Raw genomic sequence first — 188,279 nt, forward strand, 5'->3', positions numbered from 1 at the left:
GAGATGGTAATGCCTGGAGACAACGTAACAATAACAGTAGAGTTAATAGCGCCGATAGCCATGGAAAAAGAACTGAGGTTTGCAATAAGAGAAGGCGGACGTACAGTGGGCGCTGGAGTCGTAACTGAGGTGATTGCATAAGTGGACCAGAAGATCAGAATAAAACTCAAGGCATACGATCACAGAATGCTTGACCGTTCTGTGAAAGAGATAGTGGATACTGCACAGAGAACAGGCGCTAAGATAATTGGTCCTGTGCCTCTGCCTACACGTATCAGTAAGATAACTGTTTTGAGGTCGCCTCATATTGACAAAAAGTCAAGGGAACAGTTTGAGATAAGGACTCATAAAAGGATGCTTGACATTTACGATCCAACCCCGCAGACAGTTGATGCTTTGATGAAGCTAGAGCTTGCAGCTGGGGTTGATGTGGAGATAAAACTGTGATTGGGATTTTAGGAAAAAAACTTGGTATGACCCAGATATTCACTGAAGACGGGAAAATGGTTCCTGTAACAGTGGTCGAGGCTGGTCCATGCTGTGTAATACAGATAAAGACTTTAGAGAAAGACGGTTATGAGGCTGCAAAAATCGGCTTTCAGGAAGTAAGAAAAGAAAAAAGAGTCAACAAGCCAACAGCAGGAGTATTCAAAAAGGCTGGTCTTAAGCCATATAAAATGCTAAAAGAGTTTCCTATGGGAAGCTTGAAAGTAGGAGAGCTTGTAACAGTAGAAAAATTCAAAAAAGGCGACAGTATTTCTGTTACAGGAATCTCAAAAGGCAAGGGTTTTCAGGGCGTTATGAAAAGACATAATTTTAGCGGCGGTCCAGCATCTCATGGCTCAACATCCTATCGCGAGGTAGGTTCTATTGGCGCAAGCTCATATCCTTCAAGGGTATGGAAGAATCAAGGAATGCCTGGGCATATGGGATCGGATAAAACAACAACAAGCAATCTTATAGTAGCGGCAGTAATGCCTGATAAAAACATATTAATGATTAGAGGCGCTGTGCCAGGTTCAAAAGGCACATATGTAGAGATTAGGAGAGAAGGATAATATGCCTGAACTTGAAATAAAAGATAAAAATAATAAAGTAACAGGAAAGATCAATCTTCCAGAAGAAATATTTGGGGTTGGCTTAAAAAGTGATCTTCTTCATAAGTCTGTGGTCAACTTTCTTGCTAATCAGAGACAGGGAACGCATGCTACAAAGACAAAGGGACTTGTAAGCGGCGGCGGTAAAAAACCCTGGAAGCAGAAACATACTGGCAGGGCAAGATCAGGAAGTAATCGTTCTCCTTTATGGAGAAAGGGCGGTACTATTTTCGGACCGCAGCCAAGAGATTATTCATACAGCATGCCTAAGCAGGCAAAAAGACTTGCTCTAAAGACAGCTCTCTCGGCAAAGTTGGCTGAGGGCGAGATAGTTTTTATTGAAGATATATCAATGAAAAAACCAAAGACAAAAGATGTAGTTTCTTTAATAAGCAAACTTGGGTTAGAAGGTAAAAGCCTTTTAATAATAATCCCTGAGGATAACAATGTGATTAAACTTTCTGTAGACAATATCCCCGGAGTTGATGTTGTCAGAGCATCAGACCTTAATGCTTACAGTGTTGTCAAGTATAGGAAACTCCTTATTACAAAGGGAGCAGTTGAAAAGATTAAGGAGGCCCAAACAGCATGAGGAGCGCATATACGATCATAAAGAAACCTCTTTTTACTGAGAAAGGCAGCAATCTCAAGGAATCGCAGAACAAGATTCTTGTAGAGGTTGTAAAAGATGCAAATAAAGTTGAGATAAAAGCTGCAATCGAAGAGATATTCAAGGTAAAGGTCGATAAGATTTCAACGATAAATGTCTCGGGCAAGTGGAAAAGAATGGGAAAATCGATTGGAAAGAGACCTAATAGGAAAAAAGCTGTAATCACCCTTAAAAAAGGTGAAAAACTTGATTTTGTAGAGGGCGCATAATGGGAATTAAGAAATATAAACCAACATCACCAGGCAGAAGATTTCAGACAGTATCTGATTATAGCGATATAACTGCAAGCAGTCCATACGCACCGCTTGTTAAGTCACTCATGAAAACCGGCGGAAGAAACAACTCAGGCTGTGTTACTGCATGGCAGCGCGGCGGCGGTAACAAGAGAGCTTATAGGATTATTGATTTTAAGAGAGACAAGGCAGGAGTCCCTGCTGTGGTTGAAACAATAGAATACGATCCAAACAGATCCTCAAGGATTGCATTGGTGAAATATAAAGACGGCGAGAGAAGATATATAATTGCACCTACTATGATTCAGGTCGGAGATGTAATTGTATCAGGCGCAGGAGCAGAGATAAAAGTTGGCAATGCACTGCCACTTAAAGAAATCCCTCTTGGAACATTTATCCATAATGTGGAGCTTAAAGAGGGGCAGGGTGCAAAAGTTGCAAGAAGCGCCGGGGCATCTGTCCAGCTTGTTGCAAAGGATGAAAAATTTGTTCAGGTAAAGTTATCATCAGGAGCTGTAAGACTTGTTCCTGCAGGCTGTATGGCAACAATAGGACAGGTTGGAAATCTTGATCATGAAAATATTTCTTATGGCAAGGCTGGAAGGATAAGATGGTTCGGCAAGAGACCTCATGTAAGAGGTGTTGCGATGAATCCAGTTGATCATCCTCTAGGTGGCGGCGAGGGAAAAAGTTCAGGAGGTCGTCCTCCTTGCTCGCCATGGGGTCAGCCTGAAGGCATTAAGACAAGACATAATAAGAGAACAGATAAGTTTATTGTAAAGAGGAGGAAGTAAATTGCCACGCTCACTAAAAAAAGGACCTTTCTTTGAAGCGAAGTTGATGAAAAAGGTAAAGCAGATGAGTGATTCAGGTGAGAAGAAGATCATAAAGACCTGGTCAAGACGTTCTACGATAATACCTGAATTTATAGGATATACATTTGCAGTTCATAATGGGAAAAAATTTATACCTGTGTATGTGACAGACAACATGGTAGGTCACAAACTTGGTGAGTTTTCACCAACAAGAACATTTAAAGGACACTCAAAATCTGATAAGGCTGCGGCGCCAGCAAAGGCATAAAGAGGAAGGATATAAATGGAAGCGAAGTCGGTTTTGAAATTTGTAAGGATAACTCCAAGAAAGGCCAGAAGGGTAGTTGACCTTATCAGGGACAAGAAGGCAGGAGACGCACTTATTGCGTTAAGGTTCATGCCTTACAGGGGTGCAGATATTGTTGAAAAAGTCCTTAAGTCGGCAATGGCCAATGCAATCAACAAAAAAGCTGTTAACCCTGATGCTATGAGTGTAAAAGTTTATGTTGATCAGGGACCATCGCTTAAGAGGGTTGAGCCAAGGTCGATGGGCAGGGCAAATATCATTAAGAAAAAGATGAGTCATATAACAATAATACTTACTGAGGAGGCATAATCTTGGGTCAGAAAGCGCACCCTATAGGAAACAGAATAGGAATTACCAGGACATGGGATTCCAGGTGGTACCTCAAAAAGGGCTATGCAGATCAGCTTGTAGAGGACATTACCATAAGAAAAATCATAAAACAGAAATTATTCCATGCAGGCGTTGCCCGTTTGGAGATTGAAAGAGCGGGACAAAAGATCAGGCTAATTATCCACACTGCTAGACCTGGAATAATAATAGGTAAAAAAGGCGCTGAGGTAGAAAAACTCAGAAAAGAGATTGAGGTCATGTCAGGAAAACAGGTAAGCATTGATATAAAGGAGATAAGAAAGCCTGAGGTTGATTCTCAACTTGTTTCCGAGAATATTGCTCTTCAGCTCGAAAAGAGAATTGCATTTAGAAGGGCTATGAAAAAAGCAGTCATGTCAGCGCGAAGATTTGGAGCTCAGGGCATCAAGGTGCAATGTTCAGGCAGACTTGGCGGTTCAGAAATAGCAAGAACGGAATGGTACAGAGAAGGCAGAGTGCCTCTCCATACCTTCAGGGCAGATATAGATTATGGGTTTTCTGAGGCTTTAACAACATATGGGAAAATTGGCATCAAAGTCTGGATTTATAATGGCGAAGTGCTTCCCGAAGCACACAAGGAAGAAAAGATAAATGAGTCAGCTAAAAGTTAAGGACAAGACTAATTCAGGTGCAGGAGAATTTTAAAAAATGTTATTGCCTAAAAAAGTAAAGTATAGAAAGATGATGAAGGGGAACATGAACGGCAAGGCATATAGAGGTGCTGAGGTATCATTTGGCGAATTCGGCCTAAAAGCACTTGAGCCTGGCTGGGTCACAAGCAGACAGATAGAGGCTGCAAGAGTTGCAATCACAAGGAATGCAAAAAGGGGTTGCAAGCTCTGGATCAGAATATTCCCTGATAAGCCTATTACAAAGAAGCCGGCTGAAACAAGAATGGGTAAAGGAAAAGGAGCTCCTGAATACTGGGTGGCTGTTGTAAAACCGGGAAGGGTTCTGTATGAGGTAGCTGGTGTTACAGAAGAAGTTGCAAAGGCGTCTCTGAGACTTGCAGCATACAAACTCCCGATAGCCACAAAATTTGTAAGAAGAGAGGAGACATCAACATGAGATCTTCTGAATTAAAAAACTTGACAATAGATGAATTAAGGATAAAAGAGCATGATATGAGAAAGGAACTTTTCAACCTAAAATTCAGGGTAGCTACAGGCGAGGTTGAGAATCCAAAACGAATTAATACTCTTCGCAAGGATATTGCAAGGGTTTTAACGATAATAACTGAGAAGTCAAAGGTAAATCCTTCTTAATTTTGGGATGAGGTAATAATGGCGAATAAAATGTATACAGGCAAGGTAGTAAGCGACAGAATGGACAAGACAGTTGTGGTTGCTGTTACAAGATTGGTACAGCATGCTACATACAAAAAGATTATCAAAAAAATCACAAAGTTCAAGGCGCACGATGAAGAGAATAAGTGCAAGACAGGCGATACAGTTTCAATTGTTGAGACAAGGCCTATGAGCAAACAAAAAAGATGGAAAGTAGTAAGTGTCTCAGAAAAGGCTTAACTTCATGATTCGGAGAGAGGGATAGAGGATGATTCAGGAAAGAAGCATAGTAGAAGTGGCGGACAATTCAGGAGCTAAAAAGGCCCAGTGCATTAAGGTCGTTGGCGGCTTTCATAGAAGATATGCGGGTCTTGGCGATATTGTGATGGTTAGCATTAAGGAAGCTATCCCTGAATCAAATGTTAAGAAAGGTTCAAAGGCAAGGGCAGTTGTTGTAAGAACAAAAAAAGAGTATAGAAGACCTGATGGTTCATATATCAGATTTGATCAGAATGCAGTGGTGCTCATAAACCCTCAGGGTGAGCCAGTGGGAACAAGAATATTCGGGCCTGTTGCAAGAGAATTGAGATGGAAAGAATTTATGAAGATAATTTCATTAGCACCGGAGGTTCTGTAAAGCAATGGGACTTGGAATAAAAAAGAATGATACTGTGATAGTTCTCACAGGAAAAGAAAAAGGGAAAAAAGGACGCGTGCTTTCAGTCCTGCATTCAAAGGGCAAGATTATTGTAGAAAAAATAAATTTAATAAAAAAACATATGAAGCCTAACAAGAAATATTCACAGGGCGGAATCATAGAAAAGGAAGCGCCATTGCAAATTTCAAATGTAATGCTGGTATGTCCGAGATGCAATAAACCCACAAGGATTGGGAATGATATTATTGAAAATGGTAAAAAAGCAAGGGTGTGTAAAAAATGCAAGGAAACAATAGATCAGTGAAAACTACAAAGACGACAAAAACAACAAAAACTATGACTAAAAAAACAGAGAAAACAACAAAGGCTGCTAAAATTGTTAAGCCAGTCAAGGCTGAAAAACCAGTTAAGGCTAAGGCAAAAGAAAAGCCTAAGAAGATTGCTGTTGAAAAGAAACCTGTGCAAAAAAAGGAACAGGTTGTAAAGGCAGAAAAGACAATAGATAAGATTGAGCCTAAAAAAGAAGAAAAGATCGAAAAAACTATTGTTGTTGAACAAGTACCAGATAAAAAATTAGAATCTCAGAAGGAACACCATCAGGTTGATAAGCTGGTTGTTATAGAGAAAACTCCTGCACCTATGCACAAGGAAGAAAAAGCTGTTAAAGAACCTGAGGTAAAAGAGCCTCTAAGAGAATTGGTAAAGGAAATAAAAAAAGAATCAGTAAAAGAAGTAAAAAAAGATGCAAAAGAATCAGGACAGCCAAGACTCAAGACAAAATATATTAAAGAAATTATCCCTGCAATGATGAAAGAATTTACCTATAGTAATATAATGCAAGTTCCAAAAATCGAGAAGGTTGTTCTAAATGTAGGGCTTGGCGAAGCCATTCAAAACATAAAGATTCTGGAAAATGCGCAAAAAGAACTTGGAACCATTACAGGCCAGAAGGCAGTAATTACAAAAGCAAAGAAGGCTATTGCAGGATTTAAATTAAGAAAGGGAATGCCGATTGGATGCAAGGTGACACTCAGAGGTGCTGTAATGTATGAATTCCTTGATAGATTTATCAGTCTTGCTCTTCCTAGGGTTAGGGATTTCAAGGGAGTTCCACCAAAGTCATTTGACGGAAAAGGCAATTATTCAATAGGTGTAAAGGAACAGTTCATGTTCCCAGAAATAGAGTATGACAAGGTTGATACGGTTCATGGTATGGACATAACAATATGCACAACAGCAAAAACTGATAAAGAGAGCAAAGCCCTGTTAACCTATATGGGTATGCCATTCAGGAAATAAGAGAGGATTATATGGCAAAAAAATGCATGATAGAAAAAGTAAAAAGGACCCCAAAATTCAAGGTCAGGGCATATAACAGGTGTCGTGTATGCGGAAGACCAAGAGCTTATTTAAGAGACTTTGGTCTTTGCAGAATTTGTTTCAGATCGCTTGCCTTGAAGGGACAACTTCCAGGCGTTACAAAATCAAGCTGGTAATGTTAATGATTTATAGAAGAGGTGAAGAATAATATGATGACTGATCCAATTGCAGATATGCTGACACGTATAAGAAATGCAGTAACAATACGTGCAGAAAAAGTTGATATTCCTGCTTCAAAGATAAAACTTGAGATAGTTAAGATTCTCAAGGAAGAAGGTTTCATAAAAGCATATAAGATATTAAAAGATGAAAAACAGGGTGTGCTCAGAATTACACTTAAATATTTGGACGGAGGCAGTGTGATTTCAGGAATGAAGAGAGCAAGCAAACCCGGCCGCAGAATGTATGTTGCAAGCGATAACATTCCAAAAGTAATGGGCGGAGTAGGGATGGCAATACTGACGACATCAAAGGGTGTTTTAAGTGAGAATGTTTGCCGTCGTGATAGTATTGGCGGAGAAGTTATCTGCTACGTCTGGTAAGAAAAGGATAAAGGAGAGTAGATGTCACGGATAGGGAAGAAACCCATAGAGATACCAAAGGGAGTGGATGTAAAGCTCGAAGGTTTAAATGTAACAGTCAAAGGGGCAAAGGGCGAGATAAGCGCAACGTGTCCTTCTGAGATCAAAATCTCAGTTGTTGATGGCAGGGTGGTTTTAGAGAGAATTAATGAAGAGAAGAATGTAAGATCGCTTCATGGTCTTACAAGAAGTCTTCTTTCAAATATGATAGATGGTGTTTCATCAGGATACCAGAGAGTTTTAGATATAGCAGGTACTGGATACAGAGCACAAGTTCAGGGAGAAAAGATAATTCTTGCTTTAGGTTTTTCAACCCCTGTTGAATTTCAGCTCCCAAAAGGGATAAAGGCAGCTGTAGATCAGAAACAGACCCAGCTTACCCTCACTGGCTTTGATAAACAGCTTATAGGACAGGTGGCTGCTAATCTCAGAGGAATAAGACCGCCTGATGCTTATAAAGGCAAGGGCGTAAGATATTCTGGTGAGCGTATTAAACTAAAAGTTGGTAAAGCAGGGAAAAAATAGGTATTAGCCGAATTTACTGGAGGATAATAAGTTGACAGTGGATACAAGGGCAGCAAAAGAGAGAAGACATAAGAGGATAAGAAAAAAGGTTGTTGGTTTTACTGAAAGACCGAGACTTTCGGTTTACAGAAGCCTTAACCACATCTATGTACAGGTAATAGATGATACGAGCGGTCAAACACTGGTCTCTGCATCGAGCCTTGATAAGGATATCAAGGAAAAGAAGGCTCACAAAGGCAATGTCAAGACAGCAACGGAAGTAGGAAAGCTGATTGCAAAAAAAGCATTGGGAAAAGGCGTGAAAAAAGTTGTGTTTGACAGAGGCGGATATATCTACCACGGCAGAGTGAAGGCATTAGCGGATGCAGCCAGAGAAGGAGGATTAGAGTTCTAAATGTTGAACAAGAAGATAGATCCAGACGGACTTACTTTAAAAGACAAGGTTGTTTATATCAACCGTGTTGCAAAAGTTGTTAAGGGTGGAAGAAGATTTTCTTTCAGCGCACTTGTTGCTGTTGGAGATGCCAACGGAGTAGTCGGCATTGGAAAGGGAAAGGCATCAGAAGTCCCTGAGGCAATCAGAAAGGCTGTTGAGCAGGCAAAAAAATCCCTTGTGAAAATACCTTTGAATGCCAGAAGCATACCCCATAGAATAATAGGAAAATACGGCGCTATATCTGTAATAATGAACCCTGCTACAAAAGGTACAGGACTTATTGCAGGCGGTGCAGTCAGGGCTGTTCTTGATGTAGCCGGTATTCAGGATATAGTTGCAAAGGCAATAGGAAGTCATAATCCATATAACACGGCAAAGGCAACACTTGATGGACTTGCAAGGCTTAAGGATCCTGAAGCGGTAAAAAAGCTTAGGGGAAAATGCGAGGAAGAGACATCACATGAATCAAATGGCGGAGGAATGAAATAATGAGGATATGTGATATTAAACCCTCAGCAGGAAGCAATAAAAAAACAAAACGCGTAGGCCGTGGAATCGGTTCAGGTCATGGCAAGACATCATGTAAGGGACATAAAGGACAGAAAGCACGTTCAGGCGGAACAAAAGGCGCTGGGTTTGAAGGCGGACAGATGCCTTTGCAGAGAAGACTTCCAAAACGTGGATTTACGAGTTTATCTGGAAAAGAGTATTCAATAGTTAATCTTAGAGATTTAATGAAAATAAAGGGTGTTGATGTAATAACTCCAGAAGTTCTTATAAAAAAAGGAATTATCAAAAATATCAAGGATGGAATAAAAATACTTGGCACTGGCGAGATAACAAAGCCTTTAACTATAAAGGCAAATGTTTTTAGCGCATCAGCGTCAGCAAAGATAACAGCAGCTGGCGGTAAGGCTGAACTGCTCGGCAATGCCAAATCCAAATCCAAAGGCAAGAGCTGAGATATATGGGAGCTCTTGCAAATTTCCAAAATATATTCAAAATCCCTGAGCTAAAAAACAGGGTTCTTTTTACCTTTGCTCTTCTGATTGTCTATAGGGTTGGCTGTCATATCCCAACACCAGGCATTAACGGCGAAGCACTCAATGAGTTTTTGACAAAACAGGCAGGAAGCTTCATGATGTTCTTTGATATGTTTTCCGGCGGTGCATTATCAAGGGTAACAGTCTTTGCATTAGGAATAATGCCTTACATTAGCGCATCGATTATCTTTCAGCTCCTGACAGTAGTAATCCCTGCAATCGGAAAACTTGCAAAAGAAGGCGAGGCTGGAAGAAAGAAGATAACTAAATACACAAGATACGCAACTGTTGTAATAAGCGCTATACAGTCATTCGGTATTGCAATCGGCCTTGAGAGCATGGCAGATGGAGCATTTATACAAAATCCTGGATGGTCATTCAGGCTTCTTACTATGATAACCCTTACATCTGGAACAGCTTTTATAATGTGGTTGGGTGAACAGATAACAGAGAGAGGAATCGGGAATGGTATCTCTCTTATAATATTTGCCGGTATTGTTGCAAGATTTCCTAATGCAGTTGTCAGTACTTTTAGGTTGATGCAGGCAGGTGAATTATCGATCTTTTTGTTGATATTCCTTGTTGCAATGATGGTTGCTGTTGTAGGCGTAATCATATTTGTTGAAAGAGGGCAGAGAAAAATTCCAGTTCAGTATGCAAAAAGGGTTGTGGGAAATAAAGTCTATGGAGGGCAGAGCACTCATCTGCCTTTAAAGATAAACACAGCAGGCGTTATTCCTCCTATATTTGCGTCTTCAATAATCATGTTCCCTGCAACAATTGCAGGATTTATAACAATCCCATGGGTTCAGGCAATTGCAAAACAACTTTCTCCAGGAACAATTTTTTATACGCTTTTATATGTAAGTATGATTTTCTTTTTTGCATTTTTTTACACAGCGATTGTATTTAACCCAATGGACATAGCTGATAATTTGAAAAAATACGGCGGATTTGTTCCTGGCATAAGACCAGGGCAAAAGACATCGGAGTATATATATAAAGTTCTTTCAAGGCTTACGCTGGTAGGCGCTATTTATCTTGCTGTTGTCTGTATCATACCTGAAATACTTATAACCAAATTCAATGTACCATTCTATTTTGGCGGTACGTCGCTTTTAATTGTTGTAGGTGTTGCGCTGGATACAGTTTCCCAGGTAGAGTCGCATCTCATTACGCGCTCATATGAGGGATTTCTTAAAAAGGGAAGGATAAAAGGCAGAAGGGGATAATTTTGCCTTTGAGACCCTTTTTTAAAAAGTATGGGCAGAAGTTTATCATATGATTATCATAAAGACAGCGGAAGAGATAAGGAAAATCGAAAAATCGTGCCGAATTGTAGCTGAAGTCCTTGAAGAACTTAAATCATTTGTAAGAGCAGGCATTACAACAAAAGAAATAGAAGTTTTTGCTGAGAATAAGATATATAAAAAAGGCGGCACTCCAGCATTTAAGGGGTATAGAGGATACCCATCAAGTATTTGTACTTCTGTGAACAATCAGGTTGTTCATGGAATTCCCTCAGAGCTTAGATTGAAAGAGGGGGACATACTAAGTTTGGATCTAGGTGTTTTAATTGACGGTTTTTATGGGGATAGTGCAATAACTCTTCCTGTCGGAAAGATAAGTCCCCTTGCAAATAGGTTGCTTAAGATTACAGAAGACGCTCTTTATATTGGCATTGACATGGCAACTCCCAATAACAGGGTGAGCGATATATCAACAGTAATACAGAAGCATGTTGAGTCAAACGGTTTTTCAGTAGTCAAGACTTTTGTTGGTCATGGCATTGGTATCGCTCTTCACGAGGATCCGCAGATACCTAATTTTGGTATGGCTGGACAAGGACCACGACTTAGAAGCGGGATGACTCTGGCGATTGAACCCATGGTAAACAGCGGAAGAGATGAAGTGAAAATACTCGATGATGGATGGACAGCTGTAACAGCAGACAATAGTCTCTCTGCGCACTTTGAGCATACGATAGCAATAAGTGATGATGGTGAGCCAAAAATCTTGACGAAACTTTAACAATGGTGTTATACTTTCGAGTTCAATGTCCAAAGAAGATAATATAGAAGTTGAAGGGACGATAGTCGAGACACTGCCAAACGCAATGTTCCGGGTGAAACTTGAAAAAGGACAGATAATATTGGCGTATGTTTCTGGTAAGATGAGGATGCATTTTATAAAAATACTGCCTGGGGATAAGGTGACAGTTGAACTTTCTCCTTATGATCTTACAAAGGGCAGAATAACTTATAGATTTAAATAGAAGATATCAGGAGCTATAAATGAAAGTAAGATCATCAGTAAAACCTATATGTGCTAAATGCAAAGTTGTTAAGAGAAAAGGGATAAGAAGAATAATTTGCGAAAATCCCAGACATAAACAAAGGCAGGGATAGGAGAGAAGCATGGCGAGAATTGCCGGAGTGGATTTACCAAAGAACGAACGAATTGAAATAGGACTTACCAGAATATTTGGCATAGGCAGATCTCTGTCTAAACAAATATTGAAAGATACCGGCGTTAATCCTGATATAAGGGTTAAAGACCTGAAAGATGAAGACATCGTAAAGATAAGAGCTTCTATTGAGAAAGAGTGTAAGGTTGAAGGTGATCTTAGACGCGAAAACTCAATGAACATTAAGAGACTTACTGATATTGGATGTTATAGAGGAGTAAGACATAAGCAGGGGCTTCCTGTCAGAGGGCAGAGGACAAAAACAAATGCCCGCACACGCAGAGGGCCAAGAAAAACCATAATGGGCAAGAAGAAAGAGGTATAGCGCATGGCTCAGAGGAAAAAGGGCGGGAAAAAAGAGAAAAAACATGTAAGTGCTGGTTCAGCACACATACAGGCGACTTTCAATAATACGATAGTATCAATAACAGACTCTAGCGGAAATGTTATTGCATGGTCTACAGCAGGTAGCTTAGGATTTAAGGGATCTAGAAAAGGAACTCCTTATGCTGCACAGATTGCAGCTGACACTGCTGCAAAAAAAGCTATGGACATGGGATTGAAGCAGGTCGATGTTTTTGTGAAAGGACCGGGAGCAGGGAGAGAATCAGCGATCAGGGCTTTGCAAGGAGCAGGGCTCGAGATTAATCTTATAAAAGACGTTACACCAGTTCCACATAACGGGTGTAAGCCTCCGAAGAGAAGGAGAGTTTAACAGTGGCAAGATATACAGGATCTTTATGCAGAGTGTGCAGACGTCAGGGGGAGAAACTCTTCCTTAAAGGCGAGAGATGCAGCACAGAAAAATGTGCGGTCGAAAGAAGAAAATACGCGCCTGGGCAGCACGGACAGCGCCGCAGTAAAATTTCTGATTATGGTCTTCAGTTGAAAGAGAAACAAAAAGCAAAGAAAAACTATGGAGTGCTGGAAAAACAGTTCAGAAGATATTTTCATGAGGCGGAAAGGCAGAGGGGAACAACAGGTGAAGTGCTTCTCCAGCTTCTTGAACGCCGTCTTGATAATGTAATTTTCAGAATGGGTTTTGCTGTTAACAGGAGAGAAGCCAGACAGTACATATCTCACGGACATTTTAGTGTTAACGGGAAAAGAACGAATATTCCTTCCTACCTTGTAAAGATAGGAGATTCAGTAGAGGTTAAAGAAGCAAGCAGGGAGATAAAGAGCATATCAGAAAATATATCAAAGCTTGAGCATAAAGGACTTCCTGCCTGGATTCAGATTGACGCCAAGAACTATAAAGGCAAGATATTGCATATTCCTTCCAGAGACGAGATGCAGCTGCCAATAGAAGAACAGTTGATCGTTGAGTTTTATTCAAAATAAAAAAAATACAAGGGCGTAGGAGGCCTTAGACATGGATTTAAAGAAAAAGGGCTTTCAGTTACCTGAAAAGATGCAGTTTGAGGAAGATACATTAACAGAAACTTACGGTAAACTGATTGCAGAACCGCTTGATAGAGGATTTGCTACTACACTAGGGAATTCACTTAGAAGAGTTTTGATCTCATCCCTGGAGGGTTCTGCAGTAACTTCAGTAAAGATACCGGGAGCATTACATGAATTCTCATCGCTAACCGGCATTAAAGAAGATGTAATGGATGTTATTTTGAACATAAAGAAACTCAGGTTAAAGATGCATTCAGACGGCAAAAAACTGGCTACGATTAAGGTAAAAGGCCCCGGTGAAGTAAAGGGAAACGATATACGCGTAGATGCGGATGTAGAAATACTAAATCCTGATCAGCTTCTTGCAACACTGGATAAAGGTGCTGTTTTCGAGGCTGAGATGTATATTAAAAAAGGCAGAGGTTATGTGCCTTCAGAATTGAATAAAGAAGAAGATCTTCCTATAGACATGATAGCGGTTGACTCTGTATTCAGTCCGATAAAAAAAGTTAATTTCTGGGTTGAAAAAGCAAGAGTCGGCAGATCAACAGACTACGATAAACTTGTTATGGAGATATGGACAGATGGAAGTATGACGCCTGAAAAGGCAATATCCCAGGCAGCTTTAGTTATGATCGAACATATGGAGCACTTTATTTTTGAAGAGGATTATGAGGAGTCTGAACTCGATAAAATCAGCAGCGCTGTTGTTATGAGCGAGGGATCAGCTCTCAATCCAAATCTTCTTAAAAGCGTTAATGAGCTTGAACTGTCTGTTCGCTCGTACAATTGCCTGAAGAACGCAGATATAAAGACAATTTTAGAACTTGTCCAGAAAACAGAACCTGAGATGCTCAAGACAAAGAACTTCGGACGTAAATCACTGAATGAGATAAAAGAAATACTTCACACAATGGGGCTTTCTCTTGGAATGAGATTGGATCAGGAAGCTGTCAATAAACTGATAGCTTCAAGGGGCAAAGGAGTGGAACAAGATGCGTCACAGAGTTAATGGAAGGCTATTTGGTAGAACGGCAAATCAGAGGAAGGCGCTCCTAAAAGGAGTGATAACATCTCTTTTTGAGCACCAGAGAATAGAGACAACTATTGTAAAAGCAAAGGCAGTAAAAGGCACAGCAGAGAAGCTTGTAACAATGGCAAAAAAAGGCGATCTTCATTCAAAGCGCGTTGTGCTTTCATACATACCAAACAGAAAAGTTGTATCAAAACTCTTCGATGATATTGCAAAAAGATTTGCTGACAGAAACGGCGGTTATCTAAGGATAGTAAAGACAAGAGACAGGGTTAAAGATGCTGCGCCTATGGCAGTGCTTGAATTTATAGACTATCAGCCTGTGAAAAAAGTAAAACACGAAAAGAAGGAAAAGGTAAAAGCTAAAGAGAAAGAAAAGGAAAAAGAACAGAAAAAGAGCTAACAGTACTAATAAATATATTTTTTAAAGCCTGTTTTTTTAAAAAGACAGGCTTTTTATTTTTAACACCAGCTTTAATTATTTGACAAACCCTTCAGAAAATAATAAATTCTCATCATATAGAGGCAAGAAGAGATAAGCTGTGATTAGTCCAAAAGGAAGGCATAAGAAAGAGGATGATAAAAATAGAACCGTCCCATTTAACATTCATTGACGTATTTATATTTAAATAAGGAGATATGTATGAGAGTCAGAATTCTAATAATAATTATTATATTTGTTTTTATAGAAATATTTTTTGGAGAATCTGTAACTGCATTAGAGAAAAAAGTCTTTATTGAAATGGACTCAATCCCATCAATAGTTATCCCTGGAGATAAGCCGATCACATTAACTAAAGAGTTTCTAACAAAATTATTACCGGAATTAAAAAATCCTCGACTTATGTCACTTGAAGATTTTGCAGATCCTGAAGATAAAGAGGCATTCTTAGAAAGTGGTTGTACATTTGTATTGCGGGGAGATTTTAATAATGATGGTATAGCTGATTTAGCATTTGTTGGTAAATATGACAATCTTTCTAATCCAAAATATAGCAGTTTTTTTGTAATAGTAAGTATTAAGCAGAAAAAAGTAGTCAGAGAGTATTTTACGCCACTTATGACTTCTCAGGTTGCTCTGCTTAACGTATTAAAATATAAAAGAAAAATTGATGCAATCGAGCTTATATATCATTTTGAATCTGAGGAATGCGGGTATTTATTTTGGAGCAACAAAAAGTATGTATATCAGAGCTGCTTAGATTAAAAAAAATGATTAAAAGTGAATATTTGGGGCAAAAGAAGGGACGGTTGTACTAGCTCACTGCTTCTTGCTAAGGCATTTCAACAATCAATTTCTAAATTCCAAATTTTGCTTATGCAGAAGGATATCCAATTTCATTAAGAGCTGTCTCGATCTCTTTTAAAACAGCAGGATCGTCTATGGTCGATGGCATAGTATATTCTTCACCATCAGCTATTTTTCTCATCGTGCCTCTTAATATTTTCCCTGACCGCGTCTTGGGAAGTCTGTTTACTACCGCAACATTTTTAAAACAGGCGATGGGGCCTATCTCCTCTCGCACCATTTTTATAAGATCTGATTTTATCGTTTCAGAGGCTGCGTCAACGCCTAATTTAAGAACAACCAATCCGACAGGCAGTTGCCCTTTTAGAGAGTCGGCGGCTCCGATTACAGCGCACTCAGCAATGTGTGGATGTGTTGATACAACTTCTTCCATCTCGCCTGTTGAGAGTCTGTGACCTGCAACATTTATAACATCATCGACTCTTCCCATTACGAATACATACCCGTCTTTGTCTATGAATCCTCCGTCACTTGTAAAATAATATCCCTTAAACACATTGAGATAGGATTTGATAAATCTGTCGTCAGCGTTCCAGAGCGTAGGGAGTGTTCCGGGAGGAAGTGGAAGTTTTATGGCAATGACACCTTCAGTGCCATTAGGTACTTCTTTACCTTCAGTATCCAGAACTCTCACATCATATCCCGGCACTGGTTTTGTGGATGAACCGGGCTTTACAGGCATCTGCTCTATTCCAATGCAATTTGCTGTAATAGGCCAGCCTGTTTCCGTCTGCCACCAGTGATCAATAACGGGTTTATTAAGCAGGTTCTTTGCCCAATTATAGGTGTCCGGGTCGAGTCTTTCTCCTGCCAAGAAGAGATATCTGAAATTTGAAAGATCATATTTTTTGGTATATGCTCCGTCAGGGTCTTCTTTTTTTATCGCCCTGAAAGCAGTCGGAGCAGTAAATAATGCCTTTACTCCGTGCTCTGATATTACTCTCCAGAAAGCTCCAGGATCAGGAGTGCCTACGGATTTTCCTTCATAAAGAATTGTTGTACAGCCGTGCAGAAGCGGGCCATAGACAATATATGAATGTCCTACCACCCATCCCACATCGGATGCAGCCCAGAATACTTCTCCCGGCTTTACGTCATAAATATTTTCCATGCTCCATGCAAGAGCAACAGCATGCCCGCCATTATCGCGTACAACACCCTTTGGAATGCCTGTTGTGCCTGAAGTATAAAGGATATAAAGAGGATCAGTAGCTTTGACAGACACACAGTCTGCAGGCTTAGCAGATAATAGTATTTCATCCCAGTCAAGATCTCGGTCATTAATGAAATTGACCTTCATCTTATCTTTAATCTCAGGTCTTTGGTATATTACGCATTTTCCAGGCTTATGCTTTGAAAGCTCGATCGCCTTGTCAATCATTGGTTTGTATTCTATCAATCTTGATATTTCTATTGCTCCAGATGCTGATACGATAACCTTTGGTTTTGCGTCGTCTATTCTTATTGCAAGCTCATGAGGAGCAAACCCTCCAAAGACTACGGAATGTACAGCACCGAGCCTTGCGCATGCCAGAATAGAAATAACAGCCTGAGGAATCATAGGCATATAAATAATTACTGTATCGCCTTTTGAAACGCCAAGGCTTGATAGTGCGCCTGCAAACAGAGATACTTCCTTCAGGAGTTCTTTATATGTGAATTTTTGGGTTTGTTTTGTTACAGGACTGTCATAAATAAGAGCTGTCTGATCTGCACGTCCATTTTCGACATGGCGGTCGAGTGCATTGTAGCACGTGTTCATCTCAGCGCCTGGAAACCATTTATATAGAGGCTCAGCAGAATCATCAAGCACCTTGTCCCATTTTTTGTACCAATGTATTTTATCTGCTGCCTCAGCCCAAAAACTTTCAGGATCTGAGATGCTTTTTTTGAATTTTTCGTTATATCTGCTCATACGCCTCCTTTAAAACGAGCTTTTTTAGAGTTTCAATATGCTATAAAATGAGCGAGGCTTTGTCAATAAATATGAAGAATTATTTTTTGAGGTTGATATAAAATATCGAAAATACCGCTGCATCTAAAAAAGGAGAATTATGAAATATCAGATAGGGAAAACAGGACGAGTTGTAATTGCAAGATTCGAAGATCATGAGGATGTTCTTGGGAATATCGTGAACATTTCTAAGAAAGAGAACATAAAGTCAGGAGTTGTTTACATAGTCGGAGGAATGAGAGAAGGAGGGATTGTTGTAGGACCTGATAAGGATGTTGTGCCTCCTGTTCCTGTGTGGAAAAATCTTCGTGAGGTTCACGAAGTCGTAGGCTTTGGCACGATCTTCTGCCAGGATAATGAGCCTAAGGTGCATCTGCACGGAGCATTCGGGAAAAAAGATATGGTTAAGGTCGGGTGTCTGAGAGAAAAATCAGAGACATTTCTTGTGCTCGAGGCGGTAATTATTGAGATCGACGGAGTTAATGCTGTAAGGGAATTCGATCCTGAGTCAGGACTCACGCTCTTGAAACTCTAAAAAACAAAGGTTTTCAAGACAGGAAGCTGTTGAGTTTATATAATTAAATTGATATTATACGAATATCGAAATTGCTTTAATTGGAGGCTGTCGTGAATGTCCTTGTAATACACGGACCGAATCTTAATCTTCTTGGCAAGCGCGAAAAAAATATATATGGCATGCAGACACTTGAGGATATTAATAATAAACTCAATTTGCTTGCATCTGAGCTCGGCTTGAAAATATCGATAGCCCAGTCAAACAGCGAAGCAGAGATAATAGATACAATCCAGAAAAAAGATTTTGACGTGCTTATTATAAATCCTGCAGCATATACACATACAAGCGTGGCAATAAGAGATGCTATTGCAGCAGTAGACAAGCCTGTGATTGAAGTGCATATTTCTAATATCTACAAACGCGAAGACTTTAGGCAAAAATCTTACATTGCAGGAGTTTCAACAGGACAGATAAGCGGTCTTGGCGTTGACAGTTACCTCATGGCCCTTAGGGCATCAAAGAATCTCATCCAGAGATAGCATTTATTTTATGAACTATAAACCAGATACCACATATATGTCTTCTCACTTTGAGAGCAGGATTAAACAGGTTAGAAAAACTCTTAAAAGCGCAGATGGATTTTTAATTTTCGATAAGAGTAATGTAAGATACTTGACAGGCTTTACAGGTTCATCGGGGTCTGTTCTGATTACAAAGAAGAAGAATATATTCCTGACTGATTTCAGATATAAAGAACAGGCAGAGGCTGAATTAAAAAAATTTGATGTTTTTACAGTTAAGAAAAACTGGCCTGAATCTGTATCGAAAATCACAAGAAAACTCTGTCTGAAAAAAATCGGGATCGAATCGTCCGTGTCGTATGCTTTTTTCAAAGATATAGAGAAAAGAATTAAACTAAAGCCTTTCAAAAATATAATCGAGAGAATAAGAGCGATTAAAGATGATGAAGAGATTCGGCTGATCAAAGAGGCAGTGCATCGCGCTGAATCCGGATTTTTGGAAACACTGCCTTATATAAAGCAAGGCAGAACCGAAATTTGTATTGCAGGAATTCTTGAAAAAAACCTTAAAAAAACAGGAAGTAAACATATGCCATTTGATATAATACTGTCTTCAGGGAAAAATGCATCCATGCCTCATATGAGGCCTACAGAGAAAAAGCTGGAAGCAGGAGATATTGTTGTTATTGACTGGGGCGCTGAGGCAGGAGGATATTGTTCTGATATGACAAGGACACTGCTTGTAAAGGGGAAAGATACCGCAAAACAGCAAAAGATTTACAATGTGGTGCTGGAGGCAAATAAAAAGGCTATAGCTAAAGTGAAACATGGAATAAGCTGCAGAACGATTGACAACTTTGCAAGAGATGTTATAAAAAAAGCCGGATATGGAGAATTTTTTGGACACGGCACAGGACATGGAGTAGGAATCCAGTTTCATGAGCTGCCGTGGATATCACGACTGGGCAAAGGTGTGATAAAAGAAAACATGGTTTTTACGATAGAGCCTGGCATCTATCTGCCGGGATCATATGGAGTCAGGATTGAGGATATGGTGCTTGTAAAAAAGAAGGACGCTGAAGTGCTTACAAAACTGCCTAAAGAATTGAAGATGGTTTGATTAATAATATTTTGACGGAGGATGTAATTGATTTCGACGAGTGATTTTAGAAAAGGATTAAAAGTTGAATACAAGGGGGAACCTTGCGAGATAGTGGACTTCCAGCATGTAAAGATGGGACGCGGGGGCGCTATAATCAGAACAAAGATGAGAAATATCAAGACAGGAGCTGTGCTTGAAGAGACTTTCAGGTCAGGCGAAAAACTTCCACCTCCTTCTCTTGAAGAAAAGAACATGCAATATTTGTATGTTCAGGATAATGTGTATTATTTTATGGATGCGGAGACATACGAACAGGTTCCTTTATCAGAGGAAAATCTTGGTGATATAAAAAAATTTCTTAAAGAAAATACCAATGTAAAGATACTCTATCATAAGGGTGAACCTATAAGCGTGGATATTCCTACCTTTGTTGAATTAAAGGTTATGCAGACCGATCCTGTGGGCTTTAAAGGAGATACAGCATCAGGAGGCGGAAAACCCGCAACACTTGAAACAGGCACGGTGGTAAGAGTGCCTTTTCATATAAATGAAGGCGATGTAATTAAAATAGATACTAGAACGTCTGAGTATATTGAGAGAGTAAAATAATTATTGCAGTAAGGACTATTTATCAGGAGGGAATATGGAGCTTGATGATTTAAAGGAAATAATAGAGCTGCTTAAAGATACTGATATTACGGAATTGCAGGTAGAAAAAGACGGAACTAAGGTCAAAGTAAAAAGAGAAAAATTATTATCCTCTATTGAACTGACAAAGCCTCAGATTTCACATCAGGAAAGATCTTTGCTTCCCAAGGAAGAAGATACGCAGAGACTGGTAACAGTAACCTCGCCTATTGTAGGAACATTTTACAGATCTTCATCCCCTGAGGCAGCGCCTTTTGTCGAGGCAGGAGCAAAAGTCAAAAAAGGCCAGGTGCTCTGCATTATAGAAGCAATGAAGCTTATGAATGAGATTGAGTCCGATGCTGACGGCGTTCTGATGAGAATTCTCGTTGAAAACGGACATTCTGTTGAATACGGAGAGCCTCTCTTTCTCATCGAGCCTGAATCCACATATTCACAATAGAAAGCGAGCACATATAAAATGGATTTATTTAAAAAAATTCTTATAGCAAATAGAGGCGAGATTGCAGTAAGGGTAATACGCGCTTGCAAAGAACTAGGCATAAGGACAGTTGCTGTTTATTCTGAAGTGGAAAAAGATTCTCTGCATGTAAAGATTGCTGATGAGGCTGTCTGCATTGGACCTGCAAATCCAACACAAAGCTATCTGAATATCCCAGCGATACTGAGCGCAGCAGAGATAACTGATGCTGAAGCAGTACATCCAGGTTATGGATTTTTGTCAGAGAATTATCATTTTGCAGAGGCATGTGCAACCTCAGGCATAACATTCGTCGGCCCTACTGCTGAAAATATCAGAACCGGCGGAGACAAGGCTAAGGCAAGACAGATAATGAAGAAACGCGGGATCCCTGTTGTGCCTGGAAGCGACGGACCGGTTATCTCAGAAGAAGAAGCAATGGAGGTTGCAAAAAATATCGGGTTCCCTGTGATCATAAAGGCTTCAGCCGGCGGAGGCGGAAGGGGAATGAGGATTGTGAAAGAGGAAGGCGAGCTTGACAATTTATTTTTTATGGCACAGAGAGAAGCTCTTGCTGCATTTGGCAATGGAGAGCTTTATGTTGAAAAATATATACCTGAACTCAGACATGTTGAGGTTCAGATAGCTGCGGATAATAAAGGCAATGTTCTTCACTTTGGCGAAAGAGACTGTTCAATACAAAGAAGGCATCAGAAGCTGGTTGAGGAATCTCCGTCACCGATTTCAACAGAAAAATTCAGAAAGGACATAGGTGAATATGCTGTTAAAGCTGCCAGGGCTCTCAAATACAGAAATATTGGGACAATTGAATTTATAGTTGACACTGAAGGTAATATGTATTTTATCGAGATCAATACAAGGGTTCAGGTCGAACACCCTGTAACAGAGATGGTCTGCGGTATTGATCTGATAAAAGAACAGATAAAGCTTGCAGCAGGGCTGCCTCTTGATTATAAACAGAGCAACATAAAGATGACAGGGCATGCTATAGAATGCAGGATAAACGCAGAAGATCCTGAAAAATTTATTCCTTCTCCCGGGAAAATAACAATGCTTTCATTGCCTGGAGGCCCGGGCGTTAGAGTAGATACAGCCGCTTATTGCGGATGGACAGTTCCGTCCCAGTATGATTCACTGATAGCAAAGCTGGTGGTTCACGCAAGCTGTAGGGAAGAGGCTATAATGAGAATGAGGCGGGCGCTTGACGAATTTATAATAGAGGGCATAAAAACAACAGTGCCTTTTCACAAAAAAGTTTTTTCACATCCTGATTTTACAAGAGGCGAATTCAATACTGGCTTTATTGAGAAGCTGAATGGAACAGGAGTTGTGAAACAGGAACAAAAATGAAAAAAGATATTGACCTGAGAAAAAAACGCACTCTTATCGAAAAGGAAGTAATAATCAAAAATATAATAAAGGCAGAGGCGCTTGATATCAGCTCGGAGGGAATGTATATATATACGCAGGCGGATGTTATAGAAGGCGCTATTTTTGAGATAAGCTTTAAGATAGATAACCACAATATAAAAGCGATGGTCAAGGCACAGCATGTTGAACCACACGTCGGTGTTGGAGTTAAGTTTGTGGATATTTCTGATACGGATTCGAACTTAATAAAAAAGTTTGTCGAGTCTTGATCAAAGGGATTTTAAGGGAAAAATCAGAGATTGCTAAAGTTATCTGGAATTATTTATAATATATAAATTTCATTTGGGAGGAAAAAGTTGAAGGAAGGTATTCATCCAAAGTACAAAGAAGCAACAGTAATCTGTGCCTGCGGCGAGACTTTTACTACTAGATCAACTATGCCGAAGATACATGTTGATATATGCTCAGTATGCCATCCGTTTTTCACAGGGAAGCAAAAGATAATGGATGCAGAGGGCAGAGTAGAAAAGTTTAAGAAAAAATACGCAAAGACAAGCAATAAGTAGATATCCAAAAGATTAAAGTCGTTAGTTGCTTTAAGTGTGACTAACGGCTTTTTTATTTGGAAAGATATTAGTGTGTATCCCCTCTTTAATAAAAAAATACTACAAGAAGGTTTTTAATGAAAAATGTAGGCGGACAGGCAGTAATTGAAGGTGTTATGATGAGGGCGCCTGAAAAATGGGGTGTTGCAGTGAGAGATACCAAAGGCAATATCCATGTAAAAACTGAAGAACTCTCAGAACTTTCAAAGCCTTTTAAGATGCCTCTGGTGAGAGGATTCATAGCGCTTTTTTACGCATTATTTCTTGGGGTAAAAGCAATAGAATTTTCTGCAAACAAGGCATATGATGAAGCCGAGGGAAAACTTACTCCTCTGGCAATGGCCGGCACAATGGGCTTTGCTTTTATCCTTGCAATCCTGCTCTTTCTGCTGCTCCCTTTGTATGCAACAAAACTGGTTGGCATTGCATATTCCTCTGTCTCAGACAGTTCGTTCATGTTTAATATTGTTGACGGGATTATAAGAGTCTTTGTGTTTCTTATATATGTTGTGTCAATAGGATTTTGGAAGGATATGAAAAGAATATTCGAATATCACGGAGCAGAACATAAAGTTATCCATGCATATGAAGCAGGTGAGAGTCTTACGATAGAAAATATCAAAAAATACAGCATTCATCATGCAAGATGCGGTACAAGTTTTCTTCTTATCGTAATGGTGATAAGTATTTTTATCTTTTCCTTTATACCGCAGGAATGGTCATTCCTTTATAAATTCGGTTCAAGGCTTTTGCTTATCCCTCTAGTTGCAGGACTTTCATATGAGATGCTTAAGCTGTCTTCAAAATTAAAAGAGAATTTTTTTATGAAAATAATGATCATGCCCGGCCTTATGCTTCAGAGGCTGACAACGAGCGAGCCTGACGACAAGCAAATAGAAGTTGCTGTCAGGGCTTTAAAAGAAGTGCTTTAAACAGGAGAGAAAGATGCTTGATAAACTCCATGCAATAAAAGAAAGATACGAAAAGCTTAATAATTTTCTGATGGATCCTAAGATCCTTGCAATACCTTATGAATATCAGAAATGTTCCAGGGAACAGTCAGAGCTCCAGCCTATTGTTACAAAGATAGACGAATATATGAAACTCATCTCTGATATAGAAGAAGCAGAAGAGATGATTAAAAGCGAAGACAGTGAGATGGTAGAGCTTGCTAAGACAGAGATAAATGAACTCAGAGACAGAAAGCCGAAGATTGAGGAAGATCTCAAGATAATGCTTATTCCAAAAGATTCCAGGGACGAGAAGAGCGTAATTCTGGAAATAAGAGCAGGAACAGGCGGAGACGAGGCAGCATTGTTTGCTGGTAACCTGTTCAGGATGTATTCAAGATATGCTGAGTCAAAGAAATGGAAAGTTGAGATAATTGATTCGAGTCCAACAGGACTTGGAGGACTCAAGGAGATTGTAGCATCAATAGATGGTAAAGATGTTTACAGCAAGTTAAAGTATGAAAGCGGAGTGCATCGCGTACAAAGAGTCCCACAAACAGAAACATCAGGAAGAATTCACACATCAGCTGCAACAGTTGCAGTTTTGCCTGAAGCCGAAGATGTTGATATAAGGATAGAAGAAAAAGATCTCAGGATTGATACATTCTGCTCATCAGGCGCAGGAGGACAGAGCGTTAATACTACCTATTCAGCAGTCAGGATCACCCATGTGCCTACAGGTCTTGTTGTACAGTGTCAGGATGAGAGGTCTCAGTTGAAAAACAGGGGAAAAGCGATGAAGGTTCTGCGCTCAAGACTGCTTGAACTTGAGATAGAGAAAAAAGATAAAGAGCGCGCTGCTGATAGAAAAACGCAGGTCGGCACTGGAGACAGAAGCGAAAGAATAAGAACATATAATTTCCCGCAAAACAGGGTGACAGACCACAGAATAGGGCTTACGCTTCACAAGCTTGAAAATATTCTTGAGGGAAACCTTGACGAAATAGTCGAAGGACTGATCATCTATTATCAGACAGAAAAGCTGAAAGAACTGTAAAGATTATAAATTTAAAGTTTTTGTTTGTAGTCGTATATTTTGAACATTATACGACTACGGAGTGTGATGAAATTACTGTCCAGTACAGCGACTTGTTAGAGCACCTTTCTTATCCACAAGCTTGTATTTCCGGGCGTTAACTTTGAACTAGGCGTATTCAGTATGCGCGGCATGGACTTTTCTAAAACGTCAGTATGATGTAACGCCATGTAGGAATTGAAATACAGAATTTCAAAGGCCTGATTATACTGCAAAAAAGCCCGTAGAATATATGCTTCATTCCATGCTCGTCCATCTTCTAGCCAATTCTTTGGATACTCAAATGGCCATAGGACATCGTGAAAATGTATCAGCACGCCCTTTTTAAGTTGAGGAAGGATATGAAAAAGAATATGCAGGACATCACTATTGATTTTTGTTACATGACTCGAATCGATGAATAGGATATCATCTGCTTCGAGCGAGCTGAAGATATTCAATTCAACTTCTTGGATTTGTTTTACTTCTACCCTGACTTTCCCTCTGTCTTCTTCTGAAAGTAAAGTGAATAATCGGTCTGGAAACGGTTCAATAAATGTAAAATCAACTTTTTTATGAAGAAACAAGTCATTTATGTCGAGCATTTCAGATGAGGAAAATCCAGATCCAACCTCAATTATGCGCTTTGGACTAAAGTGCCTCAAAAAAAAATACAAGATGATACCATCACCGTAGCTAAAAAATGGATTGTCAAGATAGTAACGATATTCTTCTGATTTAGTGTCGGGGAATGGCATTTCCTTATATAGCGCAGAGACGCTCTCTATGAGTTGAATCTGTGAATCAGCGTTAATCTTTAGTGATTCTATGCTTGTTGCTGATCTGTCAAAAATATATCTTGATTTTGAACAAATTTCTTGAAAGTCAGGTATAGGAGAATAAAAATGACCTGGAGCTGCAAATCTAATAAAACGAAAATTATCTGATTTCAATAGAGAACGAATAGTATCTCTGTTTCTGTAGAGGTTTTTCAGAAATTTAATATTTCTGGATATCTTATTAATTAAGCTCATTGTTCAGTCCCTTATAATACATGTTCTAGCAATTAGTATACGAACTGTCGTATTTCCCTAAAACTGCTAAAACAGTATCACATCCAAAAGACTTTTTAAAGAAAAAATCGCGTTGATTAAGTATTCAGATTTTACGGTTTTTAGATTTTGTGATATTATGGACACGAAATGAATCAGACGGATAATCTATGAATGTGATCGAAAAAATAAAAGAGGTTTCTACTCTCCTTGAATCTAAAGGCATCGAGGATTCTGCAAAAGAGGCTGTGCTGTTAATAACAGAGACGCTTCAGATAGACAAACATACGCTTTATGCGAAAGATATAGAGATTACATATGAGACATCTGGATTTATAGATTCACTTGTTCAAAGACGTATAAGAAGAGAGCCAATACAATACATACTGGGCCATGTTGATTTTTTCGGACTTAAAATAAAAGTAGGTAAAGGTGTTCTTATTCCAAGGCCCGAGACAGAGATTATAGCAGAAGAAGTTATTAAAATTTTACCTTCTGAGGCTGAAGTGAAAATCCTTGACCTTTGCACAGGCTCAGGGTGCCTTGCTTTTGCAATAGCAAAAAATTTTCCTTATTCAAAGGTATTTGGCACAGACATATCAGACAGGGCTCTTGAATATGCAGTAGAAAATGCAAAGATTAATAACATTAAAAATATATCTTTTTTTTCAGGCTCATTGTATGAACCAGCCAGACAATTTACGCCTTTTGATCTGATAGTCTCTAATCCACCTTATATTAAAAAAAATGATATTGATTCTCTCCAGCAGGAAATCAAAGATTGGGAACCTCATACAGCGCTTGATGGTGGAGAAGACGGTATGGAATTCTACAGAAAAATAATTTCAGATGCAGGGAAATATCTTTCGGATAATGGCTGTGTTTTTCTTGAGATCGGCATGGGACAGGCTGACGATATTGCAAAGATTGCAAAGCAGGCAGGTTTCAGCGATATTAATATTATTAAGGATTTTGCCGGAATAGAGCGTGTTTTTCGTATAAAAATAAGGTAGTTTAGGGCTATTGTAAAATCAAGACTTTTCAAAACCCAGTATGGTAAAATTCTACAATTATGGAAGAGATTGGCATAGTAAAAAGCATAGATGGTGTTTTAGCCAAGGTCTCGGTTCCAAAAAAAAGCATCTGCGAGGGCTGTACTGCAGGCACATGCAAACCTGATGCACAGACTATGGAGATAGATGCAGTAAACAAAGTGAATGCATCTATAGGGCAGAAGGTCAGGGTTGTCATAAACAGCTATACGTATCTTGGCGGCTCTATTATTGTTTACGGCCTCCCTGCAATCGCACTCATAGCAGGCGCAATAATAGGCAAGGATGTTGTCAGCCCAAAAATGAGCGATATGAATTCTGATCTGGTTTCAGCTATATTCGGATTCGGGGCTTTTCTGCTTTCTTTCATTGTAATAAAACTCTGGAGTATGAAGGCAGAAAAAAAGACTGAATCAAGACCTGTAATAGAAGAAATACTTAATGATTGAAAGCTAGCTGATCAGCCTCAAACTTTTATTCGTTTGAATTTTAGTTGAATACTAAGAGTTCTATAAAACGAGGGAGGGTGTCTTATGGCTAATTTTGAAGTCGACAAGATTCGCAATGTTGCTGTAATTGCACATGGAGGCGCGGGTAAAACTTCGCTTGTCGAGGCAATGCTTTTTGATTCAGGATCAGTAGATAGACTTGGCACTATCGAGGAAGGCAATACTACAACAGATTGTGAGCCGGAAGAAATTGCGAGAAAGATAACTATCATTTCTGCTCTTGGGTTTTGTAACTGGAATGGTTACAGGGTGAATGTTATTGACACTCCAGGATTCATAAATTTTATTGAAGATGTTAGAGGCTGCCTCAAGGCTGTTGACGGTGCGGTTGTAATAGTCAGCGCTATCTCAGGTGTAAAAGGCGAGACAGAGAAAATCTGGAGATATGCATGTGAATATGAAATACCGAGAATTGTTTTTATAAGCAAGATGGACAAGGAAGCAGCCAATTTTCATGTGGCGCTTGATGAACTCAGCCAGTCATTTGCAACAGAAGGATTAGCCCTCCAGATACCAATAGGAGCAGGTGACAATTTCACAGGAATAATAGACCTCGTTAATATGAAGGCATATAAATTCAATAATGGCAAGGCAGTTGAATCTGAGATGCCTGCTGACATGGCTTCACTGTTACAGGAATACAGAAAAAAGCTAATAGAGAAAATTGCAGAGTCAGATGATGCGCTTTTGGAGAAATATCTTGAAGGCAATGAATTGACACACGAAGAAATCTTGAAGGGAATAAAGGAAGGCGCGTTATCAAAGAAATTTATACCTGTGGTCTGCGGGTCAGCTACAAAAAATATCGGCATTCCTCAGCTGCTTGATACAATAATACTCTGTCTTCCATCACCTGATGACCTTGTGAAGGTTTTTCCAATAAAGGGAAAGAATCCTAAAACCGGCGAGCAAGTTCAGAGAAAGCCTGATCCAAAAGAACCCTTCTCAGCATATGTGTTCAAGACAATAGCAGACCCTTATGCAGGCAAGCTCTCGCTGTTCAGGATTTATTCAGGTATATTAAGAGCTGACTCAACTGTGCATAATGCAAATTCAGATACTGAAGAAAGAATAGGACATGTTTCCTACCTTCTCGGCAAAAAACAGATACCGGCAGCACAGCTTGGTCCCGGAGAGTTAGGCGTTCTCACAAAATTAAAAGAGACAAATACTGGCGATACGCTCTGCGAGAAAGCGCATCCAATAGTATTCGATAAAGTTAAATTTGCCGAACCGATAATCTCATATGCAATAGCTACAAAGGTAAAGGGGGATGAGGAAAAGGTGAGCGTTGGTCTTCACAGGATTCTTGAAGAAGACCCGACAATAAAGTTTCACAGGGACGAAGAGACAAAAGAAATGATACTCTCTGGAATGGGGCAGGTTCATCTTGAAGTTGCCTTAGAGAGATTAAAGAGAAAATTCGGTGCAGAAGTTATGATGAAGACGCCTAAGATCCCTTACAGAGAAACAATAAAGGCTGCAGCAAAGGCTCAGGGAAGATACAAAAAGCAGTCAGGAGGGAGAGGTCAGTATGGAGACTGCCATATAATGATCGAGCCTCTTGCAAGAAGCAAAGGTTTTGAATTTGTTGATAAGGTTGTCGGCGGATCTATCCCGAGGCAATATATCCCTGCTGTTGAGAAAGGCATTGTTGATGCAATGCATGAGGGAATAATTGCAGGTTATCCGATGGTTGATATCAGGGTAACACTTTATGACGGCTCATATCATACAGTTGACTCTTCAGAAATGGCATTCAAGATCGCGGGCTCGATGGCTATTAAAAAAGCTGTTGAGGATGCAAAACCGATTCTGCTTGAGCCGATAATGAAAGTAGAGGTTACAACTCCTGATGAGGCGCTTGGCGCAGTAATAGGAGACCTTAACTCAAAGAGAGGAAAGGTTCAGGGTGTAGAGCCTCAGAGCAAGAACCAGAAGATAAGCGCACTTGTTCCAATGTCAGAGATGCTGACTTATGCTAACCAGCTTCACAGTTTCACATCAGGAAGAGGAATGTATTCGATGGAGTTTTCACATTATGAAGAAGTTCCTTCACATATGGCGCAAAAGATAATAACTGAGAGAGAAGCTCACAAGAAGGAGAAGACAGAAGATAAATGACGGAAAAGAAGGACTACAAAGACACACTGAATCTGCCTAAAACGGGTTTCCCCATGAAGGCTAACCTCACACAGAAGGAGCCCGAGATGCTGAAGTTCTGGGAGGATAACAGCATATATCAGAAGATTCAGGATAAACATGAAGGCAGAGATTCCTACATACTGCATGATGGTCCGCCTTATGCTAACGGGAACATCCATATCGGGCATGCACTCAACAAGATACTCAAGGATATAATTATAAAATTCAAATCAATGCAGGGATTTTATTCGCCTTATGTTCCTGGATGGGACTGCCACGGACTGCCTATCGAACTTCAGGTAGACAAAAATCTTGGAGAAAAAAAAGATAAGGTAGACATCCTTGAAAAAAGAAAACTCTGCAAGGAATACGCAGCAAAGTTTGTTGATATACAAAGAGATGAATTCAAAAGGCTCGGTGTATTCGGAGACTGGCAGACGCCTTATCTTACTATGTCATATGGATATGAAGGGGCGATAGTAAAAGAATTTGTAGAATTCGTAAAAAACGGTTCTGTATATAAAGGCAAGAAGCCTGTTCACTGGTGTCCTTCATGCGTTACCGCACTTGCAGAGGCTGAGGTCGAATACGCTGATAAAGAATCTCCGTCAGTGTTTGTTAAATTCAGGATAGACGAGAATGACCTGAAAAAATATATTCCTATTCTTAAAGGAAAAGATGTTTTTGTAATCATCTGGACAACAACCCCGTGGACTCTGCCTGCAAATCTTGCACTCGCATTCCATCCGGAACTCAAATATGCTGCAGTAAAACATAACAATGAGATTTATATTGTTGCCGAAGGAAGGATGAATGAATTAAAAGAGAGAATTGGTCTTGAAGGAAATATCCTTGCATCAGTCTTAGGGAAGGATCTTGAAAATATGAATGCACATCATCCATTCATTAAGAGAAAATCAAGGACTGTGCTTGCTGATTTCGTATCTCTTGAAGAAGGGACAGGAATTGTTCATATAGCGCCGGGACACGGCGAGGATGACTATGCAGTAGGACTAAAATACAAACTTGATATATTTGCGCCTGTTGATGACAACGGTAAATTCACAAAAGAGGCAGGTGAATTTCAGGGGCAGTTTGTATTCAAGGCAAATGCTGCAATAATCGAGACGCTAAAAAACAATAACGCATTAATAAAAGAAGAAAAGGTAGGACATTCATATCCCCATTGCTGGAGATGCAAAAGGCCTGTGATATTCCGCGCAACAGAGCAGTGGTTTATATCTCTCTCTAATAATCAGCTCAGAGAAAAATCTCTTGCAGAGATTGATAAGGTGAACTGGGTTCCAAAGTGGGGCAGGGATAGAATCTACAATATGGTTCTTAACAGGCCTGACTGGTGTATCTCAAGACAGCGCTCGTGGGGTGTTCCTATCACTATCATAAGATGTAATGAGTGCGGGAGTTTTGTAAAAGACAGTAGTGTTCTTGAAGGAATAATAAAAGATGTTGAAAAGAACGGAGCTGATATATGGTTCATAAAAAAAGCGTCAGAGTTTCTTCCTTCAGGATATAAATGCAAGGGATGCGGGAAAACATCATTTTCAAAAGAGATGGACATATTGGATGTATGGTTTGATTCAGGCGTAAGCCATGCTGCTGTAGTAGAGAATGACAAAAGACTCACATGGCCTGCTGATATGTATCTTGAGGGCAGCGATCAGCACAGAGGATGGTTCCAAAGTTCTCTGCTTGCATCCACAGGCACAAGAGGGAAAGCTCCATATAAAACAGTGCTTACGCACGGCTTTGTTGTGGACGGATCAGGAAAGAAGATGTCCAAATCACTCGGAAATGTAGTAGCGCCTCAGGAAATAATAAAGGCAAACGGAGCTGAGATACTAAGACTATGGGTGTCAGCAGAAGATTACAGTGATGATATAAGAATATCAAAAGAGATAATAGACAGGCTTACAGAGGCTTATAGAAAGATAAGAAACACTGCGAGATTCCTTCTTGGCAATATAAATGATTTTGACGGCAGGAATTACAGCAGTGATCTTCTTGAGTTGGACAGATGGGCGATGTCAAGACTTCAGAATCTCATAGAAAAAATTACTCGAGCTTATGAGAAATTTGATTTTCATGAAGTCTATCAGCTGCTTCACAATTTCTGTATTGTGGATATGAGTAATTTTTATCTGGATATACTCAAGGACAGGCTTTATACATTCAAGACAGATTCAAAGGAAAGAAGGGCTGCCCAATGGGTGCTCCATAAAATTCTTGTAGCAATGACCGGGCTTATGGCTCCGACAGTCTCATTTACCGCTGAAGAGATATGGTCGACTATAAGAAAAGAGCTGAAGACAGGCGAAAAAGAGGAAAGTATTTTCCTTGCGCCTTTCCCTATTGTTGATAAAAAATTCATCAATCCTTCCCTTGAAGAAAAATGGGAGAGAATGATAAAGATAAGAAATGATGTAAATAAAGCGCTCGAGATAAAGAGACAGGGAAAGTTCATAGGTAATTCTCTTGAGGCAAAGGTAATTCTTTATCTCTCAGATAAAGATTATGAATTGCTCGGAGATTATAAGGATTTTTTATCCGCATTGTTTATAGTATCAGCTGCCGAGATAAGAAAAGAGGATGAGTTAGTAAAGACAGAATGTTTATTAGAAGCGCAAGAATCTTCTGAAATCTCAATTATTGTAGAAAAGGCAGAAGGCATGAAATGTGAGAGATGCTGGAGTCGTAGCATTTCTGTAGGCACATTTAAAGATGCGCCTGAGGTATGCAGCAGGTGTTATGGTGTAATAAAATGAAAAAAACAGCTTATCTTTTTATCGCATCTGCTGTAGTTATGATTGACCAGATCACAAAATATTTTGCAGACAATCTGATAAGTCCTTTTGAGTCTGTGAGGATTACGCCTTTTTTTCATCTGGTGAATGTAAGAAATACAGGCGTTGCATTTGGCATGTTCAAAGACTGGGGGAATGCTGTTTTTATAATAGTCTCCATTGCTGCGATAGCAGTTATTGTCTATATGTTTTTTAAAAACAAGGAAGATCCTCTGGGGCTTTCCCTTATTCTCTCAGGAGCAGCAGGCAATCTTATTGACAGGATCTACTACGGCTCTGTCAGGGATTTTCTGGATTTTTTCATAAACAGATTTCACTGGCCTGCATTTAATGTTGCGGATTCTGCTATCACAATAGGCATAGGACTGATTTTCATAAAACTGCTCAGAAGTCCGGTTGTTCAGACAGATAGTTATGAATAAAGAATTAGGACAGGAGATATAATGTTCCCGATTTTAATAAAAATAGGACCAGTCACGATACATACTTATGGTGTACTTATCGCAATAGGTTTTCTGCTGGGACTTTATCTAACTGTCAGACAGGCAAAAAAACTCGGTCTGTCTACAGATAAAATAATTGACCTCAGTTTCTATATTCTTTTGTCAGCGCTTATCGGCGCAAGACTTTTTTTTGTTATCCAGAATGCAGGATATTATTTCAGGAATCCTCTTGATATCCTCAAGATATGGCAGGGTGGCCTTGTATTTTACGGCGGAGTGCTTCTTGCTATACCTGTTGGCATCTGGTATGCAAAGAAAAAAGAACTTGACCTCTGGACAACAGCAGACATCTTTGCTCCGTCGCTTGCAATCGGACATGCAATCGGCAGACTTGGATGCTTCACAGCAGGATGCTGTCATGGAAAAGAGGCAGAAGGTCTTCCGTGGGCAGTGACTTTTTTTGATCCTGAATCGCTTGCAAAGCTCGGAGTTCCACTGCATCCAACTCAGATTTATGAGGCAATAGGAGAGTTTATAAATTTCCTGATACTTATTACTCTTAGAAAGCACCAGACATTCAAGGGTCAGTTATTCATGACATATCTTCTTGTCTATTCGGTCGTGAGATTCATGGTCGAGATTTACAGAGGCGATGATATAAGAGGATTTATATTCGGCATTATCTCTGTTTCTCAAGGTATAAGCATCCTGTTATTTATCGCTTCTATTATAGGGATAGTGGTTTTAAAGAATAGAAAAAGGCTCTAGAGCGGCAGATACGCCTTTGGATTCAAATCCATCCCTGCGAAATCGCCGGCCTTGAAATGGTGAAATCCAGCTCCTGCAATCATTGCAGCATTGTCTGTGCATAGATTAACAGAAGGTATGAACATTTTTATCCCTCTATCATTTCCCATCTCTTTCATACGTTTTCTCAATTCTTTATTTGCTGCAACTCCCCCTGAAAGAGTAACGCTCTGAACTTTCTGATTTAATATTGTCCGTTCTGTTTTTCTTATAAGAACGTCTATGATACAGGCCTGAAAAGATGCAGATATGTCCTCTTTGAATAATTTGCTTTCATTTTTTTTCAGATGGAGAAGCACGGCTGTTTTTAATCCGCTGAAACTGAAATCAAGGGTTTCAGGAAGATACGGTCTTGTGAAATTTATGGATTTTGGATCTCCTTTTTCTGCAAGTCTGTCTATAACAGGTCCACCCGGATAACCTAGTCCAAGAAGTTTTGAGACTTTATCGAATGCCTCGCCGGCAGCATCATCGCGGGTTCTGCCCAGCTCTTTGTATTTTCCGAATCCATCAACGCGATATAGGCTGGTATGTCCGCCTGAGACTATTAAAGATATGAACGGGAATTCAGGCTTTGATTTTTCAAGAAAGCATGAGAATATATGTCCCTCAATATGATTGACTGCTACAAGGGGAATATTTTTAGAAAAAGAGACTGCTTTAGCAAAAGAACATCCCACAAGGAGTGAACCTATGAGTCCTGGACCATTGCATACAGCTATTGCTGATATATCCTCAAGTTTTATGACTGCTGTCTTAAGAGCTTCATCAACAACAGGCCATATCATCTCTATATGTCTGCGTGAAGCAAGCTCAGGCACGATCCCGCCGTATTTGCTGTGGATATCAGTCTGGCTCGATACTATATTTGAGATGATTTTTACGCCGTCCTCAACCACTGCAGCTGAGGTGTCATCACATGATGTGTCTATCCCTAAAATAAGCATGAGATATTATATAAAATTTCATTAACATAATCTTCTTGCATTTTAAATATTATCGTGGTAAAAGTTTTGTAAGTAAACAGTTTAAAGGAGGAGTTATGACTAAATTACCTTCGCAGTATTTGAACATCCAAAAAAGATTCAAAGAATACCTGAAAGCAGTTGACAGTCTGGGCAAGACATTAAAGGCATCGGGTCCGCTTAACAGCAAGACATCCCATCTTGTCCAGCTTGCTGCAGCAGCATCAATAAGATCAGAGGGTTCTGTGCATTCACATGCAAGAAGGGCGCTTGAAGCAGGCGCTAAACCAGAGGAGATATACCATACACTAATTCTGCTTACGAGCACAATCGGGTTCCCTACGGTGTCGGCTGCGATGAGCTGGGTTGATGATGTAATGAGAAAAAAGAAACGCTGATTATTTTTTGAGTCTTCTGAGTCTTTCGCTGACTTTCTTTTTGACAGCTTCGTCTGATGAAAGATTAAGGAATGTGTGATAGTGGCTTACAGCTTCCTGTTCATTGTTCTCTGACTCAAGAAGAAGGGCGTAATTCAGATGAGCCTCGGCATATGATGGTTTTACTGAGAGAGCCTTTTTATACAAGACTTTTGCAGCAGCTGTGTCGCCAAGCATTTCTTGTGTAACAGCAAGATTGTTCATTGCCTCATAATAATCAGGCTTTAGTTGTATGGCTCTTGCATATTCAACAGCAGCCTCTTTGTATTTTCCCTGTTTTTTTAATGCAAGACCAAGATGATTGTAAATTACTGCATTATCAGGCTTAAGAAAGGATGCTCTTCTTAAGCCGCTCTCAGCTCCTGAATAGTTGTCGCTTTTAAGCATCACGAGCGAATCTTCTATAAGTTTTGCAGTATCCTCAGGCTTTGGTGCAAGCAAGATTTCTTTTTTTTCTTCGAGCTGTATTTTTTCAGGCGTTGGCTGGCTGATTGGCTGAAGCTTGGTTGTTTGCACTATCGGAGACTTTATGTCTTTGAAGAAGAAGTTCCAGACAAAGAATACACCGACCAATACAACGAATAACATGACCAATAAAATAATTTTTGTGCTGTCTTTGGAAATATATGAATAGGATTTGTCCTGAAAAAGTTCTTTTTCTGTTTTTGTTTCTTCTGCTTTTTTAAGAGCCTTGAGAATTATACTCATAAATATTTGTCCCCTTTGGCAGAGAAAAATTAAAAATTGAATCCTTGACGCCTGTATTTATCTCTATATTCTCGAGTCTTATTTCCACTTTATTTGAATAGGTGTCGTTGATAACAAAATATTTTATCGGAAAATTTTCAGCCGATGTCTCGATCTCTATCGAAACAATATTGGACATTGGCTTCTTGGGTTTGAGAATGAGCCTGTCATTCTTTTTTGTTATATTGAATTCTTCATTGATATTTCCAAAGCCATTCAACAGCGCAACAGGCGCCTGCCCGTATGTCTGCCTGTCAAAATTACCTTTGTAAGCCTGCTTGTCGGTTTTTTTGTAGATTATTATTCTGTCATTGTTAATGATTACTTCTTGCGGTTTTTCTCCTTTGTATTCCCATCTCATCTTCGAGGGTCTTTTTATCAGGAGACTGCCTTTGTATGTCTCTGTTTTTTTAAGGTCTTTTATGTAGCTTTTCTGAATAAAACTGCCTTTTATATCTTCTATCTTTGAATAGGCATTTTGTATCTTCTGAACATCTTCCTCCACTGTTGATGCAGAAGAAAGATTGCAGATGAATAAAGATATGAAAAGAACTGCTGTAAGTTTAATGTATGGCATCTTCATAATTATTGTTTTATCTCAACTTCTTTCCCAGAAATAGACCTTACTGCAAAATAAAGATAACACATAGCAATTATAAAACATATGACCCACCAGAATGGAATCCTGCGGTTAATGTAACTGTAGACAGCATTTATAATAATAGCCGGTGTCATGGATACAATAGCAAGACTTATCAAAGCCTGATAATTCAGGTCTGTCTTTAATGCTCTGCCGAATATTTTTCCTATGAGCGCATATGCTAGTGCCTGAACAGTGCGGTAAGCATATAAAAAGAACAGGATGAACGGATATAAAATAATAATAATCCATGTCCTGAATATATCAGTCCATTCATATAGATTGCTCTGGTTGATTGTGAAGCTTTCGATATCGGTCAGTTCTATTGTCCTTGTCTCTATCTTGCTTTTTCTGATTAATAGTTTGTTTTTTGTAAGCAGCGCCTGGGCATTGGCGTCTTCAATAGAATTTATCTTTCCTGTAGTATCGATTACAATCAGCGGTCTGTCTGTCTCAGTATCATTTATTGTATAAGGCATACTCACATCTGTTGTAACAATGCCGTCTGTGATCTTAATTTCAGGCACCTGCTTTATTAATTTAGGAACTTCATTGTCAATAAATGTATTTAAGCTGGACTGCAGCTGAAACATCATTGGGATAGATATTAAGACAAGCAGAAGCAGAAGGTAAACAAATGATATGCCTTTCCAGTCAGCTCCTACATCTTTATATAATGATTTTGAGAAAAAAGACATATACAGCGCATTGATAGTTGAATATTTTCTCATTTTCTATCTTCTCCTTCTTAAAAAATCTCTGGGCTTGCCAGCTCCTTTTGGAGAACCCACCAGTCCGTCTTCTTCCATCAACTCCATGATTCGCGCAGCTTTGTTATAACCTATTTTAAATCTTCTTTGTATTGAAGATATGGATATCTCACCAATAGATTCTGCGTGATCCAGAACCTTATAATATAATTCATCCCTGTCAGGCGAAGGCTCTGTGGTTTCAGGTTCCTGTATTCGTATCTGTTCAAAAGATGAAAAATCAGGTTCACCCTGAGCTTTTATGAATTCAGTCACCGAGGCTATCTCATCTTCAGTAATTAGCGCGCCGTGCACACGGATTATTTTAATGCCTGGAAGCATGAAGAGCATGTCTCCTTTTCCAAGAAGCTGTTCAGCGCCCTGTGAATCGAGAATTGTCCTTGAATCTATCTTTGAGGTGACCTGGAATGAGATCCTTGCAGGGAAATTCGCCTTTATAACGCCGGTTATGACATCGACTGAAGGTCTTTGAGTTGCAAGGATGAGATGTATGCCTGATGCGCGTGCCATTTGCGCGAGTCTTGCAATAGCATCCTCAACCTCATTTGCAGATGCAAACATCAGATCTGCAAGCTCGTCGATAAATACGACAATATAAGGGAGTTGTTCTTCGTCTGAAGCTTTTTTATTAAATCCTTCAATATTCTTTGCGCCTTTTTCAGCAAGCAGCCGGTATCTTCTTTCCATCTCATAGACCATTTTCCTGAGGGCCTCTGCCGCTTCTTTTGGATTCGTTATTACAGGGGAGATAAGATGCGGGATATTTTCATATGCTGAAAGTTCAAGGAGCTTTGGATCTATCATGAGCATCTTAACTTCTTTTGGCGATGATTTATAGAGCAGGCTCATTACCATTGAATTTATCGAAACGCTTTTGCCTGAGCCTGTTGCCCCTGCAACAAGAAGGTGAGGCATTTTTGATAGGTCTGCAACAATGGGATTCCCGAATATATCCTTGCCCAGTGCAAGTGTGAGCCTTGAATGACTTTTTCTGAAATTATCAGAAGAGATTATTTCTCTTAATGAAACTGTCTCGCGCTGTCTGTTTGGAACCTCGATGCCTATTGCTGCCTTGCCTGCAACAGGAGAAACGCGTACGCCTGCGGCTTTGAGTGATAGTGCAAGATCGTCTGACAGGGACACAACCCTGTTTATCTTTACTCCCGGCGCTGGTTCGAATTCATACAAGGTTACTACCGGCCCGGGATATACCTGTATTACCTTGCCTTCGACGTCAAAATCAGCAAGTTTCTGCTCGAGCATATATGAACTTGATAAAAGCTCATCTTTTTGGGGCCTTGTTGCTGAGTCGTAAGTTTTGAGCAGATCAAGAGGAGGAAGCTCATAGTCTCCGATTTTTCTGGAACGCAGAGCCTCGGCCTTTTGAATCTGACGGGGCTGAGCAGAAGCAGTTTTTTCAGGTTCAATATATACAAGAGGCTCATCATTCTCGATATATTCCTCTTCATCTTCCACAATAACCTTGCCTTTGTTTTTTTGTTTTTTCTTCATTGCAAGTGAAACAAGCGAGACAGGACTCAGTAATATTATTGAAGAAAGAAATATTGATAATGTAAAGATATATGTCCCGGGTATAGATAGAAGACCTTTAATAAAATCACTAATCAAAAGTCCTGTCATTCCGCCGGGATTTGAATCAGGCTTTACATCAAAAGTGTCTGATAGAAGTGAAGCAAGCATGGTTGATGACAGGATAAAGAGCAAAGCTCCGATAATATAAAGCCTATTTTCTTTTTTACTGATAAGGCTTCTTACGCCGAATATAATAATAAAGACAGGTATGATTAAAGAAGTCAGTCCCAAACTCACAAAAAGCAGATCTGATATATAAGCTCCTACAATCCCGCCGTAGTTTTTTGCGGGCGAGCTTGTCGAAGTGAAAAAGGAAGGATCCCATTTTGTGTGGGTTACAAGAATGAGTGCAAGGTAAAACCCTCCAAGAATAAGGATAACGCCTGTTATCTCGTCTTTTATTTTTCTTATTTTTTCAGCCATAGCGCTCCTAGGATTGTGGCTGCCAGTATGAATCTGTAATATACAAAAACATTCAAGGTGTGTTTCCTGAAAAAATGCATGAGAAACTTGATGACAGCAAAACCAGCTATTGCAGATACTGCCAGTCCGACAATAAATAATTTCAAGTCATAATTATCAGGAGATGCTACGAGTTTTTTGCCTTCAAGTAGTGTTGCTCCAAACACAGCAGGTGTTGAAAGCAGGAATGAGAATCTTGCAGCTTCGTCTCTTTTCATCCCGCTGAAAAGACCTGCGGATATTGTGATGCCTGAGCGTGATACTCCAGGTATCAATGCAATTGCCTGACACAGGCCGATTATCACTGCGTCCTTAAGACTGATCTGTTTAACATCTTTTTCACCCCTGAATTTTTCTGATATAAGCATAATTATCGCAAAAATAATGAGAGTTGCAGCAATAATAGCGGGCAGTCTTAAATTATTTTCTATCTGATGGTGGAATAACAATCCTAGAATTGCTGCAGGGATTGTTCCGATAACCAGAAGCAGTAATAACTTTCTATTGTTTGAAAAGATCTCTACCCAGTCTTTATAAAAGCATGCGAGCAGCGCCAGAAGTGTTCCTGCATGGAGCGCAACGTCGAAGGTTAAGGTGTTTACCTCTCCGCTCCAGTTAAAGAACCATGGAAGAAGTATTAGATGCGCTGTACTGCTTACAGGCAGAAATTCTGTTGCGCCCTGGATTATTCCAAGGATTATTGCCTCTATCATCGTATGATTATACCAGATTAGTTGTTAAGGCTGAGGCTATTTTCTGAATACGCTGTGGCATTTTATGCAGAGCTTCAGCATTTTCTGCATCTGCTGCTGAACTGTAATCATATTCTTTTTTTTTGAGGCATTCACAAGTATTTCAGTCTCGCGGTGAAACTGATTATCAAGTCTTACAAATCTTTTAAACTGATTCTGGTTTTTTGAAAGAGTTATCTGCTGTCCTGATTTTAATCTGGTTTCGACCTCTTCTCTGATTTTATGGACTTCTTCGTATGCCGGTGCAATAATCTCGGGCTTATTAAAAACAATCGCGTCAATAGTTGTCTTGAAGGCTTTGTCAAGCGCAGCCATCTCTCTTATGACCAGAGCATCTGATCCCTGCTGCTGGGCATCTGAAATGGAAATGCCTGAAAAAAATATTACAGTTAAAATAAGGAGTATGACTCCGAGGCGCATAATCTTTTCCTCCTGTTTAATGAAAGTAATTAATTATACCTCAAATATTATAGGAACTATCATAGGACTTTTTTCCATCTTGTTCCTAAGATATTTTTTTAGCACGCTTCTTATTTTTTCTTTGATAAGAGAGGAATCTGACATTATCTCTCTGTCCAGCAGCTTTAAAGTTTCAGATACCAGACTCGAGACATCGCTTATCAGTTCAGGAGATGTATCTTCAAACACAAAACCTTTTGTTATGATATCAGGCCCTGATACGATCTTCCCTGCCAGTTTTTCAACTGCAATAATTACAAGGACTATTCCATCCTGCCCGAGTCTTCGCCTGTCTCTGAGCACCATTGCCTCGACATCTCCAACGCCTTTGCCGTCAATAAAAATTCTTCCTGAGATTGCCTTTCCATTTTTCTTTGCACCCTGCTCTGAAATTTCGAGAATCTCTCCGTTGTCCTGAATGAAAATATTTTCTTTAGGGATGCCGACCTTCTCTGCAAGATTTGAATGATACACAAGATGTCTGTATTCTCCGTGCACCGGCATAAAATATTTAGGTTTCACCATATTAAGCATGAGCTTGAGTTCTTCTTTTGAGGCATGTCCTGAGACATGAACCTCTGAGACCTTTTCGTATATGACATTTGCGCCTCTTCTGAATAAATGATTGATAATTCTTCCTATTGAGCGTTCATTGCCGGGGATCATTTTTGCTGAGAGTATTACTGTATCACCGCTTTTTACTTTTATTTGTTTATGTTCGTCTGTTGCAATCCTTGAAAGAACACTCATCGGTTCTCCCTGGCTTCCAGTTGTTATTATCACAACCTCTTTGTCATCCAGGTTTTTCAGATCTTCCAAACGAAGCCATGTGTCTTTTGGCAGTTTTAAATAACCAAGATCAAGCGCTATCTGAGCATTTGAGACAATGCTCTTGCCGCAGAGGATTATTTTTCTATTGAATTTTATCGCAACATCAATTGCCTGCTGGATTCTGTGTATGTTTGATGCAAATGTCGCAATTATCAATCTGCCTTGCGAAGTTGCGAATATATCTTCAAATGCCCTTCTTACTTCTTTTTCTGAAAAAGTAAATCCGCCTTTTTCAGCATTAGTGCTGTCAGAGAGAAGAAGAAGCGTTCCTTTTTCCCCATATTCGGAAAATCTGTGGAAGTCCATAAGATGTCCGTCAACAGGCGTTGGATCCAATTTGAAATCTCCTGTATGCACTATTTTCCCAAGAGGAGTATCGATCCCAAGTCCTACGCCGTCAACAATACTGTGTGTAACTCGGATAAATTCAACTTTAAAGCTTCCGAGTGTGATTATATCGCGAGCCTTTACAGGAATGAGTTCGGATTTTTCAAGCGAGTGCTCCTTTAGTTTTTCCTTTACAAAGCCGAGAGTAAGAGGCGTACCGTATATGGGAACATCAATTTCTTTTAAAAGAAAGGGAAGTGCGCCTGTATGGTCTTCGTGCCCGTGTGTGATGACTATTCCTCTGATATTTTCTTTTTTTGAGATAAGATACGAAAAGTCAGGTATGACAAAATCAACTCCTAGCATATCTTCTTCAGGGAACATGAGTCCGGCATCGACTATTATGATGTCATTACCGTATTCTAAAACGGTCATGTTGAGGCCGATTTCCTCAACACCGCCTAGAGGGACAACTCGAAGAACTTTCTCCATTAACTGAGATTATATCAGATTGTAGATGGGTATTTATAGTGATGAAAACGTACTTGTTATCCCTTGATAACGCCCAGCGGCCTTAATCTTGCAACTTTTTTTGATATGCCTGCCTCATGTACAACATCAACAACATTTGAGATGTCTTTGTATGCTTCCGACATTTCTTCAGCAAGTGTATCCCTGCCGACAGAGCGGACAATAATTCCCTTATCTTCCATCTCGCGCCAGATTGCGCGGCCTTTTGCTTTTTTAATCGCCTGATGTCTTGAAAGCACTCTTCCTGCGCCATGACATGTTGAACCAAATGTCTCGTTCATTGCTTTTGCAGTTCCAAGCAATATGTATGATGCACGCCCCATGTCTCCGGGAATTAATACAGGCTGACCAATATTTTTGTAAATTGCAGGAAGTTCGGGATGTCCGGGAGGAAATGCCCTTGTTGCTCCTTTTCTGTGAACTATTAATTTTTGTTTTTTTCCGTTTATTGTGTGCTCTTCTATTTTAGCTATGTTGTGAGCGACATCATAAATAAGATTCATCGATAAACTGTCTGGAGACATGCCGAAAAATTTTATGAAGGTTTCTCTTGTCCAGTGCATTATGCATTGTCTGTTTGCCCATGCATAATTTGCAGCAGCCTTCATTGCAGAAAGGTAATCCTCAGCTTCAGTAGAACTATACGGAGCGCAGGCAAGTTCTCTGTCAGAAAGTGTGATCTTATATTTTTTTGAGGCGTTTCCCATTGTCTCAAGAAAATCTGTGCAGACCTGATGTCCGAAACCCCTTGAGCCTGTGTGGATCATGACAGTGACCTGTTCTTTAAATACCCCGAGTGTATTTGCTGCTGTTTCGTCGTATATTTCATCGACATACTGTATTTCGAGAAAGTGATTGCCGGAGCCCAGAGTTCCCTGTTGTGCCTTGCCTCTTTCATACGCCTTATCGCTTATGATCTCAGGGTCAGCGCCTTCCATACATCCGCCTGATTCGATTTTTTCCAGATCATAGGCATCACCATAACCCTGCTCTACTGCCCAGCGCGCTCCTTTTAGCAAAAGTTTTTTTTCTGCATCAAGTGTAAGACGCACTCTGCCCTTAGAACCAACACCGGATGGGATTTCATTATATAAACTAATCACCAAGTCTTTTAATCTTGGCAGGATATCTTTTTTTTGAAGATTGCTTTTTAGAAGTCTGACCCCACAGTTGATATCGTACCCAACACCGCCGGGGGATACGATCCCTTCTTTAATATCAAAAGCCGCTACTCCTCCTATTGGGAATCCATACCCTGAATGGATATCCGGCATTGCAAGAGAGGCATTTACGATACCCGGCAGAGTTGCTACATTTGCAGTCTGTTCTATTGATTGGCTTTCAAGTCCTTTTTCCAATAGTTCGTCTACATAGATAATACCTTTAACTCTCATTCCTTCTTTGTAGTCTTTTGGTATCTCTATTTTTGTTTTATCGATTCTTTTGAGTTTTTCCAAAGGCATAGAATAAATACCTTCTTTATTAAAATTTTAATTTTAATTTTAATTGAATACAGTATAGAGGATTTGATTTATTAGGTGGGTGTCATCCTTATTCTTCACGAGGCCTACCGGAGGATAACTGATGACACCCAGATTTTAAAAGATATTACAATCCTTTAATCGTATTGCCTGCAGCTAGGATAATAAAACCTATTACAACCAACCAAAAGGCGAACCCGGACAGTACAGGTATGGCAACAAAACTGGAAATTACACCGACCACTGCCACTACCAGAGCGATTAAAAATGTAATCTGCTTTGGTGCATTAAGTTTCAAAATTCACCTCCGAAATAAATTATTATCACTAATATCAGATCAATCGCTATCGGCCCCGTTGCCTCACGGCAAGTCATATATAGCGTTTAATCTCAGGGCGTTTATTATTGGAATATTAGCACACTAAGACATGCTGGTAAAGACAAAACAACTAACTTAGAGATTTGCATAATATTGTTGTAATGCCTATTGCTCCAAATTATCAGATATCAAAGATAACCTCTGACTCCCAGATATTATTTTTCTTCTCAACTTTGAGCATGTGATAGGTAGCTGCTTTTATTAATAATTTTTTTTCATGTTTTTGAAGGTCGAATCTTTCTCCTGAAACAACCGCCCTAAGTTCATTATTTTTTATCTCGGATATACTTATGTTTCTGCCTAAAAAATTGTATGCATCAAACTCAAATATTAATTCGTTGAGCCATGAAATCAAAAGGCTTTCGACTGAGGAATTTTCCGTAGCGATCTCCACCGTCTTTCTTTCATCTATTTTTTCAAGATCAGTGATGAGGCTGTACATCCCAAGCGCAGTGTTTACAAATAACTGTTCGAGATTTTCTCCCCAAGCCCTGATACCTATGTCGCCTGATATGTCAATTATCTCGAACTTTCTCATGCCTTTTTATCATGCAATTGTTCATCACTCAGGATATCAGCCAGTCTTGCAAAATCCTCGATGCTCAGCGTGCCTGCTCTTCTCATATGGTCAATTCCTGCTGATGAGAGAATCTCCCTTATATTTTCAGAGAACGATTTTAAAGAGTTAGAGATTATTTTTCTTCTCTGTGTGAAAGAAGCTTTTATGAGACGAAACATGAGTTTTTCATCGTTAACTTTTATTGGAGGTGATTCTCGCATTTTCATCTTAACAACAGCAGAGTCTACTTTAGGAACAGGCCTGAATGCGCCTCGTGGGATTATGAACTTCAATTCAGGCTCAGAATAATATTGGATCATCAATGAAAGAACTCCATAATCTTTAACCCCAGGTTTTGCAACGATTCTTTCCGCCACTTCTTTCTGGATAGTGAGTGTCATGGACTTAAGATTTTTTCTGCTCTCGATGAGGCGGAATATTATTGGAGTTGTGATGTAGTATGGGATGTTTGCAACAACCATGAATTCTGACAGTGTTTCATAAGGGTAGTCAAGCGCATCTCCATTGATCAGCACTATGTTCTTATGTCTGTTTAGCTCTTCTTTTAAGTTTTGGTACAGGTCTCTGTCATATTCTATTGCAATAACATTATCAGCCTTTATTGCAAGCATCTTTGTCAGTCTTCCGTGTCCGGGACCTATCTCTACAACAGTATCTCCCAGTTTGATTCCTGAGACCTCGACGATCCTCTGGAGAATAGAAGGGTCAAAAAGAAAATTCTGTCCAAGATGTTTTTTAGCTTTTAACGGGCATTTAAGTTTTTTAACCTTATCGCTGACTTTGAGAAACTTGAGCGGTTTCATAGATTAATTATATCAGAAGGAATATCTGGAGTCTGGTTCTGAGTTTTATAAAACTTATTAGTTTTAATAAATTGAGAGCAGATATAAAAAATGTCCCTTTATTGTGAGAGCATCCTCTTTCCAGCCTTCAGGCAAAGGCAAAAAGCGACCAGCATCTTTGATTGCTCTCATTGCTGCATCATCAAGGAGTGTATAGCCGGATGTCCTGATAAGCTCAATGCTACCGAGCGTGCCATCTTTTTTTATGGTGAAATTAATATAGAGGTCTCCATAGATGCCTCTGGATAATGCCTCGTAAGGATAAATCCACACACTTTGTATCCTCATTTTTACTGTTTCGAGATATCTAAGGTAAATAAGGTCTTTTGAGTCTGTGGCAAGTCCAATGCTCTGCTCACTAAGAATCCTGCCGGGGCCTTCTGTAAGCGAACGGGATAATTTCCCTCCGCTGCCTGATGGGATCAGATCTTTCGGATTCAATAATGATGTCCCCTGTTCTTTTTTCTGTTCTGTTTTTTTCTGAGCATGTTTTGCGATTGTCTCAGGATCAAAAAGATTGTATTTGCTCAGAGGCGCTGATGGAAAAATTCCTGAAGGTGAAGGAGCAAGGTTTGCTGGCGAAGAAGATTTTTTTTCTTTTTTATTAATCCCTTTTCCCTCTGATGTGCCTTTTGAAACTTTGCGAGGCTGTTTAGGTTTGCTTATGCCAGGCGGGACAGGCAAGACCTTTGTTTTTGGAGGAGTGCTTTTTAGCATTCCGCCTCCTGGTTTTATCTCATCAGGCGAAACAAGATTTGCAAAAAAAGGCTGAAGTTCAGTTCTTTTTCTTTCAGGCAGTTTTAAGAAAAATGACAGAACTACTATTAAATGGAATATCAGTGAGAAAACTATAAAACGCTTTATTGTCAATTAAACCTTCTTCTCTATAATTATACTCAAATGAAATATCCTAAGCAGGACTCCTCAGAATCCAGGAGGGAATGGGCAGTGAATTCTTGCTCTTTTTATATTCAAATTACCTTTCATGTAATATGCGGCTATCTTAAAAAAGAAATTACCAACAGAACCGGATATTGTGCCGTCTCTGTTTTCCCTCCAACTCATGGTTTTCTCATTATTGTTTATGGCTACAATCAGATATATGGACCCCTGCCTCATCTCTTTTATGTCTTCTTCGCTTGGTATCGGGAGTCCTTTTGTAATTCCGAATTGCGTGTGTGAATGAAAATCACCTATTATCTGCAGCCTTTCGAATTTTTCAAGTATAGGCTCGATCTTTTTATGATTTTTGTGCTGGAATACAACTCCCTTATGTTTTCTCCTTGCCGTCTGCAAGCTGAATGCATGTTCAATTACGAATCTATCCTCGGGTTTATAACCAAGCAGAAAACCAAGACTTTCCTTCTTATACACCTCTGCTGAACTCAGCAGGAGATCGATAAATGCATTATCTGATAAATATATTTTCATGCGATTCCTTATTTATTTTTTATGTGATGGGCAGGCTGTCTTACGCTCAGCACAGGGCATGGAGCATCTCTTACTACGCGTTCTGCTGTGCTGCCGAATAATACCCTGTCTATCCCTCTTCTGCCATGCGTTCCCATTACGATAATGTCTATGGTGTTTTCCTTTGCAAATTTAATTATCTCTGAATATGGCGTGCCTTTTAATATTATTTTCTCGACGCTGCTTAAATTTTTAGGAATATCATTACTGTATCTTTCCATTTCTTTTTTTGCGTTTTCAGCAATGTCTTTGTAAAGGTCGTCTATTGATATATGCGTTACATGCCAGCCAACAGCTCTTGCTATGTCATAGATTACATGAACTATATACAGCTTTGCATTGTAATTCCTTGCCATGTCAATGGCATAGGGAAGGGCATGGTCTGACCCTTCTGAAAAATCAGTAGGAAAAAGTATTCTTTTGATTTCCATCTCAGCCTCCTCTTAGGTAACTTGCCGCGTCTTCAGGGGATGTAGTTATAATATGAAAATCTGATCCCCATTCAAATCCGCTTATATGTACAAGTCTTGGTATTACCTCCAGATGCCAGTGATAGTCTTCTCCGAGCGTGTGCCAGTGGTTTTGTCTTGGAACCCTGTTGGGCGCTGTATGAATAATATAATTATAGGGAGGATTTTTCAATACTTTGCGTAATTTTTTTATTGCAGTCATAAGCATAAGACTGAAATCATCAAGTTCATCCTTGTTCATGTCTTCAAAGGCGCATGAATGTCTCTTAGGCATTATCCAGAACTCAAATGGAAAACGCTGTGCATAAGGGCAAAAAGCAGTAAAATTCTTGGTCTCAAAAATTAATCTTTTGCCGTAGTTTATTTCTTCTCTCATTATGTCGCAAAAAATGCAGCGTTCCTTATAAGCAAAGTAGTTTTTTGCGCCGATAAGCTCTTCTTTTACATACTTAGGCAGCACCGGCGTGGAAATAATCTGTGAATGCGAATGGGAGTTTACAGCTCCGGCCTCATGTCCTGAATTTTTATATATCATTATATATCTAAGCCTCATATCTCTCTGGAGATCAGAAATCCTGGCTTTGTAGATCGATGCTATCCGTATCATCTGAGCAAGCCCCATGTCTTCAGGTTTTATATTGTGTTCAGGCGCTTCGATTATTACCTCGTTGGCGCCTATACTGCTCATTTTGTCGTACATACCTATACCTTTTCTTCCCATATCGCCTTCAACCTGAAGTATCGGATTGGATTTTGGCACAACTCTCACCCACCAGTCAGAGCTGTTTGGCTGTGATCCTTCTTTCCTGATTGCAGTTATCTCTGGAGAAGTTTCTTTTTCTCTGCCTGAGCAATATATGCAGGAGGACTCTGCTTCTGCTTGTTCTTTATCTTGATCCGCAATGTATTCTTCGGGAGCTTTTGAATCTGAAAGCACAACAACCCATCTGTTAAGAAGAGGATCTTTTCTCAGTTCGTGCATCATACATTCCTCTCATAAATAAATTTAAGGCCTTTCAAGACGAGATCAGGTTCGATAAAATCAATTTTTGAAAGAAAAGGAAGCATGATCTCATGATTGCCTCCTGTAATAACCACTTTGTAATGATCTTTTCCGTTTTTTTCAGCTTCTTTTATTATTTTTTCTACAGCTCCGGCTGTGCCGTATATGATTCCTGAAAGGATGTTCTCTCCTGTATCTCTGCCAACGGCTGTTTTGGGTTTTGTCAGATTCACATCAGGCAGCTGTGCAGTCTCTGATGCAAGTGAATTTTTCATGAGCTGCAGTCCAGGCATTATCGCACCGCCTTTATATACATTATCTTTTACCACGAAATTTATCGTTGTTGCAGTCCCGAAATCTATAACAACAACCGGCGGCCCAAATAATCCGCAGGCTCCGGCGCAGGCTGCAATTCTGTCAACACCAAGTTTTTCTGGTTCTCTTATGTCGAGAGTCATTCCTGTGTTCATTTTATGATTAAGTATAAGAGGTTCTTTTTTGCATAAGGATTTACAAGCGTTTTTAATGTTTTCAGTATTATCAGGGACAACTGATGAGATAATAGATCCTTCGAAAGAAGAAGGCGTTTTATCTTCTTTCAGAATTTTGTTTATTGCAGTCTCATAGCCGGAAGATGACAATGCCGGACGGGCGCTGATTTTTTTTGATACTATGGTTAGGCCTCTAAAAAAACCTATATTTATCGATGAATTGCCTATGTCTATTGCCATGATATTCATCTAATTAACAAGACCTCATCAATAGGATTTTAGTAGAAAAACAGCATATTTATTCTGCCACTTATAAGTATTTATCGCAATATTTTTCTCTTACGGATGAAGAACATACGGCAGATTCCATATTCAGTTACCAGATTAGTTGTGATACAATGAGATTGTGATAATGCGTTGCAATATAACTGTTGTTACAACAGCAGAAACAATGCTGAGTGACTATATGCGTTCATCTTTTACCTTTTCATACCAAAAGGTTGACTCATGAGAAAAATCAAAAAATCGAATATTATATGGATGAGTCTTGTTTTTGGAGCTTTTTACTGGCTTCTTGATTCGATAATAGACAGCATTTTTTTTCATTCGGATAGAGGATTTTTTTCGATTTTTTTTATTGATGAGCCAAGACATCTTTGGATGAGAATATTTACAGTTGTTGTTCTCTTAGTATTTGGATTTTTTGTCTTGTTTGTTATATACAGACAAAGGCTTAAAGAAAGCAAGCTTACTGAAGAAGAACTGTTCGAAAAAGAAGAACGCTACCGAAGGCTTGTGGAACTCTCTCCTGATACGATTTTTATACAGAACGAAGGAATAGTCACATTCATAAATCTTGCGGGAGTCAGACTCTTGAGAGCATCCAGCCCTGATCAGATCATCGGCAAAAAAGTTGTGGATTTTATCCACCCTGATTATAGAGATATAGTTAAGGAGAGGATACATAAGCTTAGAGATGACAAGGAAATAGTTCCTGTTATAGAAGAAAAATATTTGAGATTTGATGGAACATATGTTGATGTTGAAGTGACTGCAACACCTTTTGCTTATAAAGGCAAGACAGGGGCTCAGGTTATTGTAAGGGATATAACAGAGCGCAAGAAAGCAGAAAATTTATTAAGAGAATCTGAGGAAAAATACAGGTCAATTTTCGAAGAATCAGAAGATGTAATTTACATAAGTACGCCTGAAGGAAAATTTCTGGATATTAATCCGGCAGGTGTCCGGCTGTTTGGATACTCTTCAAAAGAAGAAGTTTTAAATCTTGATATAGACAGAGATATATATTTCAGTCAATCAGATAGACTTAAATTCAAAAAGATGGTTGAAGAAAAAGGTTATGCAAAGGATTTTGAGACTGTCGTGAAAGTAAAAGGCGGGGATGTTGCAATAGCGCTTATAACTGCAAAGGCTCACAAGGATGAAAAAGGCAAAACTCTTTTTTATAGAGGCATAGTAAGAGATATCACTGATAAAAAAAGAATGGAGGCACAGCTTTTTTATGCCCAGAAGATGGAGGCAATCGGACAGCTTGCAGGAGGAGTAGCCCATGATTTCAACAACATAATCACAGCAGTAGTAGGATATGCGACTCTTATAAAGATGAAAATAAAAAAGGATGATGAGTTGAATACATTCGTTGATCCGATACTCAGCTCTTCGGAGAGGGCTAAAAAACTTACACAAAGTCTTCTTGCATTTGGAAGAAAGCAGCCTATAAATCTTAATCCAGTTGATTTGAACAGCATTATAAGGGATATTGAAAAGCTTCTTTTAAAGCTCATAAGAGAAGATATAATCTTTAAGTTTGAGCTTACAGAAAAAGACACTGCTATTTTTTCAGACCATGTTCAGATAGAACAGATACTGATGAATCTTGCTACAAATGCGAGCGACGCAATGCCTGACGGCGGAGAGATAATTTTAGAGACAGATGTTGTATGGCTTGACAAAGAATTTATAAGTGCGCATGCCTGTGGAGCACCAGGCATGTATGTGCTTATGTCATTCACAGACACAGGGACAGGAATGGATGAGGCTACAAAGTCAAAGATTTTCGAGCCTTTTTTCACTACAAAAGATATTGGAAAAGGAACAGGACTAGGGCTTGCCATGGTATATGGAATAGTTAAGCAGCACAATGGTTATATCAATGTATACAGCGAGCCCGGCAAAGGCACGATATTCAGAATATATATTCCGTCTTTAATCAAACATGAAACAGCAGAAAAAGAACAGCTGAAGCAAAAGGGAAGTTTAAGGCAAGGGACTGAGACAATTTTATTAGCAGAGGATGATGAATCAGTAAGAAAAATAATAGAATCAGTTCTTAAGGAATTCGGTTATAAAGTTCTTACGGCAGAAGACGGCGAGGAAGCAATAAAAAAATTCAGCGAAAATAAAGATAAGATAAAACTCCTGCTGCTTGATTTAATAATGCCGGGCATAGACGGGAAAGAGGTTTATGAAAGGGCTAAAAAAATAAAGCCTGGTATAAAAGCTATATTTACAAGCGGGTACACAATGAATGTGATAAAGAGAAAAGGTATACTTGATGAAGGATTCAATTTTATTTCCAAGCCAATTTTACCTCTTGAACTTATCAAGTTGGTGAGTAAGGTTCTGGAAGAATGAATAACTTTTGTTAATGAATGGCAATAATTTGAGATAACTGGAGATTGTAATGGAAAAGAAGAGAGAATCAGTTCTTGTTGTTGATGATGACCAATTCGTAAGAGAATCTTCCAGTATGCTTTTATCTGAACTCGGGTATAACGTATATGTAGTTGAAAACGGTCAGGCTGCAATTGAAAGACTTGAAAAAACAAAGATAGATATTTTATTAACGGATATAAGAATGCCCGGGATCTCAGGAATAAAACTGCTTGAGCATGCCCATGATCTTCACACCGAACTGCCAGTAATACTGATGACTGCATATGCAAACATCGATCTGGTTGTTGATGCCATAAAAGGCAATGCATTTGATTTTATCATTAAGCCCTTTAATCCCGAGGATTTGATCAATGCTATTAACAAGGCAAGCAGGCATAACAGGCTTCTTGACATGGAAAAAAACTACAAAACCATGCTTGAGTCTACTGTTAAGAAACAGACAAAGGAAATTGCTGATGCTCTTGAGATGGTCAGGAATATAAGCAAAGAATTAATACTTAAGCTTACAGCTGCTGCTGAATTCAGGGACACAGACACAGGGACTCATATCGTAAGAATAGGATTGTATTCAGAGACGATTGCAGAAGCATTAGGCATGCCGCATGAATTCATCGAGGGGGTAACCTTTACCAGCCCGATGCATGATATTGGAAAGATAGGAATACATGATGATATTCTTCTGAAGCCTGGACCGCTGACGCCTGAAGAGTTCGAGATCATGAAAACACACACAACAATAGGCTGGAAGATATTATCAGGGTCGTCTCATGAAAGCATACAGATGGCTGCTGCTGTCGCGCTTTCCCATCATGAGCGATGGGATGGCACAGGATATCCAAAGGGTTTAAAGGGTGAAGATATACCAATCGAAGGAAGGATAGTTATGCTGGTGGATCAGTATGATGCCTTGATAAACAAGCGGCCTTATAAGCGCGCTTATACCCATAAGGAAACCGTGGATATCATAATCAAGGGAGACGGAAGAACCATGCCTCATCACTTTGACCCTGATGTACTAAATGCCTTTGCCAAATCAAAACAGCGTTTCGAGGAAATATTCAATTCGAATCAGGATTAAATTAAGAAAGTCAGATCGCCGGCATTAATTCTTTTGATAGTATTTGAAGGCAGTCTTAAAAGCAGCATTCCTTCGTCATCAATATCCTCGGCAATTCCTGTGAATGTTTCATTTCCTGCGCTTACCCTGACTTTTCTTCCCAGAGTTGAAGACAATTTCTTCCATTCCTCCAGCAATGGTTGTCTGCCTTGTTTTATAAGTTTTTCATGCCAGTATTCCATTCCTTTCAATATCTCAGCAATAATTTGTGTTCTTGATAATGGTTTTTCGAGATGTTCTTTTAAAGATGTGGCTGCAGCTTTTACATCAGCAGGAAGGGAGTCTGGTATTATGTTTACGTTGATGCCTATGCCTATAACCGCGGTTACTATTCTATCAGGATCTAATCTCATCTCAGTAAGGATTCCGCCAAATTTCTTATTAAGGAGCATCAAGTCATTAGGCCATTTTATTTTTACCTGAAGCTCTTCTGAATGTTTTGAAGTCAGAGACCTGACTGCCTTTGCACACGCTATTGCAGCCATAATAGTAAGCAGGGTTCCGTCTTTTGGCTGAATCTCAGGCTTAAGAATAACACTCATGTAGATATTACCTTTTGGCGGAGATATCCATGTTCTTCCGAGACGTCCCTTACCTTTTAGCTGCGTGTCTGCTATTAGAACAGCGCCGTGGCCAAGACCTTTTTCTGCAAGTTCCATCGCCTTGTTGTTTGTAGAATCAATGCTTTCGAAATAAACAATCTGGGCGCCAAAAGTTCCTTTTATAATACCGCTTAATTCCTCAACAGAAAAATCAGGTGATTCTGTGAGTTTGTATCCTTTTGCAGTAGAACCTTTAATCTTATATCCTTTTGCCCTCAATGTTCTTATCTTTTTCCATACTGCTGCCCTTGTAATCCCCAGCTTTTTGCTCATCTCCTCACCAGAAATAAAGCCCTCAGTTTTCTGAAGCATTTTTATTATCATATCTAACACTGTAGTCTCTCAATTTTTTATAAATTTATTCTTCTCAATCCATTCGCATTCATTATACAGTATGCATATACTGCATGAAGGTTTCCGAGCCTTGCAGGTCTCTCTTCCGTGGAGTATCAATGCATGGTTGAATTTTGTCCATTTGTTTTTTGGTATTGAAGCCATAAGTTCCTGTTCCACTCTATCAGGATTATTGGAATCGGCAATGCCAAGTCTGTTCGAGACTCTTAAAACATGAGTATCGACTGCAATGGACTGTTTTCCGAAGGCTCCGCCCAATACCACGTTAGCTGTTTTTCTGCCGACTCCCGGCAGTTGTGTGAGTTCTTCTATTTCGGAGGGGACTGCACCTTTGAATTTTTCCAGCAGCATTCTGCAGCATCCAATTATCATCTTTGCCTTGTTCCTGAAGAATCCAGTTGACTTTATCTCTTGTTCAAAGATTTTCAGATCAGCTTTGGCATAATCCTCTGCTGTTTTATATTTTTTAAATAAGGTTTTTGTAACTTCATTAACCCGGACATCAGTGCACTGCGCAGATAATATAGTTGCAACCAGAAGCTCCAGAGGGCTCGAAAATTTAAGAGCTATCTGCGGGTCAGGATATTTTTTAAGCAGAAGAGAAGTTATCTCTCTGCCGTCAGCCATTTGTTATTTGTAAAATCATTTTAAGGATTTTATTCCTCTTTAAGTATTATTACTTCAATTTTACCTTCAAGGGCTGACTTGAATTTTTCTGCGTCTGCTTCTGTTCCAACTATCGAACCATAGTGCATTGGGATTGCAATTTTTGGCTTGATATCAAGGGCTGCTTTTACTGCTTCATCAGCTGTCATCACATATGTGCCTGATACGGGCAGGAGTGCAATGTCAACCTTGAAATTTTTCATCTCAGGAATATAATCTGTGTCGCCTGCCAGATATATCCTCTGGGTTTTTACAGTAAATATGAATCCTACCCATCCTTTATCCTTTGTGTGAAACTGCTTGTTGGTGTTATAGGATGGAACTGTTTCTATATCAATGCCATGCACATTTATCTTATCGCCGGGTTTTACGATCTTTATGTTCCCGTTTAATTTTTTGGCGCAGTCAGAGACTGTTACGATAACCGTATCATGTCCCTGGATTTTTTTTATATCTTCAGGTGAACAGTGGTCGCGGTGTTCGTGAGTAACAAGGATTATGTCCGCCTTCCCAGTGTTTTTAATCTTAAAAGGATCGGTGTAGATTATCTTTTCGCCTGAAATTTTGAATGTATCATGACCCAGCCAGTGGATATCTTTTATCATTGTCTTTGCCTCCTTGCATTCAGAATCCAAAGCGAGTAAAACTAAAAAAGTGAAAAAAAATATAGTGAAAATGGATCTTTTCATTAATCCCTCCTTTGAGCCTAAGATTATTAGAAAAATTATAACATAAAAATTTTTTATCAAAAAACTGTTAATCTCTAGACGGATAAACAATTCCATGGTAAAATTTTAAACATGGTGAAAAAATGAAAAGCAAGGTAAATCACCAGTCAAGAATCAGGGTGCTGTTAGTCGATGATAATGCGAGAAATGCCTCGCTTGTTGAGGGGTATCTGAACACTTTTTATGAAGTAATCGAATTAAAATCCGGCGAAGAATGCCTTCAATTCTTGCAAAAAGAAAAAGTCGATTTAGTCCTGATTAACGCTGGCATGCAGGAAATGAACGGTTATGAAACCTGCAAAAAAATTAAAACCGACAGGGAAACTCTGCATATTCCTGTAATATTAATGTCTTCCTTGCCAACCGGACAAGAAAGGATGAGAAGTCTACAGTCCGGAGCTGATGATTTTATAAGCAAACCTTTTGGCATGGATGAAGTTGTTGCAAGAGTCAGGGCACATTTGAGGATAAAGGAAACATGCAATTATCTTGAAAGTGCGAACAGTAATCTATCTGCATTGGTTTCAAATGTCTCGACTATTTTTAAAAAATTTGACCCTGAAAGCTTTAATGACAAGGAATTTGATAAATCAATTCTCGACATGATATTGAGAAAAGATATAACAGAAAAGAATAAGGCCTCTCATGTTTTTATGGGGATTCAGAATGGTGACAGGATAAAAGGAGAAATATATAGCGCAGGCGCTAAGGCTGTTGAATGCACCATTCCTCTGAATTTTTATCAGCCCAAGCATAAGGCAGAAAAAGATGAGAGTCTTCCGCTGATTTATTCAAATCATACTGATGCAGAATCAGATGCAGAATATCAGGAATCTTTTGCTGTTGAGCTTTCAAATATTATAGGCAGGATAAGCAACTTCGCAGCATATGTATCGAATTTGAAGGAAGTAATTGCATTTAATTACGGACACCCTGCAGCACATTCAAATGCTCAGCTGCTTAAGGGGCTTGAGCTTTATGCCCCGCTTTTCAAAGGAATTTCAAGAAAAATAAAAGAAATGGATGAGGCGCTGGTGCATTCCCTTGATGCACTGGCAGTTGCATCAGAAGTGCTGGTTGGAAAGCCGAACCATATATACAGGATTAATAAATATGCCACTATATTAGCAAAGCAGCTTGTGTTATCAGACAAATTTGTTCGTGATATTGGTATTGCTGCTAAGCTTCATGATGTCGGTAATTTTCATGTATCTCCTGATATTCTTAGGAAAAGTCAGAAACTTACTCATGAAGAGCTTGAAGCCGTAAAACAGCACCCTCTTCATGGCGCTAAACTATTGGGAGATAATCCTAAGCTGAAGATGGCGAAATCAGTTGCGCTTACACACCATGAAAGATGGGATGGAAGCGGTTATCCTTATGGATTGAAAGGGAATAAGATTCCATTAGAAGGAAGGATTGTGAGCATTGCAGACCATTATGATGCTCTAAGAAGTTGTCGCTCTTACAGGCCTGCATACGGTCACGTTGAGACATGCATGATAATAACTGAAGGTGACGGGAAGACAACCCCGCATCACTTTGACCCTCAGATAATGAATGCATTCAAGTATGTCTGCGGTCAGTTCGAAGAAATTCACGAAAAACTAAAGTAAAAGATATCTTTTTGGATTATCAAATGCAGCTGAAATAATCTCGGCATCAGGAATCCCTATGGCTTTAAGTATCTTGATAGCTTCACTTATTGTAAGACTGCTACCTTTCAATATTGTTTTCTTGTCTTGAATAGATTTTTTTACAGCAGATGTTTTTTTAATTGAGTCTGATACTATTATAATCTTATCAAGGCGTTTCTTTGAAAAAATCAATTCCAGTGTCTTTGGATGAAGATGGATTCCGTCTGCTATGACCTCTATGTAAATGTCCTCATCAATCAGGCCAAAGCCGGAAAGTCCTGGCTCTCTATGATGAAACGGCTTCATTGCATTGAAAATATGTGTTATTCCAGTTGCCCCGGCCTGTTTTCCTTCAAATGCCTGTTCATAAGTTGCATCAGAATGACCCATGTTGACTCTGATATTAAGATCATTAAATTTTTCTATAAGTTTTAATGCACCAGGGATTTCAGGGGCAAGTGTTGCTATCTTTATCATGTCCTCGTATCCATCAATCAGTTTTTTCAGCGCAGAAGTTGAAGGCTTGATAAAGTGTTTTTTATCCAATGCTCCAGCCCTTAGTGGATTTAAAAAAGGACCTTCAAGATGAACTCCCAGAATAAGAGAAGAGCTTATCTTAGAATTCTGGATTTCATAGCTTCTGACTTTTAATTTTGAAGCCTGGATATCCATTGCTTTTTTTACGGCTTCCATCTGTTTTCTCATCAAGCTTATTGGTCCAGGATATATGGTTGGAAGTATTGCAGAAGCGCATTTATTTGCATGAAGTTCAGCCATCTTTAAGATATCTTCTGAACAGACTGTCTTGGTATCATATTTCCCAATGCCATGAGTATGCAGGTCTATTAGTCCCTGAAACATAAATCAATCCTCCTTGGTTTGTAACAACTTTATTTTGTTGCTGTGACAATGCGGTAAATAAATAATATTCTACCTTAGAAAAAGTAGAAAGTGAATACCGATTTCTGCTAAAGTTATAAATGATGAATTATGCAAAGATTTCCAGCGCAGTTAATCAAAAAATCAAAGAAATCATCGATATAAAAAACAAGAGAGGGAAATATAAAGGCAATGCCTTTATTCTTGACGGTCCTCATCTTATTGAGATGGCTCTTGCCTCTGGTACAAAGATCAGCAGGGTTTTGATTACAGAAAAGTTTGCATCAAAAAAAGAGGGAAGGGCTGTTTTGACTTTACTGAAAAATAAAGCTGAAATTTTTGAGGTTGAAGAACGCATAATTGCAAAGATAGCTGACACAGAAACTCCGCAGGGCATATTAGCAGTCGCATCATATCCTAGTGTGAGACTTTCAGACATAAAATTTAAATCAGATCCGTTTTTGATAATTATAGATAACATTCAGGAACCAGGGAATCTTGGCGCGATAATCAGGACTGCTGATGCTGCCGGAGCAGATGCAGTGATTATTTTAAAAGGCACATGTGATATATTTATGCAGAAAACACTGCGTGCAACCGCAGGAAGCATATTCAATATTCAGGTTGTCAGCTCAAGCACAGATGAGGTCATTAAATGGCTGAAAGCAAATAATATAACCCTTATATCTACAGCAGCGGATGCACAGCTCTCGATATTCGATGCAGATATTAAAAAAGCCTCTGCATTTGTATTCGGGAATGAGGCCCATGGCATAAGCGCAGAAATACAAAAGAATGCCGACCTTGTTTTGAGTATCCCGATTATGGGAAAAGCGGAAAGCCTGAATGTTGCCGTTTGTGCTGCTATATGTTTATATGAAGCAGTAAGACAGAAAACAAGATAATTATTTTGGAGTTTTCACCTTTGAAATGTTAACTCCTGTTACTGCTCTTTCAAGGGCAGCTTCAGCCTTGTGTGCATCGCAAGTCTCGCATTTTCTGAATCTTTCTTCAGCTTCTTTCATTGCAGCCCTTGCCTTTTCAATATCGCTTTCTTCTGAAAGCTCTGCTCTATCGGCAAGAATAACGATTTTATCAGAACTTACTTCTGCATATCCCCAGTTCACAAAAAAGAATTTATAATCCTTTCCTACTCTGCCTGAGACCATTCCTATTTTTATTGTGGTTATAAATGGTGCATGTCCCGGAAGGACTCCAAATTCTCCTTCAGAGCCGCTTGCAGTTACCTCGTCTACTTTTCCGCTGTAGACGAGGCCCTGAGGTGTAACTATTTCAAGTAAAAGCTTTTCTTCAGCCATTATATCTGCCTCGACCAGCCAAGCTTCTTTGCATTCTCTTCTGCTTCTTCAATGGTGCCTGTCATATAGAATGCCTGTTCCGGCATGTCATCATATTTGCCATCAGCTATTGCCTTGAAGCCTTTTATTGTGTCAGCAACTTTTACGTATTTCCCTTGTCTTCCAGTAAACACTTCTGCAACATGGAAAGGCTGGCTTAAGAATCTTTGTATTTTCCTGGCCCTTGAAACAGTAAGCTTGTCATCTTCTGAAAGTTCTTCCATACCAAGGATTGCAATGATGTCCTGAAGCTCTTTGTATCTCTGAAGAGTCATCTGGACTTTTCTTGCAACCGCATAGTGTTCATCACCGATAACCTTAGGATCAAGAATACGTGATGTTGAATCGAGCGGATCAACAGCAGGATAAATACCAAGCTCTGATATCTGTCTTGAAAGAACAACTGTTCCGTCAAGATGTGTAAATGCCGTTGCAACAGCAGGGTCTGTAAGGTCGTCTGCAGGGACATATATAGCCTGCATTGATGTAATAGCGCCTTTCTTTGTTGTTGTGATTCTTTCCTGTAGAATACCCATGTCAGTTCCGAGAGTAGGCTGGTAACCAACAGCTGAAGGCATTCTACCAAGCAGCGCTGAGAGCTCTGAACCGGCAAGTGTATATCTGAATATATTGTCGATAAAGATCAAAACGTCCTGCCCCTCGTCTCTGAAGTACTCTGCACATGTAAGCGCTGAAAGTGCAACTCTAGCCCTTGCTCCAGGCGGTTCATTCATCTGACCGTAAATAAGCGCAACTTTTTCTAGAACGCCGGAATGTTTCATTTCGTTATAAAGATCATTACCTTCTCTTGTTCTTTCACCAACACCTGCAAAAACAGAAACACCGCCGTGTTTCATTGCGATGTTGTGGATCATTTCCATGATAACAACAGTTTTTCCAACACCTGCGCCGCCAAACATTCCCATCTTGCCGCCTCTTACGAATGGTACTAGCAGGTCAAATACTTTAACTCCTGTCTCAAAAACCTGTGTAACAGGTTCCTGTTCAACAAATTCAGGGGCGGATCTGTGTATAGGCCATTTTACATCTGATTTTATAGGTCCTAATTTATCGATGCCATCCCCGATAACATTCATTATTCTTCCAAGCGCAGCCTTGCCAACAGGAACGCTTATCGGATTTCCTGTGTCAGTAGCAGCCATTCCTCTTACAAGTCCGTCAGTTGAGGACATTGCAACAGTTCTTACCTTGTTATCTCCGAGGTGGGATGCGACTTCGAGTGTAACCTTGATATCAGGAAGCCCCTTTGAAGAGTCTCCTTTCTGCTCGACTACAATAGCGTTTAGGATCTCCGGCAGTTTCTCTTCAAACTCTAAATCGACAACTGCACCGATAACCTGTGAAATTTTGCCTACATTGCTCATTGTTAACCCCCAAATTTATACATAAATTATTTTTTAAAATTAATAAGATTTTTCATTTTATCCTTTAAGAGCTTCAACGCCTCCGACAATATCCATAAGTTCTGTTGTGATAGAAGTCTGTCTGGCCTTGTTGTACTGCAGGGTAAGGCTGTCTATCATGTCATTGGCGCTTTTTGTTGCATTTTCCATTGCAGTCATTCTTGCTGCCTCTTCAGAGCCTTGTGACTCAAGCAGCGCGCTGAATATCTGTATCTCGACGTTTTTAGGAAGCAGATCATCGAATAACTCTTCTTTATTTGGCTCATAGATAAAATTGGATACCGGCTGAACCTCTGCTGTTGTTTCTAAAGGAGCCATAGGCAAGAGTCTTGGTGTAACAGTCTCTTGGGCTATGACTGATTTGAATTCATTGTATATAAGTATGACTTCATCCACTGCCTCGCTCACATAATTTTCAATTATGTTTATTGAAATCTCCTGAGCATTGGTAAATGCAACGCTTCCTGCAATATTCCATGATTTTCTTAGCTGGATATTTCTTCTTTTGTAATATTCATAAGCCTTTCTTCCTATTGTGCTTATGGTTACCTCTATCCCCTTTTGTTTAAGCTCTGCTATTTGCTTTACTGCATTCTTTAGAATATTAGAGTTAAAAGCGCCGCAAAGACCTCTGTCACTTGTAAAAACTACAACTTCAACCTTTTTTACTGGTCTTGTTACAAGTAAAGGATGAGTCTCAGCCTCTACGCTGTTTGCAAGGCTTGAAATGACGGCATTCATTCTGGTGGCATAAGGTCTCATTTCAATTAGTCTCTCATGAGCTCTTCTGAACTTTGCAGCAGAAACCATCTTCATAGCACGTGTTATCTGCTTAGTGCTGTGAACAGCCTTTATCCTTCTTTTGATATCTCTTAATGTTGCCATTTATGCCTTGAACCCAACCTTAAAATGATTGATTGCCTCTGTTAGCCTTGCCTTGAGGTTGTCGTCAATTGTTTTTTTCTCTTTCAGATCTTTCTTTATGTCAGCTTTTTGGTCTCTCATGTAAACGAGAAGTTCGGTCTCAAATTCTTTTACAGCTTCAACAGCTATATCATCAAGGAAGCCTTGTGTTCCAGCAAAAAGAACTATTACCTGTTCTTCCATTGACATAGGAGCATATTGTCCCTGTTTCAGGAGCTCGCTGAGTCTCTTGCCTCTTTCTATCTGCGCAAGCGTTGCCTTATCAAGATCGCTTCCGAACTGTGCAAATGCAGCGAGTTCTCTGAACTGAGCAAGCTCAAGTCTTATTGTTCCTGCAACCTGTTTCATAGCTTTTGTCTGCGCAGCTCCGCCAACACGGCTGACTGAAAGACCCACGTTAACAGCAGGTCTTACTCCAGCATAGAAAAGCTCTCCCTCGAGGTATATCTGACCATCTGTGATTGAGATAACGTTTGTTGGAATATAACCCGACACGTCACCTGCCTGTGTCTCGATTATAGGCAGCGCTGTGAGTGAACCTCCGCCAAGCTCTTTCGAGAGTTTGGCAGCTCTTTCCAGAAGTCTTGAGTGTAAGTAGAAAACATCGCCGGGGAATGCTTCACGTCCAGGCGGTCTTCTGAGAAGAAGCGACAGTTGTCTGTAAGCAGTTGCCTGTTTTGAAAGGTCATCATATATTATTAAAGCGTGTTTGCCTTTATCCCTGAAATATTCACCTATGGCACATCCTGTATATGGAGCAATATACTGAAGAGGTGCAGGTTCGCTTGCAGTAGCTGAAACTATGATCGTATGCTCCAGTGCTCCGTGTTCTTCAAGGGTCTTCATAACACGTGCAACGTTTGCGCGTTTCTGGCCTACTGCAACATATATGCATACAACATCTTCGCCTTTTTGATTTATGATTGCATCTATAGCAATTGCTGTCTTTCCTGTCTGACGGTCGCCGATAATAAGCTCTCTCTGTCCTCTTCCGATTGGGATCATTGAGTCGATCGCCTTAAGTCCTGTCTGGAGAGGCTCTCCAACAGGCTGTCTGTCAATAATACCAGGGGCGACAACATCAACCATTTTTCTGTCCTTTGTAACAACAGGACCTTTTCCGTCAATGGGCTGGCCTATTGCATTTACAACCCTGCCTTTCATATTATCGCCTACTGGCACAGACATGATCCTGCCTGTGCGCTTTACAACATCGCCTTCTTTAATTAAAGAGTCATCACCAAAAAGAACCGCACCGACAGTATCTTCTTCAAGGTTAAGCGCCATGCCCATGACGCCGCTAGGGAACTCAAGAAGCTCTGACGCCATACACTTCTCAAGGCCGTAAACCCTTGCGATACCGTCGCCTACAGCGATGACAGTTCCTATTTCACTTACATCTACTTTTTTTTCAAAATCAGAAATCTGTTTTTTTAAAAGTTCACTAATCTCATCAACCTTAATCTGCATCTCCATCACCCCTTTATAAGCTCATCTTTTAAAAGCCTAAGCTGGCCTTTTATGCTTGTATCATACATAGTGCTTCCGACCTTGACGAGAATTCCACCAATAAGCGTGGGGTCAAGTACAAAGTCCATGTCCACGTCTTTGTTTGTAAGTTTCTTAAGCGCCTCAGAGAGCCTGCTCTCATGGGTCCTATCAATTTTCATTGGAGTTATTACAACTGCCTTGGCCTTGTGTTTCTTTTCAAGATATATGTTTGTAGTCATCCTGATAATCTCAGGAAGGCTAGTAATCGTCATGTTATTAGAAAGATATGTCACGAATTTAATTGTATAATCTGAGAATCCTGCTATTTTTCCTAACTGTTTAAGGACTTTTTCCTTTTCTCCTGAAGTAAACTGGGGACCCATGAGAAGTCCTTTTAGCTTTTTACTTTTGTTCATAAGGCTGGTTACTGCTGTCAGTTCATCTATATATGTAATTGCATCTTCGATGCCGACCATATTCAGAAACATCTTGGAATATTTTTTTGCCTGCTTGTTGTGTTTCATTTTTTATCCTCTATTTCCTTGATTGACTCTTCAAGAAAAGCTGAAAGCTCCTTACTGCTTATCTTGTCTTTGAGCTTTTTTCCTGCAAGCTCCATTGCTATGTCGACAGCTTCAGCTTTTATCGCTGCCTTTGCTTCTCTGAGTTCATATTCTATGTTAACTTTTGTCTGCTCGAGTATTTTTTCTCTGAGATGTTTGATTTCCTCTATTATCTTTATTTTTTCTTCTTCGCCGTGCTTTTTTGCTGATGAAATGATCTCTTCTATCTCTTTATCCTTTGTCCTGTATCTTTTTTCGACCTCAGCAAGCGATTTTTCAGCAAGTTCTTTAGCCTCTTTTGCTTCCCTCAAAGTCCTTTCTATGAGTTCTGTTCTGTTTTTTAAGGATCCTTTAATATCTGCTTTTTTAATAAGAAGAACCAGTAAAGCCACGAGTATGCTGAAATTGATTACCTTCCACAGGTATTCTTTCCATAATGGAGTGTGTTCAGTTTCTCCGCCTGAGGCGAAGGCAAGTCCTGCAGTAAGCAGAGTAAAAAAACAGAATGTAATAAAAATGAAATTTCTAATATTTATTTTTGATTTCATGCTTTTATCAATTTCCTTACGATTTCATCTGAGAATTTATCAACATCGACCCTAAGCGCCTGTTTTGCCTTTTCAGCTTCGGCTTTTAGTTCTGCTCTTGCTTTTTGTAAAATTTCTGCTGCCTCGTTTTCAGCCTTGGAAAATAATTTTTTATGTTCGATCAAACCTTCTTCTTTAAGCGACTCAAAAATTTTCATTGCCTTGTGTCTTGCATCAGACAATTCCTTGTTTAGCTTAAGAGATTTTTGTTCTTGTTTTTGCGCCAGATTTTTTGCGTCAGTCATCGAGCTTTTTATCGTTTTCTCTCTTTCCTTAAAGAGATTGAGAATAGGCTTGAACAGCAGTTTATTTAAAATCCATATAAGGAAGAGAAAATTTGCAAGCAGAACAAAAAACCAATAATTAAACTCTAACATTTTTTCCCCTTTGAAGGTTGAGTGTAAAAAATAAAGCAATCGACTTTATCATAGAGAGATTCGCTTTGTCAATATAGATAATGTGCAATATAAGCCTATAAAAAAAGATAATAGGAGATTTGTTCTTGTATAATATTTTCATGTTCGTAAAAATGCTTGATTTTATTAAAAAACAGAAACTTTTCAGACAGATAAGAGACATAGATTCTTCTCAGGGTTCACATGTAAAAATAAACGGCAGGGAATATATAAATTTTTCATCAAATGATTATCTTGGCCTTTCAAGCAATAAAACTCTTATAAATGCTGCTGAACAGGCCTTCAAAAAATATGGTTTTGGGTCAGGCGCATCAAGACTTCTTTCTGGCGGGACCAGTATTTTCGGAGAACTTGAAAAGAAGATCGCTGAATTCAAATCAACTCAGGCAGCGCTTGTTTTTAACTCAGGATATGCAGCAAACATCGGGATTATCCCTGCGATTGCAGATGAAAAAGACATAATATTCAGCGATGAATTTAATCATGCAAGCATTGTTGACGGATGCAGGTTGAGCAGGGCAGATAAATATATATATAAACATAAGGATATCTATGAACTCGAAAATGCTCTTAAAAAATCCGATGCAGTAAAAAAAATTGTTGTTACAGATTCCATATTCAGCATGGACGGTGATATAGCCCCGATATCTGATATGTATAATATATGTAAGAAAAACAATGCCATCCTTTATATTGATGATGCGCATGCAACCGGTGTTCTTGGAAAAGGCAGAGGATCTCTGGCACATTTTAATCTCAAACCGGATTCATGGATTATACAGATGGGCACTTTTTCTAAGGCATTGGGTTCATTCGGAGCTTTTGCAGCCGCGAATAATGAGGTGATCGACTGGCTAATCAACAGAGCAAGAAGCTTTGTTTTTTCAACAGCATTGCCCTCATGCGTTATAGGCGCTTCTATTGCAGCGCTCGAAACAATACAGAAAGAACCCGAGAGAATCAGCATGCTCTGGGCTAACAGAGATATGGCTGCAAAAGAGATTGAATCGCTTGGTTATGATATCTCAGATAGTGAGACGCCGATAATCCCTCTAAAATTTGATAATGTTGATGATGCGCTTCAAAAATCGAAGCTTTTTTTTGATAATGGCATACTCGCTCCTGCTATAAGACCGCCCACAGTCAAAAAGCCTATTATAAGAATAACAATTACTGCGGCCCATAGCAGCGAAGATATTGAGGCTCTAAAAAAAATTCTGTCTTTATGATATCCTTTTTATATGCCTGAACTAAGACTTAACCTTATAACAAGAGAATGGGTGATCATAGCCACTGAGAGGGCAAAAAGGCCTGATGAATTCAGATCTAAAAAAGACAAAAAAATTCTTCCTGAGTTTTCAAAAACCTGTCCGTTTTGTCCTGGCAACGAGAGCAGGACTCCAGAAAAAGTCATGCAGATAGCTTCTGACGGAAGATGGAAGGTAAGGGTAACCCCCAATAAATTTCCTGCGCTCAGCATTGACGGCGAGAAAACAAGAATAAATAATTCTCTTAAACATCTTGTCACAGGAGTAGGCAGACATGAAGTTGTAATCGAATCCCCGCTTCATAATATGACGCCTGCATTAATGCCGATAGAGGATTTATCAGATGTTGTTAGAGCTTATAAAATGCGTTTTATGGATATATATAATGACCCCAGAATTGAACATGTAATAATCTTTAAAAATAATGGATATAACGCAGGAACATCAATTGAACACACGCATTCCCAGATTGTCGGCACTCCTGTTACGCCTCTTCAGGTCAGAGACAGGCTGTATGAAACAGTAAAATATTTTGATAACACAGGCGAATGCCTGATGTGCGCAACAGCGAAAAACGAGCTTGAAGATAACAAAAGAGTAGTGCTTGATACAAAACATTTTATTTCATTCATTCCATACGCTGCGCTTTCTCCGTTTCACACATGGATCTTTCCAAAACAACACAATGCATGTTTTGGTGATATAAATGATGATGAAATAAAAGATCTCGCATATCATTTGAAAACCATGCTTGCAAAGTTTTACTATGGACTGGAGAATCCTGATTACAATTATGTAATCAGATCTGAAAGCCCCAAGGAAAGCGGTTCTGAATATTATCACTGGTATCTTAGTATTGTTCCAAGAGTCAGCCAGGTTGCTGGTTTTGAGCTGGGTTCGGGAATGTATATAAATACAGCCCTTCCTGAAGACAGCGCAGAGTTTTTAAGGAATATAAAGTATTAAACCTTTAAGCCTTCGAACACTTCAAAAGCTGTTTTAACAGCAGATGAGTCTTCAGTAAGTTCTGTGATTGGCTTCCCCTGCAGGTCGTATTCAAAAACCTTTTGGTCTTGCGGAATAATTCCCGCAACATCGAGTCCGAGTGATTCGCCGAGTTTTTTGAGATCCTTACCTTCATTGCTTGTCACTCTATTAATAATAAGAACGTGTTTTTCAACATCAAGGTTTAGTTCTTTGACAAGGTCTGAGATTCTCTTCGCTGTCTTTATCCCCCTTACGCTTGGATCGCTTACTATGAAAAGCAGATTTACTTTGTGCGTTGTCCTTCTGCTTAAGTGTTCCATCCCGGCCTCATTGTCGATCACAACATAAGAATAGGTCTCAGAAAGTTTGTCTGTGTATTTTCTTATTATATTATTCGCTGCACAGTAGCACCCTGGTCCTTCAGGCCTTCCCATGACCATAAGATCAAAACCCTTTGCCTCTATCACTGACTGCTGGACCTGATAATCAAAAAGCTGCTCCATTGACATGCCGCCCGGTCTCTCTCCTCCGCTTCTGACAGTCTGAAGGGATTCTTCACGGAGGCCTCCTATCGTGGCGTGTATATTTACGCCTAATGCTTCATTAAGGCATGCGTTGCTGTCAGCATCAACAGCCAACACAGATTTTTTCTTTTTTTCGACTATATACTTGACTGCAAGCGCAGCAATGCTTGTCTTTCCTGTTCCGCCTTTTCCTGCAACTGCTATTACAAAAGCCATATTCTCCTATGGATTAATTTTTCTATTCTACCACAATGTAAAAAGTGCTCTAATGTTTTTTATCTCGCCGCTGAAAGTTTTAGTTTTCTCAAACTGAAAATCCTTATATGTCTTAACCTCAAGCTGATCATCTCTTGCAGTTATCTTTACGGCTCCGTTTCTGTCTGTTCTTAGAATTTTTACAGCGCTCAGTTTCTCGACCATTTCCTGATGAGGATGACCGAATGAATTATCTCTTCCTGCGCTTATCACAGCAATTTCAGGCGAAACTGCATTAAGAAAAACATCTGAAGCAGATGTCCTGCTGCCGTGGTGCGGAATTTTTATCACGCTGCTTTTTATCCATTTATCGAGATGCGCGATGTCTTCTTCTGCTTCTTCTTCGACATCACCAGTAAAGATAAAAGATTTGTTTTTTCCTGCAATCCTGATCACGAGCGAACTGTTGTTTTCTTCGTTATATTCGTCACCGTTTAATGTGTAAAATTCCTTATAAGGGTGGAGAACAAAAATAAAATATCCCTTGCTTTTGTACACATCACCTCTCTGGAGTGTTTTGTGCGTTATGTCTTCTAAAATTTCTTCAGTATAGGAAAACCTGCCATTATCCCATATCTCTTTAATCGAAAAATTTCCAGCCAGGTAATTAATGCCTCCAATATGATCAGGATGAGGATGTGTAAGAACAAGCACGTCAATTGTTTTCCTCCCTTTGTATTTAAGGAATGAAGCTGTTTCTTTTCCTGTCCTGCCTGAATCCATGACAATTATTTTGTTATCAGGAAGCGTTATCACAGATGAATCGCCCTGACCTACATCAAGATATGTGACACTGACTCCGCTGCTTTTATTGAGAGTTGATATTAATACGAAGACAATTAATATGACTGAAGGGATTATAAGCGCATATTTATTTTTCTTTACAAAATAGAATACGGCCCCGGCATAGAATAAGATTACAAGAAAAACAGGGAATGCAGGAATAGCTATGTTAGTAAAAGGTATGCTCCCTGATTTAAGAACAAGATAAACAGTAAAATCAGCTAACATTCTGTTTAAATCAGTGAAAATGTAATGTTCTGTTATGAGGAATGAGAATCCTGATATTAGGGATATCGGCAGTAGAACAAAACCGATAAAAGGAGTTATGAACAGATTTGTTGCAGGCGAGATTATAGAAAAATAATGAAAGTGATACGCAACCAGCGAAGCAGTGCCAAGTGATGCAGCAAGGGTGATAAAAACAGTATTTTTGATAATTTCTTTTATGGAACTTTTAGTTTTTATATTCTCATACTCATGCTCTATAAAAAATCCTATGAATAAAACGGCAATAAATGAAAGCTGAAAAGAAAGAGTTAAAACAGAATCTGGCTGCCATAGCATTATGACAACTGCCGCAAATAGCAAAGAATTCAACCAGAATCCTTTTCTTCCTATGAGAAGACCTGCAAGAAAAAGACTGATCATGATAAAGGAGCGCAGAGCTGGAGTGCTTGTCCCTGATATGCCGAGATATGCAATCATAAATGGAAGACAAAGAAGCGCTGATAACTGGGAGGGGGCAAGATAAACAGTAATCCTCTGCAAAAACCTATGGGGAAGCAGGTTTATCAAGAATCTGAAGATGCCAAATAAAAAGACAGAAAAAAGTCCAAAATGTGTCCCTGACACGCTTAATATGTGAGTAAGTCCTGTTGAGTTGAATGCCTGCTTGAGTTCTTCACTCATGCCAGTTCTCTGCCCTGTTGTTATTGAGGCAATCAACGCACCTGAATCGGGTTTAAAATTTTCATATATGTATTTGTTGAGCTTGCCCCTTGATTTTTGAAGCGATGACCATATAGATATACTTTTAGTAGTATCAGGATATTCGATGATATTTATCAGTCTTGCATATAGATTTTCATTTTTTATCATTCCCGGGTTCAGTCTTGTATTGTCTCTGTTTGTTTTTATCAGCAGTTTATAATTTTTACCTACTTCGAATTCATCTTCAGAAATTAAATTTATACTTATTGAATTTGTCTCAAATTTCTGGATGAATTCTTCAGAATCAACTGAATATGGGGAGAGATTTCTGACAGGCTCTGATATAAAAACTCCTGATGCGATAAATTCTTTTCCACTTATGCCTTGCATGTCAATCTCAGGCGAGTATCTGAAAAATGCATATATTATTCCGAACATCAGAAAAGGTACTAAGAGATATTTCTTTTTATAAACGAGCAGGACTGCTGCTGATATTGTTATGAGACTTGCTGTATAGGGGAAATAGAGAAAGATATAGAACAGGACAACTCCGGCAATAAATAAAAGGAAAAAGGGCATTGTATTTTTAAAATTAAATGGCCATCAATCATCAACCATTTTCTTTTTGATAACCTTTGATATTTCTGCTGCAAGCTCTTTTATAAGATGTTTGTCCCTGCCTTCTACCATGACTCTTATTTTTGGTTCTGTTCCTGACGGTCTGACAAGAATCCTTCCTTTGTTACAGAGTTTCCCTTCGGCATTTTTTATCGCTGCCTCGATCTCAGGGATTGTTCTTATGTCTTTTCTTTTTTCAACTTCCACATTCATCAATATCTGTGGATAAAGCTTGATCTCCGATACAAGTTTTGATAAAGGTTCGCCTCTGTTTACCATCACGTAAAGAAGCTGTAATGCTGTTATAGGGCCGTCTCCTGTTGTGTTATAGTCAGAAAAAATTATATGGCCTGACTGCTCTCCTCCAAAGTTATATCCGTCTGCACGCATTTTTTCAGCAACAAATCTGTCTCCAACCTTAGTGCGTATAAATTTTATGTTTTTTTTCATTAAATAATGCTCAACGCCCAGATTACTCATCACAGTGGAGACAACAGTATCTCCTTTGAGCTTACTTTCTTCTTTCAATTCAACAGCGCATATGCCCATAATCTGGTCGCCATCAATGATATTTCCTTTTTCATCGCAGAACATTGCCCTGTCTGCATCGCCGTCATGAGCTATACCAACATCTGCTTTGTGTTCTCTTACTGCTTTCTGCAATCCTTCAAGGTGCATTGCGCCGCAGTCCTCATTTATATTTATTCCATCAGGTCTGTCATTTATAACAACAACTTCTGCCCCGAGTTCGCGCAGTACCCACGGTGTTACCTTGTAGGCTGCGCCGTTTGCGCAGTCTACAACAGCTTTGATGCCTTCAAGCGTAACACCCCTTGGTATTGTTGCTTTTATGTATTCAATGTATCTTCCTGTTGCATCATCAAGCCTGAATGCTTTTCCAATATGATCCCCTGATGTTCTTTTTTCTCCAAGCTTATCATCTATAACCATCTCTTCTATTTTTCTTTCGAGTTCATCATCTAGCTTGAATCCGTCAGATGAGAAGAATTTTATCCCGTTATCTGTGTAAGGATTGTGTGACGCTGATATTACAATGCCTGCGTCAAGTCTTAATGCCCTTGTGAGAAATGCAATGCCGGGAGTAGGAATAGGGCCGACCAGAGTTACATTCATTCCCATTGAGCAGATGCCTGATGTTAGCGCGCTCTCTATCATATAGCCCGAGAGTCTTGTATCTTTTCCTATCAATACAGTATTTCTGCTGTGTTCTTTTTTAAGAACCTTTGCAGCAGCCATTCCGATCTTGAGAACATTCTCAGGAGTCATAGGATGTTTATTGACTCTGCCTCTTATTCCGTCTGTACCGAATAATTTCATCTTGTTTTATTTTTTCCTTTCCTTTAAAACAATCTTTATACGGACATCCTGCTTTACTCTTATGTTTCTACCATTGGTTTCAAGCCTGATCTCCTTAGTAAATGTCCTGCTTGAGCCGGTAATATCAACAGGTTCTGTCCTGATGGATGTCATGCCATTTATCTCTGAACTAACACCTTCTATAGTAACTTCTTTAGGCGAGACCTCTATTGATTTCACAATAAATTTTGGATCAGGGGTTCCTGTTACAACAGGTATTACAAGAACTTTTGCAGTTGCAGTCTCTTCGATATCAATTGTTATGGACGAAGGGCTTATGCTTAATACATGCATTGTAGAAGGAAGTTTAACATCGTCTTTGTTTATAAAATAAGCGCTTCTTCCTTTTTTGGCTTTTCCTAAATCTATATAAACGTTTATATCAGCTGGTTTTGCATTTTTTAGAAATATTTCCTGCCCTCTTATAGTCAGGCTCACTGATTTTGTATTTTGCTTTACGCACTCAAGTCCCTGTGGTATGTTCTTCAATTCGATAGGCACATCAATTGCAATCTCTGATTGCCCCTTTGATACAACAAAGAACCATAGGATTATTGCCATGCTGACAGCCAGTATCTTTAGTCCGAGATTTTCTATAAAGATTTTTTTCATTTTGCTTTCTTCTTTGTTGTTGTAAACAAATCTGTAAGCGCAGTTCTCAATGTTGCCATATTAAAATTAGTCTGAAGCTTTCCTTCTGTTGCAACTGATATGTTCCCTGTTTCCTCAGAAACAATAATCACAACAGCATCTGTTTCCTCTGTTACGCCAAGTGCTGCCCTGTGCCTTGTGCCCATTGTTTTTTCAGCTTCTGTTTTCAATGCTATTGGCAGAAAACAGCCTGCAGCGAGAATCCTGTTACCATTGATTACTACCGCACCGTCGTGTATCGGAGAACTGGGATGAAATATGCTCAATAGTATCTCTTTTGTAACTTTTGCATCCAGGGGCGTTCCTATTTCAACAAAATCTCCAAGACTTGTATCGCGTTCTATTGCAATCAAGGCTCCAACTTTTCTATTTGCAAGAGCAACAGCAGCCTTGACTATTTCTTCAAGTGATTTTAATTCTTCAGCAGATGTGAATGAATGTATGAACGAAGCCTTGCCCATCTGTGCAAGCGCCCGTCTTATTTCGGGTTGGAATAAGACTATCAATGCAATTACAATCTGAGCCCAGAAACTCTGAATCAACCAATCTATTGTATACATGCCTACTGCGCTTGACAGCAGAGACGCAAGCAGCAGCACGCCCAGACCAATCAGCATCTGCACTGCTTTTGTACCTTTTATAAATAAAAGCAGACGATAAATCAGGATAGACACTATAAGTATGTCTAAAATATCCTGCCATCTTATCTGTCTTAACATTTCCATTTTGTTATACTCGTTTTTTGAGCCATTTCTTTGGATTGATTATATGATGTCTGCCATTGCCGTCCGAATAAACAACCTTTGCTATCTTTGCGTTGAGTATCATCCTCTTGCACATCATGCAGGGTTCTGATATGCATTCTGAACCGTGGTCTTCAGCTCCTGATACATATATTGTTGCCCCGTTTAATTCATGGACTGATGCACGGATGATTGAATTTGCCTCGGCATGAACACTATGGCATAGCTCATATCTTTCGCCATGCGGTATCTGCAGCTTTTTCCTTGTGCATTTACCTGCTTCCATGCAGTCTTTCATTCCAGCGGGCGCACCGTTGTATCCGGTGCTGACTATAATATTGTCTTTTGTTATTACAGCGCCGTACTTTCTTCTTAGACATGTAGCCCTTGATGAAACAGCTTTAGCAATATTAATAAAATACTCGTCCCAGCTTGGGCGCTTGCATTTAACGGATTTTTCTTTTGCTTTTCTCTTTGTTTTAGGCATAATCTTCAGATGATTTTTATATCAGTCCTTTAAATAAAATTGCAGCTTGATATTCCCGCTCTCAACTATGTCGCCGTCTTTTAACTCATAGCGTCCTTCAACCTTCTGGCCATTGATCTTAATTTTCCTCTCGCTTTCAGAAGGAGCTATAAAATATCCTGTTTTTGTTTTATTAACCAGAGCTGCAATTTTAGGGGCAAAAAACCCTTTTAATCTTATGCCTGCAGTTTCGTCTTTTCCTATTACAGTCAGCCTGTCTTTCAGCTCATATTCGGTTTTATCAGCAGAGCCTTCGATCACAGAAAAACAACCGAGTTTTTCCCCTATCTCTTTTCCTGTTTTTTCGTCTGTCTTGTGTTTTGATATGTCAATTACCATTGTTGCATCAAGCGACGGTTTTTTAGTTATCACTGTTTTGTCCTCATCTTTTGACTCAGGACAACTGAATACAAGCGTGTGCTTGCCTATAGTGATAACATCATTATTCTTAAGAAGAACCTTGTCTATTTTATTGCTATTGACAAATGTTCCGTTAGTGCTGTTTTGGTCCTCAATGAAAATCTCGCCTGATTCTTTTATCAGCTTTGCGTGAAAATTTGAAACAATAGGATTATCGATATAAATGTCGTTATTAGGATTTCTGCCGATAGTGGTAATTTCCTTATCAATAGGCATTTCTTTCATAACTGCTTCTTTAAACTTGACTGTAATCTTAGCCATATTTAACCATCCTATTTATGAAATTTTTTAAAATATCAGAAAACCGGCTGCCGCTTATATAAACAATCACAACAGATATATTATCCTTACCGCCATTTTTATTTGCAATATCAATAAGCCTTCTGCATGCAAGATCAGGATTCGAAGACAATCTGACTGTTGAAAGAATTATATTGTCAGGGACCATTGCAGTCAATCCGTCGGTGCAGAGAAGTATGCTGTCATTGTTCATGAGAGTTATCTCAGCAATGTCCATATCAACAGAAGCAGCCCTTCCCAGAGATCTGGTTATGATATTTTTAAAATTAGATTCGCCTGCGTCTTTTTCAGTTATTAATCCCTTTTTCAGCTGTTCTGATATCAAGGAATGGTCGTCAGTCAACTGTTCGATATTATTCCCGCGTATTAAATATGCCCTGCTGTCTCCAACGTGCGCAATGCTCAATCTATTTTCCTTGATAAGTGCAGCGGCGATAGTTGTTCCCATTCCGCGCCATGGATCGTTTTTCTGTGCTGCTTCATAAATAGATGAATTGGCCAGTCTTATTGCAGATGCAAGTTTGCTTGCTGCCTCAGAATACATATCACTTTTTTCTTCCGTGGACTTTTCGGGGTTGTCTTCTGATTTTGAGATATAGTCCCTTATTATGTCTATTGCCATTCTGCTTGCGATCTCGCCTGCGGAAAAACCTCCGATCCCATCAGCAACAGCAAATAGACCTGATTTTTCTTCAACGCAGAAAAAATCTTCGTTGTTTGCTCTTACAATACCTTTGTCTGTCTGTCCGCTTGCCAGGTATCGCAATTTCAACTCAGATTTTCCATGCATTTACTGATATCAGATGCAATATCTCTTCCTCTTTGATATCTCATATCAACATCTTTTTCGAGCATCATGTTAATGAGAGGAACACAGCAGCCGGGTATATCCTGTGCGAGTTCTCTTACTTGCGGATGCTGAGTATTTGCAATATTGAACATTAGAGTTGCAATACTGTCTCCGGTAAAAGGTTTTGCAGATGAGACAAGCTCAAAGAACACGACTCCAAGAGAGAAAAGGTCAGAGCGTCCGTCGACTTTTTTACCCAAGACCTGCTCAGGAGACATATAACTTGGAGTGCCAAGCACTACACCTGTCTGTGTTTTTGATGATGCTATGACCCTTGCTATGCCAAAATCAGTTATCTTTACATCTCCTGTTTTAAGAAGCATGATGTTTGCGGGTTTTATATCTCTGTGTACAATGCCTTTGCTGTGAGCATAATCAAGCCCTTCTGCTACCGAACCGACGATCTTGAGGATTTCCTTAACAGGCAGTCTGTTATTTTTTGAGGCAAAGCTGGTCAGATCTTTTCCTTCCAAAAGTTCCATTGCAACATATGCAACATCATGATCCTCTCCAGCATCATAAATTGTTACTATGTTTGGATGTGAGAGTGTGCCAGCTGACTCTGCTTCTCTGAAAAATCTCTTTTTAGCCTCTGCCAGCTCGGCAGGATCTATTTCGTCAAATCGTATTGTCTTTATTGCAACAAGTCTGTTTATCTTTGGATCTTTGCCCAGAAACACAGTGCCCATTGCTCCGCGACCCAGTTTTTTTTGTATCTCGTATCTGCCTAGAGTTGGTTTTATTGGAGAGTCTTCAACCAGTATTGTGGCTTCTTTTTTTGAGCTGGTGGTTCCGAATATCATCGTCTCTCCGGCAACCTTCAGTCTTTTGATCCTTTCTTTTATGTCCTTGAAATTACCTGTTTTAAGAATGTGTTCATAAACAGCAGCAGCTTTGTTGAACATTCTTTTGCGTTCAAAATCCAGTCCAAGATTGTATAAAAGTTCCCTGACAGATTCATCTTCGATAGGACATTTTCTGAATTTTTCGAATGCAAGATCCAGCATACCCTGTCCTTGAAATGACAGCCCCAGCATCTTATTTGTTTCTACGCTGTCAGCCTCAACGCGCTCCTTGAGTTCTTCTGTCAGCAGATAGCGCTTAGACATAATGATTGTATACCCCAGCGCGAGGAAAACTGTAGGGATAAACATATTCAGCCATAATCCTTGGGAAGTGAAAAGATAGATTGCAGCGCTGTTCCATGCAATTAACAGCAATAATGAGATTATTGCGCTTACCCCTGCCTTAAGTTTTGGGATGATGAAAGAAAGAAAAATTCCGAAGAATACGATAATCCCGAACTCTGCAAGATCAGCCCATCCCGGACGAGAAATAAAATTATTATTAAGAAGATTTTCTATTACATTTGCCTCTATCTCAACAGTCGGCAGTGTATTGTCGACCGGTGTCACGGCAAGAGTTGCAATCCCTGTAGCAGTGTGGCCGACCAAAACAATCTTATTTTTAAAAGCATCAGGCGGGACTTTATTATTTATTGCATCCACAAAGGAAAAATAAGGGAATGTGTTGAATTTCCCGTTGTAGCTGATGAGCATTCTCTGTTTTTCATCGGTTGGGATGGTGATTTTCCCCAAACTCATGCCATCAAATATTTTTGCATCATGGACATTCAGATCAAGATATTTTATGACTGTCTGTAATGCAAATGAGGGATAAATCCTTCCTTTATAATTTATGAAAAGAGCTTCCCTCCTTATGGTTCCATCTCTGTCAGCAAGAAGGTTAATATGTCCAAGAGCGAGTGCGCCTGATACATATTCCTGTATTGGCGCAGATACTTCAGCTGCATTTATATACAATAAGTTTTGTGTTGTTTCAGAAGAATTTTTTTTAAGATACTCCGGTACATCAGAGTCAGTACCGCCGCTCTGTTCTCCAATCGTAAAGAAGAGTGGGAGGATGACTTTTTTTGAAGATGCGATCGAGGCAGACAGTATCGCATCATTATTAAGGCGTCTCTCTGCGTCAGACAGGGAATTGTAGAAGCGCATTAACTGCTGATTTTTCTGGAATCTGGGAATGCTCTCTATTTCTTCTCTTAATGCCTTTATCTCGATCAGCCCGGAATTCCTGTCAGGCTCAGTGTAAAGAACATTTACTCCGATCACCTTTGCGCCATATTCAGTGAGCATGTCGATCATTCCTGCCATGTAAGCCCTTGGCCATGGCCAGCGTCCTATGCTTGCTATGCTTGTTTCATCTATAGCAACTATCACAACAGGCGCGGATGCTTTTTTCTGGCGAAATATTGACCGTAAATCATATGTTGTATATTCAAGTGTCTGCAATGGATGCCATTCATTAGAAAAGGCAAAGAGTATGAGTATGGTGAGTAAAATTCCGATCAGCCAGTCAGGAAATATATTTTTTATACGGTTCATGCTAGATTTTATCAGTTACAAAAATCAAATTCAATTAGATAAGCTTGTTAATATATATGAGATATTTTTTGATATGCTCCCAAAAAGTTACAGAATTAATGTCGTTGCGACTCGTGCCTAGAGCTAGTACAACCGCATCTTCTTTGCGATTTTCAATAACTAGCGATATAACTATTGCTTCAAATCCTCCAGTAGGATATCTGCGCACTGTTTAGCAATTCCCTTATCATATTGAGCATTAATCTCATTGATTACAGCATTTTTTATGTTTGTAGATGTTTTTATGTCGCCAGACTCATATTTCTTTTTCAACTCTAAAAGCTTTTTGCTGATTGAATTGTAAATTCCTTGATTTTTTATAAAACCAAGAATGTAACAACTTTCCCATTCATTGTTTAGATTTACAGGACTTACTACCTTTCTGATTTTGTTCTCAGACAGATTTGTATAGTTATAAAAAATTTCAATAGTCTGTGTATTATTTGGAGTGATTATTAGATTTTTATTAAATTCATCAACTGTACAAAGTACATTTGTAAGTTCCGTCTGATCTGTACCAAAGGAATAGCAAAAATCTAAAATGGCATTCTTATCTGGAACTATAAAAATTTCATACTTGCCGTCTTTAGCTTTATTTAAACCAAATGAGTATCCAGACGAAATAAATACATTTTCACCACTTACCTTATTTCTACAATATAAAGCATTATTTACAGAATATCCTCCATTAATATCTGAGGGCAAAATAACTTTTCTCTCAAAATATTCAAAATTTGATGTACATTCTTGATCTGGCTCAGGATAATCAAAAGGCTTATCTCTAAGAAGTGATTTTCTGAAAGTCCCCATCCATATTTTTTTAGTTTCATCCCAACCAAGTATTTCTCCGTCTGGAGTTTTAACATAAAATTTAAATGAAGGGTGTGAAAAATCACTACTTCTATAATCATAGACCCTAAAACTAAAACCTCTTAGTGTTTCCATTACATTGTTGTCTATGGCAAAACAGTTACTAACCATAATAAATATCACAAAAGATAAAATTATAATTCTCATTTTATATCCCTCCTATTTAAATCTTCTGTAACCACATATCTCACTAACTGTTGTTACTCTGTTTGCAGGATCAATAACTTGCAATTCGCTACAGTCATCGGAAATACCTTTTAATAAAACAAAGTGACTGCATCTCCCGTCAGAACCTTGGATTTGTAAAATATACTTATAGCCATTTTCAAAATCGTCTCTTAGTTGCGTGATATTCAAAACTGATTGGAGTGGCTCTGGGAAATCATAGCTAAAATCCTTACGTTTATTATATTTAACTTGTGGGCAATATTTTATTAGCACTTTCCCCCAATCAACTTCCCCAGATTTAAAACATTCTTGGCAGCTGTTAACTGTATGCAAATCCACATAACAACCTGCCGAATTCATTAACATAGTAAGAGAAGACATGGCACACCCTTGCCTGCATATTGTTTTCTTGGTGTTGTCATATTTAATTTCTGTAGTATTAAATTTTGAATCACATTGTCTTATTTGCTCTGGCATAATTGGAAGCGTTATTCCGCATCCGCATCCCTCATCCACCTGTCCATTACAATTGTTATCTAAATTGTCTCCACAGATCTCTTCTGTTGGTAAAACCTCGCCAACACATGTTCCCCATTGACCGCCTGAGCATGTCTGTGTTCCTGCCTGGCATAATCCTACTCCTTTTGTCTCTGAAGCTCCTGAATAGCAGGATTGAGTTTGGCCGTCTGTGCAGACTGATTGGCATACCCACTCGTAAACTCGAGCAAGTGAACACGTGCAAGTTGTCAATACACCTTGAGTGCATGTTAATCCAGGCTGAGGTAGAAGAGGTGTTTGACATGGGTTTTTACAAGGTCCGAATACATCACATGTAATATTGTCGCGCACACACAACATATTAAAACCAGCTTGATACAAATATTTTCCGATTATAGTGTTCTCAGCACTCCAATTTGGCCATGTGCAGGTTGAATCCCAACAGTCGCTTCTTTTTAACCAAATTCCTGCGTTCGTAACTCTCACTTCTTTTGCCGCAATCGCTTCATCAGAACATCCTGCCGTCACAGTTATCCCACCGCAGGAAGACGATGTTGTTGTAAGAATACCGTTTAAATTTATAGTTGCTCCTATTCCTGTTACACTCCACCATACTGTTCCGTTACAATCTGTTGTATATTGATTGATACTGTTTGTTGTGATTCCTTCAGAGCCAGTTATGGTGAGTGCATATGAGTTACTTACAAATAGGGGAAAAATTGTTAGGAATGCAAGGCAAATGAACAGAACAGTCTTTTTCATAAGTTTCCCTCGAAAATTATTTCCAAAAGTAAAAATTATGAAATTTAATTGGGATTGTATTGCTTGAAAACATCATTGTCAAGAAAAAACTCCAGCTTTCGTATCTTTTTCAGAATTTCTAAATAAACTTTTATGAGTTATTGAAATGAGAAAAACGACGGTTCTATTTATTTTTATTTTCATCTTTTCCCAATTTTTCCTTTAGTTTAATCAGCGCCTCTCTATTCAATATCACTTTTTCTTGAATTTAGCAAGGGTGATAAAAAACAGCGCTGTCAGCGTAAGAACTATTGCGCCGCCCGGAGAAATATCAAACCTGTATGAGAGATAAAGGCCTGCTATTGTGGAGAACAGGGCTGTGAGGCATGAAATTATTAACATGGGATAGAATCTTCTTGTCAGCAGCTGCGCTACTGCGCCGGGAATAACAAGAAGCGCTGATACAAGGATTATCCCGACGACCTTGATAGACATTACGATCGCAACTGCCATTGAAACAAGAAAAATTGATTTAATAAAGTTTGTCGGTATTCCGCTTACAACTGCAAGCTCTTCGTTAAATGTTATCAGCAGAAGATATTTGATTATCAGCGACAGAATTATCAAGATTACAAAAGATGTGATTATTGTGAACCACATTTCGCTTTCGCTTATTGCTAGTATGCTTCCGAAAAGATATCCGAAGAGATCAACGTTGTAGCTTTTTGAGAGACTGATAAGAACAATTCCAAGAGCCATTGAGCTTGAGAAGAATATGCCTATTGCCGTATCTTCAGCAACCTTGCCTTTTGAGCTGATCCTTTCTATTGAAAAGGCGATTATGACCGAGTATATCATTGCTGTTATCAATGGATTTATTCCTGCAAGAAATCCTATTGCAACTCCGCCGAATGCAGCATGAGAGATTCCTGAACCCACGAAAGATACCCTTCTTAAGACTACAAATACAGATATTATGCCTGTAAGAATTGCCACCATAATTCCTGTGATGATTGACCTCTGTATAAATCCGTATGACAATATCTCTGTCATTTTTTCAGCCTTTCGCACTTGTCGCATGTCTCAGTGTGCATCAGTATCTCGATATTTTTCCCGTAAAGTTTTTCCAGCATTTTTTCATTTATCGCACCCAAAGGCGCTCCGTGATAATAAAGTGTTTTATTCAGACATGCGATCTCATCCACATAAGCTGTCACTGATCCTATGTCATGAGAGACCATAATAATAGTCAGCCCGAATCTTTTCTGAAGTCCTTTAAGCAGGTGATAAAAATCTTCCTGCCCTACAACATCGATCCCTGTGCTTGGTTCATCGAGTATCAGGACTTTCGGGTCATTAATAAGAGCGCGTGCAATAGAAATTCGCTGCTGTTCCCCTCCTGAAAGATCATAAAACTGGCGGTTCTCGTTGCCTGACATACCTATGAGTTTTATGTATTCCATTGCCTTGTTTTTTTCCTTTGATGAAGGCCATCTTAATATCCCGAGTTTTCCATACAATCCCATAAGAACAACGTCCAGTGCGCTTGCAGGGAAATTCATATCAAGATTTATGTGCTGCGGCAAGTAACCGAATATCCCGTCTTTCATGCCTTGTTCCGGGAGTCTGTTAAATATCCTGATTGTGCCGTTCGAAGGTCTTATAAGACCGAGCATCACTCTGAGCAGAGTTGTTTTCCCGCTCCCATTTGGTCCGACAATTCCGAGAAACTTACCTTGTTCGAGCGAGAGATTTATATCTTTCAGAATTTCTCTTCTGCCAAGAACTGTGGACAGGTTATTTATTTCTATTGCATTCATTATTTCATTGCCTCTTCCATTACTGAGAGATTATATCTCAGTAGTCCGATGTATGTGTCTCTGTTTTTGATATTTCGGTCTCCAATCGGGTCGAGAAAGAGTATTTTTGCTCCTGACTCGTCTGCTATTACTTCAGCAGCCTTTGGATTGAACTGAGGCTCTGCAAAGACCACCCTGGTATGCAATTTTTTGAGCTCCCTAATGATCTTTGCTATATGCTTTGGGCTGGGTTCTCTGCCCGGAGCTTCCTCTATAACCCCTGTAACTTTTAACCCGTATCTGTTGGAAAAATAATTCCATGTGGAGTGAAAGCTGACGTATTCTTTTGTCCTGAACCGTCCTGTTCTTTGTGCTATCTCTTCATGGAGCTTATCCAGCCTTTTTTTATATGTCTCGGCATTATGTGAATAAAAGTTTTTATTCTGAGGATCTGCCTTTATCAATGCCTCAAGGATTTTATCCACAAAACCTTTTGCAAAAACAGGATCCAGCCAGAAATGAGGATCAACGCTTCTGCTGGAATTTTTTTCCTTATGCTCATGCGAATCAATGCCATAAATAAGTGGGATATTATCAGAGAGGTCAACAATAGCCAGATTTTTATTTGAAGCTGTTTTTAATGCTTTTTCAGCCCAGAACTCAAGCCCTGCGCCTATTTTTACAAAGACCTTTGCCCTTGCCAGCTCTGCCATATCGAGAGGCGTCAGATCGAATGTGTGGGGTGAGGCTCCCGGAGGAAGCATTACCTTTACATCGATTTTATCTCTTCCGACATTTTTTGCGATATCTCCGACAGGATAGATGCTGGCAATGACCTTAATATTTTCTGCATTGGATTCATAAGCATAGAATAATAATAAAATTGATATAATTATCTGGAATAATCTTTTCATGAATTTCCTGCCTTATAAATATCTAAGATTTCTAATATCATATATGAATTCGAGATTGGTGTAAAATATCATTGATGAATAACTCTGAGAAAATTTCGGCCCTCTATTTCAGGGATTTTCGTCTCTTCTGGTTCGGCCAGCTTATTTCCCTGTCAGGGACATGGATGCAGGCTGTTGCACAGGGCTGGCTTGTTTATACCCTGACAAAATCGCCTTTATATCTGGGCATTGCTGCAACTGCATCATCTCTGCCTATCTTATTTTTCAGTCTGATAGGCGGAATTGTGGCAGACAGATTCAGAAAAAGAAATTTGATAATCCTCACACAGGCGCTGTCGATAATCCCTGCATTGGCGCTGGGAATGCTCACAGATCTTCATATTGTTACAGTGTATGAGGTGATTCTGCTTGCGTTTTTTCTGGGCGTAGTCAATGCGTTTGATATGCCTGCAAGACAGTCATTTCTTGTTGAGATGGTGGGCAAAGGCAATCTGCTTAACGCAATTGCGCTTAATTCTGCTGCATTCAATGGTGCGCGGCTTATTGGACCTGTTATTGCAGGATTTGTAATAGCGAATATGAGCCTTCCGGCATGCTTCTATCTTAATGCCCTGAGTTTTGTTGCAGTGATAATAGGTCTTTCAATGATAAAAACAAAAGGTGAGATCAAGACTCATTCAAGCGGATTTTTCAAAGACATGATGGAGGGAGTGCATTTCATAAGAAAAGAAAAAGATGTTCTTTATCTTATGATGCTTATTGCTTCATTAAGCCTGTTCGGTATTCCATTTACAAGTTTTCTGCCTGTTTTTGCTGAAGATATTTTTGGCGCCGGCGCAAAAGGATTTGGTCTTCTTGTAAGCGCTACAGGGCTTGGCGCATTAACTGCTGGGGTTATGATTGCTGTCAGGGGCGACATCCGGAATAAGATGAGATATATGTCTATTGCAGCGCTATGTTTTTCAGTCTCGCTTCTTTTTGTATCTGTCTCAAAGGTTTTCAGCATCACCTTGATTTTGCTTGTGTGTGCGGGCTGGGGGATTGTGAGTTTTCTTGCAACAGCCAACAGCTTCATACAACTTTCTTCTACGGATAATCTGAGGGGAAGGCTGATGAGCATTTATGCTATCGTGTTTCTGGGGTTTACTCCGATAGGAAGTTTTATGATTGGAGCGCTGTCAGACTCTATCGGCACCACCCTTGCAATAACATTTTCATCAATAGTATGCCTTACTGCTTCAGGGTTGTTCCTTGTCAGATATCTGAAAACAAAAAAAACAGACGGCATATTGCTTATTAACGAGACAGACGAATATTAAGATAAACAAAGCGATCTCAGTCAGCCGCTATTTTCCAAATACAGTCTTTAAAAGGTCTGTGACTCTGGCCATTGGATCTTTTCTTATCTTCTTTTCCTCTTCTCCGATCATGTAGAAAAGACCGTCAAGCGCCTTGTTTGTTACATAATGGTCGAGGTCAAGGGACTCTGCTTTCATTAGAGGGATCGCCTCATATTTTCCTATCATGTTTTTGTATGTGCGTGTTACTCCAACCTCATTCATGCTGTTTGAGATGACGGGCTTGAACGACTTGTATATTTTATCATTGGTTTTTTCTTTGAAAAATTCTGTTGCAGCAGTGTCTCCTCCGTTTAGAATCTTCTTGGCATCGTCAAAGGTCATCTGTTTAATCGCATCCACAAAATAATCAAATGCCTGAGGCGCTGCTTTTTCGGCTGCACGGTTCATGCTTAATACAAAATCATCGACCTGTTTCTGGAGACCGACTTTTCTCAGGACATCAGCTGTTTTTTGAATTTTTTCGGGCATCAGAATCTTTATCATCTCATTCCCGAAATATCCATCGAGTTTTGATACTTTTTTTACTGCATTATCAGAGCCGATTGAGAGCGCTTCTTTCAAGCCTGCAACTATTGTCTGATTATCAGTTCCTTTTTGTGTCTTACTGCCAACAGCTTTTATCAGGTCATCAAAAAAACCCGCATAAGAAATTCCAACAAAAAAAATTAAAGAAAGGATTACAAAAAGGCATATTTTTTTCATGTAAAAATCCTCCTCAGTATATTTTGTAAAACTTCTGTTTTGAATGTCTTGTTTACATAATATCTTTTTTTGTTCGTATCTTCAATATCTGTTTCTTGAAGATATTAATCAGTTTGTATAATATTGATTAGTAATGAAGATACTAGCGATAGATACATCAACAATGCTGGGCGGCGTTGCCATAATGGATGAAGAGCATCTTATTGCAGAAGGCAGATTAAACGTCCTGTCCACGCATTCAGAAAGGCTCATGACAGAGATAGAACATTGTCTTAAACAGGCGGGACTTAATATATCTGATATTGATGTGTTTGGCGTTACGATCGGTCCGGGCTCTTTCACAGGCATAAGAATAGGGCTGAGCACAATCAAGGGCTTTGCATATTCAACAGCAAAGCCAATAGTTTCCATTCCAACTCTTGATGCTTTTGCATGGAATTTTACTCACAGCAAATATCCTGTATGCACAATGCTTGATGCAAGAAGGAAAGAAGTTTATGCAGCATTGTATAAATGGGAAGATAATGATTTCAGAAAAATAATGCCCGAGGAATCATCAAATCCTAAAAATTTTTTAGAGAGAGTTTTATCAGCTATTAAATCCGATAAATATATCTTTGCCGGTGAAGGAACTCTGCTTTATAAAGATAAGATATTAAGTATTTTTAAAGAAAGAGCAGTTTTCCCTTCCCCTGAAAAAATGGCGGCATGTCCTTCAAATGCTGCGTATCTTGGACTCAAGAAGGCATTAAAAGGAGATTTTTCAGAGCCTTTAACACTTACCCCGCTTTATATCAGAAAGTCAGAAGCAGAATTGAAATTTCAAACTAAATGAAGATGAAATTCACTCTTAGGGAGATGACAGAGGCAGACCTGCCTCAGGTTATCGAGATAGAGAATCTCTCTTTCAGCACTCCGTGGTCAGCAGAATCTTTTAAAACAGAAATCTCAAGCAGTAGCTCTATTGCAAAAACCGCTGTTTCGGAAAACTATAATGTAATTGGATATATCTGCGCAAAAAAGATTCTTGACGAGGCCCATATTCTTAATATTGCAGTCCATAAGAATTTCAGAGAAAAAGGAATTGCCAGAAAGCTTATCCAAAGTGTACTTGATGAATTAAGGGAGAATGAGTGCAGAATTCTGTATCTTGAAGTCAGAGCATCGAATAATATTGCACGAAAGTTATATGAGAGTTTTGGGGCAGAGGTAATTGGTTTAAGGAAACAGTATTATACTCATCCGGCAGAAGACGCTGTATTGATGAAGCTTAAGCTTTAGTCTTTTTCGCTTTTTTCTCAGACAATTCTGCAGCTCCTTTGATTGCCATGAGAAACACATTCTTTAACTTCTTGTCTTTTATGGTCCTGAATAGTTTGAGTAATTTAATTTCATCATCATCTAGCGAACCGTAAAGACTTGCGGATTCAGACACAAACATTTTTTCATCATCTGATGATATAAATCTGCTGGCCGGCATGCCCAGTGCATTAGCAATCTGTGAGAGTCTTGATATCCTGATTTCACTTAACCCTTTTTCATATTTCTGAATCTGTTGATATGAAATTCCGATTTTTTCAGCTAATCCCATCTGAGATAGCCCGGCTGTTTTTCTGGCAATTCTAATCATATTTCCAATATGTTTCGTGTCCACATTTCTCTCCATGTGCAATGCATAATTTTGCGTGTCAACAAAGGAAAAGTCTATAAACTCGCAGTTGTAACTCCTTGACAAATACAACCTGAAGTGGTAAATAATAACATGAGGGTAAATGATAAAAAAGTCCTTGTTGTCGACGATGATTCTTATGTCAGAGAGTTTTTAAAGGAATTTTTCGATTTTTATGGATACAATGCAGACTGCGCCTGCAGCGGAGATGAGGCAATTATGCTGGTAAAAAAGAAGCGCTATCATATTGTTATAACAGAATATATTATTCAAGGGATTAGCAGTATTGAACTTATAGAAAGAATAAAAAACCTGAACTCGTCGCTGCCGGTAATAGCTATGAGTTGTTTATGCCCGGAAGGCGAGTTTCTAAAAACAGGAGCGGATTTTTTTATCAACAAGCCTATTAAATTCAGCGTGTTGAAAGATATTCTGGATAAGGTCTCGTCTACTTAGAATTTTTTAATGATCTGATTATCTTCGCAGTGGTTGTGACTGCTGTGCCGATCTCTCCTACAACTATTCCTGCTGCATGATTGGCAATAACTGCTGCCTGCTGGAGTGTTGCCCCTGATGCATGTGCAAGCGCAAATGCTGCAATTACAGTATCACCAGCTCCTGTTACATCATAGACTTGTCTTGCAACTGTCGGTATGTGAGCGACCTTTCCTTTTTCGAATAAACTCATGCCGTCTTCGCCTCTTGTTAAAAGCACGGCCTTGCATGATAGTTTTTTAAGGAGTATTCTGCCTGCCTTAATCAGTGATTCTTCATCTTTTATTTCTATTCCTGCGCCGTTTGATGCTTCCATTATGTTCGGTGTAATCAGCGATACATTTTTGTAAAGATGGAAATGCCCCATTTTTGGGTCTACTGCAACAAATCTGTTCCTGGGTTTTGCGGCCTTCATTACTTCCTGTATTAATTCAGGAGTTACCACCCCTTTCTTGTAATCAGATATTATTACTGCATCATATTCAGGAACCATTCTTCTCAGACAATCAATTATTGCTTTGAGAGTATTACCTGATATTTTGCTCTTTTCTTCCCTGTCAAATCTTACAACCTGCTGGTTATGCGCAACAACCCTTGCCTTTATTGTTGTGGGTCTTTTGTCATCGAATAAATAACAGGCAACTCTTTTTTCCTGAAGAAGCTGTTTCATCATCTCGCCGGCCATGTCTTTTCCAACCAGACCAACAACCGCCACATGTCCGCCAAGGCTTGAGATGTTGTTTGCAACATTGCACGCGCCGCCCAGAAGAAAGTTTTCTGATGTTACATCAACAACAGGAACCGGCGCTTCTGGTGAAATCCTGTTAACATTTCCCCATATGTACTGATCCAGCACAAGATCGCCGATAACAAGGACTTTTCTTTTTCTGAAATTGCTAAAAATCTTTGTGAAATCCATAGTAGTAAGAATAAAACATAAGTCTGCAAAAATCAATTTAATTAGTTTTATTTCGTAGCAGCTTTGTGTTAGATTTTATAAAGCCTCTCAGGAGAGAAACTTGAATAATAAAAAAAATATTGCTTTGATATTGTTAGTTATTGGAATTTTTTTATTTTCATATTCAGCGGAAGCTGGAGAAAAGATAAGCATTGTTGCTGTAGGCGATATAATGATGGGCACTACATTTAAGAAAGTGATGCTTCCTCCTGATGACGGGGCAGGCATATTCAATAATGTCGGGCAGGAGCTAAAAGGGCATGATATTGTATTTGGAAATCTGGAAGGTCCTTTTTTAGACGCAGGAGAGCCGGCGAAATGCCTCCGCAAAACCAAGGATTGTTTTGTCTTTAGAATGCCTACAAGATATGTGTACCATCTGAAAGATACCGGATTTAATGTTATGAACTATTCGAATAATCATACTTTTGATTTCGGCCTCAGAGGAATAGAAAGCACAAAAGATACTCTTATTTCAGCCGGCATAAAACATGTAGGTTGTAATGACATTGCTTATTTTGAAATTAGAGGCAAGAAGATAGCAGTAGTGGGTTTTTCATTCCCATCTTCAGCTCCAGATACTTTATTAATAAATGATATCCCAAACGCTGCGTTGATTGTTGGTGAGCTTAAGCAGTCAAATGATATTGTTATAGTTTCATTCCATGGCGGCGCTGAGGGTGAAAAAGCCCTTCAGACATTGTACAAGGAAGAGATTTTTTTAAATGAGAGAAGGGGGAATGTGATAAAGTTTTCCCGTGCAGTAGTTGACGCAGGAGCTGATCTTGTCATTGGTCACGGACCCCATGTTCTTAGAGCTATGGAAGTTTATAGAGAAAAGCTGATTGTTTACAGCCTTGGAAATTTTTTGACGTATGGATTTAATACTAGTGGGTCAAATGGCGTAAGCGCTATACTCAAGGTCTCACTTGCTGCAGAGAACGGAAATTTTATGGAAGGTGAATTAGTTCCGATAAAATTAATGAATAAAGGCATACCTGAGATTGATGCTGATAAAAAGGCAATTAAACTTATCAAAAAATTAACTATCAAAGACAGACCCGATTCCAGGCTTATCATACTCAATGACGGTTACTTGTCGGTTTTTTGAAGTATTAAAAAATTAAGAAAGCTGTTCAAGAGCGTTCTTAATACAGTCTGCAAGGGGTTCTATTTCCTGTTCATTAATTGTTTTTGCATCGATTATGATAGAGTTATCTTTTATCCTGCATATTACGGGTGGTGTTCCTGAGCGCAGTTGTTCTTCGAACTGATTAACAGATATCTCTTTTGGTTTTATTGAAACAGCATATGTGGGGAAATCAATCCCAGGAAGAGAACCTCCTCCTGCCTGTGAAAAATCCTCCATGACTTCGATCTTCATTTTTTTTAGAAGATATTTAAAATTCGATGCGATTTTTTCAGCGCGCGCTTTTATTATTTCTGGTTTTTGCAAAAGCATTCTCAGCGTTGGGATATTTTCTATAGCCTTTTCCTCATCAAGATATTCATGAAGAATTGATTCCAGCGCCGCAAGTGTTAGTTTGTCTATTCTCACAGCTCTTGTTAATGGATTTTTCTGGATCATCTCAATATATTTTTTCTTGCCTATGATTATTCCTGCCTGCGGTCCTCCGAGGAGCTTATCTCCGCTGAATGTTATTACATCGACTCCTGCCTTCACTATCTCCTGCACTGTTGGTTCATTTAATATGCCATATGGCTTAAGGTCTATCAGACATCCGCTTCCAAGATCAAAAAGCAGGGGTATATTGTGTTTATCGGAGATAGTTTTCAACTCTTCTATTGAAACACTGTCAGTGAATCCCACTATCTTAAAATTAGACTGATGGACTTTCAGTAAAAGCGCTGTATTTTGATTTACGGCATTTATATAATCATCGAGACGGGTCTTATTTGTTGTGCCGACCTCTTTAAGTATAGACATTCCTGATATCATGACATCAGGGAGCCTGAATGAACCGCCTATCTCAACAAGCTCGCTCCTTGAAACAATTACTTCTTTATCTCTTGCCAATGTGTTGAGACACAATAGCACAGCAGCTGCGTTGTTATTAACTATTATTGCATCTTCAGCTCCTGTCACTTCTTTTATTATTTCTACGACATGTGCGTATCTCTTGCCTCTCTTGCCTTCTTTAAGGTCATATTCAAGATTAGAATAATTTTCAGATACCCTTGCAACATTATCCAAAGCATTGTGTGTAAGTACCGATCTGCCAAGATTTGTGTGTATGACTATCCCGGTTGCATTTATGACAGGTCTGAGACTGAACGAGGAGAGTTTGTAAATTCTTTTTTCGATTGCTGTGTAACTTTCCTCTTTTGATAAATCTTTTTTATCATCCAATATTATTTTTCTTCTAATTTCTATTATTTCTCTTATTGCCTTAAGCACATGCCTTCTAGGGAATATCTTGCACCATTTTATTCCCTTAGGACTTTTTATTATCTCGTCAACAGATGGAAGTTCTTTCAAGAGTTTTTGTTTTGGATTCATATCACTATTCTCTTTTGCTCAGGAAAGCAAGCGCTTCGACATGATAGGTATTTGGAAAGAAGTCTATCATGCGGATAGAATCAATATTGTATCTTTCCTTCAATTTTTTCAGGTCTCTTGCGAATGTGGCAGGATTGCATGAAACATAAACTATTTTTTCAGGCAAATTATCTACAATCTTTTTTAAGATATCAGAGGTAAGCCCATGTCTTGGCGGATCGAGAATTATTATGTCAAATTTTTCATTTAATCTATATTTTTCTGCAGAGGTTTTAATAAATCTGCAGTTAATAATGTTATTTAGTTTGGCGTTTCTTTCACCGTCTTCGACTGCATGTGGGTTCTCCTCAACAGCAGTAACTTTTGATGATCTCTTTGCAAGCAAAAGGGAAAAATTGCCTGCCCCTGCATAAAGGTCGAGCACTGATCTGTTTTCAAGAGCGCCAAGTTCGTTTAAAATCAATTCTACAACTTTTTTATTCAGTTCCCAGTGAGACTGAAAAAAACTCCATGGTGTAACCGTGTATTCAAGTCCATTCAGATCAAGCCTGACATGATCCTTGCCAATAGAATCACCGCTCTCAAGCACGATTCCCGACAGCCCAATACCTGCCATCAGATACTCCATGTTTTCAATGGATGATTTTGTTTTTATTAATGCTATTGCTTCATCACCGTACGAGATATGCATTTCACTGATTCCCAATAAAGTCATTTCGTCCGCTTTTTTAAGTAGCTCATTTATTTTTTCTATCATCAGAGGGCATTTTTTTAACGGTACTACTTCTCTTGTGCCTTTTTTGTAAAAACCTGCTTTGCCGTCTGGAGATATCTTAAGCTGTGCCCTGTGCCTGTAGTTATATTCTTTGTCTGTGAGGGAAGGGGCGAGGGGCATTGCGATATTAGCGATTCTCAAAAGTGAATCAAGTAGCACTTCTTCTTTCATGGTTATCTGTTTATCATAAGATATAAATTGCAGATGGCATCCTCCGCAAATGCCGAAGGCAGGGCAGAGAGGTTCTATTCTGTGGTCCGAAGGTTCAAGGACATTACTGACTTTGCAGATCATGTAGTCTTTTTTCTTTTCAACTATAGAGACCTCAACAGTTTCTTCAGGAATGGCTCCACTTATAAAAATGATGCCATTATCGCGGGCAATGGTATATCCACCGTAAACAGGAGTTTCTGCTTTTATTATCACTGACATTATTTAGCTGTAAGTTTTTTAATTGTATTTTTAAGTTCGGCAAGATCTGCTGATTTTACAATGTATGCCTCTGATGCCCACACAGCAAAATCATCTCTGTAATCATAGGCAGTAGACATTATTATAGGGAGTCTCGGTTTTTTTTCTTTCATCTGTCTCAAAAGCTTTATCCCGTCTATATCAGGCATCAGTATATCAAGTGTTACAAGATCAGGGTTTTCTTTTTCAAAAAGCTCCATGGCTTTTTGTCCTGTGCCGGCGATGATTACCTCATAACCTTCTTCTTCAAGTTCTTCCTTGTAAAGTTTTTGAATATGAATGTCATCATCGACTACCATTATTTTCATGTTTCCTCCTTTATTGCTTTTTTGGAAAAGAAACTCTGAATGTTGTTCCTTTTCCTATTATACTATTAACTTCGATTTTCCCTTTATGTTCTTCTACAATCCTGTTGGTAATAGCAAGCCCAAGACCAGTTCCTGATGCCTTTGTAGTGTAAAACGGCACAAATATAAAAGGCAGATCTTTATCTTCAATTCCGGGTCCAGTGTCTTCTACTGCTATTACAACATAATCCCCTTTTGTATATGTCTTAACAGTAATCCTGCCGTTTATGCTTAGTACCTGAATTGCATTGTTGAATATATTGAGAAGCGCTTCCCTGACACGGTCAATATCTACATTTACAGATGGCACATTGGATAACTCTTTCACAAGGACAATATTTTTTTCTTTAATCTCTACATTTATAAGATTGATGATGTCATCTATAAGATTGTTAAGATTAACCTCTTGTTTAAAAATTCTTATGTCCTTAACAAAGCCGAGTATCTCTTTGAGTATGTCTTCGAGTCTTCCCACTTCTTTGGCGATTATCTCTGCATATTCCTTGAGATTGCCGTCGAGCTTTTTTTCGAGTCTTCTTGCAAATCCTCCTACAGATACCAATGGGTTTCTTATTTCATGCGCAACTTTTGCTGCCACTTCGCCTAATGCAGCCATCCTCTGTGTTGAGACAAGTTTTTCTCTAAGGTTATTAAGTTCTGTTACATCCCTGACAACATGAACTGTTCCTATGAATTCTCCTTCAGAATCGAATAACGGCGAATTAGACGTGAGAAATGTCCCGCCAAGATTGTCATCTTTTACTTCTTCAATATACGATTTTTTGTTTTCTACAGATTTATGATGCGGACATTCAACCCATGGCTCTTTCATTTTATGAAATATCTCATAACATTTTTTGCCTAGAATTTCATTTACAGGTTTGCCTATTCTTTCGACAACAGCTTCGTTGATTTTTTTTATTGTGTATTCCTTGTCTGTTATAAATATCATGTCAGAAATTGATCTGAAAATATTTTCAAGCTCGGCCTCGGCACGGGATATTTGTTCGAATAACCTTGCGTTTTCTATCGCGCTTGCTACCTGGTTGGAAAATCCTTTTAGAAAATTCATGTCTTCATCGGATATCAATTGGTTTGTGAAAAAATTATCAGCCCATAGAACTCCAATAACTCGTCCCTTTGATATAAGGGGAACAGTAGCATATGCATGGGTTCCAAGCTGTTGTATCAGCGCTATATCTGAAAGTTTTTCCTGCTTCACGTCAGTGATATTGAATGCGGTTTTCTCAAGTACTGTTTTTGTAAGTATGGTTTTTTCTTTAAGAGAGATTTCAATACCTCTACTCAGTTTGTCAAAATACGAATCTTTTTTAAGAGGGCTCTTTTCAATGTCAGCCATGATTTCATTGAGTGTTCTTTTTTTAACTGAAAGTTCTTCCCATATTTTCCATGCCTCTTCATGGTTTGCAGGGCCAACACCCATCACACCTTTGATCATGTCTTTTTTTTCATCTATTAGAAAAAGCATTGCCCTGTTAAAGCCAAGTCCATCGCTCATTGTTGCTGCAGTGAGAACCATTCTCAAGAGTTTTTCTAGCTGCAGTGTTTCTCTCATTGCGGAGCTGATGAAGGAGAGTCTCGAAAGTTCCTGATTCCTTCTTATTAGTTCTGTTTCAACCCGTTTTTTCTCTGATATATCTCTTGATATTCCGCTTATGCCTATGATTTCTCCAGAGGTGTTTTTTATTGGTGAGAGTGTCAGGCTGACTTCTATAATTGAACCGTCTTTTTTTTGTCTGATTGTTTCAATGTTTCTGAGGATATCTCTGTGTTTTATTCTCTCTATATATTCTTTTTCCGTATTTATTGTATGCGGCAGGGCAAACGGAAGAAATTCTCCGACAGCTTCTATTTCTGAGAAGCCGTAAATTTTTTCCGCACTTGGATTCCATGAGATTATAATTCCGTTCAGGTCAGATGTGATTATGGCATCTGCGGAGTTATTTATGAAGCTTTCAAGATAGTCTTTTGTATGTGCAACTTCTTTGTAAAGACTCAGTATCTCTTCATGATAGAGTATCCTGTCTGTTATATCCTGAATGAAGACAACACTTTCAATAACATTATCATTCTCGTCTTTGATGGGGTAAGATGTGAGTTCTGCAAAATCCCCTTCCTTTGACAAGGTGATAGAATTCGTCTGTCCTGTTTCAAATGTTACTTTTGAAACGCAGTGCGGACATATTCCGCCCTGTTTATGAAAAATATCTACTGCATTTTTCCCGATCACCTCATCTGTTTTAATGCCGGTCCAGTGTTCCATAAATTTATTAGCTGAAGTTATGATGTAGTCTTTGTTTAGAGTTACTATGCCTCCTTGAACACTATCAAAAAGTATATCCTTTTTCTTTTTTGCTTCTAATGCGAGTTCTTCGTTTTTTCGCAGATTATCATAAAGTTTTGCTTTTTCAATAGCCAAAGCAGCCATTGATGAAAATGCAATTGAAGTCTCAATGTTGTCATCTGTAAATGATATCTTGTTCCCTTCTGAATCAGTTTTATCGTACAAACCCAATGTTCCTATAATATTGCCTGTTATGTATAAAGGCATGCATAATGCAGACATGTTATTTAAATCGATCAGGATAGGTTTTTTCTCTTTTATAACCTGTTCTGCAATGGAATTTTCAGCCGGAATGTCAAACTGCTCATTTGTTTTATTATAAAAAGATTTTATATTAAGGTTATTTTCTTCAAACAATCGTATAATGCAAACCCTTGCATTAAGCAGTTTGGATATCTCTGCTGCAATCATTTTTAATAATTCATCGAGATTTACAGTAGAGGCCATGGTTGTTGCAAGGTCATATAATACGGTCAGCTTCAGAAGCTGATTTTTTGCAGCGGCATAGCTCTGCGCTTCAGCATTTACAGATGTTTGAAGCTTTTCAACCATTTCATCGAATCTATTAGAAATAATTCCTATCTCGTCTGTTCTTTTTGAATCTATGCGGTAGCTGAATTCACCTTTCCCTATCTTTTCTGTTGCTTCCATGAGGTCATTAAACGGATTGCTTATGACTCTTCTTATCAGGAGTATCAAAGACAAGGAAGCAATGATGCCAAATGCAAGAAGTGAACTTAGGTAGAATCTAAGATTTTTTTTGATATCAGTGCCTTTTGCTGCAATCTCAGAAACTCTTCTTATGTTTTCTGACTGAACAAATTCTATCTCAAGAAGTATTCGCTCTTTTCTTGCTTCAATCCTAAGAATCTCTTTTGCAGCTTCCTTATTATCTTTAGGAGATTCTGCGTCTAGTATTATTTTTGTTGTTGCCTGAATGTGTGCCAGGTCTTTTTCTATTCGTTTTAAAGCTTCTCTGTTTCCTGCTGTTTCTTTTAGCTCTGTTGATTTTTTGAAAAGAGCAGAAAGTTTTTCCTTTGCTTGTTTTTTACTGTTGTTGTCGCCTGTGACTGACCAATCCTTTATGTTTTTGAAAAAAACATTGACAGATGTTCCCATTTCCTGATAGAGGCGGTGTTCAACCGCTGATCTTTCGAGTATGTCAAGACTCTGGTCAAGGGAATTGAATATATATAGAATGCTTGCACCCAAGGCCAGAATTATAATTAACCATGCAATAAGCAATATTGAAAATTTCAGTCGTAAGCTCATTTTTTTAACCTGATTGCCTCATTATAAATCTCTATATATTTCCTTGCAGAATTTTCCCAGGAGAAATCGGTTCTCATTGCATTTAAAATTAATTTTTGCCATTTATTTTCATTTTTATATGTATCAAGAGCATTTTTTAAAACAGTGTAAAGAGCGTTTGGTGTATATTCAGAAAAAAGAAAACCTGTGCCTTTGTCATTCCCAGTGTTGAACTCTGAAACTGTGTCGGCAAGTCCGCCTGTTTTTCTTACAACAGGAATTGTACCGTATCTCATTGCTATAATCTGGCCAAGTCCGCATGGCTCATATCTCGAAGGCATAAGGAATATGTCAGCTCCTGAATATATTCTGTGCGCAAACTCATCATTGAATCCAATCGTTAGATTTAACATGTCCTTATATTTTTTTGACGCAGCAGTTAATTTTTTATGAAAGATATCATCCCCTTTGCCAAGAATTACAATGTTCGCTTTTTCTGAAATTATACTCTCAATTATTGGGAGAAAGAGATCAATTCCTTTTTGTGCAGAAAGCCTGCTTATGATTGCTATGATAGGAATTTTCGGATCGGGATTAATAGAGCATTCCTTGATAAGCTGAAGTTTGCATTGTTTCTTGCCGCTTAAATCGTTGACACTGTATTTTTTGCTTATGTATTTGTCTTTTTCAGTGTTCCATTCATCATAGTCTATCCCATTAATAATGCCTCTGATATCAGATTTTCTTTTTCTTAATAGTCCATCCAGACCAAATCCATATTCCTTGGTCGATATTTCTCCTGCATATGTATTGCTTACAGTAGTTATCAGATCTGCAGATATAAGTCCAGCTTTCAGAAAATTCATCTTGCCGTAAAATTCTATTCCTTCAGGCGTAAATAGAGCAGGGCTTAGTCCTGTCAGATTCATCAGAAATGCTGAGAACAACCCCTGATAGCCAAGATTGTGTATCGTTATTATAGAGGCAGTTTTACTGAAGAATACGTCATTCCTGTACAGAGTTTTAAGATATAAAGGAACAAGGCCTGTCTGCCATTCATTGCAGTGGATTATATCAGGCTTTAGGTTCAATGCCTTGCATGACTCAAGGATTGCCCTTGAGAAAAATATAAAACGTGATGCGTTATCAGGATAATCATTTTGTGATGTGCCGTATAGTTCATCTCTGTCGAAGAATTCAGGACAGTCAATGAAATATACGGAATCATCAAGAGTGAAAACACAAGCTTTGATAATCCTGTTACCCAATGGCACTGTAATTGAAACTTTTGTGTCTTTGAGTTTGAATTCTTTGCGGATTTTTTTATAGAGAGGAAGTACTAGATATGATTTTTTGCCGAGTTTTCCGAATTTTTTGTGAAGAGCGCTGGTAACATCCGCAAGCCCCCCGGTTTTGGCAAAAGGTACAGCCTCAGATGCAGCTATCAAAATTTTCATTTACCTCTCAGTTGTTATCCAGAGCTGTCTTTGAAATTCCCGATTGCTTCTTGCTTAAATCTTTGCCTCACGCATAAATTTTGCAGCTTCTTCAGGAGGAGTAGGGTTAATATAAAAACCTGAACCCCATTCAAATCCAGCTATTTTTGTGAGTTTGGGTATGATCTCAATGTGCCAATGGTAATAATCATTTGCCTCGCTGGTGAATGGCGATGTATGGATAATGAAATTGTATGGAGGAATGTCAAGAATCCTGTCCATCTGTTTAAGTATCTTTTGGAATATATCGCCAAGAGAGGAAAAATCTCTGCCTTTTGGCCCAAAAAGTGATTCGTGTTTTTTTGGCAATATCCATGTTTCAAATGGAGCCATTGAAGCAAACGGCGAGATTGCAATATAGTCATTGTTTTCATAGATTATGCGTTTTCTTGAATCAAGCTCCTGATTTATAACATCGCAAAATATGCAGCGTTCTTTCAGGTTATAGTATTTTTCTGCTGCATTTATTTCTTCTTTTACAAGCTTGGGCACTATGGGAAGAGCAATAAGCTGGCTGTGCGAGTGCTCAAGTGTAGCGCCTGCGTCTTCGCCTTCATTTTTGAATATGAGAACATATCTGAATCTTATGTCTTTTTTCAGATCATTCAGTCTGAAAAAGTATGCCCATAAAACATCTTGAAATGCTTTCTGAGACATTGTGGATAAAGAAAGATTGTGCTCAGGAGTTTCTATTATGACCTCGTGTGCTCCGATACCGTTCATTTTGTCAAATATGCCTTCGCCTGATTTTGTCAGGTCCCCGTGTATCTGTAACGCAGGAAATTTATTGGGAACTGTTCGAAGTGTCCAGCCCGGAGAATCAGGCTGTTTTTTTTCTGGTCTGAATGCAAGTATTTCATTTGGAGTAGTATGTTCATTCCCTGGGCAGAACGGGCAGAAGCCGCCTTTTTTCTTCTGAGAAGGTGACAAAAAATCAGTCGGTCTTTTCCCTCTTTCAACAGAGATTATGACCCATCTGCCGCTGATAGGGTCTTTTCTGAGCTCAGACATCTAGCCTCCGTAGCGAATAGTTAAAAAAAGATTTCTAATTTTCATATTATATCACAATAGGATATAATCCCTCATGAAACCTATTTTTCATCACAGACTGGTAAACAAGCCATTTGAAGATCCCTGTGTTTTTATAAGATTGATGAGAGAAAAGCGCGCTATTTTTTTTGATCTCGGAAACATTAACAAGTTAAGCCTAGCGGATATGCAGAAGATTACTGATGTTTTTGTTACCCATACTCACATAGATCATTTCATTGGATTCGATACCCTTCTTAGAGCGCTTCTCAGACGTGAAACTCCGCTTAATATATTTGGGCCGTCAAATATTATTGAGTGTGTCGAGGGCAAGCTAAAGGGATATACATGGAATCTTATAAAAGAATATCCGCTCAAGATTAATGTATTCAGCATAAATGAAAAAACAGTCGGACATTCAGGTTTTTATTCTGAAAACTGTTTCGAAAGAGTTGATTATGATAATAATGAATTTAACGGCATTGTTTTCAGGGAACCTGTTTTTGAGATAAGGGCTGAATGCCTGACTCATCAAATACCAAGTCTTGGTTTTTCATTGAAAGAGGATTTTCATATAAATATTGATAAAGCAGCGTTGACAAGGCTTGGGCTTCCTGTTGGTCCGTGGCTTTCAGAATACAAGAAAGCGCTAAGGGAAAATGGTTCTTTTGAGGCGGAATTCAAGATTGCAGGCAAAAAATACAAGATGAAAGACCTTTCAGAAATAGCCAAGATAACAGCAGGACAAAAGATATCATATATTGCTGACTCTTCTTTGGATGAACAGAACATAAAAAAGATAATAGCCTTTGCTAAAGATTCTGATACGCTTTACTGTGAGGCGTATTTTCTTGATGAAGACAGGGACAGGGCTCTGGACAGGCATCATCTGACAGCAAAGACTGCCGGAAGGATTGGAAGAGAGGCAGGAGTGAAGAGACTTGTAGTTATGCACTTTTCTCCAAAATACAGAGAATGTCCTGATGCACTTTTTGAAGAAGCAATGAAAGAATATAATAATAAGGACTAACTGCCGGGATAGCTCAGTGGCAGAGCAGCTGATTCGTAATCAGCAGGCCGTGGGTTCAACCCCCATTCCCGGCTTTTTTTGTGCTTATATTAATTTGTCAATTTTGACAAAAGATCAATATTTTTTTGTTATGGCCGGATTAGTATTTAATATTGGTTTTTTTATTGACATTTGGACTAATATAATTTGCTTAATATATTTCGTTATGCAAAAAAAGCATAAGGGCTTGGCAAATACTAGGTTAAGCCCGTAAGAAGTTAAATATTAGGGGGAGGTTTGTATGAGTCTTTCGAGAAGAGATTTCCTGAAGCTCTCGGGCGGAACAGCAGTTGCAGGCGCTATTGCAACAGGTCTTTCTCCTGAGGATGCCATTGCCAAAGAACGGGAATTAAAGATCAAAGGCACAAAAGAAACAACGACTATTTGTCCTTTCTGTTCTGTTGGCTGCGGTATTCTGGTTAACACAAAAGACGGCAAGGTGGTAAACACCGAAGGCGATCCAGAGCATCCAATCAATGAGGGAACGCTTTGCAGTAAAGGCAGTTCTATTTATCAGCTTGCGAACAACCCAAAAAGGCTTACAAAACCACTTTATCGCGCTCCAGGCGCATCAGAGTGGAAGACGGTTGAGTGGGATTGGGCGCTGGACGAGATCGCCAAGAAGATAAAAACATCTCGTGACAAGTCTTTCAAGAAAACTTCAAAATCAAAGGTCAAAGAAAAAGGGCCTGATGGCAAAGAAGTTGAAGTAGAAAAAGAATTTGTAGTAAACAGGACAGACGCCATTGCGCATATTGGAAGCGCGGCGCTTGATAACGAAGAGTGCTATATTCTTCAGAAATGGCTGCGTTCTCTAGGGCTTGTTTATATAGAACACCAGGCGCGAATATGACACTCCGCAACTGTAGCGGCTCTGGCAGAGTCGTTTGGTCGCGGCGCAATGACAAATCATTTTATTGATTTCAAAAATGCTGATGTGATTCTTGTAATGGGCGCAAACCCTGCAGAAAACCATCCTATATCAATGAAATGGATACTCAAGGCTGTTGAAAAAGGCGCTAAGCTTATTGTTGTTGATCCTCGTTTCACAAGAACAGCTACAAAGGCTCATGTATATGCACCGATGCGTTCTGGAACAGACATAGCATTCCTCGGAGGAATGATCAGATACATTATCGACAACAGTCTCTATTTCAAGGAATATGTCGTCAAATATACAAACGCATCTTATCTTGTAAACCCTGAATACAAAGGACCTGGCGAACTTAACGGTCTCTTCTCAGGTTATGATGAAAAGACAAGAAAGTATGACAAAAAGACATGGTCTTTCCAGATGGATGAAAATGGGGTTCCAAAAAAAGATCCATCACTGACAAATCCAAACTGTGTATTTCAGGTAATGAAAAAACACTATTCACGCTATACCCTTGATAAGGTTTCTTCAATAACAGGAACACCAAAGGAGAAACTTTTAGAGGTATACAAAACTTACGGTTCGACTGGGAAGCCTAATAGAGTAGGAACAGAGCTATATGCAATGGGATGGACGCAACATACTGTCGGCACGCAGAATATCAGGGCAATGACGATAATACAGCTTTTACTAGGGAATGTCGGCATGGCAGGCGGCGGCATTAATGCACTCAGAGGAGAATCAAATGTTCAGGGTTCAACTGATCAGGGACTTCTCTTCCATATACTTCCCGGATATCTGCCTGTACCAACAGCCGCAGTCACGGATCTAAAAACATATATTGAAAAACACACGCCAAAGACAAAAGAGCCAAAGAGCGTTAACTGGTGGAGTAACAGAAACAAATACATCACAAGTTATCTCAAGGCCATTTACGGAAACAAATCAACAAAGGATAATGATTTTGGTTATTCATGGCTCCCAAAGCTTGACGAAGGCATGAATGCATCATGGCTGATTCTCTTTGACAAGATGTTACAGGGCAAATTCGAAGGGTTTTTTGCGTGGGGAATGAATCCTGCCTGTTCAGGAGCAAATTCCAATAAAACAAGAACTGCTCTTTCAAAGTTGAAATGGATGGTAAATGTTAACCTCTTTGACAATGAAACAGGATCTTTTTGGAGAGGTCCGGGTATGAACCCCAAAGACATACAAACAGAGGTCTTCATGCTACCATGCGCATCTTCAATCGAAAAAGAGGGAAGCATCTCAAACTCAGGAAGATGGGCACAGTGGAGATATAAGGCGATTGCACCAATAGGAGAATCGAAGCCTGATGCTGAAATTATCAATGAACTTTACTTTAAAGTTAAAAAACTCTACCAGACGCAGGGCGGAAAATTTCCTGAACCTATATTAAATCTCACATGGAACTATGGAGCAAAAGATGCTGAAGGAAAAATTAAAGAAGTAAACATACACAAGATCGCAATGGAGATTAATGGTTACTATCTTGAAGACATTGTTGATACAAAGGTTACGCCTGCAAAACATATAGGTAAAAAAGGCGAACTCTGTACAAACTTTGTTTCTCTTCAGGCAGACGGAAAAACTTCATGCGGTAACTGGATATACAGCGGAAGCTACACGCATAAAGACGGAAAGATTATCAATATGATGGCGAGAAGAGGTAAAAAGGATATAGGTGGACTTGGGATGTTCCCTGAATGGTCATGGTGCTGGCCTATTAACAGAAGGATAATTTATAACAGGGCTTCGGTTAATCCGGATGGTAATCCATGGGATCCAAAACGCACTGTTATAAAGTGGAACCCAAACAAGCTTGATCCTATAACTAAAAAGACTGCTCCTGGATGGGACGGTGATATCCCTGATGGGCCTGCCCCGCCTTATTCAGCACAAAACGGTAAATTCCCATTTATTATGAGAGTTGATGGAATGGGAGCGTTGTTTGGTCCTGGGCTTGCAGAAGGTCCGTTCCCTGAACACTATGAAGCACTTGAATGTCCTCTCCAGGAAAACATAATGTCAAAACAGAGGATTAACCCAACAATCAAACTCTTTTTTGATAAAGGCAAGGGAGCTGCTGAAGACATATATTATTCATGTGATGTCAGATACCCTTATGTGGCATCAACATATAGAGTGTCAGAGCACTGGCAGTCGGGTGTTATGACAAGACACGAACCATGGCTTCTCGAGATGATGCCTCAGCAGTTTGTTGAGATGAGCGAAGAGCTTGCAAAAGAAAAGGGCATTAAATCAGGAGATAAAACAAAGGTCAAGTCTGGACGCGGCGAAGTTGTGGCAGTTGCAGTAGTAACGCGCAGATTGAAGCCGTTCAAGATAGGCGGGACAACAGTGCATCAGGTAGGACTGCCTTGGTGTTTTGGCTGGCAGTATCCAGAAGATGGCAGCGGAGGAGACAGTGCGAATCTTCTTACGCCGACTATCGGAGATGCAAACACAATGATACCTGAATCAAAGGCCTTTATGGTTGACGTCGAAAAGATTGGAGGTAAACATGGTATCTAATACTATGCCTGTAGACACAAAAGCTGTAAAAAAAGGCGTTTTGATAGATCTTACGAAGTGCATAGGATGCCGCGGCTGTCAGGTTATATGCAAAAACTGGAACAACCGTGCAGTGAAAAAAACAGTCCTTACTGGAAATTTCACTAACCCTTTAGAGATGAACTCAGAGACATATACAACAGTAAAATTCTTTGAAGAAGAAAAAGAAAATAAAATGAGTTGGAATTTTGTTAAAACCCAGTGTATGCACTGCAAAGACCCAGCGTGTGCATCTGCATGCCCTGTTGGTGCGTTTACAAAAGATCCAAGAGGCCCTGTAACCTATAATGCTGAAAAATGCATAGGTTGCAGATACTGCATGATGGCATGTCCATTTGGAGTCCCGAAGTATGAGTGGGAAAAATTGTTTCCTGTAATTCAAAAATGCACATTCTGTGTTGACCGCCTTGATGCAGGGCTTATCCCTTCATGCGCAAAGACCTGCACATCAAAGGCCATATTCTTCGGCGACTATGATGCTATAGTTGCAGAGGCTGAGAAGAGGATAAAAGACAATCCGGAAAAATATGTAAACCATATTTATGGGAAAGAAGAAGCAGGAGGCACCTCATGGATGTATCTTTCAAGCGTACCTTTTGAACAGTTAGGTTTCAAGACAAATATCCCCAAGAGAGCATTGCCAGATCTGACATGGGCATCACTTTCAAAGGTCCCTGCTGCGGTCGGAACTCTGATAACTGTGCTTTCACTTGTTGCCTACTTTAGGAACAGGGGAGACAAGGATAAGGGGGAATAGCCATGAAGGCACTTGATAAAACAATGAAAGATGTTCAGTTTTTTTCTAAGGGAACAAAGATTCTTGTTGTCCTGCTTGGCCTTGCTGCGATAGCAGTTATATACAGATATGTATTTGGGCTCGGTGGAGCGACAAACCTGTCAGATGATGTGCCATGGGGTTTATGGGTTGCATTCGATGTTTTTGCAGGAGTTGCGCTTGCTGCTGGAGGCTTTGCTGTAACAGCGGCTGTCTATATATTCAATATGAAGAAATACAAACCAATAGCAAGACCTGCGATTCTAACAGCCTTCATAGGCTATTCAGTGGTTATGTTAGGTTTACTTATTGATATTGGACAGTCTCAAAGATTCTGGCATCCGCTTTTAATGTGGCAGCACAGGTCGGTAATGTTTGAAGTTGTTATATGTATAACTTTGTACTCAAATGTACTTGCACTTGAGTTTGCTCCTGCAGTTCTTGAAAAACTGAAACTGACAGGGCTTCTTAAGATACTTAAGTTTTTCACATTCCCTCTGGTAATAGCCGGGATAGTTCTCTCATTCCTGCACCAGTCTTCGCTTGGAGCCTTCTTCCTTATAATGCCTGCAAGACTGAGTCAGCTCTGGTATTCTCCGATAATGCCGCAGATGTTCTACATCTCTGCAATTGCAGTCGGTCTTGCAATGGTTTCTTTTGAGTCGATCGTAAGTGCAAAGGCATTCAAGAAAGAATATGAGATGGATATACTTAAGGGACTTGGCAAGGGTACAAGGATAACACTGGGTATCTATCTTCTGGTTAAGATCATAGATATGATTGTGAGAGGTACATTCCCAATGCTCCTTGATGGAAGTCTGGCAAGCAAATTCTATATAGCGGAAATTTTGATCGGCGCAATAATTCCGATTATTCTTTACTCAATAAAGAGCACCCAGGAATCAGTGGGCGGAATTCTTACCTCCTCAAGCTTTGTAATATTCGGTGTTCTCTTCAACCGCTTCAATATAAATTTCTTTGCACAGCTTCGTCCAGGCATATCATACTTTCCTTCAGTAGCTGAGATTGCTATTACCGTAGGATTGGTGGCGCTCGGTATCTTCGCATACAGGATTGCGGCTGTTTATTTTCCTGTAATGCATGATTCTCAGGAACAACATTAATTTTTGAATCTGAAACAGGAGGCTTTAGAAGCCTCCTGTTTTTTTCATGCTATAATCAAATCAGAAGCTACCAAAAATCTGACAGGGGTTTAAAATGAAAGTAAGAATATTGGTCCTCGCTGTTGTCATGATTTTAAGCAGTGTTATTTTCTCCTATGCAGATGAGAAACGTTATTCTCTTCCTATCGAAAATTCTCCCTCTTACGGTCCAGCAGATGCGCCAGTCACAATAATAGAATTTCTTGACTATCAATGACCGCACTGCGTTGCGGTCGGTCCGACCGTACTAAGGCTTTTAAAAGAATTCAAGGGCAAGATGCGTCTTATTATCAAAAACTATCCTTATAAATACAGAGATTACTCGCATATTGCTGCTGAGGCAGCTCTTGCTGCGCAAGATCAGGGCAAATTCTGGGAGATGCATGAATATCTTCTTAAGAAATCACCCGATCTTGACAGGAAAAGTCTTATAAAATACGCAAAAGATTTAAAACTAGATGAAAAGAAATTCACAGATGATCTGGATAAGATGAAACACTTGGCTGTTATTGAGAGAGACAAGAAACTGGCCTTAGACCTTGACCTTTATAATACTCCGACTTTTTTCATTAATGGGAGAAAGGTTGTAGGTAACAGGCCATACGAATATATAAAAAAGATTGTAGTGGAGGAGATAAAAAATGCAAAAACGAAATAAAGGGATATTCAGATTTCTTATAATCTTTTTAGTGCTGATTGGTTTTGCATTGCCTTTCTCTATTTATGCAGGACACCTCGAGCCTTTTAAAACAGTACCTATTCCCGAAAAAAACCCACAGACACCCGATAAAATTGAACTTGGCAAAATGCTTTTTTTTGACAGGAGATTATCCGGCGACAGCACAATGAGCTGTGCAACGTGTCATGTGCCGGAACAGGCGTTCACAGACGGACAGGAACTGTCACTAAACTATCCAACAACAAGAAACTGGAGGAATGCACCAACACTGATTAACATAGCTTTCCAGAAGTATCTGTTCCATGACGGAAGGGCAACGACACTAGAGGATCAGGCGCTGTTTCCGATAATGTCTGCATTTGAGATGAACAAAAATCTTGATTTTCTCGAGGAGCAGATACGTATTGTTCCTGAATATGCCAAGTTGTTCAAAAAAGTATTTGGCGGCGATGTTACAAGAGAAAAAATCTCAATGGCAATAGCAGCATTTGAGCGCACATTAATATCGCTCGATGCTCCGATTGATAAATATCTGAAAGGGAATGAAAAAGCTCTGTCTGCTGATGCAAAGAAAGGACTTGAAATATTCAAAGGCAAGGGTAAATGCGCTGACTGCCACAATGGAGTAAACCTTTCAGACGACAAGTTCTATGCGCTTGGAGTGCCTGAAAAGTCAGAGCACCAGCAAGACCCAAGAATCACTGCAACAAGAAGATTTGTTGCTAAGGTCTATCACTATCCCGACTATAAGACCCTTAATGAAGACCCTGGGAGGTATCTGATAACTAAAGATAAAAAGGACTGGAAGGCATTCAGAACACCAACCCTCCGTGAGATATCGAGAACAGCGCCTTATATGCATAACGGAATTTTTAATACTCTTGACGAAGTTATCGAATTTTTCAATAAAGGCGGAGGCAAAGGCAACAAGGTTTTAAAACCTCTGGGGCTTACTTCCGAAGAAAAGAAAAATTTAAAAACATTTATGATAGAGGCGCTTTCAGGAAAAGAGATTGTAATAAAATTCCCCAAAGTGCCATAGAAGTCTTTTTCTGTTTATCAAGAGGCTGGCTTCAGAATGAGGCAGTCAAAGTGTTGCTGATCCGCAGATTCTGTTATAAATTATTCTGGTTAATCCGCTTGTTATTTTTTTTAAAAAATATTGCTTGCTATTTTCATATGTGCTAGTATTAGCAATATTATCCTAATTAAGGAGGCGTTATGTTTTCAAAAAAGACAAGAGCATTAAAGTTTTTGTTCATTTTCTCGTTGGTTGCAGTTGTTGTTTTTTGTCTCTCGACACAGGGAGCATTCGCGGCAGCTGTAGATATTAACTCAGCATCTCAGAAAGAGCTTGAAGGGCTTAAAGGGATAGGAGCTGCAAAGGCAAAGAAGATAATAGCAAACAGACCTTATTCCTCAGTGGATGAACTTTCAAAGGCAGGACTATCTAAAAAAGACATAGACACGATCAGACCGAATGTTACTGCAGGAACAGCTGCTACAAAGGCCGAGACAAAACCTGCAGCTGATAAAAAAACCGCAAAGACCGAAAAATCAAAAACACAGAAGTTAGCTCCTGGCGAAAAAGTTAATATAAATACAGCTTCAAAAGAAAAGATCGAAGCGCTACCTGAAATAGGCCCTAAGAAAGCACAGGCTATTATTGATGCAAGACCCTTTAAAACTAAAGAAGACATTATGAAAGTCAAAGGCATTAAACAAAAGACATACGATAAAATAAAAGACAGCATTACAGTAGATTAGCTTTAATATGCGCTCTTTGGAGTGCTATATCCTTATTAATAGGAGAATATTATGAAACGCATAGCAGTTTTGTTCTTGGCTTTAATGTTGTTTGCTTCTTTTTCATTTGCAGCAACAAACACCTATCAGGTTACTGGTCCTGTGCTGGAAGTGAAAGATGATTCGATCACAGTTCAGAAAGGCAAAGAAAAGTGGCAGGTCGCCCGCGATAAAGATACAAAGATAACAGGTGAACTCAAGGTTGGATCAAAAGTCACAATTCAGTACACAATGAAAGCTGTATCAGTCGAAGTAAAGGAAGTAAAAAAAGCTAAAGACAAAAAAACTGACACAAAGAAAAAGTAATTTTATTTTATATGTTAGGCGGCTCTATCAACCTTAATGGAATATTGAAGTGAGCCGCCTTAATAATTTAGGAGGAGATGATGGGACTTTTAAATGATATTGCAGGCGGTATACTGGGAAAACTTACAGGTTCAGGGCAGCAAAACAAGATTGTGGAAACACTTAAAGATGTGCTGACAAATCCTGAAACCGGCGGATTAGAGGGGATGATACAATCTTTTAAGACCAAAGGGCTTGGGGAACTTATAGGTTCGTGGATAGGCACAGGCAAAAATATTCCGATATCAGCTGATCAGATAAAAGATGCGTTCGGTTCAGGACAGCTGCAAAAAATCGCAGGAAATCTGGGAATATCAAAAGAGATGGCATCAGAAAAACTGGCTGAATTTCTGCCAAAGATAATTGATAAGCTTACTCCTGATGGAAAAGTGCCAAGCCAGGAAATATTGGCTAAGGCGATGGAGATGTTTAAGGGAAAGGGTTAGGCTGATAGTATTTTAGGTGTGGCTTTAATCTTTACTCAAAATATTTGATTGGAGCCACCTTTTTCAACTTTTACAGAGGAATAAATATATAGTGTTTAGCTTAATTCCCGAAGCAATAAAAAAAATATCAGCAGGATTTTTATCCTGCTTTATTTTTTTCATAAACCGCAAGAAATATAAATCTAAAGACATCCAAAAATGTTTGAGTAAATACGAAAAATATTTCGCAGACTATGGATACAAGTTATCAATAAGAGACAATTTTATTTATAGTATCGAAGGCAATAACTTGAAAATATGCGGTAATTCCGAAAATGTTTTTTGGACAGCTCAGGATGTTATTTGTAAAAATGTTTATGATTTTAATTCTAATGAAGATTTTATTATGATCGACATTGGTTTAAATGTTGGAATGGCCGCATTGTCTATGTCGAGAAAGAAAAATATTATTAAGGTTTACGGTTATGAGCCTTTTTCTCCCACATTCGAGCAGGCTGTAAAAAATTTAAAAGCAAATCCTCATTTATCAGATAAGCTTCAAATATTTAATTTTGGATTAGGAAGTGAAGATGAAATCTTAGATCTAAATTACAATTCAGAATTTTCTGGCTCAATGAGCAGCATAAAGAATAGATTCCCGGATTCCATGCAAGTTGAAAGAATAGAAATCAAGAAGGCCTCCAGCATTATTTCTCAAATAATTGATAATCACAAAGAGAAGATATTCTTAAAAATCGACTGTGAAGGAGCAGAAGAAAATATTTTGGAAGATTTGGACAACGAAAATTTACTGGAGAAAATTAATATAATCTGCATGGAATGGCATTTTAAAGAACCTGAGAACTTGATCGGAATTCTAAAAAACAATGACTTTGTTGTCTTTTCCGAAGAAACAATGAAAGATGAGCTTGGATTTATAAGAGCAGTAAATATAAAGTGAACTAATAAAAAATAGATATGCCGAATTCATTTAATGAATATATTTTACTACTATTGGCTGTTCTTCGAGAAAGGTAATGATTTTATCAGAGGCAGTTTTTTCTTTTATGAAAAATATTCTTCCTCCATGCATCTGACCTTTTTTCTTTATATTCGGGATTCTCAAATATCCAATTTCTTTTGATGCAATGTAGCCTGTTGTGTAATCAGGGTCATCAGAGATACAGACCTCAGCAATAATTTCCCTGCACGAATTAACTTTCGAGGCTAACGTCAACGCTTCTTTTACAGTTGTAGTGTTTATTTTTGACTTAGTCAATAGTTTAGAGAGTTTTTTATCAGCAGATTTTTCAATGCCGAATCTAGAAACTCTGACACCGCGTATTTTATCAGGCTCTGTGCATTTTCCTGATTTCATTTTTACAATTGCAGCACCGCGCATTGTTTTTTTTGCTCTCAGAATCTTCAACCCTGTGTTTATTGCCTTTTTTGATATGCCAAGATCATCAAGATTTTTGATTATTAATTTTTCTGCCTTTTCAGGAGATTTACATCTCAAAGTAGTTACTTCAAGTAATGAGGCTGTCTTTGGTTTTTGTTTGAGTTCTTCTATTGTTACTGTTATTCTGTCAGGTTTTCCACGGGGATGTTTTAAAGCTCGTCTAATGTATGCGCTGCATATTTTCTGAAGGTCTGATTTGCTGTATATTCCTTCAGCACCTGAGATGTGAACATCTTTTTTAGAAGCCCTCATTCTTATGCTCCACATAATTTTGTCCTTGTAAAATTTGAATTCCCTGTCTCCTGTCATAAATTTAGATTTTAAGTCCACAATCTTTAATAAGCCTTAGATCATCAGAATAATTTCTGCCTGTTGTTGTGAGATAATTTCCTGTCATCAAAGAATCGGCTCCTGCTGTAAATACCATTGAATGTATTTTACCCAATACTTGCAGCCTTCCTCCGCATATCCTTATCTGTTTTTGAGGGAGTATAAATCTGTAAAGACTTATAATCTTCAGCGCATCAATCGAGCTCATTATTGCTTGATTCTCAAGCAGCGTACCTTTTATAGGTATTAAAAAATTGACTGGAACAGAATCCACTCCAAGTTCTCTCAGGGCAATGGCCATATCAATTCTGTCTTCCCATGTCTCTCCCATCCCGAATATTCCTCCAGAGCAGACAGAGAGTCCTGCTGATTGCGCTGCCTCAATTGTTCTTAATTTATCGCTGTAAGAATGTGTGCTGCATATCTCAGGAAAAAATCTTTCAGATGTTTCCAGATTGTGATGATAACGTTCGAGCCCGTTATCTTTCAAAAAACACAGTTCATCTTTATCAAGAAGTCCGAGCGATGCGCATGGCAGAATTCCAGTGTCTCTTATGTTTTTTATTGCCGCTGCGATTTCTCTGAGTTCTTTTCTGTTTGCTTTTTTCCCGCTTGTGACAATGCTGAATCTTTTTACTCCGCTGTCTTTAGCTTCCTTTGCCTTTCCCAAGATAGCAGATGCAGTCATCAATGGATAGACAGGTATGTCCGATTTGTTTTTTGATGACTGGGCGCAGTATATACAATCCTCAGAACAAGCACCTGATTTTGCATTCACTATTGCGCAGAGTTCGACATTATCTCCATGATATTTTTTGCGAAGCTTGTCTGCATGAGAAAACAATTTGAATATGTCATGACTTTCGATCCTGGCAATCAAGACTGCTTCGTCTCTGGATATTTGTTTGCCATCAAGAACCTTATTTGCTAAGTTTTCATGCACAGAATATTTTCCAGAAATGAATGCGTATTGTCAACTTAATCGCAACATAAGGTTTACATATAATAGACAAGATTTTATTAGTGTTATAATATGAATCGGATTACTAGATTAAAAGCAGGGAGAGAAAATAATGGATATTTTCAAGAAGATTGATGAAGACCTTATTGCAAGCATGAAGAGCAAAGAAGAGGGGAGCGATCTTAACAGAACCACACTCAGAATGATAAAGTCAGCAATTAAGAACGCAGAAATCGCAAAGCGCGGTAAAGGCGAACTTACAGAGGAAGACATTGTAAGCGTTCTTTCCACTATGGTCAAACAGCGGAAAGAATCAGCTGAACAATATACCAATGCGAGCAGAAAAGATCTTGCGGATAAAGAGAACAAGGAAATAAGCATTATTCAGGCATATCTGCCTAGACAACTTTCAATAGATGAACTCGATGAGATTATAAAGTCCGCGATAAAAAATGCCGGTGTTACAGGAGCGAAGGAAATGGGGAAGCTGATGAAGGAGCTAATGCCAAAGGTCAAGGGCAAGGCTGACGGAAAACTTGTCAGCGAGAGAGTGAAAGAGATTTTGGAGAAGCTATAAACAAGAGATAGATAATTTTATTCTCCCAGATATGCTTTTTTGACTTTTTCATTGTTCAGGAGTTCTTTCCCTTTGCCTTCAAAGATGATTCTCCCGTTTTCAATCACATAACCTCTGTTTGAAAGATTGAGAGCAGCATGTGCATTCTGTTCAACAAGCAAGACAGTTATTCCTTCATCATTAATTTCTTTTATTGCCTTGAATATTCTGGCGACCATTATTGGAGCAAGTCCTAGCGAAGGTTCATCAAGAATGAGAAGTTTTGGGTCTGACATTAATGCTCTCGATATAGCAAGCATCTGCTGCTCTCCTCCGCTTAATGTGCCGCCCATCTGTTTTTTGCGCTCTTTAAGAACAGGGAATAATTCAAATGTATTCTCAAGTTTGTCTTTAAGTTCTAAAGCCTTCAGGTTTTTTGAATATGCGCCAATCTCAAGATTTTCCTTAACAGTGAGTTTGGGGAATATTCTTCTTCCTTCCGGGACATGGCTTATTCCCATCTGAACAATCTCATGCGGCTGTTTTTTGGAGATTAATTCTTTTTTAAAAAATATTTCTCCGCTTGATGATTTAATCACTCCAGAGACAGTCATGAGAGTGGTTGATTTGCCTGCACCGTTGCTTCCTATGAGACATACTATTTCTCCGCTGTCGACCTTAAGCGATATGCCTTTGAGAGCTTCGACAGGACCATAATGTGTCTTTATGTTTTTTAATTCAAGCATTAAACTCCCTGCCAAGATATGCTTCTATCACCATTGGATTTGTTCTTATTTCCAAGGGGGTTCCTTCAGCGATTTTCACGCCATGATCAAGCACAACAATATTATCTGAAATTCCCATTACAACCTTCATGTCATGTTCAATAAGAATAATTGTCTTGCCAAGTTTTTGAAGTTTTTTTATCAGAGTCATCATCTCTGAGGTTTCTTGAGGATTCATTCCTGCTGTGGGTTCGTCGAGAAGTATTAGTCTTGGTTCTGTTGCAAGTGTCCTTGCTATCTCAAGTCTTTTCTGACTGCCATAAGAAAGATTTGATGCAAGTGTGTATGCAACATCTTCAAGTCCGACAAGTTCGAGGTACTCGATAGATTTTTGGTGAACTATTTTATCTTCTTCGATGAATTTTCTATTTCTCAATATAGAATCAATTAGATTGGTTTTTGTTCTGCAGTGATGAGATACCATTACATTTTCAAGAACGCTCATTTCTCTGAAAAGTCTTATGTTCTGGAATGTTCTAGCCATCCCAAGTTTTACTATATTATTAGCCTTAAGTCGTGTTATGTCTTGCTCCAGAAAATATATATTCCCTCTTGTAGGTCTTATTAAACCAGTAAGACAATTAAAGAGCGTTGTCTTTCCTGCGCCGTTAGGCCCGATTATGCTCAGAATGCTGTTTTCCTGAACCCTGAATTTTACCTCTTCAACAGCTTTTATGCCGCCGAAATGTTTTGTCATATCTCTAACTTCAAGTAGAAACAATCTTACCTCCATGATGAGAACTGCTGGGCCTGAAAATTCCCTGAGGCCTGAAAATCATGAGCAATACAAGTCCGCTTCCAAGCGCAAGCATTCTGTACAACTGAACTTCCCTGAGCATTTCAGGCAGGATAACTAGTATCGCTGCTCCTAATATTACGCCTCTAAGGCTTCCTAGCCCGCCTAGTATTACCATTGAAAGAATTAATACAGATTCCATGAACGTGAAACTCTCAGGCGACACAAAACGCATTTTAGCTGAAAATAATACGCCTGCAATTCCTGCCCAGAAAGAACCGAATGCAAATGCATAAAGTTTATATGATGTCGGATTAATACCCAATGATATTGATGCAATTTCATCTTCTCTTATCGCAACCCATGCTCTCCCGATTCGCGATGTATAGACTCTCTTTATTATGAAGACTGATAAGAGTACAAAAATAAAAATAAGATAGTAATAATGGCTGAGCTTATTAATCGTCATACCGAAAATATAAGGTCCTGCAATATCTCCGATTCCGTTCGGACCTTTTGTAACTGAATCCCAGTTGTTGAGAACAAGTCTTACTATTTCGCCGAATCCAAGTGTCACTATCGCAAGATAATCGCCGCGGAGCCGTAAAGCCGGTATGGCAAGTATGAATCCTGATATGGTCGTTATAAAAACAGCTATCGGCAGTGCAGACCAGAATCCAAGCCCGAAGATTGAATTCAACAGCGCATATGAATATGCGCCTATTGCATAGAATGCCACAAATCCTAGATTAAGAAGTCCTGCGAAACCGACAACGACATTCAGACCCTGCGCTAGTATTATATAAATGCCGGTCAGGACGGCCACATCCAGAAAATAGTCTTTTGCAAAAAAAGGAACAGAAAGGATAAAAATAATCAGTAGAATTTTGCCTGAGAAGATGTTTTTTTTACTTTTTATGAACTGAAGCTTTTTGTTGAGCAGAAGTATTTTAGTTTGGATTTTTTCTATAGATGTTTTTGTATGCTGAGAAATAAGTTTGATAAAAAACAATGATGCGAGAACCACGGCAAAAAGTATTGCTGCAGCTTCTATCCCCTTGAAAGGCAAAAACAGAAGTCCTGTCCAGAATGCGATTAATAATATTTTAAAATTAAACTTTTTCTTCATGCGAAGCTCCAAATAGACCGGATGGTTTAATAAGAAGTATTATTATAAGAAGAATAAATGCATAGGCATCTTTGTATTCTGAAGAGATATAGCCTGCGCTGAGACTCTCTACTAGGCCAAGTATAATTCCTCCAAGCATTGCGCCAGGGATACTGCCGATGCCGCCAAGAACTGCCGCAGTAAATGCCTTGATGCCGGCGATGTATCCTATAGAATAATTTACAAGTCCGTAATACATTGCTACCATGAATCCCGCAACGGCAGCGAGTCCTGAGCCTATTATGAATGTGATGGATATAACAGTGTCTAAATTAATCCCCACGAGTGATGCCATTGTCTTGTCCTGTGATACTGCTCTCATTGCCTTGCCAATCCTTGTTTTTTTGATTAACAGATGCAGTAAAAACATCAAGACTGCTGATATGACGATAATTAAAAGCTGCGTGTAGGTAACTTTTGTGTTGAGAATATCAATTCCTGTTTTTTCGAAAAAATGAGGAAATACCTTGTCAGTTGCTCCTTGTGTGAGCATGACATAATTCTGGAGAAAGATCGAAACTCCTATTGCGCTTATTAATGGGCTTAAGCGAGGCGCCTGCCTCAAAGGTCTGTATGCAATTTTTTCTATTGCATAGCCGTATCCAGAGCAGAACACGATTGAGAGAATAAGTGAAAGTACTAATGCAAGAGGAAGATTGTATGCTATTAACCCCAGTGCGGTGAAGAAAGCAAGAAATATAATACCCAGATATGCGCCAAGCATGTATATTTCACCATGGGCAAAATTAATCAGTTCAAGTATCCCGTAAACCATGGTGTACCCCAGTGCAATAAGCGCATATACTCCGCCTAATGTAAGTCCGTTAATTAACTGCTGGGTGAGCACAAAAAATTTTAACAGAAATTGATGTGCAAAATCTTCTTCTATTTTGGAAGAGAATCTTTTAAACTATACGTTCAAGTAAATTCAAAGGCAGGAGGTACGAATGGCAAAGGGTAATTTTTTCTTTACTTCAGAATCAGTAACAGAAGGACATCCTGATAAGATAGCTGATCAGATATCAGATGCTATTCTGGATGCGATAATATCAAGAGATCCTAAATCAAGGGTTGCTTGTGAGACAATAGTTACAACAGGTCTTGCATTTGTAGCGGGAGAAATAACAACAAGCTGTTATGTCGAGATACCTTCAATTGTCCGCGAGACAATAAAGGACATCGGATATACACGCGCAAAATACGGATTTGATTATGAGACCTGCGCTGTAATCACTTCTATCCACGAACAATCTTCAGATATAGCAATGGGCGTTGATATAGGAGGCGCAGGAGACCAGGGGTTGATGTTTGGATATGCCTGCAATGAAACTCCAGAACTTATGCCGATGCCTATTATGCTTGCGCATAAGCTTTCAATGAGACTTTCAGAGGCAAGAAAAAAAGACATCCTGGGCTATCTGAGGCCTGACGGTAAATCTCAGGTAACAATCGAATATAAAAACGGAGTGCCTCACAGGATTGACAGCATCGTAATATCTTCTCAGCACAGCCCTGACATAACTCTGAAAGAGATGAAAGAGGATATTATCGAAAAGGTCATAAAGCCGATTGTGCCTAAAGAAATTCTTGACGAGGAAAATGTTAAATATCACATAAATCCTACTGGCCGCTTTGTTGTGGGCGGTCCGATGGGCGATACAGGCCTGACAGGAAGAAAAATAATAGTCGACAGCTATGGCGGAGTTGGAAGTCATGGAGGAGGCTGTTTCTCTGGAAAGGATCCAACAAAGGTTGACCGCTCAGGCGCATATATGGCCAGATACATTGCAAAAAATATTGTTGCAGCAGGAATTGCCGACAAGGTTCAGGTTCAACTTGCATATGCTATAGGTATCCCGGAACCTGTTTCCATACTTGCTGATACTTTTGGAACAGGAAAGATTGAGCATGATAAGATAGTCAAGATTATCAGAAACAATTTCAATCTTACGCCAAAGGGGATGATAGATACGCTTAATCTCAGAAGACCAATATTCAGAAAGACTGCTGCATACGGTCATTTTGGAAGAAATGACGCTGATTTTACATGGGAGAATACAGACATAGCATCAGTTCTTAAAAAAGAAGCAAAGTTGTAGAAATAAACAGCGCATAGTTTTACTAATGACTGTTCGCTGGATAATATTCACAAATAAAATTCGGAGGCTGAATGATAAAGCATGATGTAAAGGATATGAGCTTGGCAAACAAAGGCAGGCTGAGAATAGAGTGGGCTGCAAAAGAAATGCCTGTTCTTCAGAGCATTGCAGAGCGTTTCAGAAAAGAAAGACCGTTAAAAGGTGTAAGACTTACAGCATGTCTTCATGTTACAACAGAGACAGCAAATCTTGTTGATACGCTCAAACTGGGTGGAGCTCAGGTTCATCTGTGCGCATCAAATCCATTGAGCACGCAGGATGATGTTGCAGCATCGCTTGTCAAAAATTCAGGAATCCCTGTTTTTGCGATAAAAGGCGAGGACCACAAAACTTATTATCAGCATATATTGAGCGCTTTGTCATTGAAGCCGAATATTACGATGGATGATGGCGCTGATATAGTATCGATGCTGCATACAAAAAAGAAAGAACTTCTCAAATATATACTTGGCGGCACTGAAGAGACAACAACAGGGGTTATAAGACTAAGGGCTATGGCAGAGAAAGGTGTTCTTAAATATCCGATAATCGCAGTTAATGATGCCTATACAAAATATCTTTTTGATAATCGTTATGGCACCGGACAGTCAACCATGGATGGGATCATAAGGGCGACAAACAGGCTTATTGCAGGCTCTGTATTTGTTGTCGGTGGTTACGGCTGGTGCAGCAAAGGGATTGCAATGAGAGCAAAAGGAATGGGAGGAAGAGTAATAGTAACAGAAGTGGATCCTCTAAGAGCGCTTGAGGCAACTATCGACGGTTTTGAGGTAATGCCGATGAAAGAAGCCTCAAAGTTGGGAGATATATTTGTAACAGCTACAGGAGATATTGATGTCATAGACAAAAAGTGTTTTCAGGTGATGAAGGATGGGGCTATAATCTCTAATTCAGGACACTTTAATGTAGAGATATCCATAGCTGAACTCAAGACAATGTCGAAATCAAGAAGAGTGATCAGGGATTTTGTTGAAGAGTATACGCTTAAAAATGGCAGAAGAATCTATCTGCTTGGCGAGGGCCGTCTTATAAACCTCGCTGCAGCTGAAGGACATCCGTCTGCTGTTATGGATATGAGTTTTGCAAATCAGGCTCTTTGTGTAGAATATATTGTAAAGAATCACAAAAAGCTAGACAATAAGGTATATTCAGTGCCTGAAAAAATTGACAGTCACATATCGAGGCTGAAATTAAAATCTATGGGTGTAAAAATAGATGTGCTTACACCAGCTCAGAGAAAATATCTTAAGAGTTGGGAACTTGGGACTTAATTATTTTGAAAATGCTCCAGAGAATTGAAATATATGACACAACATTGAGGGATGGTGCCCAGGCAGAAGACATTTCGTTTTCTGTGGATGACAAGCTGGCTATTACATCAAAGCTTAATGATCTTGGCATTCACTATATCGAGGGAGGCTGGCCGGGCTCTAATCCTAGAGATGCCGAGTATTTTAAGAGAGTAAAAAAACTTAAGTTAAAAAATTCAACAATAGCTGCTTTTGGAAGCACACACAGTCCGAAACATAGCGCAAGAGATGATGCAAATCTGAAGTCCCTGATTGCAGCCGAGACATCAACAATCACTATTTTTGGAAAGACATGGGATTTTCATGTTAAGGAATCACTAAGAATATCATTAAAGGAAAACCTTGAAATAATACATGGCTCAGTTTCGTATCTGAAAAAATACACTGGCAAGGTATTTTTTGACGCAGAGCATTTTTTTGACGGTTACAAGTCAAACCCTGAGTTTGCAATTGCCTGTATTAGCGCTGCAAGTGATGCCGGATCAGACTGTCTTGTTCTTTGCGATACAAACGGCGGGACAATGCCCGATGAGATAGAAGCTATAACAAAGAAAGTCATAGAGAAGATTAAATCTCCGGTAGGAATTCATGTGCATAATGATTCTGAATGTGCTGTTGGGAATTCGATTATTGCTGTAAGGGCAGGGGCAGCACAAGTTCAGGGAACAATAAACGGACTTGGGGAAAGATGCGGGAATGCAAATCTCTGCTCGATTATTCCTAATCTCAAGCTCAAACTTGGAATCAAATGCATAAGCGATAAACAGCTCAGGAAACTCAGGGATGTATCAAGATTTGTCAACGAGATAGGAAATCTCAGACATTTTAAGAGACAGCCTTTTGTCGGAGACAGCGCTTTTGCACATAAGGCTGGGATTCATGTGAGCGCTGTTATGAAAAATCCTGAGACTTATGAACATGTAAAACCTGAACTTATAGGAAACTCGCACAGAGTCTTGATATCAGACCTTGCAGGAAAGAGCAATATAATTAGAAAGGCAAAAGAATTTCATATAAAAATAGAGCCGGATTCACCGAAGCTTCAGGTAATACTAAATAACTTGAAGGATCTGGAGTATCAGGGATTTCAGTTTGAAGGCGCAGAGGCATCTTTCGAGCTGATTTTGAAAAAAGCATTCGGTCTTCACAAAAAATTCTTCGAACTTATAGGATTCAGAGTGATAGTAGAGAAAAGAAAAGAGGGCGAAGATCCTCTAACCGAAGCTACTATTATGCTGAAAGTCGGAGGTAAGATAGAGCATACTGCTTCTACAGGAGACGGACCGGTTAATGCTCTTGATAATGCATTAAGAAAAGCCCTTGAAAAATTCTATCCCAAGCTTAAAGAAATAAAACTTGACGACTATAAGGTCAGGGTTCTGACAGCAGGCAAGGGAACATCTGCCAAGGTAAGGGTTTTGGCAGAATCAGGCGACGGCAGGAAGAAATGGTGGACTGTAGGAGTATCAGAAAATATAATTGAAGCATCATGGCAGGCTCTTGTTGATAGTATAGAATATAAACTGTTAAAAGAATAACTAGCTGTAATATCAGAAGAGTTTTCATGTTTTCTCTCGTGTTTTCTCATTGGAAAACATAAACAATCAAAATTATTTTTTAATTTACATTAATTTATAAATCTTTTTTTTCTTAAAAATCTTGACTATGAACTGTTATTTCTGTTAGGGTTAAAAGTTACAAAATTCCAGAGGAGCTATTATGTTAAAAAAGAATATGAAAAAGACTTCAAAGAGCGTGAAGAAACCTAAAACTGTTAAAACAGCAAGAAAACAGCAAACTAAAAAAAAGATAGAAAAGAAAAAAATAGCAGCAAAAAAAACTACATCAAAGAAGGCTGGAGTAAAGAAAACAGTTCTAAAAAAAATAGCAGCATTTGCAGAACAGACAGCGCTTCCTGCTCCAAAAATCAGGAAACCGCTTACTGAGAGAGATAAAAGACTTTTTGAGATAAGAAAAAAACTTGTTGAACAAAAAGAGATTATACTGAATGAGGCGGAGGCTGCCTTGAATGAACTTCCAGGGCAGACGATATTCCCTGATATGGGTGATCAGGCTTCTGCAGAGATAGACAGAAATTTCATGCTGAGACTAAGAGGCAGGGAACAAAAACTGCTTAAAAAAATAGAGGAAGCAATCGAGAGAATAAACAACGGTACATTCGGTATTTGCGAGAACTGCGGTGTGGACATAGATATCAAAAGACTCGAGGCAAGACCTGTAACAAATATGTGCATTGACTGCAAGACCCAGCAGGAAGAAGAGGAAAAACTGAAAGAGAGTTAATTCACTCTCAATCCGTACTTATCTCTCAAAGCATCGCCTACAATATTAAAACAAAGAGATGTTAGCGCTATGGCCAATCCGGGGAAGAGTACCATCCAAGGTTCTGATGAAATGTATGCTCTATTCATGCTGACCATTGATCCCCATGTTGCCATTGGTGGCTGTGCTCCTAATCCCAGAAAACTTAAAGATGCCTCTGTCAGTACATAACCTCCAAGTTTAATCCCTGCCATAACAAATGCAATGGGAATGCACTGGGGCATGAGATGTACAAAAAGTATTCTAGATCTACTGCATCCGATTGATTTTGCAGCTTCGATATATGCTGCATCTTTTAATGTCAGAACATATCCGCGAATCAATCTTGCAAACGATGCCCAGCCCACAAAGGATATTGCGATCATGACTGTATAAATTCCAGGAATGAATATTATTGAAACTCCTATCGCAAGAAGCAGGGACGGGAAGGAGAGAATAAGATCAGCGAATGCCATTATTATGGTGTCAATTTTCCCTCCAAAGTATCCTGCGCAAAGTCCCGTAAACAGGCCGATGCTCATTGAAATTAATGCAGCAATTAATGCAATGCTTATTGATATTCTTCCTCCATAGATCACTCTCGAGAAAATGTCTCTGCCTTTGTTATCTGTTCCGAACAGATGTTTTGTGCTCGGCGATTCTTTTATGCTGTCAAGGTCGATTTTTTCAGGATCATATGCAGAAATAAAGGGTGAAAAAATCGAAACAGATAATATAACAATAAGCATTAAGGCGGATATCTTACCTGTCAGGTGCATAAAGTCTTATCCTCGGGTCAATATAGTGGTATATGACGTCTACTATAATATTTATTGCGACAAAGACTGTTGTACCTGTGATTATGCACCCCATTATCACTGGATAGTCTCTTTTTGTTATCCCATCCATTATAAATCTTCCAATACCGTCCCAGCCGAAGATCGTCTCAGTCAGAACTGCCCCATTCAAATAGCTTCCAAAATCCAGTCCGATTACCGTGACAAGAGGAATCAGTGCGTTTTTGAATATATGAGTGCTGTTAATCCTGAATTCACTTAATCCTTTTGCTCGTGCGGTATTTACAAAAGGCATATCGCTTATCTCTATGACAGATGTTCTTGTCACTCTTGCCAGAGTTGCAATTGCAGGAAGCGCTAATGTGAGCGCAGGCATGAAAAGAAATCTTATATCTCCTGTGCCTGAAGGCGGAAAGAGTTTAAACTTGAGGCTGAATATCAGCATTATAATCAATCCACTCCAGAATACCGGAAGGCTGAGTCCTGCTATAGAAAGTGATGATATTATTCTGTCAGTTGCTGTATTTTTTTTGTATGCTGCTATAAATCCCAGCGTGATGCCTATTGGAATTGCTATGAACATTGCGGCTAATGCAAGTTTAATGGTATTGGGAAATTTCAGGAGTATATCATCAAGTACTTTTCTGTTTGTGAAATAGGATCTTCCCATTTCACCTGTTGCAAGTAGCTTTATATAACCTAAATACTGGCTCATTACATCTTTGTCAGCGCCAAGTTCTTTGCGTATTTTTTCTATAACTTCTTTTTGCGCTCTTTCACCGACAATGTTCTGCGCAGGATCCCCGGGAAGGGCTTTTGTAAGCGAAAATGTTATAAGCGTAATGCCAAACAAAAGTAAAATCAGGATAAGAAAACGTTTTAAAAGATAGAGTTTAATTGTGATTTCTCCAGTGTCTGCTTAGTTTTAGAAAATGTAATTTTCTGACAAGTCTTATACATAATAAATCAGCAAGTTGTCTCCAGCAATTTTATGGCCTGTTTTTTTGTTTTAAGCTTACCCTCAAACTGCATTTTTTTCAATTTTCGTATAAATTCTCCAAGTTCTAACCCTTCTTTTAATCTTGTAAGTTTCATTATTTCGTGCGTGTTTAAAAGACCCTTATGTAAAATATGATTAAATCGTTCCAGTTCTGCAATAAAACCAAGCTTGTTGCTAAGAATAACAAAGTCCAAGGCAGAAAATTTTAACTTTAAAAAAGTTTCAAACATGTTTTTTTTGCTGAAAAGATTTTTATTTCCTGATTGCCACTGAAGTTTATGAACATTTTTCATGCGCTCTTGTATCTGTCTGCTCAAGGAAAGTCTGTTCCTGCTAAGGGTTGAGCCATATAGAATGAGTTCGAGTCTCATAAGTCCTTTCAGACTGAGTTCCTGAGAAAAGGTTTCATCAAGAGCATTTTTGTATTTTATTGGTATTTTTTTAAAGGATGATTCAAGTTTTAAAAAAGAGGAGATATTTTTTGAAAGTTTTTTATCCTCTATTGAAATGAAATGTTTCAGCAATCTGTCCTGATACGCAAGCTTAAGCGCTTGAAAATAATTTTTTGAATCCAGAAGTTTAAAAAATTCTGAAGTTATTCTTTCAGAAGCAGAATTTTTTATCAAACCGCATAGTTTTTTAACAATACTGCGTGTATTGCTGTCTATGATCCATCCTAGTTCAGCAGCAAACCTGTATGTTCTTAAAAGCCTGAGAGGATCCTTTCTGAAATTATCAATTGATATTGCCTTGATTCTTTTATTTTTGATGTCATTTATGCCGCCGAACAGATCAATAAGTCCGGTTTGTGAAGACCATGCAAGTGCATTCATGGTGAAATCTCTTTCAGCAAGATTATCTTCAAGCATTGATTTCAGCTCTGTAAAATCCAGTGTGCTGCCATCTTTAAAAATAATCCTGAACAGCTGCTCTTTTTTAAGCTCGACAAGTGAAGCTTTTTCATGGTCGAGATTCAGTTTTTTATAAACAATTTCTGCAAATTTCTTAATATCCCCTCGGACAATATAGTCTATATCTCTTCCTTTTTTACCAGCAAATATATTTCTCAAATAACCGCCGACAATATAAACTTCTTTTCTCAAAGAAAAGATTTTAGCGTTAGTTCTGTTAATAAGAATTCTTCTTTCCAGATTGATCATGCTTATATTTTATCCATAATCAGACTTTAAATAATACAAAAACATTAAATATTTAGTTTTTTCGGTCGATATATATTATGAGATATATCAGATATCTTCTCCAGAAAAATATATGTATATCAACAGAGCAGACAATTATATTTCCTTTGAGCAATCCCTGTTAGTAATAGATAACTGTGAAAGAACCAGAGAAAATCTTTTTTCTGTGTTCAGAGGCAGAATAAAGATATTTATTGCCCGCACCGGTTCCGAGGGGCTCGATATGCTTTCCGAGAATACAGGGGTAGTCCTGTTGAATTACATTCTTCCTGATATGGAAGGAAGTAATGTTTTGAGGGAAATAAAAATACGCTATCCGTCTATACCGGTAATTGTTATGACAAGTTATGGAAGCGAGGAAATATGCCAAAAGGTTTTTAGACTAAGGGCAATTGATTATATAAAAAAGCCATTAAATATAGATGAGATTAGAGATAAAGTAGATATTCTTCTGAAAATCAGGGATAACAAATCTGGGAACAGAGAGCCATTGTTTTTTGAATTATCAAGCGACAGCAAGTGGTGCACAGCAAATCAAATGTCATTCGAAGTGCAAACAAAAATAATCAAAATAAAAAAATATCTAGACGAAAACTATATGGTTAATATTGACATGCAGAAAATATTGAAGCAGGCCTGCATGAACAAGACCTATTTCTGTAATTTTTTTAAAATAGCTACAGGACAGACTTTTAAAAATTATTTGATTAATAAAAGGCTTGAAATTGCAAAAAAGCTTTTGAAAAACAGGAAGCTTTCGGTAAGCGATATAGCTTACAAAATAGGTTACACGCCGAAATATTTTTCAGAATCCTTCAAGAAAACAGTTGGGATCTCTCCCCGGAAATTCAAAAAACTAAAAATTGACAAATTCGGGAATAAATTTGACTACTACAGGTAGTCTTTCTCTCTCCTTAGTGATATTTTTTTACACTAGCAGAGGTTAGTTCATACAGCTCTCAGAAATTAAGTTAATAGAAAATAAACCTTGCGAGGTGCTACATGAAAAAGGTGAAGAGTAAGGGGAAATACAAAATCGCTGCAATCAAAACAACAGCCGCAAGTAGAAAAGTTTGTGCGGATCATCAGGATTTGTTGAAGATAGCAGTCCTTGCGAAAAATTCGATTAAAGAGGAGCCAAAACTAGGCATGCTTTTTATGGTAAACCCAGTTCTTGCAATAAAGGAGATGGGTGTTGAGTTAACTGACTCAATGACAAAGCATGTAAAAAAAGCTATTAGGACAGCGAAATTAACTGAAGGGAATAAGGCGCTTTTCAAAAAGGTAAAAAATGGAAAATTTAAGATTCCATGGGTAGATAAAGTAACTTTCAGAAAAAATAAGATCGCTGATGAGATCGGGAGGTGAAAAATGCCTAATGCATTAACTTCGGATTTTGAACTTGCTGCGCAGATTTCAGAAAACGTAGTCAGCAGAATTTTAGAAGGAGCTTATTTGCATGAAAGCATACCTCACAAAATTACCCGCAATTTTAATCAGTCCGGAACAGGAGGGAATGCTGATATCGATCTCTTTATGCCTTACATGAACTTTGACGTTATTTCAAGCGACCCTAATCCTATAGAAATAATATTTCCTATTAAAGCAAGGCTGAATATCACAAATCCTGCATGGGGAGAATTTAATGTAGAGGGGGATTTATCGGTTATTACCTCTGTCGAAAAAATCAGGTCTTTTGATTCTTCGATAGGAGCTGATGTTGATGTTGTTGTGGTAAATTTCACTGACCTTTCTGATGAAGACTATACCATTCACATAGTGGATGATATTGAGCACAAGGAAATAATAGAACTGATTATAAAGGAAATGATACGCCAGACTTTGCAGAATGAAACTCAGAAAATAGCTCTCTCGCCCGGAGTAACGCATGGCACAAACAGCGTCCAGTTCTTCGAGATGAAAATTGTCAATGATAGAACTCCTGCCGACCTTGATTATATGGCTCTTTTGATGAATTTCAGCAATACTCATACAACACCTGGCACAATAAATCCTTTTATCAGGCCGAACAAAGATTTTGCATTGGCTATCTCAAGAGAACTTGTTCAGACTAAATTTAATGATGCGATTACAGCGAAATTCGGCAGCCTTCCGGCAAGAATGCCGAGTGATAGCTCGATAGTGCTTCGTTCTTTGAATATGTCGCTTGAGAATGGGCATATACATGTGAGCGGAAGTTTAACTAAAGAGATTGACTGTTGGCCTGACGCAGATGTGGATTTCTCAGGTGATATTACTTTGAGTGTCGGGTCAGGGGGACAATTAGTTGCAAGTTCTCATAATGTCGATGTTGATCTTCCTTGGTGGGCGGATTTTTTAGGCGCAATTATTCCTATTATCGGATGGATTGCTCTTGCTGTGATTTATGACGTTGTTGAGGACATGGCAGGAGACCTTTTGGCAGGAGAGATCACAGGTGCTTTTTCAGATCTCTCGCTCTTTCCTTCCACCATACCACAGGTAGGAGGAATGGTCGAAGAAGCTCCGTCTTTCAGCACACGTAATGATGATGTTGAAATAAGACAGGAAGGATTGATTATCCACGGCTCAGTATTTCTGGATGAAGACGTCAGTGTCACAAGTTATCCCCTTGTCGGGAACAAACGCACATGTGAATTGCATTATGCAAACTGCTACTGGGTAACACAGATGTTTGACCACAATAAAAAAGGATTTGGCAGGAGAGAAGATGCCATCAGCATGGGATACAACGGCTGCTGGTATTGCATGAGAGATTATGATACAGGGTAATCATATTAAAAAATACTTTAATTCAACAAAGGAGGAAAAATGGTAAAAAAAACATTTCCTTATCTGCTGTTGTCATTGCTTTTTATGCTGCCTTTTTTAATGGGCGGTATTTGTGACGGAGGCGGCAATGGAGGAGGAACCACGCCTACAGTGGCAGCAGTGAATTTAAGCGTAAAGTGGCCTTCTGGATTTTCCAATGTTAATTGTACATCACGCTTAATCTGGAATTTTACTCCGGGCACGCTTACGGGCACAAGCGGCACTTCAACCCCTTTTGCTGTTGACCATAATTACAGCAGTACTTCAGATTCATATGGAGTATGTTATTTTTCTGATCTGATCACAAACATGAAAGTGGGTACATGGACAATAGCGGTTACTGATGGAGCTTGGGTAACAAGCTGTGTACAGACGTTAGCAGCTGGAACTAATAATCTGAAATTTACAATAGGAAGGGCTGGATGCACAACAGGGTTAAATCCTTATCCCGGTGGCTGATATAATTTTGAGAAATGATTAATTTTTAAGGGGCAGTTCAAACTGCCCCTTTTTATAACTATAAAATGATTCAATATACTCCACAGCCAGTAATATCCTTCAACGATTTTTCTGTTCATATGCACAGCCTTATGCTGTCTTTGGCAATGATTTCAGTTTATGCAATAACCTTATTGAGAATAAAAAGAAATAAACTCGATTTTCATTTTTTCACATGTCTTTCTGTATGGGTTTTAGCAGGGGCTTTCATCGGCGCAAGATTGCTTTCTGTTATTTCTCAATATGGTTATTATAAAGACCATTTATTTGAGGTGATCTCTTTACAGAAAGGCGGCAGATCGATCGGAGGCATCTTAGGAGGATTGGCTGCAGCGACTCTATATTCAAATATAAAAAAACAGAACATATGGAAATATGCAGACCAGGCAGCTCCGGGTATTTTAATTGGAATTTTTATTGCGAGAATCGGGTGTTTTTTGAATTGGGATGATGTTGGTCTGCCATGCAATCTAGCATGGTGTATCTCAGTAAATAATGAACCGTCAAGACATCCATATCAATTATATGAATCAGTGACAGGTTTGTTTTTATCATTGTTTCTTTTTAAGCTTGAACAAAGAAAGTTTTTTGACGGAGGAGTTTTTTTAATGTTCTGTGTTTTTTATTTTCCAGCCAGATTTTTATTGGAATTCTTGCGCGATTCAAAAAGATATTTCCTTGATTTAACATTTTCACAAATAACAATAGGATTCCTTTTTATTGTGGTCAGCGGATTTTTTACTTTTAAAAAAATTAGAATATTGTCTTTTTTTCATTCAAGGAAAACTTAATGAGATCAATCAACATTTTTCCTGTCAAAATCCGCTAACTCATTGACACTATTAAATTTTTCCTGATATACTTTATTCAACTATCCCTAGAATGGAGGCAGAGCTCGCTCTGATGTTCTTATGGTTCAAGGGAAAAAAGAGAGGCTGACGAAAAATATGCTTGCTCTTATCCTTGCCGGAGGCAAAGGAGAGAGACTGCATCCCCTCACAATTCACAGGGCAAAACCTGCTGTTCCTTTTGGGGGGAAATACAGAATCATTGATTTTACATTAAGCAACTGCGTCAATTCAAACATCAGGAAAATAGCAGTATTAACACAGTATAAATCGCTTTCCCTGAACAAGCATCTTGCACTAGGATGGGAAAAACTTTTTAATCCTGAACTGGACGAATTTATCATCTCAGTGCCTCCTCAAAAGCGTGTTGATGAAAGATGGTATGAAGGCACAGCAGATGCTGTTTATCAAAATATTTATCTTATTGAGAAGGAAAAGCCTGCTTATCTGTTGATACTTTCAGGAGATCATATTTACAAGATGGATTATTTTGAGATGTTTGACTGGCATCTTTCCAATGACGCGGTTGGCACGATTGCTGCGATAGAGATTGACAGAAAAAAAGCATCCTCTTACGGAGTAATCGAAATAGATAAACATTCTAGAATAATTGGATTTGAGGAAAAACCTAAAGACCCCAAACCCATGCCTGGGGATAAAAATCAGTCACTTATATCTATGGGAGTTTATCTTTTTAATACAAAGGAAATGCTGGCAGGTCTCAAAAGCGATTCGCTTCGTTCAACAGTGCACGATTTTGGCAGGAATATAATCCCCGATATGATTTCTACCGGCAAACTGTATGCCTATAATTTCAGGGATGCTAATAAAAAAAAGGCAAAATATTGGAGGGATGTTGGCGCAGTTGATGAATACTGGGAAGCAAACATGGATATAGCTAATGTCGATCCACTGTTCAATTTATATGATAGAGACTGGCCGATAAGAACTTATCAGCCGCAGGCTCCGCCTGCAAAGTTTGTTTTTGCTCAGGAGTATAAGGGTGGAAGACTCGGAATAGCGCTGGATTCAATTATATGCAGCGGCTGTATAATAAGCGGAGGAAGGGTGCAAAACTCTGTGCTTTCACCTAATGTAAGGATTAATAGCTGGGCTGATGTAAAGGAATCAGTTCTTATGGAGAATGTTGAGATAGGCAGAAATTGCAGGATAAAAAGGGCTATAATTGACAAGGATGTGTGTGTGCCTGAAGGAACTGTAATTGGATATGATATTGAAGCTGATAAGAAAAAATTTCATGTCAGCCCGAAAGGAATAGTGGTTATCCCAAAAGGTGTAGAGATAAAATGAGTCTTGTAGGAAGGCTCGAAGATCTTGCTTTATCTGATATTTTTCAGATATTAAGTATTGGCAAGAAAACAGGAATGCTTCTTATTAACGGCACAGCAGGCAGTGCTGTTATTGTTTTTAAAAATGGACTTGTTGTAAAAGCAGAGGCCACTACACTTGACGGCACTCTCGGCCATGATTTAATGTACAGCGGACTTATTGATGAGGAAGCCCTTAATAGATCTCTTGTTGTAAAAAAAAACCTGCCGGACAAATCTATTGCTGACATACTCGTCGAGCTTGGATCAGTAAGCAAGGATATTCTTGAAAAAGCCGCCAAAAAGAGGATCGAGAGAGTAGTTTGCCAGCTTTTGCTCTGGGAAGACGGAGATTTCCAGTTTGAACTTGATGACCTTGACATAAAAGGCAAGATAGAGATTGAAGATTCAGGATGGGAAGTTGCCAAAGGAATGAGTCCTGAATATTTATTGATGGAAGGTGCAAGAACCCATGATGAATCTTCCAAACAAGACATATCATTCACAGAAGAAGAGATAACTGACGAGAAAAAGGAAGAGACGGAATGGGACGCTGACTGGGGGATGGAACAGCCTGTTCCTGAAAGGAAAGATATTTCAGCGCTTATGGCTCTTACACAGGAGCTTAGATTCCCGAATTCCAGTTCAGAGATAACACTCTTGATACTGAGATTTGCAAGCGACATGTTTCAAAGAGGAGTGCTTTTTATGTCCAGTCAGGATGAAATAATTGGTCTTGGTCAATTCGGACTCGATATAGACAAGGCAGATGAAAAAGTAAGGGCGCTTAGGCTTATTTTGGAAGCAAGTCCGCTTTTCTCAAAAGTTGTCAAAGATAGAAATGTTTATAAAGGCCATTTGGAAAAAGACAATATAACTGAGTTTGTAATGAAAGAATTCGGAGGCGGCTGGCCTGTTGAGGTGGTTATCTTTCCTGTAGTTGCCGAAGGGAAAACAGTTGCAGTCCTTTATTGTGACAATCTTCCTAAATCTGACGGTATAGGTAATACAGAAGGTCTTGAGATATTTGTTACTCAGGCAGGACTCGCACTGGAAAAATCACTCTTGCAGAGAAGATTACAGGATATGCAGAAAAATAATGGCAATAAAGGGTAAAATTTGTAGGTTGAATAATAATTAATTATGGTTTTTACATATTATTTGATAGAATTTAAATACAAACTGTATCGAAAGAGGTATATGTGAAATCTATACTTATAGTAGAAGATTCAGCAACAACCAGGTCATTGATAAAAGCTGTGATAGAAGAGCTTGGTGATTTTAATATTGTCGAGGCTCCTACTGGATTCGATGCAATAAAACTTCTTCCTTTGCAAAAATTCGATCTTATATTAACTGACATAAACATGCCTGATATTAACGGTCTTGAGCTCATTAATTTTATTAAAGGAAATGAAAGATACAGTCATATTCCTTTAGTAATAGTCACAACTGAACGAAGTGATGAAGACAGGAAAAGAGGAATAGCGCTTGGCGCAAGCGCTTATATAACAAAGCCGTTTAAGGCAGCTGAGCTTCATGAAATTGTAAGAAAAACGTTAAATGTATGAGTTCAACAAAGAACGATTTCATAGCAGAGGCAGAAGACCTACTAGAAGAGGCCGGAAGGCTGATACTCGAGATACAGGATACATATCAAACAGGCCTCAATCCTGATAATGTAAACGGATTATTCCGAGCAATACATACACTCAAAGGTATATCGGGTGTTTTTGGTCAGCAGTCAATTTCAGAACTAAGCCACAGTTTCGAATCACTTCTGGATGATATCAGACTTGGCAAGATCGAAATCTCTGAAGAAGCCGTAAGATTTCTCTTCAGCAATATGGATATTCTCAGATCTCTTATCAGCGGACTTACCGAAGGCAAACAGCAGGATGTTTCAGGTCATATAAAAAGCATCGAGGTTTTTAAAAATTCGCAAAAGGGGACAACAAAAGGACCTGAACTCAAGGGGCTTATTGATGAATCACTTTTAATGGTTCTTTCAGAATATGAAGAAGCAAGGCTTAAGGTGAATCTGCAGGAAGGCAAAGGTATTTATATTGCAAAGGCAATCTTTGTTATAGACGGTTTTGATAAAGAGTTGGAGCTGATTACTCAAAAAATAAAATCAAAAGGAGAGTTGGTATCAACTCTTCCGACTTCATCGGATATTCCGCCTGATTCCATAGGTTTTAATCTTATGTTTGGCAGCGCTTATACTGTTGAAAAACTGAAGGAAGAAATAAATGTTGATATTGATGTCCTTATCCCTTCAAAAAAAGCTCTTGAACCAATTTCTGCCATTCAAAAGCCTCAGGAAACCGTGCTTAAAAGTGCAACTACAACAGTGAGAGTTGACATAGAAAAACTGGATAGAATTCTCAATACGATTGGAGAGCTTACGCTTGCTAAAGGAGCGATTAAAAGGATTAACGACGAATTAACTAACTTGTATGGACGCACACGTGTAGTCAATGATGTTTTCAAGATTTACCAGACGCTTGAGAAAAGGCTGGCAGAGCTGCAGTCCCAGGTGCTTGAGATAAGGATGGTCACAATAGGACAGATATTCTCGAGACTTTCTCAGGTAATCAGAAAATACTCAAGAGAGATTAACAAAAAAATAGAACTTGTCATGTATGGTGAAGATACCGAGATTGACAAATATATTGCTGAAGAAGTCGTTGATCCTCTTATGCACATTGTTAAGAATTCGATTGATCATGGCATAGAGCCCGAAACTGAGAGGATAAAAAAAGGCAAGAGAGATGTAGGCACGATTATTTTAAAGGCATCACAGCGCGGTAATCATGTTGTTATTGAAGTTAAGGATGACGGCGGAGGCATTGATGTTGAGAGAGTAAAGAACAAGGCAATAGCACTAGGACTTATAAACAAAGACGACCAGCTTGATGAAAACAGTATTATCGATATTATATTTACTCCTGGGTTCAGCACAAAAGATACAGCAACTGAGATTTCCGGCCGTGGTGTCGGGATGGATGTCGTAAGAAATAAGCTTACCGCTATCGGAGGATATGCAGAGATAGAAACAGAAAAAGACAAGGGAACAGTTATTATTCTTACTATTCCTATTACTCTTGCAATCGTAAAGTCATTGCTCATAAGAGTTGGCGAAATGAAATATGCCATTCCTCTAACCTCGATTGTAGAGACTGTCTCTATTTCAAGGAATGAACTTCAGACAGTAGAGGGGAAGGAAGTCTATAACCTCAGAGGTGAAATGCTTCCGATTACTAATATTGCAAGGATGTTCAATATCAAGGAGAGCGATTCAGATAAAGTATTCATTGTTGTGATAGAGGTGGGCAATAGAAAATACGGTTTGATAGTTGATGAACTTTTCGGACAGCATGAGATAGTAATAAAATCACTTGGAGGATATTTTGAGGGCCATAGGGGATTTGCAGGTGCAGCAGAGATTGGCAAACATGAAGTTGTGCTGGTAATAGATGTCGATGCACTTATAGCAGCATCGGTAATCAAACAAAAGACGAAATCTTCATAACAAACTATTAAGAAAAAGGCGGTATCTGAAGATGTATGAGCAGTTTTATGGTTTAAAGATCAAGCCATTTACAAAGACACCAGATCCGCGCTTTTTGTATTTAAGCAGGAAACATGAAGAAGCTCTTGCAAGACTCCAGTATGCCGTTGAGGAAAAAGAGTTTGTACTGCTTACAGGAGATATTGGATGCGGGAAAACTACACTTACGCGTGCGCTCATCGATTCATTGGATGAAAAGCACAAAGTTGTGCTTGTTATAAACCCTAGGCTTACGCCGTCGCAGTTTATCAGAACAGTAGCAAAACGTTTTGAAATTGATATTACATCAAATTCTAAAGATGATATGCTTGATTCCATCTATTCAAAAGTTTATGGGTATTATAAGGATGGAATTGTCCCTGTAATAATTATTGATGAGGCTCAGCTCATTCCAAGCAAAGAGACATTTGAAGAGATAAGACTTTTAACAAATTTTCAGCTTGATGATACAAATCTTCTCAGCCTTATACTTGTTGGGCAGACTGATTTAAATAAGAGACTTAGTCATAGATCATATCTTCCGCTGAAGCAGAGAATTGGTCTTTTTTACCATTTAAGTCCTATCGATAAAGATGAACTAAAAGGTTATATAGAATACAGATTGAAGATCGGAGGCAGGGAAGACGCTCTTTTTACAAATGAGGCATTGGAAGCTCTTTATTTATATTCTTCGGGTGTCCCCAGGGTAATAAACAGTCTGGCAACATCAGCAATGCTATGCGGGCTTGACCGTGAAAGTTCTATTATAGAAGACAATATAATCAGGGAGGCAGCACAGGAGCTGGGATTAAATGGATATAGCTAAGATCAGAAAAAAACTTAAAGAATCCAAGAAAGATACAAACAAGGTATCTGAGCCTGAAAAACAGCAAGAGATATCAAAAGAGATTTCTGCACCCATAAAAACGGAATCAACCGATGATCATGTATTCTCTCAAGAAACAGTGTCTGTACAAGCTTTTTCTTCTGATATAAAAGAAAAAAAAGCATCTGCTGAAAATAAAAATATAAAGTCTGTTGAAATAGAGGAGAATGAGGAGGCAATTGTCGAACTTCTGACATTCGATCTCTCCAAGGAAGAGTTTGCATTCAGGGTTTCTGATGTTGAAGAAATACTGCGTTCCCAGAGAATTACGCATGTTCCAAAAGTTCCTGCTTTTATAATTGGTATAACATCACTAAGAGGAAAGATGATCCCTGTTGTTGAGCTCAGAAAAAGATTATCCATAGAAGGCAATAATTCTGTCAGCAGAAAAAAGATTTTGATACTTAAAGGCGGGAAGGGCCATTTTGGCGTTCTTATTGATAAAGTGAAGAATGTTATAAGAATTCGGCCTTCTGAAATTGACGAGCCGCCGCCGCACCTCTCAGAAGATGAGCAGATGTTCATTGAGGGAGTTGTACTTAATCAGGGCAGATTCATATCAATAATACGTATGTCAGAAATAATTGACGGATTAAAAAATCTTATAAAATAAAAATATCAGGCAGGAGGATTTATGAGAGAAAAGCTTGAACTAAAAATAATTGTGACAGTGCTTGTAATGGGTCTCATAAGTACTTTTTTGGCAGGCCTGATGACCATATATATTGAAAGGAAGAATCTTTTTGACATTGTTCAACTGAGCACGGAAACCACTGCTGACATTATCGCTAAAAATGTTCAGCGTACAATGCTTGAGGCACGGCCCGATATTACAAAGACCCTGATAAATGATATGAGGGAACTAAGCAGCGTAGAAGATATTGGCGTGGTTAATGCAGAGGGCAGAGAGGCTTTTAACAAAAATGCTCCGAAGACAGAGGCTGAAGTAATGAAAAAGATACTAACTACGAAATCAACCGAAAGGATAAAAGGAGCAAAGACCTTTGTTTTATTCAAACCTCTTGAAAACACGCCTTCTTGCAGAGTCTGCCATCCAAAAGATGCTGAAGTAATAGGAGCTGTTAAAATATCTCTTTCCATAGAAAAAGAATACAAAACAGCTGTTAAATCGATGTTGGTTGTGATAGGAGCTACAATTTTTGGCGTTGGAGCATTTATTCTCGTTTTATGGTATATGCTCAGGCGTATGGTTATAAACCCTGTAAAGCAGATTGAATCTGCTGCTTTGAGGCTTGCCGAGGGTGATCTTGAATTTTTAGCTGATATAAAAAGCACAGACGAGATGGCCAGACTTAATACTTCGGTTAAGGCCTCTATAAATATTCTTGAAAAGATAATGCTGAAGGTCAGGGAAATATCAGGAAGAATTTCTCATCTTGCAATAGATGTTGAAAAAGATTCCAATAGAATGGTTAACGCCACAAAACTTGAATCAGAGGCAGTATCAGAGATTTCGAGCGCAGTTGAACAGCTTAATTCTTCAATCTCAGGAATAACGGCCAACACAGAAAGTCTGGCTGTGTCTGCTGAAGAGACTGCTGCCGCAATGGATCAGATAGCAACCAGTATTGGCGAGGTAACAAGCAGCACACGGGATCTTTTCTCTTCAGTTGCTGAGACGACTGCTTCCATTGAAGAACTTTCATCAACAATAAAAGAGGTCGCAGACAGTTCTGATAATCTTTCGTCAGCAACAGACGAGACTCTTTCTGCTATCAGCGAGATAACAAGTTCAGTAAAAGAGGTTGAGAAAAACTCAAAAGAATCTGCAAAACTTTCACAGAAGGTTATGAATGATGCCTCTACTTTAGGCATGGGATCAATAGAAAAGACTATTGACGGGATGAAGAATATAAAGGCCTCAGTTGAAAACACTAACGGTTTTATAACAAAACTGGGGAACAGGTCAGAAGAGATAGGCAAGATTCTTAATGTAATAGATGAGATTACGGATCAGACAACACTGCTTGCATTGAATGCTGCGATCCTTGCAGCTCAGGCTGGTGAGCACGGGAAGGGCTTTTCTGTTGTTGCTGACGAAATCAAGGATCTTGCTGAAAGAACTGCGCTTTCAACACAGGAGATAGGCGTACTCATACAGAATGTTCAGGATGAGGTTAAAGGCGCTGTTAATGCAATGGGTGAGGGACTTAAATCAGTTAATGATGGGATTTTGCTCTCGAAAGAGGCTTATGACTCATTGAGCAAGATACTTGAAAGCTCCAAAAAATCTTATGATATGACATTTTCAATTGAACGCGCAACAGGAGAGCAGGCACAGTCAATAAAGCTTGTATCAGAGACAATGGAGCGCACAAGAAATATGACAAGCATGATTGCCAGAGCAACATCAGAACAGGCTAAAGGTATAAATCTGATTATGGCAGCGGCAGAAAAGATGAGAGACATTGCACAGCAGGTAAAGAACGCAACAGAGGAGCAGGCTGTTAACAGCAAACATATCTCTCAGTCTATTGAACTAGTGTCAGACAAAAGTCAGCAGATATCAAAGGCAATACATGAACAGAAGATTGGTTCAAATAGAATATGGTCTTCTGTTGAGAAGATAAAAGACATGCCGCAAGCAAACCGCGAGCTTGCCTTAAATGTCAATAATCTGTTAAAAGGACTTCTCAAGGATATAGAACTTATTGACGTTGAGATTAAAAAGTTCAAATTCTCAGGAGAAAAAGATAATTCTCGAAAAGGTTAATGCGTAAAAAGGATTAAATGAATAAATTTGCAGTCTTCAAAATAGGAGACGAGGATTTTGGAATAATTATAACCAGTGTCGTCGAGATACTGAAGCTCCAAAAGATTTACTCACTGCCGCAATTGCCAGCGTTTCTTGCAGGGGTCATAAACCTAAGAGGAGAGGTTATTCCTGTGCTTGATCTCAGAGTGCGATTTGACATAAGCGCTTCAAATAAAAAAGAACGTATAGTGATAATTAATTTTGAGCAGGAAAAATTAGGACTAATTGTAGATGAAATGGAGGAAATTGTCACGATAGCAGATGAGGATATCAGCGTTCCACCTGTCATATTTAAAGGGCTCAGGACAGAATATCTTACTGGTCTTGGCAAAAAAGACGAGCAGGTAATAATAATTCTTAATCTCGATAATCTCCTGACATCAGAAGAAAAAATAAGTTTAAAAGAATCCACTGAACTTATAGGGGAAAATAATGCAGGATTTAACGAAGCTTCTTGAAAGCAAAGATGTTGAAGTAAGGCTTGATGCAGTTAAGAGTCTAAGGAGCAATCCTTCAAACGAAATGCTCAGTCTCCTGCTTAAGGCAATGGACGATACCAGCTGGAGAGTACGAAAGAGCGCATCAGAAGCGCTCCTTGAAGGATATTCTCTTGAAGAATACATAGACGGCCTAATAAGTCTTCTTCATGTCGAGGATAATGCTGGCGCCAGAAATACTACAATAGAGTCTCTTATAAAAATCGGCAAAAAATCAATCCCATACCTGATAAAGGCATTTGATACAACAAACCATGATGCAAGAAAATTCATAATTGACGTGCTGGGTGAATTCAGGGACAGTGAGTGCCTGCCTGTGATGTTAAAGGCGCTAAAAGATGAGGACGAAAATGTAAGGGCTTCTGCAATAGAACATCTGGGCAGGATTGGGGAACCTGCAGTTGTCGATGCTCTTATTGAGATACTCAAGAGCGCTGATTTATGGACTGCATATCCTGCTGCTGATGCGTTAGGAAGGATTGGAGATAAAAAAGCTATCCCCGTACTATTACACACTCTTTCAATAAAGACCCTGAGAGAACCGGTGCTTAAGGCGCTTGGCAGATTCTCAGAGCCTGAAACCCTTAAATATATAGTGCCTTTGCTTGAGGATTCATCTAAGACTATTCAAGAAGAGGCATTGAAAGCAATAAAGAACATTTATCACAATGGGGTAAAAGAAGAGATTATCTCAAGTGCAATAAGAGAATGTTTTGGAGCGCGTGGCATTGACCTGCTTATATCATACGCCAGAAACGACAAACAAGAGGTAAGGGTTCCTGCTATATTTTTGCTTGGGATAATGAAAGATGAAACAGCGCTTTCTCCATTGCTTGAATTATCTCAGAATGACGAGCTGTTAGACGATGTTAAAAGGGCTTTTATTTTTATTGGCAGGGTCAACCCCAAAGCAATACTAGGGTTATTTCAAAAGGCGAATCCTTATCAGAAACGTTTTATATGTGAGGTTGCATCTGAGATCGCATCGCCTATTTTTTACGATCTCCTTGAGAAACTTTTATCTGATGAAGACGGACATGTAAGAGCAATAGCTATAACCGGCCTGTCAAGAATAGGAGATATAAAGGCGGTAAACTCAATAAAGAAACTTCTTTCTGACAGTTATGACGATGTTCAGGAAGCTGCTGTAAATGCGCTTGCTGTGCTTAAAAAAGGTTTTAAAACAGATGAATTTATAAACGCGATTAGTGACAGAAATCCTGTAATAAGAAAAAATGCCGCACTTGTTCTTGGCAAGATAGGTGCAACGGGCGCTGTCCAGAATCTGGGGTTTGCATTAAAAGATGATAATGTCAATGTAAGAAAGGCTGTTATAAAGGCTCTCTCAGCAATAAAGACGGATGAATCTGTCAAATTCCTGATGCTTGGATTAACAGATGAGATTCCTGATATAAGAGCTTCTGCCGCACTTAGTCTGGGAAGTGTTAAAAGCACGAACGTGTCAGATGCACTGATTCTATTGCTTGCTGATTCTGATGACATAGTTAGAGTTGCTGCAATTAAGGCTCTCGGCGAATTAAAAGAAAGAAATGCTGTTAAGAGCCTTGTCAAAATCTTATCAGACAAGAATGGTTTTATTGTGACAACTGCAATTGAGTCATTGAGCAGTATAGGAGATATGGATGCAAGAGAAGCGCTGCTTAAAATGATTTCTTCTCCTGACAAGGAGATAAGAAGAACTTCGATAAGGGCGCTTAAGGTATTTGAGAGTATTGAGGATATTCTTATTCCATACATCAAAGATGATGATTGGGCCACAAGAGCAGCTGTTATAGATGTGCTTGGCAGGAAGATGACAAAAAACATCAGAAAAGAATTTGAAAAGCTGCTTGATAATGAAGAAGACACTGTTGTCAGAAGGGCTTTAGAGGATAAGCTTAATGTTCGATAAAGAAGAGATATTTCAATTATCAGATGATGTTTTCAGACTCCTTAGAGATTTAATTAAGGACTACTGCGGCCTATACTATGATGAAACTTCAAAATCACTCTTGGAAAGACGTCTTTCAAGGAGAGTGAGCAGCAATCATCTTAATGATTTCAGAGATTATTATAGACTTTTGCTGTATGACAGGCGCAGAGATGAGGAATTCGCATATATAGTAGATATCCTTACTGTTAATGAGACCTATTTTTTCAGAGAAATCAGCCAGTTAAAGACTCTGACTGATGAAATTCTTCCTGAACTTAAGAATATAAATAAGAACACAAAAAAGATAAGGATATGGTCTGCTGGCTGCTCAACAGGCGAAGAGCCTTATTCAATAGCAATGATGCTGCTTGAACAAGGTCAATTCTATAGATGGAATATTGAAATAATAGGAAGCGATATAAACCAGAGAGTTCTCCAAAATGCAAGACGAGGGTTATACAGAAATAATTCTTTCAGAAGCACAGATGAATATTTTATTAAGAAATATTTTACACAGGAAGAGAATATGTTTAAAATAAAAGATAATGTTAAGCAATTTGTTGATTTTCACTGCCTTAATTTAATAGATTCTCTAAAAGCTAAGTTTATAGGAATTGTTGATGTTATATTGTGCAGAAATGTATTGATATATTTTGACCACGAATCAAGAAAAAAAGTTATTAATAATTTTCATGAAAGTCTTAATGAAAATGGATATCTCATACTTGGACATGCGGAATCTCTTATGAACATATCTACTGCCTTTACGCTAAAACACTTTAAGAATGATATGGTTTATCAGAAACCTTTAAAAGCAAAAGCGCCATTAGCGAATGGGAAAAATCCCGATATAGAATTAATAAAGAGATGAAAGGTTAACTAAAAATGAATGATTCAAAAATAAAAGTTCTTGTTGTTGATGACTCAGCTTACAGCAGACAAACAATAAGAAAAATACTCGAGAAAGATGATTCAATAGAAGTCGTCAGCGTAGCAGTAAATGGGGTTGATGCAATGGCAAAAACCCTTAAGCTTAAGCCTGATTTAATCACTCTGGATTTTGAAATGCCTGAGATGGATGGGTTTACTTTTCTGCGCTGGCTTATGAAAGAAAGACCTACTCCTGTTATAATGGTCAGCTCGTATTCCGATAACAAAACAGTTTTTAAGGCGCTTGAACTTGGAGCGGTAGATTTTATCGTAAAACCTGTCAAGAGCGCATCCGTAGAATTAAACAGGATAGAAAAAGATCTGCTCAACAAGGTTCGAGGAGTAACCTCGTTAAGGATGGAAAAACTGAGCAAGAATCTTCAGCTTCTCCAACTGGAATCAGAGGTTAAATCAGAGGAGACAAGTGATATCGTTGAAACAAATATGAATATTGTTGCAATAGGCTCATCAACTGGAGGTCCCGCTGCTCTTCAGATAGTCCTCACCCGTCTTCCAAAAGATTTTCCTGCGGCAGTTTTAGTAAGCCAGCATATGCCAAAGGGTTTCACAGGTCCTTTGTCTGAAAGACTTAACCGGCTTTCAGAAGTAAAAATTAAAGAGGCAGAGGATAATGATCTAATAGAAAGAGGCAGGGTCTTCATATGTCCAGGCGGAATGCACATGACAATAAAAGAAAAAAGTAAGAAATATTATATTAGATTGAAAGATGCAGATGAAGACGACAGATATATACCTTCAGTGGATATTATGATGTCCTCAGTTGCAGAGAATTATGGGAATAAGGCTGCCGGAGTTATTCTTACAGGGATGGGAAGTGATGGGAAAAGAGGGATACTAGAAATTAAATCAAAAGGCGGCTATACTATAGCAGAATCAGAGGAAACAGCTGTTGTTTTTGGTATGCCGAATGAGGCTATAAAAACAGGTTTTGTAGATGATATTTTACCAATTCACGAAATATCTGGGAAACTAGCAGATATAGCAAAAAAAGAATAAATTATGGAAGATAAAAATATAGCAAGAAAAGCAGAAGAATTTCTCCAGGCATTTAAAAAAGGAGAAGAATTTACTCAAGAGCTTTTAAAAGAGAATGAAAGATTGCGTTATAGCATAGCAAGACTCGAAGAGACACTTTCTAGATCAGGCGATGAATCGAGGGCAAAACTCTATGAGGAGCGCATAAAAGCTGCAGAAGAAGAGTTGAACTCTTTAAGAGAGCGATATAAACGGGTCGAAGAAGAAAATAAGGATTTTGCCGCAAAATATATAGAGGTGGAAGAAGAAAACAACAATCTTGCTAATTTGTATGTCGCAAGTTATCAGCTTCATTCCACACTTGATTTCAGCGAAGTGCTTAAGATAGTCATGGAGATCACAATAAATCTGATCGGCGCAGAGAAATTCACTGTTTTTCTCATGGAAGAAAAAACAAATGAACTTGTACCTGTTGGGGCAGAAGGATTATCTTTAGCAGATGTTCCAAAGATAAAAATTGGACAAGGAATAATAGGAAATGTTGCAAAAGAAGGAGAGAGTTACTTTGCAGAAGACATAAAGGGCGGGGGAAAAACATCATTGTCAAATCCTGTTGTCTGCATACCTTTGAAAATAAAAGAACATGTTATAGGAGTTATAAGCATATACTCTGTTCTTATGCAGAAGCAGTCATTTACAAATGTTGATTATGAACTTTTTAATCTGCTTGCAGGACATGCTGCTACTGCGATATTCTCATCAAAATTATATACTCAGTCAGAAAGAAAACTGACAACAATACAGAGTTTTCTAGACCTTCTGAAAGAGAAACCGAGGAGGTAAGATGCCAAATATTCTTGTCGTAGAAGACTCACCAACAATGAGACAGCTGATCAGTTTTGCTATGAAGAGGATCCCAAACTCTAAGGTAATAGAGGCAACTGACGGTGTTGATGGATTGAAGAAACTATCTGCTGAAAAAATAGATCTTATACTTGCTGACATAAATATGCCTGTGATGGACGGGCTTAAACTTGTTAGCCTTGTAAAAGGAAATCCAAATTATAAAAATATACCTGTGATAATTATAACAACGGAAGGCGCAGAAGAAGATAAAAAAAAGGCGCTGGCAATAGGCGCTAATGCATATCTTACAAAACCGATTCAGACTCAGGAATTAATAAAGATGGTTAGTAATTTTGTAACAACATCAGGTGCATGATTACCAGGGTTTTAATGCCGGAGGCCGGACTTGAACCGGCACACCCTTGCGGACGAGGGATTTTAAGTCCCTTGCGTCTACCAATTCCGCCACTCCGGCAGGTCTATGATTTTAAATAATTTTTAGAATTTGGTCAAATGATTTAATAAATTTAACTGCGAGGGAACTAGACGATGAAAAAAATAATCATGGCCAGAAACAGTAATCAGTCGATTGAACGTGAAAAAAGCATACTTAAAAGATCAAACCTGAAGATATTTCATGCAGGATCAGGACGCGAAACCTATGATACCCATAAAAAAGAATTAGTTGATTTGATAATAGCTGATCTTGATCTTCCTGATATTAAAGGAGACAAGCTTTGCACTGCAATCCGTGACGACGACAAGCTTAAATACGTTTCCCTGATACTTGTGTGCGACAACAACAAGGAAGATGTTATCAGATGTATGAATTCTAAAGCTAATTCCTATCTCACAAAGCCTGTAGAACCTCTGCAGTTTTTTGAAAAAATAGGACAGCTTTTAAATATTCCTGAACGCAGAGCTCATAGAATTCTGTTAAAAATAGATGTGGAAGGAAAACACAAAGATTCGTCTTTTTTGTGTTCTTCAAAAAATCTGAGCACAGCAGGAATACTCTTTGAAACAGATAAGGAACTGAATGCCGGAGATGTGATAACATGTTCTTTTAAACTCCCCAATAATGAAAGAATAACAGCAGACGGAGAGATTGTGAGGGTTGCAAAAAGCGGCATAAGAAATTTCGACTATGGAGTAAAGTTTATATCAATATCTCCGGAGCATACAGGTTTGATAGATTTTTTTGTTAAAACAGCAAAATAAAAATAATTTTTTGTTTATGTCTTGTCCTAAGGCAAATATTGACTTACATTAAATTACTCGGATAAGATATCTAAATTCAGGGGGCAAAATGATTGTGGCAATCGGCAGTGATCATGCTGGGATAGAATTAAAAAAACATATCATTTCACTTCTTCAAGAACTCAAGGTTCAATCTGTAGATCTAGGCACTGACACTCCCCAGTCTGTTGATTATCCTGATTATGGAGAAAAGGTTGCAAAAGAAGTTGTATCAGGCAGAGCAGAGAGAGGAATACTTATATGCGGGACAGGGGTTGGTATGTCCATTGTTGCAAACAAATTTGCCGGCATAAGGGCAGCACTTTGCAATGATCTATTTACTGCGCGTATGAGCAGACAGCATAACAATGCAAATATACTTGTGATTGGCGGAAGGATTGTAGGCATCGACCTTGCGAAAGAAATAGTAAGGATATGGATGAATACTGAATTTGAAGGCGGAAGACATGCAAGCCGCCTTGTAAAAATAAAAAATATAGAGGAAAAAAATATAAGAAAATGAATCTAGAAAAACTCAAACTCTTTGATACTGATATTTATAAAGCGATCCAGAAAGAAACAGAAAGAGAAAAAGGGAAAATCCTTCTTATTGCATCGGAAAACTATGCAAGCCCTGCCGTTATGGAGGCTCAGGGATCTATTTTTACCAATAAGTATGCTGAAGGTTATCCTGACAAACGCTATTATGGCGGATGCGAATATGCTGATATTGTCGAGAGACTTGCAATAGAGCGCGCAAAAGAACTGTTTGGAGCAGAACACATAAATGTCCAGCCGCATTCAGGCTCGCAGGCAAACATGGCGGTGTATTTTTCATTTCTAAAACCCGGGGATAAAATCATGGGAATGAATCTGAGTCATGGCGGTCATCTTTCACACGGCGCATCTGTGAATTTTTCAGGCAGCCTATATAAGAATATACAATACGGGGTTAATAAACAGGGATATATTAACTACGATGAAGTGAGAAATCTTGCATTAAATAATAAACCGAAGATGATTATTGTTGGTGCAAGCGCATATTCAAGAATAATTGATTTTAAAAAATTTGCTGATATTGCCAAGGAAGCTAATGCTTATCTTCTTGCAGACATTGCACATATTGCAGGACTTATAGCTGCCGGTGTTCATCCATCTCCTGTGCCTTATGCTGATTTTATTACAACAACAACACACAAGACCCTCAGAGGACCAAGGGGCGGACTGATAATGTGTAAAGCAAAATATGCCAAGGCAATTGACAAGTCTATATTCCCAGGAATACAGGGAGGCCCATTGGTTCATGTTATTGCAGCAAAGGCAGTTGCCTTTAAAGAGGCTCTCAAACAAGAGTTTAAAAATTATCAGAATAATGTAGTTAAGAATGCAAAAAAATTGGCTGAAGAGCTTGTTAAAAGAGGGTTCAGGATAATATCCGGCGGAACTGATAATCATCTCATGCTCGTTGATCTCACAAGTAAAAACATAACAGGAAAAGAAGCTGAGACAGCATTAGACATGGCGGGTATCACTGTGAATAAAAACTCTATCCCATACGATGAGCGTCCACCTGCAGTAACCAGCGGTATCAGGCTGGGAACACCATGCGTTACTACAAGGGGGATGGCTGAGACAGAGATGACAGAGATTGCCAGACTGATAGACGAGGTTCTAAAACATAGAGAAGATAAATCAAAGCTCAAAGAATTCAAGCAGGTTGTGGAAAACATCTGTGTAAAATTCCCTCTCTATCAAAACTGTTAGATTGAAAAATTTACATCGTGATTCAGAGAAATAATTTATGAAATGTCCCTTCTGCACGCATATCGAAGATAAGGTTATCGATTCAAGAACAAGCAAAGAAGGCGATGCTATCCGAAGAAGACGCGAATGCCTTAAGTGCGGAAAACGTTTCACCTCTTACGAACGAGTCGAAGACATTATCCCTATGGTTGTAAAAAAAGACGGAAGGCGTGAATCATTCGACAGGCCGAAAGTTTTAAAAGGACTTGAAAAGGCAAGTGAGAAAAGACCTGTAAGCGTAGAGTCTCTGGAGAGCATAGTCGATTCCATAGAGAAAAAACTTATAGGCCTTGGAGTCAAAGAAATTCCAAGCACATGGATAGGCGAAGAAGTAATGTCTGCGCTTAAAGAGCTTGATAAGGTTGCATACGTAAGATTTGCTTCCGTTTACAGACAATTCAAAGATATTAATGAATTAATGAATGAAGTAAAAAACTTATTCGAATATAAACACAGCAAGTAGAAGGAGAGGCAGAATATGGATTGGGGACTGAAGAATCGTCTTTCAAGAATAATTAAGCAAGATGGCAGAACTGTGATGCTTGCTGTTGATCACGGATATTTTCTTGGACCTACAACCGGTCTGGAAGATGCAGAAAGGACAATTAAACCTTTGCTGCCGTACGCAGACGCACTGATGCCTACGAGAGGAATTGTAAGAGCCTGCGTCAATCCATCAACAGATACTCCTATAATTCTGCGTGTGTCAGGCGGAAACAGCATTCTGAATGAAGATCTTTCAAATGAAGGAATAACAGTTTCAATGGAAGATGCAGTGAGGCTTAATGTAGCTGCAGTTGCATTATCTATCTATATTGGTTCTGTAAATCAGAAAGAAACACTTTTGAATCTTACGAAACTTATTGATGAAGGCCAGCGCTATGGAATTCCTGTTTTAGCAGTCACTGCTGTTGGGAAGGAAATGGTGCGCGATGCGCGCTATCTTGCATTATCCTGCCGCATAGCAGCTGAACTTGGAGCACATATTGTTAAGACATATTACTGTGAAAATTTTGAAAAGGTTGTTAAAACCTGTCCTGTTCCATTGGTTATGGCAGGCGGGAAAAAACTCCCTGAGCTTGAAGCGCTCGAGCTAACATATAAGGCAGTAAGCGAAGGCGCTGCTGGCGTTGATATGGGAAGAAATATATTCCAGTCAGATGCTCCTGTTGCAATGATTCAGGCAGTAAGGGCAATTGTTCACGACAATGTAGCTCCTAAAAAGGCTTACGAACTTTATGAGAGTCTAAAAAAAAGTCTGAAGACAGATAAGAAACCAGAAAGCAAAGGCGTAACTGCAAGCAAAGAAGAATTAAGCAGGCATTAGTTTTCAAATCCTGCTTCAATGTATCATTAGTCTTTTAATCTGTATATATAGTTAAAGGTGTATTTATGCGCGTGGCGATGTATTACAACAACAATGATATAAGAATTGAGGAGATGCCGGTTCCGAAGATCGGCTCCCGCGAACTGTTGGTGAAAGTCATGGCAAGCGGGATCTGCGGAAGCGATGTTATGGAATGGTATCGCATAAAAAAAGCTCCAAAAGTTCTTGGACATGAGATTACAGGCGAGATTGTTGAAACAGGTCCAGAAGTTAAAAATTATAAGACAGGGGACAGAGTCTTTGTTTCTCATCATGTGCCGTGCAACACATGCAGATATTGTTTGAATGGTTATCATACTGCTTGCGAGACTCTGCACAAAACAAATTACGACCCGGGCGGCTTCGCAGAATATTTACGCGTTCCTGAGATAAATGTAAAGAGCGGTGTTTATATTCTTTCTGAAAATATTTCTTTTGAAGAAGGCACTTTTGCAGAGCCTCTGGCGTGCGTGATACGCGGACAGAGAGTCTCAAATATAAAACCCAAACAAAACATACTTGTAATTGGAAGCGGAATTTCAGGTTTGCTTCACATACATCTTGCTCGAGTCTCAGGAGCTGGAAGAATCATAGCAACTGACATTAATAAATACAGACTTGATGCAGCGCTTAAATTCGGTGCAGATTCAGTTATTAATGCAAACGATAATGTTCCTGAGCAGGTAAAAGAATTAAATCAAGGAAGGCCTGCTGACTGTGTGATAATATGCACTGGAGCAATGCCTGCAATCAAACAGGCAATGCAGAGTGTTGATAAGGGCGGCACGATTTTATTTTTCGCTGTTCCTAACCCCGGCAATGATGTAAACATCCCAATCACTGATTTCTGGCGGAATGAGATAAAAATAATGACCTCATACGGCGCAGGGCCTTCTGATCTTGAAGCTGCTGTTGAGATGATACATCAGAAAGAAATTCGTGTAAAAGATATGATCACCCACCGCCTGAATCTTTCTGAGACTGGATTGGGATTTAAGCTTGTTGCCGAGGGAAAAGAATCGATAAAGGTAATAATCGAACCATGGAGGTAAATTGTATAAATATGGCAGGCATCACTCAAAAATTTATTTAACTCGCTGGATATTAAATTATCTTAAATAAAGGTATCGAAAAATAAATTTTCTCGTAACATCTGCTATATTTATGCAAAGATTATTTATTTCCTATCTCTATATCTGTTCCTTTGTCCATGTTGTGGATCGGATACAGATAATAGTTTTTAACCCAGGGCTGGCGTACAGTAAAATCAGTTTTATGCCAGAAAAAAACCCATGGCGCATCATTAACTATCATCTGTTCAGCCTTTTCATAATATGCATATCTCTGCTTGGCTGTTTTTGAGTGCTGCCCTGCTTCGATCAATGCGTCGACTTTTGGATTTTTATATCTGGCGCGGTTTCCTGCAGAACCTATATTTGCTGAATGAAAAAGAGGATAGAGAAAATTCTCAGGGTCAAAATAATCTGCCCACCAGCCAAGCCAGAACATATCAGCCTCGCCTTTATTTATTGCTTCCTTGTATGCGCTCCATTCAAGCTGCTTAATTTTCGCTTTTATCCCGACTTCCTTAAGATATGATTGTATGACCTCTGCCATATCAACTACTTCAGCATCTGGTGTGATATAGAAGCTGACTTCAATCCCTTCAGGATATCCTATGCTTCTTAATAATTTCTGAGCCTTTGAAGGATTGTATTCGTAACCTGTTGGAGTCTTCCATTTTCTCATTACCTCGGGCACTGGGCCAGCGGCAAGTCTGCCGCGTTTTTCAAAAACAGTATTAAGTATTCTATCTACATCTATCGCGTAGTTTATCGCTTTACGCACTATGAGATTATCGAATGGTTTTTTTGAGCAATTAAGCCCAATATAATAAGTATTGAGGGCCTGCATTGAAGCAATCAGACCTTGCCATTTACTATCTTTCTTAAAGCGAGAAAATGCTGAAGCAGGGATATTGATGATATCAAGATTCCCTGTCTCGAATTCAGTAATTGCTGTCAGGTCTTCGGGAATTATTTTGTAAATTATTCCTTTTGTTTTTGATTTACTGCCGAAATAGTCTTTTCTGGCCTCTAAAACAAGCTCTTGACTTTGCTGCCAGTGCTTCAATATAAATGGTCCGGTGCCGACTGGGTTAGTCGAAAAATCAGCGCCCATTTTTTTTACGGCATCTTTATGAACAACATATGCTCCTGTCATTGCAAGAAGGGATAAGAAAGGAGAAAAGGGCTTTTCTAATTCTATCTCGAGCGTATAATCATCAATGACTTTTATCCCAGATACGGATTTTGTTTTTCCTGCTGAGAAATCACGGCTGCCTTTTATCTTATCCAATATCCATATGTTTGGCGATATGCTTTCGGGGCTTAATATCCGTTCGAAAGAATATTTAAAATCTCCTGCAGTAACTTCTTTGTCATCTGAAAACCTCACTCCTCTTTTTAGAAAAAATTTATATTTTCGTCCGTCTTCTGATATTGTCCATCTTGAAGCAATATCAGAAATTATTGAAAAATCTCTGTTGAGCCTTACAAGGCCGTTGAATAATTTGGAAGATACTATGCCGCCTGTAACATCAGTTATCATCGCTGGATCGAGCGTAGAAGGATTAGAACTCAATCTGTAATACGCATAATTGTCCAGCCTGTTTTCAGAAGAACAAGACAGAAACATGAAAATTGCGATAAAAGAAGATATTAGTATTGTTGATTTTCTGATATCTCATCCTCCTCGCTGTTTCCATCAATGTTTTCATCAGGAATCTTATAATCTTCCAGAACCCACTTGCCAAGATCTATCATCTTGCATTTTTCGCAGCAGAAAGGCCTCCATGGATTTTCTTCCCATGTTGTCTGGTTTTTGCATATAGGACAGATAATTTTCATGTTATTTCCTTCAGAGTCTATATTCTATTTAAAACAGCCGGATTTGCAAGAAGTTTTTATACTTTTAAAAATGTTAGATTTTCTGCTAAAATTAGCACTTGTGATTATACAAAATTAATACATGGAGGAAAATAATGAATTATTTTCTTACTGAAGACCAGATAATGATAAGGGATCTTGCAAGACAGATTGCGGAAGAGAAGGTTGTCCCTGTCAGAAGAGAACTTGACGAGAAAGAACAATTCCCATGGGAGATAATGAAGGTGCTTGCACAGTCGGACCTTTTTGGCTTATTTATACCAGAAGAGTACGGAGGTTTAGGCAAGGCCAGCCTTGAGCTTTGTATTGCAGTTGAAGAGCTTTCAAAGGCATGCGTCGGCGTATCTACAACCTATGCAGCAAATGCTCTGGGCACATATCCTATTCTCCTTTTCGGCACTGATAGCCAGAAAAAGAAATACCTTCCTGATATAGCCGCAGGAAAGAGGCTTGTTGCATTCGGCCTTACTGAGGCAAATGCAGGAAGCGATGCGGCAGGCATTCAGACGACTGCAAAACTCGAAGGCGACCACTATATTTTGAACGGCACCAAACAGTGGATAACAAACGGCGGAGAGGCAGAGATATATACAGTAATTGCAATTACTGACAAGTCAAAAGGGGCGCGAGGCGCATCTGCTTTTATAGTGGAGAAAGGCACCCCCGGCTTTACATTCGGCAAAAAAGAAGAAAAGATGGGGATACGTGCATCTGCAACATGCGAGCTTGTATTCGAAAACTGCAGGATTCCAAAAGAAAACCTTCTTTCCAAAGAAGGGATGGGATTCATAGTTGCGATGAAGACTCTGGACAGTTCAAGGGTTGGAGTAGGCGCTCAGGGGCTTGGAGTTGCTCAGGGCGCACTGGATGAAGCCATTAAATTTGCCAGACAGAGAATTCAGTTCGGCAAGCCTATAATAACTTTTCAAGCAGTCCAGCACATGCTTGCTGATATGGCAACTGAGATAGAGGCAGCAAGATCTCTTATCTATTCAGTTGCAAGATATATTGACAGCGGAGCAAAAGATTATACAAAGGTATCTGCCATGGCAAAAGTCTTTGCGACTGATGTAGGAATGAAAGTCACAACGAATGCTGTTCAGGTAATGGGCGGTTCAGGATATATGAAAGAATATCCAGTTGAAAAAATGATGAGAGACGCAAAGATACTCCAGATATACGAAGGCACAAACCAGATACAGAGGAATGTAATAGGGCAGGAGCTTGTAAAAAAACAGCGGGAGTAGTAGTTTAAGCGTTCTTTGTGTTTAGCAAAATAGTTACAGGGCCGTCATTTATTATATGAACCTGCATATATTCGCCAAAAGCGCCTGAAACAACTTTTATCCCAGTTTGTCTGAGTTTTTCCATAAAGTTAAAATACATTTTTTTTGCTTTCAAAGGAGCTTCAGCGCTATCAAATGACGGACGATTGCCTTTTCTGCAGTCGGCGGCAAGTGTAAATTGAGAAACAACAAGAGCTTCACCCTTTATATCTTGGATGGAAAGATTCATCTTTCCTTCTGAATCTTCAAATATTCTTAGATTTGCCGTCCGCTTCACTAGGAAATCAAGCTCAGAATCCGTGTCATTTTTTTCGATCGCAAGGAAAATAAGCATGCCTTTATCAATCCTGCTTATCGTCCTTCCGTCAACCTCAACGCTTGCTTTTGAGACTCTCTGTATCAGCGCTTTCATGTTTTAATACCACATCATGGCTTCGAAATCAGGGGTAGGAACTGTCAGACTTATATATCCCCTCCAAGGGCATCTTTCTATTTCTTCGCCATTTTTCATTATCGAGATATATAAATTAATCTCATCATTTTCTTTTGCGTTTATGTCTTTAAATTTTACTGCTATTTCCATTATATCCTGCACTGCGATATCAAATATATCTTTTATCTCTGACCATGAACCATCTTTTTTCTCCAAGAGTTTCCCTTTGAATTTCCCGCCTTTTTTTTCTATATTAATTCTGAAATAAGAAGGTTTGGTTATGTTTATGGAAAAAATAGTGTCTGATAAAATGTCATCAAATGAAGCCTTTGGATCCAATCTTAGAAAAAGATTTTCTTGATTAAATCCATAATAGATGTGTGATATGAAGCTTTCTGACTTGTGCATGCTTCCGCCTGATTTGCCGACAGCAATGCTTGCGCTCTGATACCATTCGTAGTAACTGTTCACTATTCCGTCTATCTGAGGCGTGATAAATCCCCTTATAGTAATCTCAGGGGAGATGGTCCTGTCTTCTCTGAGTATTGGGATAAAAAGGTTAGGCGGAATTTCCGTGCCGATAATGTTATATACCTGCATCAGATTTTTTCTGAATAGCTCATCGAATTCTTCCTGTGTTTCTGTTGAGTGATCATCTCCATACCACCAGTTCCAGTCGCTTCCTTCAGCAACATAGATTGATTTCCATGCATCATCCAGTGATTTATCCTTGTTGAGTTCTGAGAATGTCACTAGATCGCTTCTGGTGTCATTGAGATAATCCCATGCAAGATTATCTTCCTCATGACCAATCCAGATACCGAAGTTTGCATTTATCCATGAGCCTGGATGAAGTCTGTTAAGGGTTTCTCCTGTGCCAGATTCTTTGATATGCTCTGATACTGTGACTGTCTTTAGTCTTTCTTCTTTTGAAAGACGCTCGTAAAGATATTTCAAGAAATCATAACCGTCATTTTTATAGTATTCCCATGCATTCTCACCATCAAGTATTATCGAGACAAGATTAGGTCTGTTCTTAGGCAGAGATGCCTGTATGTTCAGGAGCTTGTTTATAAGGTCATCAGCAGCATTTTTGCTGTTCCAGCCTGAATAAACAAATCCTATCAGGTCAGACAGTTTATGATCTCTGAATATGAGTGATACGTCAGAATATCTGTATGTTTTATATAGTATTGAAGGATCGATTATATCTCCTGAAGAATTTCTCAGATTCTTCCCAAGAGAGTTTTCAAGAACAGCTTCGTCGGTAGCTGTCCATTTTATACCCTCAGAAGACAGCATTTTCAAAACATCCTCACTCACTGATCCTTCAGAAGGCCAGATGCCTTGAGGTCTGTATCCAAATGTTTTTTCAAAATAATCAAGAGCATCGCGTATCTGTCTTTTTGCATCCTCAGGATGAGAAAATCTTTTTTGCGGAAGTCTGACGCCAGGCATTGCTATCTTTGATGAGTCAGTATCAAAAATAAGCGGAAGAATTGGGTGATAAAAAGGCGTGGTGGATAATTCTATTTGTCCGTTTGCATTAAGTTTTTTATATTCGGGTATAATTTTTTTTAAAATATCGAGTTGTTTTTCAATAAGCAGATTTTTTTCTTCTTCTGTATATAAGCTGCCTTTTCTAGTAAGTTCTATAAGCAGCTGATCTTTTTCCCTGAACATCGGGTCTACCCAGCTAAGGTTGAAGAGCACTTGCAGGTCGAGAAAATCTTCATTAGAAAAATATTTTATAGTCCTTGCAAGTTCACTTTTTGTAAATCTCAATCCTCTTTTCAATAGTAAGGCGTAATATCTCTGAAAGGGTTTTATCATATTATCCCAATTTGCAAGGAAGAAGTTTTCGAGTATGAACATTTTATCCTGATCAGTGAGATCAGATGCTTTTTTTAGAGTAAGATTAAGATAGTCATCAGCAGCATTATTTTCAGTATAGTCGGCAAGCTGAGCAAGCAGGGAAGGTACAAGATTGAATGTTTGTTTGATGCTGGGATATGATTCGAGAATCTGAACCATGTCCAGATAATCTTTTGTTCCATGGAGTCTGACCCATGGAAGCCTGTAAACACCAGTAAAAGGATCTTTATAAAAAGGCTGGTGCATGTGCCAAAGAAAAGCAATATGCAGTGGACTATCTGTCATACTGGAAAATATACTCGTCAGGTCTGGCTAATCCAAACTCCTCTCGTGCATGTTTTTCAAGATAAAATGGATTTTCTTTTAAAGCTACGATCTGTTTTTTCATCTGCCCAGTATCTTTGTGCAGAGCTGCAATCTCGTTTTCAAGGGAAGATTTTTTATTAATCAGCTGTTTGTATCTGATAAATCCTGAATCTCCGAAGAGCAGATTTATCATGAGATATATAAAGCTTAACAGGAAAATAATTGATGTTATGAGCCTCTTTTTCCTTATCTCAGAGACAACCTGTTTCCTTAATAAGTTATTAGAGTTCATCCCTTAAGATTATAAAACGTTTCAAGTCCTTTGTATATAGCGCTGTCAGCAAGTTCTTCTTCTATTCTCAGCAGACGGTTATATTTTGATACTCTCTCGCTTCTTGCAAGGGAGCCTGTTTTTATAAATCCTGCATTAACGGCAACTGCAAGGTCAGCTATTGTAGTGTCCTCTGTCTCGCCTGATCTGTGAGAAATGATTGCTGTGTACCCGGCTCTCTTAGCCATCTCGATTGCATCCAAGGTTTCTGTAAGAGTTCCAATCTGATTAAGTTTTATGAGAATAGAATTTGCTATTCCCTCTTCAATTCCTTTTTCCAAAATTTTTGTATTTGTTACAAAAATATCATCTCCGACAAGCTGGACTTTTTTGCCAAGTCTCTCAGTCATCATTTTCCAGCCCTTCCAGTCATTCTCTGCAAGTCCGTCTTCGATGGAAAGAATTGGATATTTGTTAGTCCATTTTTCATAATAGGAAACAATCTCTTCTGAAGAGATGTTCTTGCCGTCAAATTTATAATTATTTTTAGAATAAAGCTCTGATGCTGCAACATCAAGCGCAATATAGACATCTTTCCCTGGCTTGTATCCTGCTTTCTCGATTGCCTGCATAACAAGTTCTATGGCTGCTTCATTTCCATTAAGATCAGGTGCAAATCCTCCCTCGTCGCCTACTGCAGTATTAAGTCCTTTGGATTTTAGAATAGTCTTAAGGTTATGGAATATCTCGACTCCTGCTCTTAATGCAGACGCAAAACTTTCTAATCCAAGAGGCATTATCATAAATTCCTGAATATCAAGATTATTGTCAGCGTGTGCGCCGCCGTTCAGTATGTTCATCATTGGTATCGGAAGTTGTTTTACATTACATCCGCCGATGTATCTGTATAAAGGCATTCCTGCTTCGTCAGCAGATGCCTTGCAGACAGCAAGCGAGGCTCCTAGTATTGCATTTGCGCCGAGTCTGCTTTTATTTTCTGTTCCGTCGAGTTCTATGAGAAGATTGTCTATATAAGTCTGATCATATGAGTCAAGTCCTCTTATTGCCGGTCCAATCTCTTTTACAATATTTGTTACTGCGTTTAAAACTCCTTTTCCAAAAAATCTTTTGCCGCCGTCTCTTAATTCAAGCGCTTCTCTTTGCCCTGTTGATGCGCCGGAAGGCACTGCTGCCCTGCCGATTGCCCCGCTGTCAAGATATACCTCAGCCTCTATTGTAGGATTTCCTCTTGAATCAATTATTTCACGCGCATGTACATCTGTAATCTGTCCCATAAAATGCCTCCTGTATGAAAATGGTATTTATATTATAAATTTTTTAGTGACTTTTTGAGAACATGGATTGCCTCATTATGAGCATCTTCTGAGGCCTCCATTAAGCCTTCTGATAAGGTCGGGTGAGCGTGTATTGTATTTGCAATATCTTTGATCTTAAGCCGTGTTTTTATTGCAATCGCTCCTTCATGGATAAGATCGGAAGCATGAGGTCCGATAATATGCATGCCAAGAATCCTGTCATCTTTTTTATCTCCAATCACTTTTATAAATCCTGATATTTCTCCAATTGCATGTGCCTTGCCAAGATTCCTGAATTGGAAATAACCTTTTATTATGTCTATGCCTTTTTCCAATGCCTGATGCTCTCTTAGGCCGACGGATCCAATTTCAGGAGATGTGAATATTGCTGCAGGAACAGCATCGTAGTCCATCAATGCTTTTTCTCCTGATGCATTCAGCGAAGCAACAATTCCCTGTTTTGATGCAATATGCGCCAGAAGCATTTTCCCGGTAACATCTCCTATGGCATATATTCCGGCGGCATTTGTTTCCATTTTTTCATTTACTAATATCTCGCCTTTTTCTCCGATCTGAATTCCTGCGTTTTCCAGTCCCATAAAGTCGCTGTTAAAAGTCCTTCCTATAGATACTATTATTTTTTCAGTTATGATTTCTTTCCCGTCAGATAAAATTGCACGTACGCCGTTGTCTATTTTTTCAATCTGTTCAACCTTGGCATTTGTAAGAAGCGTGATCTTTTTCTTTTTCAGTTCTCTTTCAAGCTGTTCAGATATTTCAATATCCTCAAGAACTACAGCCCTTGACATCATCTCCACCATTGTTACTTCGCTGCCTAGTTCTTTGTAGATACAGGCAAATTCACAGCCCATGACCCCTGCACCAATTATAAGAACACTTTTGGGAATTGATGTGAGATTTAATGCATCTGTGCTTGAGAAAATCTTCTGGCCGTCGAATTTCAACAAAGGTATTTCGGCAGGTCTTGAGCCTGTAGCAATAATAGTTTTTTCTGTTTTTATATTTTCAATAGAACCATCTTTGCTTTTTATCTGAATTTCTTGAGGAGAGATAAATGAGGCTTGTCCTTCTTTAAATGTGATTCCCCAGCTTTTAAACAATGTTCTGATGCCTTTGGCCTGAACAGATATTATATTGTTTTTTCTCTGATTAATTTTCTGAGCGTTTGCGAGAATTTCACCTTTTACTTCTATTCCGAACTCATCCAGTCTTTTTGCTTTTGCAAATGCTTCTGAAGACGCTATAAGCGCCTTTGCCGGAATACAGCCACAATTAAGGCATGTGCCTCCAACCTCGTCCTTCTCTATTACAGTGACCTGCGCTCCTCTCTGTGCAGCTTTGATTGCTGCTACATAGCCTCCTGGTCCTGAACCAAGGACGATCTGTTTCATTTACTTTGATTCTTCTTCAATATGCTTTTCATATTCTGAGGCATCAAGCAGGTCTTCCAGCTCTGATTCGTCTTCCATCTCGATTACCGCTATCCAGCCTTTTCCATATGGCTCTTCATTCATTATTTCAGGTGACTCTGAAAGATCGTCATTTACTGCAACGATATTCCCGCTTACAGGACTTATAACAGAAGAAGTTGCTTTTGTTGATTCGATCTCTGCTAACTCAGTATTAATGTCAATTGTCGTGTCTGTTTCCGGAAGGTCGATATAAACAATATCTCCAAGAGCGTCCTGAGCATAATCAGTAATTCCTATTGTTGCTTTTTTCCCCGATACTTTAACCCACGTGTGTTCTTTGTGATATTTGAGATCCTCTGGAGTCATTTTCTCCTCCTGCATTTTTGGAATTTTAATGCTGTGATTTCATATCATACATTTTTTTTGCTGGTCAAGAAAACAATAAAAGTATTTTATAATTTTTTTTCATATATCCTGTATTTTTTATAAAGCCTGCCGCCTATCATCTCGACGAGCTGTTGTACAGGTTTATTATCTTCTAATATCCATGAGAACTCAACTCTTTTGTAATTTCCTGTTTTTATTCCCCTGAATCCTTCTCTGAAAAGGATGGCGTCCACTCCTCTGAACCTGTATTCTTCCTTAATGCCAAGAAGCAGCATCCTCAAGTCTTTTATTTTTCTCGAATAATAAAGTGCTTTTACAATTGTGATTGGATTAAGCTTTCCTTTCATTTGTCTCAATACATAATTAAAATCAGGGAGCATGCCCATAAACCCGACAGGTCTTGAATTATGTTCAGCGATCAATGTAAGTTCAGGGACAACTATATCTTTTAATCGTTTTCCGAGATGATCAAGCTCCTCGTCAGTCAAAGGTATGAATCCCCAGTTATTTTTCCATGCGGAATTATAAATATCCTTGAATGCTTCCATTTCGGCTTTAAAATTCTTTTTATTCACAGGCCTCACTGTAATTCTTCTTTTTTCTGCTATTGCAGCGACTCTGAGTATTTTTTCAGGAAGCTCGGATTCTACGTTATATATATAGCCATACAGGTCTTTTGATTTTAGCATTCCGCAATTTTCCATCAGATTATTGTAATAAGGCATGTTATAAGATGTCATAAGCATTGGCGGTTCATCAAACCCATCTGTAAGAAATCCGCAGTACTCATTAGTCGAAAAATTCATCGGTCCTCTGATTGTTTCCATCCCTTCATTTTTGAGTTCTTCAGATACCCTTTTTAGTAATGCGGATGATACTTCAGTGTCATTTAAGCATTCAAAGAAACCAAAGAACCCAGTTTTCTCATTGTGAAATTCTATGTGTCTTTGATTGAGTATTGATGCGATTCTGCCGGATACAACGTCATTTTTTTCTGCAATAAAGAATTTGACCTTAGCGTGGTTAAAGAAAGGATTTTTAGATGAGAAATCTTCTTTGATCTCTTTTATGAGAGATGATACATACAGTCTGTCTTTGGAATACAGATGAAATGGAAGATTTATAAACTGATCAAGACTTTTCTCTGTATTAGCCTCTATAATTTTTACGGGATACAAGAGGGTATATTCTCTATAGAGATTTAAACTACTTTATTAACCCCAGCGATTTCCCAACTTTTGCAAAAATATCAAGCACTAAGTCGAGGTGTTCATCAGTATGAGTAGCCATATAGCTTGTTCTTATCAGTGCCTTGCCTGCAGGGACCGCAGGGTTCACTGCAACGTTTGCAAAAATCCCTTCTTCCTGAAGCATCATTGCCATTTTAAAGGCATTCTCATCTTCTCCTACAATCACAGGTATTATAGGAGTTTCGCTTGGACCTATTTCAAAGCCGAGATCCCTGAAACCTTTAAGCATTTTGTTTGTATTCTTCCATAGTTGTTCTCTGCGCTCAGGTTCATTCTCGATAATGTCAACAGCAGCGCTTACAGCAGCTATTGATGCAGGAGGAGGGCTTGCGCTGAACATTAAAGAGCGAGCAAAATGTTTTATATAATGTATTATATTTTCATCCCCTGCTATAAATCCACCGATTGATGCAAGAGATTTACTGTATGTGCCCATTATAAGGTCAACATCTTTTTCGAGTCCAAAGTGTTCTGCAGTACCGCGTCCGGTTTTTCCAAGGACTCCGATGCCGTGTGCATCATCAACCATCAGCCTTGCATTATATTTTTTTGCAAGTTCTACGATATCAGGAAGTTTTGCAATGTCACCTTCCATGCTGAACACGCCGTCAACCACTATGAGTTTTGTTCGATCTTCATTTTCTTTTAAGACACGATCCAGATCAGTCATGTCATTATGTCTGAATTTTTTAACCTCGCCGTAAGAAAGCTTACAGCCGTCGATTATGCTTGCATGATCCATTTTATCGATTATCACGAGGTCATTTTTACCAATAAGCGCAGACACAACTCCGAGATTAACCTGATATCCTGTTGAGAAAACAAGCGCTGCATCTTTTCTCATGAATTTCGCAAGTTTATTCTCAAGGTCTACGTGTATATCAAGGGTTCCATTTAGGAAGCGTGAACCTGCGCAGCCGGAACCATATTTTTTAACAGCTTGTATTGCGGATTCTTTTATCTTTGGATGGCTTGTAAGTCCGAGATAATTATTCGATCCTATCATGATCATTTTTTTGCCGTTAATGATCACGACTGGATCCTGTGCGCTCTCAATAACTCTGAAATAAGGATAGATGCCGAAAGATATTAGTTCTTTTGCCTTTGTGAATTTAAGACACTTTTCAAAGATGTCTGATGATTTTTTTACAGCCATTGATGAATCCTGTACCAATCCGCTGTCCATTTAACACCTTCCTTTATTCTGACTTTTGGACTAAAGCCTAATTCGTTTTGTGCCTTTGACGAATTGCATGTCCAGTAAGAGTATTGTAACTCTTTTATTTTATCAATGTTAATAATACTATCTTTGCTTATTTTTTGTCCAATATTTGCTATAAGGGGCATAATAAATCTCGGTATCTTGAATTTTACAGGTTTTGTTTCTACAGCTGAAGATATTTCATTTACTATATCTTCGTTTGAATAGACTCTATTGTCTGAGAGATAATAAACCTCGCCTGACTTGGAATCATTTTCAGCAGACAGCGCTATCCCTTTGGCAAGGTCTTCGACATAAATTAAAGAATAATAACAGCTCCCCCAGCAGAAAGATATTCCCTTTTTTACAAGCTTGAAAAGCGTATACATGTCCCGGTCTCTCGGACCGTATACTGCGGGAGGTCTGATAATAATAACAGGCATTTGATCTTTATATTTTAGGACTCTTTTTTCACCCTCAAGCTTACTCTTGCCGTAAGAAGAGACGGGTCTTGGTTCAAATGATTCATTGAGAGGTTTTCCGTCATGACTGGGGCCTGCTGCAGCAAGACTGCTAAGATAAACAAATTTTTTGATACTGGGATTTTTTTCTGCCACTGTCTCTATCAGATTTTCAGTGCCCTTTGCGTTTATGTGAAAAAAATTTTTTGCATCAAAGGTTTTTGTAATGCCTGCAAGGTGGAACACATAGTCGAAGTCTGCGTCTGCTATTGAATCGAGAAGAGATTGCTTGTCTGAACAGTCGCCGTAAATAAGTTTTACATCAAGATCTTCAATCCAGCGGAGATTAGATGTTTTTCTTACAAGACAGGTTACTTGATGCCCTTGTTTTAATAATTCCTCAACAAGGAAGCTGCCTATAAATCCAGTCGCGCCTGTAACAAGGGTTTTCATAATTTAGAGTGGCTTATTCTGCGTGATATTCTCTCTAAGAGTAAAGTATATATCAGATATTTTTTGATGAAACAATAAAATAATCTCCTTAAAGGTTCATTGATTCTAGAAGTGCAATTCTTTTTTCCATAGGAGGATGCGTGCTGAAAAGTTTTAGAAGACCTCCGCCTGTTAGTGGATTGACTATAAACATATGAGAAGTTGCCGGATTTGCATCCATTGGTATCTGCTGGGATGCGAAATGAAGTCTTCTGAGCGCACTTGCCAACGACCTGGGGTTTCCTGCAAGGCGTGCGCCGCCTTCGTCAGCTGCATATTCTCTCGAGCGGGATATTGCCATTTGAATAAGCAGGGCAGCAATAGGCCCCACAATCATCATTGCGATTGCTGCGACAGGACTGCTGCCGCCTTCTTCGTCGTTGCCTCTATGTCCGCCAAATAATGCAGCCCACTGTGCCATCTGTGCAAGATAACTTATTGCAGCGGCAATAGTTGCAGCAATGGTGCTTATAAGAATATCTCTATGCTTTATGTGTGCAAGCTCATGAGCTATAACGCCGGTAAGTTCTTCGCTGCTCAGAATTCGCATTATACCGGTTGTTACGGCTACAGCAGCATGATTAGGATTTCTTCCAGTTGCGAATGCATTAGGCTGCTCTTGTTCCATAATATAAACCTTTGGCATTGGCATTTCTGCTTTTTGTGCGAGTCTTCTGACTATTCCGTAAAGTTCCGGTGCTTCTGATTCTGTTACTTGTTGTGCACCGTACATTTTAAGAACAATTTTATCACTGAACCAGTATGTAAATAAATTCATTAATACTGCAAAAATAAGAGCTATTGTCATTCCCTGTTTTCCGCCCAGCGCTGCTCCGGCCCATACAAGTAACAGGCTTAAGAAAACAAGCAAGAATAATGTTTTTATACTATTCATATTTACCTCCTACTGAGTAAACTCTCATGCGGCATTTATTATGCGGTATCTTTTTAATATTTTCAAATCATTATAGCTTATCAAGGATTTTGGTTGCAAGATTTAAAAAAGACATTTTTTTATTAAAATAATTGAAGCATTCTTAAATAATTTTTCCAATTTGTTACAATTACACAAAAGCACCAAAGGAGATTTTAAATGGATATACATCATTTAAAAATTTTTCTTTCTGTATATAAAAGTAAAAGTTTTTCAAAGGCTTCAGAACTGGTATCTCTCACCCAGCCTACAATAAGCGAACATATAAAGAAATTAGAAACAGATCTTAACTGTAGATTATTTGACAGAATGGGGAAAACAATAATTCCTACCAAAGAAGCAGATATGCTCTACAATTTTGCAACAGAGATAGTTGAAAAAGCTGGCAATTTCAAAGATGCTTTAAAAAATTACAAAGGAAAAATTACAGGCGAACTTGCAGTGGGCGCAAGCTCTATTCCCGGCACTTATATATTGCCCCGGGTAATAGGATTATTCAGAAAAAAATATCCTTCTGCCACTTTTCAAATATTCATATCTGATACAAAAGATGTTGTTACAAAGATAATGAAACACGAACTGCTGTTAGGAGTTGTGGGATCAAAATTTATTAACAAGGAGATAAATTATATCCCATTTATGGATGATGAGCTGATTGTAATCGCATCACCGCATTTTGGCATAAAAAAGAACATATCTCTCGGCGAATTGATAAAGTTTCCATTGATTATGCGGGAAGAAGGTTCCGGCACAAGAAGAGAATTTGAAAAGTTTCTGGATAGCAAGGGAATAAGTATTGACAGACTGAATATTACAGGGTTTTTCAATTCAACTGATGCTGTTAAACAGGCTGTTAAGGCCGGACTTGGTATTTCTGTTATTTCAAGAATAGCTGTTGCTGACGAACTGAAGACCAAACTTCTAAAGGAAGCAAAGCTGGATGATTTTAAAATAAAAAGAAATTTTTATTTGATTACACATAAGAAAAGGACTATTCCCAAAATCTATAATATATTTATGGATTATATCTCCAGACAAAAATAAAAAATGGCAGACCGTTGAAACGGTCTGCCATTTTAGATTCAGCTGATATTATTATTCCATGCTGCCGTAAGAATGCAGTCCTGAAAGCAGGAGGTTAACGCCTAGATAAGTAAAGATGACAATAGCAAAGCCAATTACTGCAACAACAGCAACTTTTTTTCCTTTCCATCCCCTTAGCAGCCTGCTGTGCAGGTAGAATGCATAGACAAACCATGTTATGAGCGACCATGTTTCCTTAGGATCCCATCCCCAGTATGTTCCCCATGCCTGATCTGCCCATATAGCTCCGAATATCAGGCCGCCTAGAGTAAAGACAGGGAATCCTACTGAAATGCTCTTGTAGGTAATCTCATCCAGAAATTCATGAGAGATATTTACCTTTGAAATAATGTTTTTTAAGAATGATCCATATCGCCATATGCAATAGAGAAATACTATAAGTAGTGTATAGCTTATTACAACAATAACAGGTGAGGCATTCATCAATGTGGCTCTGAGTGTTATGCTGTTCCCGTGAGGGGGCGTCACTTCCATTACCTTGAAAACAATAAAATCCAGCCCCATTGCAAGAAGCAAAAAGGCGAATATGCCCATGCTTAATGTCCAGAACAGATAGTATTCTCTTTTCAGCGTCAGATATTTAATCATCACTATTCCCAGGAAAAGCAGCATGCCTACTACACCCATTGCGCTTCCTGTAAATGAAGCAGCTTTTGAAAGCGTCCCCATATGTCTTACCTGTGCTACCTCATCAGCCTTGATAACCTGTAGTTTAACAAGCTGGATAAGTATGAATATGGCAGCAATGCTTACTAGTGAAAGGCCTATAACGCTCAGAACTGCCTTTAGCTTTTTGTTTGAGGAGCTGCCATCTTTTTCGAATATGCGTTTTGTAATATCTATATTGAGCTTCAAATCAACGCCCAAGACTAAAGCAAAACTTATAATCCAGAGTCCGATTGTTTCAGGGCTTTGTGAAGTCAGGCCAAGAAGCAGCCCGAAGACTGTGAATAGTATCCAAAATGTATTTTTTCTTTTTTGTGTCTCTGAAGTGGAGATGAGATACATAAGCCCTGTGCTGAAAGATAATGCAAATGCTGAATAGGCTATAAAGCTCATCATAACGTGGGCCAGAAGCCAGTTGCTCTGAAGCGCCGGGACCAATGGCTGTATTTCTTTTGACATTCCTGAAAGGTCTATAAATGCAAGCGCCAGACCTGCAACCGGAGTTATGAATGCGCCAAAAGAACGGTTCTTGTATTTGAATTCAATTACCAGATATCCAAGTATGAGACACCAGACAAAAAATATCAGGGACTCATACAGATTTCTTAAAGGCACGCTTCTGATAAGAGATATTATAAATGTACTGTCAGGCGTGAGTGCTGTCCACTGCGCATATGATTCTGCCCATCTGATAAGAAATGCAAATGTCTGAGAAACAAATCCAATAATTGTGAGTGTCGTTGCTGTTACTCCAACCTGCTGGTTTCTGGATGCAAGATAAGTTATGTAAACTATCATTGCAAGAATATAAGATATTGTTGCTATTCCAAATAAGGCAGAGCTTCCCATTTATTTTCCTCCTGCTGCTGATTTGCTTAAAAAATTAACTATCTTGTCAATCTTTCTTTCAAAGCCTTCCCTGTTTTTATTGGCAGTAAAAGCAAAAAAAACACGTGTGTTGTTTTTCTCTTCGACTAATTTTGCCCATAATCTTCTGTGGCTCGTGAAAAATGCGATATACAATCCTATCCCTATTAAAAAGCATCCGAAATACACTATAACAACACCAGGGTCTTTTCTTACCTGCAGCCCTGTTGCCTCAACTCCCCAGTAGTCAATGAACTCTATCACTTGCCCGTCAGGGAGTGTCCATGTCTCAGGATATCTTTTCACAAGCCATCCTGCATATTTGACTTTTCCTTTTTCAGAGAATTCTATGAATACAGCAGGATTTATCAAATTCTGAGCTGTTGCCACTGCCTTGCCCTGTTCGTCAAATGAGAGCGCAGGATTGAAACTCAGCAATTTGCCTTCGATATTTGTGCCGGGGATTGTAAATTTTTCATTAAGACGGAGTTCCTTTTTCCCGGAGGCATGACCGTCTTTTGTTACTATGTTATAGATAAGTTTTGCCTCTGGATTTGAAAATGTTTCATAGCTGGCCTGATAGAAAGTAAATCCCTTATATGCTAAAGGGACATTAACCTCGATGTTTTTTGAAAATATATCTTTCCCTTTTTCCATTATAGTGAGCTCGCTGCTGTATTTCTTCGGCATAGCGGAATCTTTATAAAGATCTAACTGAAAATTATCACATCTCAATGTGAATCCAAGCGGTTTGATGCCGTATTGTTTCATCTTTGCATTTAAGTCTTCTACAGATATACTGAGAGCTTTTGCTGTCTCTTCCAGATTGCCGTCTGATGTTGTCTGAAGTTTCTCAAGTATTTTGTCCATTTCAACTTCTTCTGTTTTTGACATCTGGTTATTCGTGGAAAATGCTATTGAGGTGGCTCTTCCTTCCGGAATTTTGACAAATCCCTTAAACCCGAACACCGTTCCAATTAATGAACCAAGAAGTATAAAAAGTATGCTGAAGTGTGTTATATAAACTCCGAGCCTTGTGTAATTTCCTTTCTCTGCATAGAGCTGATACCCGGAGGATTCTTTTGACTCTGACACATTGAATCCTGATTTTTTTATTGCAGAGGCAACTAAGTCCTTAACAGCATCAGGTTTTCCTTTAAGGGCTATTTCTTTTTTAGAGCCGGCGCTTTTAAACCGCTCTTCAGACATAGGCTTAACCTTGTCTTTGACAAGTTTTAATATTGCAGGAAGTCTGTCTATGGAACATATAATCAGATTAGCTGCAAAAAGCATGAGCAGTCCTATAAACCAAGATGAATGATACATGTCCATAAATCCGAGCTTTTCTGACATGGTATATATCTGCGGAGCAAAGCTATCACCAAATAGTTTGCCGATCGTCTCAAGATTTTTTTCAGCCGAGGCATTTTGTTCGATTAATGTGCCGATTATAGATGTAATGGCAATCAAACCAAATAATATAACTGCGAACGTTATTGACGAAAAAAAACTCCATATTTTGTCGATTATTGTCTGTGTTTTGTCTTTTTGTTCCAATTTTATCTCCTGTGAATATCTGAGGTATGTTTTAAAGTCATATATTTTAATATTTCTTCTTAAAAAATGGTACTATTTTATTGATTGTTTGGTTATCGAAACAGAGAAGCAAAAATTTCACTTAATGAATAGATCTTATCCTGCCTGTTCTCTTGTCAACTATTACAACATCTATCAATGAGTTGTCCTTGCCCAAAATATCTACGATAAAAAACCATTTTCTTTCTCTTATTGTCCCAATCGTGGAATCTGAATCTGAAAAATATTCTTCTACTATCAGCTTTGCCTGCTCTGGTGTATATACTGCTTGTTTTGCTCCGTACCAGTCTCCCTTATAACCAGGACAATAATCACCGTAAGGAGCTTTCTCGCGCCATTTATTTTTAGGAGACTGAGAAAAAGATTCATAAGGAGCGGCAAAGTCTATTGCCAGCATTAAAAAAATTATTAATATTATTATTTTCTTCATTTTATTTATTTTATAACTTTCAGAGTCAATTTTGTTGTCTTATTTTTTCGCTGTTCATTTATCTGATTATCTTGCTGCTTTCAGGAGCGGGCCGGGAAGCAGAGCTTCCCAGCCCTGGAGGGAATAAGAAATTACCATTTATTGAATGGTCCGCCGCCCATCATGCCTCGTCCACCTTTCATGCCGCCCATCATGCCGCGTCCCATTGCAGGGAATCCATTCTTTTGAGCTGCTGTTTGTATCTGTGTTCTGATATCAATCATTTCCTTCTGCAGATCAGCTATGCGCTTAAGATCAGGTGTTGGCTTGGTATATTCGTTCTGTATCTCGATTCTTTTAAGCCACATCTGTTCTCTCAGGCTGGCTGTTTCCTGCTGAAATTTCTTAGCTGCCTCAATATTTATCGGTGTTGTTGTATTTGGTCCGCCTGTAAAACATGTTCCGCATCCACCACCCCATGGACCAAAGGCGTAAACAGCGCTTCCTGCAAATACAACTATTGCTGCAACTAAAACTATAAGTGCAATCTTTTTCATATGTTCACCTCCCTTCATCTTTGTTTTATTGTTTTACTGGTTACAGAATATCAATATATTGTGAAGGAACAGCGAATGAATTATGAAGAATTGTGAAGTTAGCTTATCATGCAGGATTATAGTATTTAAGAGGTTTTATTTTGCCGATATTCGTTTATCAAATAATCAAGAGGAAAAAGCCTCGGAGGTCGATTCGACCGAGAATGTCGATACGACCCTACGAGAGCGAAAATATTGTACCTTTGCTCTTACTACTACTACTAGAAGATAATCAATCCGTGATGTAGAGTGTGAATGTTGAGCCTTTGTCGAAGATGCTTTTTGCCTCTATTCTCCAACTATGTGCTTCGACCAGTTCCTTTACAATTGCGAGTCCAAGACCAAGCCCATCATCAGAAAGCCTGTAAAACCTTTCAAATATATAAGGCAAATGTTCTTCTTTTATGCCGCAGCCAGTGTCTTTTATTTCAAGAAAAGTCTCTGAATCCTGCGCGCCTGTTTTAATTAACACGCTTCCGCCTTTTTTGGTTGCCTTCAATGCATTGCTTAAAAGATTTATAACGATCTGGCTCAGCCTGTCAGGGTCGGCATTGATAATGAGTTTTTCATCGGATTCGAGTTTGATTGAAACGCCTTTGTCCAGAAAAGATTTATTGAATCTTTCGATGATGTTTTTCAGGAAAGGTTTTATTTCTATCAATTGCTTTTTCAGAGTGAGAGAACTAATCTGTGCCTGAGTGAGCTCTTCTATCCCATCAAGAATGTTTTTAAGCCTGCCTGTTTCTTCATATAACGACTGTATCTGCTCTTTATTCATTGGCAGAAGTCCGTCAATTATTCCTTCGAGCTCCCCTCGCATTGCGCTAAGAGGCGTCCTAAGTTCATGCGCAGTATTTGAAATAAGCCTTCTCCTTAGTGACTCCTGCAGCTCAAGGCTTTTTGCCATTATATTAAATGATTCTGAAAGTTTCCCGATCTCATCATTGCCTGTGCTTTTTACCCTGCTTTTAAGATTACCTTCACTTATTTGCTTTGCTGCAGACGCAAGTTTTTTTATAGGTTTTGTTAACCTGCTTGAAAAAATGATGCTGAGTAATATGGCAACACCGCCTAGTGCCAGAAGTGAGACAAATAGAAATTTATTTGTTCTTTTAATAAAAATGTCTTCCTTTTTGTGTTTTAAAAATTTTACCTCTAACGTGCCGATTTCCTTCCCCTTGTGAAATAATTGATAAGGCTCAAAATTCTCAGATCTGTCAGCATTTTTAAAATCTGTTATTGCCATAATTTTTTGCTTCATCAGGGGAGTGACTGTATTCAGCGCTTTTTCTGTATCGATTACAACGGTATCGTTTGTGTCTTTAATTTTTATTTCAAGGCCTTGCATAAGAGCCAGAACAGTGTCTCTGATTATTAAGTCGTTATTCCATCGGAAATTCTTTTCATAGGAACCTTCTATGTCAATCATGACCCTGTAAACTTTGTCTTCCATCTCGCCTTCTTGAAATTTTCTGAAATCTTTAATCATCAGTTCTCTGAGCATAAATGCAGATGAAAGTGCGATTAATGAGACAAGCAGCAATAAAACAAGAAATTTTATCCATAAACTTTTAAACATCTTTTTTCCCTGCAAATCTGTAGCCCACGCCGTAGATTGTTTGTATGAGCGCAGGATTTTTGGGATCCTCTTCGATCTTCTGCCTGATATTTTTAATGTGAGCGTCAATGCTTCTTTCATATCCCTCAAACTGGTATCCAAGCGCTTTTTCAACCAGTTCGTCTCTTGTAAATACTTTGCTCGGATACGAAGCAATCGTGAAAAGAACTTTAAATTCTGTCGGAGTGAGATTCGATAGAGTGCCGTTCTTTTTTACTTCATAAGTCTGACCGTCTATTACAATATTTCCATTATTAAAACTAAGAGGCGCTGTTTCGTCAAAGTCTTTTTTCTGTGATCTTTTTAGAAGCGCTTTCACTCTATAAACCAGTTCTCTGGGTGAGAAAGGTTTTACAATATAGTCGTCTGCGCCGAGTGCGAATCCTGCGATCCTTTCTTCTTCTGAGGATTTTGACGTAAGCATGATTATCGGGAAATCTCCTATCTCTTTTAACTCTTGACACACTTCCTCGCCGGTCATATCAGGAAGCATTAAATCCAGAATAACGAGCATAGGGATTTCTTTCAATGCGGCCTCGATCGCATCTTTGCCTTTTTCGAAATGGGCTGCTCTGAATCCTGCTTGTTCGATATATATTTTTACGACCTTTGCTATCTTTCTGTCGTCTTCTACGATGAGAATATTGCTAAGCACTATATTTTCTCCGCAGAAAGAATCTTTGGCCTGTCCCTTTTTGCGTTTACTATGCAGAAAAATCCAAAGGGGTTTTTATACGGATTTTTTAATTGATGGGGAGTGTCAGGTGAAATATATAAAACATCAAGGTTGTTTATTTCATAAATATTTTTTCCTACTAATGCTTTTCCTTTCCCTCTTACACATATCACAACGTGTTCGTGCCTATGCTTTTCAAAACTGCTTCTGCCCCCTGATGCGATCTCAAAATATCTGAGGTGAAATTTTGCAGTTTCTTCATTATTGCCTATTAATGTCTGCCTTGCAATGTCTGCCCAGTCTTTGCCATGTTGCTTATATTTTTCTATCTTAATTCCCTGCCATTTGAATTGGCCTTTGTGTTTGTATAAAGCGCTTTTGTTTTTTGAAGATATCGCCTTACTTGCTCTTGGCTTAATTCTCCAGTCGCAGGAAATTGGTGGCTTCTTCTTAATCATAAAATCTTAGGCACTTACAGCATCCTGCAAAACATCAGAGTGCCTTTGCATAAGGATACGAATCCCCTGTTTTTTCAGATAAAGGCGGGTACTGACAATATCCATGCCGAGAACTTCAGAAAGTTTGCCGAGGCTTATGAATCCTTCTTTATATGATTCAAGTGCAACTGTTTTTCTGTGCTTTAGAACAGTAAACATTATATTAGTTCTCTTCATACAACAAATATATCGTTGTATCTTATGTAATGCTACCATTGGCTGATTACAGAGGTCAAGAAAGAGGAGGGTAGAAATTACCAAAACACAACCACACTCTTCAGTGAGTCTTTTGCTTCTGCCGTCAGTCTGAAAGCTTCTGCTGTTTTTTCTATAGGAAATCTGTGCGTTATAAGTTTATCAGCCTTTACTGCTCCCTGTTTTATTAATTTGAGCGCTTCTTTTGTGTCATCGGGCCCGCATGAGTAGCTTGTGATTATATTGATGTCCTTAAAATAAATCTCATTTGGATCAATGACTAGTTTTTCATCAGGCTTTGCAGGCGTGAAGAATATAACCTTTCCTCCAGGTGCAGCAGATTCTATTCCCTGCGTCATTGCGCTAGCGCTGTTTGGCCCTACAATCACGATATCTGCCATGTCTCCATGAGTTAATTCTTTAAGAGCGTCCATCAGATTGTCTTTTGACACATCTATTGTTTCATCAGCGCCCAGTTCTTTTGCCTTATTAAGTCTGAACTGAATCATGTCAGCGCCAATTATTCTCATAGCACCGTATTTTCTTGCAACCATAATATTCAACATTCCCATGACTCCAAGCCCGATAACAAGCACTGTATCCCCGCGTCTAATATCTGCTCTTTTAATTGCTTTGACAACACATGCAGTTGGTTCTATTAATGTTCCATCTTCAAAACTAAAGTTACGCGGAAGTTTCAAAGTGTCGTTCTCAAGGTTTATCTCAGGTATAAGAATATATTCAGCAAGCCCTCCGGGAATTATTTTTGTTTTTCTCCATGTCTCGCACTGAACATGATCCCCTCTTTTGCAGAATCTGCATTTCAAACAAGGCGCATGATGGTGAACAAAAACCCTGTCGCCGACTTTGAAGGATTTTACTTCTTTCCCAACTTCTACAATCTCTCCTGCAGGTTCATGCCCTAAAACCAGAGGCGCTTTTTTCTCTATATACCATGGCATCACATCGCCTGAGCATATTCCGCAAGCCCTTGTCTTAATGAGCGCATCTTTTTCTCCGATTAATGCGGCAGGCATATCTTCAATTCGAATGTCATTAAATGAATAAAGCTTTGCAACTTTCATAATTTACCTCTCGTAACATTTTAACGAATCTATTATATATCAATTGTTTGACATAAAAAACTTTTTCGTGATAGACTTTCTATCTATGAAAACCTATAGAAAATCCCATAAACTTTTTGAGGCAGCAAAGAAAGTAATTCCCGGAGGCGTTAACAGCCCGGTCAGGGCATTTAAGGCTGTAGGAGGGAATCCCATATTTATTTCAAGGGCAAAAGGTTCAAGAATATATGATGTGGACGGAAATTCATATATTGATTATGTTCTGTCTTGGGGCCCGCTAATTTTGGGACATGCGCATCCAAAGGTTGTTAAGGCATTAAAGAAGGCAGCTGAAAAAGGCACTAGTTATGGAGCGCCGACCCAGCTTGAGATCGAACTTGCAAATATGGTCGTCAAGGCATATCCATCGATGGATAAGGTGAGGATGGTTAATTCTGGAACTGAAGCAACAATGAGCGCAATAAGAGCTGCCAGAGGATTTACAAAAAGAGACGCGGTAATAAAATTCGAAGGATGCTATCATGGACATGCAGATGGTCTGCTTGTCAAGGCCGGCTCGGGCGCGGCAACATTCGGTCTTCCTGACAGCCCGGGCGTTCCAGAGTCATACGCAAAAAATACTATAACCCTGCCGTTTAATAATATCGAGTCAGTAAAGGCATCTATCGAAAAAAACTGGAAATCAATAGCATGCATGATAGTCGAACCTGTTGTGGGAAATATAGGATGTGTTCTTCCAAAGCCTGGATTTCTTGATGCATTGAGAGAACTTACTGAGAAGCATGGAATAGTTCTGATATTTGACGAAGTGATGACAGGATTCAGAGTGTCTTATGGAGGTGCTCAGCAGTTTTATAAGATAAAACCTGATATGACATGTCTTGGAAAGGTTATAGGCGGAGGACTTCCTGTCGGAGCATACGGAGGGAAAAAAGAAATAATGTCCATGATTTCTCCTGAAGGCCCTGTTTATCAGGCGGGCACATTGTCCGGAAATCCCTTGGCGATGACTGCGGGTATCGAGACGTTAAAACTCATTTCTGCAAAAGTTGCATATAAGAAATTAGAAATTCTTTCATCAGCATTGGAAGACGGACTTATAGATTCTGCGAAGAAAGCAGGCGTGAGCACAAAGTTTTACAGAGCAGGCTCGATGTTCTGCACATATTTTACAGATACTGATGTTGTTGACTACTCTACCGCAAAGACATCCGACACAGCAAAGTTCTCGAAATTCTTTTCAGGAATGCTGAAAAGAGGAGTAAATATCGCTCCTTCGCAGTTTGAAGCCGGTTTCATTTCTCTTGCGCATTCTGAGAGAGATATCGAAAAAACGGTCAGGGCGGCTTACGAGTCTTTTAAAGAATGTTAAAGAGAGAAGGATTTAATTTTTATGGTAACAGAGGCAGAACATAATATCTCCGCTGATTTTCATTGTGTTTTGAAACTTTCTACCTTTGATATCTTGAAATTTATTGTTGGGCTATCGGCAGATGAACCCGTTCAAATAATATATCCTTCTTTTATTTCTAAAAAAGCCGATAGGTAAAAAATATGTCTGATAAGCCATTGTTAAAAAATCTATATCAGGCAAGCGTAATAGGTATTAATCTTGTTCTTTCAACCTTTGTCGGGCTTGTAATAGGATATGGTCTTGATAAATTCTTTAATACTTCGCCATGGCTTACAATCATATTTCTCCTGCTCGGAATTGTTGCGGGATTCAGAGAATTAATGCGCATGGCAAAAAAATCTTTAGAGGACGACGGCAAAGATGATAAAAAGAATATATAAAAATACTCTCGTTATATTGCTTCCCGCTGCTTTAATTTCAGCCTTTATCGAATGGGAAAAACTTCCTCTTGGCATTATCGTAGGAGGTCTTCTTGCGCTGGCTAATCTGAAGGCAATTGTCTGGAGCGTCGAAGGGCTTATCGGCACAACTGACCGTGCTGCAGGAATGCTGGTTTTTTTCAGTTTTTTAAAATTACTCGTTATTTTTGCGATCATTATTTTTCTTTTATGGCTTGGGATTATTAATATTATAGGAATTTTTATAGGATTCACTATAGTCTTTGTGCTTATATTAATAGAAGGACTCAGGTCAGTAAAGGGAAGGGCGCAATAAAGGAGTATTCTTATGCTTCAGCTTGATTTTACGAATATGATGCATGATGTTATCTCTGAAAACGGTTTATCCAAAAAACAGATAGACAACATAATCTCGAAAGTAAGAGATGTTGACAAGAAGATAAAGACCAGAGGACTACCCGGCCTTGGTTTTATCGATCTCGTTGAACAAGACACATTAGAAATAAAAAAGACCGGTTCTCTAATTAAAAAAGATTTCGAAAATTTCATAATACTCGGTATTGGCGGATCTGCGCTAGGGCCAAAGGCAATCTTAGAAGCGCTCAGCCCATTTCATAATTTGGATAAAAAACCGAAAATTTTTATATACGACAATGTCGACCCAAGAACTATGGATAGGATTTTGTCGATTATTGATATAGGGAAAACATCTGTGAATGTGATAACGAAATCGGGCAGCACTGCAGAGACAATGGCATCTTTTATGATTCTATGGGACAGATTAAAAGGATCCTCAGAAAAATTCATAGCAACCACTGATCCTGAGAAGGGAAACCTGAGAAAAATTGCGAATGAAAAAGGATTCAAGACATTTGCGATCCCGCATAATGTTGGCGGAAGATTTTCTGTGCTTAGCCCAGTTGGACTTTTGCTTGCGGAAGTTATGGGGATTGATTCGAATGAATTTTTAAGAGGCGCAAAAGACATTTCTCAAAGATGCAAAAATGAAGACATATGGAAAAATCCTGCATATCTTTTTGGAACACTTCTTTATCTTATGAAAACAGAAAAAAAGAGATTCATAAATGTGATGGTTCCTTATGCTGACGGGCTTAAGCCTATGGCTGAATGGTTCTGTCAGTTGTGGGCAGAGAGTCTTGGAAAAAATGGAATCGGATTTACTCCATACCCGTCATTGGGGACAACAGACCAGCACTCACAGCTCCAGCTCTGGATGGAAGGGCCGGAAGACAAAGTAATAATATTTATAAGTGTAGAGGATTATTTTTCTAATATTGAGATCCCGAAGGTCTTTAATGAAATTGAAGGAATAAGATATCTGGGAGGACATAAGCTTTCTGAACTTATTAAAACAGAACAAAACGCTACAGCTCTTGCGCTTGCAGGGACCAAAAAACCGAATATGACAATAACAATCCCGCAGATAAATGCTTACTACCTCGGACAGCTGTTTCATTTCTTTGAGATAGCGACAGTTTTTACAGGAATACTCTGCGATGTAAATCCCTTTGACCAGCCCGGAGTAGAAGAAGGTAAAAATTTCACTTACGGGATGATGGGCAGAAAAGGATACGAGGCAAAAAAGCAGGAAGCAGATAAATCAAAAAAATCCAGATACACAGTCTAAGATAATAATTGATATTTAAGCCAGGATATGAGATATTCTAAGTAGAAATCTAATAAAATTAGCTCAAAAGATTACATGGAGGAAAAAATGAAAGCTTTGATAATTGTATCGGTTTTTACTTTGTTCTTTTCAGGTATTGTTTTAGCTGCTGAAAAAACTGACAAGCTTTTCGACAAGGGCAAGGCTGTGTATGAAAAGAGCTGTGCAGTATGCCACAGCTATGGCCCGCCGCCAAAAACAGCTCCTCCGATTATAGGACTTTCAGGCCATTATCACGAGGCATTTAACGACAGAAAAAAAGCAATAGCGCACATGGTGGATTTCATAAAAAACCCGTCAAAAGAAAAATCAGTGCTTCTTCCAATAGGGCTTGAGAAGTGGGGATTGATGGCTCCGATGAATCTCCCTGATGATGAACTTAAAGCAGTTTCATATTGGATATGGGAAGTTTATAATAAAGAAAAAAAAGCTCCTGTAAAGAAAAAATAATCTGTATTCATAAAACCTTCACGTAAAATAAAAACAGGCAGGTATGAAAAACCTGCCTGAAAAATCTTAATTCAAAAATTTTAATTTAAAACAGTGAAACTCGGCTCAAGGAGACAGCTATGAAAATAAAGATTTTTATTTTGACAGCGCTTGTCACGTTCATCGGTGCTTCTGTTGCTCTTAGCCAGCCTATGAAAGGCTGGCGCGGTAGCGGAAGCTGGGGTATGGGAACACAGTATCAAAGGATGTACAATCCTGCGACTGTAGAAACACTTTCAGGTACTGTTGAATCGGTTGATCAATTCACCCCAATGCGCGGAATGTTCTATGGAATTCATGTGACACTAAAAACCGAGAAGAAAACAATAACGGTTCATCTCGGACCAGGCTGGTATATCGAAGGTCTTGACACAAAAATTGAGAAGGGCGACAAGATCGAGGTAAAGGGATCGAGAACAACGTTTATGGGAAAACCGGCAATTATAGCAGCAGAAGTTAAAAAGGGAGATGCTGTGTTAATGCTCAGGGATGCAAATGGATTCCCTGTGTGGGCCGGCTGGAGAAGAAGATAAACATTTATGAATTGTAAGAATGAATGTAAAGATAAAAGCCCTGTATGAGCCGAGACAGGGCTTTTTTATTTATGATTTTTTATAATTAAGTCCTGATATACTAACAAAATATTTTCGTGGTAGGAGAGAATAAGTGTCTTTATCATTGCTGGACTGGACAATTGTAGCAGTATATATGGCTGCCTCGCTGTTCATCGGAATATATTTTACAAAACGGGCATCTTCAAGTATCTCTGAATTTTTCCTGTCAGGCAGAAATCTTCCATGGTGGCTTGCAGGCACTTCAATGGTTGCGACGACTTTTTCTTCCGACACTCCTTTATATGTCACAGGTCTTGTCAGAGAACACGGCATATATGAAAACTGGCAGTGGTGGTGTTTTATTTTCTCAGGAATGATGTCCGTATTCTTTTTTGCAAGGCTCTGGAGAAGGCTCGGCGTGCTGACAGATGTCGAGCTGATCAACATGCGTTATTCAGGGAGATCGGCCTCGATTCTCAGGGGATTTAAGGCAATATATTTTTCAGTCGCGATTCACACAATAATAAAGGCGCAGGTTATCCTTGCAATGGCAAAGATACTCGATGTCTCTCTCGGGTGGGGAAAGTGGGAGAGCATTATTGTATCGAGCGTTATCACTATTGCTTATTCCATGCTTTCAGGTTACTGGGGAGTTGTCACAACAGATTTTTTCCAGTTCATAATTGCCATGATCGGGGCAGTAGTTCTTGCGTTCGCATCAGTAAATCATGCAGGGGGGATATCGCAGATTAAGGCGCAGATCCCTGAGGACATGCTTAATTTCTTTCCTCCTTTGAATGAAGGATTTTTTGGGCTTGCGTTCATGACATTTCTTGGTTATGTCGGCTTAAGCTGGTGGTCAAAATATTCTTCAGACGGCGGCGGCGTGATTGTCCAGAGAATGTCATCGTGCAAGAATGAAAAGCACAGTCTGTTTGCAACTTTTTATTTCAACATTGCAAATTACGGACTCCGCACATGGCCGTGGATACTCGCAGCTTTGGCATCGATCATAATTTATCCTCAGGTAAAAGACCACGAGGCTGTTTATCCGCAGATGATGGTTGACCTGCTTCCTTCAGGTCTTAGGGGTTTGATGCTTGCATCGTTCTTTGCAGCATTCATGTCAACCCTGAGCACATATCTAAATCTCTCATCAGCATATTTTGTGAATGATTTTTATAAGCCTTTTATTAAAAAAGATTCAACAGAGAAACATCTCATATTTGTCTCGCGAGCAGCAACCCTTGTTCTTTCAGTCATCACTGCCGTTGTAACATATCATGTCGATTCAATTATAGGCGTTTTTAAATTCCTGATAGCATTTGGTTCTGGAACAGGACTTGTTTATATCATAAGATGGTACTGGTGGAGGGTGAATGCATGGAGTGAGATTTCTGCAATGATATCATCAACAGTAATGACGATTATCGCGTACAAGCATCCGATTTTCGAGGGTTCTCCATATTATGCAAAACTGTTTTTAATAATCAGCGTCTCGACTGTTGTCTGGGTATTTGTGACTCTGCTCACAAAGCCATCCGAGAATGAGAAGTTAATAGAATTCTATAAAAAGACAATGCCCGGAGGTTATGGCTGGAGACCAGTTGAGAAATTAATAGGATACAAACCAGAGGGAAATATTCTCAGAGATACTCTCATTGAATGGGTTAACGGGTGTCTGTTCATCATCGGCTTAACAATCGGGATCGGCAAGCTGTTTCTCGGATATTATCTCTCGGGTTTTGTCTGGCTCTCAATCGCGTGCGTGACAGCATGGTTTGTGTATAAACACCTTTCGAAAAAAGGCTGGGATGAGGTGTATAAATAATGCTAAAATATATCATGAAAAAAATAATTGTGATAATATCTTTGCTTGTTTTTTCTTCTCTTGCCTTTGCTGAGTCTGAGATCAAGTTTGATTCTGAGGTTTTTGATTTTGGCCTTGTGTCACAGGATACGGTAACTCATACATTTGAATTTCAGAACATCGGAACATCAGAACTGATAATCAAGAAGATTTCTTCGACCTGAGGCTGTACTGCTGCCCTTGCCAGTTCGGCAAGTCTTAATCCTGGAGAAAAAGGACAGATAAAAGCAACGCTTGATCTAAAAAACAGACAAGGCAATGTCTTAAAGACAATAAGAATTTACACAAATGACACTAAGAAGCCTGAGATAACACTGGCGCTTAAGGCTGAAATAAAAAGCAAAACACAATCTCAATAAGCGGTTCAGCAGCATTGTCCTGACCAAAAAACAAATTATGAGTTCCTTGACATGCTTTAAATACATTTTTTATAATTCATATCGCTTGTAAGCCTTTAAATTTGAAGTGTTAAGGCAAATTAGCAGTGCAGGTGCGCACAAAGGTTTGTTAAAATGAAGATAACAATATCAGAGATTCCTGCTGAGGGTCTTGAATTTGATATTAATGAAAAACTGGAATTGGATGATGTAAAGCTTTTATCGCCCGTGACTGGAAGGCTCAGCATAAAAAAAATGGGTGGGGAGCTTGTCATACATGGGAATGCGGAGACCAAGGCAGAACTTGAATGCAGCCGATGTCTCAAGCATTATACAGCACATATAGAAGCTGATATTGATGCAGTGTATCATCCTCTGAGGGAACTTTCAGTTGAGGGCATTCATGAGGTAAGAGAGGATGAACTCGACTTGGATTTTTATAGAGGTGATGAACTGGATGTGCTTGATCTTATAAATGAACAGGTATTCCTTAATACGCCTATGAAATCGCTCTGCGATGAGGCTTGTAAGGGAATATGTCAGATATGCGGTAAAGACCTTAATACTGAGAGCTGTAATTGTGCAGTGAGTAAAGCTGATCCCAGGCTTGAGGTTTTGAAAAAATTGCTTCCTGAGGAAAGCAAAGAGTAACAGAAAATAAAATAGATTTTTTTAGAAGGGAGTATTGAAATGGCAAATCCTACGCACAGACATACAAGGACAAGAAGAGACAAACGCAGGGCTAACTGGAAAGGGCAGATGCCTAATATGAGTCAGTGTCCAGAATGTCATGAATTAAAACTTTCACATCGTGTTTGCACAAATTGCGGTTCTTACAACGGCAAAAAGGTTCTTGAGATAGTCGAAAAAGAAGCATGAAAATTGCCCTTGATGCAATGGGCGGTGATCACGCGCCTGCTGTTAATGTCGAAGGTGCAGTCGAGATATTGACAGAACAAGACGACCTTGAGGTAATGCTTTTTGGCGATGAACACCTGCTTAAAAATGAACTGAAAGATAAGGATTATCCTGCCGGACGGATACACATCAGACATACATCGCAGGTGGTCGGGATGCATGAGTCTCCTGTTGTTGCGCTGAGGAAGAAGAAGGATTCTTCCATCAGGCGCGCTGTTGATGCATTAAAAGACCATGAGGCTGATGGATTTGTAAGCGCTGGAAATTCAGGCGTTGTAATGGCAACAGCTTTTTATGTCCTGGGCAAATCAAAGGGAGTTGATAGGCCAGCAATTGCGGCAATAGTGCCTACAATAAACAAACCGTTTGTTCTGATTGATGCTGGTGCAAATGTTGACTGTAATGCAGAGAATCTTCTTCAGTTTGCAATGATGGGAAGTTTTTATGCAAGCGCAGTGCTTGGAAGGCATAATCCCAAGGTTGCTATGCTCAGCATCGGAGAAGAAGATACAAAAGGTAATGAGCTTACAAAAGAAGCCTTCAGCATGCTTAAGAATTCAGATCTTAATTTTATCGGAAACACAGAAGGAAAAGATGTTTTCATGGGCAATGCAGATGTTGTTGTATGCGACGGATTTATAGGCAATATTGTCCTGAAGACCACGGAGGGACTTGCCGAGGCAATGTTGAAGATGCTTAAAAGAGAGATTGCAGGTGTTTCAACCGGAAAAGTAGGATACCTTTTAATGAAACCTGCTTTGAGAAATTTTAAAAAGAAGACTGATTATGCAGAGTACGGCGGAGCGCCATTACTGGGAATAAACGGGACATGCATAATAAGCCATGGAAGGTCTACTGCACGCGCAATAAAAAATGCAATCAAGGTTGCAGCGGAATTTTCAAGAAAAAAAGGACATAAAGTTATTTCTGAAGAGATAAGGAGCTTTAATGCAAGAAGGAAAACAGCAGCTGCGAGCTAGGATTGTTGCAACAGGGTCATACACTCCCAAAAAAGTAGTTACAAATTTAGATCTCGAAAAAATTGTTGATACCACTGACAAATGGATCAAAGAGAGATCCGGGATAGAAGAAAGAAGGATAGCAGATTCAAAAGAAGCTGCCTCTGATCTTGCATATGAAGCTGCAAAAGCTGCATTTAAGAAAACAAAAATAAAACCAGAGGACATAGATCTTATAATTACTGCCACAATCACAGGAGATATGCCTTTCCCTTCAACATCATGTTTCCTTCAAAACAAACTGGGAGTAAAAAACACTGCTGCTTTTGACCTCAACGCTGCCTGTTCAGGATTTCTTTACGGGATTTCAGTTGCGGATAGTTTTATAAGAAGCGGGAAATTCAAAAGGATACTTCTTGTCGGAGTAGAGCTTCTTTCGCGTATCACTGACTGGGAAGACAGATCGACATGCGTGCTTTTCGGTGACGGCGCTGGAGCTGTAATAATTGAAGCAACAAAAGAGGACAGGGGAATTATTTCAACAAAACTCGGAGCTGACGGAAGCATGTGGGAGCTGCTTTATATGCCTGCAGGAGGCTCAAGAAACCCTGCAACAAAGGATACAGTTAAAAAAAGAATGCATTATGTGAAAATGAAGGGCAATGAGACATTCAAAGTTGCTGTGCGCACTCTGGAAACGCTTGTTATTGAGACGCTGGAAGAAAACAAGCTAAAACCGTCACAGCTTTCGCTCTTGATACCGCATCAGGCAAATCTTCGGATTATTCAGGCAACCGCAGATAGATTAGGGCTTCCGCAGGAAAGGGTGTTTGTGAATCTTAATAAATACGGAAACACATCTGCTGCATCGATTGCCATTGCTCTTGACGAAGCAGTACAACAGGACAGGATCAAGAACGGGGATTACATTATGCTCGAGGCATTCGGCGGCGGTCTTACATGGGCATCGGTTCTTATAAAGTGGTAGGGACAAGAATAATGCAGACATCACTAGAAAATTTCTTTAACTCGATAGATTATTTGAATTATCTTATTTTGTTATTTCTGATAAATTTTTTTATTTTCCATCTATGCTAGGGAGCAAAGGTATCGAAAAATAAATTTTCTCGCAATATCCGCATTAATTTAGAAAACAGAGGATAATAGTTTATGTCATATATAACCGTCATAGGTGCAGGAAGCTGGGGCACGACACTTGCGTGTCTTCTTGCTGAGAAAGGATATGATACTTCTTTGTGGGTCTATGAAGAATCTCTTTCTGAGGAGATAAAAGGCACGCGTGTAAACAGCATCTATCTTCCTGATGTAAAAATCCATGATGATATCAAGATTTTTAACAAGATTGAAAACGCTGTCAAAGATGCAAGATATATAGTCAATGCAGTCCCTGTCCAGCATATTCGTTGCATATTCAAGAATGTTTATGCTCATGCAAATAAAGATGCAATAATCGTGAGCGTGTCAAAAGGCATTGAAAAAAACAGCCTTGATACGCCATCTAAAATTTTGAATGGACTTTCTAAACATCAAGTAGCGGTTCTTTCAGGCCCCAGTTTTGCAAAAGAAGTAATTCAGAAAATGCCTACAGCTGTTACAATCGCATCAGATAAAAAAGATACAGCTTTAATACTGCAGGAAGTTTTTAATACTGACTATTTCAGGGTTTATAAACATGATGATGTTGTCGGAGTTGAGCTTGGCGGCGCTTTGAAAAATGTAATGGCAATTGCATCAGGCATATGCGATGGTCTTGGACTTGGAAATAATGCCCGTGCAGCTTTGATTACAAGAGGACTTGCAGAGATGAGAAGGATTGGCGCTGCAATGGGTGCAAAGAAAGAAACATTCTCGGGGTTAAGCGGACTTGGCGATCTTGTGCTGACATGCACAGGCAGTCTTTCTAGAAATTATAATTTCGGCATCAAGCTTGCAGGAGGGATGAAAACATCTGAGATACTTTCTCAGATGAAGATGGTTGCAGAGGGAGTTGCAACAGCGGAATCTGCTCATGAGCTTGCAAAAAAACATAAGGTCGAAATGCCGATAGTTGAGCAGGTTTACAATGTTCTGTACAAAGATAAAAATCCTGCTCTTGCTGTAAATGATCTTATGACACGCGCATTAAAAGCAGAGTTTTATTAAAGTTATTCTATGATAGATAAACTCAAAGAGATACTAAACTATATAAAAGACAATAAAATTTCTGTTGAGGATGCTGTAAAAAGATTAAAACACCTTCCTTATGAAGACATTTCATTTGCAAAAATAGACCATCACAGACATCTTACTCAGGGAATCCCTGAAGTCATCTTTGCAAGAGGGAAAAGCCTCAAACAGGTGATAAGCATTGCAAAGGCAATGAAGAAAAAAAACAAGAGATTTCTTATTACAAAGTCTGACAAAAAAATATATGATTCCCTGAAGATAAAAGGCGCGGTGTTTTATCCTGCATCAGGCGTGATCGAATTTGGCGGGGTGAAAAAGAAGAAAGGCAGTGTGGTTGTTGTCTCAGCAGGAACATCTGACATACCAATTGCTGAAGAAGCAGCAGTAACCGCTTCGTTTCTTGGAAGCAATGTCCAGACGATTTATGATATTGGAGTTGCAGGGCTGCACAGACTGCTTGATAATAAACATGCATTTGCCTCTGCGCGGGTGATAGTTGTTGTTGCAGGGATGGAGGGAGCGCTTCCATCAGTTGTGGGAGGATTAACAGACAAACCAATAATTGCAGTGCCGACTTCCATTGGCTACGGCGCAAGCCTTGGAGGATTAACTGCGCTTTTTGCAATGCTGAACTCCTGCGTGCCAGGGATTGCCGTTATGAATATTGACAATGGATTCGGCGCAGGATGCCTTGCGCATAAAATAAATCTGATTGATTTATAATTAAATCCTTTAATTTTAATGGAATAATTTTATATGGAAAAATCTTTAGCATATTGCTTTACAGTTTTATTGTTATTTAGCTTTTCAACGTTAGCTTACTCAGGTGATTTATCATCAATCCTTATTAATACCAATAAATCTTATCCTGGGATAGAAAAAGAAAATGTAAGTTATTTAATGAGTATGCCGTCACATAAGGTTGTTAAATTTATAAGGGAAACATATAGGGAAATGAATTGCAAAGAATTTAAAAATGTCCCTTCACAATATGCGATCGCATATTTGGGAATGTTTGGAAATTTCGAAGATAATTTAATAATAAAATCTGTTCTGGACTGTGATAATTTGCATGCTGCTGAATTGGAGCCATGCGAATATTATTGTGCATACGATTTTGCATTAAATTTATTAGATATCAGATTTTATAAAAAAGGCACACCACAACTTAAAATTGATGAATGGCCGGTTTTTACAAATAAAAACACATCATCCCTAAAGGTTAATTCAATCGAAAATAAGCTAGCAAAACTGAAAGAAAAGGAACTTTTACAGTCTTTGAGCAACATTAAGAAAAGACCTAAATTGCCATTAGGTGTAATAGAAGGGATGGAAGATGGGCAAATAAAATTATTTTATCAATATTCAGTATATTATGAATTAGCAAAAAGAGCAAAAAAAGAAAGTACAAGAAACGAATTATTCAAAGAGATGCTTTACCTGTATTTTAAGGATGCTAGTGGAGACGGAGGGGTAAAAGTTCTTGAGCGAATAATATATTTAATTGAGGCTCGACGGAAAGGTAATCGTTAACATATAAATTTTCGTAATTGTAATAATTAGATTTAATATAGCGTAAAATTTTCTGTGCGAAGTTGAAAAAGCAAAAAAGAAAGGTAGTGCTCTCCATAAATTTCACCGAAAATTTTTAAAAACAGCACGAGCAGGTCAGTAAAGAAACTAATAAAAATAACGGTCAAAGTACTGAGAGGATTGTATATATTGTATTTAGTTGTTTAAATAACAAATGGAGAATTATGCCTTTAAAGGAATTTACACAAAATGTTTGACACTACCCGACGAGCACATCTGCTTGACTTATCTCCAAGGAAGCTGTTAAACTCATCTATCAAAAAATTGTGTAACCGGATGAAAACTACGTCATTGTAACCCCCTCAATCTACCTGTTTTTTTCCTCAAACGCAAAAAAAGGAGTTTATGGAATTTCAAAGATTTAATTTCAACACAACAATTACAAACGCAATAAAAGATGCAGGTTTTACGAAACCAACGCCGATTCAGGCGCAGGCAATGCCTCATGCATTGCAAGGACAGGATATTATGGGTCTGGCACAGACAGGCACAGGCAAAACAGCGGCATTTGTGCTTCCTATTCTTGAACGGCTCATGAAAGGATCACGCAATCATGTACGCGCTGTTATAATTGCGCCTACACGCGAGCTTGCCGAACAGATTCACACATCAATACGCGATTTCGGCCGCCATACAAAACTGCGAAGCGTTACAGTCTATGGAGGCGTAAGCATAAGACAGCAGATACAAAAACTTCGCGCAGGAGTTGAGATAGTAGTTGCATGTCCGGGCCGTCTTCTGGATCATATTGATCACAGGACGATCAATCTCTCGAACATGGAAGTCCTTGTTCTTGATGAAGCTGACAGGATGTTTGACATGGGCTTTCTGCCTGACATCAAAAAGATTGTCAAACACATACCTGCAAAAAGGCAGACAATGATGTTCTCAGCAACAATGCCCGATGACATAAGAAAGCTGGCACACGATATTCTGAAAGATCCTGTCACAGTACAGATAAGCCATGCAATGCCGGTGAACACAGTATCACATACGCTTTATCCAGTGTCGCATCATTTAAAGACAGAGCTTTTACTCGCTTTGCTCAAACACACTAAAACAGGGTCTGTTCTTGTATTTACGCGCACAAAGCACGGAGCAAAACGTGTGGGAGATCAATTAAAAAGAGCCGGTTATCGTGCTGCATCGATGCAGGGAAATCTCACCCAGAACAAACGTCAGGAAACACTTGACGGTTTTCGCAGAGGCAGATACCAGATACTTGTTGCGACTGACATTGCATCACGCGGAATTGATATCTCAAACATATCGCATGTCATTAACTACGATATGCCGGACAATGTTGATGCTTACACGCACCGAATCGGCAGAACCGGAAGAGCTGCGAAAACAGGCGATGCATTCACATTCATAACGCGCGCAGATGAAGTAATGGTTAAGAAAATAGAGAGAGTCCTTCGCAAAAAAATAGATAGACGCCAGCTCGAAGACTTTGATTACAAAAAATCTGCATCAGGACATGATGCAGATTTTAAGCGCGAGTCTTATGAAGAAAAACGCGGACCAAAACAACACAGACGCGGGTCTTACGAGCACAAACGTGAACCAAAACAGCACAGTGAATCTTATGGACAAAAACGTGCGTCAAAAGAACAAGGAAATGATTTTTATGAACACAAACACGAGCCTCGCGAACAAAAGCCTTTTTTGCAGCATAAGAGGCCAGAGCATCCAGCCTCTTATAAATCAGGATTTAACAAATATAAAGGAGATAATGCAAAACCTGCGTATGATTCTTTTGCTGGAAGTTCAGAAAAACCAAAAGCTCACAAATCAGCCTTCAGCAAATATAAAGGGCTTCATTCCAAATCTTCGCAAAGCCCTTTTGACAATAGTTCTGCTCCAAAACGTTTTTCAGATTCAAAGAGATTCAAAAGCAGACCGAACAGGCCGAACACAAGCCGTTAAATAGTTTTCTCTACAAAAGGGTTTATCTTATGTTGGATAAGCTGTTTTGCACAGTGCATAAAATAAACCCCTTATATTGCCTTATTTTCTTTATCCTCAAAATTCTACCTGAGTTTTTTCGTTCCTTTTAATCTGTAAGAATCGAACCTTGATATTCATGAAACTCATACATTTATTTGTAATACAAACAAAAACATATTACAATTAGATTCAAGATGCCAGATTTCTCTACAGGTGAAAATAAGATTAATGCTGAATTGTATAAAGTAAAATGAATATTTTTGAAATCTCACTCAATAAAAAAATCCTGCAGCTTTGGAAGGAAATCCCGCATGTAATTTCTTTTATTGATTATCTCTATGATATCAAATGTGATTGCGGCGGATGGATACGGTTTTTAATAAAAGCATATATGATACTTTACGTTGAAGGATTTTCAGGGGTAAATGTACGGATAAAACGATACTATGAGCTTGCTTCCCGGTCACAGAAAGGATATGCGGAATGGATAATGCAGTATGACCTGTGGACGTCTCAGGTTGAAAATGAGATTATGCGAAGAGCTGAAAATTTGGCGAGCAAGCCAATTATTTCGGTTGTAATGCCTGTATTTGATCCAAATCCTAATATGCTTGCTGAAGCCATTAAATCAGTACTGCATCAGGTTTATCCTAATTGGCAGCTTTGCATCTCCGACGATGCATCAACAAATCCAGAAATTCGTGAAATACTCCATTTTTACCAAAAAATAGACAAGCGAATTAAAATTGTTTTTCGCTCTTCGAATGGTCATATCTCAAGGGCTTCTAACGATGCTGTTGAACTTGCTGGCGGAGACTATATCGCTTTGCTGGACCACGATGATCTGCTTGCGCCTGACGCTCTTTACTGGACGGCAGAAGCAATATGCAGGAATCCTCAGGCAGAGATAATATATTCTGATGAAGATAAAATTGATGCATCTGGAAAGCGGTCTGAACATTATTTCAAACCGGACTGGAATTATGATCTCATGCTTTCTCAAAATATGATAAGCCATCTGGGAGTCTACAAAAAAACGCTTGTTGATCAGGTCGGAAGATTTCGTCCCGGCTTTGAGGGATCACAGGACTATGATCTGGCTTTGCGTTGTATCGAAAAAATATCGTCTGATCAAATAATTCATATTCCAAGGGTTTTATATCATTGGCGCCAGCACCAGCAGAGCACATCTAAATCAATTGATGCAAAACCATATGCTTTAGATGCAGCGCGCAGAGCGATTCAGGAGCATCTTGAAAGGATTAATATAAATGCGGATGTTGATTTTCATCCTGAACTTCCTTATTACCGTGTTAGGTATCATCTCCCAAAGACCCTGCCGCTGGTAAGTCTCATAATACCGACAAGAAATAACCATCGATATCTAAAAAGATGCATTGAAAGTATTCTAAATCTTACAAACTATCAGAATTACGAGATCATAATTGTAGATAACGGATCTGACTCACGGGATACTTTAATGTATTTTTCCGAACTTCGTGATATTCCAGGAATAAGAATATTGCGGGATCCGAGGCCTTTTAATTACTCGGCATTAAATAATAATGCGGTACATAATGTCCGTGGGAGCATTATAGGACTGCTAAATGATGATGTGGAGGTTTTGTCCAGAGGCTGGCTTTCAGAAATGGTAAGCATTGTTCTACAGCCCGGTGTCGGAGCTGTTGGCGCCCGCCTTTTGTATCCAAATTCTAAGGACGGTCTGCAGCATGGAGGTGTTATCCTTGGATTAGGCGGAGTTGCCGGACACAGCCACCGTCATTGTATGAATCAAGATCATGGATATTTTGGACGCGCAAAGCTTATTCAATCATTTTCTGCTGTTACAGGCGCCTGCCTTATTGTAGAAAAAAGCACTTTTGAACATGTCAAAGGCTTTGATGAAAATCTGGCTGTTGCCTATAATGATGTTGATTTCTGTCTGAGAATCCGCGTCTTAGGCCTTAGAATAATATGTACGCCATTTGCAGAACTTATCCATCATGAATCCGTGTCTCGCGGAATTGACTATACACCTGAAAAGCAGAAAAGATTTGAATCTGAGACAGCCGCTATGCGCTTTAGATGGGGAAATCAATTAGAAAATGATCCTGCGTATAATCCCAATCTGGGGTTAGACACGGAAAAATTTGATATTGCGTGGCCTCCCAGAATAGAATTTCGGACGAGTATCGGAAGCAGAAATGAATATGCTTAGTAATTCATACTTGCCTGTATTTTGGTGTTATGGATAGAATTTCTATTTTGTTAAAACACTGCAGCAGAGACGGAAAAGGGCTTGAAATTGGTCCAAGCTATAATCCTGTTGCGCCTAAAAAAGAAGGCTTTAATGTAGAAACTGTTGATTATATATCCGAAGAGGATCTTAGGAAAATATATGCAAATAAAGAAAATTGTGATGCGTCAAAAATAGAAAAAGTCGATTATATATGGGAAAGCGGGATGCTTCATGACCTGATAGGCCGTGAATCTTTTTATGATTGGATAATAGCCTCTCATGTCATCGAGCATCTGCCTGATCCTCTCTCTTTTTTAGTTTCATGCAGCCATCTGCTTAAAAAAAACGGGATTCTGTCGCTTGCAATTCCTGATAAGAGATATTGTTTTGACTATTTTAGATGGCCTAATTCAACAGGTGATTTCTTGCAGGCATGCGAGGAGAAGAGAACACTGCACAATATTTCATCTATTTATGATAATTTTGCGTATTCTTGCAAAAGAAACGAGATGACTGCCTGGGGGCAGGACAACAAGGGAGAATTTTCCTTTAATCATAAATTAGAAGATGCGGCCTTGCAATTAGAAAAAAGGGCTAAAGAAGAACTTTATATTAACGTGCACGCATGGTGTTTTACTCCTTCAAGTTTCAGGCTGATATTGCTTGAGCTGCAGCTTTTAAAAAAGATAGATTTCTTCGAGATGGATTTTACTGAAACTACAGGATGCGAATTTTTTATCACTCTTCGCAAATTAAATGATGGAGATGTTCCTGACAGCTCTTTAAGACTTGAATTATGCAAAAAAATAATAGCAGAAATTTCTGAAGCTGATGAGAGTCCGAAACTAAAATCCAGTGAAAAATCAGATGAAGAAAAAAACTTTCTGTCATTATTATTTTCTGGATTTATCAGATTGTCAATGAGGTTTATCCAAGTGCTGGCAACAGATCCGTTGTCTCTGCCTTCTCGTATACGTAACAAATTATTTCCACCGCGAAATATGCAGATCATGACTGATATATCACATAGCAGTCAAAACAGCCTTGTCCTTGATCAATATTTAAAAGAACCGCCTTCGGATGAAAATACAATCAATGTATTCAAGGGAGAATGGACATCAATAATCCCCGGGATTCAAACAGGAGGCTTTGCAGCTCTTTTTGACGATAATCGTATCAAATGGTTTGCTGAATGTTACGGCGGATTTAAGGGGAAATCTGTATTGGAATTAGGGCCGCTTGAAGGCGGGCATACATATATGCTGTGCAAAGCAGGAGCAGATCCTGTGATTGCAATAGAATCCAACCAAAAGGCATTTCTTAAATGTTTGATTACCAAAGAAATAATGGGGCATTCAGCTAAAATTTTGTTGGGTGATTTTACGCAATATCTTGAAAATACAACCGAACGATTCGATTTTGTTCTTGCCAGCGGTGTTTTGTATCATATGATTGATCCTGTAAATGTTCTCGAAAATATTTCAAAGGTAAGCAATCATATTGGGATATGGACACACTATTATGATAAAGATGTTATAAATAGTTCTGATAATCTGAGAAAAAAATTTGACGGGAAAAATGAAGAGGTATGTTGGAGAAATCATGTCTTTATAAAACACCGTTATAATTATTTTGACGCATTAAACTGGGGCGGGTTTTGCGGAGGCAGTAACCCATTCAGTTATTGGCTGACAAGAGATGATATTCTTCTTGTAATGCGCGAGCTGGGTTTTGATGTAAAGATTGGAATTGATCACATTGATCATCCAAACGGACCGTCGCTTCTTTTCTATGCCTATCGGAGTTTAAATTTAATTTAACAGCAAGATTTTTTTGTTCAATTGACAATAATAGAAATATTATTTTATAGTGAACTTAACCCTTGGGGGAGGCGCAAGCCTGAGAGTCCCGATTTTATTGGGAGACCCCGCGAACCTGATACGGATAATGCCGGCGGAGGGATTGGGTCTAAAACTTAAAAAAGATAGACCGCACTCTTTCAGGGATGCGGTTTTTTGTTTTATGAGACTGAAACTTAACGGAGAAAATTTCGAGACAAAAAATTCAGGCACTGTCAAAGAGCTTCTAGATGAACTAAGGATAGAGCAGGGCAGAGTTGCGGTTGAAGTGAATATGACTGTAATAAAAAAATCTGACTATAAAAGTTTCAGGCTTAATGAAGGCGATGAAGTGGAGATTGTGAATTTTGTGGGAGGAGGATAAGAGGGAACATGGAAGACAGGTTGGTGATTAAAGGTATAGAATTTAAATCCCGTCTCTGGGTTGGCACAGGAAAGTACAAGGATTTTGATGAGACAAAGAAAGCTATTGAGGCATCTGGGGCAGATGTTGTTACTGTTGCAGTAAGAAGGGTGAACATAATAGACAGAAAATCAGAGAATTTATTTGATTATATTGATCCCAAAAAATACAAGATACTTCCTAACACAGCAGGCTGTTACAATGTTGAGGATGCATTGAGATATTCGCGCCTCGCAAGGGAAGCAGGAATTTCGGATTTAATTAAACTTGAGGTTATTGGAGATGAGAAGACATTGTTCCCTGATATAATCGGACTTTTAAAGGCAACAGAGATGTTGGCAAAAGAAGGATTCATTGTTCTTCCATACACAAATGATGATCCGATAATGGCAAAGAGGCTTGTTGATGCAGGTGCTGCTGCTGTTATGCCTTTGGCAGCTCCGATAGGTTCAGGCCTTGGGATACGGAATCCATATAACATAAAAATAATTCTTGAGCAGGCAACAGTGCCTATTATTGTTGATGCGGGCGTGGGAACTGCGTCTGATGTTGCAATTGCAATGGAGCTTGGGTGCGGCGGTGTTTTACTGAATACTGCGATTGCAGGAGCTAAAGACCCTATTGCAATGGCAAGCGCAATGAAGCATGCGGTTATTGCGGGGAGGCTTGCATATAAGGCGGGCAGGATTCCTAAGAAGCTTTATGCAACAGCAAGCAGTCCGATTGAGGGAATGTTTTAAAAGAGTTAATAATTAAAAATTAAAAGTGAATCTTCGACAAAAAATAGATTTTAATCTTTATCTTATAACTGACAGGAAACTTTTTACTGATAATAGTTTGCTGTTTTCTAAAGTTGAAGAGGCTTTGAAAGCTGGAGTAAAGGCAGTCCAGCTGAGAGAAAAAGATTTAGGCATAAGGGAATTATTGGATATGGCATACAAGATGAGAGAGCTTACAAAAAAACATAGAGCAAAGTTATTTATCAATGACAGGGTTGATGTTGCGCTCGCTGTTGAAGCAGACGGCGTTCATCTCGGCGGTCAGAGCATCCCGCTTTCTGCTGCAAGAAAAATTGCACAAAATAAGCTTATGATTGGTGTGTCAACACACAGTATTGATGAGGCTGTTAATGCAGAGAAGCAGGGCGCTGATTTTGTAATACTTGGACCGATTTATGAGACGCAGTCAAAGCTTGAATATGGAAA

At 38.9% G+C, this 188,279-nt stretch carries 205 protein-coding genes, 2 tRNA genes and 1 riboswitch; of the genes, 124 read left to right on the forward strand and 83 right to left on the reverse strand.

What is annotated here, in order from left to right:
- The 31 genes from tuf to LLF28_04025 form a co-directional block, all read left to right on the forward strand.
- Positions 1-141 (forward strand): elongation factor Tu (gene tuf, locus LLF28_03875; GenBank protein ID MCE5194581.1); only part of this gene is annotated, 141 nt, incomplete at its 5' end.
- Positions 142-447, forward strand: coding sequence for a 30S ribosomal protein S10 (rpsJ, locus tag LLF28_03880; GenBank protein MCE5194582.1), 306 nt, complete (start codon positions 142-144; stop codon positions 445-447).
- Positions 444-1,058, forward strand: coding sequence for a 50S ribosomal protein L3 (rplC, locus tag LLF28_03885; GenBank protein ID MCE5194583.1), 615 nt, complete (start codon positions 444-446; stop codon positions 1,056-1,058). Before rpsJ ends, rplC begins: the two co-directional genes overlap by 4 nt.
- A 1-nt stretch (position 1,059) precedes the next feature.
- Entirely contained in the window at positions 1,060-1,689 is a 630-nt protein-coding gene (rplD, locus tag LLF28_03890) for a 50S ribosomal protein L4 (protein MCE5194584.1), read from the forward strand.
- The gene (gene rplW / locus LLF28_03895) at positions 1,686-1,976 is read left to right on the forward strand and encodes a 50S ribosomal protein L23 (GenBank protein MCE5194585.1); all 291 of its coding nucleotides are present in this window, start codon (positions 1,686-1,688) and stop codon (positions 1,974-1,976) included. The genes rplD and rplW overlap by 4 nt, the downstream gene beginning before the upstream one ends.
- Positions 1,976-2,794: a 50S ribosomal protein L2 gene (gene rplB / locus LLF28_03900; protein ID MCE5194586.1), complete on the forward strand. Its 819-nt coding sequence runs from the start codon at positions 1,976-1,978 to the stop codon at positions 2,792-2,794. Before rplW ends, rplB begins: the two co-directional genes overlap by 1 nt.
- Position 2,795: 1 nt before the next feature.
- Entirely contained in the window at positions 2,796-3,083 is a 288-nt protein-coding gene (rpsS, locus tag LLF28_03905; protein MCE5194587.1) for a 30S ribosomal protein S19, read from the forward strand.
- Between the two features lie 15 nt (positions 3,084-3,098).
- A complete protein-coding gene (gene rplV / locus LLF28_03910) occupies positions 3,099-3,431 on the forward strand; it encodes a 50S ribosomal protein L22 (GenBank protein ID MCE5194588.1) in 333 nt (110 codons plus the stop codon).
- Between the two features lie 2 nt (positions 3,432-3,433).
- A complete protein-coding gene (gene rpsC / locus LLF28_03915; protein ID MCE5194589.1) occupies positions 3,434-4,102 on the forward strand; it encodes a 30S ribosomal protein S3 in 669 nt (222 codons plus the stop codon).
- Between the two features lie 37 nt (positions 4,103-4,139).
- Complete coding sequence (rplP, locus tag LLF28_03920) at positions 4,140-4,559, forward strand: 50S ribosomal protein L16 (protein MCE5194590.1); 420 nt, start codon at positions 4,140-4,142, stop codon at positions 4,557-4,559.
- A complete protein-coding gene (rpmC, locus tag LLF28_03925; GenBank protein ID MCE5194591.1) occupies positions 4,556-4,756 on the forward strand; it encodes a 50S ribosomal protein L29 in 201 nt (66 codons plus the stop codon). The genes rplP and rpmC overlap by 4 nt, the downstream gene beginning before the upstream one ends.
- A gap of 18 nt (positions 4,757-4,774) precedes the next feature.
- The gene (gene rpsQ / locus LLF28_03930) at positions 4,775-5,017 is read left to right on the forward strand and encodes a 30S ribosomal protein S17 (GenBank protein ID MCE5194592.1); all 243 of its coding nucleotides are present in this window, start codon (positions 4,775-4,777) and stop codon (positions 5,015-5,017) included.
- Between the two features lie 28 nt (positions 5,018-5,045).
- Positions 5,046-5,414, forward strand: coding sequence for a 50S ribosomal protein L14 (rplN, locus tag LLF28_03935; protein MCE5194593.1), 369 nt, complete (start codon positions 5,046-5,048; stop codon positions 5,412-5,414).
- A 4-nt stretch (positions 5,415-5,418) separates the two neighbouring features.
- Positions 5,419-5,739: a 50S ribosomal protein L24 gene (gene rplX / locus LLF28_03940; GenBank protein ID MCE5194594.1), complete on the forward strand. Its 321-nt coding sequence runs from the start codon at positions 5,419-5,421 to the stop codon at positions 5,737-5,739.
- A 404-nt stretch (positions 5,740-6,143) separates the two neighbouring features.
- Entirely contained in the window at positions 6,144-6,734 is a 591-nt protein-coding gene (gene rplE / locus LLF28_03945; protein MCE5194595.1) for a 50S ribosomal protein L5, read from the forward strand.
- A gap of 11 nt (positions 6,735-6,745) precedes the next feature.
- A complete protein-coding gene (locus LLF28_03950; GenBank protein ID MCE5194596.1) occupies positions 6,746-6,931 on the forward strand; it encodes a type Z 30S ribosomal protein S14 in 186 nt (61 codons plus the stop codon).
- Positions 6,932-6,964: 33 nt separating this feature from the next.
- Positions 6,965-7,357, forward strand: coding sequence for a 30S ribosomal protein S8 (rpsH, locus tag LLF28_03955; GenBank protein MCE5194597.1), 393 nt, complete (start codon positions 6,965-6,967; stop codon positions 7,355-7,357).
- A gap of 21 nt (positions 7,358-7,378) precedes the next feature.
- Positions 7,379-7,921 carry a 50S ribosomal protein L6 gene (gene rplF, locus LLF28_03960; GenBank protein ID MCE5194598.1) on the forward strand — a complete coding sequence of 181 codons (543 nt, stop codon included), beginning with the start codon at positions 7,379-7,381 and terminating at the stop codon, positions 7,919-7,921.
- A gap of 31 nt (positions 7,922-7,952) precedes the next feature.
- Complete coding sequence (gene rplR / locus LLF28_03965) at positions 7,953-8,315, forward strand: 50S ribosomal protein L18 (protein MCE5194599.1); 363 nt, start codon at positions 7,953-7,955, stop codon at positions 8,313-8,315.
- Entirely contained in the window at positions 8,316-8,846 is a 531-nt protein-coding gene (gene rpsE, locus LLF28_03970; GenBank protein MCE5194600.1) for a 30S ribosomal protein S5, read from the forward strand.
- Positions 8,846-9,319 (forward strand): 50S ribosomal protein L15, encoded by a 474-nt coding sequence (gene rplO, locus LLF28_03975; GenBank protein MCE5194601.1) that lies wholly within the window; start codon positions 8,846-8,848, stop codon positions 9,317-9,319. The genes rpsE and rplO overlap by 1 nt, the downstream gene beginning before the upstream one ends.
- 5 nt (positions 9,320-9,324) lie before the next feature.
- Positions 9,325-10,632 (forward strand): preprotein translocase subunit SecY, encoded by a 1,308-nt coding sequence (gene secY / locus LLF28_03980; GenBank protein MCE5194602.1) that lies wholly within the window; start codon positions 9,325-9,327, stop codon positions 10,630-10,632.
- Between the two features lie 49 nt (positions 10,633-10,681).
- A complete protein-coding gene (map, locus tag LLF28_03985; GenBank protein MCE5194603.1) occupies positions 10,682-11,431 on the forward strand; it encodes a type I methionyl aminopeptidase in 750 nt (249 codons plus the stop codon).
- A 25-nt stretch (positions 11,432-11,456) separates the two neighbouring features.
- Entirely contained in the window at positions 11,457-11,675 is a 219-nt protein-coding gene (gene infA / locus LLF28_03990) for a translation initiation factor IF-1 (protein ID MCE5194604.1), read from the forward strand.
- Positions 11,676-11,694: 19 nt separating this feature from the next.
- Positions 11,695-11,808, forward strand: coding sequence for a 50S ribosomal protein L36 (gene rpmJ, locus LLF28_03995; protein MCE5194605.1), 114 nt, complete (start codon positions 11,695-11,697; stop codon positions 11,806-11,808).
- A gap of 9 nt (positions 11,809-11,817) precedes the next feature.
- Entirely contained in the window at positions 11,818-12,192 is a 375-nt protein-coding gene (rpsM, locus tag LLF28_04000) for a 30S ribosomal protein S13 (protein MCE5194606.1), read from the forward strand.
- Between the two features lie 3 nt (positions 12,193-12,195).
- Positions 12,196-12,582, forward strand: coding sequence for a 30S ribosomal protein S11 (gene rpsK / locus LLF28_04005; GenBank protein ID MCE5194607.1), 387 nt, complete (start codon positions 12,196-12,198; stop codon positions 12,580-12,582).
- Between the two features lie 2 nt (positions 12,583-12,584).
- On the forward strand, positions 12,585-13,211 hold the full coding sequence (gene rpsD, locus LLF28_04010) for a 30S ribosomal protein S4 (GenBank protein MCE5194608.1): 627 nt from the start codon (positions 12,585-12,587) through the stop codon (positions 13,209-13,211).
- A gap of 31 nt (positions 13,212-13,242) precedes the next feature.
- The gene (locus LLF28_04015; protein MCE5194609.1) at positions 13,243-14,286 is read left to right on the forward strand and encodes a DNA-directed RNA polymerase subunit alpha; all 1,044 of its coding nucleotides are present in this window, start codon (positions 13,243-13,245) and stop codon (positions 14,284-14,286) included.
- Positions 14,270-14,710: a 50S ribosomal protein L17 gene (gene rplQ, locus LLF28_04020; GenBank protein ID MCE5194610.1), complete on the forward strand. Its 441-nt coding sequence runs from the start codon at positions 14,270-14,272 to the stop codon at positions 14,708-14,710. Before LLF28_04015 ends, rplQ begins: the two co-directional genes overlap by 17 nt.
- 240 nt (positions 14,711-14,950) lie before the next feature.
- The gene (locus LLF28_04025) at positions 14,951-15,514 is read left to right on the forward strand and encodes a hypothetical protein (GenBank protein MCE5194611.1); all 564 of its coding nucleotides are present in this window, start codon (positions 14,951-14,953) and stop codon (positions 15,512-15,514) included.
- Positions 15,515-15,623: 109 nt separating this feature from the next.
- Here the strand turns inward: LLF28_04025 and LLF28_04030 are convergent, their stop codons facing one another.
- Positions 15,624-17,531 (reverse strand): propionyl-CoA synthetase, encoded by a 1,908-nt coding sequence (locus tag LLF28_04030; GenBank protein ID MCE5194612.1) that lies wholly within the window; start codon positions 17,529-17,531, stop codon positions 15,624-15,626.
- 139 nt (positions 17,532-17,670) lie between these two features.
- Between LLF28_04030 and LLF28_04035 the strand changes: the two genes are divergently transcribed.
- The 10 genes from LLF28_04035 to prfA all read left to right on the forward strand — a co-directional run bounded on the left by LLF28_04035 (position 17,671) and on the right by prfA (position 24,822).
- A complete protein-coding gene (locus tag LLF28_04035; GenBank protein MCE5194613.1) occupies positions 17,671-18,105 on the forward strand; it encodes a DUF296 domain-containing protein in 435 nt (144 codons plus the stop codon).
- A 92-nt stretch (positions 18,106-18,197) separates the two neighbouring features.
- Positions 18,198-18,626 (forward strand): type II 3-dehydroquinate dehydratase, encoded by a 429-nt coding sequence (gene aroQ, locus LLF28_04040; GenBank protein ID MCE5194614.1) that lies wholly within the window; start codon positions 18,198-18,200, stop codon positions 18,624-18,626.
- 10 nt (positions 18,627-18,636) lie between these two features.
- The gene (locus LLF28_04045) at positions 18,637-19,728 is read left to right on the forward strand and encodes a Xaa-Pro peptidase family protein (protein ID MCE5194615.1); all 1,092 of its coding nucleotides are present in this window, start codon (positions 18,637-18,639) and stop codon (positions 19,726-19,728) included.
- Between the two features lie 27 nt (positions 19,729-19,755).
- Entirely contained in the window at positions 19,756-20,319 is a 564-nt protein-coding gene (gene efp / locus LLF28_04050) for an elongation factor P (protein ID MCE5194616.1), read from the forward strand.
- Positions 20,320-20,353: 34 nt separating this feature from the next.
- A complete protein-coding gene (accB, locus tag LLF28_04055) occupies positions 20,354-20,800 on the forward strand; it encodes an acetyl-CoA carboxylase biotin carboxyl carrier protein (protein ID MCE5194617.1) in 447 nt (148 codons plus the stop codon).
- Positions 20,801-20,818: 18 nt separating this feature from the next.
- Entirely contained in the window at positions 20,819-22,189 is a 1,371-nt protein-coding gene (accC, locus tag LLF28_04060) for an acetyl-CoA carboxylase biotin carboxylase subunit (protein ID MCE5194618.1), read from the forward strand.
- Positions 22,186-22,479, forward strand: a complete 294-nt coding sequence (locus tag LLF28_04065) for a PilZ domain-containing protein (protein ID MCE5194619.1) — start codon at positions 22,186-22,188, stop codon at positions 22,477-22,479. Before accC ends, LLF28_04065 begins: the two co-directional genes overlap by 4 nt.
- Before the next feature lie 87 nt (positions 22,480-22,566).
- Positions 22,567-22,776, forward strand: coding sequence for a 50S ribosomal protein L31 (gene rpmE, locus LLF28_04070; GenBank protein ID MCE5194620.1), 210 nt, complete (start codon positions 22,567-22,569; stop codon positions 22,774-22,776).
- Positions 22,777-22,892: 116 nt separating this feature from the next.
- Positions 22,893-23,747 (forward strand): DUF1385 domain-containing protein, encoded by an 855-nt coding sequence (locus LLF28_04075; GenBank protein MCE5194621.1) that lies wholly within the window; start codon positions 22,893-22,895, stop codon positions 23,745-23,747.
- Between the two features lie 13 nt (positions 23,748-23,760).
- Positions 23,761-24,822: a peptide chain release factor 1 gene (prfA, locus tag LLF28_04080; GenBank protein MCE5194622.1), complete on the forward strand. Its 1,062-nt coding sequence runs from the start codon at positions 23,761-23,763 to the stop codon at positions 24,820-24,822.
- A gap of 95 nt (positions 24,823-24,917) precedes the next feature.
- On the opposite strand, the gene LLF28_04085 is transcribed toward prfA, so the two are convergent.
- On the reverse strand, positions 24,918-25,874 hold the full coding sequence (locus LLF28_04085; protein MCE5194623.1) for a class I SAM-dependent methyltransferase: 957 nt from the start codon (positions 25,872-25,874) through the stop codon (positions 24,918-24,920).
- Between the two features lie 188 nt (positions 25,875-26,062).
- On the opposite strand from LLF28_04085, the gene prmC reads away from it, so the two are divergent.
- The 6 genes from prmC (at position 26,063) to lgt (ending at position 33,631) form a co-directional block, all read left to right on the forward strand.
- On the forward strand, positions 26,063-26,905 hold the full coding sequence (gene prmC / locus LLF28_04090; GenBank protein ID MCE5194624.1) for a peptide chain release factor N(5)-glutamine methyltransferase: 843 nt from the start codon (positions 26,063-26,065) through the stop codon (positions 26,903-26,905).
- A gap of 59 nt (positions 26,906-26,964) precedes the next feature.
- Positions 26,965-27,393, forward strand: a complete 429-nt coding sequence (locus LLF28_04095; GenBank protein ID MCE5194625.1) for a SoxR reducing system RseC family protein — start codon at positions 26,965-26,967, stop codon at positions 27,391-27,393.
- A gap of 84 nt (positions 27,394-27,477) precedes the next feature.
- Entirely contained in the window at positions 27,478-29,577 is a 2,100-nt protein-coding gene (fusA, locus tag LLF28_04100) for an elongation factor G (protein ID MCE5194626.1), read from the forward strand.
- Positions 29,574-32,381: an isoleucine--tRNA ligase gene (gene ileS, locus LLF28_04105; protein MCE5194627.1), complete on the forward strand. Its 2,808-nt coding sequence runs from the start codon at positions 29,574-29,576 to the stop codon at positions 32,379-32,381. The genes fusA and ileS overlap by 4 nt, the downstream gene beginning before the upstream one ends.
- Positions 32,378-32,842: a signal peptidase II gene (lspA, locus tag LLF28_04110; protein ID MCE5194628.1), complete on the forward strand. Its 465-nt coding sequence runs from the start codon at positions 32,378-32,380 to the stop codon at positions 32,840-32,842. The genes ileS and lspA overlap by 4 nt, the downstream gene beginning before the upstream one ends.
- Before the next feature lie 21 nt (positions 32,843-32,863).
- Positions 32,864-33,631, forward strand: a complete 768-nt coding sequence (gene lgt, locus LLF28_04115; GenBank protein MCE5194629.1) for a prolipoprotein diacylglyceryl transferase — start codon at positions 32,864-32,866, stop codon at positions 33,629-33,631.
- On the opposite strand, the gene tsaD is transcribed toward lgt, so the two are convergent.
- Positions 33,628-34,617, reverse strand: a complete 990-nt coding sequence (gene tsaD, locus LLF28_04120; GenBank protein MCE5194630.1) for a tRNA (adenosine(37)-N6)-threonylcarbamoyltransferase complex transferase subunit TsaD — start codon at positions 34,615-34,617, stop codon at positions 33,628-33,630. The two genes, lgt and tsaD, sit on opposite strands and share 4 nt — an antisense overlap.
- Before the next feature lie 95 nt (positions 34,618-34,712).
- Here tsaD and LLF28_04125 point away from each other — a divergent pair, with 95 nt between their 5' ends.
- Positions 34,713-35,033: a carboxymuconolactone decarboxylase family protein gene (locus tag LLF28_04125; GenBank protein ID MCE5194631.1), complete on the forward strand. Its 321-nt coding sequence runs from the start codon at positions 34,713-34,715 to the stop codon at positions 35,031-35,033.
- On the opposite strand, the gene LLF28_04130 is transcribed toward LLF28_04125, so the two are convergent.
- The 15 genes from LLF28_04130 to LLF28_04200 form a co-directional block, all read right to left on the reverse strand.
- Positions 35,034-35,780 (reverse strand): tetratricopeptide repeat protein, encoded by a 747-nt coding sequence (locus LLF28_04130; protein ID MCE5194632.1) that lies wholly within the window; start codon positions 35,778-35,780, stop codon positions 35,034-35,036.
- Positions 35,755-36,402, reverse strand: coding sequence for an outer membrane lipoprotein chaperone LolA (lolA, locus tag LLF28_04135; protein ID MCE5194633.1), 648 nt, complete (start codon positions 36,400-36,402; stop codon positions 35,755-35,757). Before lolA ends, LLF28_04130 begins: the two co-directional genes overlap by 26 nt.
- A 2-nt stretch (positions 36,403-36,404) precedes the next feature.
- Complete coding sequence (locus tag LLF28_04140) at positions 36,405-37,190, reverse strand: DUF1189 domain-containing protein (protein MCE5194634.1); 786 nt, start codon at positions 37,188-37,190, stop codon at positions 36,405-36,407.
- A 3-nt stretch (positions 37,191-37,193) separates the two neighbouring features.
- Positions 37,194-39,245: a DNA translocase FtsK gene (locus tag LLF28_04145; protein ID MCE5194635.1), complete on the reverse strand. Its 2,052-nt coding sequence runs from the start codon at positions 39,243-39,245 to the stop codon at positions 37,194-37,196.
- Positions 39,230-39,997 (reverse strand): undecaprenyl-diphosphatase UppP, encoded by a 768-nt coding sequence (uppP, locus tag LLF28_04150; GenBank protein ID MCE5194636.1) that lies wholly within the window; start codon positions 39,995-39,997, stop codon positions 39,230-39,232. Before uppP ends, LLF28_04145 begins: the two co-directional genes overlap by 16 nt.
- A 36-nt stretch (positions 39,998-40,033) precedes the next feature.
- On the reverse strand, positions 40,034-40,456 hold the full coding sequence (locus LLF28_04155) for a hypothetical protein (GenBank protein ID MCE5194637.1): 423 nt from the start codon (positions 40,454-40,456) through the stop codon (positions 40,034-40,036).
- 33 nt (positions 40,457-40,489) lie between these two features.
- The gene (locus LLF28_04160; GenBank protein MCE5194638.1) at positions 40,490-42,145 is read right to left on the reverse strand and encodes a ribonuclease J; all 1,656 of its coding nucleotides are present in this window, start codon (positions 42,143-42,145) and stop codon (positions 40,490-40,492) included.
- Between the two features lie 56 nt (positions 42,146-42,201).
- Positions 42,202-43,647, reverse strand: coding sequence for an RtcB family protein (locus LLF28_04165; protein ID MCE5194639.1), 1,446 nt, complete (start codon positions 43,645-43,647; stop codon positions 42,202-42,204).
- A 518-nt stretch (positions 43,648-44,165) separates the two neighbouring features.
- Positions 44,166-44,582, reverse strand: a complete 417-nt coding sequence (locus LLF28_04170) for an archease (protein ID MCE5194640.1) — start codon at positions 44,580-44,582, stop codon at positions 44,166-44,168.
- Positions 44,579-45,427 (reverse strand): 16S rRNA (adenine(1518)-N(6)/adenine(1519)-N(6))-dimethyltransferase RsmA, encoded by an 849-nt coding sequence (rsmA, locus tag LLF28_04175; GenBank protein MCE5194641.1) that lies wholly within the window; start codon positions 45,425-45,427, stop codon positions 44,579-44,581. Before rsmA ends, LLF28_04170 begins: the two co-directional genes overlap by 4 nt.
- Before the next feature lie 63 nt (positions 45,428-45,490).
- Complete coding sequence (locus LLF28_04180) at positions 45,491-46,336, reverse strand: TonB family protein (GenBank protein ID MCE5194642.1); 846 nt, start codon at positions 46,334-46,336, stop codon at positions 45,491-45,493.
- Positions 46,337-46,390: 54 nt separating this feature from the next.
- Complete coding sequence (locus LLF28_04185; protein MCE5194643.1) at positions 46,391-46,897, reverse strand: Mov34/MPN/PAD-1 family protein; 507 nt, start codon at positions 46,895-46,897, stop codon at positions 46,391-46,393.
- Positions 46,898-46,905: 8 nt separating this feature from the next.
- Positions 46,906-47,367: a universal stress protein gene (locus LLF28_04190; protein ID MCE5194644.1), complete on the reverse strand. Its 462-nt coding sequence runs from the start codon at positions 47,365-47,367 to the stop codon at positions 46,906-46,908.
- A gap of 1 nt (position 47,368) precedes the next feature.
- Positions 47,369-48,391 carry a galactose-1-phosphate uridylyltransferase gene (locus LLF28_04195; protein ID MCE5194645.1) on the reverse strand — a complete coding sequence of 341 codons (1,023 nt, stop codon included), beginning with the start codon at positions 48,389-48,391 and terminating at the stop codon, positions 47,369-47,371.
- The gene (locus LLF28_04200; GenBank protein MCE5194646.1) at positions 48,388-49,149 is read right to left on the reverse strand and encodes a type III pantothenate kinase; all 762 of its coding nucleotides are present in this window, start codon (positions 49,147-49,149) and stop codon (positions 48,388-48,390) included. The genes LLF28_04195 and LLF28_04200 overlap by 4 nt, the downstream gene beginning before the upstream one ends.
- A 258-nt stretch (positions 49,150-49,407) precedes the next feature.
- Between LLF28_04200 and LLF28_04205 the strand changes: the two genes are divergently transcribed.
- Entirely contained in the window at positions 49,408-51,555 is a 2,148-nt protein-coding gene (locus LLF28_04205; GenBank protein ID MCE5194647.1) for a PAS domain S-box protein, read from the forward strand.
- Positions 51,556-51,604: 49 nt separating this feature from the next.
- The gene (locus LLF28_04210) at positions 51,605-52,675 is read left to right on the forward strand and encodes a response regulator (GenBank protein ID MCE5194648.1); all 1,071 of its coding nucleotides are present in this window, start codon (positions 51,605-51,607) and stop codon (positions 52,673-52,675) included.
- Here the strand turns inward: LLF28_04210 and LLF28_04215 are convergent.
- From LLF28_04215 to LLF28_04225, 3 genes are read right to left on the reverse strand one after another with little or no spacing between them, the layout of a single operon-like run.
- A complete protein-coding gene (locus LLF28_04215) occupies positions 52,672-53,640 on the reverse strand; it encodes a biotin--[acetyl-CoA-carboxylase] ligase (GenBank protein ID MCE5194649.1) in 969 nt (322 codons plus the stop codon). The genes LLF28_04210 and LLF28_04215 overlap by 4 nt on opposite strands.
- Before the next feature lie 18 nt (positions 53,641-53,658).
- Complete coding sequence (gene nth / locus LLF28_04220) at positions 53,659-54,297, reverse strand: endonuclease III (protein ID MCE5194650.1); 639 nt, start codon at positions 54,295-54,297, stop codon at positions 53,659-53,661.
- Between the two features lie 29 nt (positions 54,298-54,326).
- The gene (locus tag LLF28_04225) at positions 54,327-55,025 is read right to left on the reverse strand and encodes an MBL fold metallo-hydrolase (GenBank protein ID MCE5194651.1); all 699 of its coding nucleotides are present in this window, start codon (positions 55,023-55,025) and stop codon (positions 54,327-54,329) included.
- A 122-nt stretch (positions 55,026-55,147) separates the two neighbouring features.
- On the opposite strand from LLF28_04225, the gene LLF28_04230 reads away from it, so the two are divergent.
- The gene (locus LLF28_04230) at positions 55,148-56,680 is read left to right on the forward strand and encodes a response regulator (GenBank protein ID MCE5194652.1); all 1,533 of its coding nucleotides are present in this window, start codon (positions 55,148-55,150) and stop codon (positions 56,678-56,680) included.
- On the opposite strand, the gene LLF28_04235 is transcribed toward LLF28_04230, so the two are convergent.
- On the reverse strand, positions 56,672-57,562 hold the full coding sequence (locus tag LLF28_04235) for an amidohydrolase family protein (protein MCE5194653.1): 891 nt from the start codon (positions 57,560-57,562) through the stop codon (positions 56,672-56,674). The two genes, LLF28_04230 and LLF28_04235, sit on opposite strands and share 9 nt — an antisense overlap.
- Positions 57,563-57,684: 122 nt before the next feature.
- Here LLF28_04235 and LLF28_04240 point away from each other — a divergent pair, with 122 nt between their 5' ends.
- Positions 57,685-58,485: an RNA methyltransferase gene (locus LLF28_04240; protein ID MCE5194654.1), complete on the forward strand. Its 801-nt coding sequence runs from the start codon at positions 57,685-57,687 to the stop codon at positions 58,483-58,485.
- Here the strand turns inward: LLF28_04240 and LLF28_04245 are convergent, their stop codons facing one another.
- From LLF28_04245 to LLF28_04275, 7 genes are read right to left on the reverse strand one after another with little or no spacing between them, the layout of a single operon-like run.
- Positions 58,486-58,899: a F0F1 ATP synthase subunit epsilon gene (locus tag LLF28_04245; GenBank protein MCE5194655.1), complete on the reverse strand. Its 414-nt coding sequence runs from the start codon at positions 58,897-58,899 to the stop codon at positions 58,486-58,488.
- Positions 58,899-60,323: a F0F1 ATP synthase subunit beta gene (gene atpD, locus LLF28_04250; protein MCE5194656.1), complete on the reverse strand. Its 1,425-nt coding sequence runs from the start codon at positions 60,321-60,323 to the stop codon at positions 58,899-58,901. Before atpD ends, LLF28_04245 begins: the two co-directional genes overlap by 1 nt.
- 57 nt (positions 60,324-60,380) lie before the next feature.
- Positions 60,381-61,247: an ATP synthase F1 subunit gamma gene (gene atpG, locus LLF28_04255; protein MCE5194657.1), complete on the reverse strand. Its 867-nt coding sequence runs from the start codon at positions 61,245-61,247 to the stop codon at positions 60,381-60,383.
- On the reverse strand, positions 61,248-62,756 hold the full coding sequence (atpA, locus tag LLF28_04260) for a F0F1 ATP synthase subunit alpha (GenBank protein ID MCE5194658.1): 1,509 nt from the start codon (positions 62,754-62,756) through the stop codon (positions 61,248-61,250).
- Between the two features lie 5 nt (positions 62,757-62,761).
- Positions 62,762-63,301, reverse strand: coding sequence for an ATP synthase F1 subunit delta (atpH, locus tag LLF28_04265; GenBank protein MCE5194659.1), 540 nt, complete (start codon positions 63,299-63,301; stop codon positions 62,762-62,764).
- Positions 63,298-63,888, reverse strand: a complete 591-nt coding sequence (locus LLF28_04270) for an ATP synthase F0 subunit B (protein ID MCE5194660.1) — start codon at positions 63,886-63,888, stop codon at positions 63,298-63,300. Before LLF28_04270 ends, atpH begins: the two co-directional genes overlap by 4 nt.
- Positions 63,885-64,304 (reverse strand): ATP synthase F0 subunit B, encoded by a 420-nt coding sequence (locus LLF28_04275; protein ID MCE5194661.1) that lies wholly within the window; start codon positions 64,302-64,304, stop codon positions 63,885-63,887. Before LLF28_04275 ends, LLF28_04270 begins: the two co-directional genes overlap by 4 nt.
- 125 nt (positions 64,305-64,429) lie before the next feature.
- Here LLF28_04275 and bioF point away from each other — a divergent pair, with 125 nt between their 5' ends.
- Both bioF and galT (LLF28_04285) read left to right on the forward strand, forming a co-directional pair.
- Positions 64,430-65,572, forward strand: coding sequence for an 8-amino-7-oxononanoate synthase (bioF, locus tag LLF28_04280; protein MCE5194662.1), 1,143 nt, complete (start codon positions 64,430-64,432; stop codon positions 65,570-65,572).
- 12 nt (positions 65,573-65,584) lie between these two features.
- Positions 65,585-66,577, forward strand: a complete 993-nt coding sequence (gene galT, locus LLF28_04285; protein ID MCE5194663.1) for a galactose-1-phosphate uridylyltransferase — start codon at positions 65,585-65,587, stop codon at positions 66,575-66,577.
- On the opposite strand, the gene LLF28_04290 is transcribed toward galT (LLF28_04285), so the two are convergent.
- The 14 genes from LLF28_04290 to LLF28_04355 form a co-directional block, all read right to left on the reverse strand.
- Positions 66,574-67,338: an AAA family ATPase gene (locus LLF28_04290; GenBank protein ID MCE5194664.1), complete on the reverse strand. Its 765-nt coding sequence runs from the start codon at positions 67,336-67,338 to the stop codon at positions 66,574-66,576. The genes galT (LLF28_04285) and LLF28_04290 overlap by 4 nt on opposite strands.
- Positions 67,339-67,365: 27 nt before the next feature.
- Positions 67,366-69,528 carry a DNA internalization-related competence protein ComEC/Rec2 gene (locus LLF28_04295; protein ID MCE5194665.1) on the reverse strand — a complete coding sequence of 721 codons (2,163 nt, stop codon included), beginning with the start codon at positions 69,526-69,528 and terminating at the stop codon, positions 67,366-67,368.
- Positions 69,529-69,693: 165 nt separating this feature from the next.
- On the reverse strand, positions 69,694-71,046 hold the full coding sequence (gene glmM, locus LLF28_04300) for a phosphoglucosamine mutase (GenBank protein ID MCE5194666.1): 1,353 nt from the start codon (positions 71,044-71,046) through the stop codon (positions 69,694-69,696).
- Positions 71,047-71,052: 6 nt separating this feature from the next.
- Positions 71,053-71,697: a hypothetical protein gene (locus LLF28_04305; GenBank protein ID MCE5194667.1), complete on the reverse strand. Its 645-nt coding sequence runs from the start codon at positions 71,695-71,697 to the stop codon at positions 71,053-71,055.
- Positions 71,694-72,461 carry a diadenylate cyclase CdaA gene (gene cdaA / locus LLF28_04310; GenBank protein ID MCE5194668.1) on the reverse strand — a complete coding sequence of 256 codons (768 nt, stop codon included), beginning with the start codon at positions 72,459-72,461 and terminating at the stop codon, positions 71,694-71,696. Before cdaA ends, LLF28_04305 begins: the two co-directional genes overlap by 4 nt.
- 4 nt (positions 72,462-72,465) lie before the next feature.
- Complete coding sequence (locus tag LLF28_04315) at positions 72,466-72,966, reverse strand: deaminase (GenBank protein ID MCE5194669.1); 501 nt, start codon at positions 72,964-72,966, stop codon at positions 72,466-72,468.
- Between the two features lie 21 nt (positions 72,967-72,987).
- On the reverse strand, positions 72,988-73,686 hold the full coding sequence (locus tag LLF28_04320) for an FHA domain-containing protein (GenBank protein MCE5194670.1): 699 nt from the start codon (positions 73,684-73,686) through the stop codon (positions 72,988-72,990).
- Positions 73,679-74,497, reverse strand: a complete 819-nt coding sequence (locus LLF28_04325) for a Stp1/IreP family PP2C-type Ser/Thr phosphatase (protein MCE5194671.1) — start codon at positions 74,495-74,497, stop codon at positions 73,679-73,681. Before LLF28_04325 ends, LLF28_04320 begins: the two co-directional genes overlap by 8 nt.
- Complete coding sequence (locus LLF28_04330; GenBank protein MCE5194672.1) at positions 74,494-76,980, reverse strand: serine/threonine-protein kinase; 2,487 nt, start codon at positions 76,978-76,980, stop codon at positions 74,494-74,496. Before LLF28_04330 ends, LLF28_04325 begins: the two co-directional genes overlap by 4 nt.
- A 171-nt stretch (positions 76,981-77,151) precedes the next feature.
- Positions 77,152-78,036 (reverse strand): hypothetical protein, encoded by an 885-nt coding sequence (locus tag LLF28_04335; GenBank protein ID MCE5194673.1) that lies wholly within the window; start codon positions 78,034-78,036, stop codon positions 77,152-77,154.
- A gap of 12 nt (positions 78,037-78,048) precedes the next feature.
- Positions 78,049-79,317 (reverse strand): hypothetical protein, encoded by a 1,269-nt coding sequence (locus LLF28_04340; protein MCE5194674.1) that lies wholly within the window; start codon positions 79,315-79,317, stop codon positions 78,049-78,051.
- Positions 79,318-79,548: 231 nt separating this feature from the next.
- On the reverse strand, positions 79,549-80,349 hold the full coding sequence (locus LLF28_04345; protein MCE5194675.1) for a metal ABC transporter permease: 801 nt from the start codon (positions 80,347-80,349) through the stop codon (positions 79,549-79,551).
- Positions 80,346-81,116 carry a metal ABC transporter ATP-binding protein gene (locus LLF28_04350; protein ID MCE5194676.1) on the reverse strand — a complete coding sequence of 257 codons (771 nt, stop codon included), beginning with the start codon at positions 81,114-81,116 and terminating at the stop codon, positions 80,346-80,348. The genes LLF28_04345 and LLF28_04350 overlap by 4 nt, the downstream gene beginning before the upstream one ends.
- The gene (locus LLF28_04355) at positions 81,116-82,009 is read right to left on the reverse strand and encodes a metal ABC transporter substrate-binding protein (GenBank protein MCE5194677.1); all 894 of its coding nucleotides are present in this window, start codon (positions 82,007-82,009) and stop codon (positions 81,116-81,118) included. Before LLF28_04355 ends, LLF28_04350 begins: the two co-directional genes overlap by 1 nt.
- Positions 82,010-82,083: 74 nt before the next feature.
- Between LLF28_04355 and LLF28_04360 the strand changes: the two genes are divergently transcribed.
- Positions 82,084-83,328, forward strand: a complete 1,245-nt coding sequence (locus tag LLF28_04360; GenBank protein ID MCE5194678.1) for an MFS transporter — start codon at positions 82,084-82,086, stop codon at positions 83,326-83,328.
- A gap of 27 nt (positions 83,329-83,355) precedes the next feature.
- Here LLF28_04360 and LLF28_04365 read toward each other — a convergent pair whose 3' ends face one another.
- Positions 83,356-84,072: a DUF4197 domain-containing protein gene (locus LLF28_04365; GenBank protein MCE5194679.1), complete on the reverse strand. Its 717-nt coding sequence runs from the start codon at positions 84,070-84,072 to the stop codon at positions 83,356-83,358.
- A gap of 133 nt (positions 84,073-84,205) precedes the next feature.
- Between LLF28_04365 and tsaB the strand changes: the two genes are divergently transcribed.
- Positions 84,206-84,907 (forward strand): tRNA (adenosine(37)-N6)-threonylcarbamoyltransferase complex dimerization subunit type 1 TsaB, encoded by a 702-nt coding sequence (gene tsaB / locus LLF28_04370; protein ID MCE5194680.1) that lies wholly within the window; start codon positions 84,206-84,208, stop codon positions 84,905-84,907.
- On the forward strand, positions 84,904-85,353 hold the full coding sequence (gene rimI, locus LLF28_04375; GenBank protein MCE5194681.1) for a ribosomal protein S18-alanine N-acetyltransferase: 450 nt from the start codon (positions 84,904-84,906) through the stop codon (positions 85,351-85,353). The genes tsaB and rimI overlap by 4 nt, the downstream gene beginning before the upstream one ends.
- On the opposite strand, the gene LLF28_04380 is transcribed toward rimI, so the two are convergent.
- Positions 85,343-85,726: a helix-turn-helix domain-containing protein gene (locus tag LLF28_04380; GenBank protein ID MCE5194682.1), complete on the reverse strand. Its 384-nt coding sequence runs from the start codon at positions 85,724-85,726 to the stop codon at positions 85,343-85,345. The genes rimI and LLF28_04380 overlap by 11 nt on opposite strands.
- A 108-nt stretch (positions 85,727-85,834) precedes the next feature.
- Here LLF28_04380 and LLF28_04385 point away from each other — a divergent pair, with 108 nt between their 5' ends.
- Positions 85,835-86,197, forward strand: coding sequence for a response regulator (locus LLF28_04385; GenBank protein MCE5194683.1), 363 nt, complete (start codon positions 85,835-85,837; stop codon positions 86,195-86,197).
- On the opposite strand, the gene rfaE1 is transcribed toward LLF28_04385, so the two are convergent.
- Complete coding sequence (gene rfaE1, locus LLF28_04390) at positions 86,190-87,155, reverse strand: D-glycero-beta-D-manno-heptose-7-phosphate kinase (protein ID MCE5194684.1); 966 nt, start codon at positions 87,153-87,155, stop codon at positions 86,190-86,192. The genes LLF28_04385 and rfaE1 overlap by 8 nt on opposite strands.
- Positions 87,156-87,255: 100 nt before the next feature.
- Here rfaE1 and LLF28_04395 point away from each other — a divergent pair, with 100 nt between their 5' ends.
- On the forward strand, positions 87,256-88,305 hold the full coding sequence (locus LLF28_04395; GenBank protein ID MCE5194685.1) for a CapA family protein: 1,050 nt from the start codon (positions 87,256-87,258) through the stop codon (positions 88,303-88,305).
- A 12-nt stretch (positions 88,306-88,317) separates the two neighbouring features.
- On the opposite strand, the gene selA is transcribed toward LLF28_04395, so the two are convergent.
- From selA to galT (LLF28_04425), 6 genes are read right to left on the reverse strand one after another with little or no spacing between them, the layout of a single operon-like run.
- Positions 88,318-89,715, reverse strand: a complete 1,398-nt coding sequence (gene selA, locus LLF28_04400; protein MCE5194686.1) for an L-seryl-tRNA(Sec) selenium transferase — start codon at positions 89,713-89,715, stop codon at positions 88,318-88,320.
- Positions 89,716-89,719: 4 nt separating this feature from the next.
- The gene (locus LLF28_04405; protein MCE5194687.1) at positions 89,720-90,922 is read right to left on the reverse strand and encodes a class I SAM-dependent RNA methyltransferase; all 1,203 of its coding nucleotides are present in this window, start codon (positions 90,920-90,922) and stop codon (positions 89,720-89,722) included.
- Entirely contained in the window at positions 90,922-91,269 is a 348-nt protein-coding gene (locus LLF28_04410; protein ID MCE5194688.1) for a response regulator, read from the reverse strand. The genes LLF28_04405 and LLF28_04410 overlap by 1 nt, the downstream gene beginning before the upstream one ends.
- A 10-nt stretch (positions 91,270-91,279) precedes the next feature.
- On the reverse strand, positions 91,280-94,945 hold the full coding sequence (locus LLF28_04415; GenBank protein MCE5194689.1) for a PAS domain S-box protein: 3,666 nt from the start codon (positions 94,943-94,945) through the stop codon (positions 91,280-91,282).
- On the reverse strand, positions 94,942-96,381 hold the full coding sequence (glgA, locus tag LLF28_04420; protein MCE5194690.1) for a glycogen synthase GlgA: 1,440 nt from the start codon (positions 96,379-96,381) through the stop codon (positions 94,942-94,944). The genes LLF28_04415 and glgA overlap by 4 nt, the downstream gene beginning before the upstream one ends.
- 54 nt (positions 96,382-96,435) lie before the next feature.
- Positions 96,436-97,431, reverse strand: a complete 996-nt coding sequence (galT, locus tag LLF28_04425) for a galactose-1-phosphate uridylyltransferase (protein MCE5194691.1) — start codon at positions 97,429-97,431, stop codon at positions 96,436-96,438.
- A gap of 73 nt (positions 97,432-97,504) precedes the next feature.
- On the opposite strand from galT (LLF28_04425), the gene LLF28_04430 reads away from it, so the two are divergent.
- The 13 genes from LLF28_04430 (at position 97,505) to LLF28_04490 (ending at position 108,141) form a co-directional block, all read left to right on the forward strand.
- A complete protein-coding gene (locus LLF28_04430; GenBank protein MCE5194692.1) occupies positions 97,505-98,479 on the forward strand; it encodes a hypothetical protein in 975 nt (324 codons plus the stop codon).
- Positions 98,480-98,481: 2 nt separating this feature from the next.
- Positions 98,482-98,553, forward strand: a tRNA-Thr gene (locus LLF28_04435).
- Between the two features lie 206 nt (positions 98,554-98,759).
- Positions 98,760-99,371 carry a twin-arginine translocation signal domain-containing protein gene (locus tag LLF28_04440; GenBank protein MCE5194693.1) on the forward strand — a complete coding sequence of 204 codons (612 nt, stop codon included), beginning with the start codon at positions 98,760-98,762 and terminating at the stop codon, positions 99,369-99,371.
- Positions 99,372-99,392: 21 nt separating this feature from the next.
- Positions 99,393-101,948, forward strand: coding sequence for a formate dehydrogenase-N subunit alpha (gene fdnG / locus LLF28_04445; GenBank protein MCE5194694.1), 2,556 nt, complete (start codon positions 99,393-99,395; stop codon positions 101,946-101,948).
- Complete coding sequence (locus LLF28_04450; GenBank protein MCE5194695.1) at positions 101,938-102,744, forward strand: 4Fe-4S dicluster domain-containing protein; 807 nt, start codon at positions 101,938-101,940, stop codon at positions 102,742-102,744. The genes fdnG and LLF28_04450 overlap by 11 nt, the downstream gene beginning before the upstream one ends.
- Before the next feature lie 2 nt (positions 102,745-102,746).
- Positions 102,747-103,886: a Ni/Fe-hydrogenase cytochrome b subunit gene (gene hybB / locus LLF28_04455; protein MCE5194696.1), complete on the forward strand. Its 1,140-nt coding sequence runs from the start codon at positions 102,747-102,749 to the stop codon at positions 103,884-103,886.
- Positions 103,887-103,980: 94 nt separating this feature from the next.
- Entirely contained in the window at positions 103,981-104,142 is a 162-nt protein-coding gene (locus LLF28_04460; protein MCE5194697.1) for a DsbA family protein, read from the forward strand.
- Positions 104,143-104,202: 60 nt separating this feature from the next.
- Positions 104,203-104,583, forward strand: a complete 381-nt coding sequence (locus LLF28_04465) for a thioredoxin domain-containing protein (protein ID MCE5194698.1) — start codon at positions 104,203-104,205, stop codon at positions 104,581-104,583.
- On the forward strand, positions 104,567-105,646 hold the full coding sequence (locus LLF28_04470) for a cytochrome-c peroxidase (GenBank protein MCE5194699.1): 1,080 nt from the start codon (positions 104,567-104,569) through the stop codon (positions 105,644-105,646). Before LLF28_04465 ends, LLF28_04470 begins: the two co-directional genes overlap by 17 nt.
- 179 nt (positions 105,647-105,825) lie before the next feature.
- On the forward strand, positions 105,826-106,371 hold the full coding sequence (locus LLF28_04475; protein ID MCE5194700.1) for a helix-hairpin-helix domain-containing protein: 546 nt from the start codon (positions 105,826-105,828) through the stop codon (positions 106,369-106,371).
- Positions 106,372-106,422: 51 nt separating this feature from the next.
- Positions 106,423-106,716: a hypothetical protein gene (locus tag LLF28_04480; GenBank protein ID MCE5194701.1), complete on the forward strand. Its 294-nt coding sequence runs from the start codon at positions 106,423-106,425 to the stop codon at positions 106,714-106,716.
- Between the two features lie 80 nt (positions 106,717-106,796).
- Positions 106,797-107,201: a YidB family protein gene (locus LLF28_04485; GenBank protein ID MCE5194702.1), complete on the forward strand. Its 405-nt coding sequence runs from the start codon at positions 106,797-106,799 to the stop codon at positions 107,199-107,201.
- A gap of 91 nt (positions 107,202-107,292) precedes the next feature.
- Positions 107,293-108,141, forward strand: a complete 849-nt coding sequence (locus LLF28_04490) for an FkbM family methyltransferase (protein MCE5194703.1) — start codon at positions 107,293-107,295, stop codon at positions 108,139-108,141.
- A gap of 30 nt (positions 108,142-108,171) precedes the next feature.
- Here the strand turns inward: LLF28_04490 and LLF28_04495 are convergent, their stop codons facing one another.
- Together LLF28_04495 and bioB are read right to left on the reverse strand one after the other, a co-directional pair.
- The gene (locus LLF28_04495; GenBank protein MCE5194704.1) at positions 108,172-108,951 is read right to left on the reverse strand and encodes a 6-carboxyhexanoate--CoA ligase; all 780 of its coding nucleotides are present in this window, start codon (positions 108,949-108,951) and stop codon (positions 108,172-108,174) included.
- Between the two features lie 4 nt (positions 108,952-108,955).
- A complete protein-coding gene (bioB, locus tag LLF28_04500) occupies positions 108,956-109,915 on the reverse strand; it encodes a biotin synthase BioB (protein MCE5194705.1) in 960 nt (319 codons plus the stop codon).
- Positions 109,916-110,045: 130 nt separating this feature from the next.
- Between bioB and LLF28_04505 the strand changes: the two genes are divergently transcribed.
- Complete coding sequence (locus LLF28_04505; GenBank protein MCE5194706.1) at positions 110,046-110,510, forward strand: GatB/YqeY domain-containing protein; 465 nt, start codon at positions 110,046-110,048, stop codon at positions 110,508-110,510.
- 17 nt (positions 110,511-110,527) lie between these two features.
- Here the strand turns inward: LLF28_04505 and LLF28_04510 are convergent, their stop codons facing one another.
- The 4 genes from LLF28_04510 to LLF28_04525 are packed head-to-tail and all read right to left on the reverse strand — an operon-like array spanning position 110,528 to position 114,025.
- Complete coding sequence (locus LLF28_04510) at positions 110,528-111,235, reverse strand: ABC transporter ATP-binding protein (GenBank protein ID MCE5194707.1); 708 nt, start codon at positions 111,233-111,235, stop codon at positions 110,528-110,530.
- Positions 111,228-111,995, reverse strand: a complete 768-nt coding sequence (locus LLF28_04515; protein ID MCE5194708.1) for an ABC transporter ATP-binding protein — start codon at positions 111,993-111,995, stop codon at positions 111,228-111,230. Before LLF28_04515 ends, LLF28_04510 begins: the two co-directional genes overlap by 8 nt.
- Positions 111,982-113,139 carry a hypothetical protein gene (locus LLF28_04520; protein MCE5194709.1) on the reverse strand — a complete coding sequence of 386 codons (1,158 nt, stop codon included), beginning with the start codon at positions 113,137-113,139 and terminating at the stop codon, positions 111,982-111,984. The genes LLF28_04515 and LLF28_04520 overlap by 14 nt, the downstream gene beginning before the upstream one ends.
- Complete coding sequence (locus LLF28_04525) at positions 113,123-114,025, reverse strand: branched-chain amino acid ABC transporter permease (protein MCE5194710.1); 903 nt, start codon at positions 114,023-114,025, stop codon at positions 113,123-113,125. Before LLF28_04525 ends, LLF28_04520 begins: the two co-directional genes overlap by 17 nt.
- 100 nt (positions 114,026-114,125) lie before the next feature.
- On the opposite strand from LLF28_04525, the gene metK reads away from it, so the two are divergent.
- The 4 genes from metK to dksA all read left to right on the forward strand — a co-directional run bounded on the left by metK (position 114,126) and on the right by dksA (position 118,951).
- Positions 114,126-115,277, forward strand: coding sequence for a methionine adenosyltransferase (gene metK, locus LLF28_04530; protein MCE5194711.1), 1,152 nt, complete (start codon positions 114,126-114,128; stop codon positions 115,275-115,277).
- A 71-nt stretch (positions 115,278-115,348) separates the two neighbouring features.
- Complete coding sequence (ahcY, locus tag LLF28_04535; protein MCE5194712.1) at positions 115,349-116,608, forward strand: adenosylhomocysteinase; 1,260 nt, start codon at positions 115,349-115,351, stop codon at positions 116,606-116,608.
- Positions 116,609-116,619: 11 nt separating this feature from the next.
- The gene (cimA, locus tag LLF28_04540; GenBank protein ID MCE5194713.1) at positions 116,620-118,185 is read left to right on the forward strand and encodes a citramalate synthase; all 1,566 of its coding nucleotides are present in this window, start codon (positions 116,620-116,622) and stop codon (positions 118,183-118,185) included.
- A 181-nt stretch (positions 118,186-118,366) separates the two neighbouring features.
- Complete coding sequence (dksA, locus tag LLF28_04545; protein MCE5194714.1) at positions 118,367-118,951, forward strand: RNA polymerase-binding protein DksA; 585 nt, start codon at positions 118,367-118,369, stop codon at positions 118,949-118,951.
- Here the strand turns inward: dksA and LLF28_04550 are convergent.
- The 3 genes from LLF28_04550 to LLF28_04560 form a co-directional block, all read right to left on the reverse strand.
- Entirely contained in the window at positions 118,948-119,748 is an 801-nt protein-coding gene (locus tag LLF28_04550) for an ABC transporter permease (GenBank protein MCE5194715.1), read from the reverse strand. The two genes, dksA and LLF28_04550, sit on opposite strands and share 4 nt — an antisense overlap.
- Entirely contained in the window at positions 119,732-120,664 is a 933-nt protein-coding gene (locus tag LLF28_04555) for an ABC transporter permease (protein MCE5194716.1), read from the reverse strand. The genes LLF28_04550 and LLF28_04555 overlap by 17 nt, the downstream gene beginning before the upstream one ends.
- Positions 120,665-120,732: 68 nt before the next feature.
- Positions 120,733-121,926: a hypothetical protein gene (locus tag LLF28_04560; GenBank protein ID MCE5194717.1), complete on the reverse strand. Its 1,194-nt coding sequence runs from the start codon at positions 121,924-121,926 to the stop codon at positions 120,733-120,735.
- 112 nt (positions 121,927-122,038) lie between these two features.
- On the opposite strand from LLF28_04560, the gene LLF28_04565 reads away from it, so the two are divergent.
- The 18 genes from LLF28_04565 (at position 122,039) to LLF28_04650 (ending at position 140,243) form a co-directional block, all read left to right on the forward strand.
- Complete coding sequence (locus LLF28_04565; GenBank protein ID MCE5194718.1) at positions 122,039-122,866, forward strand: response regulator transcription factor; 828 nt, start codon at positions 122,039-122,041, stop codon at positions 122,864-122,866.
- Between the two features lie 101 nt (positions 122,867-122,967).
- Entirely contained in the window at positions 122,968-123,333 is a 366-nt protein-coding gene (locus LLF28_04570) for a hypothetical protein (protein MCE5194719.1), read from the forward strand.
- Positions 123,334-123,336: 3 nt separating this feature from the next.
- Positions 123,337-124,737, forward strand: a complete 1,401-nt coding sequence (locus LLF28_04575) for a hypothetical protein (protein MCE5194720.1) — start codon at positions 123,337-123,339, stop codon at positions 124,735-124,737.
- A gap of 39 nt (positions 124,738-124,776) precedes the next feature.
- Positions 124,777-125,235: a hypothetical protein gene (locus LLF28_04580; GenBank protein MCE5194721.1), complete on the forward strand. Its 459-nt coding sequence runs from the start codon at positions 124,777-124,779 to the stop codon at positions 125,233-125,235.
- Positions 125,236-125,300: 65 nt separating this feature from the next.
- Positions 125,301-126,065, forward strand: a complete 765-nt coding sequence (locus tag LLF28_04585; GenBank protein MCE5194722.1) for a prolipoprotein diacylglyceryl transferase — start codon at positions 125,301-125,303, stop codon at positions 126,063-126,065.
- Positions 126,066-126,185: 120 nt separating this feature from the next.
- Positions 126,186-127,433, forward strand: a complete 1,248-nt coding sequence (glgC, locus tag LLF28_04590; GenBank protein MCE5194723.1) for a glucose-1-phosphate adenylyltransferase — start codon at positions 126,186-126,188, stop codon at positions 127,431-127,433.
- Positions 127,430-128,566 (forward strand): DUF4388 domain-containing protein, encoded by a 1,137-nt coding sequence (locus LLF28_04595; GenBank protein MCE5194724.1) that lies wholly within the window; start codon positions 127,430-127,432, stop codon positions 128,564-128,566. Before glgC ends, LLF28_04595 begins: the two co-directional genes overlap by 4 nt.
- Before the next feature lie 86 nt (positions 128,567-128,652).
- Entirely contained in the window at positions 128,653-129,021 is a 369-nt protein-coding gene (locus LLF28_04600) for a response regulator (GenBank protein ID MCE5194725.1), read from the forward strand.
- The gene (locus LLF28_04605) at positions 129,018-130,985 is read left to right on the forward strand and encodes a chemotaxis protein CheA (protein ID MCE5194726.1); all 1,968 of its coding nucleotides are present in this window, start codon (positions 129,018-129,020) and stop codon (positions 130,983-130,985) included. Before LLF28_04600 ends, LLF28_04605 begins: the two co-directional genes overlap by 4 nt.
- A gap of 31 nt (positions 130,986-131,016) precedes the next feature.
- The gene (locus LLF28_04610; protein MCE5194727.1) at positions 131,017-131,829 is read left to right on the forward strand and encodes a tRNA (adenosine(37)-N6)-threonylcarbamoyltransferase complex ATPase subunit type 1 TsaE; all 813 of its coding nucleotides are present in this window, start codon (positions 131,017-131,019) and stop codon (positions 131,827-131,829) included.
- Entirely contained in the window at positions 131,816-132,502 is a 687-nt protein-coding gene (locus tag LLF28_04615; protein ID MCE5194728.1) for a chemotaxis protein CheW, read from the forward strand. The genes LLF28_04610 and LLF28_04615 overlap by 14 nt, the downstream gene beginning before the upstream one ends.
- 21 nt (positions 132,503-132,523) lie before the next feature.
- On the forward strand, positions 132,524-134,623 hold the full coding sequence (locus tag LLF28_04620) for a methyl-accepting chemotaxis protein (GenBank protein ID MCE5194729.1): 2,100 nt from the start codon (positions 132,524-132,526) through the stop codon (positions 134,621-134,623).
- Positions 134,624-134,640: 17 nt separating this feature from the next.
- Positions 134,641-135,123 carry a chemotaxis protein CheW gene (locus LLF28_04625; protein ID MCE5194730.1) on the forward strand — a complete coding sequence of 161 codons (483 nt, stop codon included), beginning with the start codon at positions 134,641-134,643 and terminating at the stop codon, positions 135,121-135,123.
- Positions 135,098-137,074, forward strand: a complete 1,977-nt coding sequence (locus LLF28_04630; protein MCE5194731.1) for a HEAT repeat domain-containing protein — start codon at positions 135,098-135,100, stop codon at positions 137,072-137,074. The genes LLF28_04625 and LLF28_04630 overlap by 26 nt, the downstream gene beginning before the upstream one ends.
- A complete protein-coding gene (locus LLF28_04635; GenBank protein ID MCE5194732.1) occupies positions 137,064-137,966 on the forward strand; it encodes a protein-glutamate O-methyltransferase CheR in 903 nt (300 codons plus the stop codon). Before LLF28_04630 ends, LLF28_04635 begins: the two co-directional genes overlap by 11 nt.
- Before the next feature lie 14 nt (positions 137,967-137,980).
- Positions 137,981-139,042: a chemotaxis response regulator protein-glutamate methylesterase gene (locus tag LLF28_04640; protein MCE5194733.1), complete on the forward strand. Its 1,062-nt coding sequence runs from the start codon at positions 137,981-137,983 to the stop codon at positions 139,040-139,042.
- Between the two features lie 3 nt (positions 139,043-139,045).
- Positions 139,046-139,864 (forward strand): GAF domain-containing protein, encoded by an 819-nt coding sequence (locus LLF28_04645; GenBank protein MCE5194734.1) that lies wholly within the window; start codon positions 139,046-139,048, stop codon positions 139,862-139,864.
- A 1-nt stretch (position 139,865) separates the two neighbouring features.
- Positions 139,866-140,243 (forward strand): response regulator, encoded by a 378-nt coding sequence (locus LLF28_04650; protein ID MCE5194735.1) that lies wholly within the window; start codon positions 139,866-139,868, stop codon positions 140,241-140,243.
- A gap of 15 nt (positions 140,244-140,258) precedes the next feature.
- Here LLF28_04650 and LLF28_04655 read toward each other — a convergent pair.
- A tRNA-Leu gene (locus LLF28_04655) sits at positions 140,259-140,342 on the reverse strand.
- Between the two features lie 74 nt (positions 140,343-140,416).
- Here LLF28_04655 and LLF28_04660 point away from each other — a divergent pair.
- The 6 genes from LLF28_04660 to LLF28_04685 all read left to right on the forward strand — a co-directional run bounded on the left by LLF28_04660 (position 140,417) and on the right by LLF28_04685 (position 145,327).
- A complete protein-coding gene (locus LLF28_04660; protein ID MCE5194736.1) occupies positions 140,417-141,088 on the forward strand; it encodes a response regulator in 672 nt (223 codons plus the stop codon).
- A gap of 88 nt (positions 141,089-141,176) precedes the next feature.
- The gene (gene rpiB / locus LLF28_04665; GenBank protein ID MCE5194737.1) at positions 141,177-141,629 is read left to right on the forward strand and encodes a ribose 5-phosphate isomerase B; all 453 of its coding nucleotides are present in this window, start codon (positions 141,177-141,179) and stop codon (positions 141,627-141,629) included.
- Positions 141,626-142,870 (forward strand): serine hydroxymethyltransferase, encoded by a 1,245-nt coding sequence (locus tag LLF28_04670; protein MCE5194738.1) that lies wholly within the window; start codon positions 141,626-141,628, stop codon positions 142,868-142,870. The genes rpiB and LLF28_04670 overlap by 4 nt, the downstream gene beginning before the upstream one ends.
- Before the next feature lie 37 nt (positions 142,871-142,907).
- On the forward strand, positions 142,908-143,372 hold the full coding sequence (gene nrdR / locus LLF28_04675) for a transcriptional regulator NrdR (GenBank protein MCE5194739.1): 465 nt from the start codon (positions 142,908-142,910) through the stop codon (positions 143,370-143,372).
- A 15-nt stretch (positions 143,373-143,387) separates the two neighbouring features.
- Entirely contained in the window at positions 143,388-144,236 is an 849-nt protein-coding gene (gene lsrF, locus LLF28_04680; protein ID MCE5194740.1) for a 3-hydroxy-5-phosphonooxypentane-2,4-dione thiolase, read from the forward strand.
- A gap of 65 nt (positions 144,237-144,301) precedes the next feature.
- Positions 144,302-145,327, forward strand: a complete 1,026-nt coding sequence (locus tag LLF28_04685) for a zinc-dependent dehydrogenase (GenBank protein MCE5194741.1) — start codon at positions 144,302-144,304, stop codon at positions 145,325-145,327.
- Positions 145,328-145,448: 121 nt separating this feature from the next.
- Here LLF28_04685 and LLF28_04690 read toward each other — a convergent pair whose 3' ends face one another.
- Both LLF28_04690 and LLF28_04695 read right to left on the reverse strand, forming a co-directional pair.
- Positions 145,449-146,972, reverse strand: a complete 1,524-nt coding sequence (locus LLF28_04690; GenBank protein ID MCE5194742.1) for an ABC transporter substrate-binding protein — start codon at positions 146,970-146,972, stop codon at positions 145,449-145,451.
- Positions 146,973-146,995: 23 nt separating this feature from the next.
- Positions 146,996-147,184, reverse strand: coding sequence for a DNA gyrase inhibitor YacG (locus tag LLF28_04695; GenBank protein ID MCE5194743.1), 189 nt, complete (start codon positions 147,182-147,184; stop codon positions 146,996-146,998).
- Positions 147,185-147,318: 134 nt separating this feature from the next.
- Here LLF28_04695 and LLF28_04700 point away from each other — a divergent pair, with 134 nt between their 5' ends.
- Complete coding sequence (locus tag LLF28_04700) at positions 147,319-148,470, forward strand: acyl-CoA dehydrogenase family protein (GenBank protein MCE5194744.1); 1,152 nt, start codon at positions 147,319-147,321, stop codon at positions 148,468-148,470.
- 4 nt (positions 148,471-148,474) lie between these two features.
- Here the strand turns inward: LLF28_04700 and dtd are convergent, their stop codons facing one another.
- From dtd to htpX, 10 genes are all read right to left on the reverse strand, one after another.
- Positions 148,475-148,921 carry a D-tyrosyl-tRNA(Tyr) deacylase gene (gene dtd, locus LLF28_04705; protein MCE5194745.1) on the reverse strand — a complete coding sequence of 149 codons (447 nt, stop codon included), beginning with the start codon at positions 148,919-148,921 and terminating at the stop codon, positions 148,475-148,477.
- Positions 148,922-148,924: 3 nt separating this feature from the next.
- Positions 148,925-151,102 carry a hypothetical protein gene (locus LLF28_04710; protein ID MCE5194746.1) on the reverse strand — a complete coding sequence of 726 codons (2,178 nt, stop codon included), beginning with the start codon at positions 151,100-151,102 and terminating at the stop codon, positions 148,925-148,927.
- Positions 151,092-151,415: a septum formation initiator family protein gene (locus tag LLF28_04715; GenBank protein MCE5194747.1), complete on the reverse strand. Its 324-nt coding sequence runs from the start codon at positions 151,413-151,415 to the stop codon at positions 151,092-151,094. The genes LLF28_04710 and LLF28_04715 overlap by 11 nt, the downstream gene beginning before the upstream one ends.
- Complete coding sequence (eno, locus tag LLF28_04720) at positions 151,412-152,689, reverse strand: phosphopyruvate hydratase (protein ID MCE5194748.1); 1,278 nt, start codon at positions 152,687-152,689, stop codon at positions 151,412-151,414. Before eno ends, LLF28_04715 begins: the two co-directional genes overlap by 4 nt.
- A gap of 32 nt (positions 152,690-152,721) precedes the next feature.
- Positions 152,722-154,122, reverse strand: a complete 1,401-nt coding sequence (lpdA, locus tag LLF28_04725; GenBank protein ID MCE5194749.1) for a dihydrolipoyl dehydrogenase — start codon at positions 154,120-154,122, stop codon at positions 152,722-152,724.
- Entirely contained in the window at positions 154,123-154,509 is a 387-nt protein-coding gene (gene gcvH / locus LLF28_04730; protein ID MCE5194750.1) for a glycine cleavage system protein GcvH, read from the reverse strand.
- An 86-nt stretch (positions 154,510-154,595) separates the two neighbouring features.
- Positions 154,596-155,708: a hypothetical protein gene (locus LLF28_04735; GenBank protein ID MCE5194751.1), complete on the reverse strand. Its 1,113-nt coding sequence runs from the start codon at positions 155,706-155,708 to the stop codon at positions 154,596-154,598.
- 28 nt (positions 155,709-155,736) lie between these two features.
- Positions 155,737-156,966 carry a pyridoxal phosphate-dependent aminotransferase family protein gene (locus LLF28_04740; protein MCE5194752.1) on the reverse strand — a complete coding sequence of 410 codons (1,230 nt, stop codon included), beginning with the start codon at positions 156,964-156,966 and terminating at the stop codon, positions 155,737-155,739.
- A complete protein-coding gene (locus LLF28_04745) occupies positions 156,927-157,895 on the reverse strand; it encodes an NAD(P)-dependent oxidoreductase (protein ID MCE5194753.1) in 969 nt (322 codons plus the stop codon). The genes LLF28_04740 and LLF28_04745 overlap by 40 nt, the downstream gene beginning before the upstream one ends.
- Positions 157,896-157,983: 88 nt before the next feature.
- Entirely contained in the window at positions 157,984-158,829 is an 846-nt protein-coding gene (gene htpX, locus LLF28_04750) for a zinc metalloprotease HtpX (GenBank protein MCE5194754.1), read from the reverse strand.
- 198 nt (positions 158,830-159,027) lie between these two features.
- Here htpX and LLF28_04755 point away from each other — a divergent pair, with 198 nt between their 5' ends.
- Positions 159,028-159,912 (forward strand): LysR family transcriptional regulator, encoded by an 885-nt coding sequence (locus LLF28_04755; protein MCE5194755.1) that lies wholly within the window; start codon positions 159,028-159,030, stop codon positions 159,910-159,912.
- Positions 159,913-159,963: 51 nt separating this feature from the next.
- Here LLF28_04755 and ccsA read toward each other — a convergent pair whose 3' ends face one another.
- The 9 genes from ccsA to LLF28_04800 all read right to left on the reverse strand — a co-directional run bounded on the left by ccsA (position 159,964) and on the right by LLF28_04800 (position 168,177).
- Entirely contained in the window at positions 159,964-161,436 is a 1,473-nt protein-coding gene (ccsA, locus tag LLF28_04760; protein ID MCE5194756.1) for a cytochrome c biogenesis protein CcsA, read from the reverse strand.
- A 51-nt stretch (positions 161,437-161,487) separates the two neighbouring features.
- Positions 161,488-163,062 (reverse strand): cytochrome c biogenesis protein ResB, encoded by a 1,575-nt coding sequence (locus tag LLF28_04765; GenBank protein ID MCE5194757.1) that lies wholly within the window; start codon positions 163,060-163,062, stop codon positions 161,488-161,490.
- Positions 163,063-163,183: 121 nt separating this feature from the next.
- Positions 163,184-163,531 (reverse strand): hypothetical protein, encoded by a 348-nt coding sequence (locus tag LLF28_04770; protein ID MCE5194758.1) that lies wholly within the window; start codon positions 163,529-163,531, stop codon positions 163,184-163,186.
- Positions 163,532-163,662: 131 nt separating this feature from the next.
- Positions 163,663-164,067: a hypothetical protein gene (locus LLF28_04775; protein ID MCE5194759.1), complete on the reverse strand. Its 405-nt coding sequence runs from the start codon at positions 164,065-164,067 to the stop codon at positions 163,663-163,665.
- A gap of 271 nt (positions 164,068-164,338) precedes the next feature.
- Positions 164,339-165,685 (reverse strand): HAMP domain-containing protein, encoded by a 1,347-nt coding sequence (locus LLF28_04780; GenBank protein ID MCE5194760.1) that lies wholly within the window; start codon positions 165,683-165,685, stop codon positions 164,339-164,341.
- On the reverse strand, positions 165,678-166,379 hold the full coding sequence (locus LLF28_04785) for a response regulator transcription factor (protein MCE5194761.1): 702 nt from the start codon (positions 166,377-166,379) through the stop codon (positions 165,678-165,680). Before LLF28_04785 ends, LLF28_04780 begins: the two co-directional genes overlap by 8 nt.
- Positions 166,379-166,858: a cupin domain-containing protein gene (locus LLF28_04790; protein MCE5194762.1), complete on the reverse strand. Its 480-nt coding sequence runs from the start codon at positions 166,856-166,858 to the stop codon at positions 166,379-166,381. Before LLF28_04790 ends, LLF28_04785 begins: the two co-directional genes overlap by 1 nt.
- A 6-nt stretch (positions 166,859-166,864) precedes the next feature.
- Entirely contained in the window at positions 166,865-167,056 is a 192-nt protein-coding gene (locus LLF28_04795; protein ID MCE5194763.1) for a UPF0175 family protein, read from the reverse strand.
- Positions 167,057-167,151: 95 nt separating this feature from the next.
- Entirely contained in the window at positions 167,152-168,177 is a 1,026-nt protein-coding gene (locus tag LLF28_04800; GenBank protein ID MCE5194764.1) for a zinc-dependent dehydrogenase, read from the reverse strand.
- A gap of 85 nt (positions 168,178-168,262) precedes the next feature.
- Between LLF28_04800 and hemL the strand changes: the two genes are divergently transcribed.
- From hemL to thiE, 21 genes are all read left to right on the forward strand, one after another.
- Entirely contained in the window at positions 168,263-169,549 is a 1,287-nt protein-coding gene (hemL, locus tag LLF28_04805; protein ID MCE5194765.1) for a glutamate-1-semialdehyde 2,1-aminomutase, read from the forward strand.
- A gap of 182 nt (positions 169,550-169,731) precedes the next feature.
- Positions 169,732-169,971, forward strand: coding sequence for an AtpZ/AtpI family protein (locus LLF28_04810; GenBank protein MCE5194766.1), 240 nt, complete (start codon positions 169,732-169,734; stop codon positions 169,969-169,971).
- Positions 169,952-170,305, forward strand: a complete 354-nt coding sequence (locus LLF28_04815; protein MCE5194767.1) for a hypothetical protein — start codon at positions 169,952-169,954, stop codon at positions 170,303-170,305. Before LLF28_04810 ends, LLF28_04815 begins: the two co-directional genes overlap by 20 nt.
- A 12-nt stretch (positions 170,306-170,317) precedes the next feature.
- Positions 170,318-171,637, forward strand: a complete 1,320-nt coding sequence (locus LLF28_04820) for a glucose-6-phosphate isomerase (protein MCE5194768.1) — start codon at positions 170,318-170,320, stop codon at positions 171,635-171,637.
- A gap of 87 nt (positions 171,638-171,724) precedes the next feature.
- Positions 171,725-172,126, forward strand: a complete 402-nt coding sequence (locus LLF28_04825; protein MCE5194769.1) for a cytochrome c — start codon at positions 171,725-171,727, stop codon at positions 172,124-172,126.
- A gap of 119 nt (positions 172,127-172,245) precedes the next feature.
- A complete protein-coding gene (locus LLF28_04830) occupies positions 172,246-172,698 on the forward strand; it encodes a hypothetical protein (protein MCE5194770.1) in 453 nt (150 codons plus the stop codon).
- A 133-nt stretch (positions 172,699-172,831) separates the two neighbouring features.
- Complete coding sequence (locus LLF28_04835) at positions 172,832-174,550, forward strand: Na+:solute symporter (protein ID MCE5194771.1); 1,719 nt, start codon at positions 172,832-172,834, stop codon at positions 174,548-174,550.
- Positions 174,551-174,564: 14 nt separating this feature from the next.
- Entirely contained in the window at positions 174,565-174,948 is a 384-nt protein-coding gene (locus tag LLF28_04840; protein MCE5194772.1) for a DUF1573 domain-containing protein, read from the forward strand.
- Between the two features lie 153 nt (positions 174,949-175,101).
- The gene (locus LLF28_04845; protein MCE5194773.1) at positions 175,102-175,617 is read left to right on the forward strand and encodes a DUF177 domain-containing protein; all 516 of its coding nucleotides are present in this window, start codon (positions 175,102-175,104) and stop codon (positions 175,615-175,617) included.
- Between the two features lie 39 nt (positions 175,618-175,656).
- Positions 175,657-175,845 carry a 50S ribosomal protein L32 gene (gene rpmF / locus LLF28_04850; GenBank protein ID MCE5194774.1) on the forward strand — a complete coding sequence of 63 codons (189 nt, stop codon included), beginning with the start codon at positions 175,657-175,659 and terminating at the stop codon, positions 175,843-175,845.
- Positions 175,842-176,864: a phosphate acyltransferase PlsX gene (plsX, locus tag LLF28_04855; protein MCE5194775.1), complete on the forward strand. Its 1,023-nt coding sequence runs from the start codon at positions 175,842-175,844 to the stop codon at positions 176,862-176,864. The genes rpmF and plsX overlap by 4 nt, the downstream gene beginning before the upstream one ends.
- Positions 176,854-177,831, forward strand: a complete 978-nt coding sequence (locus LLF28_04860; protein ID MCE5194776.1) for a ketoacyl-ACP synthase III — start codon at positions 176,854-176,856, stop codon at positions 177,829-177,831. The genes plsX and LLF28_04860 overlap by 11 nt, the downstream gene beginning before the upstream one ends.
- A gap of 182 nt (positions 177,832-178,013) precedes the next feature.
- Positions 178,014-179,006 carry an NAD(P)-dependent glycerol-3-phosphate dehydrogenase gene (locus LLF28_04865; protein ID MCE5194777.1) on the forward strand — a complete coding sequence of 331 codons (993 nt, stop codon included), beginning with the start codon at positions 178,014-178,016 and terminating at the stop codon, positions 179,004-179,006.
- Between the two features lie 9 nt (positions 179,007-179,015).
- Positions 179,016-179,753 (forward strand): nickel pincer cofactor biosynthesis protein LarB, encoded by a 738-nt coding sequence (gene larB, locus LLF28_04870; protein ID MCE5194778.1) that lies wholly within the window; start codon positions 179,016-179,018, stop codon positions 179,751-179,753.
- A gap of 33 nt (positions 179,754-179,786) precedes the next feature.
- A complete protein-coding gene (locus LLF28_04875; protein ID MCE5194779.1) occupies positions 179,787-180,563 on the forward strand; it encodes a hypothetical protein in 777 nt (258 codons plus the stop codon).
- Between the two features lie 405 nt (positions 180,564-180,968).
- Positions 180,969-182,552, forward strand: a complete 1,584-nt coding sequence (locus LLF28_04880) for a DEAD/DEAH box helicase (GenBank protein MCE5194780.1) — start codon at positions 180,969-180,971, stop codon at positions 182,550-182,552.
- Positions 182,553-182,823: 271 nt separating this feature from the next.
- Positions 182,824-184,791 carry a glycosyltransferase family 2 protein gene (locus tag LLF28_04885; protein MCE5194781.1) on the forward strand — a complete coding sequence of 656 codons (1,968 nt, stop codon included), beginning with the start codon at positions 182,824-182,826 and terminating at the stop codon, positions 184,789-184,791.
- Between the two features lie 29 nt (positions 184,792-184,820).
- Positions 184,821-186,632 (forward strand): methyltransferase domain-containing protein, encoded by a 1,812-nt coding sequence (locus LLF28_04890; GenBank protein MCE5194782.1) that lies wholly within the window; start codon positions 184,821-184,823, stop codon positions 186,630-186,632.
- Between the two features lie 54 nt (positions 186,633-186,686).
- A riboswitch (TPP riboswitch) is annotated at positions 186,687-186,791 on the forward strand.
- Positions 186,792-186,834: 43 nt separating this feature from the next.
- Complete coding sequence (thiS, locus tag LLF28_04895; GenBank protein ID MCE5194783.1) at positions 186,835-187,035, forward strand: sulfur carrier protein ThiS; 201 nt, start codon at positions 186,835-186,837, stop codon at positions 187,033-187,035.
- 8 nt (positions 187,036-187,043) lie between these two features.
- Positions 187,044-187,814, forward strand: a complete 771-nt coding sequence (locus LLF28_04900; protein MCE5194784.1) for a thiazole synthase — start codon at positions 187,044-187,046, stop codon at positions 187,812-187,814.
- Positions 187,815-187,839: 25 nt separating this feature from the next.
- A partial coding sequence (thiE, locus tag LLF28_04905) for a thiamine phosphate synthase (GenBank protein ID MCE5194785.1) occupies positions 187,840-188,279 on the forward strand: 440 nt, incomplete at its 3' end.

It is taken from the genome of Nitrospiraceae bacterium, assembly GCA_021373015.1.
Lineage (GTDB): Bacteria > Nitrospirota > Thermodesulfovibrionia > Thermodesulfovibrionales > UBA1546 > JAJFTJ01.

Bases quoted from the DNA above. Each gene is read 5' to 3' on its own strand.
- LLF28_04880 (MCE5194780.1), top strand. From the start codon at position 180,969: ATGGAATTTCAAAGATTTAATTTCAACACAACAATTACAAACGCAATA.
- LLF28_04475 (MCE5194700.1), top strand. From the start codon at position 105,826: ATGTTTTCAAAAAAGACAAGAGCATTAAAGTTTTTGTTCATTTTCTCG.
- LLF28_04030 (MCE5194612.1), bottom strand. From the start codon at position 17,531: ATGAGCAGATATAACGAAAAATTCAAAAAAAGCATCTCAGATCCTGAA.
- rpsH (MCE5194597.1), top strand. From the start codon at position 6,965: ATGATGACTGATCCAATTGCAGATATGCTGACACGTATAAGAAATGCA.
- rplX (MCE5194594.1), top strand. From the start codon at position 5,419: ATGGGACTTGGAATAAAAAAGAATGATACTGTGATAGTTCTCACAGGA.
- fusA (MCE5194626.1), top strand. From the start codon at position 27,478: ATGGCTAATTTTGAAGTCGACAAGATTCGCAATGTTGCTGTAATTGCA.
- rimI (MCE5194681.1), top strand. From the start codon at position 84,904: ATGAAGATGAAATTCACTCTTAGGGAGATGACAGAGGCAGACCTGCCT.
- LLF28_04350 (MCE5194676.1), bottom strand. From the start codon at position 81,116: ATGAATGCAATAGAAATAAATAACCTGTCCACAGTTCTTGGCAGAAGA.
- rplN (MCE5194593.1), top strand. From the start codon at position 5,046: ATGATTCAGGAAAGAAGCATAGTAGAAGTGGCGGACAATTCAGGAGCT.
- rplF (MCE5194598.1), top strand. From the start codon at position 7,379: ATGTCACGGATAGGGAAGAAACCCATAGAGATACCAAAGGGAGTGGAT.
- LLF28_04130 (MCE5194632.1), bottom strand. From the start codon at position 35,780: ATGAGTATAATTCTCAAGGCTCTTAAAAAAGCAGAAGAAACAAAAACA.
- LLF28_04580 (MCE5194721.1), top strand. From the start codon at position 124,777: ATGGTAAAAAAAACATTTCCTTATCTGCTGTTGTCATTGCTTTTTATG.
- LLF28_04800 (MCE5194764.1), bottom strand. From the start codon at position 168,177: ATGAAAGTTGCAAAGCTTTATTCATTTAATGACATTCGAATTGAAGAT.
- tsaB (MCE5194680.1), top strand. From the start codon at position 84,206: ATGAAGATACTAGCGATAGATACATCAACAATGCTGGGCGGCGTTGCC.
- LLF28_04520 (MCE5194709.1), bottom strand. From the start codon at position 113,139: ATGAAGAAAAAGTTTAATTTTAAAATATTATTAATCGCATTCTGGACA.
- LLF28_04660 (MCE5194736.1), top strand. From the start codon at position 140,417: ATGAAAAAAATAATCATGGCCAGAAACAGTAATCAGTCGATTGAACGT.
- LLF28_04510 (MCE5194707.1), bottom strand. From the start codon at position 111,235: ATGCTTGAATTAAAAAACATAAAGACACATTATGGTCCTGTCGAAGCT.
- LLF28_04075 (MCE5194621.1), top strand. From the start codon at position 22,893: ATGAAAAATGTAGGCGGACAGGCAGTAATTGAAGGTGTTATGATGAGG.
- glgC (MCE5194723.1), top strand. From the start codon at position 126,186: ATGGTTCAAGGGAAAAAAGAGAGGCTGACGAAAAATATGCTTGCTCTT.
- LLF28_04385 (MCE5194683.1), top strand. From the start codon at position 85,835: ATGAGGGTAAATGATAAAAAAGTCCTTGTTGTCGACGATGATTCTTAT.
- LLF28_04890 (MCE5194782.1), top strand. From the start codon at position 184,821: ATGGATAGAATTTCTATTTTGTTAAAACACTGCAGCAGAGACGGAAAA.
- LLF28_04780 (MCE5194760.1), bottom strand. From the start codon at position 165,685: ATGTTTAAAAGTTTATGGATAAAATTTCTTGTTTTATTGCTGCTTGTC.
- LLF28_04195 (MCE5194645.1), bottom strand. From the start codon at position 48,391: ATGATGCACGAACTGAGAAAAGATCCTCTTCTTAACAGATGGGTTGTT.
- LLF28_04495 (MCE5194704.1), bottom strand. From the start codon at position 108,951: ATGACAGGAGACAGGGAATTCAAATTTTACAAGGACAAAATTATGTGG.
- rpsM (MCE5194606.1), top strand. From the start codon at position 11,818: ATGGCGAGAATTGCCGGAGTGGATTTACCAAAGAACGAACGAATTGAA.
- larB (MCE5194778.1), top strand. From the start codon at position 179,016: ATGATAGATAAACTCAAAGAGATACTAAACTATATAAAAGACAATAAA.
- lolA (MCE5194633.1), bottom strand. From the start codon at position 36,402: ATGAAGATGCCATACATTAAACTTACAGCAGTTCTTTTCATATCTTTA.
- LLF28_04275 (MCE5194661.1), bottom strand. From the start codon at position 64,304: ATGTTAGAGTTTAATTATTGGTTTTTTGTTCTGCTTGCAAATTTTCTC.
- LLF28_04240 (MCE5194654.1), top strand. From the start codon at position 57,685: ATGAATTATGCAAAGATTTCCAGCGCAGTTAATCAAAAAATCAAAGAA.
- LLF28_04755 (MCE5194755.1), top strand. From the start codon at position 159,028: ATGGATATACATCATTTAAAAATTTTTCTTTCTGTATATAAAAGTAAA.
- eno (MCE5194748.1), bottom strand. From the start codon at position 152,689: ATGGGACAGATTACAGATGTACATGCGCGTGAAATAATTGATTCAAGA.
- LLF28_04690 (MCE5194742.1), bottom strand. From the start codon at position 146,972: ATGTTTCTGTCTTGTTCTTCTGAAAACAGGCTGGACAATTATGCGTAT.
- LLF28_04570 (MCE5194719.1), top strand. From the start codon at position 122,968: ATGAAAAAGGTGAAGAGTAAGGGGAAATACAAAATCGCTGCAATCAAA.
- LLF28_03950 (MCE5194596.1), top strand. From the start codon at position 6,746: ATGGCAAAAAAATGCATGATAGAAAAAGTAAAAAGGACCCCAAAATTC.
- LLF28_04770 (MCE5194758.1), bottom strand. From the start codon at position 163,531: ATGAAGAAAATAATAATATTAATAATTTTTTTAATGCTGGCAATAGAC.
- LLF28_04620 (MCE5194729.1), top strand. From the start codon at position 132,524: ATGAGAGAAAAGCTTGAACTAAAAATAATTGTGACAGTGCTTGTAATG.
- dtd (MCE5194745.1), bottom strand. From the start codon at position 148,921: ATGAAAGCGCTGATACAGAGAGTCTCAAAAGCAAGCGTTGAGGTTGAC.
- rplV (MCE5194588.1), top strand. From the start codon at position 3,099: ATGGAAGCGAAGTCGGTTTTGAAATTTGTAAGGATAACTCCAAGAAAG.
- LLF28_04825 (MCE5194769.1), top strand. From the start codon at position 171,725: ATGAAAGCTTTGATAATTGTATCGGTTTTTACTTTGTTCTTTTCAGGT.
- rsmA (MCE5194641.1), bottom strand. From the start codon at position 45,427: ATGAAACCGCTCAAGTTTCTCAAAGTCAGCGATAAGGTTAAAAAACTT.
- cdaA (MCE5194668.1), bottom strand. From the start codon at position 72,461: ATGGAAATGTTAAGACAGATAAGATGGCAGGATATTTTAGACATACTT.
- ileS (MCE5194627.1), top strand. From the start codon at position 29,574: ATGACGGAAAAGAAGGACTACAAAGACACACTGAATCTGCCTAAAACG.
- LLF28_04295 (MCE5194665.1), bottom strand. From the start codon at position 69,528: ATGTTCGGAATAATATATGCATTTTTCAGATACTCGCCTGAGATTGAC.
- accB (MCE5194617.1), top strand. From the start codon at position 20,354: ATGGAGCTTGATGATTTAAAGGAAATAATAGAGCTGCTTAAAGATACT.
- metK (MCE5194711.1), top strand. From the start codon at position 114,126: ATGGCAAAGGGTAATTTTTTCTTTACTTCAGAATCAGTAACAGAAGGA.
- LLF28_04140 (MCE5194634.1), bottom strand. From the start codon at position 37,190: ATGAGAAAATATTCAACTATCAATGCGCTGTATATGTCTTTTTTCTCA.
- hemL (MCE5194765.1), top strand. From the start codon at position 168,263: ATGAAAACCTATAGAAAATCCCATAAACTTTTTGAGGCAGCAAAGAAA.
- rpmC (MCE5194591.1), top strand. From the start codon at position 4,556: ATGAGATCTTCTGAATTAAAAAACTTGACAATAGATGAATTAAGGATA.
- rpsE (MCE5194600.1), top strand. From the start codon at position 8,316: ATGTTGAACAAGAAGATAGATCCAGACGGACTTACTTTAAAAGACAAG.
- LLF28_04485 (MCE5194702.1), top strand. From the start codon at position 106,797: ATGGGACTTTTAAATGATATTGCAGGCGGTATACTGGGAAAACTTACA.
- LLF28_04710 (MCE5194746.1), bottom strand. From the start codon at position 151,102: ATGACAGATAGTCCACTGCATATTGCTTTTCTTTGGCACATGCACCAG.
- LLF28_04440 (MCE5194693.1), top strand. From the start codon at position 98,760: ATGAGTCTTTCGAGAAGAGATTTCCTGAAGCTCTCGGGCGGAACAGCA.
- LLF28_04630 (MCE5194731.1), top strand. From the start codon at position 135,098: ATGCAGGATTTAACGAAGCTTCTTGAAAGCAAAGATGTTGAAGTAAGG.
- LLF28_04820 (MCE5194768.1), top strand. From the start codon at position 170,318: ATGCTTCAGCTTGATTTTACGAATATGATGCATGATGTTATCTCTGAA.
- LLF28_04470 (MCE5194699.1), top strand. From the start codon at position 104,567: ATGCAAAAACGAAATAAAGGGATATTCAGATTTCTTATAATCTTTTTA.
- LLF28_04460 (MCE5194697.1), top strand. From the start codon at position 103,981: ATGAAAGTAAGAATATTGGTCCTCGCTGTTGTCATGATTTTAAGCAGT.
- rplW (MCE5194585.1), top strand. From the start codon at position 1,686: ATGAGGAGCGCATATACGATCATAAAGAAACCTCTTTTTACTGAGAAA.
- rpiB (MCE5194737.1), top strand. From the start codon at position 141,177: ATGATTGTGGCAATCGGCAGTGATCATGCTGGGATAGAATTAAAAAAA.
- lsrF (MCE5194740.1), top strand. From the start codon at position 143,388: ATGGATTGGGGACTGAAGAATCGTCTTTCAAGAATAATTAAGCAAGAT.
- LLF28_04345 (MCE5194675.1), bottom strand. From the start codon at position 80,349: ATGACAGAGATATTGTCATACGGATTTATACAGAGGTCAATCATCACA.
- LLF28_04615 (MCE5194728.1), top strand. From the start codon at position 131,816: ATGGATATAGCTAAGATCAGAAAAAAACTTAAAGAATCCAAGAAAGAT.
- rpsK (MCE5194607.1), top strand. From the start codon at position 12,196: ATGGCTCAGAGGAAAAAGGGCGGGAAAAAAGAGAAAAAACATGTAAGT.
- plsX (MCE5194775.1), top strand. From the start codon at position 175,842: ATGAAAATTGCCCTTGATGCAATGGGCGGTGATCACGCGCCTGCTGTT.
- lgt (MCE5194629.1), top strand. From the start codon at position 32,864: ATGTTCCCGATTTTAATAAAAATAGGACCAGTCACGATACATACTTAT.
- LLF28_04290 (MCE5194664.1), bottom strand. From the start codon at position 67,338: ATGGCTTTTGTAATAGCAGTTGCAGGAAAAGGCGGAACAGGAAAGACA.
- LLF28_04830 (MCE5194770.1), top strand. From the start codon at position 172,246: ATGAAAATAAAGATTTTTATTTTGACAGCGCTTGTCACGTTCATCGGT.
- LLF28_04795 (MCE5194763.1), bottom strand. From the start codon at position 167,056: ATGTTTACTGTTCTAAAGCACAGAAAAACAGTTGCACTTGAATCATAT.
- LLF28_04210 (MCE5194648.1), top strand. From the start codon at position 51,605: ATGGAAAAGAAGAGAGAATCAGTTCTTGTTGTTGATGATGACCAATTC.
- LLF28_04415 (MCE5194689.1), bottom strand. From the start codon at position 94,945: ATGAGCTTACGACTGAAATTTTCAATATTGCTTATTGCATGGTTAATT.
- prmC (MCE5194624.1), top strand. From the start codon at position 26,063: ATGAATGTGATCGAAAAAATAAAAGAGGTTTCTACTCTCCTTGAATCT.
- selA (MCE5194686.1), bottom strand. From the start codon at position 89,715: ATGAATCCAAAACAAAAACTCTTGAAAGAACTTCCATCTGTTGACGAG.
- LLF28_04085 (MCE5194623.1), bottom strand. From the start codon at position 25,874: ATGAGCTTAATTAATAAGATATCCAGAAATATTAAATTTCTGAAAAAC.
- gcvH (MCE5194750.1), bottom strand. From the start codon at position 154,509: ATGACTCCAGAGGATCTCAAATATCACAAAGAACACACGTGGGTTAAA.
- LLF28_04045 (MCE5194615.1), top strand. From the start codon at position 18,637: ATGAACTATAAACCAGATACCACATATATGTCTTCTCACTTTGAGAGC.
- LLF28_04740 (MCE5194752.1), bottom strand. From the start codon at position 156,966: ATGGACAGCGGATTGGTACAGGATTCATCAATGGCTGTAAAAAAATCA.
- ccsA (MCE5194756.1), bottom strand. From the start codon at position 161,436: ATGATAGTTTACATAACTTATCTTGCATCCAGAAACCAGCAGGTTGGA.
- LLF28_04700 (MCE5194744.1), top strand. From the start codon at position 147,319: ATGAATTATTTTCTTACTGAAGACCAGATAATGATAAGGGATCTTGCA.
- LLF28_04355 (MCE5194677.1), bottom strand. From the start codon at position 82,009: ATGAAAAGATTATTCCAGATAATTATATCAATTTTATTATTATTCTAT.
- glgA (MCE5194690.1), bottom strand. From the start codon at position 96,381: ATGAAAATTTTGATAGCTGCATCTGAGGCTGTACCTTTTGCCAAAACC.
- LLF28_04200 (MCE5194646.1), bottom strand. From the start codon at position 49,149: ATGAATATCATGGCAATAGACATAGGCAATTCATCGATAAATATAGGT.
- LLF28_04360 (MCE5194678.1), top strand. From the start codon at position 82,084: ATGAATAACTCTGAGAAAATTTCGGCCCTCTATTTCAGGGATTTTCGT.
- LLF28_04335 (MCE5194673.1), bottom strand. From the start codon at position 78,036: ATGAGAATTATAATTTTATCTTTTGTGATATTTATTATGGTTAGTAAC.
- rplQ (MCE5194610.1), top strand. From the start codon at position 14,270: ATGCGTCACAGAGTTAATGGAAGGCTATTTGGTAGAACGGCAAATCAG.
- lspA (MCE5194628.1), top strand. From the start codon at position 32,378: ATGAAAAAAACAGCTTATCTTTTTATCGCATCTGCTGTAGTTATGATT.
- galT (MCE5194691.1), bottom strand. From the start codon at position 97,431: ATGTCTGAGCTCAGAAAAGACCCTATCAGCGGCAGATGGGTCATAATC.
- uppP (MCE5194636.1), bottom strand. From the start codon at position 39,997: ATGATAGAGGCAATAATCCTTGGAATAATCCAGGGCGCAACAGAATTT.
- LLF28_04185 (MCE5194643.1), bottom strand. From the start codon at position 46,897: ATGAAAATATATTTATCAGATAATGCATTTATCGATCTCCTGCTGAGT.
- LLF28_04165 (MCE5194639.1), bottom strand. From the start codon at position 43,647: ATGCCTTTGGAAAAACTCAAAAGAATCGATAAAACAAAAATAGAGATA.
- LLF28_04605 (MCE5194726.1), top strand. From the start codon at position 129,018: ATGAGTTCAACAAAGAACGATTTCATAGCAGAGGCAGAAGACCTACTA.
- LLF28_04025 (MCE5194611.1), top strand. From the start codon at position 14,951: ATGAGAGTCAGAATTCTAATAATAATTATTATATTTGTTTTTATAGAA.
- LLF28_04865 (MCE5194777.1), top strand. From the start codon at position 178,014: ATGTCATATATAACCGTCATAGGTGCAGGAAGCTGGGGCACGACACTT.
- LLF28_04170 (MCE5194640.1), bottom strand. From the start codon at position 44,582: ATGAGAAAGTTCGAGATAATTGACATATCAGGCGACATAGGTATCAGG.
- LLF28_04205 (MCE5194647.1), top strand. From the start codon at position 49,408: ATGAGAAAAATCAAAAAATCGAATATTATATGGATGAGTCTTGTTTTT.
- LLF28_04715 (MCE5194747.1), bottom strand. From the start codon at position 151,415: ATGAACTCTAATAACTTATTAAGGAAACAGGTTGTCTCTGAGATAAGG.
- LLF28_04245 (MCE5194655.1), bottom strand. From the start codon at position 58,899: ATGGCTGAAGAAAAGCTTTTACTTGAAATAGTTACACCTCAGGGCCTC.
- LLF28_04670 (MCE5194738.1), top strand. From the start codon at position 141,626: ATGAATCTAGAAAAACTCAAACTCTTTGATACTGATATTTATAAAGCG.
- rplO (MCE5194601.1), top strand. From the start codon at position 8,846: ATGAGGATATGTGATATTAAACCCTCAGCAGGAAGCAATAAAAAAACA.
- LLF28_04225 (MCE5194651.1), bottom strand. From the start codon at position 55,025: ATGAAAAGATCCATTTTCACTATATTTTTTTTCACTTTTTTAGTTTTA.
- LLF28_04875 (MCE5194779.1), top strand. From the start codon at position 179,787: ATGGAAAAATCTTTAGCATATTGCTTTACAGTTTTATTGTTATTTAGC.
- LLF28_04885 (MCE5194781.1), top strand. From the start codon at position 182,824: ATGAATATTTTTGAAATCTCACTCAATAAAAAAATCCTGCAGCTTTGG.
- rfaE1 (MCE5194684.1), bottom strand. From the start codon at position 87,155: ATGGATTTCACAAAGATTTTTAGCAATTTCAGAAAAAGAAAAGTCCTT.
- secY (MCE5194602.1), top strand. From the start codon at position 9,325: ATGGGAGCTCTTGCAAATTTCCAAAATATATTCAAAATCCCTGAGCTA.
- LLF28_04810 (MCE5194766.1), top strand. From the start codon at position 169,732: ATGTCTGATAAGCCATTGTTAAAAAATCTATATCAGGCAAGCGTAATA.
- nrdR (MCE5194739.1), top strand. From the start codon at position 142,908: ATGAAATGTCCCTTCTGCACGCATATCGAAGATAAGGTTATCGATTCA.
- dksA (MCE5194714.1), top strand. From the start codon at position 118,367: ATGTTAAAAAAGAATATGAAAAAGACTTCAAAGAGCGTGAAGAAACCT.
- LLF28_04900 (MCE5194784.1), top strand. From the start codon at position 187,044: ATGGAAGACAGGTTGGTGATTAAAGGTATAGAATTTAAATCCCGTCTC.
- rpsQ (MCE5194592.1), top strand. From the start codon at position 4,775: ATGGCGAATAAAATGTATACAGGCAAGGTAGTAAGCGACAGAATGGAC.
- LLF28_04585 (MCE5194722.1), top strand. From the start codon at position 125,301: ATGATTCAATATACTCCACAGCCAGTAATATCCTTCAACGATTTTTCT.
- LLF28_04215 (MCE5194649.1), bottom strand. From the start codon at position 53,640: ATGATAATAAAAATGCTTCAGAAAACTGAGGGCTTTATTTCTGGTGAG.
- LLF28_04065 (MCE5194619.1), top strand. From the start codon at position 22,186: ATGAAAAAAGATATTGACCTGAGAAAAAAACGCACTCTTATCGAAAAG.
- LLF28_04190 (MCE5194644.1), bottom strand. From the start codon at position 47,367: ATGGAAATCAAAAGAATACTTTTTCCTACTGATTTTTCAGAAGGGTCA.
- LLF28_04465 (MCE5194698.1), top strand. From the start codon at position 104,203: ATGCGTCTTATTATCAAAAACTATCCTTATAAATACAGAGATTACTCG.
- atpA (MCE5194658.1), bottom strand. From the start codon at position 62,756: ATGCAGATTAAGGTTGATGAGATTAGTGAACTTTTAAAAAAACAGATT.
- htpX (MCE5194754.1), bottom strand. From the start codon at position 158,829: ATGAATAGTATAAAAACATTATTCTTGCTTGTTTTCTTAAGCCTGTTA.
- LLF28_04575 (MCE5194720.1), top strand. From the start codon at position 123,337: ATGCCTAATGCATTAACTTCGGATTTTGAACTTGCTGCGCAGATTTCA.
- LLF28_04610 (MCE5194727.1), top strand. From the start codon at position 131,017: ATGTATGAGCAGTTTTATGGTTTAAAGATCAAGCCATTTACAAAGACA.
- lpdA (MCE5194749.1), bottom strand. From the start codon at position 154,122: ATGAAACAGATCGTCCTTGGTTCAGGACCAGGAGGCTATGTAGCAGCA.
- cimA (MCE5194713.1), top strand. From the start codon at position 116,620: ATGCTCCAGAGAATTGAAATATATGACACAACATTGAGGGATGGTGCC.
- LLF28_04745 (MCE5194753.1), bottom strand. From the start codon at position 157,895: ATGAAAACCCTTGTTACAGGCGCGACTGGATTTATAGGCAGCTTCCTT.
- ahcY (MCE5194712.1), top strand. From the start codon at position 115,349: ATGATAAAGCATGATGTAAAGGATATGAGCTTGGCAAACAAAGGCAGG.
- LLF28_04365 (MCE5194679.1), bottom strand. From the start codon at position 84,072: ATGAAAAAAATATGCCTTTTTGTAATCCTTTCTTTAATTTTTTTTGTT.
- LLF28_04695 (MCE5194743.1), bottom strand. From the start codon at position 147,184: ATGAAAATTATCTGTCCTATATGCAAAAACCAGACAACATGGGAAGAA.
- LLF28_04815 (MCE5194767.1), top strand. From the start codon at position 169,952: ATGATAAAAAGAATATATAAAAATACTCTCGTTATATTGCTTCCCGCT.
- LLF28_04595 (MCE5194724.1), top strand. From the start codon at position 127,430: ATGAGTCTTGTAGGAAGGCTCGAAGATCTTGCTTTATCTGATATTTTT.
- LLF28_04565 (MCE5194718.1), top strand. From the start codon at position 122,039: ATGTATATCAACAGAGCAGACAATTATATTTCCTTTGAGCAATCCCTG.
- LLF28_04640 (MCE5194733.1), top strand. From the start codon at position 137,981: ATGAATGATTCAAAAATAAAAGTTCTTGTTGTTGATGACTCAGCTTAC.
- LLF28_04480 (MCE5194701.1), top strand. From the start codon at position 106,423: ATGAAACGCATAGCAGTTTTGTTCTTGGCTTTAATGTTGTTTGCTTCT.
- rplB (MCE5194586.1), top strand. From the start codon at position 1,976: ATGGGAATTAAGAAATATAAACCAACATCACCAGGCAGAAGATTTCAG.
- nth (MCE5194650.1), bottom strand. From the start codon at position 54,297: ATGGCTGACGGCAGAGAGATAACTTCTCTTCTGCTTAAAAAATATCCT.
- glmM (MCE5194666.1), bottom strand. From the start codon at position 71,046: ATGAAATTATTCGGTACAGACGGAATAAGAGGCAGAGTCAATAAACAT.
- LLF28_04550 (MCE5194715.1), bottom strand. From the start codon at position 119,748: ATGCACCTGACAGGTAAGATATCCGCCTTAATGCTTATTGTTATATTA.
- prfA (MCE5194622.1), top strand. From the start codon at position 23,761: ATGCTTGATAAACTCCATGCAATAAAAGAAAGATACGAAAAGCTTAAT.
- LLF28_04685 (MCE5194741.1), top strand. From the start codon at position 144,302: ATGCGCGTGGCGATGTATTACAACAACAATGATATAAGAATTGAGGAG.
- LLF28_04270 (MCE5194660.1), bottom strand. From the start codon at position 63,888: ATGAAATCAAAAATAAATATTAGAAATTTCATTTTTATTACATTCTGT.
- LLF28_04330 (MCE5194672.1), bottom strand. From the start codon at position 76,980: ATGAACCGTATAAAAAATATATTTCCTGACTGGCTGATCGGAATTTTA.
- atpD (MCE5194656.1), bottom strand. From the start codon at position 60,323: ATGAGCAATGTAGGCAAAATTTCACAGGTTATCGGTGCAGTTGTCGAT.
- LLF28_04790 (MCE5194762.1), bottom strand. From the start codon at position 166,858: ATGATTAAGAAGAAGCCACCAATTTCCTGCGACTGGAGAATTAAGCCA.
- LLF28_04560 (MCE5194717.1), bottom strand. From the start codon at position 121,926: ATGATCAATCTGGAAAGAAGAATTCTTATTAACAGAACTAACGCTAAA.
- LLF28_04340 (MCE5194674.1), bottom strand. From the start codon at position 79,317: ATGAAAAAGACTGTTCTGTTCATTTGCCTTGCATTCCTAACAATTTTT.
- LLF28_04145 (MCE5194635.1), bottom strand. From the start codon at position 39,245: ATGGCTGAAAAAATAAGAAAAATAAAAGACGAGATAACAGGCGTTATC.
- LLF28_04635 (MCE5194732.1), top strand. From the start codon at position 137,064: ATGTTCGATAAAGAAGAGATATTTCAATTATCAGATGATGTTTTCAGA.
- map (MCE5194603.1), top strand. From the start codon at position 10,682: ATGATTATCATAAAGACAGCGGAAGAGATAAGGAAAATCGAAAAATCG.
- atpG (MCE5194657.1), bottom strand. From the start codon at position 61,247: ATGGCAACATTAAGAGATATCAAAAGAAGGATAAAGGCTGTTCACAGC.
- atpH (MCE5194659.1), bottom strand. From the start codon at position 63,301: ATGAAACACAACAAGCAGGCAAAAAAATATTCCAAGATGTTTCTGAAT.
- LLF28_04775 (MCE5194759.1), bottom strand. From the start codon at position 164,067: ATGAAAAAGATTGCACTTATAGTTTTAGTTGCAGCAATAGTTGTATTT.
- LLF28_04235 (MCE5194653.1), bottom strand. From the start codon at position 57,562: ATGTTTCAGGGACTAATAGACCTGCATACTCATGGCATTGGGAAATAT.
- infA (MCE5194604.1), top strand. From the start codon at position 11,457: ATGTCCAAAGAAGATAATATAGAAGTTGAAGGGACGATAGTCGAGACA.
- LLF28_04645 (MCE5194734.1), top strand. From the start codon at position 139,046: ATGGAAGATAAAAATATAGCAAGAAAAGCAGAAGAATTTCTCCAGGCA.
- LLF28_04125 (MCE5194631.1), top strand. From the start codon at position 34,713: ATGACTAAATTACCTTCGCAGTATTTGAACATCCAAAAAAGATTCAAA.
- thiS (MCE5194783.1), top strand. From the start codon at position 186,835: ATGAGACTGAAACTTAACGGAGAAAATTTCGAGACAAAAAATTCAGGC.
- LLF28_04320 (MCE5194670.1), bottom strand. From the start codon at position 73,686: ATGGCTAAGATTACAGTCAAGTTTAAAGAAGCAGTTATGAAAGAAATG.
- LLF28_04845 (MCE5194773.1), top strand. From the start codon at position 175,102: ATGAAGATAACAATATCAGAGATTCCTGCTGAGGGTCTTGAATTTGAT.
- tsaD (MCE5194630.1), bottom strand. From the start codon at position 34,617: ATGCTTATTTTAGGGATAGACACATCATGTGATGACACCTCAGCTGCA.
- LLF28_04230 (MCE5194652.1), top strand. From the start codon at position 55,148: ATGAAAAGCAAGGTAAATCACCAGTCAAGAATCAGGGTGCTGTTAGTC.
- LLF28_04015 (MCE5194609.1), top strand. From the start codon at position 13,243: ATGGATTTAAAGAAAAAGGGCTTTCAGTTACCTGAAAAGATGCAGTTT.
- accC (MCE5194618.1), top strand. From the start codon at position 20,819: ATGGATTTATTTAAAAAAATTCTTATAGCAAATAGAGGCGAGATTGCA.
- LLF28_04155 (MCE5194637.1), bottom strand. From the start codon at position 40,456: ATGCGCCTCGGAGTCATACTCCTTATTTTAACTGTAATATTTTTTTCA.
- LLF28_04035 (MCE5194613.1), top strand. From the start codon at position 17,671: ATGAAATATCAGATAGGGAAAACAGGACGAGTTGTAATTGCAAGATTC.
- hybB (MCE5194696.1), top strand. From the start codon at position 102,747: ATGAAGGCACTTGATAAAACAATGAAAGATGTTCAGTTTTTTTCTAAG.
- LLF28_04410 (MCE5194688.1), bottom strand. From the start codon at position 91,269: ATGAAAATAATGGTAGTCGATGATGACATTCATATTCAAAAACTTTAC.
- rplP (MCE5194590.1), top strand. From the start codon at position 4,140: ATGTTATTGCCTAAAAAAGTAAAGTATAGAAAGATGATGAAGGGGAAC.
- LLF28_04405 (MCE5194687.1), bottom strand. From the start codon at position 90,922: ATGTCAGTGATAATAAAAGCAGAAACTCCTGTTTACGGTGGATATACC.
- LLF28_04450 (MCE5194695.1), top strand. From the start codon at position 101,938: ATGGTATCTAATACTATGCCTGTAGACACAAAAGCTGTAAAAAAAGGC.
- LLF28_04430 (MCE5194692.1), top strand. From the start codon at position 97,505: ATGAAACCTATTTTTCATCACAGACTGGTAAACAAGCCATTTGAAGAT.
- LLF28_04315 (MCE5194669.1), bottom strand. From the start codon at position 72,966: ATGCCTAAAACAAAGAGAAAAGCAAAAGAAAAATCCGTTAAATGCAAG.
- LLF28_04305 (MCE5194667.1), bottom strand. From the start codon at position 71,697: ATGAAAAAAATCTTTATAGAAAATCTCGGACTAAAGATACTGGCTGTC.
- LLF28_04160 (MCE5194638.1), bottom strand. From the start codon at position 42,145: ATGGAGAAAGTTCTTCGAGTTGTCCCTCTAGGCGGTGTTGAGGAAATC.
- LLF28_04505 (MCE5194706.1), top strand. From the start codon at position 110,046: ATGGATATTTTCAAGAAGATTGATGAAGACCTTATTGCAAGCATGAAG.
- LLF28_04625 (MCE5194730.1), top strand. From the start codon at position 134,641: ATGAATAAATTTGCAGTCTTCAAAATAGGAGACGAGGATTTTGGAATA.
- rplD (MCE5194584.1), top strand. From the start codon at position 1,060: ATGCCTGAACTTGAAATAAAAGATAAAAATAATAAAGTAACAGGAAAG.
- galT (MCE5194663.1), top strand. From the start codon at position 65,585: ATGCCTGAACTAAGACTTAACCTTATAACAAGAGAATGGGTGATCATA.
- LLF28_04095 (MCE5194625.1), top strand. From the start codon at position 26,965: ATGGAAGAGATTGGCATAGTAAAAAGCATAGATGGTGTTTTAGCCAAG.
- rpmF (MCE5194774.1), top strand. From the start codon at position 175,657: ATGGCAAATCCTACGCACAGACATACAAGGACAAGAAGAGACAAACGC.
- LLF28_04650 (MCE5194735.1), top strand. From the start codon at position 139,866: ATGCCAAATATTCTTGTCGTAGAAGACTCACCAACAATGAGACAGCTG.
- rpmJ (MCE5194605.1), top strand. From the start codon at position 11,695: ATGAAAGTAAGATCATCAGTAAAACCTATATGTGCTAAATGCAAAGTT.